The 229882-nt window shown below is 72.0% G+C and carries 209 protein-coding genes, 1 tRNA gene and 3 pseudogenes (2 of these 213 only partly in view); 95 read left to right on the top strand and 118 right to left on the bottom strand.

From position 1 onward, the window contains the following. The 12 genes from J2S59_RS07325 to J2S59_RS07270 form a co-directional block, all read right to left on the bottom strand. Positions 1–2242: the 5' portion of a TIGR02680 family protein gene (locus tag J2S59_RS07325; RefSeq protein ID WP_068121045.1), read on the bottom strand. 1871 nt of this gene lie to the left of the window's left edge; only the first 2242 of its 4113 coding nucleotides appear in the window; its start codon is at positions 2240–2242; its stop codon lies beyond the left edge, outside the window. Beyond that, a complete protein-coding gene (locus tag J2S59_RS07320; protein ID WP_220138459.1) occupies positions 2239–3486 on the bottom strand; it encodes a TIGR02678 family protein in 1248 nt (415 codons plus the stop codon). The genes J2S59_RS07325 and J2S59_RS07320 overlap by 4 nt, the downstream gene beginning before the upstream one ends. Next, positions 3483–5060, bottom strand: a complete 1578-nt coding sequence (locus tag J2S59_RS07315; RefSeq protein ID WP_306824965.1) for a TIGR02677 family protein — start codon at positions 5058–5060, stop codon at positions 3483–3485. Before J2S59_RS07315 ends, J2S59_RS07320 begins: the two co-directional genes overlap by 4 nt. 67 nt (positions 5061–5127) lie before the next feature. Then, complete coding sequence (locus J2S59_RS07310; protein ID WP_281366736.1) at positions 5128–5451, bottom strand: HepT-like ribonuclease domain-containing protein; 324 nt, start codon at positions 5449–5451, stop codon at positions 5128–5130. Beyond that, positions 5448–5765, bottom strand: a complete 318-nt coding sequence (locus J2S59_RS07305) for a nucleotidyltransferase family protein (protein ID WP_068120768.1) — start codon at positions 5763–5765, stop codon at positions 5448–5450. Before J2S59_RS07305 ends, J2S59_RS07310 begins: the two co-directional genes overlap by 4 nt. An 81-nt stretch (positions 5766–5846) precedes the next feature. After that, positions 5847–6881 (bottom strand): porphobilinogen synthase, encoded by a 1035-nt coding sequence (gene hemB, locus J2S59_RS07300; RefSeq protein WP_181641952.1) that lies wholly within the window; start codon positions 6879–6881, stop codon positions 5847–5849. Next, on the bottom strand, positions 6878–8578 hold the full coding sequence (locus J2S59_RS07295) for a bifunctional uroporphyrinogen-III C-methyltransferase/uroporphyrinogen-III synthase (protein WP_370871478.1): 1701 nt from the start codon (positions 8576–8578) through the stop codon (positions 6878–6880). Before J2S59_RS07295 ends, hemB begins: the two co-directional genes overlap by 4 nt. Positions 8579–8687: 109 nt before the next feature. After that, the gene (hemC, locus tag J2S59_RS07290; protein WP_068120766.1) at positions 8688–9662 is read right to left on the bottom strand and encodes a hydroxymethylbilane synthase; all 975 of its coding nucleotides are present in this window, start codon (positions 9660–9662) and stop codon (positions 8688–8690) included. Further along, entirely contained in the window at positions 9659–10957 is a 1299-nt protein-coding gene (locus J2S59_RS07285) for a glutamyl-tRNA reductase (RefSeq protein WP_068120764.1), read from the bottom strand. The genes hemC and J2S59_RS07285 overlap by 4 nt, the downstream gene beginning before the upstream one ends. Continuing rightward, positions 10954–11706, bottom strand: a complete 753-nt coding sequence (locus tag J2S59_RS07280) for a redox-sensing transcriptional repressor Rex (protein ID WP_306825454.1) — start codon at positions 11704–11706, stop codon at positions 10954–10956. The genes J2S59_RS07285 and J2S59_RS07280 overlap by 4 nt, the downstream gene beginning before the upstream one ends. A gap of 267 nt (positions 11707–11973) precedes the next feature. Beyond that, the gene (locus J2S59_RS07275) at positions 11974–12279 is read right to left on the bottom strand and encodes a glutaredoxin family protein (protein ID WP_068124443.1); all 306 of its coding nucleotides are present in this window, start codon (positions 12277–12279) and stop codon (positions 11974–11976) included. Further along, positions 12276–13880 carry an AMP-binding protein gene (locus tag J2S59_RS07270; protein WP_068124441.1) on the bottom strand — a complete coding sequence of 535 codons (1605 nt, stop codon included), beginning with the start codon at positions 13878–13880 and terminating at the stop codon, positions 12276–12278. Before J2S59_RS07270 ends, J2S59_RS07275 begins: the two co-directional genes overlap by 4 nt. 158 nt (positions 13881–14038) lie before the next feature. On the opposite strand from J2S59_RS07270, the gene J2S59_RS07265 reads away from it, so the two are divergent. From J2S59_RS07265 to J2S59_RS07255, 3 genes are all read left to right on the top strand, one after another. Beyond that, positions 14039–14911 (top strand): HAD family hydrolase, encoded by an 873-nt coding sequence (locus J2S59_RS07265; protein WP_068124439.1) that lies wholly within the window; start codon positions 14039–14041, stop codon positions 14909–14911. Between the two features lie 186 nt (positions 14912–15097). Beyond that, a complete protein-coding gene (locus J2S59_RS07260; RefSeq protein ID WP_306824964.1) occupies positions 15098–15904 on the top strand; it encodes a sigma-70 family RNA polymerase sigma factor in 807 nt (268 codons plus the stop codon). A 139-nt stretch (positions 15905–16043) separates the two neighbouring features. Further along, positions 16044–17270: a DUF5667 domain-containing protein gene (locus J2S59_RS07255; protein WP_068123881.1), complete on the top strand. Its 1227-nt coding sequence runs from the start codon at positions 16044–16046 to the stop codon at positions 17268–17270. 73 nt (positions 17271–17343) lie between these two features. On the opposite strand, the gene J2S59_RS07250 is transcribed toward J2S59_RS07255, so the two are convergent. The 9 genes from J2S59_RS07250 to J2S59_RS07210 form a co-directional block, all read right to left on the bottom strand. Continuing rightward, complete coding sequence (locus J2S59_RS07250) at positions 17344–18549, bottom strand: lysophospholipid acyltransferase family protein (protein ID WP_068123892.1); 1206 nt, start codon at positions 18547–18549, stop codon at positions 17344–17346. After that, positions 18542–19564 carry an NAD-dependent epimerase/dehydratase family protein gene (locus J2S59_RS07245; protein WP_068123883.1) on the bottom strand — a complete coding sequence of 341 codons (1023 nt, stop codon included), beginning with the start codon at positions 19562–19564 and terminating at the stop codon, positions 18542–18544. Before J2S59_RS07245 ends, J2S59_RS07250 begins: the two co-directional genes overlap by 8 nt. Before the next feature lie 38 nt (positions 19565–19602). Next, positions 19603–19704, bottom strand: a complete 102-nt coding sequence (locus tag J2S59_RS07240) for a 30S ribosomal protein bS22 (protein ID WP_081683056.1) — start codon at positions 19702–19704, stop codon at positions 19603–19605. A 278-nt stretch (positions 19705–19982) separates the two neighbouring features. Beyond that, the gene (locus tag J2S59_RS07235) at positions 19983–20189 is read right to left on the bottom strand and encodes a helix-turn-helix domain-containing protein (RefSeq protein WP_068123885.1); all 207 of its coding nucleotides are present in this window, start codon (positions 20187–20189) and stop codon (positions 19983–19985) included. A gap of 200 nt (positions 20190–20389) precedes the next feature. Beyond that, a complete protein-coding gene (locus J2S59_RS07230; protein ID WP_306825453.1) occupies positions 20390–21541 on the bottom strand; it encodes an acetoin utilization protein AcuC in 1152 nt (383 codons plus the stop codon). Positions 21542–21621: 80 nt separating this feature from the next. Next, positions 21622–22431, bottom strand: coding sequence for a pyrroline-5-carboxylate reductase (gene proC, locus J2S59_RS07225; protein ID WP_068123890.1), 810 nt, complete (start codon positions 22429–22431; stop codon positions 21622–21624). 9 nt (positions 22432–22440) lie between these two features. Continuing rightward, positions 22441–23376, bottom strand: coding sequence for a proline dehydrogenase family protein (locus J2S59_RS07220; RefSeq protein WP_220138581.1), 936 nt, complete (start codon positions 23374–23376; stop codon positions 22441–22443). Between the two features lie 32 nt (positions 23377–23408). After that, positions 23409–24197 carry a sugar phosphate isomerase/epimerase family protein gene (locus tag J2S59_RS07215; RefSeq protein WP_306824963.1) on the bottom strand — a complete coding sequence of 263 codons (789 nt, stop codon included), beginning with the start codon at positions 24195–24197 and terminating at the stop codon, positions 23409–23411. Next, a complete protein-coding gene (locus J2S59_RS07210; RefSeq protein WP_068118122.1) occupies positions 24194–25147 on the bottom strand; it encodes a Ppx/GppA family phosphatase in 954 nt (317 codons plus the stop codon). Before J2S59_RS07210 ends, J2S59_RS07215 begins: the two co-directional genes overlap by 4 nt. Before the next feature lie 84 nt (positions 25148–25231). On the opposite strand from J2S59_RS07210, the gene J2S59_RS07205 reads away from it, so the two are divergent. From J2S59_RS07205 to J2S59_RS07195, 3 genes are all read left to right on the top strand, one after another. Then, complete coding sequence (locus J2S59_RS07205; protein ID WP_068118124.1) at positions 25232–26014, top strand: DUF3109 family protein; 783 nt, start codon at positions 25232–25234, stop codon at positions 26012–26014. Between the two features lie 177 nt (positions 26015–26191). Further along, positions 26192–26830: a VOC family protein gene (locus J2S59_RS07200; RefSeq protein ID WP_068118120.1), complete on the top strand. Its 639-nt coding sequence runs from the start codon at positions 26192–26194 to the stop codon at positions 26828–26830. 62 nt (positions 26831–26892) lie between these two features. Beyond that, positions 26893–27609 (top strand): class I SAM-dependent methyltransferase, encoded by a 717-nt coding sequence (locus J2S59_RS07195; protein WP_068118117.1) that lies wholly within the window; start codon positions 26893–26895, stop codon positions 27607–27609. A gap of 10 nt (positions 27610–27619) precedes the next feature. On the opposite strand, the gene J2S59_RS07190 is transcribed toward J2S59_RS07195, so the two are convergent. Further along, positions 27620–28756 carry a LacI family DNA-binding transcriptional regulator gene (locus J2S59_RS07190; RefSeq protein ID WP_246360158.1) on the bottom strand — a complete coding sequence of 379 codons (1137 nt, stop codon included), beginning with the start codon at positions 28754–28756 and terminating at the stop codon, positions 27620–27622. A 134-nt stretch (positions 28757–28890) separates the two neighbouring features. Here J2S59_RS07190 and radA point away from each other — a divergent pair, with 134 nt between their 5' ends. Then, positions 28891–30354 carry a DNA repair protein RadA gene (gene radA / locus J2S59_RS07185; RefSeq protein WP_306824962.1) on the top strand — a complete coding sequence of 488 codons (1464 nt, stop codon included), beginning with the start codon at positions 28891–28893 and terminating at the stop codon, positions 30352–30354. Positions 30355–30434: 80 nt separating this feature from the next. Beyond that, complete coding sequence (disA, locus tag J2S59_RS07180) at positions 30435–31514, top strand: DNA integrity scanning diadenylate cyclase DisA (protein ID WP_370871477.1); 1080 nt, start codon at positions 30435–30437, stop codon at positions 31512–31514. On the opposite strand, the gene J2S59_RS07175 is transcribed toward disA, so the two are convergent. Further along, entirely contained in the window at positions 31515–32363 is an 849-nt protein-coding gene (locus J2S59_RS07175) for a hypothetical protein (protein ID WP_181641673.1), read from the bottom strand. It lies immediately after the preceding gene. A gap of 94 nt (positions 32364–32457) precedes the next feature. Here J2S59_RS07175 and J2S59_RS07170 point away from each other — a divergent pair, with 94 nt between their 5' ends. Both J2S59_RS07170 and J2S59_RS07165 read left to right on the top strand, forming a co-directional pair. Continuing rightward, positions 32458–33354 (top strand): iron-sulfur binding domain-containing protein, encoded by an 897-nt coding sequence (locus tag J2S59_RS07170; RefSeq protein ID WP_068118738.1) that lies wholly within the window; start codon positions 32458–32460, stop codon positions 33352–33354. 101 nt (positions 33355–33455) lie between these two features. After that, positions 33456–34043, top strand: coding sequence for an acyltransferase (locus tag J2S59_RS07165; protein ID WP_068118720.1), 588 nt, complete (start codon positions 33456–33458; stop codon positions 34041–34043). On the opposite strand, the gene J2S59_RS07160 is transcribed toward J2S59_RS07165, so the two are convergent. The 8 genes from J2S59_RS07160 to J2S59_RS20335 all read right to left on the bottom strand — a co-directional run bounded on the left by J2S59_RS07160 (position 34030) and on the right by J2S59_RS20335 (position 43270). After that, entirely contained in the window at positions 34030–35319 is a 1290-nt protein-coding gene (locus tag J2S59_RS07160; protein ID WP_068118717.1) for a nucleotide sugar dehydrogenase, read from the bottom strand. The two genes, J2S59_RS07165 and J2S59_RS07160, sit on opposite strands and share 14 nt — an antisense overlap. A gap of 3 nt (positions 35320–35322) precedes the next feature. Further along, on the bottom strand, positions 35323–36891 hold the full coding sequence (locus J2S59_RS07155; RefSeq protein ID WP_068118714.1) for a glycosyltransferase family 2 protein: 1569 nt from the start codon (positions 36889–36891) through the stop codon (positions 35323–35325). Between the two features lie 23 nt (positions 36892–36914). Continuing rightward, positions 36915–38492 (bottom strand): glycosyltransferase family 4 protein, encoded by a 1578-nt coding sequence (locus tag J2S59_RS07150; RefSeq protein ID WP_220138345.1) that lies wholly within the window; start codon positions 38490–38492, stop codon positions 36915–36917. Further along, entirely contained in the window at positions 38489–39502 is a 1014-nt protein-coding gene (locus J2S59_RS07145) for a Gfo/Idh/MocA family protein (protein WP_068118711.1), read from the bottom strand. The genes J2S59_RS07150 and J2S59_RS07145 overlap by 4 nt, the downstream gene beginning before the upstream one ends. Further along, positions 39499–40623 (bottom strand): DegT/DnrJ/EryC1/StrS family aminotransferase, encoded by a 1125-nt coding sequence (locus tag J2S59_RS07140; protein WP_246360167.1) that lies wholly within the window; start codon positions 40621–40623, stop codon positions 39499–39501. The genes J2S59_RS07145 and J2S59_RS07140 overlap by 4 nt, the downstream gene beginning before the upstream one ends. A gap of 10 nt (positions 40624–40633) precedes the next feature. Beyond that, positions 40634–42487 (bottom strand): cell wall-binding repeat-containing protein, encoded by a 1854-nt coding sequence (locus tag J2S59_RS07135; RefSeq protein WP_306824961.1) that lies wholly within the window; start codon positions 42485–42487, stop codon positions 40634–40636. A 163-nt stretch (positions 42488–42650) separates the two neighbouring features. Beyond that, a complete protein-coding gene (locus J2S59_RS07130; protein WP_068120057.1) occupies positions 42651–43031 on the bottom strand; it encodes a type II toxin-antitoxin system VapC family toxin in 381 nt (126 codons plus the stop codon). Beyond that, on the bottom strand, positions 43028–43270 hold the full coding sequence (locus tag J2S59_RS20335; protein ID WP_220138405.1) for an AbrB/MazE/SpoVT family DNA-binding domain-containing protein: 243 nt from the start codon (positions 43268–43270) through the stop codon (positions 43028–43030). Before J2S59_RS20335 ends, J2S59_RS07130 begins: the two co-directional genes overlap by 4 nt. Positions 43271–43451: 181 nt before the next feature. On the opposite strand from J2S59_RS20335, the gene wecB reads away from it, so the two are divergent. The 4 genes from wecB to J2S59_RS07105 are packed head-to-tail and all read left to right on the top strand — an operon-like array spanning position 43452 to position 46783. Then, the gene (wecB, locus tag J2S59_RS07120; protein WP_068120052.1) at positions 43452–44540 is read left to right on the top strand and encodes a non-hydrolyzing UDP-N-acetylglucosamine 2-epimerase; all 1089 of its coding nucleotides are present in this window, start codon (positions 43452–43454) and stop codon (positions 44538–44540) included. Next, complete coding sequence (locus tag J2S59_RS07115) at positions 44533–46161, top strand: glycosyltransferase family 4 protein (protein ID WP_220138404.1); 1629 nt, start codon at positions 44533–44535, stop codon at positions 46159–46161. Before wecB ends, J2S59_RS07115 begins: the two co-directional genes overlap by 8 nt. 59 nt (positions 46162–46220) lie before the next feature. Further along, the gene (locus J2S59_RS07110) at positions 46221–46418 is read left to right on the top strand and encodes a type II toxin-antitoxin system VapB family antitoxin (RefSeq protein WP_068120050.1); all 198 of its coding nucleotides are present in this window, start codon (positions 46221–46223) and stop codon (positions 46416–46418) included. Next, on the top strand, positions 46415–46783 hold the full coding sequence (locus J2S59_RS07105) for a type II toxin-antitoxin system VapC family toxin (RefSeq protein ID WP_068120048.1): 369 nt from the start codon (positions 46415–46417) through the stop codon (positions 46781–46783). Before J2S59_RS07110 ends, J2S59_RS07105 begins: the two co-directional genes overlap by 4 nt. 38 nt (positions 46784–46821) lie before the next feature. Here the strand turns inward: J2S59_RS07105 and J2S59_RS07100 are convergent, their stop codons facing one another. The 4 genes and pseudogenes from J2S59_RS07100 to istB (J2S59_RS07085) form a co-directional block, all read right to left on the bottom strand. Continuing rightward, on the bottom strand, positions 46822–47904 hold the full coding sequence (locus J2S59_RS07100; protein ID WP_068120046.1) for a D-glucuronyl C5-epimerase family protein: 1083 nt from the start codon (positions 47902–47904) through the stop codon (positions 46822–46824). 17 nt (positions 47905–47921) lie between these two features. Further along, positions 47922–49796 carry a glycosyltransferase gene (locus J2S59_RS07095; protein WP_068120044.1) on the bottom strand — a complete coding sequence of 625 codons (1875 nt, stop codon included), beginning with the start codon at positions 49794–49796 and terminating at the stop codon, positions 47922–47924. Between the two features lie 30 nt (positions 49797–49826). Next, positions 49827–51998 carry a cell wall-binding repeat-containing protein gene (locus J2S59_RS07090; RefSeq protein WP_068120042.1) on the bottom strand — a complete coding sequence of 724 codons (2172 nt, stop codon included), beginning with the start codon at positions 51996–51998 and terminating at the stop codon, positions 49827–49829. A 478-nt stretch (positions 51999–52476) separates the two neighbouring features. Continuing rightward, positions 52477–53133: pseudogene (gene istB, locus J2S59_RS07085) on the bottom strand (IS21-like element helper ATPase IstB); the annotation flags it as partial. 192 nt (positions 53134–53325) lie between these two features. On the opposite strand from istB (J2S59_RS07085), the gene istA reads away from it, so the two are divergent. Both istA and istB (J2S59_RS07075) read left to right on the top strand, forming a co-directional pair. Further along, on the top strand, positions 53326–54699 hold the full coding sequence (gene istA / locus J2S59_RS07080) for an IS21 family transposase (protein WP_220138403.1): 1374 nt from the start codon (positions 53326–53328) through the stop codon (positions 54697–54699). After that, positions 54696–55475, top strand: coding sequence for an IS21-like element helper ATPase IstB (gene istB / locus J2S59_RS07075; protein WP_068120038.1), 780 nt, complete (start codon positions 54696–54698; stop codon positions 55473–55475). Before istA ends, istB (J2S59_RS07075) begins: the two co-directional genes overlap by 4 nt. Here istB (J2S59_RS07075) and J2S59_RS07070 read toward each other — a convergent pair whose 3' ends face one another. From J2S59_RS07070 to J2S59_RS07055, 5 genes and pseudogenes are all read right to left on the bottom strand, one after another. Then, positions 55476–55967 carry a hypothetical protein gene (locus J2S59_RS07070; protein WP_306824960.1) on the bottom strand — a complete coding sequence of 164 codons (492 nt, stop codon included), beginning with the start codon at positions 55965–55967 and terminating at the stop codon, positions 55476–55478. It abuts the gene before it with no gap. A 175-nt stretch (positions 55968–56142) separates the two neighbouring features. Next, positions 56143–56475: pseudogene (locus J2S59_RS20330) on the bottom strand (Mu transposase domain-containing protein); the annotation flags it as partial. A 320-nt stretch (positions 56476–56795) separates the two neighbouring features. Further along, complete coding sequence (locus J2S59_RS07065; RefSeq protein ID WP_068116492.1) at positions 56796–57056, bottom strand: hypothetical protein; 261 nt, start codon at positions 57054–57056, stop codon at positions 56796–56798. A gap of 459 nt (positions 57057–57515) precedes the next feature. Further along, positions 57516–60395, bottom strand: a complete 2880-nt coding sequence (locus tag J2S59_RS07060; RefSeq protein ID WP_181641418.1) for a cell wall-binding repeat-containing protein — start codon at positions 60393–60395, stop codon at positions 57516–57518. Positions 60396–61250: 855 nt separating this feature from the next. Continuing rightward, positions 61251–63746 (bottom strand): ATP-dependent Clp protease ATP-binding subunit, encoded by a 2496-nt coding sequence (locus J2S59_RS07055; protein WP_068116488.1) that lies wholly within the window; start codon positions 63744–63746, stop codon positions 61251–61253. Positions 63747–64107: 361 nt separating this feature from the next. On the opposite strand from J2S59_RS07055, the gene J2S59_RS07050 reads away from it, so the two are divergent. Then, positions 64108–64401 carry an AbrB/MazE/SpoVT family DNA-binding domain-containing protein gene (locus tag J2S59_RS07050; protein ID WP_181641417.1) on the top strand — a complete coding sequence of 98 codons (294 nt, stop codon included), beginning with the start codon at positions 64108–64110 and terminating at the stop codon, positions 64399–64401. Further along, positions 64398–64709: a hypothetical protein gene (locus tag J2S59_RS07045; protein WP_068116484.1), complete on the top strand. Its 312-nt coding sequence runs from the start codon at positions 64398–64400 to the stop codon at positions 64707–64709. Before J2S59_RS07050 ends, J2S59_RS07045 begins: the two co-directional genes overlap by 4 nt. A gap of 203 nt (positions 64710–64912) precedes the next feature. Here J2S59_RS07045 and J2S59_RS07040 read toward each other — a convergent pair whose 3' ends face one another. Both J2S59_RS07040 and J2S59_RS07035 read right to left on the bottom strand, forming a co-directional pair. Then, positions 64913–65245 carry a histone-like nucleoid-structuring protein Lsr2 gene (locus J2S59_RS07040; protein ID WP_068116482.1) on the bottom strand — a complete coding sequence of 111 codons (333 nt, stop codon included), beginning with the start codon at positions 65243–65245 and terminating at the stop codon, positions 64913–64915. Between the two features lie 161 nt (positions 65246–65406). Further along, positions 65407–67980, bottom strand: coding sequence for an SEC-C metal-binding domain-containing protein (locus tag J2S59_RS07035; protein ID WP_181641416.1), 2574 nt, complete (start codon positions 67978–67980; stop codon positions 65407–65409). Between the two features lie 82 nt (positions 67981–68062). Here J2S59_RS07035 and J2S59_RS07030 point away from each other — a divergent pair, with 82 nt between their 5' ends. Together J2S59_RS07030 and J2S59_RS07025 are read left to right on the top strand one after the other, a co-directional pair. Then, the gene (locus tag J2S59_RS07030) at positions 68063–68308 is read left to right on the top strand and encodes a FitA-like ribbon-helix-helix domain-containing protein (protein WP_068116481.1); all 246 of its coding nucleotides are present in this window, start codon (positions 68063–68065) and stop codon (positions 68306–68308) included. Further along, complete coding sequence (locus tag J2S59_RS07025; RefSeq protein WP_181641415.1) at positions 68305–68700, top strand: type II toxin-antitoxin system VapC family toxin; 396 nt, start codon at positions 68305–68307, stop codon at positions 68698–68700. The genes J2S59_RS07030 and J2S59_RS07025 overlap by 4 nt, the downstream gene beginning before the upstream one ends. An 18-nt stretch (positions 68701–68718) precedes the next feature. Here J2S59_RS07025 and lysS read toward each other — a convergent pair whose 3' ends face one another. Next, the gene (gene lysS / locus J2S59_RS07020; RefSeq protein ID WP_068116479.1) at positions 68719–70242 is read right to left on the bottom strand and encodes a lysine--tRNA ligase; all 1524 of its coding nucleotides are present in this window, start codon (positions 70240–70242) and stop codon (positions 68719–68721) included. 121 nt (positions 70243–70363) lie between these two features. On the opposite strand from lysS, the gene J2S59_RS07015 reads away from it, so the two are divergent. After that, positions 70364–71398 carry a hypothetical protein gene (locus tag J2S59_RS07015; RefSeq protein WP_068116477.1) on the top strand — a complete coding sequence of 345 codons (1035 nt, stop codon included), beginning with the start codon at positions 70364–70366 and terminating at the stop codon, positions 71396–71398. Positions 71399–71482: 84 nt separating this feature from the next. Here the strand turns inward: J2S59_RS07015 and J2S59_RS07010 are convergent, their stop codons facing one another. The 7 genes from J2S59_RS07010 to J2S59_RS06980 all read right to left on the bottom strand — a co-directional run bounded on the left by J2S59_RS07010 (position 71483) and on the right by J2S59_RS06980 (position 77759). After that, positions 71483–72283, bottom strand: coding sequence for a type III pantothenate kinase (locus tag J2S59_RS07010; RefSeq protein WP_246360044.1), 801 nt, complete (start codon positions 72281–72283; stop codon positions 71483–71485). Further along, positions 72276–73217 (bottom strand): carboxylating nicotinate-nucleotide diphosphorylase, encoded by a 942-nt coding sequence (gene nadC, locus J2S59_RS07005; RefSeq protein WP_068116475.1) that lies wholly within the window; start codon positions 73215–73217, stop codon positions 72276–72278. Before nadC ends, J2S59_RS07010 begins: the two co-directional genes overlap by 8 nt. Further along, positions 73214–74920, bottom strand: a complete 1707-nt coding sequence (locus J2S59_RS07000; RefSeq protein ID WP_306824959.1) for an L-aspartate oxidase — start codon at positions 74918–74920, stop codon at positions 73214–73216. Before J2S59_RS07000 ends, nadC begins: the two co-directional genes overlap by 4 nt. Positions 74921–74942: 22 nt before the next feature. After that, positions 74943–75365: an aspartate 1-decarboxylase gene (gene panD / locus J2S59_RS06995; RefSeq protein WP_068120779.1), complete on the bottom strand. Its 423-nt coding sequence runs from the start codon at positions 75363–75365 to the stop codon at positions 74943–74945. Continuing rightward, positions 75365–76303 carry a pantoate--beta-alanine ligase gene (gene panC, locus J2S59_RS06990; RefSeq protein ID WP_181641955.1) on the bottom strand — a complete coding sequence of 313 codons (939 nt, stop codon included), beginning with the start codon at positions 76301–76303 and terminating at the stop codon, positions 75365–75367. Before panC ends, panD begins: the two co-directional genes overlap by 1 nt. Then, the gene (locus J2S59_RS06985) at positions 76300–77298 is read right to left on the bottom strand and encodes a Rossmann-like and DUF2520 domain-containing protein (RefSeq protein WP_306824958.1); all 999 of its coding nucleotides are present in this window, start codon (positions 77296–77298) and stop codon (positions 76300–76302) included. Before J2S59_RS06985 ends, panC begins: the two co-directional genes overlap by 4 nt. Before the next feature lie 104 nt (positions 77299–77402). After that, on the bottom strand, positions 77403–77759 hold the full coding sequence (locus tag J2S59_RS06980) for a sterol carrier family protein (RefSeq protein WP_306441364.1): 357 nt from the start codon (positions 77757–77759) through the stop codon (positions 77403–77405). Between the two features lie 424 nt (positions 77760–78183). On the opposite strand from J2S59_RS06980, the gene J2S59_RS06975 reads away from it, so the two are divergent. The 3 genes from J2S59_RS06975 to J2S59_RS06965 all read left to right on the top strand — a co-directional run bounded on the left by J2S59_RS06975 (position 78184) and on the right by J2S59_RS06965 (position 80959). Beyond that, entirely contained in the window at positions 78184–78468 is a 285-nt protein-coding gene (locus tag J2S59_RS06975; protein WP_068122689.1) for a GIY-YIG nuclease family protein, read from the top strand. A gap of 160 nt (positions 78469–78628) precedes the next feature. Next, on the top strand, positions 78629–78913 hold the full coding sequence (locus J2S59_RS06970; protein ID WP_068122689.1) for a GIY-YIG nuclease family protein: 285 nt from the start codon (positions 78629–78631) through the stop codon (positions 78911–78913). Between the two features lie 639 nt (positions 78914–79552). Further along, positions 79553–80959: a glycoside hydrolase domain-containing protein gene (locus tag J2S59_RS06965; protein WP_068122686.1), complete on the top strand. Its 1407-nt coding sequence runs from the start codon at positions 79553–79555 to the stop codon at positions 80957–80959. Here the strand turns inward: J2S59_RS06965 and J2S59_RS06960 are convergent. The 3 genes from J2S59_RS06960 to purL all read right to left on the bottom strand — a co-directional run bounded on the left by J2S59_RS06960 (position 80897) and on the right by purL (position 86429). Continuing rightward, positions 80897–82258 (bottom strand): MFS transporter, encoded by a 1362-nt coding sequence (locus J2S59_RS06960; RefSeq protein ID WP_181642278.1) that lies wholly within the window; start codon positions 82256–82258, stop codon positions 80897–80899. The two genes, J2S59_RS06965 and J2S59_RS06960, sit on opposite strands and share 63 nt — an antisense overlap. A gap of 73 nt (positions 82259–82331) precedes the next feature. Next, positions 82332–83960: a hypothetical protein gene (locus tag J2S59_RS06955; RefSeq protein WP_068122683.1), complete on the bottom strand. Its 1629-nt coding sequence runs from the start codon at positions 83958–83960 to the stop codon at positions 82332–82334. A 171-nt stretch (positions 83961–84131) separates the two neighbouring features. Further along, positions 84132–86429, bottom strand: coding sequence for a phosphoribosylformylglycinamidine synthase subunit PurL (purL, locus tag J2S59_RS06950; protein WP_306441363.1), 2298 nt, complete (start codon positions 86427–86429; stop codon positions 84132–84134). A gap of 139 nt (positions 86430–86568) precedes the next feature. On the opposite strand from purL, the gene J2S59_RS06945 reads away from it, so the two are divergent. Together J2S59_RS06945 and J2S59_RS06940 are read left to right on the top strand one after the other, a co-directional pair. Further along, complete coding sequence (locus tag J2S59_RS06945; protein ID WP_306824957.1) at positions 86569–87669, top strand: LVIVD repeat-containing protein; 1101 nt, start codon at positions 86569–86571, stop codon at positions 87667–87669. Further along, entirely contained in the window at positions 87666–88700 is a 1035-nt protein-coding gene (locus tag J2S59_RS06940) for a PQQ-dependent sugar dehydrogenase (RefSeq protein WP_306824956.1), read from the top strand. Before J2S59_RS06945 ends, J2S59_RS06940 begins: the two co-directional genes overlap by 4 nt. 90 nt (positions 88701–88790) lie before the next feature. On the opposite strand, the gene J2S59_RS06935 is transcribed toward J2S59_RS06940, so the two are convergent. Beyond that, positions 88791–89237: a DUF3817 domain-containing protein gene (locus J2S59_RS06935; protein WP_068121832.1), complete on the bottom strand. Its 447-nt coding sequence runs from the start codon at positions 89235–89237 to the stop codon at positions 88791–88793. 63 nt (positions 89238–89300) lie between these two features. Between J2S59_RS06935 and J2S59_RS06930 the strand changes: the two genes are divergently transcribed. The 3 genes from J2S59_RS06930 to J2S59_RS06920 are packed head-to-tail and all read left to right on the top strand — an operon-like array spanning position 89301 to position 91046. Further along, positions 89301–90497: a heparan-alpha-glucosaminide N-acetyltransferase domain-containing protein gene (locus J2S59_RS06930; protein WP_306824955.1), complete on the top strand. Its 1197-nt coding sequence runs from the start codon at positions 89301–89303 to the stop codon at positions 90495–90497. Beyond that, positions 90494–90727, top strand: coding sequence for a ribbon-helix-helix domain-containing protein (locus J2S59_RS06925; protein WP_068124850.1), 234 nt, complete (start codon positions 90494–90496; stop codon positions 90725–90727). Before J2S59_RS06930 ends, J2S59_RS06925 begins: the two co-directional genes overlap by 4 nt. 4 nt (positions 90728–90731) lie before the next feature. After that, entirely contained in the window at positions 90732–91046 is a 315-nt protein-coding gene (locus tag J2S59_RS06920) for a type II toxin-antitoxin system PemK/MazF family toxin (protein ID WP_068124852.1), read from the top strand. A gap of 13 nt (positions 91047–91059) precedes the next feature. Here J2S59_RS06920 and purQ read toward each other — a convergent pair whose 3' ends face one another. Genes purQ through J2S59_RS06895 form a run of 5 tightly spaced genes read right to left on the bottom strand, consistent with a single transcriptional unit; the run spans position 91060 to position 94941 of the window. After that, on the bottom strand, positions 91060–91728 hold the full coding sequence (purQ, locus tag J2S59_RS06915; protein ID WP_068124853.1) for a phosphoribosylformylglycinamidine synthase subunit PurQ: 669 nt from the start codon (positions 91726–91728) through the stop codon (positions 91060–91062). Beyond that, entirely contained in the window at positions 91725–91967 is a 243-nt protein-coding gene (gene purS / locus J2S59_RS06910; protein WP_068124855.1) for a phosphoribosylformylglycinamidine synthase subunit PurS, read from the bottom strand. Before purS ends, purQ begins: the two co-directional genes overlap by 4 nt. 50 nt (positions 91968–92017) lie before the next feature. Then, the gene (locus J2S59_RS06905) at positions 92018–93574 is read right to left on the bottom strand and encodes a long-chain-fatty-acid--CoA ligase (protein WP_068124857.1); all 1557 of its coding nucleotides are present in this window, start codon (positions 93572–93574) and stop codon (positions 92018–92020) included. A 48-nt stretch (positions 93575–93622) separates the two neighbouring features. Then, positions 93623–94051 (bottom strand): SRPBCC family protein, encoded by a 429-nt coding sequence (locus J2S59_RS06900; RefSeq protein ID WP_068124858.1) that lies wholly within the window; start codon positions 94049–94051, stop codon positions 93623–93625. Beyond that, positions 94051–94941 (bottom strand): phosphoribosylaminoimidazolesuccinocarboxamide synthase, encoded by an 891-nt coding sequence (locus J2S59_RS06895; protein WP_306824954.1) that lies wholly within the window; start codon positions 94939–94941, stop codon positions 94051–94053. The genes J2S59_RS06900 and J2S59_RS06895 overlap by 1 nt, the downstream gene beginning before the upstream one ends. Before the next feature lie 149 nt (positions 94942–95090). Here J2S59_RS06895 and J2S59_RS06890 point away from each other — a divergent pair, with 149 nt between their 5' ends. Further along, the gene (locus J2S59_RS06890) at positions 95091–96044 is read left to right on the top strand and encodes a hypothetical protein (RefSeq protein WP_068120588.1); all 954 of its coding nucleotides are present in this window, start codon (positions 95091–95093) and stop codon (positions 96042–96044) included. 80 nt (positions 96045–96124) lie between these two features. Here the strand turns inward: J2S59_RS06890 and J2S59_RS06885 are convergent, their stop codons facing one another. From J2S59_RS06885 to J2S59_RS06870, 4 genes are all read right to left on the bottom strand, one after another. Beyond that, positions 96125–98392, bottom strand: a complete 2268-nt coding sequence (locus J2S59_RS06885) for a SpoIIE family protein phosphatase (protein ID WP_068120586.1) — start codon at positions 98390–98392, stop codon at positions 96125–96127. Positions 98393–98499: 107 nt separating this feature from the next. Next, entirely contained in the window at positions 98500–99918 is a 1419-nt protein-coding gene (gene purB / locus J2S59_RS06880) for an adenylosuccinate lyase (RefSeq protein WP_068120584.1), read from the bottom strand. A gap of 20 nt (positions 99919–99938) precedes the next feature. Beyond that, a complete protein-coding gene (gene purD / locus J2S59_RS06875; RefSeq protein ID WP_306824953.1) occupies positions 99939–101174 on the bottom strand; it encodes a phosphoribosylamine--glycine ligase in 1236 nt (411 codons plus the stop codon). Positions 101175–101195: 21 nt separating this feature from the next. Then, positions 101196–102482 carry an adenylosuccinate synthase gene (locus tag J2S59_RS06870; protein WP_068121976.1) on the bottom strand — a complete coding sequence of 429 codons (1287 nt, stop codon included), beginning with the start codon at positions 102480–102482 and terminating at the stop codon, positions 101196–101198. A gap of 93 nt (positions 102483–102575) precedes the next feature. Here J2S59_RS06870 and J2S59_RS06865 point away from each other — a divergent pair, with 93 nt between their 5' ends. Continuing rightward, positions 102576–103472, top strand: coding sequence for a diacylglycerol/lipid kinase family protein (locus tag J2S59_RS06865; RefSeq protein WP_306824952.1), 897 nt, complete (start codon positions 102576–102578; stop codon positions 103470–103472). Between the two features lie 112 nt (positions 103473–103584). Here the strand turns inward: J2S59_RS06865 and J2S59_RS06860 are convergent, their stop codons facing one another. Together J2S59_RS06860 and J2S59_RS06855 are read right to left on the bottom strand one after the other, a co-directional pair. Beyond that, on the bottom strand, positions 103585–104637 hold the full coding sequence (locus J2S59_RS06860) for a helix-turn-helix transcriptional regulator (RefSeq protein ID WP_068124645.1): 1053 nt from the start codon (positions 104635–104637) through the stop codon (positions 103585–103587). Between the two features lie 300 nt (positions 104638–104937). Beyond that, positions 104938–105351: a DUF3151 domain-containing protein gene (locus J2S59_RS06855; protein WP_068124646.1), complete on the bottom strand. Its 414-nt coding sequence runs from the start codon at positions 105349–105351 to the stop codon at positions 104938–104940. A 47-nt stretch (positions 105352–105398) separates the two neighbouring features. Here J2S59_RS06855 and J2S59_RS06850 point away from each other — a divergent pair, with 47 nt between their 5' ends. Further along, entirely contained in the window at positions 105399–107123 is a 1725-nt protein-coding gene (locus tag J2S59_RS06850; protein WP_068124648.1) for a glycoside hydrolase family 13 protein, read from the top strand. A 121-nt stretch (positions 107124–107244) separates the two neighbouring features. On the opposite strand, the gene fbaA is transcribed toward J2S59_RS06850, so the two are convergent. Genes fbaA through J2S59_RS06825 form a run of 5 tightly spaced genes read right to left on the bottom strand, consistent with a single transcriptional unit; the run spans position 107245 to position 111369 of the window. Then, complete coding sequence (gene fbaA / locus J2S59_RS06845; protein ID WP_068124650.1) at positions 107245–108291, bottom strand: class II fructose-bisphosphate aldolase; 1047 nt, start codon at positions 108289–108291, stop codon at positions 107245–107247. Positions 108292–108348: 57 nt separating this feature from the next. After that, positions 108349–109056 (bottom strand): hypothetical protein, encoded by a 708-nt coding sequence (locus J2S59_RS06840; RefSeq protein ID WP_068124652.1) that lies wholly within the window; start codon positions 109054–109056, stop codon positions 108349–108351. Continuing rightward, positions 109053–109643, bottom strand: coding sequence for a hypothetical protein (locus tag J2S59_RS06835; protein ID WP_068124654.1), 591 nt, complete (start codon positions 109641–109643; stop codon positions 109053–109055). The genes J2S59_RS06840 and J2S59_RS06835 overlap by 4 nt, the downstream gene beginning before the upstream one ends. Next, a complete protein-coding gene (locus J2S59_RS06830; protein WP_068124658.1) occupies positions 109643–111085 on the bottom strand; it encodes a hypothetical protein in 1443 nt (480 codons plus the stop codon). Before J2S59_RS06830 ends, J2S59_RS06835 begins: the two co-directional genes overlap by 1 nt. Further along, positions 111082–111369, bottom strand: coding sequence for a hypothetical protein (locus tag J2S59_RS06825; RefSeq protein ID WP_068124659.1), 288 nt, complete (start codon positions 111367–111369; stop codon positions 111082–111084). Before J2S59_RS06825 ends, J2S59_RS06830 begins: the two co-directional genes overlap by 4 nt. A 100-nt stretch (positions 111370–111469) precedes the next feature. Here J2S59_RS06825 and J2S59_RS06820 point away from each other — a divergent pair, with 100 nt between their 5' ends. Together J2S59_RS06820 and J2S59_RS06815 are read left to right on the top strand one after the other, a co-directional pair. Beyond that, positions 111470–112078 (top strand): hypothetical protein, encoded by a 609-nt coding sequence (locus J2S59_RS06820; protein WP_068124660.1) that lies wholly within the window; start codon positions 111470–111472, stop codon positions 112076–112078. 55 nt (positions 112079–112133) lie between these two features. Then, positions 112134–113930: a M14 family zinc carboxypeptidase gene (locus J2S59_RS06815; RefSeq protein WP_306824951.1), complete on the top strand. Its 1797-nt coding sequence runs from the start codon at positions 112134–112136 to the stop codon at positions 113928–113930. 189 nt (positions 113931–114119) lie between these two features. Here J2S59_RS06815 and J2S59_RS06810 read toward each other — a convergent pair whose 3' ends face one another. Genes J2S59_RS06810 through pyrE form a run of 3 tightly spaced genes read right to left on the bottom strand, consistent with a single transcriptional unit; the run spans position 114120 to position 116340 of the window. Further along, the gene (locus J2S59_RS06810; RefSeq protein WP_068120435.1) at positions 114120–114779 is read right to left on the bottom strand and encodes a TrmH family RNA methyltransferase; all 660 of its coding nucleotides are present in this window, start codon (positions 114777–114779) and stop codon (positions 114120–114122) included. Between the two features lie 29 nt (positions 114780–114808). Further along, positions 114809–115780, bottom strand: a complete 972-nt coding sequence (locus tag J2S59_RS06805; protein ID WP_306824950.1) for a DUF368 domain-containing protein — start codon at positions 115778–115780, stop codon at positions 114809–114811. Then, on the bottom strand, positions 115777–116340 hold the full coding sequence (pyrE, locus tag J2S59_RS06800; RefSeq protein ID WP_068123846.1) for an orotate phosphoribosyltransferase: 564 nt from the start codon (positions 116338–116340) through the stop codon (positions 115777–115779). Before pyrE ends, J2S59_RS06805 begins: the two co-directional genes overlap by 4 nt. Positions 116341–116396: 56 nt before the next feature. Between pyrE and J2S59_RS06795 the strand changes: the two genes are divergently transcribed. Genes J2S59_RS06795 through J2S59_RS06780 form a run of 4 tightly spaced genes read left to right on the top strand, consistent with a single transcriptional unit; the run spans position 116397 to position 119480 of the window. Next, positions 116397–116798 (top strand): hypothetical protein, encoded by a 402-nt coding sequence (locus J2S59_RS06795; RefSeq protein ID WP_181642476.1) that lies wholly within the window; start codon positions 116397–116399, stop codon positions 116796–116798. Further along, positions 116795–117592, top strand: coding sequence for a hypothetical protein (locus J2S59_RS06790; protein WP_068123854.1), 798 nt, complete (start codon positions 116795–116797; stop codon positions 117590–117592). The genes J2S59_RS06795 and J2S59_RS06790 overlap by 4 nt, the downstream gene beginning before the upstream one ends. Then, the gene (locus J2S59_RS06785; protein ID WP_068123856.1) at positions 117592–119037 is read left to right on the top strand and encodes a PGAP1-like alpha/beta domain-containing protein; all 1446 of its coding nucleotides are present in this window, start codon (positions 117592–117594) and stop codon (positions 119035–119037) included. The genes J2S59_RS06790 and J2S59_RS06785 overlap by 1 nt, the downstream gene beginning before the upstream one ends. Positions 119038–119042: 5 nt before the next feature. Continuing rightward, a complete protein-coding gene (locus tag J2S59_RS06780; protein WP_181642477.1) occupies positions 119043–119480 on the top strand; it encodes a hypothetical protein in 438 nt (145 codons plus the stop codon). A gap of 9 nt (positions 119481–119489) precedes the next feature. On the opposite strand, the gene J2S59_RS06775 is transcribed toward J2S59_RS06780, so the two are convergent. Continuing rightward, positions 119490–120161, bottom strand: a complete 672-nt coding sequence (locus tag J2S59_RS06775) for a class E sortase (RefSeq protein ID WP_246360561.1) — start codon at positions 120159–120161, stop codon at positions 119490–119492. Between the two features lie 37 nt (positions 120162–120198). On the opposite strand from J2S59_RS06775, the gene J2S59_RS06770 reads away from it, so the two are divergent. Continuing rightward, positions 120199–121365 (top strand): pyridoxal phosphate-dependent aminotransferase, encoded by a 1167-nt coding sequence (locus J2S59_RS06770; RefSeq protein WP_068123861.1) that lies wholly within the window; start codon positions 120199–120201, stop codon positions 121363–121365. Positions 121366–121374: 9 nt separating this feature from the next. On the opposite strand, the gene J2S59_RS06765 is transcribed toward J2S59_RS06770, so the two are convergent. Further along, entirely contained in the window at positions 121375–122592 is a 1218-nt protein-coding gene (locus J2S59_RS06765) for a hypothetical protein (RefSeq protein WP_068123862.1), read from the bottom strand. Between the two features lie 32 nt (positions 122593–122624). Next, positions 122625–125195 carry an ATP-dependent chaperone ClpB gene (gene clpB / locus J2S59_RS06760; protein ID WP_068123864.1) on the bottom strand — a complete coding sequence of 857 codons (2571 nt, stop codon included), beginning with the start codon at positions 125193–125195 and terminating at the stop codon, positions 122625–122627. A gap of 277 nt (positions 125196–125472) precedes the next feature. Here clpB and J2S59_RS06755 point away from each other — a divergent pair, with 277 nt between their 5' ends. The 19 genes and pseudogenes from J2S59_RS06755 (at position 125473) to J2S59_RS06665 (ending at position 146609) form a co-directional block, all read left to right on the top strand. Next, on the top strand, positions 125473–126072 hold the full coding sequence (locus J2S59_RS06755) for an RNA polymerase sigma factor (protein ID WP_068123866.1): 600 nt from the start codon (positions 125473–125475) through the stop codon (positions 126070–126072). Continuing rightward, positions 126069–126740, top strand: a complete 672-nt coding sequence (locus J2S59_RS06750; protein ID WP_068123868.1) for a cupin domain-containing protein — start codon at positions 126069–126071, stop codon at positions 126738–126740. The genes J2S59_RS06755 and J2S59_RS06750 overlap by 4 nt, the downstream gene beginning before the upstream one ends. Before the next feature lies 1 nt (position 126741). Beyond that, a complete protein-coding gene (locus J2S59_RS06745) occupies positions 126742–127524 on the top strand; it encodes a tetratricopeptide repeat protein (RefSeq protein WP_068123871.1) in 783 nt (260 codons plus the stop codon). Between the two features lie 80 nt (positions 127525–127604). Next, positions 127605–129506 (top strand): CHAT domain-containing protein, encoded by a 1902-nt coding sequence (locus J2S59_RS06740; protein ID WP_306824949.1) that lies wholly within the window; start codon positions 127605–127607, stop codon positions 129504–129506. Between the two features lie 717 nt (positions 129507–130223). After that, on the top strand, positions 130224–130691 hold the full coding sequence (locus J2S59_RS06735) for a hypothetical protein (protein ID WP_068123444.1): 468 nt from the start codon (positions 130224–130226) through the stop codon (positions 130689–130691). Then, positions 130618–131712: pseudogene (locus J2S59_RS06730) on the top strand (HNH endonuclease signature motif containing protein); the annotation flags it as partial. The gene J2S59_RS06735 and the pseudogene J2S59_RS06730, both read left to right, overlap by 74 nt. Positions 131713–131914: 202 nt before the next feature. Beyond that, positions 131915–132370, top strand: coding sequence for a hypothetical protein (locus J2S59_RS06725; protein ID WP_181641553.1), 456 nt, complete (start codon positions 131915–131917; stop codon positions 132368–132370). Next, on the top strand, positions 132367–133047 hold the full coding sequence (locus tag J2S59_RS06720) for a sugar transferase (protein ID WP_181641552.1): 681 nt from the start codon (positions 132367–132369) through the stop codon (positions 133045–133047). The genes J2S59_RS06725 and J2S59_RS06720 overlap by 4 nt, the downstream gene beginning before the upstream one ends. 151 nt (positions 133048–133198) lie before the next feature. Further along, the gene (locus J2S59_RS06715) at positions 133199–134290 is read left to right on the top strand and encodes a coiled-coil domain-containing protein (RefSeq protein ID WP_306824948.1); all 1092 of its coding nucleotides are present in this window, start codon (positions 133199–133201) and stop codon (positions 134288–134290) included. 1 nt (position 134291) lies between these two features. Beyond that, entirely contained in the window at positions 134292–135386 is a 1095-nt protein-coding gene (locus J2S59_RS06710) for a glycosyltransferase (protein WP_068121144.1), read from the top strand. After that, positions 135383–136489, top strand: a complete 1107-nt coding sequence (locus tag J2S59_RS06705) for a GNAT family N-acetyltransferase (protein WP_306824947.1) — start codon at positions 135383–135385, stop codon at positions 136487–136489. The genes J2S59_RS06710 and J2S59_RS06705 overlap by 4 nt, the downstream gene beginning before the upstream one ends. Continuing rightward, the gene (locus J2S59_RS06700; protein WP_306824946.1) at positions 136486–139224 is read left to right on the top strand and encodes an oligosaccharide flippase family protein; all 2739 of its coding nucleotides are present in this window, start codon (positions 136486–136488) and stop codon (positions 139222–139224) included. The genes J2S59_RS06705 and J2S59_RS06700 overlap by 4 nt, the downstream gene beginning before the upstream one ends. Beyond that, positions 139221–140039 carry a polysaccharide deacetylase family protein gene (locus tag J2S59_RS06695; RefSeq protein ID WP_068121428.1) on the top strand — a complete coding sequence of 273 codons (819 nt, stop codon included), beginning with the start codon at positions 139221–139223 and terminating at the stop codon, positions 140037–140039. The genes J2S59_RS06700 and J2S59_RS06695 overlap by 4 nt, the downstream gene beginning before the upstream one ends. A gap of 5 nt (positions 140040–140044) precedes the next feature. Continuing rightward, positions 140045–141367 (top strand): O-antigen ligase family protein, encoded by a 1323-nt coding sequence (locus J2S59_RS06690; RefSeq protein ID WP_181642035.1) that lies wholly within the window; start codon positions 140045–140047, stop codon positions 141365–141367. A gap of 1 nt (position 141368) precedes the next feature. Next, a complete protein-coding gene (locus J2S59_RS06685; RefSeq protein WP_306824945.1) occupies positions 141369–142484 on the top strand; it encodes a glycosyltransferase family 4 protein in 1116 nt (371 codons plus the stop codon). Continuing rightward, positions 142481–143587, top strand: coding sequence for a glycosyltransferase (locus J2S59_RS06680; RefSeq protein ID WP_068119799.1), 1107 nt, complete (start codon positions 142481–142483; stop codon positions 143585–143587). Before J2S59_RS06685 ends, J2S59_RS06680 begins: the two co-directional genes overlap by 4 nt. Next, positions 143584–144462 carry a hypothetical protein gene (locus J2S59_RS06675; protein WP_068119798.1) on the top strand — a complete coding sequence of 293 codons (879 nt, stop codon included), beginning with the start codon at positions 143584–143586 and terminating at the stop codon, positions 144460–144462. The genes J2S59_RS06680 and J2S59_RS06675 overlap by 4 nt, the downstream gene beginning before the upstream one ends. A 39-nt stretch (positions 144463–144501) precedes the next feature. Continuing rightward, entirely contained in the window at positions 144502–145833 is a 1332-nt protein-coding gene (locus J2S59_RS06670) for a Wzz/FepE/Etk N-terminal domain-containing protein (RefSeq protein WP_068119796.1), read from the top strand. Between the two features lie 74 nt (positions 145834–145907). Then, positions 145908–146609 carry a response regulator gene (locus J2S59_RS06665; protein WP_068119795.1) on the top strand — a complete coding sequence of 234 codons (702 nt, stop codon included), beginning with the start codon at positions 145908–145910 and terminating at the stop codon, positions 146607–146609. Between the two features lie 4 nt (positions 146610–146613). On the opposite strand, the gene J2S59_RS06660 is transcribed toward J2S59_RS06665, so the two are convergent. From J2S59_RS06660 to J2S59_RS06610, 11 genes are all read right to left on the bottom strand, one after another. After that, positions 146614–147573 carry an Abi-alpha family protein gene (locus tag J2S59_RS06660; RefSeq protein WP_220138388.1) on the bottom strand — a complete coding sequence of 320 codons (960 nt, stop codon included), beginning with the start codon at positions 147571–147573 and terminating at the stop codon, positions 146614–146616. Further along, positions 147573–148892 (bottom strand): DUF445 domain-containing protein, encoded by a 1320-nt coding sequence (locus J2S59_RS06655; protein ID WP_246360227.1) that lies wholly within the window; start codon positions 148890–148892, stop codon positions 147573–147575. The genes J2S59_RS06660 and J2S59_RS06655 overlap by 1 nt, the downstream gene beginning before the upstream one ends. Positions 148893–149022: 130 nt before the next feature. Then, positions 149023–149838 carry a hypothetical protein gene (locus tag J2S59_RS06650; RefSeq protein WP_306824944.1) on the bottom strand — a complete coding sequence of 272 codons (816 nt, stop codon included), beginning with the start codon at positions 149836–149838 and terminating at the stop codon, positions 149023–149025. 20 nt (positions 149839–149858) lie between these two features. Beyond that, entirely contained in the window at positions 149859–150311 is a 453-nt protein-coding gene (locus J2S59_RS06645) for a heat shock protein transcriptional repressor HspR (protein ID WP_068124508.1), read from the bottom strand. Further along, on the bottom strand, positions 150311–151483 hold the full coding sequence (dnaJ, locus tag J2S59_RS06640; RefSeq protein ID WP_306824943.1) for a molecular chaperone DnaJ: 1173 nt from the start codon (positions 151481–151483) through the stop codon (positions 150311–150313). The genes J2S59_RS06645 and dnaJ overlap by 1 nt, the downstream gene beginning before the upstream one ends. Positions 151484–151505: 22 nt before the next feature. Then, positions 151506–152099: a nucleotide exchange factor GrpE gene (gene grpE, locus J2S59_RS06635; protein ID WP_068118064.1), complete on the bottom strand. Its 594-nt coding sequence runs from the start codon at positions 152097–152099 to the stop codon at positions 151506–151508. Continuing rightward, positions 152096–153952 carry a molecular chaperone DnaK gene (gene dnaK, locus J2S59_RS06630; RefSeq protein WP_068118067.1) on the bottom strand — a complete coding sequence of 619 codons (1857 nt, stop codon included), beginning with the start codon at positions 153950–153952 and terminating at the stop codon, positions 152096–152098. The genes grpE and dnaK overlap by 4 nt, the downstream gene beginning before the upstream one ends. Before the next feature lie 95 nt (positions 153953–154047). Then, positions 154048–155037, bottom strand: a complete 990-nt coding sequence (locus J2S59_RS06625) for an ECF transporter S component (protein WP_306824942.1) — start codon at positions 155035–155037, stop codon at positions 154048–154050. 378 nt (positions 155038–155415) lie between these two features. Continuing rightward, a complete protein-coding gene (locus J2S59_RS06620) occupies positions 155416–156768 on the bottom strand; it encodes a vWA domain-containing protein (RefSeq protein ID WP_068120440.1) in 1353 nt (450 codons plus the stop codon). Between the two features lie 77 nt (positions 156769–156845). Beyond that, positions 156846–157460, bottom strand: a complete 615-nt coding sequence (locus tag J2S59_RS06615; RefSeq protein WP_306824941.1) for a hypothetical protein — start codon at positions 157458–157460, stop codon at positions 156846–156848. A gap of 81 nt (positions 157461–157541) precedes the next feature. Next, complete coding sequence (locus J2S59_RS06610; protein WP_068120444.1) at positions 157542–157985, bottom strand: nuclear transport factor 2 family protein; 444 nt, start codon at positions 157983–157985, stop codon at positions 157542–157544. A 96-nt stretch (positions 157986–158081) separates the two neighbouring features. Between J2S59_RS06610 and J2S59_RS06605 the strand changes: the two genes are divergently transcribed. From J2S59_RS06605 to J2S59_RS06590, 4 genes are read left to right on the top strand one after another with little or no spacing between them, the layout of a single operon-like run. Further along, positions 158082–158957 (top strand): TIGR03619 family F420-dependent LLM class oxidoreductase, encoded by an 876-nt coding sequence (locus J2S59_RS06605; protein WP_068120447.1) that lies wholly within the window; start codon positions 158082–158084, stop codon positions 158955–158957. A 1-nt stretch (position 158958) separates the two neighbouring features. Then, positions 158959–160200: a hypothetical protein gene (locus J2S59_RS06600; protein WP_306824940.1), complete on the top strand. Its 1242-nt coding sequence runs from the start codon at positions 158959–158961 to the stop codon at positions 160198–160200. Continuing rightward, positions 160197–161027 (top strand): SDR family oxidoreductase, encoded by an 831-nt coding sequence (locus J2S59_RS06595; RefSeq protein WP_220138330.1) that lies wholly within the window; start codon positions 160197–160199, stop codon positions 161025–161027. Before J2S59_RS06600 ends, J2S59_RS06595 begins: the two co-directional genes overlap by 4 nt. Continuing rightward, positions 161024–162178, top strand: coding sequence for a sulfotransferase family protein (locus J2S59_RS06590; protein WP_246360160.1), 1155 nt, complete (start codon positions 161024–161026; stop codon positions 162176–162178). Before J2S59_RS06595 ends, J2S59_RS06590 begins: the two co-directional genes overlap by 4 nt. A gap of 303 nt (positions 162179–162481) precedes the next feature. On the opposite strand, the gene J2S59_RS06585 is transcribed toward J2S59_RS06590, so the two are convergent. From J2S59_RS06585 to J2S59_RS06545, 9 genes are all read right to left on the bottom strand, one after another. Next, complete coding sequence (locus tag J2S59_RS06585) at positions 162482–164017, bottom strand: ABC transporter substrate-binding protein (RefSeq protein ID WP_306824939.1); 1536 nt, start codon at positions 164015–164017, stop codon at positions 162482–162484. 90 nt (positions 164018–164107) lie between these two features. Next, complete coding sequence (locus tag J2S59_RS06580; protein WP_306824938.1) at positions 164108–167041, bottom strand: helix-turn-helix transcriptional regulator; 2934 nt, start codon at positions 167039–167041, stop codon at positions 164108–164110. A 12-nt stretch (positions 167042–167053) separates the two neighbouring features. Continuing rightward, a complete protein-coding gene (locus J2S59_RS06575) occupies positions 167054–167218 on the bottom strand; it encodes a hypothetical protein (protein WP_181641869.1) in 165 nt (54 codons plus the stop codon). 83 nt (positions 167219–167301) lie between these two features. After that, positions 167302–168228 carry a ferredoxin family protein gene (locus J2S59_RS06570; protein WP_068120271.1) on the bottom strand — a complete coding sequence of 309 codons (927 nt, stop codon included), beginning with the start codon at positions 168226–168228 and terminating at the stop codon, positions 167302–167304. Next, positions 168221–169405, bottom strand: coding sequence for a cupin domain-containing protein (locus J2S59_RS06565; RefSeq protein ID WP_306824937.1), 1185 nt, complete (start codon positions 169403–169405; stop codon positions 168221–168223). Before J2S59_RS06565 ends, J2S59_RS06570 begins: the two co-directional genes overlap by 8 nt. Positions 169406–169426: 21 nt before the next feature. After that, positions 169427–169657, bottom strand: a complete 231-nt coding sequence (locus J2S59_RS06560; RefSeq protein WP_068116359.1) for a hypothetical protein — start codon at positions 169655–169657, stop codon at positions 169427–169429. 79 nt (positions 169658–169736) lie between these two features. Further along, positions 169737–170894, bottom strand: coding sequence for an imidazolonepropionase (gene hutI, locus J2S59_RS06555; protein ID WP_068116358.1), 1158 nt, complete (start codon positions 170892–170894; stop codon positions 169737–169739). Further along, positions 170891–172240, bottom strand: coding sequence for a formimidoylglutamate deiminase (locus J2S59_RS06550; protein ID WP_220138259.1), 1350 nt, complete (start codon positions 172238–172240; stop codon positions 170891–170893). Before J2S59_RS06550 ends, hutI begins: the two co-directional genes overlap by 4 nt. Further along, on the bottom strand, positions 172237–173475 hold the full coding sequence (locus J2S59_RS06545; protein WP_068116354.1) for an allantoate amidohydrolase: 1239 nt from the start codon (positions 173473–173475) through the stop codon (positions 172237–172239). The genes J2S59_RS06550 and J2S59_RS06545 overlap by 4 nt, the downstream gene beginning before the upstream one ends. Positions 173476–173532: 57 nt before the next feature. On the opposite strand from J2S59_RS06545, the gene J2S59_RS06540 reads away from it, so the two are divergent. The 3 genes from J2S59_RS06540 to J2S59_RS06530 all read left to right on the top strand — a co-directional run bounded on the left by J2S59_RS06540 (position 173533) and on the right by J2S59_RS06530 (position 175194). After that, positions 173533–174135 carry a nitroreductase family protein gene (locus tag J2S59_RS06540; protein ID WP_068116352.1) on the top strand — a complete coding sequence of 201 codons (603 nt, stop codon included), beginning with the start codon at positions 173533–173535 and terminating at the stop codon, positions 174133–174135. Between the two features lie 124 nt (positions 174136–174259). After that, positions 174260–174631 (top strand): Crp/Fnr family transcriptional regulator, encoded by a 372-nt coding sequence (locus J2S59_RS06535; protein ID WP_068116350.1) that lies wholly within the window; start codon positions 174260–174262, stop codon positions 174629–174631. A 20-nt stretch (positions 174632–174651) separates the two neighbouring features. Beyond that, positions 174652–175194 carry a DnaJ family domain-containing protein gene (locus J2S59_RS06530; RefSeq protein WP_246360040.1) on the top strand — a complete coding sequence of 181 codons (543 nt, stop codon included), beginning with the start codon at positions 174652–174654 and terminating at the stop codon, positions 175192–175194. Here the strand turns inward: J2S59_RS06530 and J2S59_RS06525 are convergent. Then, positions 175169–176731 carry a long-chain-fatty-acid--CoA ligase gene (locus tag J2S59_RS06525; RefSeq protein ID WP_306824936.1) on the bottom strand — a complete coding sequence of 521 codons (1563 nt, stop codon included), beginning with the start codon at positions 176729–176731 and terminating at the stop codon, positions 175169–175171. The two genes, J2S59_RS06530 and J2S59_RS06525, sit on opposite strands and share 26 nt — an antisense overlap. Before the next feature lie 86 nt (positions 176732–176817). Between J2S59_RS06525 and J2S59_RS06520 the strand changes: the two genes are divergently transcribed. After that, positions 176818–177795, top strand: coding sequence for an RDD family protein (locus J2S59_RS06520; RefSeq protein WP_306824935.1), 978 nt, complete (start codon positions 176818–176820; stop codon positions 177793–177795). 84 nt (positions 177796–177879) lie between these two features. Here J2S59_RS06520 and J2S59_RS06515 read toward each other — a convergent pair whose 3' ends face one another. Genes J2S59_RS06515 through hutH form a run of 3 tightly spaced genes read right to left on the bottom strand, consistent with a single transcriptional unit; the run spans position 177880 to position 182151 of the window. Then, on the bottom strand, positions 177880–178899 hold the full coding sequence (locus tag J2S59_RS06515) for a M48 family metallopeptidase (protein WP_068125188.1): 1020 nt from the start codon (positions 178897–178899) through the stop codon (positions 177880–177882). Beyond that, entirely contained in the window at positions 178889–180619 is a 1731-nt protein-coding gene (gene hutU / locus J2S59_RS06510; protein WP_068125186.1) for a urocanate hydratase, read from the bottom strand. Before hutU ends, J2S59_RS06515 begins: the two co-directional genes overlap by 11 nt. Further along, entirely contained in the window at positions 180616–182151 is a 1536-nt protein-coding gene (gene hutH, locus J2S59_RS06505; protein WP_068125184.1) for a histidine ammonia-lyase, read from the bottom strand. The genes hutU and hutH overlap by 4 nt, the downstream gene beginning before the upstream one ends. 116 nt (positions 182152–182267) lie before the next feature. On the opposite strand from hutH, the gene J2S59_RS06500 reads away from it, so the two are divergent. From J2S59_RS06500 to J2S59_RS06445, 11 genes are all read left to right on the top strand, one after another. After that, positions 182268–182816 carry an NfeD family protein gene (locus tag J2S59_RS06500; RefSeq protein WP_068125182.1) on the top strand — a complete coding sequence of 183 codons (549 nt, stop codon included), beginning with the start codon at positions 182268–182270 and terminating at the stop codon, positions 182814–182816. 33 nt (positions 182817–182849) lie between these two features. Further along, positions 182850–184358 (top strand): flotillin family protein, encoded by a 1509-nt coding sequence (locus J2S59_RS06495; RefSeq protein ID WP_068125181.1) that lies wholly within the window; start codon positions 182850–182852, stop codon positions 184356–184358. Between the two features lie 91 nt (positions 184359–184449). Then, positions 184450–185757, top strand: a complete 1308-nt coding sequence (locus tag J2S59_RS20325) for an MFS transporter (protein ID WP_370871476.1) — start codon at positions 184450–184452, stop codon at positions 185755–185757. A gap of 14 nt (positions 185758–185771) precedes the next feature. After that, a complete protein-coding gene (locus J2S59_RS06480) occupies positions 185772–186185 on the top strand; it encodes a hypothetical protein (RefSeq protein WP_306824934.1) in 414 nt (137 codons plus the stop codon). Positions 186186–186241: 56 nt separating this feature from the next. After that, entirely contained in the window at positions 186242–188938 is a 2697-nt protein-coding gene (locus J2S59_RS06475; protein WP_306824933.1) for an amidohydrolase family protein, read from the top strand. Positions 188939–188957: 19 nt separating this feature from the next. Continuing rightward, positions 188958–189503, top strand: a complete 546-nt coding sequence (locus J2S59_RS06470) for an NUDIX hydrolase family protein (RefSeq protein ID WP_068119488.1) — start codon at positions 188958–188960, stop codon at positions 189501–189503. A gap of 143 nt (positions 189504–189646) precedes the next feature. Then, complete coding sequence (locus tag J2S59_RS06465) at positions 189647–192973, top strand: heterodisulfide reductase-related iron-sulfur binding cluster (protein ID WP_181641742.1); 3327 nt, start codon at positions 189647–189649, stop codon at positions 192971–192973. A 145-nt stretch (positions 192974–193118) separates the two neighbouring features. Then, positions 193119–194531, top strand: a complete 1413-nt coding sequence (locus J2S59_RS06460) for an HNH endonuclease signature motif containing protein (RefSeq protein WP_068119485.1) — start codon at positions 193119–193121, stop codon at positions 194529–194531. Between the two features lie 91 nt (positions 194532–194622). Beyond that, positions 194623–195168: a toxin-antitoxin system HicB family antitoxin gene (locus tag J2S59_RS06455; RefSeq protein WP_246360206.1), complete on the top strand. Its 546-nt coding sequence runs from the start codon at positions 194623–194625 to the stop codon at positions 195166–195168. 11 nt (positions 195169–195179) lie between these two features. After that, the gene (locus J2S59_RS06450) at positions 195180–195998 is read left to right on the top strand and encodes a DUF4097 family beta strand repeat-containing protein (RefSeq protein ID WP_068119482.1); all 819 of its coding nucleotides are present in this window, start codon (positions 195180–195182) and stop codon (positions 195996–195998) included. Positions 195999–196025: 27 nt separating this feature from the next. Next, positions 196026–196193 carry a hypothetical protein gene (locus J2S59_RS06445; RefSeq protein WP_181641741.1) on the top strand — a complete coding sequence of 56 codons (168 nt, stop codon included), beginning with the start codon at positions 196026–196028 and terminating at the stop codon, positions 196191–196193. A gap of 120 nt (positions 196194–196313) precedes the next feature. Here the strand turns inward: J2S59_RS06445 and J2S59_RS06440 are convergent, their stop codons facing one another. From J2S59_RS06440 to dcd, 4 genes are all read right to left on the bottom strand, one after another. Continuing rightward, on the bottom strand, positions 196314–197243 hold the full coding sequence (locus J2S59_RS06440) for a glycine betaine ABC transporter substrate-binding protein (RefSeq protein WP_220138374.1): 930 nt from the start codon (positions 197241–197243) through the stop codon (positions 196314–196316). Between the two features lie 55 nt (positions 197244–197298). Next, positions 197299–198249 (bottom strand): ABC transporter permease, encoded by a 951-nt coding sequence (locus J2S59_RS06435; protein ID WP_068119479.1) that lies wholly within the window; start codon positions 198247–198249, stop codon positions 197299–197301. Beyond that, entirely contained in the window at positions 198246–199484 is a 1239-nt protein-coding gene (locus J2S59_RS06430; RefSeq protein ID WP_181641740.1) for a quaternary amine ABC transporter ATP-binding protein, read from the bottom strand. The genes J2S59_RS06435 and J2S59_RS06430 overlap by 4 nt, the downstream gene beginning before the upstream one ends. 264 nt (positions 199485–199748) lie before the next feature. Next, complete coding sequence (gene dcd / locus J2S59_RS06425) at positions 199749–200324, bottom strand: dCTP deaminase (RefSeq protein WP_068119474.1); 576 nt, start codon at positions 200322–200324, stop codon at positions 199749–199751. A 56-nt stretch (positions 200325–200380) separates the two neighbouring features. On the opposite strand from dcd, the gene J2S59_RS06420 reads away from it, so the two are divergent. Together J2S59_RS06420 and J2S59_RS06415 are read left to right on the top strand one after the other, a co-directional pair. After that, positions 200381–201178, top strand: coding sequence for an SGNH/GDSL hydrolase family protein (locus tag J2S59_RS06420; protein WP_306824932.1), 798 nt, complete (start codon positions 200381–200383; stop codon positions 201176–201178). A gap of 32 nt (positions 201179–201210) precedes the next feature. Further along, positions 201211–201286: transfer RNA gene (locus tag J2S59_RS06415), tRNA-Gly, on the top strand. Positions 201287–201292: 6 nt separating this feature from the next. Here the strand turns inward: J2S59_RS06415 and J2S59_RS06410 are convergent. Genes J2S59_RS06410 through J2S59_RS06395 form a run of 4 tightly spaced genes read right to left on the bottom strand, consistent with a single transcriptional unit; the run spans position 201293 to position 204189 of the window. Then, the gene (locus tag J2S59_RS06410; RefSeq protein WP_370871475.1) at positions 201293–202234 is read right to left on the bottom strand and encodes an LLM class F420-dependent oxidoreductase; all 942 of its coding nucleotides are present in this window, start codon (positions 202232–202234) and stop codon (positions 201293–201295) included. A gap of 20 nt (positions 202235–202254) precedes the next feature. Then, the gene (locus tag J2S59_RS06405) at positions 202255–202647 is read right to left on the bottom strand and encodes a VOC family protein (RefSeq protein ID WP_068118311.1); all 393 of its coding nucleotides are present in this window, start codon (positions 202645–202647) and stop codon (positions 202255–202257) included. Then, positions 202538–203476, bottom strand: a complete 939-nt coding sequence (locus J2S59_RS06400) for a sterol desaturase family protein (RefSeq protein WP_220138336.1) — start codon at positions 203474–203476, stop codon at positions 202538–202540. Before J2S59_RS06400 ends, J2S59_RS06405 begins: the two co-directional genes overlap by 110 nt. Then, entirely contained in the window at positions 203464–204189 is a 726-nt protein-coding gene (locus J2S59_RS06395) for a FadR/GntR family transcriptional regulator (protein WP_068118308.1), read from the bottom strand. Before J2S59_RS06395 ends, J2S59_RS06400 begins: the two co-directional genes overlap by 13 nt. 73 nt (positions 204190–204262) lie before the next feature. Here J2S59_RS06395 and J2S59_RS06390 point away from each other — a divergent pair, with 73 nt between their 5' ends. Together J2S59_RS06390 and J2S59_RS06385 are read left to right on the top strand one after the other, a co-directional pair. Continuing rightward, positions 204263–204910: a DUF2461 domain-containing protein gene (locus J2S59_RS06390; RefSeq protein ID WP_068118307.1), complete on the top strand. Its 648-nt coding sequence runs from the start codon at positions 204263–204265 to the stop codon at positions 204908–204910. 32 nt (positions 204911–204942) lie between these two features. Continuing rightward, positions 204943–205401, top strand: a complete 459-nt coding sequence (locus J2S59_RS06385; RefSeq protein WP_068118305.1) for an acyl-CoA thioesterase — start codon at positions 204943–204945, stop codon at positions 205399–205401. Here the strand turns inward: J2S59_RS06385 and J2S59_RS06380 are convergent. Next, a complete protein-coding gene (locus J2S59_RS06380; protein ID WP_068118301.1) occupies positions 205391–205765 on the bottom strand; it encodes a nuclear transport factor 2 family protein in 375 nt (124 codons plus the stop codon). The two genes, J2S59_RS06385 and J2S59_RS06380, sit on opposite strands and share 11 nt — an antisense overlap. Position 205766: 1 nt before the next feature. After that, positions 205767–206231, bottom strand: a complete 465-nt coding sequence (locus J2S59_RS06375; protein WP_181641637.1) for a nuclear transport factor 2 family protein — start codon at positions 206229–206231, stop codon at positions 205767–205769. Positions 206232–206353: 122 nt separating this feature from the next. On the opposite strand from J2S59_RS06375, the gene J2S59_RS06370 reads away from it, so the two are divergent. Beyond that, complete coding sequence (locus J2S59_RS06370) at positions 206354–207481, top strand: hypothetical protein (RefSeq protein ID WP_306824930.1); 1128 nt, start codon at positions 206354–206356, stop codon at positions 207479–207481. Here the strand turns inward: J2S59_RS06370 and J2S59_RS06365 are convergent. Then, positions 207444–207896: an RrF2 family transcriptional regulator gene (locus J2S59_RS06365; RefSeq protein ID WP_068119885.1), complete on the bottom strand. Its 453-nt coding sequence runs from the start codon at positions 207894–207896 to the stop codon at positions 207444–207446. The two genes, J2S59_RS06370 and J2S59_RS06365, sit on opposite strands and share 38 nt — an antisense overlap. Before the next feature lie 17 nt (positions 207897–207913). Next, the gene (locus J2S59_RS06360) at positions 207914–208834 is read right to left on the bottom strand and encodes a sulfite exporter TauE/SafE family protein (protein ID WP_306824929.1); all 921 of its coding nucleotides are present in this window, start codon (positions 208832–208834) and stop codon (positions 207914–207916) included. 219 nt (positions 208835–209053) lie between these two features. Between J2S59_RS06360 and J2S59_RS06355 the strand changes: the two genes are divergently transcribed. Continuing rightward, positions 209054–210928: an acyl-CoA dehydrogenase gene (locus J2S59_RS06355; RefSeq protein WP_068123271.1), complete on the top strand. Its 1875-nt coding sequence runs from the start codon at positions 209054–209056 to the stop codon at positions 210926–210928. Between the two features lie 101 nt (positions 210929–211029). Beyond that, positions 211030–211233, top strand: a complete 204-nt coding sequence (locus tag J2S59_RS06350; protein WP_068123268.1) for a hypothetical protein — start codon at positions 211030–211032, stop codon at positions 211231–211233. A 13-nt stretch (positions 211234–211246) separates the two neighbouring features. Here J2S59_RS06350 and J2S59_RS06345 read toward each other — a convergent pair whose 3' ends face one another. Further along, positions 211247–211996 (bottom strand): hypothetical protein, encoded by a 750-nt coding sequence (locus J2S59_RS06345; RefSeq protein ID WP_068123265.1) that lies wholly within the window; start codon positions 211994–211996, stop codon positions 211247–211249. A gap of 161 nt (positions 211997–212157) precedes the next feature. Between J2S59_RS06345 and J2S59_RS06340 the strand changes: the two genes are divergently transcribed. From J2S59_RS06340 to mnhG, 6 genes are read left to right on the top strand one after another with little or no spacing between them, the layout of a single operon-like run. Beyond that, positions 212158–215097: a Na+/H+ antiporter subunit A gene (locus J2S59_RS06340; RefSeq protein WP_306824928.1), complete on the top strand. Its 2940-nt coding sequence runs from the start codon at positions 212158–212160 to the stop codon at positions 215095–215097. Further along, the gene (locus tag J2S59_RS06335) at positions 215094–215684 is read left to right on the top strand and encodes a Na(+)/H(+) antiporter subunit C (protein WP_181641561.1); all 591 of its coding nucleotides are present in this window, start codon (positions 215094–215096) and stop codon (positions 215682–215684) included. The genes J2S59_RS06340 and J2S59_RS06335 overlap by 4 nt, the downstream gene beginning before the upstream one ends. Further along, positions 215681–217381: a Na+/H+ antiporter subunit D gene (locus J2S59_RS06330; RefSeq protein ID WP_306824927.1), complete on the top strand. Its 1701-nt coding sequence runs from the start codon at positions 215681–215683 to the stop codon at positions 217379–217381. Before J2S59_RS06335 ends, J2S59_RS06330 begins: the two co-directional genes overlap by 4 nt. Further along, a complete protein-coding gene (locus J2S59_RS06325; protein WP_181641618.1) occupies positions 217378–217956 on the top strand; it encodes a Na+/H+ antiporter subunit E in 579 nt (192 codons plus the stop codon). The genes J2S59_RS06330 and J2S59_RS06325 overlap by 4 nt, the downstream gene beginning before the upstream one ends. Next, positions 217953–218252, top strand: a complete 300-nt coding sequence (locus J2S59_RS06320; RefSeq protein ID WP_068118177.1) for an MrpF/PhaF family protein — start codon at positions 217953–217955, stop codon at positions 218250–218252. Before J2S59_RS06325 ends, J2S59_RS06320 begins: the two co-directional genes overlap by 4 nt. Continuing rightward, positions 218249–218626: a monovalent cation/H(+) antiporter subunit G gene (gene mnhG, locus J2S59_RS06315; RefSeq protein ID WP_068118178.1), complete on the top strand. Its 378-nt coding sequence runs from the start codon at positions 218249–218251 to the stop codon at positions 218624–218626. Before J2S59_RS06320 ends, mnhG begins: the two co-directional genes overlap by 4 nt. 16 nt (positions 218627–218642) lie before the next feature. On the opposite strand, the gene J2S59_RS06310 is transcribed toward mnhG, so the two are convergent. Further along, positions 218643–220481: an NHL domain-containing thioredoxin family protein gene (locus J2S59_RS06310; protein ID WP_306824926.1), complete on the bottom strand. Its 1839-nt coding sequence runs from the start codon at positions 220479–220481 to the stop codon at positions 218643–218645. 34 nt (positions 220482–220515) lie between these two features. Between J2S59_RS06310 and J2S59_RS06305 the strand changes: the two genes are divergently transcribed. Both J2S59_RS06305 and J2S59_RS06300 read left to right on the top strand, forming a co-directional pair. Beyond that, positions 220516–221349 (top strand): maleylpyruvate isomerase family mycothiol-dependent enzyme, encoded by an 834-nt coding sequence (locus tag J2S59_RS06305; protein WP_068121728.1) that lies wholly within the window; start codon positions 220516–220518, stop codon positions 221347–221349. Next, positions 221346–222242, top strand: a complete 897-nt coding sequence (locus J2S59_RS06300) for an SDR family NAD(P)-dependent oxidoreductase (protein WP_068121732.1) — start codon at positions 221346–221348, stop codon at positions 222240–222242. Before J2S59_RS06305 ends, J2S59_RS06300 begins: the two co-directional genes overlap by 4 nt. A 10-nt stretch (positions 222243–222252) precedes the next feature. Here J2S59_RS06300 and J2S59_RS06295 read toward each other — a convergent pair whose 3' ends face one another. After that, entirely contained in the window at positions 222253–223356 is a 1104-nt protein-coding gene (locus tag J2S59_RS06295) for an endonuclease/exonuclease/phosphatase family protein (protein ID WP_068121735.1), read from the bottom strand. Between the two features lie 79 nt (positions 223357–223435). On the opposite strand from J2S59_RS06295, the gene J2S59_RS06290 reads away from it, so the two are divergent. From J2S59_RS06290 to J2S59_RS06280, 3 genes are all read left to right on the top strand, one after another. Further along, positions 223436–223696 (top strand): hypothetical protein, encoded by a 261-nt coding sequence (locus J2S59_RS06290; RefSeq protein WP_306824925.1) that lies wholly within the window; start codon positions 223436–223438, stop codon positions 223694–223696. A gap of 90 nt (positions 223697–223786) precedes the next feature. Next, positions 223787–225235, top strand: coding sequence for an IS1380 family transposase (locus J2S59_RS06285; protein WP_306824762.1), 1449 nt, complete (start codon positions 223787–223789; stop codon positions 225233–225235). A gap of 217 nt (positions 225236–225452) precedes the next feature. After that, on the top strand, positions 225453–226745 hold the full coding sequence (locus J2S59_RS06280) for a hypothetical protein (protein ID WP_306824924.1): 1293 nt from the start codon (positions 225453–225455) through the stop codon (positions 226743–226745). Here the strand turns inward: J2S59_RS06280 and J2S59_RS06275 are convergent. The 3 genes in view from J2S59_RS06275 to J2S59_RS06265 are tightly spaced (at most 11 nt apart) and all read right to left on the bottom strand, a layout consistent with a single transcriptional unit that may run on beyond the window. After that, positions 226723–227694 carry an NAD-dependent epimerase/dehydratase family protein gene (locus tag J2S59_RS06275; protein WP_068119031.1) on the bottom strand — a complete coding sequence of 324 codons (972 nt, stop codon included), beginning with the start codon at positions 227692–227694 and terminating at the stop codon, positions 226723–226725. The two genes, J2S59_RS06280 and J2S59_RS06275, sit on opposite strands and share 23 nt — an antisense overlap. 7 nt (positions 227695–227701) lie before the next feature. Beyond that, the gene (locus J2S59_RS06270) at positions 227702–229234 is read right to left on the bottom strand and encodes a dihydrolipoamide acetyltransferase family protein (RefSeq protein WP_068119033.1); all 1533 of its coding nucleotides are present in this window, start codon (positions 229232–229234) and stop codon (positions 227702–227704) included. 11 nt (positions 229235–229245) lie between these two features. Continuing rightward, positions 229246–229882, bottom strand: partial view of an alpha-ketoacid dehydrogenase subunit beta gene (locus J2S59_RS06265; RefSeq protein WP_068119036.1) — the 3' portion only. Its footprint extends 350 nt past the window's final position; the window shows 637 of its 987 coding nt (coding positions 351–987); the start codon falls outside the window, past its right edge; the stop codon is at positions 229246–229248.

Raw genomic sequence — 229882 nt, 5'->3', positions numbered from 1 at the left:
GGACGGCCAGACTCTCCAGCAAGAGCCGTCGGTGCGCCTCGCGAGCACCGGCACCGATGTGCTCGGCGCGGGCTTTGCTCCACGAGCCGCGTGCCGGGCCGGCACCCCAGCCGCCCGAGAGCTCGATCCACAACGCCGCGCCGGAGTCCTCCCCCAGACCGATCCGCTCCAGCACGTCGGTCACGAGCTGCGCGCCGACGCCGCTGTCCGGGTCGATCGCCGGCACAAGCAGACCAGCCAGGCTGCGCTCCACCGACCCGCTGCCGGTGGAGGCGAGCACCACGTCGTCTCGGGCCTGCACGGTGCCGTCAGGGAAGACCCACGCGTCGAGGAGACCGGCCGACTGCAGCGCCGCCTCAAGGCCAGCGCGGTCGGCGTCGGCAACGTCAGCGGCGAAGTCCACCAGTCGCCACAGCGGTGCGCCGGGTGCTGCGGCACGGGCCCCCGGGTCACGGGCGGGCGCGAGGGCGGGCGCCGGGTCACGACCACCTTCGAGCTCGGCGATCTCGCTGCGCGTCTGCGCGAGCAGCTGCTCGATCCGACCGGCCTCATGGTCCGCCTCGGCGGCGGCGCGGCTGAGGCGGTCGACGGTCTTCCGGGCAGCGACATCGAGGGCGGAGCGTAGCGGTGACTCGGCCATCGGGGAGCGGGCCCAGTCCTCAGCGTGGTCGAGAAGCTCCTCGACGGTCGGCTCGGGCCGGATCACGACGAGCTGGGCGACGTACGCCCGCGCGGCGTCGCGATAGGCGGCGACGTCCGCGTCGACGCGCTTCTCCGCCGCCCGGACGTCTTCGGCGCGGCCCGCTGCGGTGGTCTCCGCCGTATCGAGCGCAGCGCGCTGCTGTTCGGCCTGCGCGGAGGCGAGCTGCGCCGCGGCGAGCAGGTTACGGACGTGCCTGACCTGTCCGCGCCGGCGGTCCAGCGCGGTGCGTGCGGCGTCGGCGTCGTGGGCGATCCCGGGATGGTCGGGCGCCAACCCCGCCCGTCGTGCCGATGCGAGCGCCGCGTCGTCATGGCCGCGCGCCGCCGCTGCCGTCTCCTCGGCGCGGCGGGTCGCGGCGTCAGCGGACGCCTGCTCACGCTCGGCGCGTTCGCGCGCCACCCGAGCCGCGGCTTCGGCCTGGTCGGCGATCCTGGTTGCCTTGTCGGCATCCTCGGCCGCGGCGTGCAGGCGCTCGGCGTCGCGCATCTCGGGGCTGGTGCGGAGCGCCTCCTCCTGGCCCGCCAACTCACCGCGGCGCTCGCCGGTCGCCCTCTGCGCGGCCTCGAGGGTGACTTCGGCCGCGCGGGCGCCGTCAAGTTCCCCCTCCGCCTGGACCAGGTCGCGTCCGGCGTGCTCGTAGGTGGAGTTGGCCACCCGGACCGCAGTCGTGTGCCGACGGGTGGCGACCTGGGCATAGGCGCGGTAGTGGCGCAGGAAGTCCCCGGCCGCGGCGAGCGTTTCCTTGCCGTCGGCGATCCCCGCGCGCTCCTCCTCCAGCGAGCGGAACGATTCGGCGACGTCGGCTAGGACCGCTTGGTCCAGCGGGGCGAGCGCTTCGGTGAGGGCGGCCGACAACGCCTTCTCGTCGGGCCGCTTCGACAGCTGAGGTTGGCGCAGCCCGATCAGCAGGTCCACGAGTGCGGCGTAGCGCTCCTCGCCCAACCGGAAGAGCGCCTCGTCCACCGCGCGCCGGTAGCCGTCGCGGGTAGGCAGCACCTGTCCGTCGGCCCCCAACTCGTCATTCAGGCGCTCGGCGCTGAGGACCGTGCGAGCGGGGTCGAGGAGCCGCAGATCCCCGATCCGACGCGACGTCAGGAAGTACCAGTGCTTCACGATGCCGCGACCCGCCGCAGCCTTGAGGCCGAGGCCGAGCGTGAGGAAGTGCGCCGCGCCCTCCTCGTCGCGGCGGCCGAACTCGAGCCAAGTGTAGCCAGTGCGCTCGCTGTGCGGGTGGGCGCCGCCGAGCAGGAGGTTCCACTCCATCTTCTTCTTCGGGTCGGCGTCCGGCTCCACGCGCCGCGGCTGGAGCGAGCCGTCGAGGAGCAGCGGCAGGGTCAGCGCGAGCACCTTCGACTTGCCGGTGCCGTTGTTGCCCCTCAGGAGCAACCGACCGTCGTGGAACCAGAACTGCTCGTCGTCGTAGTGGAACAGGTCGACCAGACCCAGCCGGAGCGGTTGCCACCGCAGCGTGCTGGGCTGCGGCAGTCGATCGACATCCGCGTCCTGCGGTGTGAGCCACGCGGCGTCGTCGCCGTTCATCGGCGTCTCCCTTCATGGACGGTCGGTCGGGTCACGGCGAAGCGTGCCAATGCCGGAAGCGGGTGTACGACGGTCTCGGCATCGCCGCGGTCGACGCGGACCAAACCGAGTCCCACCAGGCGGTCGAGCGCGTCGGCGACGATCGCATTCTCCGCGCCGGGCTCCCGGGTGCTCCTGCGCCAGTAGGCGGCATGGTCCTTGGCCAATCGCTTGGCCAGTCTGCGCAGCGCCGTCAGCTCGACCGCCCCGTTGGCTGCCAGGTGCTCGGCCAGCAGGAGCGTGGCATGTCCGTCGGTGCCCTGCTCGGGCATCCGCCGGTCGGTCAGCTGGTCGTCGGGGTCGACCAGGGCGATGCCCTCGGCGCGCAGCTCTGGGACGAGACCGGTCGCTTCGCCCAGCCGCCGTGTGAGCCCGACGCGTTGACTGACCAGGTAGGCGCGTTCGTCTGCGGGGAGGTCGTCGTAGTAGACGACCGGCTCGAGCAGCAGTCGCCGCGAGACGGCGTGCCGAAGCTGGCGGTTGGTCTCGTCCTCGGTGTAGGCGGTCGGGGGCGCGTGGAGGGCTGCTTCGATCTTGTCGATGCGCGGGGCGGGTCCGAGCGCGGCTGCCACGAGACCCGGGCTGTGTGCCGTGGACAGCATCGCGGCCAGCACCCGACGATCGACGTCGTAGAGCGCGTCGCCGCTGCCGGCGGCGTAGGACTCCTCGTCGCCGGCCACCCGCGCCAAGACGCCGTGGTCGAGGAGCAAGCGGATCGCCGCGACCAGGTCGGAACGCTCCTCGCGGTTGCCCAGGGTGAACTCCACGCTCTCCAGGCCCGGGAGCGTCGCCACCAGCACGAGCTCCTCGGCCAGCCGACCGAGCGCGATCTGCGGGTCAGAGCGCTCGAGCACGGCCAACGTCAGGCACAGCAGGACGTAGCGGCGCCGGGTGAACGGCGGATCGCCCTTGCGGGCACGTGCCGGTTGACGTTCGGCGATGGCGACCGACGTCGGTCCGTCCGCGATGGCCGACATGAACAGCCGGACCGTCTGCGGCTCGACGACCAGCCGCCAGCCGGTCTCGCGCTGGCACCACTCGCGCAACCAGTCGGCGTGCCGGCGCGCCAACCGGAAGAGCTCGCCGTCGGCCTGGGCCCGCAGCACGGGGCGCAGCAGCAGCGCCCGCAGGGCGCGGACCCGACCGTCGACGTCGTGCTCCGCCAGCGTGTCCGTGATCCGGGAGCCGAGATCGAGGACACTCACGGTGCACCATCCATAGCACCGTCGGCTGCGGAGCCGATCTCGACGAGGTGGTCGGGCCCGACGAGTTCGCCGTCGGGTGTCGAGATGACGGCGAGCCTCGCGCCCGGCGTCCGGGTGAGGGTGACGGTGAGCGCTCCGTCGGAGGTGTGCACGGCCGCGGTGTCACCGGTCGGCCCCAGCGCCGCGAGCGCGTCGCCGAGCAGAGCGAGGAACAGCCGGAACGCCTCGGGGTCAAGCACGCCGAACGCCGACAGCGGCTTGGGACCACCCGTGAGGATCCGTCGTCGCGCGGCAGCGGTCTGCTCGGCCTCGCGGCGGGCGCGCTCGGCCAGCAGCGCTCGGGCCTTGGAGCGGTCGGCCACGCGCGCCGGCTTGCCGCGCCGCTCGTAGGAACCCGTGCGTCGCAGCTGGGGGCTGATCTGCACCGCAGGTGCGTCGGCCCACGCCGTGGCGTTGCCCAGCACACCTTCCTCCCACCTGGCCCGGGTCTCGGCCGTCACGCTCAGGTGCCGTACGGGCGTCAGGCCGAACGCCGTACGCCACAGCCGGTGACGGTCGCCGTCGTCGGGCAACGTGGCGAACCACCGCGCCAGGGTGATGAAGTCCTGGGTGCGGTCGGTGCGTCCACCTGATCGCTCGTGGAGCGAGCGGACCACAGCCAACAGAGCGGGGATGGCGGCACGTGCGCGGGCACGCAGGAGCTTGGCCTCCGACTCGCGTCCGGGTGTGCTGACGAACCACTCGGAGAGCCCCGACCATTGGCGCAGCCACGTCTCGCGGGCCTCCGTGCGCACCAGCGCGGCCTCCCCCGGAGCCGCGTCTCTCGCCTCACGTTCGGCGGCGATGGTGGCCAGGCGCTCCACGGTCGTCGGGGTGACGGCTGCGAGTAGATCGGCGATCGCAGCCCCGCGGACGAGCAGATCGTTGATGAACCGCTCGAGGTAGTCGATCAACTGCTCCTTGTAGGCCAGGAACGCCTCGACATCGGCGTCATGCAGGTCGAGGGTCCGTTGGATCGATCCCATGAAGGCCACCGCGTTCTCAGCCAACTCGCTGAACCGCTCCCGCAGGCTCCGCAGCGTCTGGTGCACCACGGCCAGATCGGGCTCGCCACCGGGTGCCACCGTGAGGTCGCGCAGCCGCGTCAGCAGCGCGACGATGTCCTCCAGCGCGACCGACTGCAACGCACCCCGACTGCCCAGGGCCGCGTCGTAGGCCGCGAGCGCGCGTTCGGCGGCTTCGCCGGGCCGCGACATCTGGTAGAGCATCCGGCGTCGGTAGAAGTCCTCCACCGCGGTGACCCGACTGGAGTCGGGAAAGGCCAGCACGTTGCCCCAGCTCGGCTGGGCCAGACGTTCGAGTGCCTCGGCCACCGCTTCCTCAGTGACCGGATCACCGCCGTCGCGGAGCAGGGCGGCGTACACCTGCTCGGCGCGGACGTGGACGGTGAACCGCTCCTTCTCCCGCATGAGCCCGCGCATGACCCGTCGATAGAGCGCGGCATTCGGCGCGGCCAGGTAGGCGAACGGTCCGTACGTGCCCGCGCCACCCTCGTCCGGTGCGGAGTCGATCACGCCACGGGATCATTCCACGCCGGTCCGACAGTGCGCTGCTGTCCGCCGCCTGCACCGGTCGCGATTCTCATCCAATCTCATTGACCGCCTCGGCCAGCAACGTGAGATGGTTGGTCACCACGTCGTGGATCAGGTCGGGGTCCACCCGGAAGTACTCATGCACCACCACGTTGCGCAACCCGGCGATCGACGCCCATGGAACCTCGTCGTGGGCAGCCTTGATCTCGGTCGGCAGGGCCTTCACTGCTTCGCCGATAACCGCCAGGTTTCGCAGGACGGCGTCGTACGCCATCGCGCCGAGCTCGGGCGAGTCCAAGTACTGCTGGTAGGATCGGCAGCGGTCGATGGCAGCTCGAATGTCGGCGAACCGCTGGTGCCGTGTCCGGCTCACACTGCCTCCGCTTCGGCCACCGCGGTCGCGGAGACCTCCTTCCGGAGAAGGCTCTCAGCAACGACATCCACCCTCACTCCGAGCAGATCGGAGAGCTCCTCGGACATGCCAGCGACGCGCAGCAACTCGTTGCCCGCATCTGGAACCAGATCCACGAGCAGATCGACGTCGCTGTCCTCGCGGGCGTCTCCGCGAGCAACCGAACCGAAGAGCCGCGGATTGGTGGCGGCGTACCTGCTCAAAATGGCCGACACCTGTTCACCATGCTGCTCCAAGACAGCGCGAAGTCGCTGAGCAGCTGCGGTGGTGGTCATGGATCGAGAGTACGTCCGAACCTCGGGCACTCAGCAAGATGTCATACACCTCTGGGGCTATAGGTCGCCGGACGTATGACGTCAGCGCAGGAGCCGCGCGACCTCGAGCGCCCAGTAGGTCAGCACGATGTCGGCGCCCGCGCGCCGGATGGAGACCAGCGACTCCAGGATCGCGGCCTCGCGGTCGATCCATCCGTGGGCGGCGGCGGCCTCGAGCATGGCGTACTCCCCCGAGACCTGGTACGCCGCCACGGGCACCGGCACCGCCTCGGCGACGCGCTGCAGCACGTCGAGGTAGCCCAGCGCGGGCTTCACCATCACCAGGTCGGCGCCCTCGGCGACATCGAGCAGGGCCTCGCGCACGCCCTCGCGGGCGTTGGCCGGGTCCTGCTGGTAGGTGCGCCGGTCGCCGACGAGGCTGGAGTCGACCGCCTCGCGGAACGGGCCGTAGAACGCCGAGGCGTACTTCGCGGCGTAGGCGAGGATCCCCACGTCCGTGTGGCCGGCCGCGTCGAGCGCCGTGCGCACGACCCCGACCTGGCCGTCCATCATCCCGCTCGGCCCGACGAGGTCGACGCCGGCGTCGGCCTGGGCGAGCGCCATCGCGGCGTACGCCTCCAGGGTCGCGTCGTTGTCGACCGCACCGCGGCTGTCGAGCAGGCCGCAGTGCCCGTGGTCGGTGAACTCGTCGAGGCACAGGTCGCTCATCACGGGCAGCGCGTCACCGACCTCGGCGACGACGTCGGCGATCGCGACGTTGAGGATTCCCTGCGGGTCGGTCGCCCCCGAGCCCACCGGGTCCTTCGACGCGGGCACTCCGAAGAGCATCACCCCACCGAGACCCGCCTCCGCGGCCCGGACGACCTCGGCGCGCAGCGAGTCGCGGGTGTGCTGGACGACGCCGGGCATGCTCGCGACCGGCCGCTGCTCGGTCGCGCCCTCGGCGACGAAGACCGGCAGCACCAGCTGCTCGGGCCGCACGTGGGTCTCGGCGACCAGCCGCCGCAGGGCAGGGGTACGCCGCAGGCGGCGCGGTCGGACCGTGGGGAAGCCCCCCGGCGCACCCGCCGCGCTGGCGAACGGGCCGGGGGTCCCTGCGGTCGAGGCGTCGGTCACGACGACGACTTGGCCTTGCGGCGCCCGGCCGGCCGGCGCTCGGACGGCTTCGTCACGGGCTCACCGGCCTCGATCAGCGACAGCCGACGGGTGGCACCGAAGTCGGCGAGCGCCTCCACCAGCACCTCGACCGACGGCTTCGACGCCATCACGTCGACGCGCAGGCCGTGCTCCTCGGCGGTCTTCGCGGTGGCCGGCCCGATCGCGGCGATCACCGTGGTCGGGTGCGGCTTGCCGGCGATGCCGACCAGGTTGCGCACCGTCGAGGACGAGGTGAACACGACCGCGTCGAACTTGCCGCTTTTGATCGCCTCGCGCACCGGCGCCGGCGGCGGAGCGGCCCGCACGGTGCGGTAGGCGGTCACGTCGTCGACCTCCCAGCCGAGGTCGATCAGACCCGCGACCAGGTTCTCGGTGGCGATGTCGGCGCGCGGCAGGAAGACCCGGTTGAGCGGGTCGAGCACCTCGTCGTACGGCGGCCAGTCGGCCAGCAGCCCGGCCGCGGACTGCTCACCCGAGGGCACGAGGTCGGCGCGCAGGCCCCACGCGGCGATGGCGTCGGCGGTCTTGTCGCCGACCGCGGCGATCTTCAGCCCGGAGAAGGCGCGGGCGTCGAGGCCGTACTCGTCGAACTTCTCCCGCACGGCGCGCACGGCGTTGACCGAGGTGAACGCGACCCACTTGTAGCGACCCTCGACCAGGCCGTGGATGGCCTTGTCCATCTGCTGGGGGTTGCGCGGCGGCTCGACGGAGATGGTGGGCACCTCCTCGGGCACGGCACCGTGGCTGCGCAGGCTGAGCGTCAGCGACGCAGCCTGCTCCTTGGTGCGCGGCACGAGCACCCGCCAGCCGAACAGCGGCTTGGTCTCGAACCACGACAGCGCGTCGCGCAGGTCGACCACGTCGCCGACGACGATCACGGCCGGCGGCGTCATCCGCGCCTCGCGGGCGTCGGCGGCGATCGAGGCGAGGGTGGAGATGACGGTGCGCTGGTCGGTGGTCGTGCCGACGCGGGTCATCGACACGGGGGTGTCGGCGGAGCGGCCGGCGCTCATCAGCGCCTCGGAGATCTCCGCGATCTGTCCCACGGCGGAGAGCAGCACGAGGGTGCGGTCGTCGGCGTACTGCTTCCAGTCGACCTTCGCCTCACCGCAGGTGACCACGGCGACCTCGCGCTGGGTCTTGGTGGTCAGCGGGATCCCGGCGTACGCCGGCACCGCCGTCACGGCCGACACGCCCGGCACGATCTCGAACGCGAGGCCGGCCTTGGCGCACGCCTGGGCCTCCTCGGGGCCGGAGGCGTAGACGAACGGGTCGCCCGAGATCAGCCGGACCACGCGCCGCCCGGTCTTGACCTGCTTGACGACGACCTTCGCGCGGGCCGCGTGGGTCAGGGGCTGACCGTCCTCACCGAAGCCGCCGTCGACGAACTCCGGCACCTCGCCGGCGCCGACGACGACGCGGACGAGGTCCTCGTGGCCGGGCACCTCGGTGATGACGATCTCGGCGGAGCGCAGCAGCTCGACGGCACGCACGGTCAGCAGGTCCGGGTCGCCCGGACCACTCCCGACGAACGCCACCCGTTGCGGCACCACCTTCGGCGTACTCGTCCTCGCCGCGCGCGGGGTCTTCGTGTCAGGGGTGGGCTCCGCCGCGGGCTGCACGGCGGACACGGTCTGGGTTGCCTGCTTGGTCACGTCGCCTACTTCGTCGAGTGTCGTCACTGCTGGTGGCAGTGCCTGGGTGGTGCTGGTGCTTCGGACTGGTGATGCGGGTGCTGGTGGGAGGCCGGATCCCCGGCCCGGGTCAGGGCGTGCCCGGCGGAGCGTCGCCGGAGGTCAGGTCGTTCATCAGGTCTGCGGCGCCCTCGTCGAGCATGGAGGCGGCCAGCTGGGCCCCCACGTCGTACGCCGAGGCGGGGTCGCCGTTGGCGGAGCGACGGATCGCGACGGACCCGTCGGGAGCCAGCACGACCGCGCGGATCCACAGCTCGTCGCCGTCCTCGCCCTCGGCGACCTCGGCGAGCGCGCCGACCGGGGCGGAGCAGCCGGCCTCGAGCACGGCGAGCACCGCGCGCTCGGCCGTCACGGCGGCCCGGGTCGCGGCGTCGTCGAGGGCGGCGGTGATGGCCGCGGCACGCTCGTCGTCGGCGCGGCACTCGACCGCGAGCGCACCCTGCCCGGGGGCGGGCAGCATCTGCAGCGGGTCGAGCACCTCGGTGGCCTCGTCGGCGCGGCCGATGCGGGAGAGCCCGGCACGAGCCAGGATGATCGCGTCGAGCTCACCGTCGCGGACCTTGCCGATGCGGGTGTCGACGTTGCCGCGCAGCTCGCGCAGCTCCAGGCCCAGCCCGAGTGCGGCGAGCTGGGAGCGCCGGCGCGGGGAGCCCGTGCCGACCGTGCTGCCGGGCGGGAGCTCACCGAGGGTGAGACCGTCGCGCGCGATCACCGCGTCGCGGGGGTCCTCGCGGACCGGCACGGCAGCGAGCACGATGCCCGGCGCCGGGGCGGTCGGGATGTCCTTGAGCGAGTGCACGGCGATGTCGACCTCACCGGCGAGGAGCGCCTCGCGCAGCGCGGAGACGAACACGCCGGTGCCGCCCATCGAGGCCAGCGGCGCGCGGGAGATGTCGCCGTGGGTGGTCACGTCGACGAGCTCGGTGGGTACGCCGAGGGCGGCCGTGATCGCGTCGGCGACATGGCCGCTCTGGGTGCGTGCGAGCCGGGAGGCGCGGGTGCCGACGCGCAGCACCGCGGTCTCGCTCGACAGGGTCTGGCTCATTCGTCGATCCCCTCCACACGCGTCACGGCCTCGACGGTCTCGGGGTCCAGGGCGAACAGCTCGGCCAGGGCGGCCGCGTAGGAGACCGCCCCCGACCGGTCGGCGAGCTCCTTCACCCGCACCGTCGGCTGGTGCAGGAGCTTGTCGGCGACCCGACGGATGGTGTGCTCGACCTCGCGGCGCGCGTCGAGGTCGAGGTCGGGCAGGCGCGAGCCGAGGCGGTCGATCTCCGCGTCGACGACGTCGGTGGCCATGGAGCGCAGGGCGACGACGGTCGGCGTCACGCTGGCGGCCCGGCGGGCCCGCAGGAAGGCGGCGACCTCCTCGGCCACGATCTCGCGCACCTGGGTCACCTCGTCGGTGACGGCGGTGCCGCGCAGGTCCTCGGCCAGCCGGGCGAGGTCGATGAGGGAGACGCCCGGGACCAGCGCGACCTCGGGTTCGATGTCGTGGGGCAGCGCCAGGTCGACCAGCACGAGCGGGTCGGCGCGGTCGGTGCGGGCCTCGACGACGGTGGTCGCCGCGAGCACGGTGCTGGTCGCGCCGGTGCAGGACACGACCACGTCGGCGTCGGCGAGCAGGGCCGGGATCCGCTCCCACGTGCTGCCACTGCCGCCGTACTGCTCGGCCAGGCGCACCCCGCGCTCGGCGTCACGGTTGACGACAGTGAGGCCCTCGACGCCCAGGCGGTTGAGCGTGGCGACCGCGAGCGACGACATGGCGCCGGCGCCGATCACCAGCGCCGTACGCCCGGCGAGGGGACCGAGGAGCTCCACGGCCCGCTCGAGCGCGGCGCTGACCAGCGACGGCGCGACCCGGTCGATGTCGGTCTCTGCGTGCGCGCGCTTGGCGACGCGGAACGCCTGCTGGAACAGCACGTTGAGGGTCGAGCCGACCGAGCCGTGCTCCTGGCCCACCCGTAGCGCGTCGCGTGCCTGGGACAGGATCTGGCCCTCCCCGAGGACCATCGAGTCCAGGCCGGACACGACGTGGAAGAGGTGGGCGACGGCACCGTCGTCGTAGTGGACGTAGAGGTGCGGCAGCACGTCCTCGGTGGGGACGCCGCTGCGCTCGCACAGCAGCCGGCTCAGCGTCTCGACGCTGCCGTGGAACCGGTCGACGTCGGCGTAGACCTCGAGCCGGTTGCAGGTCGCCAGCACCGTCGCCTCGGTGACGTGCTCGCAGCCCAGGACGTCGTCGAGCAGCTTGCCGACGCCGTCGCCGTCGAGCGCGAGCTGCTCGAGCACCGCCACGGGCGCACTCTTGTGGGAGACCCCCAGCACCAGGACGCTCACGCGATCACCGCCTTGCCGGCATCGGGGACCGGGACGGCCTCGACCTCGACCTCGGCGGGCCCGGCGGCGGCACCGTCGACGATCTGGCCGAGCGCCTGCTGGGCCTTGCGCTGCTCGTGGAAGGCCAGGATCTGCAGCTCGATGGAGAGGTCGACCTTGCGCACGTCGACCCCCGCCGGCACCGCGAGCACGGTGGGCGCGAAGTTGAGGATGCTGGTCACGCCGGCGGCCACCAGCCGGTCGCAGACCTGCTGGGCGGCGTCCGCCGGGGTCGCGACGACGCCGATCGCGACGCCGTGCTCGGCCACGACGGCCTCGAGGTCGTCGAAGCCGCGGATCGGCAGCCCGGCGACCTGCTCGCCCTGCCGGGCCTCGGCGGCGTCGAGCAGGGCGACGACGCGGAACCCGCGGGAGCGGAAGCCGGAGTAGTTGGCGAGCGCATGGCCGAGGTTTCCGATCCCGACGATGACCACGGGCCAGTCCTGGGTCACGCCGATCTCGCGCGCGATCTGGTAGCGGAGGTACTCCACGTCGTAGCCGACACCGCGGGTGCCGTAGGAGCCGAGGTAGGAGAGGTCCTTGCGCAGCTTCGCGCTGTTGACCCCGGCCGCCGCAGCGAGCTCCTCGCTGGAGCAGGTCGTCGTGCCGGCGTCGGCGAGGGCCGTGAGGGCCCGCAGGTAGACGGGCAGCCGGGCGACGGTCGCCTCCGGGATCGCGGCGCCACCGGCGGCCCCACCGGTCCCCGGCAGCGGCGCGGACTCCGGGGTCGACGCCCCGCTCGCGCGCACCTGGGGTGCTGTCCTACGTCCTGCGCTCACGTCTCTCCTGGCCGTGCGAGGGGCCCGCTCGTGCGGGCGGTCAGCCTCACGGGGGCAGGGGAGAAGGCGTGCAGCAGCCCGGCCACCGGAGCCTGCGGTCATGTCACTGTAGGAGTTTGTGAACGTGAGAACAAACCGGTGGAGCCCGGGGGCTAGCACAGGTGACATCTCTCACCCGCACCGGGGGTACGCCGCCTGCTATGCCCGTCGGCGCCACCACCGGCGCCGCTCCGGCCCACCCGCGAGCGCCGCCCGCAGCCGGTCGGCATCGACGCGCCAGAAGTCGTGCTGGCGTCCGTCGACGAAGGTCACCGGGATCTCGTCGTGGAAGCGCTCGAGCAGCCCCTCGTCGCGCGCGGCGTCGCTGGTGATGTCGACGGTCTCCCAGGTCTCACCGAGCTCGCCGCACACGGCCGCGACCACGGCGATCGCCTGGTCGCACAGGTGGCACCCGGGACGGGTGTAGACCCGGACGCGCGCCGACGAGGCCTTCTCCGCGCTCACGCCAGCAGGTCCAGCTGCTGGCGCCGGATCGCCGCCCGCAGCCGGCCCTTCGCGATCTTGCCCGTCGCGGTCCGCGGCAGCTCGGCCACCACGTCGTAGGCGTGCGGCTGCTTGAACCGCGCCAGCCGCTGCTCGGCGTACGCCCGGGCCGCCGCGAGCACCTCGTCGGCATCGCGCCCGTCGTCGAGGCGGAGGTAGGCGCGCACCGCCTCGCCGGTCTCCTCGTCGGGTACGCCGAGCACCGCGGCCTCGGCGACGCCGTCGACCTCGGTGAGGACGTCCTCGACCTCGGAGGGATAGACGTTGAACCCCGAGACGATGACGAGCTCCTTGAGCCGGTCGACGAGGTAGAGCACCCCGTCGGGGTCGAGGTAGCCCACGTCGCCGGTCGCCCACCAGCACTCGGCGTCGGGGCCGTCCGCGCCGTCCGGCCAGTAGCCGGAGAACAGGTTGTCCCCGCGCACGAGGATCTCGCCGGGGTCCCCGGGCACGGGTGCCTCGCCGGTCTCCTCGCGCAGGCTGATCTCCACCCCGGGCAGCGGGGCGCCGACGGCATGCGCCGGGGGCCGCTCGGGCGTGACGCGGGTCGAGGTGACCACCGGTGCGGCCTCGGTCAGGCCGTAGCCCTGGTGGACGGGCAGGCCGGTCCGCTCCTCGAACTCCGCCATCACCTCGGGCGCGAGCGGCGCGGAGCCCGACAGCACGAGGCGTACGCCGCTCAGCCGCTCCGCGACCCGGTCGAGCCGACGCCAGTAGCCGAAGACCGGCGGCGCGACGGGCAGGACGGTGACCCCGTGCCGCGCGATCACGTCGAGGCATGCGTCTGGCTCGAACTGGCGCACCAGGACGACGGTGGCGGCCTCGCGCAGCACGCCGCCCAGGACGGCGTTGAGCCCGTAGATGTGGAACAGCGGGAGTACGCCGAGGACACGGTCGTCGGGGGTGATGAGCCGTGGCTCCACGGCGGCTGCCTGCTCGAGGTTGGCCAGCAGGGCGCGGTGCGACAGCATCGCGCCCCGTGGGCGTCCCGACGTCCCGCTCGTGTAGAGCAGCACCGCCAGCGTCTCGGGGTCGCGCGGCGGCGGATCGGTCAGTGGCTCGTCGGAGGCGAACCCGGCCCAGCTGCACTCGCCCGCCCCGGCCGTCGGGTCGGGCTCGGTGTCGACGAGCGCGACCACCGGGGCGACGGCACCGTCGCGCAGCCGCCCGTCACCGTCGGCGATCGCCTCGCCGTAGCCCGCCACGGCCTCGCGTACGGCGGGGGCGGTCGCGGCCTCAGCGACGACCAGGCGCGCACCGCTGTCGGCGACCATCGTGCCGATCTCGGTCGGGGTCGCCCGCGGGTTGAGCGGGACCGCGACCATGCCGGCACGCAGCACCGCGAGGTAGGCGGTGACGAAGTCGGGGGTGTTGCCCAGGCACAGCGCGACCCGGTGGCCCGCGACCAGCCCGGCCTCGCCGAGCCCGCGCGCGTGGCGTCCCACCGCGTCGGCCAGCTCGGCCCAGGTCGTCTCCTGGCCGGTGTCGGCGTCGAGGAGGGCGGTGGCGTCGGGCGCGCGCTCGACCGCGGCGGTGAGGAGCGCGGCGAGGTTCGCGGCCATGGAGCGAGTCTGGCACAGGCGCCCCCCGCCCTGGACGTCACACGTCAGCGGGGCTATAGCTCCCGGAGCGCATGACGCCCCGCGGGAGCGTCATACGTCCGCCGGGCTATATCTCCGGATTCGTACGACGTCCCGGGTGCGGGCTCTAGTCTGACGGCGTGCACCCCCACCGGACCCCCAACCTGCGCCGGCGCTCGACGCTGGCGGGGCAGGCGGCGGCTGCTGCCGCCGAGGTGGAGTCCGCGCTGTCGGTGGCGCCGGATCCCACGGCTGCGGCGTTCTTCGACGTCGACAACACCGTCATGCAGGGCGCCTCGATCTTCCACCTCGCCCGCGGACTGCACCGGCGCGACTTCTTCACGACGCGCGAGATCCTGGGTGCGGCGTGGAAGCAGGCGTACTTCCGCTTCGTCGGGGTCGAGGACCCCGAGCACATCGAGGCCAGCCGCGCGTCCGCGCTGGCGTTCATCGCCGGTCACACCGTCGCCGAGCTCGAGGAGCTGGGCGAGGAGATCTTCGACGAGGTGATGGCCGAGCGCATCTGGCCCGGCACCCGAGCGCTCGCCCAGCTCCACATCGACCAGGGTCAGCGCGTGTGGCTGGTGACCGCCGCCCCGATCGAGATCGCCCGGATCATCGCCCGCCGCCTCGGGCTCACCGGCGCGATGGGCACCGTCGCCGAGCACGTCGACGGCGTCTACACCGGGCGGCTGGTCGGCGACCTGCTGCACGGACCGGCCAAGGCCGAGGCGATCCGCGCCCTCGCCGAGCGCGAGGGGCTCGACCTGGAGCGCTGCTCGGCGTACTCCGACTCCTTCAACGACCTGCCGATGCTCTCGCTGGTCGGCGACCCGTGCGCGATCAACCCCGACTCCCGGCTGCGCGACCACGCGCGGGCGCAGGGCTGGCGGATCCGCGACTACCGCACCGGCCGGAAGGCCGCGCGGGTCGGGCTGATGGCCGCCGCCGGCACCGGTGCGCTCGCGGGTGCGGCCGCCGCCGCGACGACGCTGCGGCGCCGGTTGCGGTAGCCCGAAAACGCCCGGGACCTCACGGTTTTCCTCATGTTCTGACCCGCGGGGCCGATCCGAGGCACAATCGGGTCACCGGCGTGACCCGGGTGGAAGTAAAGAATCCGCATCGCCCTCTGGTCAGGCCGACGGTTGCCCCTTACCGTTGAGTAGGTTTCCGGCGGGAGGGTCGGAGAGGGAGAGACGATGTACACGCGCGCCGCGGAGTTCCGGCGGGGGTTCACGACCCTGCGCCGGGCCCTGCGTGTCGCCGCCGACGGCGGCGATCCGTTCGCACCCGGCTTCGCCATGGCCACCGGGCCGGCTGGCGCGTCGCCGTTCGGCACCCCCCGCCTGACCCGCCCCCTGCTCAGCGAGGCCGCGGCGCTGTCCCAGCTCGCGATGGAGCCCCCGCGCCGCGAGGACGACTCCGCGATGGCGGCCTCCTCCGAGGTCGACGAGGCGCAGGGGCAGCGCCTCATCGCGCTCGTCGAGCTCGCCCGCGGCGGCGACGCCGAGGCGTTCGGGCTGCTCTACGACCACTACCACCCGTCGGTCTACCGCTTCCTCTACTACCGCGTCGGCTCGGTGGCCCTGGCCGAGGACCTCACCTCGGAAACGTTCTTCCGCGCGCTGCGCAGCATGAGCACGTTCCGCTGGCAGGGCAAGGACTTCGGCGCGTGGCTGATGACGATCGCCCGCAACCTCACCGCCGACCACTACAAGGCCGGCCGCACCCGCCTCGAGCAGGCCACCGAGGACATGGGCGACCTCGACACGAGCACCGAGGGCCCCGAGGGCGCCGTACTCCAGACCCTCACCAACGAGGCGCTGCTGGAGGCGCTCGGCAAGCTGCCCAAGGAGCAGCAGGAGTGCCTGATCATGCGGTTCCTGCAGGGCATGTCCATCGCCGAGACCGCCAAGGTGCTCGGCCGCACCGACGGAGCGATCAAGCAGCTGCAGCTGCGCGGGGTGCGCAACCTGGCCAAGCTCCTGCCGGAGGGCCTGCGATGAGCACCCACGACCGCACCGCATGGCAGGCGCAAGGTTCGGGCAAGCACCAGGGGTGTGCCGTAACTTTCCGCGTTCGGGCCTCGTTGGTCCTGATAACCGCCGCATCCCTCCCTGCGGCAACTACGACAGGACACGTGCGATGAACTCCCGGTTCCTGGCGCGACGAAGCGCCGAGGACTTCGCCCACGGACTGGACGCGCTCGAGCGCGACCAGGCCGTCGATGAGCGTGCCGACGCACACCTGCTCGAGCTGGTGGGCGCGCTGCGTTCGGCCGAGGCCCCGGCTCCACGTGCCGCCTTCGTCAACGACCTCCGCGAGCGCCTCATGGTCGAGGCCGAGGCGACGCTGTCGCCGCAGTCGGCCAAGCTCAGCCTCCCGCCGCGCACCCGCGGCGTCCGCGAGCGCCGCTTCGTCGCCGCAGCATCCGTCGCGGTCCTCCTCGGTGGCTCCGCGACCATGGCGGCCGCCGCCCAGGACTCCCTGCCCGGCGAGGCGCTCTACCCGATCAAGCGCGGCCTCGAGCAGGCCCGCTCCTCCCTCACGTTCAGCGAGGACGGCAAGGGCCACCGACTGCTCGAGCGCGCCACCGGCCGCCTGGCCGAGGCCTCGCGCCTGGCCACCGACCGCAGCGGCATCGCGCTCGAGGAGCGCATCCGCGCCACGCTCGACGACTTCGAGGCACAGACCCGCGAGGGCACCGCACTGCTGCTCGCGTCGTACGCCGAGACCGGTGACGCCGCCGACGTCGAGACGGTGCGCGCCTTCCTGGCGACCTCGCTCGGCAGCCTCGACGCGCTGACCGACCTGCTGCCCGCCGAGATGCACGGCCAGCTGTCCGACCTCGCGATCCTGCTGCGTGACATCGACGACGAGGCCGTGAGCGTGTGCGGCGACTGCGGCCCGGCCGACGTCCTCGAGCTGCCCGCCACCTTCCTCGCGTTCGGCGAGGTCAAGCAGGCCCTCGAGGCCACCGACAGGGCCGGCGACACGCTGGGCAACAACCACCCGGTGCGGCCCGAGGTCGAGATCGAGATCCCGACGCTGCCGACCGTCCCCGCGCCCGACCGTCCGGGCACGGGGCAGCAGACCCCCGCGCCGCCCGCCCAGAGCGAGCAGCCCGACCCGGCGCCCGCGCAGCCGGCCCCGCCGTCGACCGAGGGCGCACCCCCCAAGGGCCTGATCTCCACCGTCGTCGACATCCTGCGTCAGGGCCAGAACGCCACCGCCAAGCCCAGCGGCACGCCCAAGGGCGCGGAGGAGACCCCGAAGCCGGGTGCACCGACCGCCTCACCCACCGAGAAGCCCCTCACCAACCTCGGCGAGTCCCTCGGCGACCTGCTGGGCTCGCTGCTCGGCGGCAACTGACTGAAGCCACCCGCGCAACGTCATACGTCCGCCGACCTACGACGCCGAGGACGTATGACGTCCCGAGCCTGGGTCAGCGGAAGACGGAGCGGCGCTGCATCAGCAGTGAATACAACGTCTGCTGGATCGTCTCGCGCACCTGGTCGGTGACGTTGAAGACCAGCATCGGGTCGTCGGCGGCGCCCTCGTCGTAGGAGTCGGTGCGGATGGGCTCGCCGAACTCGATCAGCCACTTCGACGGCAGCGGCACCAGGCCCAGCGGGCCGAGCCACGGGAAGAGCGGCGTGATCGGGATGTAGGGCACGCCGAGCAGCCGCGCGAGCGAGGGGATGTTGCCGACGAGGGGGTAGATCTCCTCGGCGCCGACGACCGAGCACGGGATGATGGGTACGCCGGTGCGCACGGCCGCCGAGACGAAGCCGCCCCGGCCGAAGCGCTGGAGCTTGTAGCGCTCGGAGTAGGGCTTGCCGATGCCCTTGAAGCCCTCCGGCCAGACGCCGACGAGCTTGCCGCCCGACAGCATCCGCTCGGCGTCCTCGTTGCAGGCCAGCGTCGCGCCGGCCTTGCGGGCGAGGTTGGCGATGACGGGCATGCGGAAGACCAGGTCGGCGCCGAGCGGGCGCAGGTGTCGGCCGGTGTGCTCGTGGATGGCGACGCCGGTCATCAGGCCGTCGATGGGGATCGTGCCGGAGTGGTTGGAGACCACGAGGGCACCACCCTCGGCGGGGATGTTCTCGGCCCCGCGGACCTCGATGCGGAACCACTTCTCCGCGATCGGGCGCAGAACCGCGAGGAAGAACCGCTCGGCGATCTCCTGGTCGAAGCCGTACTCGTCGACCTCGTAGTCGCCGGTGACCCGGTGGCGCAGGAACGCCAGCATCTCGGCCAACTGGCGCTCCCAGTCCTCGCCGAAGACCTCACGGGCGGCGAGGGTGAGCGCGTTGAGCCAGTCGCCCACCGGGATGCCGGGGCGGTCGCGGACCTCGCGGGGCGTGTGCGGCTCGGTCGGGCCGGACGCGGCGTCGGCCGGACTCTCGGCAGCCGGCTGGTCGGCCGTCTCACGGTCGATGGGGGTCGGGTCGCCGGCCTCGGGCGCCGCAGCAGCCTCGACGGCCGGGTCCTCGGGTGACTCCTGCGCCACCGGCTTCGAAGGCACCTTGCGCGGCGCGGCCTTCGCTGCTGGCGCCAAGTCGCGCGCCGCCGAGGACGGCTTGTCGCGACCGGTGCCGCGACCGGGACGACCGCGGGTGCCGAGCGGGATGATCTCCGCGTCAGCCATGAGCACCCCCCGCCGTACCGGACGGGACGACCTGCGACATCAGCAGCCGCGAGGGCGCGGTCAGACCCCCGGGCAGGGAGTCAACGAAGTCGGCGAACGCCTCGGCGCTGGTGTAGTCGGGCCGGAACCCGAGCACCTCGGTGCACGCGGTGGTGTCGACGCCACGGCCGTAGGTGAGGAACTGGACCTGCTCGGCGGAGAAGTCCACGAGCTTGGTCTGGCGCATCAGCGAGCCCACCGAGGTGGCGGCGAAGCCGGGCATCACGATGCTCGGCTTGCCGGTGCGGCGAATCGTCTGCGCCAGTGTCATGACGCCGTCGCCGGCGACGTTGAACGTGCCGTGGACGCCCGCGAGCGTGGCGTGGCGCAGCACGGCGAGCAGGTCGGTCTCGTGCAGGAACTGCAGCCGGGCGTCGAAGCCGAGCACCCGCGGGAGGACCGGCAGCCGGAAGTACTGCGCGAGGGGCGAGGTGATCCGCGGACCGATGCTGTTGGCGCAGCGCAGCGTCGTCACGGTCACGTCGGAGCGGCGGCGCGCGAACCCGCGCACGTAGCCCTCGACCTCGTAGACGTCCTTGGCGTAGCCGCCCTTGGGCAGCCGCTTGGGCGGCATGTCCTCGGTGAACATCGCCGGGTCGCGGCTCGAGGCGCCGTACACCGTGGTCGACGACTTCACGACGAGATGGCGCAGCCCCGGCGCGCGCTGGCACGCCGCGAGCAGCTGCATCGTGCCGATGACGTTGAGCTCCTTCATGGAGCTGCGACCGGCGTTGTCCCCCGGCGTCGCCACGACGCTCATGTGGACGACCGTGTCGACGTCCTCCTTGGCGATCACCTTGGCGATCACCGGGTTGCGGATGTCGGCGCGGACGAACTGGACTCCGCCCAGGTCGCCGCGGGGCGGCGTCACGTCGACGCCGATCACCCGCTCGACGTCGGGCTCCGAGGTCAGGGCTCGCGCGAACCGCAGGGCAAGCTCACGCGAGATGCCCGTGACGAGTACGACGCGCCCCACCGAGTGGTCCGACCGATCTGCTCAGAGCCCGCGCAAGGTCACTTGCCGAGACGACGACGCTGAACGCGCGTCTTCTTCAGCAGCTTGCGGTGCTTCTTCTTGGCCATGCGCTTGCGGCGCTTCTTGATGACGGAACCCACAGGTGGAGCCTCTCTGATGATCAGGCGTCGCTGCACGGTGGTGCAGAACGGGGGCAAGCGTATCCGGGCCGCCCTACTCGGGAGAAACCGAGACGGATCGTGGGCGGTTTCCGAACCGGGCGGCAGTTTCACTTGTCCTGAGTAGCCGAGGGACGAGGCGTATCGAAGGGCCGCCCGACTGACGACACACCCGCTGGTCGAACGAAACTACCGCTGCAAACGCCCGGTTTCGTTCGACAAGTGGTACGCGAGAGGCTGCCGGTGGTGCAGGGCGAGCGTCAGCCCGTCTGGAAGAACGAGCCCTTGAGGTAGTCGTCGACGTCCTTCTCGGTGACCCGGAAGGAACGCCCGACGCGGACCGCCGGCAGCTCGCCGGAGTGGACGAGTCGGTAGACGGTCATCTTGGAGACACGCATGACCTGCGCGACCTCGGCAACGGTCAAGAACTTCGAGCCGGAGAGGTCCCCAGCGCCTGGAGCAGCCATCGTGCACCGCACTTTCTGAGGCCGACGCCCACGGCTTCCCCACCGCGGCCTCACGCCAGCCTGGTGGCGAGGATAGGGGCTGGTGTGACTCGTGGGGAAGGGGTGACGGCCAACCTGGGGAAATTCTTTGCCTTTCTCCGGCGTGTCGCGTGGACAGCCGCCCACCCAGCTGCCCACCGAGCCGCACAGCCAGGCGCCCGTCAGTACCCGTGCACGTTCAGCCCGTGCAGCGGGAACGCCGCCTCGCGGGTGGCCTGGATGGCGCGGTCGAGCCAGGTGTTGGGGTCGTAGCCGTCGCGCCAGTCGCGGTACGCCGGGGTGCGGCCGTCGGTGAGCCGGAACGGCGCCTGCTGCCCCATCGACGTCAGCACGTGGTCGCGCCAGCCGTCGGGGGTGGGCAACGAGGGGTCCAGCGGCGCGCCGCCCACGATCGCCAGCAGGTGGCTCCACGCCCGCGGGACGACGTCGACGATCGCGTAGCCGCCCCCACCGGTGGCGACCCACTTGCCCCCCGCGACCTCGTGGGCGAGCTCGTGCAACGCGAGGTAGGTCGCGCGCTGGCCGTCCACGGTGAGCATGAGGTGGGCGAGCGGGTCCTCGAGGTGGGTGTCGCAACCGTGCTGGGTGACGAGGATGTCGGGGTCGAACTCGCGCAGCAGCTCGGGCACGACCGCGTGGAACGCGCGCAGCCAGCCGGCGTCCGACGTGCCGGGCGGCAGGGCGACATTGACCGCGCTCCCCTTCGCCTCCGGCCCGCCGAGGTCCTGGGGGAACCCGGTGCCGGGGAAGAGCATCTGGCCGGTCTCGTGGAGGCTGATCGTGAGCACGCGCGGGTCGTCCCAGAAGATCCGCTCCACGCCGTCGCCGTGGTGGACGTCGACGTCGACGTACGCCACCCGCTCCGCACCGTTGTCGAGCAGCCACTGGATGCCGACGGCGATGTCGTTGTAGATGCAGAACCCGCTCACCCGCCCGGGCATGGCGTGGTGGAGCCCGCCGGCGATGTTGGCGGCGTGGGTCGCCTCGCCCGTCCACACCTGCCGCATGGCCTCGACAGTCGCGCCGACCACGTGGGCGCCCGCGTCGTGCATGCCGACGAAGACGGGGTTGTCGTCACTGCCCAGCCCGAACGAGTAGTCGGCGCGCCGCGGGTCGCGACCGGCAGCCATCACCGCCTCGAGGAGCGCCGGCGAGTGCACCGTGGCGATCGCGTCGTCGCTCGCGACCGGAGCGGCCACCTGGCGCAGCACGCCGTCGGGGCCGGTCACGCCGAGCTCCTCGGCCAGCCGCATCGTCAGGTCGACGCGCACCGGCGCCATCGGGTGGGTCGGGCCGAAGTCGTAGGTGGTCATCACCGGGTCGAACACGACCACCGATCCGCCCGGGCAGGCGACCGGGTCAGCAGGCACGGCGGGCTCCAGCGGCATGGGGGTCAGGCGCTCCCCTCGGCCAGCGCGCGCGAGCGGTCCCGCGCCGCCTCCATCGCGACCAGGAACGCCGCGCGCACCTTGTGGTCCTCGAGCTCGCGTACGGCGGCAGCCGTGGTGCCTCCCGGCGAGGTGACGCGCTCGCGCAGGACGGTCGGGTGCTCTCCGGTCTCGCGCAGCAGCTTGGCCGAGCCAACGACGGTCTGCACGACGAGGTCGGTGGCGGTCGCGCGCGGCAGTCCGAGGTGGACGCCGGCCTCGATCATCGACTCGACGACGAAGAAGATGTACGCCGGACCCGACCCGCTGATCGCGGTCACGGCGTCCTGCTGCCGCTCCGGCACCCGCAGCACCTTGCCGGTCGCCGCCAGCACGGCCTCCGCCTCGACCAGGTGGGCCTCCTCGCACACCGAGCCGGCGGAGATCGCCGCCATCCCCTCGTCGACCAGCGCGGGGGTGTTGGGCATGACGCGGATGACGGCCACCCCGGCGGGCACCCGCTCCTCGATCCAGGCGGTGGTGATGCCGGCGGCGAGCGAGACCAGCAGCTGGCCCGGGCGCAGCACGGGGGTGATCTCGGCGAGCAGGTCGGCCATGTCCTGCGGCTTGACCACCAGCAGCACGGTCTCAGCCTCGGCGGCCGCCTCGCTGTTGCCCAGGACGCGTACGCCGTACCTCTCCTGGAGCTCGGCGGCACGCTCGGTGCGCTTCTCGCCGACCAGCAGCGAGTCGGCCGGGCGTCCGCCGCGCAGCATCCCGGAGAGCAGGGTCTCGCCCATCACTCCCGCACCGAGGATCGCGACGTTCGCGCCCATGGCTCTCCCCTACCTCGTCGACACCAGTGACCGAGCGAACAATGTCAGGTTGGACGGCCGCTCCGCGAGACGTCTCATGAGGTATCCGTACCACTGCGCGCCGTACGGCACATAGACGCGGACGGTCTCGCCGCGCTCCGCGAGCCGCCGCTGCTCGTCGGGGCGGATGCCATAGAGCATCTGGAACTCGTAGGTGCCGGGGCGGCGTCCGTGGCGAGCGGCGAGCGCCGAGGCGATCTCGATCAGGCGCGGGTCGTGGGTCGCGACCATCGGGTAGCCGGCGCCGGCCATGAGGATCTTCAGGCAGCGCACGTAGGCCCGCGCGATGTCCTCGGGGTCGGTGTGGGCGACGTCGTCGGGCTCGGCGTACGCGCCCTTGCACAGCCGCACCCGGGAGTCCTCGTGGGCGAGCGTGCGGCAGTCGGAGACGGTGCGGTGCAGGTAGGACTGCAGCACCGCGCCGGTCTCGGGGAAGTCGCGCCGCAGCTCGTGCACGATCATCAGCGTCGCGTCGGTGACCGCGTGGCTCTCCATGTCGATGGTGACGGTGGTGCCGGCCCGGCGCGCCGCCCGGCAGATGCGCTGGGCCTGCTCGAGCGCGAGCTGCGGCCCGTCGTCGGGCAGGGCCAGTCCGAGCGCGGTGAGCTTGACCGAGACCTCCGCCCGGTGCGCGAGGCCCTCGTCGGCCAGCGCCGTCAGCAGCTCGTGGTAGGCGTCGACCGTCGCCCACGACTGGGCGACGTCGAGGGTGTCCTCGCCGAGGTGGTCGAGGGTGACGTGCAGCCCGTCGGCGGCCAGCTCGCCGGCCACGCGTACGGCGTCGGCCGTGGTCTCGCCGGGGACGTAGCGCTCGACCACGCCCCGGGTCACCGGCGTCCGCACGAGGGCGTCTCGCACCCGGTCACTGCGCGAGAGCGCCAGGATCGGCTCACGGAGCAGGGACATGCCGGTCAGCGTACGTCGGCGCCCTCGCGGTCTCAGCGCTCGGTGGCGAAGTGCAGGCGGGCGAAGGCCAGCGACTCCAGCAGGTCGGCCTCGCGCTGGGCCTTGTCGGCCTTGCGGGTGTTGATCTCCAGCACGACGTGTCCCTCGAACCCGGTGCCGGCGAGGTGCTCGAGCAGCTCGGCGGCGGGCTGCCTGCCGCGCCCGGGGACGAGGTGCTCGTCCTTGGCCGACCCGCTGCCGTCGGTGAGGTGCAGGTGGCGGAACCGGTCGCCGAGCCGCTTGACCAGCTCGAGGGAGTCGGTCTGCGCCGTCGCGGCGTGGGAGAGGTCGACGCAGGTGTTGGCGTAGCCCTGCTCCGAGGGGTCCCAGCCGGGTTGGTAGACCTGCAGCTCGCGCTTCGACGAGGCGCGCCAGGGATACATGTTCTCGACCGCGAACGCGATGCCGGTGCGGGCCTCCAGGTCGGCGATCCCCTCGACGAAGCCGGCGGCGTACTCCCGCTGCCACCGGAACGGCGGGTGTACGACGACGACGTCGGCGCCCACGGCGTGGGCCATCTCGGCGCTGCGCTCGAGCTTCACCCACGGGTCGGTGCCCCAGACCCGCTGGGTCACCAGGAGGGTGGGCGCGTGGATCGAGCAGACCGGCACCTCGTGGTAGTCCGAGAGGTGCTTGATCCCGTCGACCTCCTGGCTGACCGGGTCGAGCGCGACCATCACCTCGACGGCGTCGTAGCCCAGGCGCGAGGCGTAGGAGAACGCCTCGGCAGCCGACTCGGGATAGACCGAGGAGGTCGAGAGGGCGAACAGCGGGCCGGTCACGCTCCCGCCAGTCCTGCCCGGACGCTGAGCCGGTCGAGCCGCTCGAGGATGACGCCCTCCCGCAGCGCCCACGGGCACACCTCCAGCTCGGTGAACCCGAAGATGTCGAAGACCCCCTCCGCGACCAGGGCGCCGGCCAGCATCTGGTGCGCACGGTTGGCGGCCACCCCCGGCAGGGCCGCGACCTGCTCGTGGCGCATCGCGGCCAGCTTCGGGATCCACTGCGCGAGCTCGGCCGCGGGCAGGATGCGGGAGACATACGGCCCCTGCGCCGACGGCGCCGCACCGCAGATGCGCGCTAGAGAACGCAGCGTCTTGGACGTCGCGACGGCGTGGTCGGGAGCGCCGCCGCGCAGCAGCGACCCGGCGTCCTTCGCGACGGCTGCGCGGATGCTGCGGCGTACCTCCCGCAGCTCGTCGTCAGTGCGCGGCCGGTCCTCGCGGAACCACCGTCGGGCCAACCGCCCGGCGCCGAGCGGCAGCGTCCACGCCACCTCGGGCGCCTCGTCGAGGCCGGCGGCGATCTCGAGCGACCCGCCGCCGATGTCGATGACCGCGAGCCGGCCCGAGGACCAGCCGAACCAGCGGCGTACGGCGAGGAAGGTCAGCCGCGCCTCGTCCTCACCGTGGACGACGTCGAGGGTGATGCCGGTGCGCTCGCGCACGAGGTCGAGGACGGCGTCGCTGTTGGTCGCATCGCGCACCGCCGACGTCGCGAAGCCGATGACCTCCTCGCAACCCTTCGTCTCCGCGACCTCGAGGGCCGTCCCGACGAACGCCGCGAGCGTCTCGGCCGCCACCTGGCTGATCGCCCCGTCGTCGTCGATGCTCTCCGCGAGCCGCAGCGGCTCCTTGAACGAGTAGGCGGGCAGGGGGGCCGCGCCACCACGGGCGTCCACGACCAGCAGATGACCGGTGTTGGAGCCGATGTCGAGCACGCCCAACCTCATGCGGGCCACGGTACCGGCCGGGCACCCGACCGGACGCCGGGCGGGCGCTGGGGCGGCGGCGTACGGCGACGTAGGGTGACCGCCGTGCCCGAGGTCGACCTGGTGTTCCCACGTGCGTGGGTGGAGTTCGAGGACCCCGCCGACCGCGGCGACGGCGGTCAGGTCTTCCGCTGTGACATCACGTGGCTCACGTCCAGCTGGACCTGCATCTTCGGTGGCGGGTGCGCCGGCATCAGCGCCGACCGCCCCGACTACGGCTGCTGCACCCTCGGTGCGCACTTCGCCGACGACGAGGACGAGGAGCGCGTCGCCGGCTGGGTCGACAAGCTCGAGCCCGAGCACTGGCAGATGCACGAGGTCGGCCGGCCCGACGGCAAGCGTGGTGTGAAGCCCAAGCGCCGGCAGTGGGTCGAGATCGAGGACGGCGAGCGCAAGACCCTGGTCCACGAGGGCGTCTGCGTGTTCTTCAACCGCCCCGGCTTCCCCGGCGGCGAGGGCTGCGCCTTCCACCACCAGGCCGAGCGCGAGGGCGTGCACTTCGTCGAGACCAAGCCCGACGTCTGCTGGCAGCTGCCGATCCGCCGGCTCTTCCGCGAGGTGGAGATCACCGACGGCACCACCTACACCGAGGTGACGATCACCGAGTACGACCGGCGCGGCTGGGGCCCCGGCGGCCACGACCTCGACTGGTACTGCTCGGGCAACACCGAGGCCCACGTCGCCCCCGAGCCGGTCTACCTCTCCAACGCTGCCGAGCTCATCGCGCTCATGGGGCAGCCGGCGTACGACGAGCTGGTCGCGCACTGCGAGGCGCACCTGCGCTCCCGCTCGCTGCTCGCCATCCACCCCGCCTCGCGGCACTCCTGAGCGGCGTGCAGTTTCGCTACACGTGTAGCGAAGTCGCCACTGTGTACACGTTCCAGTCGGCGTGTCGCGCAACTTCGTATACACAGTCCCCCCGAACCGCGGTACGCCGCACCCGGCACGGCCGCCGGATCGACCCCCGATTGGGAGTCCGGCAACGACACGGGTGACAATGCCAACATGCGCCTGGACCACCTGTCGTACGCCGCCGGACCCGACGGACTCGCGAGCACCGCGCAGCGTCTCGGGGAGCTTCTCGGGGAGGAGTTCGTCGACGGCGGGCTGCACCCGCGCTTCGGCACCCGCAACATGACCCTCGCCCTGCGCGACCGGGTCTACGTCGAGATCGTCGAGGTGCTCGACCACCCCGCCTCCGACAAGGCCCCGTTCGGCCAGGCCGTGCGTGCCCGGTCCGAGCTGGGTGGCGGTTGGATGGGCTGGGTCGTGCGGGTGCGCGACATCGAGAAGTACGAGGAGCGCCTGGGCCGCAAGGCCGTCCCCGGCAACCGGCACCGCCCCGACGGCACCGAGCTGGTGTGGGAGCAGATCGGCGTGAAGGGCCTGCAGTCCGACCCGCAGCTGCCGTTCTTCGTCAAGTGGCTGTCCCCCGAGGAGGACCGTCCGGCGGCCAACCCGTCGGGCGCGATCTCGCTGGAGTGCCTGGAGATCGCCGGCGACCCGCAGCGCGTCAGCGAATGGCTGGGCCACCCGGTCGACGAGCCGCTGGAGGACGTGAAGGTCGAGTGGGTCGCCCCGCACGGCACCCCGGGCCTGCTCGCCGCCCAGTTCCAGACCCCCAACGGCCTGGTCCGGATCTAAAGCGACCACCCCTGAGCGCACCCCGGCCCGGCGGCGTGCCGCGCCCCGCACCACCCTCGACCGTGCCCGGCACCTCGCCGGGCGCCGTACCCTCGCCCAACATCTGGCACCACACCGCGACGTACGAGATCGAGAACCGCGCGGTTGACCCGGATCGGCGCATCGAGGCCGCCATGCTGCGGCTCGGCTCTTGGGAGGGACGCGACCTGCTCGACCTCGGGTGCGGCACCGGCTTCCACCTGCCGCGCTGGGCGGGCGAGCAGGGCTTCCCGGCGGCCCGGTCCGTCGTCGGCGTCGAGCCCCATCCCGGCCTCGCGGCGATCGCCCGTCGGCGTACGGCGAAGCTCGGCACCGTCCGCGTCCTCCAGGGAAGCGCCACCGACCTGCCGCTGCCGCCGGCCTCGGTGGACGTCCTGCACGCACGGTGGGCCTACTTCTTCGGTCCCGGCTGCGAGCCCGGGCTGCGCGAGTTCGACCGCGTGATGCGTCGCGGGGGTACGGCGTACGTCATCGACAACGACGCGACGCGCTCGACCTTCGGGGCGTGGTTCAGGCGGGGGTACGGCGACAAGGTGGATCCGCCCGCCGTTGAGCGGTTCTGGGCTCGCCACGGATGGAGCCGCGAGCCCATCGACATGGGCTGGAGCTTCGAGTCCCGCGAGGACCTCGAGGCGGTCGTGCGCATCGAGTTCGCGCCGGCGGTCGCCGAGGAGATCATCGCCGAGCACGAGGGGTTGAGCGTCGACTACGCCGTCAACCTGTGGTGGAAGCAGTACTGAACCGGGCCCCTCAGCTGGTCTCCCGCACCACCAAAGTGGGCTGCAGCAGCAGCCCCGGCTCCTCGATGGGCCGGTGGTTGAGCAGCTTCTCGAGTCGCTCCCCGATCCCGAGCGCGACCTCCTCCAGCGGCTGGCGCACCGAGGTGAGGGCGGGCGAGACGGTCTGGGCGACCTGGGAGTCGTCGAAGCCGACGACGGCGACGTCGCGACCCGCGACCAGCCCGCGCTCGTGCAGCGCCCGCATCGCCCCCATGGCGACCGTGTCGCTGACGCAGACCAGCGCCGTCGGCTTGCGGGCGTCGATGAGGGCGTGGGTGGCGCGCCGGCCGTACTCCATCGTGCCGTCGCCGCGCACGCTCAGCCGCGTGGTCGACAGACCGCGGGCGCGCATCGTGCCCATCCACCCGGCACGCCGGTCCTCACCGATGGGCTGGTCGGCGGTCCACCCCAGCCAGGCGATCACCTCGTGGCCACGATCGGCGAGGTGGGAGGTCGCCTGCGCCACGCCGGCGGCGCCGTCGACGTCCACCCACGGATGGATCGCCTCGGCCTGGTCCCACGGGCGCCCGAAGGCGACGAAGAGCGCGCCGCGCTGCTGGAGGTACTCCACCTGCGGGTCGCCGCGGTAGGTGTCGGTGACGACGAACGCGTCGACGGCCGTCGAGCGCAGCATCCGCGCGTAGCCGCGCTCGGAGTCCGTCGGGTCGGAGGCGAAAAGCAGGACGTGGTAGCCCATCTCGCGCGTGGCCTCGACCAGCGTGTGGACGAACCGGTCCATCAGCGCATTGGCCGTGCCCTCCTGCGCGGGCTCGAACGGCAGCCCGATCAGGCGTGTGGTGCGGGTGCGCAGGGTGCGGGCGGCGAGGTTGGGCGAGTAGCCGAGATCGGCGATCGCGCGCTCCACCTTGGCCAGGGTGTCCTCGGCCAGCAGGGCGGGGTTGTTGATCGCGTTGGAGACCGTCTGGCGCGACACCCCGGCGCGCGCTGCGACCGTGGCCAGGGTCGCCGGGCCCTCGGGCGTACGGCGATCGGTGGCGCGGACCACCCTGCTGCCGCGCGTGCCGCCGTCTCGTCTGCCACCGCGTGCCATGCGCCCGCGCCCCTCCGTCATGCCGTACGCCGCCCACCCGGTGTCTTGACTGGGCACAACCAGGCTGTCTGGATCGATCCAAGCAGCGTCCCCGCATGATCCGCCGCCGGTACGCCGCCCGTCAAACGCCCGTCCCTGCGCTGGGGACGGCTTCCGCGCCGATGTCGGTGCCGTCGCCTACCGTGCACGTCATGAGTGGAGCCTCTCGAGCCGCGCGCGCCCGCACGACGTACGCCTGCTCCGAATGCGGCTGGGAGACCGCCAAGTGGGTCGGGCGCTGCACCGGGTGCCGCGCGTTCTCGACGATGGTCGAGCGGACGGTCGCTGCGCCCGCTGCCGGCCGGCCCGCGACCCAGGCGACCCGGCCGACGCGGCCCGCCCGTCCTGTGGGCGAGGTCTCGCGCGAGCGCACCCGCCGCATCCGCACCGGCCTCCCGGAGTTCGACCGCGTCCTCGGCGGTGGGCTGGTCGCAGGCCAGGTGCTGCTGCTCGCGGGCGAGCCCGGCGTCGGCAAGTCGACGCTGCTGCTGGAGGTCTCCCAGGCGTTCAGCGCCGGCCCCCGCGGGGAGAAGCGCGGGCCGGATGCCCAGCCACGCACCGTCCTCTACGTCTCCGGTGAGGAGTCGGCCGAGCAGATCGGCGTACGCGCGGAGCGGGTCGGTGCCGACAGCCCCGGGCTCCTGGTCGCCGACGAGACCGACCTCGACACCGTCCTGGGCCATCTCGACGCGACGTCGCCGGCACTGGTGGTCGTCGACTCGGTGCAGACCGTGGCGTCGGTGACGATCGAGGGCCGTGCCGGTGGGGTCGGACAGGTCACCGGCGCCACCCAGGCCCTGACGTCGTGGGCCAAGCGCGCCGGGGTGCCGATGCTGCTGATCGGGCAGTCGACCAAGGACAACAACGTCGCCGGCCCCCGCTCGCTCGAGCACCTCGTCGACACCGTGCTCACCTTCGAGGGCGACCGCCACACCGCCCTTCGGCTGCTGCGTGCGGTCAAGAACCGGTTCGGGCCGGCCGAGGAGGTCGCGTGCTTCGAGCAGCGCGACAGCGGGCTCTTCGCGGTCTCCGACCCGTCCCAGCTCTTCCGCGCCCAGCGCGACCAGCCCGTCGCCGGCACCTGCACGACGATCTCGATGGAAGGCCGGCGCCCGCTCGTCGCCGAGGTGCAGGCGCTGGTGTCCAAGAGCAGCACCCCGCAGCCGCGGCGGGCCGTCAGCGGCGTCGACCACGCCCGGCTGGCGATGCTGCTCGCGGTGACGGAGAAGTACGGCGGCGTGAAGCTCGGCGAGCTCGACGTCTACGTCGCCACGGTCGCGGGGCTGCGGCTGACCACGCCGTCGTGCGACCTGGCCGTCACCTTGGCGATCTGGTCGGCCCTCACCGACATCGCCTTGTCCCGGCACGTCGCGGCGGTCGGCGAGGTCGCGCTCTCCGGTGACATCCGCCCCGTGCAGGGGTTGGGCCAGCGGGTCGCCGAGGCCGCCCGCCTCGGGTTCACCCGGATCCTGGTCCCGCCGATCGCCGATCGCGGCGAGCTCCCCGCCGAGCTGCGCAACGACACCGGGGTCCGGCTGGTCGAGGTGGGGACCCTCGCGAAGGCCTTCAAGGCGGCCCAAGTGGTCCCGCCCGCGGCGCCTCGCCAGCCGGCTTGAGTCCGGGGTGAGTCATCCACCCGCCGCTGTCCCTACACTGAGCCGGAGTTCATGACCGGCGAGGGGGCAGGTGGGTGGCAGTGACCAGCAGCGCGGACGACGCCTCGAGACTGCGCAGCACCCTCGCGTCGATCGCCCCCGGCACGACCCTGCGCGACGGGCTCGAGCGCATCCTGCGCGGCCGGACCGGCGCCCTGCTGGTCCTCGGCAACGACAAGGTCGTCGAGTCGATCTCGAGCGGCGGGTTCACCCTCGACGTACCCTTCACCCCGACCGGCCTGCGGGAGCTCGCGAAGATGGACGGCGCGATCATCCTCGACCGCGACGCCACGCGGATCGTGCGCGCGGCGGTCCATCTCATGCCCGACCCGACGATCTATTCCGAGGAGACCGGCACCCGGCACCGCACCGCCGACCGGGTCGCGCGCCAGACCGGCTTCCCGGTGATCTCGGTGTCGCAGTCGATGCAGATCATCGCGGTGTACGTCGACCAGACCCGCTACGTGCTGGAGGACTCCGGGCAGATCCTCTCGCGCGCCAACCAGGCCCTCGCGACCCTCGAGCGCTACAAGCTCCGGCTCGACGAGGTGTCCTCGACCCTGTCGGCACTGGAGATCGAGGACCTCGTCACCGTCCGCGACGTCGCCGTCGTCGCCCAGCGCCTGGAGATGGTCACGCGGATCGCCCGGGAGATCGAGGACTACGTCGTCGAGCTCGGCTCCGACGGCCGGCTGCTCGCGCTCCAGCTCGAGGAGCTCATCACGGGCGTCGACGTCGAGCGCGAGCTCGTCATCCGCGACTACCTCCCCCAGGGCCGTCGCAAGCGCAGCACCGAGAGCGTGCTCGCGGAGCTCGAGGGCCTCTCCCCCACCGAGCTCGTCGACGTCCCCGCCGTCGCCCGCGCCGTCGGACTCGGGATCAGCGAGCACCTCGACGCGGCGGTCTCGCCGCGCGGCTACCGGCTGCTCGCCAAGGTCCCGCGCCTGCCGCAGACCGTCGTCGAGCGGCTCGTCGAACACTTCGGCAACCTGCAGAAGCTGCTCTCCGCCGGCATCGACGACCTGCTCACCGTCGAGGGCGTCGGCGAGCTGCGCGCCCGCTCCGTGCGTGAGGGGCTGTCGCGCCTCGCGGAGTCGAGCATCCTCGAGCGCTACGTGTGATCAGTCCTGCGCGGCGCCCTCGGCCTGCTGACGCTTCTTCTTCTGCTGCGCAGGCTTCTCGTCCTGCGGCTTCGCCGCCTGGGTCTTGGGCTTCTTCGGCTTGATCGTCTTGGTGATCACGGGAGCCGAGGGGCGGCGCAGGCGGAACTGCACCTCGGTCGGCTGACCACCCAGGGCCGCGGTCAGCACGTGGTAGTAGCCCGGCAGCGCCCACTTGGTGTTGCCGGTGCACTCGGCGTTGGAGCGGCGACCGTTCCAGGTCATGCTCACCACGGCCGGGGTGTCGCGGCGTACGACGACGTCCTGCGTCGGCACCGTGCGCGGGCACTCCTGGCTCGTCCAGATCCGGTCGGGTCCCGACGTCAGCTTCACCACGACGGTCTTGGGCGAGACGGTCCAGGTGCAGGCCTCCGACAGCGAGCTGGTCAGCTCCAGGTCGATGCGTACGCCGCCACCGGCGCTCGCGCCCTCCACCTTGGGCGTCACGCGGACGTCGGGGTCGAGACACACGCCCTTCGGCTCGGGCAGCGGCGGCGGGGTGTTCTTCGCCTTCTTGCCCTTGCCCTGCTTGCCCTGCTTGCCCTGCTTCCCCTTGTCCTGCTGGCCGTTCGCCTCGGCGGCCTCGCCAGCCTCCACGGCTGCGTCGTCGGTCGACGTCGGCTCCGCGAGCTCGACGCTCGCCGGACCGCCGACCTGCCGCGCGGTGGGGGCACCGGGGTCCTGGGGCGCCTGACCGAGCAGGGTCTTCACGCCGAGGACCAGCGCCAACGCCACGCCCAGGACGAGGAGCCGACGGGTCCAATACACGCGGGCGGGCAGGGGGCCGCGGGGGCGCGCGATGCCAGGCATGGTCGCACCGTAGTCAGCCGCGGACGCGTGGTGGCGGAGGCGCACCGACGCCTGCCGTCCCGCTGGCGAGCGACCCGCCCTACGATCGGCGCCGATGCCGCCCGCCGCCGACCCCGACCTCCAGCCCGAGGTGCTCCACGACACCGTCCTCGGTTGGTACGCCGACCACGCCCGCGACCTGGCGTGGCGCCGGCCGGGCGCCAGTGCATGGGGCGTCGTGGTCAGCGAGTTCATGCTGCAGCAGACGCCGGTCGCGCGGGTGCTGCCGGTGTGGGAGACGTGGATGGAGCGCTGGCCGACGCCCGCGGATCTGGCTGCCGAGCCGAGTGGCGAGGCCGTCCGCGCGTGGGGACGCCTCGGCTACCCACGCCGCGCGCTGCGCCTGCACGCCGCGGCGACGGCGGTGGTCGAGGAGCACGGCGGCGCGGTGCCGTCGTCGTACGCCGAGCTGATCGCCCTGCCGGGCGTCGGCGACTACACGGCAGCGGCGGTCGCGTCGTTCGCGTTCGGGCAGCGCCACGTCGTGCTCGACACCAACGTGCGGCGGGTGCACGCCCGCGTCCTGGGCGGGGTCGAGTTCCCGGCCGCCGCACCCACCCGGGCCGAGCGCGACCGAGCCGCCGCGCTGCTCCCCGACGACGAGGCCGAGGCCGCGACCTGGGCGGTGGCCGTGATGGAGCTCGGCGCCCTGGTCTGCACCGCCCGCGCTCCCGCCTGCGAGCGGTGCCCGGTGGCCGACCTGTGCCGCTGGCGCGCCGCCGGCTACCCGGCGTACGACGGCCCGCCCCGCAAGGTGCAGGACTACGCCGGCACCGACCGGCAGTGCCGCGGCCGGCTCCTCGCCGTGCTCCGCGACAGCGAGGGACCCGTCCACCGGTCGCGCCTCGACGCCGCCTGGCACCTCGACGACCAGCGCGAGCGCTGCCTCGCCTCGCTGCTCGCCGACGGGCTGGTCGTCGCCACCGGCCCCGCGACGTACGCCCTCCCCTGACCGCCCCCTGACCGCCCCCGCCCCCGTCACTCCCCTACGTCAGCGTCGTCTGCCTGGCTGCGGGGCAACGCTCACGTAGGGGAGTGTCTAGGATCCGGCGCATGGCGATCCGCATCCAGCCCACGGCCCAGGTCGACGAGACGGCGCAGGTCGGGGAGGGGTCCTCGGTGTGGGAGCTCGCCCAGATCCGCGAGGGTGCGCAGCTCGGGGAGCAGTGCGTGGTGGGCCGCGGGGCGTACGTCGGGTCCGGGGTACGCATCGGCGACCGCTGCAAGCTGCAGAACCACGCGCTGGTCTACGAGCCCGCCGAGCTGGGCGACGGCGTCTTCGTCGGGCCGGCAGCGGTGCTGACCAACGACCAGTACCCGCGCGCGGTCGCGCCGGACGGCTCGCTCAAGAGCGCCGCCGACTGGGAGCCCGTCGGGGTCACCATCGAGGACGGCGCGTCCATCGGCGCCCGCGCGGTCTGCGTGGCGCCCATTCGTGTCGGCGCGTGGGCGATGGTCGCCGCCGGCGCGGTCGTCACCAAGGACGTCCCGGCGCACGCGCTCATGGTCGGCGTCCCCGCCCGCCAGATCGGCTGGGTCGGCCGCGCCGGCCACCGCCTCCAGGAGCGGGACGGCGCCTGGGTCTGCCCGGCGACGGGCGAGGAGTACGTCGAGAGCGAAGGCGCGCTCAGCCGCCGATGACGAGGCGGCGTACGCCGTCGACGTCCCACGCCGCGGCGTCGGTGACGCGCCGGCCGTCGACCAGCACCCGCACGCCCGGCAGGTCCGCCGGGGTCAAGGACGCGTACGCCGCGTGGTCGGCCTGGATCACCGCGGCAGCGACCTCCTCGCCCCGGTGGGCGGGCAGGTCGTGGGCCTCGAGCTCCTCGGGGGTGTACATCGGGTCGCTGACATAGACGGTGGCCCCGCGCCGCTGCAGCTCGGCCACCGTCGGGAAGACGCCGGAGAACGCGGTCTCCTTCACCCCGCCCCGGTACGCCGCACCCAGCACCAGCACCGCGGTGCCGGACAGGTCACCCTGGGCAGCAGCGAGCAGGTCGACGGCGTACGTCGGCATCAGCGCGTTGGCCTCGCGGGCCGCGCGGACGACGGTCGCCTGGGGGTCGTTCCACAGGTAGATGCGCGGGTAGATCGGGATGCAGTGCCCGCCGACGGCGATGCCGGGGCGGTGGATGTGGCTGTAGGGCTGGGAGTTGCAGGCGTCGATGACCAGCTCGATGTCGATGCCGCGGGAGTCGGCGAACCGCGCGAACTGGTTGGCCAGCCCGATGTTGACGTCGCGATAGGTCGTCTCCGCCAGCTTCGCGAGCTCGGCGGCCTCCGCCGTACCCAGGTCCCAGACCCCGTTGGGACGGGGCAGGTCGTCGCGGTCGTCGAAGGTCAGCACCTGCTCGTAGAAACGCACGCCGGCCTCGGCGGAGGCGGCGTCGATGCCGCCGACCAGCTTCGGGTAGCGGCGCAGGTCGGCGAAGACCCGCCCGGTCAGCACCCGCTCGGGGCTGAAGACCAGGTGGAAGTCCTCCCCGGGCGTCAGCCCGGAGCCCTCGGCCAGCATCGGCGCCCACCGGTCACGCGTGGTGCCGACCGGCAGCGTGGTCTCATAGCTGACCAGCGTGCCGGGCTTCAGGCCGCGCGCCACCTCCCGCGTGGCCGAGTCCATCCACCCGAAGTCGGGGATGCCCTCGGCGTCGACGAAGAGCGGCACGACCAGCACGACCGCGTCGGACTCGGCGACGGCGGCCGCGGTGTCGGTCGTGGCCCGCAACCGCCCGTCACCCACGGCAGCGGCGAGCTTCTCGGCGAGCTGGTGCTCCCCGGGGAACGGCTCGGTGCCGGCGTTGACCAGGTCGACGACGCGCGCGTCGATGTCAGCGCCGACGACCGTGTGTCCGGCGTCGGCGAACTGGACCGCCAGCGGCAGCCCGATCTTGCCCAGCGCCACCACACAGATCCGCATGTCTCACCCTTCGTCGCGTCGACCGGTCACCCGTTGTTTGAGCCGGGTCAGGATGCCACGGGGTGCGTCCGCGACCGACAGTGCGGTCAGCGGGGCCGCCCACCGTCGTCGCTGCCCGTCGCGCACGGCGATCGTGCCGCCGACATAGACCCGCGCGCCGCGCGCCATGCGCTCCTGCAGCGACGGACCGCTCGCCGGCGGGGCCACCTCGAGGACGTACGCCGTACCCTCCCGCACGAGCGATCCCTGCGGGGCGGTGTCGTGCTCGCCGGCGCTGCCCACCCACACCTGCGGGAGGTCGGTGGAGGCGGGATCGAGCGGCAGCTCGACCTCGGCCCGCAGGCCGCCCGGCTCGCACTGCCAGCGGTGCACGACGGTCTGGGTCTGGACGCGCCGGTTGAGTGCCTTCGCCCCGAGGGCGAAGTCCTTGTCGCCCAGGCCAGCGCGCTCGGCCGCCGGGGTCCGCAGGACCGGGAGCGCGGACAGCGCGCGGCCCTCGGTCAACAGCACCGGCGGCTCGTCCTCACCGTCGAGCGCGTCGCGCAGCTGCGCGAGCGCCTCCACCTCGCCGGCGAACGCGAGCCGCAGCCGCACGCGCGCGGCGACGCCGAGCTTGCGGTCGAGCTCGGGGGTGTACCACCGGTCGGCGATCCGGCGTACGGCGGTGAGCAGCTCGTCGCGGTCCTCGGCGGGCAGGTCCGCGAGGGTGGGTGGCAGGAGCCGGTTGAGCTCCCAGGTGAAGTGCCGCACGAGGAAGTGGGCACGCCCCTCGGCGGGGACCAGCTCGGCGATCGCCTCGATGAGCCGCTCGGTGTCGGCCACCCGCCGCCGGTGGTCGACGCCGTAGGTGATGTTGGAGTCGTCCTCGCGGCGGATGACGTAGTAGCAGTCATAGCTGCCCAGCACCGCGACCTTCCCGGTCAGGCAGGCGCGCAGCGTGAAGGGCTGGTCGGACCCGATGCGCATGTCCTCGCGGTAGCGCAGGTCGAGGTCCTCGATGTGGGAGCGCCGGAAGAGCTTGGAGTTCGCCAAGGTCCAGCGCAGGTGTCGCCCGAACGGGTCGATCGACTCGTGGTCGTGGCCGAAGAGCGCGTTGGGCACGAAGCGACCGACGCCGACCTGGGCACCGATCACGACGTCGGCGTCGGTGCGGTCACCGTGGGCGACGAGCCGCTCCAGCGCCTCGGTGCCGAGCCGGTCGTCGGCCCCGACGAAGTAGACCCAACGGCCGCGGGCCCGGTCGAGCGCCACGTTGTTGGGGCGTGCCGGACCGCCGGAGTTCTCCTGGTGCACCACGGTGAGCAGCTCCGGGTGGCGCGCGGCGTACTCGTCGAGCACCCCACCGGACCCGTCCGTCGAGCCGTCGTCGACCGCGATGACCTCGACACTGCCGGGTCGGGCGCGGTGCAGGCTCTGCTCGACGAGCGAGTCGAGACACTCCACCAGGTAGGGCATCGTGTTGTAGACCGCGACGACGACCGTGACCTGTGGGTCCGAGCCGGGGACCGAGCCGGGGTCCGAGCCGGGATCACTCAGGGCAGCCTCCGACTGCACCTCCCGCCCCTCCGCCATGGGCATGATGCTAGAGGGTGCGCTCAGGCACGGGGCGCACCCGGTAGACCGAGCACGCGACGGTAGACGCCGTCGAGGACGTCGGCCTGCGCCTCCCAGGTCCACCCCGCCAGCAGCCCGGGCGCGTCGTACGCCGCACGGTAGGGCGCCGGATCGGCGAGCACCTTCCGCACCGCGCTCGCGAGGTCCTCGACCGATCCAGCGGTGAACACCTCGCCCTGGCCCGTCCGACGGGTCATCTCGGCCATCGCCCGCACGTCGCTGACGACGATCGGCAACCGCGCGTGGGAGTACTCGAAGAACTTGGTGATCAGCGCGATCTCGTGGTTGGGCCAGTGCTCGATCGGGATGACCCCGAGGTCGGCCCCAGCCAGGTAGTCGACCACCTGGTCGAAGGGCACGTACGGCGCCAGGTGCAGACGGTCGGCCACGCCCAGGGCTGCCGCGCGCTCGACGAGGGAGCGCACGTAGTCACCGTCGTTGGCGCTCACCACGAAGCAGCAGTGCACCTCCGGCACGAGGGGAAGCACCTCCACCATCAGGTCGAGTCCGCGCTGCGGTGCGGCGGCGCCGCTGTAGACCATGAGCGGCGTGGTCGGCTCGACGCCGCACGCTTCCCGTAGGGAGGGGGGCGGTGCTTGCGCGTCGTCGGCCGGCTCGACCACGGGTGCGTTCAGCACGATGGTCGGTCGCTCGGCCAGACCGTGCTCGGCGATCAGCAGGTCGGCGAGCTCCTCGGAGACGGTGACGACGGCGTCGGCGTACGGCGCGTGCTGGCGCTCGTGCGCCATCTGCGCGCGGTGCCACTTCGCGCCCGGCGTCCAGGGCTTCAGGCCGGGCAGGAACTCGTGCGCGTCCCACACCAGCGGCACGGTCCGGCCGCGCTCCCGGGCCCGGGTGACCGCGCGCGCGCCCACGCCGAGCATGCGGAAGTCGTTGGCATGCACGAGGTCCGGGTCGAGCTGGTCGATCACCTCGGCGTACGACAGGTGGAAGTCCCACAGGTGCGGGTCGAGGCGCTGCCAGGCCCGCTCCCCGAGCAGGCGCTGCCACCACCACGCGCTGACCCGGTCCGCGGCGGTGTCCTGGCCCGCGCGGCGCGTGCGCAGCACCTCGGTGCGCCGGGCGCGCAGGTCGGTCCAGGAGTAGCGGAGCTTGGCCCAGCCGCGAGCGGGGATCAACGGCCACGTGGGCCGGGGTGCGCCGTCACGGGGGAACTGACGCTCCACGATGCGCTGGCGCACGTCCTCACGCCGCGCGCGTGCCTCCTGCTGACGTCGCTCGGAGACGACGTAGAGGGGGTACGACAGCGGCGAGCGGAGCCGCGCGCGACGCAGGTCGCCGTACCGGAAGCGCATCGCGGTGGGCACGGGCACCAGCCGCACCCTCGCGTCGCCGATGCGCCACCGCTGCTCGCGACCGGGCTTGCCCCGCCCGAGGAGGACGACGTCCCAGCCGCGTGCGGCCATCGACGCGGCCTGCTTCTGCACCCGCGAGTCGCGACGGACGTCGTTGTCGACCAGCATCACCACCCGCGGCAGGCGGCGTCCGCCGGCCGCACCCCGGCCGGCCCCCCGCTCGCTCGCCGGCACAGTCGTCATCGCACGCCTTGGTCGGGCAGGCGCACCGACTCGCTCGACCGGGCGGACGCGAGGACCGCTGCCGCGACCTGCACCGTGCGCAGCCCCTGCTCCAGCGTGACGATCTTGTCCAGCGCGCCGTCGAGACCGAGTACGGCGTCGCGGAACCTCTCGTTCTCCACCAGCAGCGGCTCGCGCTTGGTCAGCGCGAAGCGGGTGCTGTCGCCCTCGGAGACGCCGCGGAAGGCGGCGATCGCCTCCCAGCCGATCGGCTGGGAGCCGTTGGCGTGGAAGGTGAGGTCGGCGGTGAGGGTGTCGGCGATGAAGGCACCCTTGTCGCCGGTGACGACGGTGGTGCGCTCCTTGAACGGCGTCAGCCAGTTGACGAGGTGGCTGGTGATGACGCCGTCGGCGAGCCGACCGGTCACGCTGACCATGTCCTCGTGGGGGTTGTCGGACTTGTGGAAGGTCTGGGCGGCCACCTGCACGAACGGCTGACCGGTCACCCAGGCGGTGAGGTCGATGTCGTGGGTTGCCAGGTCGAGCACGACCCCGACGTCGCTGATGCGCTGCGGGAAGGGGCCCTGCCGTCGGGTGACGACCTGGTAGACCTCGCCGAGCTCGCCGGCCTCGAGGCGCGAGCGCAGCGCCTGCAGCGCGGGGTTGTAGCGCTCGATGTGGCCGACGCCGGCGACGATCCCGCGGGAGCCGAACGCCTCGACCAGCGCCGCGGCCTCCTCGGGGTCCTTGGCCAGCGGCTTCTCGATCAGCGCGGCCACGCCCGCCTCGGCCAGCCGCAGTCCCACCTGGTGGTGCAGCGCGGTCGGGCAGGCGACGACGACGTAGTCGGGGCGGAGGGCCAGCAACTCGTCGAGCTCGGCCAGCACGTCGACACCCATGACCGCGCCCTGGTCCTGGGCCTGCGGGTCGACGATGCCGACCAGCTCGACGCCGCCGAGTCCCTTCAGGATGCGCGCGTGGTTGCGTCCCATCGAGCCCAGCCCGATGAGGCCGGCGCGCAGCGTGGTCATCGGCGTACCGCCTCGAGGGCATCGGCGACCGCGGCGACGACCCGGTCGACCTCGGCCTCGCTCAGCGCCGGGTGGACCGGCAGTGACAGCACCTCGGCCGCGGCCTGCTCGGTGGCCGGCAGATCCCAGTCGCGGTTGTGGGGATGCGCGTCGGGCAAGAAGGGACGCAGCCGGTGGATCGGGGTCGGGTAGTAGACCGCCGAGCCGACGCCCGCCTGCTGCAGCTGCTGCTGCACGGCGTCGCGGTGGCCGTCGAGGATGCGGACGGTGTACTGGTGGTAGACGTGCGTCGCCTCAGCGGCGACCGGCGGGGCGACGACCCCGTCGAGCTCGGCGAGGCCGGCATCGAGGCGGGCGGCGTTGGTGCGGCGCTGCTCGTTCCAGCCCGCCAGCTTGGCCAGCTGGACCCGCCCGATGGCGGCAGCGACGTCGGTGAGGCGCATGTTGGCGCCGACGACCTCGTTGGCGTAGCGCTGCTCCATCCCCTGGTTGCGCAGCAACCGCAGCATCCGCGCGGTCTCAGCGTCCGCCGTACTGACCATCCCGCCCTCGAGCGAGTGCATGTTCTTCGTCGGGTAGAAGCTGAACGCCGCCGTACGCCCGAAGGAGCCGACCGGGCGCCCGTCCCAGACCGCGCCGTGGGCCTGCGCGGCGTCCTCGATGACGGCCAGGTCGTGCGTGGCCGCGAGCTCGCCGATCGCGGTCATGTCGGCCGGGTGGCCGTAGAGGTGCACCGGCATCACTGCGCGCGTCCGCTCGGTCACGGCTGCAGCGGCGGCGGCCGGGTCGATGCAGTACGACGCGGGGTCGATGTCGACGAACACCGGGTCGGCACCGACCAGCCGGATCGCGTTGGCCGAGGCGGCGAAGGAAAACGACGGCACCAGCACCTCGTCCCCCGGCCCGATCCCCATCGCGAGCAGCCCCAGGTGCAATGCCGAGGTGCCGGAGTTGACGGCCACGCAGTGGACACCGCCGACGAAGGCGGAGAACTCCTCCTCGAAGCCCTTCACCTCCGGGCCCTGGACCACCATCCCGCTGCGCAGCACGCGGACCGCGGCCTCGATCTCGGCCTCGCCGATCTCTGGTTTGGCCGGGGGGATGAAGGAAGAGTCAGACACGTGCGGGATGCTAGCAACGGGCGTGGACGTCGCCGACGCCACGCACGCGCGCGCAGCCGCCGAACTCGTAAGTTGTGAGGCCCGCCATCGCGTAGGTCTCGATGGGTTGGCCGTACTCATCGAGTTCCAAGGCGCCGACCGCGGCGCCACCAGCCATGAAAACGACCGGGACGACACTTCCTGCGCCGTGGCCGTCGATCGTGAACGTGATCTCGCCCGCCTCCGCGACGAAATCCCACGTTGTCGGGGGGACATCAGGACCGAAGAGGACCGGCAGACCACCGAGGTCGACGATGCCCGCAACCTCCTCGACACCATTTCCGCTCGGCGCTACGCGCGGCGCCCTCGGCAACTCCTGCATTTCCACGAATCGCACCGTGTCACCGTCACCTACGAACCACTCCGGTCGAAGCAGGTTGATGACGTACGCCGTCCCCGGGACCAGGCCGGTGATCGTGTAGGTCCGGTCGTCATCGGGACTCGTGGTGACCGGCGCACCGGGTTCGAGAGGCGTAACCGACGAACCGGGGTCCGCCGGCTCCTCCTCGCTCAGCACGTGCCGGTCGTCGCCGCCGTTCGGCACGACGCCCACGACGGTCTCCTCCTCGGCGGGCGAGACTGAGAGCGGAGGCGGCGTCGGCCTCGGCGGCACGGGCGGCACGGGCGCGGGAGTAGGTGTCGGCGTGGGCTCGGGCGCCGGTGCCGGCGCCGGCGCCGGCCGGGACTTCTCGATGACTTCGCTGGCGCTCTCCTGCACCGCGGGCGGCACGGCCGCCGGCCCACCGACGATGACGGCGGAGTCGATCGTCGCGGCGTGGCGTGCCAGGTAGGCGCCCACGGCGGGCGGGACGCCGTCGCGGTTGACGGGGAGGGCGGCGTGTCCGCTGGCGCCGGCAAGGAGCCCGCCGGAGATGGCGTCCAGGCGACCGCTCGGCGCCGACGGCACCAACGTCACACCAGTGGGCACGATCCCGTAGTGCTCCCGCGCGTGCTCAGCCACGGCAACCCCCGCATCAGGCGTGAGCCCGCTGGCGGGCGGCGGGAGCGGACGCGGCGACGGCACGGGCTCGCGGTCGCGCACAGCGGCCCGCCGCATCTCGACTGTCCCCTCGCGATTCACGCGCGCCATGTCGATGTACTCACTGATGCCATCGAGGGCTCGCTGCCGCACCGCATCAGCGGCACGTCGCAGCGCACGCTGGTCCTCCTCCATCTGACGCAGGACCTCCTCGCGCTTGGCATCCCCCATCAGCTTGAGCACGTCGTCGGTGAGCACGACGCTGGCGCCCGCCTGCGCGAGCACCGCGGCCATCCCGGGAGGCAGCGCGTTGGCTGCGTCGGGGTTGGCGGACCCGGCGAACACCGGGAGCTCCGGGGGTCGCAGGAACGCCGCTTGGTACAGAGCGGCGATGTTGGTCTGGAAGCGATCCGCTCCGCTGATCCGAGACGTGTCGAGCCCGAGCTGACCGAGCCCGGCCTCGACGTGCGCGGAGACGGCGAGCGGCCCGCCGATGATCGTCACCTTGTTGACGCCGAGCCGGGCGACGAGGTCGGTGAGACCCGGGGGCAGGGCGTTCGGCGGAGTCGCCACTATCGGCGCCTGCGCGGCGGCCGCATAGGTCACCGCTCCGAGCCCGTCGACGTCGTTGCTGACCAGGACGATCTCGTTTACGCCGCCACCGTGCCGAGCCGCGAGCCTGGCAGCCAGCTGCGCGCTGGTGTCGTAGCGATCCGACCCGCCGACCCGCTCGAAGGGCGTCGGGTCGGCAGCAGCCGGAGCCGCCGTCGAGACCACTCCCAGCACCAGCGCCGACACGAGCCCGGCGACCGACCACCTGCGCGCGCGCACAGCTTTGACAGACACGTTCCCTCCCCAGGGTGCGCACGCGCAGGTCGGCTGGGGACCCTCCGTCCCGCCGACACCCGCACGCGCGCGCTCAGACTAGGGGCCGCCAAGCGGCTCGCGCGGCCGATTGGCTGGATTGCGCAACCAATCCTGCCCGGAATTCACCGGGTCGCCCACGGCCTCAGCGGATCACCCGGACGTCGACGGACAGGTCGAGGGAGGCCCACTCCCGATCGGCCGTCAGCACCCGCGCCGGCACCGAACGCATGGCCAGGGCCAGACAGCACCGATCCTCGAGGGAGAGCGATCGTCCGCCCTCGACGTCGCGCAGCGCTCCGGCTATCTCGCCGTCCTCGGCAGTCACCGGCTCGACGGTGACTCCCGCCGCCTGGAGCAGCGGGCGGACGCGACGGACGTCGACGCCGGCGTCGAGGAGCTTGCCGACCACCTCGGCGAGGCTTGCCGCCCCCAGCACGGCACCTTCGATCTCAGCCTCGAGGACCTCGTGACCTGGCTCCTTGTGGATGAGCGCAAGCACCGCCGACGCATCCAGCACTGTCATTCGCGTCCCGCCTCTGCTCGCCGAGCTTGGAGCAGCTCGTCGACGAGAGAACTCGATGGCGGGACGTCCTGAGCCAGGGCCTGCAGCTCGGTGAGCGCCTCACCTTGGGGTTCGATCACGAGTCGAGATCCACGGGTGGCGAGGTGCAGCCGATCACCCGGCCGCAGACGCAAGGCAGCCCGGATCTCGGCCGGAATGACGAGTCGTCCCTGTTTGCCCAGGACAACCGTGGCATCCATGCAGCAATGATTCCACCGGCTCCGCCGAAGCGCCATGGGGAAAGCACCCAGGTCGCGCCCGCCGTGGGGAGCCGCGGGGAGTGCCCCGCACCCGAGGGCGCCTGAGCCATCCGCGTGCTACGAGGCGGTAGATTCCCCGCCGGACGTTCGAATGACTCGGGCGACGAACGGAGAAGCAGACGTGAAGGTCCTCAGCGTGGTCGGCGCACGACCACAGCTGGTCAAGCTGGCGGCCGTCGCGGCGGCCGTCGACGGCACCGCGCACGAGCACGTGATCGTGCACACCGGCCAGCACTACGACCTGCGCATGTCCGACGTCTTCTTCACCGGTCTCGGGATCCCCGACCCCGACGTCCACCTCGGCGTCGGCTCCGGCAACCACGGCGCGCAGACCGGCGCGATCCTCGCCGGGATCGAGCCGGTCATCGAGGAGCAGCGCCCCGACTGGGTCCTGGTGTACGGCGACACGAACTCGACGCTCGCGGGCACGCTCGCGGCGGTGAAGCTGCACGTCCCGGTCGCCCATCTCGAGGCCGGCCTGCGCTCCTTCAACCGGCGGATGCCCGAGGAGCACAACCGCGTCCTGACCGACCACGCCGCCGATATGCTGCTCGCCCCGACCGAGACCGCTGCGGCGCACCTCGCCCGCGAGGGGCTGGCCGAGCGCACCGTGGTCGTCGGTGACGTCATGGTCGACGTGTGCCACCGCGTGCGGGACGCCGTCCTGGCCGGCGACCACCCGGCACCCGAGCTCCCCGCCGGCATCGACCCCGCGTCGCCGTACCTCGTCGCGACGCTGCACCGGCCCGACAACACCGACGACCCGGAGGTCCTGCGCGGTCTGGTCGACGCGCTCGCCGCGCTTCCCGTGCCCGTCGCGCTGCTGGCCCACCCGCGGTTGCGCGCTCGCGCCGAGCAGCACGGCATCGATCTGCGTGCCGGTGCGCTCCACCCCGGTGAGCCCCTGCCGTACGGCGACCTGGTGGCCGCCGTGCTCGGTTCGCGCGGCGTCGTCACCGACTCCGGTGGGCTGCAGAAGGAGGCGTTCCTCCTCGGCCGCCCGTGCACCACGCTGCGCACCGAGACCGAATGGGTCGAGACCGTCGAGGCAGGCTGGAACGTCCTCGTCGCCCGGCCCGACCGCGAGGACCCGACTTGGTGGGCGCAGACCGCGACCCGCGAGGCGCCGACCGACCCGCGTCCGACCCCCTACGGCACCGGCGACGCCGGCGCCCGCACCATCGCAGCGCTGGAGGCGCACCATGGCTGACCCGTTGCCCGGCTCCCCGTTCGCGGCTCCCGCGGAATCCCCGGTCGACACCCCGCCCGACTCCGAGCCGGACACGACGCCGGTCTCGCGCCCGTCGACGGCGGTCTTTCCCACTTGGACTCCCGGTCCGCGTGACCGCGGTCGCGGCCGCGTGGTGATGCTCGTCGACAACGACGTCGTCCGTGACAGCCGCGTGCGCAAGCAGGCGCAGTCCATGGCGGCAGCCGGGTGGGACGTGCTGCTGGTCGGGCGCGCACTCGGCCCCGCGCCGGAACGCTTCCTCCTCGACCAAGCACGCGTGCTGCTCGTGCCGGTAGAGCGCGCCCTCACCGCCCGCAACTTCCACTTCCGCCACCCGTTCCTGCGTGGCTCGCTGGCCTACCCCAACCGACGCCGCGCCCGCCACCGCACCGCCCAGGCCGCTGCCAGGCGCGCCGACCTGCAGGCCCGCCTCGTGACCGCCGGACCCGTCAACCGCACACTGATGCTGCCCGCCCGCGTCGTCGCCAAGGCCGAGCGCACCTGGGTCGCCCGCCGCGCCGAGGCAACGCGGCGAATGGCCGAGACCGCCACGGAGCGTCTGGACACCGGGGTGCGCAAGGCGTGGACACAGCTGCGTATCCGGGTGCAGGGCGACCGGGTCTGGCGCGCGCTTGACCCGCACCTGTGGGACTTCGAGCTCGCCTACGGACCCGTCATCGACCGCAACGAGCCCGACATCATCCACGCCAACGACGCGATCATGCTCGGTGTCGCCGCCCGCGCGAAGGCGCGGGCGCAGGCCGCAGGCCGCCGCCCGGCGATGGTCTACGACGCCCACGAGTACGTGCCCGGCCGCCCGGGTGGTCACCCGTGGTGGCTGCCGGCGCAGATCGCCCACGAGCGCGAGTACGTCCGTGCCGCCGACGCGGTCGTCACCGTCTCGGAGACGCTCGCGGAGATGCTGCACACCGAGCTCGCGCTGCCCGAGCGCCCGACGGTGGTTCTCAACGCCCCGCCGGTCGGCGAGGGTTCGGGCGAGGCCCCGTCGATGCGGGAGCTGTGCGGGATCGGACCCGACACCCCGCTGCTGGTCTACAGCGGCGGCATGGCTCCCCAGCGCGGCGTGGCGATCATGGTCGAGACGCTCCCCCGGCTACCGGACGTGCATGTCGCGTTCGTCGTCGGCAAGCCCGAGGCGCCGTTCGTCGTGGAGCTGATGGCCCGTGCCGTCGAGCTGGGCGTGCGCGAGCGCGTGCACCTGCTGCCGTACGTCGACCCCGAGCACGTCGTCGACTACGTCTCCGAGGCCGACATCGGGGTGCACCCGACGCACCACCACCCCAACCACGAGATCTCGCTGGCGACCAAGTTCTTCGAGTACTCCCACGCCGGGCTGCCGATCGTTGTCTCCGACGTGCGCACCATGAGCGAGATGGTGCTCAAGACCGGGCAGGGCGAGGTGTTCCGCGCCGAGGACGAGGACGACTACGTGCGCGCGGTGCAGGCCGTGCTCGCCGACCCGCAGCGCTACCGCTCGGTGTACGACGACCACGGCCTGCTCGCGTCGTGGACGTGGGCCGGGCAGGCCACGGTGCTGGACGCGCTCTACACGAAGCTCCGCGGCCAGCAGCAGGGCTGACCGGAGAGGGCACGTATCCTGGCGTCAGTTGATGCCGTTTTTCGTGCCCAGGAGGATCCATGAGGACGACGATCGCGTTGGACGACGATCTGCTCGCGGAGGCACAGCGCCTGACCGGGACGATGGAGAAGAGTGCCCTCGTGCGGCAGGCGCTGCGTGCGTTGATCGAGCAGGAGAGCGCGCGGCGCCTCGCCCGGCTGGGAGGAAGTGAGCCGGACGCGACATCGATCCCGCGGCGGAAGTCGATGCCCGCGTGATCCTGGTCGACACGTCCGTCTGGATAGACCACTTCCGCGCGGGCGAAGCGGGGCTTGCGGAGCTGCTGCAGAGCAACCGCGTGCTGGCACACCCCTGGGTGACCGGCGAGCTCGCTCTCGGGCACCTCGCCCAGCGCCGCACCATCCTTGAACTTCTTCACCACTTGCCGCAGACAACCGTGGCGACCGATGTCGAGGTGTTGACCTTGATCGAGAACCACCACCTGAGTGGGGTCGGGATCGGGTACGTCGACGCCCACCTTCTGGCCGCGACCATGCTGCATCCTGGTGCGCGCCTGTGGACCCGCGACAAACGGCTGACGACCGTCGCTGCCCGAGAAGGAATTGCCTACGACCTCGGTTGATGCGGCGACCCAGATCGCGATGAGTAGCCGCCGCGGGATCACCCCTCGGGCGCAGGCACGAAGTCGGCGGCGAACTGATCGGCGAACTGGTCGAACTCCTCGGCGTCGACCATGTCGGCGACGAACCGCATCTGCGTAGTGACGATGCCGTGGTACTTCTCGTTCTGCCACGACTCTTCACCGCACAGCGGCATCCGAATGCAGTACCACGACACCCCCTGGGGCTCGCGGAACGCCGGGAGGTAGTACGCCAGCGTCGTCGCGCCGGCGTCGAAGAGCTCCACGGCCTGCTCGGAACCGGTCAGGTTCCAGTAGTCCCACACGCCGAACATCGCGAACATGTGACCGTTGAGCACGAGCAGCGGCTCGAGCTCGCCGGCGTACTCCTCGAACCAGAAGTAGCCCTCGGGATCGACGTACGCCGACCACGGCTGCTCGCGGGGACCCTCGTCGTCGAGGCTGCGGAAGGTGCGGTCGGCGGCGTCGCGCCAGCGCTGCTCCCCGGTCTCCTCGAAGAGCCGGACGAACAACGACAGCACCTGGCCCTGCGCCATCGCCGACCACCACGGGGTCGGCAGGGTGTGCTCGACGCGACCGCCGAGCGGGAAGTCGAAGGGGTAGGGGTAGTAGTCGGCGTCGCCGACCGGCTCGGCCATCGTCAGCAGCTTCTCGCCGTTGGCGATCGCCCGCGCCATCCGATCGGCGTCGCCGCCGTCGCGCCCGGCGTCGAGCTGCGCCATGGCGTACTGCGCAATCGCGACCGGGTGGTCCCAGCGCCGGTCGTGGCGCTCGAAGATGCGGATGCCGTCGGCGTCGACCTCGGCGTCCAGGAGGCCCTCGAGGAGGACCTGGTCGTCGTAGGGGCGCGCGTCGACGTCGGCCAGCGTGTAGCCCGACGTGCGCCAGCGCTCGCCCTCGGCGATCTCCCCGACGGGGTCGCCGTCGACCGGCTTCACGTCGACGTCGACCTCGGTCACGTCTTCGGGGGCGGGCGCCTGCCCCGCGGTCGCCGCGGCACCCGGGGCGGTCGGCTCGTCGGTCGCCTCGCCGCAGGAGCCCAGCAGCAGAGCCGATGTCACCGCTGCAGTGAGGACAGGGACCAGCCGGGACGTGGGGCGCACGAGGCGCATCCTACGGATCAGGCGTCGCCGAGCAGCAGCCGACGGTACGCCGCGAGGCTCGCGGCCGGGTCCTGCTCGGCGCGCACGGTCGCCGCGGCGCTGCGACCGGCCTCGCGCCACACGCCCGGGTCCGCGGCGAGTGCGAGGATCCGGCGTACGGCGGCTACCCGGTCGGCGACGATCCAGGAGTCCGGGTAGAGCGTGCGCGCACCGTGGGCTCGTCCGGCGAAGTACGGCCAGTCACGGACGACGGGGGCGGCGCCGGTCGCCGCGCCTTCGACCAGGCCCGCATGAAAGCTCTCGCGCACCGAGGTGGACAGGATGACGCCGACCTCGGCCAGCGCTGCCGGGACGTCGTCGGTCTGACCGACCAGGTCGACCGCGTCGGCCGCGAGGAGTGGCTCGAGCAGCGCACGCACGGAGCGGTGATAGACGGCCGCGGCGGGCGAGGAACCCTCGGTGAGCTCGGAGCCGACCAGGCGCAGCCGGAAGCGCGGATCGTGCTCGCGCAGCTCGGTCAGCAGCTCGAGCGCCCAGCGCACGTCCTTGGCCACGGCGGACCACCCGACGACCCCCAGCACGAAGCGTGCGTCGTCGGGGCGGTCGACGACCGGGAACCGCGCGAGGTCGACGGTCAACGGGGCCACCGACAGCAGCGGGGCTCCGGGACCACGCAGTCCCGGGATCGACGCCGCGGCCTGGTCGCGCAGGTGGTCGCTGACGAACACCGCCTCGTCGACGCGCGACCAGTCGACGAGAGCGGGCCAGAGGCTATAGGCCTCCACGCTGTGCATCCGCACCACGACCCGAGCGTCGCCGACGTCGACCCGTGTCACCAGCGCGGCAGCGGCGGTGCACCACTCCAGCAGCACGGTGTCGGCCCACTCCAGCTCAGGCCTCAGGTGCTGCTCGGCCCAGCCGACCGGGTCCGGGCCGACCGGGGGCGCACCGAGCCCTGCCGCGGCGAGCCGCACGACCGAGGTCACGGCGGTCGCGTCGGGCAGCGACGCGACATCGAGCACCCGCACCTGCGCGTCGTCGTCAGCCTCGAGCATCGCGACGATCTCACCCACGAAGTTGTCGTTCGCCCACGTCAGCACCAACACGCGGCCGCCGCGCGGTGTGGGGCGCGGGGGTGTCCGGCGGGCGTCCACGCCCATGATCCGGGTCGCGGTCGCACTTGCCCCGAGGACCTCGGCGTACGCCGACGGCGCACTCGCCAGCGGCGAGGTCGTGCGGTCGAGGTGCAGGCCGCGGTGGTACGCCGTGCGCACCGCTTCGGCGTACCCCTCCGCGGCTCCGGTCGCTCGGCGTTCGACGGCTCCGTAGGCGCGCCCTGCTGCCAGCTGGCGGTCGGCGACCGCGAGCTCCGCGGCCACGGCATCGAGCACCAGCGCCGAGGCGTCTCCGCACGCCAGGCGCGCCCACACGAGCTCGCCGAGCAGGTCGGCCCGGATCCGCGGTCGGCGGATCGCCTCGGCCCGCTCGCCCACGATCTGGTCGGCCTCGTCACCGCGTCCGGCCTGCACCAGGCCCAGCACCCGCTCCCGGGTCGCGAGGTAGCGGTCGGGCCCGTCGAGCACGGACCCGAGGGTGAGCGCTTCGGCGGCGACGTCGTCGAGCGCTCGCAGTTCTGCGCCGGCGGCGCGCAGGGCGACGATGCGGGAGTCGGCCGCGAGCAGCGCGGCCAACCGGGCGGCCGGGCTCCTTGCTTCGCGGTACGCACGGCGGCCGTGCGGACCGTGGAGCGGCGCGGCGCGACGCAGGTCGTGCGCCGGGACCTCGGCCACGTCGGCCACGCGCTCACCCACCAGCAGCACGTCGCCTCCGAGCTCGAACTCCGCCAGCATGCCGGGCTCGTAGCGGGACGTGATCAGCAAGACAGGGGGCACGGCCCCATCATCGCTGGTCGGAGGCGACGCTCAGCAGCCGCGGGTGGCGGCGGCATCTGCCAGCGCGAGCGTCCCGCCGAGCAGAAGTCGCTCGGTCACCCCCAGCGTCTTCAGCAGGGTGCCGACCTCCGCGGGCAGGCACTGCTGCTGCGTCAGCAGCAGCGGCGCGCGCTCGGCGGCTGCGGCCGGGACCGCCGACAGCGCGTCGGGGAAGTCGGTGCCGGCTGCCAACCACGCGCGCCCGGCGTTGCGCCAGCCGAGCTGGGCGATGGCTGTCGAGGTGGCATAGCGGTTCGCACCCGACACCCGCCGGACCTGCGTGGTGGGCAGGGCCTGGCCGATGGAGACCATCACGTCCTCGGTGATCGCTGCCTGGCCACCGAGCAGCACGACGCGCTGCGGTTGCAGCCGGCGGAGCTCGGCGCGGGCGCCGTCGGGCAGCGCAGCCTTGCCGACCAGCACGATCGGCGCCTTGTGCAGCGCGGCGAGGGCGCCGCCCGACAGCGCGTCGGGGTAGCTCTCGCCCGACGCGACGTAGACGACCTCCTGGCCGGGCTCCCAGAAGTGCGAGGTCACCGCGGCCGCGGTGTCATAGCGACTCGTCCCGGAGAGCCGCTGGATCGTCGTCCCGGTCCCGAGCACCTGACGGGTCTGGCGGACGACGGGAGCGGGCAGCACCATCGTGCCGCCCAGGACGAAGACCCGGCTCGGACGCAGCCGCGCCAGCTCCGCGCTGGTCTCGGCCGGCAGCCCGCGGGCATCGGCGAGCAGTACGGGAGCGCCGGAGATGCCGGCCGCCGGCCCAGCCCCCAGCGCGTCGGGGAACGACGTCCCGGAGGCGATGAACGCCACGCTCGCACCCGTGGGGAAGGTCTCGCGCGACACGGCCGCCGCAGTGGCGTAGCGGTTGGACCCGGCCACGCGGGGCTGGGCCGGGGGCTGCGGCTTGGGGGTCGGCGGTGCGGTTGCCTGCTCGGGGTCCGTGGGCTTCGGCGCCGGCGTCGGCGTGGGGGTGGGCGCCGGCGCGGGGGCGGCTGCGATGAGTGCGGCGACCTCACCGCGCAGGGTCGACTTGAGCCACGCGTCGCCGTAGCGGCCGGGGCAGGCGGTGGCGGTGGCGGGGCGCACCCCGGCGAGGTGGATGTCGCGATGGCCGTGGATGACCGGCACGCGCTTGCCTCCGAGGCTGGCGGTCGCGTTGGGGTCGAGACCGAACTGGTCGAGCCGCCATGCGATCAGCCGGGCCACCGACTGCTTGAGTGCTGTGGTCAGCTGCGCGGTCTCGAAGTTGCCCATCATCGAGACGCCGGTGAAGTAGGTGTTGGCCTCGTTGTTGCCGGCGTGCGCGCCTCGGACCTGCTTGGTGGGTCCGCCGCGGCGGCCGACGTAGATCGTGCCGTAGGTGTCGACGACGAAGTTGTAGCCGATGTCGCACCAGCCCAGCGTCGCCGTGTGGTATCGGTGCATCCCGCGCATGATCCCGGGAGCTTCCTCGCGGGTGTAACCGTTGCGGCCGGCGGTGTGGTGCAGGGTGACGCCGCGCGCAGCGCTCGCGGTCGTCGGGGCGGAGCAGCTCACCTGGGTGGACTCGTCCACGCCCCACTGCGCACGGGTGCGGATTGGCGGACGGGCCACCCCGCCCGACATGAGTGCCGCGCCGCCGTCGGGCTCGACCGCGAGGCCGGTGCCGCCGTCGATGAGGGTCAGCTCGATGTCCGCGGGCGCCGCCTCGGCAGACCGCAGACGTACGTCGACGCCATCAGCCGTGCCGGTCCAGATCGGGTCGGTGCCTTCACGCTCGGCCTCGGTGCCCTCGTCGACCGCGTCGGCGACCTCCAGGGCCTCCCAGTCGCTCCAGGCGCCGTCAGCCTTGGTGCGCACCTCGACCGCGAGGTCTTCGGGTGCCGAGCCCACCGTCCAGCTGACGCCGACCAGCCCGAACTCATCCGTCTCCTCCTGGGTCACCGCGGCGACGACATCAGCCGGGTCTCCCCCACCCTCGGGCGCGGGTGTGCGCGGAGCGGTCTGGGCGGTGCCGTAGGTCGCACGGCCACCCTTCTCCTTCGCGGCCGGCTTCGCCGCGGGGACCACGAGGTCGGTGCTGCGCACCGTGGCGTCGGGGTTGGTCTGCAATGACGGCGTCAACTCCAGCTCACCGACCCCGATGTGGGGCAACGCGCCGGCCACGACCAGCGCGAGCATCCCGCCCGAAGCGGTCAGGTTTCGCAGCCGCCGCCATCCCTGGCGCGGCCGCGATCGCGGCGGGAACGGGACGTCGGATGGGGCCGGTGTGACTGATGGGGAAGATGACACGCAAGTAGTGTGGAGTGAAACGAGTGTGAATACCACATCGGCGGCTGAACTACACGGATGTAGTTCTTCGTCGGCGCGTCGCGCCGGTCGAGTCCCCTAGCCGGTCGAGCGAAGTCGAGACCCGTTGTCGGTCGAGCGGTCACCTTGTCGGTCGAGCAAAGTCGAGACCCTCATCAGCCACCACGGTCACGGCGTGAGGTAGATCCGACGCCGATGCAGAACCATCGCCACCAGGTCCCACAGCACCCCCTGGTCACGACGAAGGCCGCGCGGGGGTCGCCGGTGAACTCCAGTGCCTCCGCTGTCAATGGCCCGGTTGTGGTCCCCGCTGCTGGCCAACTGAAAGTGCCCCACTCTTTGCTCAGGTTCAGTTGGTCTTGAGTCGGGTTCCTCCGTTCGTTCGGGCCTGTCTCATGCGGTAGGAGTCGCCGCCGGTGACGACGGTCTGGCAGTGGTGCAGGAGCCGGTCGAGCATGCTGACCGCGGTGGTGTGCTCTGGTAGGAACCGGCCCCAGGACTCGAATGGCCAGTGGGAGGCGATTCCGAGCGAGCGAGGTTCGTAGGCGGCCGCGACGAACCGGAACAACAGCTGGGCGCCGGTGTCGTCGAGCGGGGCGAACCCGAGTTCGTCGACCACGATGAGTTCGGTGCGCAGCACGGCCTCGATGACCTTTCCGACGGAGTTGTCGGCCAGCCCTCGGTAGAGGGTCTCGACGAGCTCGGCGGCGGTGAAGTATCGGACCCGGTGCCCTGCCTCGACCGCGGCGATGCCGAGCGCGATCAGGGTGTGGGACTTGCCGGTGCCGGCCGGGCCGATCATGCACACGTTTTCCGCAGCACGGATCCACGCCAGGCTGGCCAGGTAGTCGAAGGTCGCTGTGGGGATCGACGAGGCGGCGACGTCGAACTCGGCCAACGTCTTGGTCACAGGGAAGGCTGCTTGGCGCATCCGGGCACGTCGATTGGACTCATCGCGTGAGGCGATCTCGCCTTCGACGAGGGTGCGGAGGAACTCCTCAGGGTTCCGGCGTTGGGGTCTTGGCGGTGATGTCCGCGTACCACCTCATGTGTCGTTCCAGGTACCTGACGTGTAGGTCGGTCTCGGCGAGTTGAGTCCTTCCTCGCCTTAGAACGGGGTCACCCTTCGGTTCGTCCACCGCCAAGTAGACGAGCCCGAAGGGTGCCGCTGTTCATGATCGTTGATTCGGAGTCCTGGATGAACATCCGTCGTTTCCGTGCCCTGCATCACCAGGGCGCTTCCTATGCCGAGATCGCCCGCGAGTGCGGGGTCGATTGGCGCACCGTGAAGAAATACCTGGCCCAGGACGCGCCCTCGGTCCCGCCGTCCGCTCCGCCGCGGGCGGGCACCCAGCCGAAGGTCATCGCCCCGTTGGTCGGGGTGATCGAGGCGTGGCTGCGGGCTGATGTGACGCTGAAAGGCACGGTGATCCACGAGCGGCTCGTCGCCGAGCATGGCTTCACCGGGTCCTATCAGCGGGTGAAGATGTTCCTGGCCGAGGCTCGGCCCCGCATCGTCGCCGAGCTGGCTGAGGGTGATGAGAACCCGTTGACCGGGCTGCACCGCCGTTTCGAGGTCGTCCCGGGCGCCCAGGCCCAGGTCGACTGGGGAGATGAGGGCGACCTGCTCGCCCACGTCGGCATCGGGGCCGTCTACTCGTTCCACATGACGTTGTCGCACTCGCGTGACCCGTTCACCTGTTTCACCACCTCGATGGATCTGGCGAGCTTCTGGGATTGTCACCGGCGCGCGTTCGCGCACTTCGGTGGCGTCCCGGGCGCGATCGTCTATGACCGCACCAAGACGGTGATCAAGCGCCACGTCGCCCCCGGTGTCGCGGTCCCGCTGCACCCCGAGGCGGCGGCGTTCGCTGAGCATTACGGCTTCGTCATCGACGTGCTGGCTGCCTACCGGCCCACCGGCAAGGGTCGAGTCGAGCGGCAGGTCAACATCGTGCGCGATCACGTGATCGCTGGCCGGTCGTTCGATTCCATCGCCGAGCTCGATGGGGCGTTCGAGGCGTGGTTGCCGATGCGCCGGGCCCAAGTCCACCGCACTCACGGCCAGGTCATCGCCGTTCGTGCCGAGACCGACCGGGCCGCATTGATGCCGCTACCGCCGCAGCCGTATCTGGTCACCGACAAGCACCTGCGCCGCGTCGGCAAGGACGCGCTGGTCTCGTTCGAGGCCAGCTACTACTCCGTGCCCGCCCGGCGGGTCCGGCCCGGGCAGCGGGTCCAGCTGCAAGTCGACGGGCCACCAGGAGAAGGGATCGTCACGATCCGTGCTCTGGGCACCGAGGGCGGCGGCTGGTTAGCGACCCATCCACGAGCGGGTGAACGCGGGACCTGGATGGTCGACGAAGCTCACTGGGACGGGCTGCCTGAGGGCCATACCCGCGCCGTGACCCTCGAGCCACCCCGCAGAGGCGTGGCTGACCTGCCGGCCGCTCCGGACACTGCCGGACAAGCCCTCGAGCCACTGTCCTCGGTGCTAGCGCGCCGTCACGCCGACATCGCGGTCGCGGCTCGCCCGCTCAGCGACTACGACACCGCGGGAGGCCTCCGATGAACGCCTTGACCACCGACCGGATCCGCGACCACGCCACCAGGCTCGGGCTGACCCACCTCGGCACCGACGCCGCCGTGGTCACCGGGCTGGTCGAGCGCGCCGAGCAAGCCCAGATGGGTTACCTCGACTTCGTCGACCTGCTCCTCGAAGAAGAGCTCGGGCTGCGCGAGGGCCGCCGGTTCCGCAACGCCTTGAAGCTCTCGGGGTTGCCGCACCACAAGACCCTCGAGGAGTTCGACTTCGCCTTCCAGCCCGACCTCGACGTCCGCAAGGTCCGCGACCTGGCCACCTTGGAGTTCGCACGCGCCAAGTCCAACGTCGCCCTCCTGGGCCCGCCCGGGGTCGGGAAGACGATGATCGCGGTCGCGCTCGCGGTCGCGGCCTGCCAAGCGGGATTCTCGATCTACTTCACCACCCTCGACGACCTGGTCCGCAAGCTCCGCACCGCGGAGGCCACCGGCCGGTTCAACCGCCAACTCGCCGCGTTCCTGCGACCAGCGGTTCTCGTCGTCGACGAAGTCGGCTACCTGCCGCTGGACCGCGCCGAGGCGAACATGGTCTTCCAACTCGTCTCACGCCGCTACGAACGCGGCTCCATGATCATCACCAGCAACAAGTCCTTCGCCGAATGGGGCGGCGTCCTCGGCGACGACGTGCTGGCCACCGCGATCCTCGACCGCCTCCTGCACCACTGCGACGTGCTCTCCATCAACGGCCCCTCCTACCGCCTCAAGGACCGCTTCGACCTCGTCACCGGAGGTGAACCCATGCCATAGTCATCCCCGCCGAGACCGACACGTCAGGTCGTACCCCACCCGACACGTGAGGTCGTACGCCGACAGGTGAGGAGCAGCTCGGGTCCCGGCCGGCGCATCGCGGCCATCTTCAACCGTTTCAGGCCCTCGTTCAGATCCGCCGGCAGCGGCGGCGGGGACGTCGCGGTCATGCTCCCTCACCACCTCGGCATCGGCACTGGCGCCGGAACCGATGCGGTAGGCCTCCAGCGACCTGGTCGGGACGGTCGGCAGGGTCATCACCAGTGCGTGGCCCGCGGCGGTGGGTCGGTGCGTGTCCGTGGGTGTGGCCAGGATCGACCGGACATCTGCAGCGCGCCACCGCCCGAACGCCACCGCCCGTTGCAGCGCGGTGAGCAGCCGGCCGGTGCCGTGCGCGGCGCCCAGGGTGGGGATCTCGGTGATCTCGGTGCCGAGTTTGGTCACCCCGGCCGCTGCCGCGCCGGTCAGGAACTGCTCGGCGACCGGGCCCAAAGCGAGGAACTCCCGCTCCGCTGCCGTCCTGGGCCGAGCACCGCGGCGCGGAGTGTCCGGGCGTGATCGGTCGTAGTGGGCATCGACGATGCTGGTCTCGCCCGGCGCGACCAGTTGGTGTTCCGCGTGGACCGGTGACCGGCTCGTTCACCCGCAGCACCCGGTCCCGCTCGTCGACCAGGACGGTGACCGTGGTCCCGATGAGACGGTTCGGGACCGAGTAGCAGGCCGAGGCGAACCGGATGCAGGACAGCTTGTCGACCTTGCGGGTGGTCGGCTTTGGGCCGACCTCGAGCCGCAATGACGGCAACTCACCCAGCAGCTCCCGCTCGTTGTCGAGCCGCTCGGCCGGGACCGCATGGGTCTCGCTGTGACGGTGGCCGTTGACCTCCTCGCACCACGCCTGCGCGCGGGTGTTCAACCCGACCAGTCCCTCGGCCCACGGGTCGTCCTCGAGCTCCAGGGGAACCAGCAGATCGTCCTTGGCATAGCCGACCAGGTTCTCCACGATCCCCTTCGACTCCGGGTGCGCGCCGTGGCAGAAGTTGGGCCGGAACCGGTAATGAGTAGCGAACCGGACATAGTCCGGCGCCGGGACGGCGACGTCGGCGACCACGCCGCCCTTCAAACAACCCTGCGGTCGGCGAGCACGGCCTTCGGGACCCCACCGAGGACCTCGAAGCACTCTGCCCACATCGCCAGCGTGGTCGCCTGCTGCTCATCGGCAGCGAAGCGGTGAACCGGAACCGCGACCAGGCGAGCACCGCGCAAAACACGTGGACCTTGCGACCCGCGAGGATCTCCTCGCCCCAGTCGATCGCCAGCACCTCACCAGGCGACCCCGCCGCCGCGACCACCCGCACGGACCTGACCGAGTCGCCGCTCGCGCTTCGCGGTCGCGACCAGACGCCGGAAGTTGCGATCAGAACCCTCATAGTCAGCCGCTCGCGCGGCCGACAGCAGCCGTTTGGCGCTGATCTTGCCCACGGTCTTGGCCACCGCCTCGGCGACCCCGTCGTAGTTCCTCGCCCGCGGCGGCGGATGAGCACCCTTGCTGAACAGCCCATACGCGGTGACGATCCGCTTCACCGTCTTGTAGGTCGTGCTTCTACCTGGCCACCAGTGGGGACTTTTTCACGGCCACGGACATCCGGTACCTGCCCGGCGCACGACCCGCCCAGAGTATGGAGGACGTGCCGCACAAGGGATGCCGAAAGTACACAAACAGCCCTGCTGCGACCCCGCACCACGAGCGTAAAGGCGAGGCTGATTCAGGCGGCTCGTGCGGTCGCAACGATGGGCACGGTCGGTATTCGAGCCGATTCACGCAACCGGGAACGTCAGTCGTCCGCACGGCTTCCTTCCGGAGGCGGACGCCTCGAAGGCGCCGTCCAATCGGTCGATCGTCCCGACCCAAGCCCCGCCGCCCGACATGCACTTCCGCTGATGCAGCTGGCTGATGGACATACAGAAGCCCCGACCCCCGTAAGAGGGGGGCCGGGGCTTCTGATCAGGCGGCGGGCGTACTAGGCCCTAAGCCAGGATCTGTCAGACGGCAACGGTCGACACAGGAGCGGTCGGACCGGTGTTACCCGTGGTGTCAGCGACGCTGTTCGCGGCAAGCGTCACCACGTTGCCAGTGACGAGCGCACCAGTCGTCACGGTGATGGTGCGACCGTCAGGCGAGACGGCGACGCCGGTGACTGCAGGCTGCGTAGCCCCGCCCGTAACCGTGAAGTCACCCGTCTGAACCGTTGCCGGGTTCAGGGCTTCGTTCGCGGTGAAGGTCACCGTGGTGGCGCCGGCTACCGGAGCCGCTGCCGGAGCGGTAACGACCGGCGGCGTCTGGTCCACAGGCTCGACATCGATGGTGACATCGCCCGTGCTGACGTTGAACCGGTTGCCGGCGAGATCTGCGATGCCGCTCGAGTCAACGATGTCAGCAGGGTTCTGGACACCCACGGTGCCACCCGCCTGCAGGATCGTCGGCGCACCCGTCAGCGTGACCGTGAGCACACGACCCGCCTGGCGAGAAACATCGCCGACAGTCTCGGCCGCAGTGTTCAGTGCGAACGTGGCATTCGTGCCGTTGACCAAATTGGCGATGGTGCCATCGGTGTCCCGGACCTGCAGAGTCGCACCAGCGGCCGGGGCAGCCATGGTCTCATCGAAGACGACCTTGAAAACGTCACCCTGGTCGAGCTGACCAGCGAGCCCGCCAGTCGTGCTGAACCGAGTGTCCACTGCCGTTGGGCGAGTGGTGTCGGGGCCGGGCGTAACCGAGTTGACCGTGCCAGCCGCAGCCCACGGGCTCTGGTCACCGTCAACAATGCCCGCGACGCGGTAGGTGTACTGCCCAGCAGGCAGGTTCTCGTCAACGTACTGGATACCGGCGGCGTTGCGGTCCGCGTCGTCGGCTGCAGTGATCGTTGCGATGGTCGCAAAATCACCGGGGGCCGGCGCCGCGCCCTGGGCGCGCTGAATGATGAAGCTCGAGTACGTTGCAGCCGTCGACGGGGCGGTCGGCGTGACCGTAACGGTGACGTCGTTGCTAGAGGCACCCGAGCCCGCAACAGCGGCGCCCGTGACCCTCGGCGAGCTGTCCGTCAGGGTCCACTGCGACGAGAGAGCCGAGTTCGCGTAGTAGGGCGCGACGGTGACGGTGTCACCGCGGTTCAAAGCGGCCTCGAACTGCTCCAACGTGCGCGCCGGGGGGGTCGCCCCGCTCAACGCGAAGGTGTCGTTCGCGTCGTAGCTGTAGGTGCGAGCCGCCGGGCCGACACCGAAGGTGACGGTGTTCGCGTCCTTGTCAACAGCGGTCACGGTGCCGGTCGCGCTGGCCTCGCTGGTGGCAGCAGGTGCAGTCCACGTGGTGGTCCCGCCCACACCGAACTCCTCGGTGGGAGTGTTGTCCGCGGCCAGGTCCAGGCCTGCAGTGCCGCCGGCGCCATTGAAGAACACAACCGGAGTCACGGCATCCGCCTGCGCGGAGTTCACCGTGAACACGATGGTGCCGTTGACGGGCGTAGCGGTTGTGGTCTCGGTGCCCACGCCGGGGGTGCTGTTGTTGACGGAGGTGATTCGGGCGTCGACGGTGCCGCGGTCAGCGACGTTGTTACCGGTCGTGCCGTCTGCGTTGGTCTCCGCGTCAGCGAAACTGACCACCTGACCGGTGCGAATGACATTCGCAGCGTCGAACAGCTGAATCTGGTACGTACGGGTGTCGTCGAGCCCAGAGACGGTGTAGCGGCGCACACCCTGCGTGCGCTCGTCCGCAGCCGTCGACGGGTCGTCAGCGGCGAGGGAGAACGGCAGCGTCGCAGCCTCGGCCGGCGTCACGGCGTAGTCGGCGTTGCTAGCCGGCGGGGGCTCCTCGCCCTCGGCACCAGCAGCGGCCTCCATCTGCGCCTCGACGTTGGCCGGGACGGCGAGAGGACCACCGAAGAGCAGGCCATCCTCGAGCGTCGCAGCGTTGTCCTCGAGGTACGCGAGCAGGTCCGGACCCGCGACGCCCTCACCAGCGGTGATGAGCAGCGGGGTCTGGGTCTGACCCGACAGCGCGCCGGCGCCGAGCGCGTCAGCGCCCTCGCCCTGCGGGCGGCCGGAGGCGACATTGACGGACTCGTTGGTGAAGCCCATGTTCTGGACGGCGTACTCCGCGACCAGGCGCGAGGTGTCGGCACGGTTGCCGCCCTCGAACCGCTCGATCACGGTGATGCCGGCAGCCTCGAGCTGGTCCTTGACGGCGTCGCTGACGGCGTTCAGGCCACCCACGATGATGGCCTCGTCGACGTCGGCCGCGAGGAGCGCGTCGATGACCTCCTGGGGAGCGGAGTCAGCGTTGACCAGACCCAGCGGGTGGTTGCCGGCGAAGGCCAGCGGGCCCGCGGCCAGTGCGTCGGCGAAGCCGGTGCCGCTGGCGATCAGCGCAACGTTGGACGTGCCAGCACCGTCACCCTCGGCGATGATCGCCGCGGCGGTGTCGAAGCGGGTGCGGCCCGAAATGCGCTCGACGGTGTAGTCGGCACGCAGAGCGGCCTCCTGCGCCGCGGAGACCGCGAGCTCTCCACCAACGATGATGACGTTGTCAGCGCCCGACGCCTCGATGGCGTTGCGGACGGAGGTGGGGGTGCTGTCGCCCTGGGTCAGGATGACCGGGGCGTTGCGGTCGCCCGCGAGGAAGTTGGCCGCGAGGGCGTCGGCGAAGCGACCCGACTCGCCGCTGGCGAGGATCACGGTGTTGGCGTTGCCGAACCGCTGGGCGGTCTCGGCGGAGGTGTCGTACCGGGTCTGGCCGGCCACACGCTCGAACTCGAATCCGGGGACTGCGCTGGCGGCGCCGGCCGTGAACACCGAGGTGCACACGAGCGCGGTCGTCGCGAGGCTGGCAATGCCAGCCTTGCGCCACCCGATGTTGGGCTTACTCAAGATCTCCTCCAAGAGAACTCGTAACGAGTGGGGGTGCTACCCCCTGAGGGCGACGGCCCCCACTCGGGACACCGTCCGTACTGCGTGCCACACCTTACACATCTCTGGCGGGGCGCCGGACCGATTACCCCTCGCATGTGTCGCTAAACAGTTGATCACTGAAATCTCGACTCAGCCGCGTGGGCTAGGCGGCAGCTGCGCCCTCCCGGCCATCAGTCGGGGAGGGCGGCCCTCCGTTGCCCACGAACGGGCGCGCGGAAACGAGAAATCCCAACGAACACGGGGGTTTCTGGGTCACGTGAGGCGCGTGTGACCTTCGTCGCCTCCAGCTTCAGGGACACCCGTGGGACCCCGCGCGGAGACCCGACAGGCCCCTGATAACGCTTTGGCAACGACACAGCTGTGAACTGCTTACCGGCAGGTACCGGTGGCCGGGGTCCTGCTATGCGGACACTTGAGCCATTTCGGACGGCCCGACGCCGGAGATCGCCCGTCGCTGGCCTGCCGGGCGGTGAAGGGGCAGGACCGCCGGTCAGCGTCTTCCCGAGCGCCCAGCTCGTGCTCCTCGGTGTGGCCGGTCCGGCGGGGTCGCGCCCGCGGCCCCGAACGACGTACGCCCCCGGGTGGGACCCGGGGGCGTACGGCGTGGTGTGGCTGTGGAGTTGTGCTGGTGGTTTCGATACGGCCTCGGCTAGCGCCTCGGCCTACTCAACCAACCAGGAGTCCTGGCTAGCGCCTCGGCCTACTCAACCGACCAGGGGTCTCGCCTAGCGCCTCGGCCTACTCAACCGACCAAGGTCTCGACTTCGCTCGACCGACAACGTGAGCTCGACCGACCAGGTGAGCTCGACCGACTTAGTTCTCGGCGGCCTCGACCGGGGGCATGTCGGGCAGCTCGCCGCGCTGCTCACCGGCGAAGGTGAACGTGGCGGTCGGGCCCTCGCCCTCGACGTCGACCAGCACGATCTGGCCGGGACCGACCTCGCCGTACAGCATCTTCTCGGCGAGGACGTCCTCGATCTCGCGCTGGACCGTGCGGCGCAGGGGCCGCGCGCCGAGCACGGGGTCGAACCCGCGCTCCGCCAGCAGGTCCTTGGCCTTCTGGGTCAGCTCCAGGGACATGTCGCGATCCTTCAGGCGCACCTCGACGGCGGCGACCATGTTGTCGACCATTGCGACGATCTGCTCCTTGGACAGCGGCGGGAAGACCACGATCTCGTCGACGCGGTTGAGGAACTCCGGACGGAAGTGCTGCTTGAGCTCCTCCGAGACCTTCGCCTTCATCCGCTCGTAGCTGCCCTCGGTGTCGCTGGCCTGGTTGAAGCCCAGGTTGACGCCGCGCGAGATGTCACGCGTGCCGAGGTTGGTGGTCATGATGATGACGGTGTTCTTGAAGTCGACCACCCGGCCCTGGGAGTCGGTCAGGCGACCCTCCTCCAGGATCTGCAGCAGCGAGTTGAAGATGTCGGGGTGGGCCTTCTCGACCTCGTCGAAGAGCACGACCGAGAACGGCTTGCGGCGCACCTTCTCGGTGAGCTGGCCGCCCTCCTCGTAGCCGACGTAGCCGGGAGGCGAGCCGAACAGCCGCGAAACGGTGTGCTTCTCGGCGAACTCGCTCATGTCGAGCTGGATGAGTGCGTCCTCGTCGCCGAAGAGGAACTCCGCCAGCGTCTTCGACAGCCACGTCTTGCCGACGCCCGAGGGGCCGGCGAAGATGAACGACCCGCCGGGACGCTTGGGGTCCTTCAGGCCGGCACGCGTACGCCGGATCGCCCGGGAGAGCGCCTTGACGGCCTCCTCCTGACCGATGACCCGCTTGTGGAGCTCGTCCTCCATCTTGAGCAGACGGGTGGACTCCTCCTCGCTGAGCTTCACGATCGGGATGCCGGTGGCGACCGCGAGGACCTCGGCGATCAACTCGTCGTCGACCTCGGCCACGACGTCCATGTCGCCGGCCTTCCACTGCTTCTCGCGCTCGGCCTTGCGCAGGATGAGCTGCTTCTCCTCGTCCCGCAGGGACGCGGCGAGCTCGAAGTCCTGACCGTCGATCGCGCTCTCCTTGCGGCGGCGCACGTCGGCGATCTTGTCGTCGTACTCCTTGAGGTCCGGCGGCGCGGTCATGCGCTTGATGCGCAGGCGCGAGCCGGCCTCGTCGATGAGGTCGATCGCCTTGTCGGGGAGGAACCGGTCGGAGATGTAGCGGTCGGCCAGGGTGGCGGCCGAGACCAGCGCCTCGTCGGTGATCGTCACGCGGTGGTGAGCCTCGTAGCGGTCACGCAGCCCCTTGAGCATCTCGATCGTGTGCGCGATCGACGGCTCCTGGACCTGGATCGGCTGGAAGCGGCGCTCGAGGGCGGCGTCCTTCTCGAGGTACTTGCGGTACTCGTCGAGGGTGGTCGCGCCGACGGTCTGCAACTCACCGCGGGCCAGCATCGGCTTGAGGATGCTGGCGGCGTCGATCGCGCCCTCGGCCGCGCCGGCACCGACGAGGGTGTGGATCTCGTCGATGAACAGCACGATATCGCCGCGGGTCTTGATCTCCTTGAGCACCTTCTTCAGGCGCTCCTCGAAGTCACCGCGGTAGCGGGAGCCCGCGACCAGCGCGCCGAGGTCGAGGGTGTAGATCTGCTTGTCGCGCAGCGTCTCGGGGACGTTGCCCGAGACGATGTCCTGCGCGAGACCCTCGACGATCGTCGTCTTGCCGACACCGGGCTCACCGATGAGGACGGGGTTGTTCTTCGTACGGCGCGACAGGATCTGCATGACGCGCTCGATCTCCTGCCCGCGCCCGATGACCGGGTCGAGCTTGCCCTCGCGGGCGGCCTGCGTGAGGTTGCGGCCGAACTGGTCGAGGACCAGGCTCGAGGACGGCGTACCTTCCTGCGGCGCGCCGGCCGAGGCGGTCTCCTTGCCCTGGAAGCCCGAGAGCAGCTGGATGACCTGCTGGCGGACCCGGTTGAGGTCGGCGCCGAGCTTGACCAGCACCTGGGCGGCGACGCCCTCGCCCTCACGGATCAGGCCGAGCAGGATGTGCTCGGTGCCGATGTAGTTGTGGCCGAGCTGCAGCGCCTCGCGCAGGGACAGCTCGAGCACCTTCTTCGCCCGAGGGGTGAAGGGGATGTGGCCGCTGGGGGCCTGCTGGCCCTGGCCGATGATCTCCTCGACCTGGGCGCGCACGGCCTCCAGGGAGATGTCGAGGCTCTCGAGCGCCTTGGCGGCGACGCCCTCGCCCTCGTGGATCAGCCCGAGCAGGATGTGCTCCGTGCCGATGTAGTTGTGGCTGAGCATCCGGGCCTCTTCTTGGGCCAGGACCACCACTCGCCTTGCTCGGTCGGTGAACCGCTCGAACATCTTCTGCCTCGCTCCCGCCGTCGCCACAGACGGCCATTCACACGTCGCTGACGCGCGCCCTGGTTAGGCGCGCTCAGTGGGTTCAACCCGTCTCCCAGCCTACGTGTTCCCCATGGGACCGACTTCACCCTTCGCTGTGGGCGAACGGGGGTGGCTGAGCGGCGCCCGGGCCCTCAGCGACCGGGCGGCGTCTCCTCAGCCGACCGAGCGACCCAAGTCGGGCGGGTCGTGAACGGCAGACGCCAGTCAGCGCGCTCCTCATCATCGGACCCAGCCGTCCGGCCGCATTGCGGTTTTGCGGCGTTACGGTCGGTCGTGGCATCATGGCCACATGGGTGCCACGCAGCGTTTCCACGGGTACGTGAGCCTCCAGAGGCGCGGGGTCGTCGCGCTCCCGGCCGAGGTGCGCGAACGCATGCACCTGGACGAGCCCGGTGCCCAGCTGGAGGTCACGGAGCGCGAGGACGGCGTTCTTGAGTTGCGGGCCGCGCTCCCGGTGCCGGCCGACCAGGCATGGTTCTGGACCCAGCGCTGGCAGGAGCGCGAGCGTGAGGTCGAGGCCTATGTGGCCGCGGGTGAGGTCGCGGTCCATGACGACGTCAACGACTTCCTCACCCACGTCGACGCCGTGGCCGACTCCTCGGCCGAGGAGTGAAGTTCGAGACCACGCCGGCGTTCGACCACGACGTCCGGCGTCTGAAGCGCGAGCACCTGGCGGCGTTCAAGAAGGTCGTCGGCGAGAAGTTTGCGCCCGCGTGCGACGCGTACGCGGCCAACCCAGCCACCCCGTGGCCAGTCTCGCTGCGGGTGAAGGCCGTTCAGGGCGCAAACGGCGTCCTGGAAATGACCTGGTCGTTCGCCAGCCCCGACGGCCGAGCCACCTTCGAGCTGGTCACCGTGGATGGTGAACTGCGCTGCCGGTGGCGTCGAGTCGGCGATCACGATGTCTTCAAGAACCCGTAGCCACCGAAAAGAACTCGACGACGACACTCTTCACAATTGACTGACCAGATCGAGCCGATAAACGGTCCGGAAGGCAAGCGTCACGATCGCGCTGTCGCCACGGCGAGCTGCAGGTGGATAAAGGGCAGCCGAGGACGAACGCGAATGCGAGCCCGGCGGTGGTCTCGACAAGCTCGACCAACCGTTGCCGCTCACCGACGCCGTCAGTTGGCGGAGTCGTACGCCTCACGCAGCTCGGCCGGGATCCGGCCGCGCTCGGGGACGTCGTAGCCGTTCTCGCGACCCCAGGCGCGGATGTCGGCGGCGCTTGGTCCGCTGCTGTTGGTCGACCGGCCCCGGCCACCGCCGCGGCGTCCACCCGAGCCGGACTTGCGGGCGTGGCCGACATAGGTCGCCAACGTGTCGCGCAATTCCTGGGCGTGCTGGGCGTTCAGGTCGATCTCATAATTCGTACCATCGAGACCGAACCGGACCGTCTCGTCGGCCTCACTGCCGTCGATGTCGTCAACCAAGATGATGCTGACCTTCTGCGCCATTGCGGGAATTCCTCACTCAGCCGGGGAACGGGGCATTTGCTCCGGGACGACAATAGCGCAACCACAAGCACTCCCAATAACGGCGACTCGGCCGTTCAGACGGGCAACGGTGCGCAAAACGAGCGCTATCCGAGATTTGGCGCTGCGTTCGCCCGGTGACGTCACAACCCCAAAGCCGTGCGCAGTCGGTCCGGGTCCATCTGGCCCGGGCCGGTGGCCGGCGGGAAGCTGTCGAGCAGCCGGATCAGGTCCGGACGCCGCGTCGGGTCGGCAGCGGCCTCGCGGGGCGTGACCCCCGCCAGCGCGGGGATCGACTCATCGAGCCATGCCTGCTCGTGCTGGCGCACGAGCTGGTCAAGCGCAGCCAGCAGGTCCGGGTCGTCGGACGTCGGCCCGGACGATGACGCCAGCGGGGCGCGCGTGGGTTCGCTCGGCAGGTCATCCATGGTGCGCCGCACGTCCTCGACCAGCTCGAGGCCAGGCTGCAGCTCGCGCAGCGCGGAGAGGACGCGGTCCATGCGCGGGCCGCTGTTGGTCTCGACCGTCAGCTCGTCGCCGTCCAGGATGAACGTCGCCCGCACCCGCTCCATCCCGTGTGTCACCACGGTCGCGTGCCAACGCCAGTCATCGACGCGTTCGTAGGTGTCGTCCAGCGCGCGCACGAGGCCTTCGACGTCTGGGCTGCGCAGGACGGCCTCGCAGAAGAGGAGGTCGTCGCCCTCGGTGTTCGTCATCACCGGCGGGGCGAAGCGGCGCGTGAAGAGCTCGACGAGCTCGTGCGGCGTCGGGTCCTCGTCGAGCAGCGCGATCAGAGTGTCGCGCTCGCGCAGCGACACCGACTCGAGGCCGCCGAAGATCTGCATGGTGTCGCCGGCCGGGACGACGCGGGCGCAGATGAGCTCACCGGCGCGCAGCGACCGGCTCGCCGTACGTTCCCGCACCTCGTGCCGGTCGCCCGTGCGCAGGTCGCGCACGCTGAGCCCGGCGCCCGGGCGCACGTCCTCGATCTCGAACACCGACCGGTCCACCAACAACCATTGCTCGGCGAGCAGCCGCTCGTCGTCGGGCAGCAGGACGCCGCGCTCCTCGAGGAAGGCCGCGAACGCGCCGCCCTCGAACAGCACCGCGTCGTTGACGAGCGGGTCCTGGATCGCGGCGAGCATCGCCGCCCGGTCCCCGTCGTACGCCGACCGCACCTCAGCCAGGTCGATCACGTCGTGGCGCCACGGTCCGTCGGTCAGGTAGCGGCCGGCCTTCTGGTAGAGCCACGCCGCCCGGTCCTCCAACGGCAGCACTTCCCGACCGCGGTGGCAGACCTTGTATTTGCGACCTGACCCGCACCAACACGGGTCATTGCGTCCCAGGTCGGAACGGTCGACCGGACGGAAGTGCTGCAGGACCTGCACGAGCGAGTCGTCATCCGAGATTCCCGCCTGGCGCAGGAGCGAGAGGCCGCGCTCAGCGTCGCCCCGGTCACTGGCGTAGTTGGCCAGGTCGAGCAGGACCGGCTCCCACCCGGCGTCGAGGGTGCGCGCCTGCTCGAAGGTCCGCTCAGCCGTGATCGCGTCCCCCAGTCGCTCGTGCGCTTTGCCACGCAGCCACCGCAGCGCCACCCGCGCGGCACGCGGAGCGCGCGGCTCCATCGTCTCCGCGAACAGGCCCAACGCCGCTGCGCCGTCGCGGCCCGCGCCGACGGTCTCCACCAGCACCGCCTCTGCCACGTCCGGATCGGCCAGGAAGTCCAGCGTCGCGCGGACCAGATCCGGGTCGAGTGCCGGACTCCCCGGGTCGTCCGGTCCGGCGGGCCCGGGCTCGTCCAGGACGGCAGCGGGGTCGTCGTACGCCGCTGCGCGCTCCACCAGCGCTGCCACGTCGTCGTACAGGCTGGTGATCGTGAGCACCGCCAACGCTGCGTCCTCGTCGAGCCGGTGGAGGTGGGCGAGGCGTCGCAACCGTTGGCGGCTGCGCCAGCCGGCGAAGTCGAAACCGGCCGGAGCCACGAGGTCGACGTCCCAGATCAATCCCGCTGCGGGGAGCAGCTCGGATAGCGGAGGCTGCGGGGTGCGGAACACGTCCGGGTCGTCGGCGCACGCCGACCACACCACGGCGGCGATGCTCCCCGGGTGTTCCGCGGCCTCCGGGGTCGCGCCGGCCACGACCTCCACGGCCTCGGGCGAGACCTCGTGAGCGGTCGCAGGAGCAAGCTCGAACCCGTCCTCCCTCACCGTCACGCCGATTGTGTCGCCCGCCGCGAGACCTGCGCGGGTGAGCGCGTCGGGCGCGAGCAACCAGACGCCGTCATCATCCGCGTCGAGGGTGACGCCGCGCTCGGCAAGCACGTCATCATCGAAGCCCACGAGCGCCTCCTGCACGATCGAACCGTCGACGAGACGCCGGAACCCCTCGTCCTCGGTGAGAAGGGAGACCGGGGACAGATCGGGTGCGACAGCCAGGAAGCCGAGGTCGACCTCGGCGGCACTCAGCCGGTGCGTGAAGGTTCGACCGCGCAGCAGCGCCGGGAGCAGGACCAACCGCTCGTCAGCCAGCGACATCAGCAGCGGGGTCAGTTCCTCGTCGTCGATGACATCCATGACCGCGTCGAACGGATCGTCGCCGAGCGCGACGCCGCGGGCGACGAGGTCCTCGGCGATCTGCTCCTCGGTGCGGGCGAGGCCGTCGCCCATCAGGTCCGTGATCGCGGCGGCGATGGCTGTCAGAGGCGCGGGGGTCGACACCCGCGGGAGACTACCGAGCGACCTTCACCCGCCCACCGCCCAGACCCAGAGATGAGCGATATCGCAGTGATATCGTCTGCCCATGGACGTCCTGATCAAAGACCTCCCCGACGACGTGCACGCAGAGCTGACGCGACGCGCCGCATCGCGTGACATGAGCCTGCGGGCCTACCTGCGAGAAGTGCTCGCCGGCCATGTGGCGAGCCCGTCCATGGACCAGTGGCTGGACCACGTGCGAGACCTCGGCCCCGCTCACACCGGCGGGCCGACCGGGGCCGATCTGGTCACGACAGCGCGCGTCGAGGACGACGAGCTCGTCGACAGGTGAGCGTCCTCGTCGTCGACGCCGCCCTGGTCGTCGACCTCGTCTGCGACTTCCCGCCAGCCGCGGGCTACCGTGCCGCGCTCGCCTCCGCCGAGGCCGTGGCGGCGCCGGCCCACCTTGACGCGGAGGTGCTGTCAGCGCTCGGACGCCTCCACCGCGCCGGCCGACTGACCCACGCGGCCGCACGCGTGGAAGCACTCCGCACGTTCAGCGCGCAGCGCTGGCCACTGCAGCCCCTGTTGCCGGCGGCCTGGGCGCTGACCGATCGGATCGCGACGCGAGACGCGTTGTACGTCGCCCTCGCGGCCTCACTCGACGCCGTACTGCTCACCACCGACGAACGCCTCCGTCGCGGCGCGGCAGGACTCGTCGCGGTGACCCAGCCTGCCGACTGACTCCTGGGCGGCGCCGCCTCACTCCGGGCGCAGCAGCGGGAACAGGATCGACTCGCGGATCCCGACCCCGGTCAACAACATCACGAGCCGGTCGACACCGATGCCGATGCCACCGGCCGGCGGCATGCCGTGCTCCATCGCGCGCAGGAAGACCTCGTCGAGCTCCATCGCCTCGGGGTCGCCCTCAGCGGCCTTGAGCGACTGCTCCTCGAGCCGCTCGCGCTGGATGACGGGGTCGTTGAGCTCGGAGTACGCCGCCCCGAGCTCGACGCCGTTGATGATCAGGTCCCACGCCTCGTTGAGCCCGGCCTGGGCACGGTGCGGCTTGGCGAGCGGCTTGACCTCGGCGGGGTAGTCCATGACGAAGGTCGGCTGGATGAGCGAGTCCTCCACGAGCTGCTCGAACAGCTCGACCACGATCTCCGCGGCACCCCAGTCGTCCTTGAGGTCGACCTCGTGCTGGGCAGCGATCGCGCGCAGCTCGTCGGCGGGCGTCTCGGCAGTGATGGTGCGTCCGGTCGCCTCACTCACGAGGTCCATGATCGACGCCTCGCGCCATTCGGCCTCGAGGTCGATGATCGACCCGTCGCGAGCGGTGACCTGGGTGCGACCGACCGCACGCGCCGCATTGCGGATCAATGCCTTGGCGAGCGCGATCATCGAGAACTGGTCGCCGTACGCCTCATAGGCCTCGAGCATCGAGAACTCCGCAGCGTGGGTGGAGTCCAGCCCCTCGTTGCGGAAGGTGCGCCCGATCTCATAGACGCGGTCGACGCCGCCGATCATCGCGCGCTTGAGGTCGAGCTCGAGCGCGATGCGCAGCAGCATCTCCTGGTCGAAGGCGTTCAGGTGGGTCTTGAACGGCCGGGCCGCGGCGCCTCCGTTCGTCAGCTGCAGGATCGGGGTCTCCACCTCGACGTACTCCCGCTCGTCCAGCGTCGCGCGCAGCGCCTTGAGCACCGACGCCTTCACCCGCACGATCTCGCGGGCCTCGGGTCGCACGATCATGTCGAGATAGCGCAGCCGGACCCGCGCCTCCTCGCTCAGCGGCTTGTGCTCGTTGGGCAGCGGGCGCAGCGCCTTCGCCGCCATCGTCCAGCTGGTCGCCGCCACCGAGAGCTCCCCCCGGCGGCTCGTGATGACCTCACCCTCGACGCTCAGCAGGTCGCCGATGTCGACCAGTGCCTTGAACTCGTCGAGCGGGTCCTGCCCGATCTCCGCCAGCGACAGCATCGCCTGGATCTCGGCGCCGTTGCCCTCGCGCAGCCGGACGAAGCAGAGCTTGCCGGTGTTGCGCAGGAAGATCACGCGCCCGGTGATCGCCACCTGCTGCCCGGTCCGGGTGTCGGGCGCGAGGTCCTGGTCGTCGAAGTACTCCCGGATCGCGGTGATCGTGTGGGTCCGCGGCACCGCGATCGGGTAGGCGCCCTTGCCCGAGGAGATCAGCCGGTCACGCTTCTCCCGGCGTACCCGCATCTGCTCGGGTACGTCGTCGGCCTGGGCATCGGCCTGGTGCTCGGGGGAAGTCGGCTGGTCGGTCATGGTGCTCGATCCTAGAGACCGCGTGGGGCCCACCTCTGCCCGGCTCGACTTGCGACATCCGGCACTGCTCACGCCGGCGTATCGGTGCCAGATGTCGCAAACCCCGGGACGACGGACGCCTGTGGATGAGCGCCGCGACGCGGAGGCGAACTTCGCGACGCTGTCGGGCATGAACGACGTCCGTTGTCGTCCGCCGCGGCTGGTCGCGCCCGTGCGCGTTGGCTCCGGGCCGCCCGCACCCAGCCGTGGCGAGGCACGCGGGAAGCGGTGGCGGCGTGCCGGCCCCGGTCTCTACGTGCCGTCATCGGTGGAGCCGACCGTCGAGCAACGCATCGTGGAGGAGTGGGCGCGGCTGCCGGAGGCCGTCGTGACCGGCTGGGCAGCCGCGCGCCTCCACGGGGCGGCCTATCTGGACGGCCTCGACTCCGGTGCGCCACGCCCCGTCCCACTCCTGCTTGCGCCGGGGAGCAGCGCGCCCCGTGCCTGGCCCGGCGCTCGGATCGTCCGCCAACCGCTGCCGGCACAGCACCGAGCCGAGATCCAGGGAATTCCGGTCACGACTCCGGCACGAGCGGTAGGTGACATCGCCCGCCTGACGCGGGATCACTACACCGCAGTCGTCGACGTGGAGATGGCGTACGCCGCCGGCATCGCCCACCCCACCTGGGTCGCGACAGCCCTGGACGATGCGCCTGTTTGGGGCGCCCGTCGGGCGCGACAGGTGCTGCGGGTCGCCGGTGTCCGCAGTTGCTCACCACCGGAGTCACGCCTGCGCCTCGTGTGTCGGGCGATCGGGTGGGACCCCCTGGTCAACGTCGAGGTCTTCGACCCCGACGGCGAGTTCCTGGCCCGCCCGGACCTGCTCGACGTCGAGCGTGGCATCGCCATCGAGTACGACGGCTCCGAGCACCGCACCGCTGCTCGGCACCGTCAGGACAACGCGCGGCTGCACCGGTTGCGCAGTGCCGGACTCGAGGTCGTGACCATCGTCGGGGGCGGCCTGCTCACTCCTGACGACCGGGTCGAGGCCGTCCGGCTCCTGCATGACGCGGAGCGACTGGCCGCCCGACCCCGGGAGCGCGCGTGGACGCTGGACGCGCCGCCGTGGGCACGACCTTGGGTCCCGCGCGTCGCGCAGCTGCGGGTCGACGGATAGTCGTCGACTTGCGACATCTGGCACCGATTCACCACCGCCACCGGTGCCAGATGTCGCAGATGTGGGATCTCGACCAGCGACCGGCTACGTGTTGCGCTCGAAGACCAGCTCCAGCCCGAGCAGCGTCAGCAGCGGGCGGTGGTCGGTGATGGTGGCGCACTCCTCGAGCACGAGGGGGGCGAGGCTGCCGGTGGCGACGACGTCGAGCGCGGCGAGGGGCACGTCGAGCTCGGCGGCCATGCGGGTGACGATGCCGTCGACCTGGCTGGCGTAGCCGAACAGCACCCCGGACTGCAGGGCCTCGACGGTGTTCTTCGCGATCACCGAGCGCGGGCGGCGCAGCTCGATCTTGCGCAGCTGGGCGCCGCGGCGACCCAGCGCTTCCAGCGAGATCTCGACACCCGGGGCGATGGCGCCGCCGACGTACTGCCCGGACCCGTTGACGACGTCGAACGTCGTGGCGGTGCCGAAGGCGACCACGATGACCGGTCCGTCATAGAGCCGCGCCGCCGCGAGGGCGTTGACGATCCGGTCGGTGCCGACTTCCCGCGGGTTGTCCATGAGGACCGGGATGCCGGTGCGGATGCCGGGCTCGACGACGACGTGCGGGCAGTCGGGGAAGTACGCCGCGAGCATGGTGCGCCACTCGTGCAGCACCGACGGCACGGTGGAGCACAGCGCGACGCCGACCGGGGCGAGCTCGACCTCGGTGCGCTGGAGCAGGCCGTCGACGAGGAGGCCCCACTCGTCGGAGGTACGCCGCTCGTCGGTCTGCACGCTCCAGTGCTCGATCACCTCGCCGTCGCGGACCAGGCCGACGACGGTGCGGGAGTTGCCGATGTCGACACAGAGCAACGGGTCGGGCAACGGGTCGGCGTCAACCACGGCCGGCCTCCTCGCGCAGGTCGAGCCCGATGTCGAGAACGCGGGCGGAGTGGGTGAGCGCGCCGACGGCGAGGAAGTCCACCCCGGCCCGTGCGTACGCCGCGGCGACCTCCAGGTCGAGTCCGCCGGAGGCCTCCAGCTGAGCGCGGCCGGCGGTGAGTTCGACGGCCTCGGCGACCTGCTCGGGCGTCATGTTGTCGAGCAGCACCTGCTCGGCGCCCGCGTCGAGCAGCTCGCGCAGCTGCTCGAGGGAATCGACCTCGACCTGGATCGCCAGCGGTGGCACCTGGCCGGCGTAGTGGTCGCGCACGGCGCGGTAGGCCTCGACGACGCCGCCCGCTCCGAGCACGTGGTTGTCCTTGACCAGGGCCTGGTCCGAGAGCGAGCGCCGGTGGTTGACCCCGCCACCACAGCGCACGGCGTACTTCTCCAGGTCGCGCCACCCGGGCGTGGTCTTGCGGGTGTCGCGCACGCGGGTCGCGGTGCCGGCGAGCGCCTCGACCCAGCGGGCGGTCTCGGTGGCGATGCCGGAGAGGCGGCCGAGGTAGTTCAGCGCGGTGCGCTCGGCGACCAGCAGCCGCAGGACGGGCCCGGTGACGCTCATCAGCACCGCGCCGGGCTCCACGCGGTCACCGTCGGCGGCGTGGCGGGCGACCTCGACGTCGGGCCCGATCACGTAGCGCAGCACGAGCTCCGCGACGCCCAGCCCGGCGATGGTGCCGGGCCGGCGCGCGACGAGGTCGGCCGTGCCAGGCAGCGTCTCGGGGATGGTCGCCACGCTGGTGACGTCGGTGCCGGGGACGTCCTCGCTGATCGCGCGGGCCACGGCGCCGTACAGGTCCTCGGGGCCGAGGCCGGCCGCGCGCAGCTCGGTGGTGAGCTCGGAGGGAAGGTCGGCGTACGACGTGCGGGCGACGACGTGGTCGGGGGTCATGCGGATCCTCCGGACACCAGCAGGGACGAGTGGTCGGCGGAGGGCTGGAAGGTGCGCGACAGCCGACCGGTCGCCGGGTCGAGTGCGAGGTCGAGGTGGCCGCGCCACGCGTCGTCGGCCTCGGCGAAGTCCTCGCGCCAGTGGGACCCGCGCGTCTCCTCGCGCGCCTCGGCCGCGGTGACCAGGGCAGTGGCGACGGTGAGCAGGTTGGTGGCCTCCCACGCGCCGGCGTCGGGCTCATCGGCCGCCGCCAGGGCGGAGATCTCGACCAGCTCACCGGTCGCGCGCGCCAGCCCGGACGCCGAGCGCAGGACGCCGGCGAGCTCGGTCATCGTGGCCTGGATCCGCTCGCGCGCGCCCGCCCCGACCAGCCCCGCCGTACGCCGATCGGGGGCGGGGTCCTGACGGGGCGGCAGCGTCTCGGAGAGGTGCTCGGCGATGCGGCGGGAGAAGACGAGCCCCTCGAGCAGGGAGTTCGACGCGAGCCGGTTGGCGCCGTGGACGCCCGAGCAGGCCGCCTCGCCGCAGGCGTAGAGGCCCGGCACCGAGGTGCGCCCGACCAGGTCGGTGGCCACGCCGCCGGAGGCGTAATGACAGGCGGGCGCGACCGGGATCAGGTCGGTGACCGGGTCGACGCCGTGGGCACGGCAGGTCGCGAGGATCGTGGGGAAGCGGCGCTCCCACTTCGCCTGTCCAAAGTGCCGCGCGTCGAGCCAGACGTGCTCGCGGCCCTGCTCCCGCATGCGGCGGGTGATGGCCTTGGCGACCACGTCGCGCGGGGCGAGGTCGGCGAGCTCGTGCTGACCCTGCATGAAGCGCATGCCGGCGTCGTCGACGAGGAACGCGCCCTCGCCGCGCACCGCCTCGGAGATGAGCGGCTGCTGCCCGCGGGAGTCGCCGCCCAGCCACATGACGGTGGGGTGGAACTGCACGAACTCGACGTCGCGCAGCACGGCGCCCGCGCGCAGCGCCAACGCCAGGCCGTCGCCGGTCGCGACGGCGGGGTTGGTGGTGGCGGAGAAGACCTGCCCCAGGCCACCGCTCGCCAACACGACCGCCCGGCAGTGCACCGCGCCGACGCCGTCGCTCTGGCCCTCGCCGAGCACGTGCAGCGTCACGCCCGCCACGCCGCCGTCGGCGCCGGGGATGAGGTCGAGCGCGATCGCGTGCTCGATGACCTCGATGTCGGGAGTGGAGCGGATCGCCGCCACGAGCGCCCGCTGGATCTCGGCCCCGGTCGCGTCGCCGCCGGCGTGGGCGATCCGGTCGCGGTGGTGGCCGCCCTCGCGGGTGAGCTCGAGCAGGCCGTCGGGGTCGAGGTCGAAGGTCGCCCCGAGCGCGATCAGCTCGTGAACTGCGGCCGGTCCCTCGGTGACGAGGACGCGCACGGCGTCGGAGTCGCAGATGCCGGCGCCGGCGCTCAAGGTGTCGAGCAGGTGCTCCTCGGGCGAGTCACCCGGACCGAGGGCAGCGGCAATGCCGCCCTGCGCCCACTGGGTGGAGCCGGCCGACAGGTGGTCCTTGGTGACGACCAGCACCGAGCCGCCCTGACCGGAGAGCTGGCCCGAGAGCTGCCCTGACGCCTCCAGCCCGGCCCGGATCCGCAGCGCCGCGGTCAGGCCGGCGATGCCGGAGCCGATGACCACGACGTCGGCGTACCTCACCCAACCCGGGGGTGGGGCCGCGAGGCGGGCAGGGATCATCACCGGTGGGTCCGCGGTGGCGTCAGCGCGGAGTGTGGACCAGGTCGCCGCGCAGCAGCCCCTGCTGCGGCAGCGCCTCGGCGGGGTCGTGACCGAAGCCCATCACCTTGTTGTCGGCGTCGACGAAGACCACGTCGGGCTGGTAGCTGCGCGCCTCGGCGTCCTCCATCTGCGCGTAGGCGATGAGGATCACCAGGTCGCCGGGCTGCACGAGGCGGGCGGCGGCACCGTTGATGCCGATGATCCCCGAGCCGCGCTCGCCGGCGATCGTGTAGGTCTCCAGCCGGGCACCGTTGGTGATGTCGACGATGTGGACCAGCTCGCCGGGGAGCAGGTTGGCCGCGTCGAGCAGGTCGGCGTCGACCGTCACCGAGCCGACGTAGTGCAGGTCGGCCTGCGTCACGGTCGCGCGGTGGATCTTGGACTTCATCATCGTGCGCAGCATCAGTGAGCTCCCTCGTGGACTGGCTGGCGGGCAGGGGTGGGGACGGGTGCGCCCAGAAGGAGCGGCACGTTGTCGAGCAGGCGGGTGGTGCCGACGCGGGCGGCGACGAGCAGCCGTGCCTCGCCGGCGACGGGGGCGTCGCCGAGGTCGGGATCGGTGAGCACGAGGTAGTCGACGTCGACGCCCTCGCCTTCCTCACGGAGTACGTCGTGCGCAGCGGCCACCACGGCCTCGGCGCCGCGGGCCGCGCTCGCGGCACCGACGGACAGGGCCTTCGAGAGCACCAGGGCGGTACGCCGCTGGACGTCGTCGAGGTAGCGGTTGCGCGAGGACAGCGCGAGCCCGTCGTCCTCGCGGACGGTCGGGGCGCCGACGACGTCGACGCCGAGGCAGAGGCCCGCGGCCATGCGGCGTACGAGCACCAGCTGCTGGTAGTCCTTCTGGCCGAAGACCGCGACGTCGGGGCGCACGAGGCCGAAGAGCTTCACGACGACCGTGAGCACACCACGGAAGTGGGTCGGGCGGGCGGCGCCCTCGAGCACGGCACCGAGCGGACCCGGGTCGACGGTGACCGCGTCGGCGGCGGAGCCGGCGCTCACGCCCTCGGGGTAGACCTCCTCGACCGGCGGCACGAAGACCAGGTCGACCCCGTGCTCGGCGCAGACCTCGAGGTCGGCGTCGAGGGTGCGGGGGTAGCGGTCGAGGTCCTCGCCGGGCGCGAACTGCAGCGGGTTGACGAAGATCGACGCCACGACGGCGCCGTCCTCACCGACCTGCTCGCGGGCGTGGGTCATGAGGCTGGCGTGGCCGACGTGCAGCGCACCCATCGTCGGCACGAGGGCGACCCGGTCGCCGCCGGCGCGGACCGCGGCGAGCGCCTCAGCCAGCTCCGCGCGCGTGCCGACGACCCGCGGGGTGCGGGGGGAGGGAGCGTTCACAGGGGGGTCCGCTCGGAGTCGGCGGCTGCGTCGTCCGCCGGCGCGACGGGGTGGCCGGGCGCCTCAGGCAGCGCCTCGCTCAGCGTCTCGTGCAGCGCGGCGGCGCGCCCGCCGGCGAGCCGGCCGTCGGCAGCGCTGCGGTCGACGGTCGCGCGAGCCATCGCGACGTAGGAGTCGAGCGAACCGGGCGTGTGCTCGGTGATCTGGGCGAGGTGGTCGCGCACGGTGCGCCGGTCGCCCCGGGCGACCGGGCCAGTCAGCGCGGCGTCGCCGTCGGTCAGCGCGTTGTCGAGCGCCGCCGACAGCAGCGGGCGCAGCGTGCCGGACGGGTCGGCGACGCCGGACGCGGCGAGCATGTCCATCGCCTGGGCCACGAGGGTGACGAGGTGGTTGGCGCCGTGGGCCAGACCTGCGTGGTAGAGCGCGCGCTGGTCCTCCGCGACCCGCACCGGACGCGCCCCGAGGACCGCGACCAGCTGGTCGGCGTACGCAAGGTCGGCGGGGGTGGCGGTGACGCCGAAGACGCATCCCTGCAGGCGCGCACGGTCGACGGCGGTGCCCGTGAAGGTCATCGCGGGGTGGAGCGCGAGGACGTGCGCGCCCAGGTCGGCGGCCGGCTGCAGCACGTCGAGCCCGTGCTTGCCGGAGGTGTGGACGACGTACTGGCCCTCCCGGATCGCCCCGCTGCCGACCAGGCTGCACACGACGCCGGCGAGCCGGTCGTCGGGCACGGTCAACAGCAGCAGGTCCGCGGCGCGCGCGACGTCGGTCGGCTTGCGGATCTGCGCGCCCGGCAGCAGCGCCGCGATGCGCTCGCGCGTCGCGGGCGTCTCCCCCGAGACGGCGGCCAGGGCATAGCCCGGGGTGTCGGCGAGGATCGCGCCGAGCACGGCACCCACGCGGCCGGCGCCGATCACGCCCACGGTGACCGACCCGCTCGGGGACGGCGGCAGGGCAGGGCTGCCCGCAGGGACGGGCGCAGGCGTGATGCGCATGTCGTGGCCTTTCGTTCCAGTCCACCAGGGGTACCGGACGGTTCAGTGGCTCGTGCACCACCGAGCGTACGCCGCACCCCCACGCGGCGGAATGGTGGTCTCGGTCACAGGGGCAGGTACGCCGAGAGGTCCGACCGCTCCCCCGAGGCGCTGATCCGCCCCTCCTCGGTCGCCTGCTCCCAGGCCAGCTCGCCGCTCGCCAGCGCGATCCAGGTCGCCGCGTCGGTCTCGACGACCGCCGGCGGGGTGCCACGCGTGTGGCTGGTGCCCGGGATGCACTGCACCGCGGCGTACGGCGGCACCCGCACCTCCACCGCCCCACCAGGAGCCTGCTGCGACAGCACCGCGAGGTAGTGCTTGGTCAGCAGCCGCAGCGCCGCCTTGTCCGTCGGATCGCCAACGAGTGCCGCACGCGCCTGCGCCACCGCCTCGGCGGACTGGGGACGGAGTCGGGGTGCCACGGGCTCCAGTATCCCTGTGCGCCGCAGTGGTCGAGTGCCGCGCGAGCCCATGGGGTGGTCGAGTGCCGCGAACGAAGTGAGCCCCGTCCGAGGTGGTCGAGTGCCGCGAACGAAGTGAGCCCCGCCCGAGGTGGTCGAGTGCCGCGAACGAAGTGAGCCCCGTCCGAGGTGGTCGAGTGCCGCGAACGAAGTGAGCGGTGTATCGAGACCCCCCACCAGCGCTCGGGCCCCCGGTCTCGATACACCGCCCTCGGGTAACCCCTCGGACGGCACTCGACCAACAAGCCAAGGTGGTCGAGTGCCGCGAACGAAGTGAGCCCCGTCCGAGGTGGTCGAGTGCCGCGAACGGAGTGAGCGGTGTATCGAGACCCCGGCCTGTGGATGACCAACAGCGCAGACTCGCGGAACCCGGGAGCCTGGGGCGATGCCACACGTCTACATCCTCGAGTGCTCGGACGGCTCCTACTACGTCGGCAGCACCACCAACCTGCCCGCGCGGCTCCATCAACACCAGGAGGGGCACGGCGCGGCGTACACCCGTCGGCGCCGCCCGGTCCGGCTCGTCTTCAACCAGGAGTACGCCTCGGTCGCGGACGCGTTCTCGGTCGAGAAGCAGATCCAGGGGTGGGGGCGCGCGAAGCGCGAAGCATTGATCCGTGGGGAGTTCTCGCTCCTCCCGGGTCTGGCGAAGAAGGAGTTCGACCGGTGAGGGACGGGTCTCGATACACCGCCCTCGGGTAACCCCTCGGACGGCACTCGACCAACAAACCACGGTGGTCGAGTGCCGCGAACGAAGTGAGCGGCGTATCGAGACCCCGGCCTGTGGATGACCAACAGCGCAGACTCGCGGAACCCGGGAGCCTGGGGCGATGCCACACGTCTACATCCTCGAGTGCTCGGACGGCTCCTACTACGTCGGCAGCACCACCAACCTGCCCGCGCGGCTCCATCAACACCAGGAGGGGCACGGCGCGGCGTACACCCGTCGGCGCCGCCCGGTCCGGCTTGTCTTCAACCAGGAGTACGCATCGGTCGCGGACGCGTTCTCGGTAGAGAAGCAGATCCAGGGGTGGGGGCGCGCGAAGCGCGAAGCATTGATCCGTGGGGAGTTCTCGCTCCTCCCGGGACTGGCGAAGAAGGAGTTCGACCGGTGAGGGACGGGTCTCGATACACCGCCCTCGGCTAACGCCTCGGCCGGCACTCGACCAACCAACCCACGGTGGTCGAGTGCCGCGAACGAAGTGAGCGGTGTATCGAGACCTCCGCCTCCCCCGGGGTCTCGATACACCGCCCTCGGGTAACCCCTCGGACGGCACTCGACCAACCCAAACTCGGCCCCTCGGACGGCACTCGACCAACCAACCCACGGTGGTCGAGTGCCGCGAACGAAGTGAGCGGCGTATCGAGACCTCCGCCTCCCTCGGGGTCTCGATACACCGCCCTCGGGTAACCCCTCGGACGGCACTCGACCAACACAAATCACGGTGGTCGAGTGCCGCGAACGAAGTGAGCGGCGTATCGAGACCTCCGCCTCCCTCGGGGTCTCGATACACCGCCCTCGGGTAACCCCTCGGACGGCACTCGACCAACACAAATCACGGTGGTCGAGTGCCGCGAACGAAGTGAGCGGCGTATCGAGACCCCCACCACCTCCCCGGTCTCGATACACCGCCCTCGGCTAACGCCTCGGCCGGCACTCGACCAGCCCAGTTGGGCCGGCACTCGACCAACTACGTCCGCGCGCGGGCGAGACGGCGTACCGTTTGCCCTCCCTCGTCACTCCCGGAGGCACCGTGTCGCTCAGCCCCTCCCCGCGCCTGCGCCGCCTCCTCGCTGCGGCGCTCGGCGTCGCGCTCGCCGTACCCGCGCTCAGTGGTGGGTCGGGGGCGCCCCACGATGGCGGGGGTGCGAGCGCGGCGTCCGCGGCCGTCAGCCAGTCGTCGGCGACCCGGGCGATGCCGGGGCGGATGACCGGCTACGTGTTCGACCAGTGCCAAGCGCCGTCGCAGGCGGCGATGGACGCGTGGTGGGAGAGCTCGCCGTACCGCGGCATCGGCATCTACATCGCCGGCGACAACCGCTACTGCGCCGACCAGCTCAACCTCGACGCCACCTGGGTGAAGACGCAGGCGCAGCGCGGGTGGGCGCTGTTCCCCATCGTGGTGGGCCGGCAGGCGGCGTGCTCGCCGGTGGAGAGGTACGCCGACCGCCGGATCTCGCCGAAGCCGGCGGACGACTACGCCGCCGCGCGCGCGCAGGCGGCCGGTGAGGCGCAGGCGGCGGTCGACGCCGCGAAGCTGCTCGGGATCGGCGCGCGCAGCGTGCTGTGGTTCGACCTCGAGGCGTTCCCGACGACGAAGGCCCACTGCCGCGAGTCGGCGCTGGCGTTCCTCTCGTCCTGGACCAAGGAAGTACGCCGCCTGGGCTACCGCTCCGGCGTCTACTCCTCCGCGGCGTCGGGCATCGCGCTCCTCGACCAGGCACGCCGGGCCGGGCGACACACCATGCCCGACCGGCTGTGGGTGGCCGAGTGGGTGCCGGCCCAGGGCTACCGGGTCCCGCCGACCGCGACGCCGCCGACCTTCGCCTCGGCGTTCTACGACCACGCGTGGTGGTCGGAGCGCGGCCGGGTGATGCGGCAGTACCGCGGCGACCACGACGAGACGCACGGCGGCGTGCGGATCAACATCGACACCAACTACACGGTCATGGGCGCCGGCACGCGGGTCCCGCCGCAGTCGAAGACCTGCCGCAAGGTGATCGACCACGCGCGCTACCGCCCGTGGAAGCAGGGCGACGTCGACCCCGAGATCCGTGCGGCGCAGTGCCTGCTGCGCGTGCAGGGCCACTACCGCTCGCCGCGCTTCCGACCGCGCTTCACCAAGCGGACCGAGGTCGCCGTACGCCGGTTCCAGACCGCCGTCGGCCTGCCCGCCACCGGACGGCTCACCCGGCCGACCTGGGTGGCGCTGCACTCCGCCGGTCCCGGTCCGGTGAGCAAGTACGGCAGCGGCAGCCACGCCGTACGCCGCCTCCAGCGCGCGCTCAAGGCGGCCGGCACGCCGCGGCTCCCGGTGACGGGCTACTACGGCTACGAGACGACTCAGGCGGTGCGGGCCTATCAGAAGCGCGTCGGACTACCGGTCACCGGCGTCGCCGGCACCACCACCTGGCTCGCGCTCCGCGCCGGGAGGCGTTGAGCCCAGCGGGTCGGGCGTCGCCGCGGCGCTCGGTGCGGGCTCCGGCGCGGCGTCGGGTGCGTCGGGCAAGGTCTTCATCCCGAGCAACGGCGAGAACACCACCGGCACCGCGGCCAGGCACGCCAGCACGACCGCGACCCACATCGTCGCCACGACCCCGATGCGGTCGCCCAGGACGCCGGAGAGCAGCGCGGACAGCGGCATGATCCCCCAGACGAAGAACCGGATCGAGGCGTTCATCCGGCCCAGCAGGTGCTCGGGGCAGATCCGCTGACGCATGCTCACCTGCATGACGTTGTAGACGAGCACCGAGAAGCTGAAACAGAACTCCGCGAGCAGCAACACGCCCATCGCGGCGTACGGCGACCCGAGCGAGGCCGATAGCGGCACCAGCGCCAAGGTCGCGCCACCCAGCAACGACGCGAGCGGGATCGCCGTACCCTCGCCGACGACCCGGCCGATGCGTGGCGCCAGCACCGCGCCGACGATCCCGCCCACGGCGCCCGCACCCATCACCACGCCGAACCAGAACGGCTCGAGTCCGATGATGCGCAGCACCAGGATCGGCATCAGGGTGAAGGCCAGTGTGAACGCGAGGTTGGACAACGTCGTGCAGGCGACGATCCGCACGAGCAGCCGGTGGCGCAGCACGAACCCGAGTCCCTCGGCGATCTCCGTCCGCAGCCGGGCCTCGGGCGCCCGCACCCGCGGGACCTCCCGGTCGTGGACGCGGGAGAGGAAGAACGCCGAGAAGGCGTAGCCGATCGCGTCGGCGACGAAGAGCAGCGGTGCGCTGACCACCTTGAGCAACAACCCGCCGGCGGCCGGGCCCGCGACGCGCGCGACCTGGGCGACACCCTCGAGCTTGCCGTTGGCGTCGGAGACCTGCTCGCGCCGGACCAGGAACGGCAACACCGACTGGTAGGCGACGTCGAAGAAGACGGTCGCGACGCCGATGACGGCCGCCACGACGTACAGATGCCACATCGCCAGCGCGTCGAACGCCCAGAGCACGGGGATCGCGCTGATCGCGACCGCGCGCACGACGTCGGCGCGGATCATCACCCGCCGCTTGGCCCACCGGTCGACCCACGCACCTGCGGGCAGGCCGACCAGGAGGAAGGCGGCCGTCGCCGCCGCGTTGAGCACGCCGAGCTCCAGCTCGCTCGCCATCAGCAGCTGCACCGCCACGACCGGCAGCGCGATGTGGCCGAGCTGCGCGCCGAGCTGGCCGAGAGTGACGCCGGCCCAGAAGCGGCGGAAGTTCGGGTCCGCGGCGAGCGGAGGCGCTTCGGTCACCGGCCGATCCTGCCACGGTCGTGGGTCTGAGGCCTCCGCATCGGGAGGCCCCAGACCCACGACTCGGGATGGGTCAGTCGTCGAGGTAGAAGTTGCGGTCGCCCAGGATCAGGCCCGCACCACCCGGGGACGGCTTGTTGCGGATGTCGTGGTCGATAGCCAGGGTGTGGCGCTGCTTCTTGCCGCTGGCGAAGTTGAGCTGGACCCGGCCGCGGGCGATCACCTGATAGGTCCCCTTCTCGTCGGGCGGGATCGTGGACCACTGGCCGCCCGACCCGGGCACGCCCCAGCTGCCGATCGACATGCTCGACAACACGAAGCGGCCGTTCTTGTTGAACTGGAGCCACTCGGTCCGGGTGTTGCAGAAGACCAGGCAGTTGCCGTGAAAGTCGTGGCGCTTGAGGTTGACGCTGAAGCGCTGACCCTTCTTCGCGAGCGTCGTCGGGTAGTAGCGACCGTTGCGGAACCCGAAGCCCTCGGACGTGATGGCGACCGGCTTCGCCTTGGCGATCTTCAGCCTGCCGGTGCGGGCGTTGTAGGCATAACGCTTGCAGAGCTTGGTGGCCTGGCGACACGCGGGCCGCTGACCGCCCTGCGGGAAGCCGAGGTAGACGAATCGGTTGTTGACGAAGTACGCCGCGCGGGTGTCCCAACCGGTGTCGGCACTGGCCGGACCGTGGCCCCAGAAGTAGCGGCCGACGAGAGACGGCAGCCGGCGTGGCGCGGGCTTGCGGGCGATCGTGATCGCGCGGTTGAAGGTGCGTCCGCCGGCCGTGACACGGAAGATGAGCTTGCGCGGCTTCGCCCCCTGCAACCGGACGTTGTAGATGATCCCGTGCTTCGTCGTCCGGCCATCGACCCGCCCGAGGTTCCGCACCGGCTTCCCGATCTTCATGCTCTTGCCGATCGCCCGCAGCCGTACGCCGGTCGCCGGGGTCCGCGACTCGTTGCGCACCTCGAGGCGGATCCGGGTCACCTTGCCGGCGTAGTTGCCCTGCACCGGGTCGCCGGGGGTGATGGTGAACTTCAACGGCTCCGGCGGGTGGACGTCGCTGAGCCTCGGGGCCGTCGTCTTGTGCACCGGCACGTCGGGGTCGTCGACGAACACCGCCGCGAGCATGCACTCCGGCTCGGCTGCCTTCACCCGCGCGGGAAGCGCGCTGCTGCGCAGCGTCACCGTCTCCCCTGAGCGCGAGCGCTTGACCGCCAGATTCGCGCCGTCGCTCTGGAAGACCCCGCCGGTGCCGGATCCGTGGGTCTCGCCCAGAATCGAGATCCGACTGGTGCAGTAGCCGTCGACGTACTCGCCGAAGTAGACCGCGACGATCGCGTTGTCCGCCGCGCCCGACGGAGCCGAGGCGAAGGTCGCTTGGGCGACGAACTCGCCCTTCTGCAGGTCCTGAGTGGCGACCACGCGCGTGAGGCGCTGCGCCGCGTTGGCCGGGGGCGGAGGGTCGGACTCGAAGTCGGTGACCGTCGCCGTACGCCGGATCGGTCGGGTCGTGCTCGCGGCACCGAAGCCGCCCTGCGCCACTTGCCGCCCCTGCTGCACCGCAGGTGACTTCGCGTCGGCGGCCCGGGTGCTCACCGCGGCGAGGTCGGCCAGGATCGTGCCGTCGGCACCATCAGACCCGTCCGCGGCCGCCGGGACGGCCGCCAGCATCGACACGGCGAGTCCGCCGGCTGCGATCGGAGCCGCCAAGGACGTGAACCAGCGAGTGTGCGTACGACGCATCGATCCCCCGTGAAGAGCTGTGTGGACTGGTGGGGACATTCCAGCCCAATCGGGCACCCACGTCGAGCCCCTGGCCGGCGGAAGTTTCCGGCTCTCAACTCCGCTCGACCGAAGATCCGGCTCCGCTCGACCGACGGATCAGCCGAAGACGGAGGGCAGCGTCGCCGACCACGCCTCGCGGATCTCGCTCAACGGCGCGGCAAACTCGCCCTCGACCTCGAGGACGGGCTCCTCGGTGGTCACGCCGATGCGGGTGAGCGGCACGCCGTTCTTCTCGGCCAGCGCGCGCAGCGCGTCGGCGTCCTCGGGGCGTACGGCGACGACCGCACGCGCGGCCGACTCGCTGAACAGCGCGACGAACGCGTCGCCCTCGGCGATGCCGGAGACGTTCACCCGCACACCCACGTCGTGCCGCAGGCACGACTCGACCAGCCCCTGGGCGAGCCCGCCGTCGGAGAGGTCGTGGGCTGCAGCGAGCACGCCGCCCTGCCCGCCCTCGACGAGCACCTCGGCCAGTGCCTTCTCCGCGGCGAGGTCGACCTGCGGCGGGAGCCCGCCGAGGTGGCCGTGGACGACGTGCGCCCACTCCGAGCCGGACAGCTCCTCACGCGTGGTGCCGAGGACATACACCTCGAGCCCCGCGCTCGCGAAGCCCGACGGCGTACGCCGCTTCACGTCGTCGACGACACCGAGGACTGCCACGACCGGGGTCGGGAGGATCGCGGTCTCGCCGGTCTGGTTGTAGAGGCTGACGTTGCCGCCGGTGACCGGGATGCCGAGCTCGACACAGCCCGCAGCGAGGCCACGCGTGGTCTCGGCGAACTGCCACATGACAGCCGTGTCCTCGGGCGAGCCGAAGTTGAGGCAGTCGCTGACCGCGAGCGGGCGGCCACCGGTGGCCGCGACGTTGCGGTGGGCCTCGGCGAGCGCGAGCTGCGCGCCGGCGTACGGGTCGAGCTTCGCGAAGCGGCCGTTGCAGTCGGTGGCCACCGCGACGCCGAGCCCGGTCTCCTCATCGATGCGGATCACGCCGGCGTCCTCGGGCTGGGCGAGCACGGTGTTGCCGCGGACGTAGCGGTCGTACTGGTCGGTGATCCACGACTTGTCGCACAGGTTCGGGCTGGCGACCAGCTGCAGGAGGGTGCTGCGGAGCTCGTCGCCGGTCTGCGGGCGCGGCAGGGCCTCGGCGCGGTCGGCCTGCAGCGCGTCCTGCCAGTCGGGGCGAGCGTAGGGACGGTCGTACGTCGGCCCGTCGTGGGCGACGCTGCGCGGGGGTACGTCGCCGATGACCTCGTCGTGCCAGGTGATGACGAGCCGGTCGGTGTCGGTGACCTCGCCGACCACGGTGGCGTCGACGTCCCACTTCGCGCAGATCTGCAGGAAGCGCGCGACCTTCTCCGGCTCGACCACGGCCATCATCCGCTCCTGCGACTCGCTCATGAGGATCTCCTCGGGAGCGAGGCTGGAGTCGCGCAGCGGGACGCGCTCGAGCCAGACGTGCATGCCGCCGTCGCCGGCGCTCGCCAGCTCCGACGTCGCGCACGACAGCCCCGCGCCGCCCAGGTCCTGGATGCCGGCCACGAGACCCTCGGCGAAGAGCTCGAGGGTGCACTCGATGAGCAGCTTCTCCATGAACGGGTCGCCGACCTGGACGGCGGGGCGCTTGGCCGGCCCCCCGCTGGTCGAGCCTGTCGAGACCTCGAACGTCTCGCTCGCCAGCACCGACACGCCGCCGATGCCGTCGCCGCCGGTCTTGGCGCCGTACAAGATGACCTGGTTGCCCAGGCCCGAGGCGTTGGCGAGGTGGAGCTCGTCGTGGCGCATCACGCCGACGCAGAGCGCGTTGACCAGCGGGTTGCCGACGTAGGTCTCGTCGAAGACCGCCTCGCCGCCGATGTTGGGCAGCCCGAGGCAGTTGCCGTAGCCGCCGACGCCGGCGACGATCCCGGGCAAAACGCGCTTGGTGTCCTCGGCGTCGAGCGGGCCGAAGCGCAGCGGGTCCATGACCGCGACCGGCCGCGCGCCCATCGCGAGGATGTCGCGGACGATGCCGCCGATGCCGGTCGCCGCGCCCTGGTAGGGCTCGACGTACGACGGGTGGTTGTGGGACTCGACCTTGAAGGTGACCGCGTAGCCCTGCCCGACGTCGACGACGCCGGCGTTCTCGCCCATCCCGACCATGAGCGGCTCGCGCATCTCGTCGGTCATCGACTCGCCGAACTGCTTGAGGTGCACCTTGGAGGACTTGTAGGAGCAGTGCTCGCTCCACATGACCGAATACATCGCCAGCTCCGCGGAGGTCGGCCGGCGGCCGAGGATCTCGCGGATGCGGGCGTACTCGTCGGGCTTGAGGCCGAGCTCGGCCCACGGCTGCTCGCGGTCGGGATCGGTGGCCGCGGCGGCCACGGTGTCGAGGGCGATGGGGGCCTGGGTCACGGCCCTGAATCTACCCGGAGCCAGGAGCCTTCCGGTCCCCGGAGGGCTGGCCCGGACCGCCCCCGCCACCTAACCTGAGCCGAGCCGCGACAACGGGTGCCGCGGCCGTGGGGCTAGACGGACGGGGAGCGGTCGGCGGATGGCACGAGCAGGCAGAGGAATCGCGGCCGGGCTGGCCGCCGGGGTCGTGGCGCTCGTCGCGCCGGTGCTGGCCTCCGGGCCCACTGGGGCGGTCGGGCACGGGTCGTCGTACGGCGTGGCGGACGCGGGCCTGGTGCCGGTCACCGACCTCGCGCCGGGCCGCGGGGACGCGCGGGTGCAGGTGACCCGAGACGGCCGGTTCGGCATCGTCCACCAGGGCAGCAGCTACGGCCCCGAGGCGCTGCACAAGATCGACCTGCGCACGAACCGGATCACCGGCAGCGTGCCGGTGCCTGCCGACACCGACAGCGCGCTGGCCGTGCGTGGCAACCGGTTCGCCTACACCACCGAGGACCGCAACCTGTGGGTCACCGACATCGGGAAGGCGAAGCCCCGCCGCGTGGGCAAGGTCGGCTTCCGCGTGGCGGGCCAGCGCGCGACGCTCTTCGACGTCGTGGTCGCGCCGAACGGCAAGTTCGCCTATGTCACCGCCGACGACTGGATCCACACGCCCGGCTCCCAGGTCCTCGTGCTGGCGCTGCGCAAGAACGGCGTACCCAAGCTCGTACGCCGCGTCCCGGTCGCCGCGACCTACCTCGCGATCTCGCGCAACGGGAAGCGGCTGGTCGCGACCGACAGTCGCCGCGTGCACGTGCTCGACGTACGCAAGCCGCGCCAGGCACGGCGCGTGCGGTCCTACGCGATCCGTGACGGTGATGTCACGGCGGCCGCGTTCGGTGAGGGTGTGAACGCGCTCTATCTGCTCAGCTCGGGCAACCGGTACGTCGTCAGCCGGATCAACGTCGCCACCGGACGCACCCTCCAGCGCCGGGTGCTGCCGGGTGGCGGCTACAACGCCGGCGGCGCGATCGCGGTCAACCGCGCGGCCAACCGCGTCGTCGTCACCCGCCCCGACCGCGACGAGTCGCACCCGTCGGTGTGGGTCCTCGGCGCCAAGCTCGCGGTGCGCGGGTCCAGGACGGGGGCGTGCTACCCCGACGGCGCGGCCGCATCGTTCAACGGCCCGACCAAGGGTCGATTGTTCGTCGCCGACTCCGGCATCTGCGAGCAGGCGCGGCTGTGGCAGGTGCGGCCGTGAGCGTGGGGCGACGCGGGTTCCTCGGCCTGGGCGCGGCCGGGGCGGCGACGCTGCTGAGCGGAGCGCCCGCGGACGCGGCGCCGCGACTCGGCAAGGTGCTGGCCACGGGGCTCGAGGTCCCGTGGGGCCTGGCCTTCCTCCCCAACGGCGACGCCCTCGTCAGCGAGCGGATGAGCGGGCGGGTCTGGCGGGTGCGCAAGACCGGCGGACGGAGGCTGGTGGGCAACATCCCCACCGACGCGGCGGGCGAGGGCGGCCTGCTCGGGCTGGCGGTGCATCCGCAGTTCGCGCGCGGCAAGAACTGGGTCTACGCCTACGTCACCACGGCCACCGACAACCGCATCGTGCGGATGCGTTTCGCGCGCAACCGGCTCGGCCGCCGGCGGGTCGTGCTGGCGGGCATCCCGAAGGGCCACACCCACAATGGTGGGCGGCTGATGTTCGGCCCTGGCGGGATGCTGTTCGCCAGCACGGGTGATGCCGGCGACACCTCGTTATCGCAGGACCGCAGCTCGTTGGCCGGCAAGATCCTGCGGATGACGCCGACGGGCAAGGTGCCCAAGCGCAACCCGTACGGCAACTACACCTGGACCTACGGCCACCGCAACGTCCAGGGCTTGGTCATCGACGACAAGGGCCGCTTCTGGGCCAGCGAGTTCGGGCAGAACCGCCTCGACGAGCTCAACCGCATCGTCAAGGGCGGCAACTACGGCTGGCCGGTCGTCGAGGGCCGCGGCCCCGGCTACCGCGACCCGTTCGTCACGTGGACGACCGCGGAGTGCTCCCCGAGCGGCATCGCCACGGCGAAGGGCTGGGCGTACGTCGCCGCGCTGCGCGGTCGCAGCCTGTGGGCGGTGAAGCTCAACGGCGCTCGCCGCGGCCGCAAGGTGCGGCTGTTCGAGGGTCGGCTCGGGCGGATCCGCACCGTGGAGCGCGCACCCGACGGCTCGCTGTGGATCACCACGTCCAACCGCGACGGCCGCGGCACGCCCGGCCCGCACGACGACCGGGTCATCCGCGTCCGGGTCTGAGCCGGACTGTGTATACGAACTTGTGCGACACGCCGGCTGGAACGGCTACAAGGCGGTGAGTTCGCTACACGTGTAGCGAATTCGCGGCCGTCAGCCCGTCGGCGGGCCGACGAGCAGCGCGAGCCCGGTGAGGACAGCGACGACGACCACACCCACGAGCAGCCCGACCAGGGGACGGCGGACGAGGGCGGCGACCGGGCGCTCCAGGGCGCCGGCAGGCTGCTCGGTGCGCAGGCGCCAGGCCCGCGGCAGCGCACCGCGACGCTCCATGGCGACGTCGAACCAGATGGTGAAGAACGGCGGCACCGCGGCGAGCAGGCCGACGAGCGTCCGGCCCGGCGACCACTTCGCGTCGACGGCGACGACGACGGTCGTGACGACGTACGCCACGAACGCGACGCCGTGCAGCATCCCGCCGTACCGCACGCCGAGCTCGGTGGTCTCGGTGACGTACTTGAGGAACATCCCGGTGAGCAGCAGCGCCCAGGTGATGGCCTCGGCCACGGCGACGATGCGGAACAACCGGTGCGGGCTCATGGACCGATTCTCCCCGGCCGCGTCGGACGGCCCCGCGCCGGGTGCGGCTGCGATGCTGACTGCGTGACCCGCCCCACGCCGCGACCGTGCACCCGCATCGTCGGCCTGGACGTCGCCCGCTGCCTGGCGCTGCTCGGGATGATCGCCACCCACGTCATCGCGACGTACGACGAGGCCGGCGAGCGGTCGTGGGCGGCGGAGCTCGCGGGTGGGCGCGCGTCGGCGTTGTTCGCCGTGCTGGCCGGGGTGTCGCTGGCGCTCATGAGCGGCGGTGCCCGTCCGGTGCGAGGTCGCGAGCGGGCCGGGGTCGCCGTCGGCCTCCTGGCCCGCGCCGTCCTCATCGCCGCCCTGGGGCTCTGGCTCGGCGGCCGCGACTCCGGGGTGGCGGTGATCCTCACCTACTACGGGGTGCTGTTCTGCCTCGGCATCGCCTTCCTCGGCCTGCGCGCCCGCGCCCTGTTCGTGCTTGCGGGCGTGTGGGCGCTGGTGGGACCGGCGGTGTCGTTCGTCGTGCGCCCCGAGCTCCCCGAGCGCGGGTTCGACAGCCCGACGTTCGCGCACCTGACCGAGCGGCCGGCCGAGCTGCTGGCCGAGCTCACCGTGACCGGCTACTACCCCGTGCTCGTCTGGCTGGCCTATCTCCTGCTCGGCATGGCGATCGGACGCCTCGACCTGCGCCGCACGATGACCGCGGCCCGCCTCGCGCTGGTCGGACTCGCGCTCGCGCTCGCGGCGCCTGTTGTCTCCCGCCTGCTCGTCGCCCAGCCGGCGATCCGCGACGCGCTGCGCGACTCCGTGGCGACCACGTGGACGCCGGGCATCGTCCCCGGCGACCTGGACCGCAGTCTCGAGGGCAGCCTCTACGGCAACGTCCCCACCGACACGTGGGCGTGGCTGGCCGTCGCCAACCCCCACGCCAGCACCCCGCTCGACCTCGCCCGCACCGGCGGCAGCGCCCTGCTGGTGATCGGGGTCTGCGTGTTGGCGGCGCGCGTGCTGCCGCGGTTGTGGGCGATCGCGTTCGGCGCGGGCGCGATGACGCTCACGCTCTACTCCCTGCACGTCGTGCTGCTCGGCGAGGACGTCTGGACCGAGGGCCCGGACGCGTTCGCCCGCCAGGTCGCGCTCGCGCTGGTGGTCGGCGCGGTCTTCGCCGTCGTACGGCGTCGGGGGCCGCTCGAGGCGGTGGTGGCGGCCGCCGGCCGGACGGTGCGCAATGCATCCCACTCTGGGATGCATTGGGGTAGGATGAGGCCGTGAGTACGCAGATCGCCGTGCGCCTCCCCGACGAGATGGTGGCCTTCCTCGACCGGGCCGTGGCCGCCGGCAAGGCCCCCAGTCGAGCCGCCCTCGTCACGTCCGCGCTCGAACGCGAGATGCGGCGGCTGGTCGCCGAGCACGACGCGGAGCTCCTGCGTGCCCAGGGCACCGAGGACGACCTCGACGACCTGGTCGCGTGGACCGCCACGCACGTCGCGCTCGAGGAGTGAGAGCATGCGCGAGATCTGCCTGGCGCGGCTGGACAAGACACGCCCGGCACTCATCCTGACGCGCGCGGCTGCCCGCGCAGCGATGACCAAGGTGACGATCGCGCCCATCACCTCGACGATCAAGGGCCTCTCCAGCGAGGTCCGGCTCGGCCCTGCCAACGGATTCGACCACGACTGCGTCGTTGCGTTGGACAACGTCCTCACCGTCCCGGTGAGCGCCCTCGGTCGCACCGTCGGGCGCCTCACCGACAGCCAGGAGGCGGAGCTGGCGCGCGCCATCGTGCTCGCCTACGACCTCGAGCTACCTCTCCTGGGCTGACCCCCAGAACGCGTCAGACCAGGACGCGCTGCAGCACGCTGGTGAAGAACCCGAGCCCGTCGGTGCCGGGACCGCAGAGGTCCTCGACCGCGTGCTCGGGGTGCGGCATCAGCCCGACGACATTGCCGGCCTCGTTGGTGATGCCGGCGATCGCGCGCAGCGACCCGTTGGGGTCCTTGCCGAGGTAGCGCGCCACGACCCGGCCCTCGCCCTCAAGCCGGTCGAGGGTGTCCTCGTCGGCGACGAAGCTGCCCTCGCCGTTCTTGAGCACGATCGTCACCTCCTGCCCCTCGTCGTACGACGCCGTCCACGCGGTCGACGCGTTCTCGATGCGCAGCCGCTGGTCGACACAGGCGAACTTGCGGTGGTGGTTGCGGATCAGAGCGCCGGGCAGCAGGTGCGACTCGCAGAGGATCTGGAAGCCGTTGCAGATGCCCAGGACCGGCAGACCCTTGGCGGCACCCTCGATGACCTCGGTCATCACCGGGGAGAAGCGGGAGATGGCGCCGCAGCGCAGGTAGTCGCCGTAGGAGAAGCCGCCCGGCAGGATCACCGCGTCCACGCCCTGGAGGTCGTGGTCGCCGTGCCACAGCGCGACCGGCTCCCCGCCGGCGAGCGTGACGGCGCGGGCCGCGTCGACGTCGTCGAGCGAGCCCGGGAAGGTGACGACACCGATCCTCATGCCGGCGTCACCGTGAAGTCCTCGATCACCGGGTTGGCCAGCAGCGACCCGGCCAGCTCCTCGACCTTCGCGAGCTTGTCGTCGGTGAGCTCACCGTCGACCTCGAGCTCGAAGCGCTTGCCCTGCCGGACGTCGGTGACGTCGGTGAACCCCAGCCGGTGCAGTGCGCCGTGGACGGCCTTGCCCTGCGGGTCGAGGATCTCGGACTTGAGCATGACGTCGACGACGACGCGGGCCACTAGGACTCCTGGAGGTGCGGCGGACCAGACCCGACCAGTCTAGGGCGTGCCTAGCTGAGCTCGCGCTTGAGGATCTTGCCGGTGCTGGTCATGGGCAGCTCGGAGACGACCTCGACGATGCGGGGGTACTTGTAGGCCGCGAACTGCTCCTTGCCCCAGGCGACGAGCTCGTCGGGGTCGACCGTGGCTCCCGGGCGGGGCACGACGACCGCCTTGATCTCCTCGCCGTGCGAGTCGTGGGGGACGCCGATGACCGCGACCAACGAGACGTCGGGGTGGGTCATCAGCACCTCCTCGAGCTCGCGCGGATACACGTTGAAGCCGCCGCGGATGATCATGTCCTTGGCGCGGTCGACGATCGTGAAGTAGCCGTCGGCGTCGACCGTCGCGAGGTCACCGGTGCGGAACCAGCCGTCCTTGAGGACCTCCTCGGTCGCCTCCGGGCGGCCGTAGTAGCCCTTCATGATGTTGTGACCCTTGATCGCGATCTCGCCGATGGCGGACGGGTCGCTGGTGTCGACATCGTTCCACTCCGCGTCGATCAGCTTCATCTCGACGCCCGGCACTGCCGTGCCGATCGTGCCGACCCGCACCTCCTTGCCGAGCGGGGAGAACGACGCGACGGGGCTGGTCTCGGACAGGCCGTAGCCCTCGAGGATGGTGATGCCGAAGCGGTGCTCGAACTCGCGGTGCACCTCGCCGGGCAGCGCCGCGCCACCGGCTGCGGCCACGCGCAGGTTCTCCTTGATGGAGGCGACGTCGACGCCCTCCTCGAGCGCGCCGAGCAGACCCCAGTACATCGTCGGGACACCGGCGAAGAAGGTGACCTTCTCCTTCAGCATCAGGTCCAGCGCCGGCTGCGGCTCGAAGCGCGGCAGCATCACCACGGTGCCGCCGTACGCGAAGGCGCCGTTCTGGATGACGGTCTGGCCGAAGGAGTGGAACAACGGCAGCACGCACAGGTAGGTGTCGGGGTTGTCGGCGTCGGCACCGAAGAGCGCCTCGCCGAGCAGCGCGTTGTCGCGCATGTTGCGGTGCCGCAGCTCGGCGCCCTTGGGCTGGCCGGTGGTGCCGGAGGTGTAGAGGATGACGGCGGTGTCGTCGTCGTCGGTCTGCACGGTGTCGTACTCACCGGCCTGCCCGCCCATGACACCGAAGAGCGTCTGCACGCCGTCGATCGGCGAGGCGCCGGCCGGGTCGGCGGTGATGACCACGAAGGTCTCGCAGGTCTCGGTCTGGGTGAACCCCTTGTGACCCTCGGTGCCCATGGGCAGGTCGGGGGTGCCCTCGAAGCAGAAGTAGGCCTTCGCGTCGGAGTCGTCGAGGTGGTAGGCGATCTCGCGGCCCTTGAGCAGGACGTTGAGCGGGACCACCACGGCGCCTGCCTTGAGGATGCCGAAGTAGACGATGGAGAAGTACGGCACGTTGGGGCACGACAGCGCGACCTTGTCGCCGGGCTTGATGCCCGCCGAGGTGAGATAACCCGCGAGCTGGTTGGCGAGCATGTTCAGCAGCGCGTAGCTCAACCGGGTGTCGCCGAAGACGACGGCGTCGCGGTCGGCGTACTTCTCTGCGCTGTTCTCCAGCAGGGCGGCGAGGTTGGCCACGGTTCCTCCGAGCGGGTGGGGTGACTGGGCAGTAGGTGTGACTAGAACCTAGCGCGTCTGCCGAGTCTCCAGCAGCCGCGCGGCCCGGCGCAGGTCGGAGGCGACGGCGAGCGGGGCAGCCTGCTTCAGGACCCGGGCGAGAACGCCGGCCGGGCCGGTGGCGGTCAGGTCGAGCTCCCACCGGACCTCGGTGCCACCGTCGGTGGGCGCGAGGTCGAGCCGCAACCACGCGGCGAACGGTCCCCACGTGCCACGCTCGGCCCAGCGGGTGGGCGGGACGTGCTCGGTGGTCTCCATGCGGGGGCGTACGCCGGCGGCGGTGACGTCGATCCAGCTCTGCCCGACCCCGGGCTCGGCGGGCGCGACATCCTCGACCCGACGCAGGCTCGACTGCCACTCGGGCCGACAGGCGGGCGTGCTGAGGAAGTCGAACACCTCGACCAGCGGTGCCCCGATGACCAGCGACCCGGACGGCATCAGAACGTCTCGCCGGTCAGGCGCTCGTAGGCCTCGACGTACCTGCTCCGGGTGCGCTCCACGACCTCGGGCGGCAGCGGCGGAGGCGGGGCGTCGGAGGAGCGGTCCCAGCCCGACTCGGGCGACAAGAGCCAGTTGCGCACGATCTGCTTGTCGTACGACGGCTGGGTCCGGCCCGGCTGCCAGTCGTCGGCCGGCCAGAAGCGCGACGAGTCCGGTGTGAGGACCTCGTCGCCGAGGACGACGTCGCGGGTGCCGGGCACCAGCCCGAACTCCAGCTTCGTGTCCGCCAGGATGATGCCGCGGTCGCGGGCGATCGACTCCGCGCGGGCGTAGACGGCCAAGGTCAGCTCCCGCAGCCGCTCGGCGTCCTCTGCCCCGATGGTGTCGACGACCGCCGCGAACGACACGTTCTCGTCGTGGTCGCCGAACGCCGCCTTCGTCGCCGGCGTGAAGATCGGCTCGGGCAGCCGCGACCCGTCCTCGAGCCCCGCCGGCAGGGGTACGCCGCACACCTCGCCGCTCGCGCGGTAGTCGCTCAGCCCCGAGCCGGTGAGGTAGCCGCGGGCCACGCACTCGACCGGGAACATCTCCAACGGTCGGCACACCACCGCCCGTCCGCGCACCGCGTCCGGCACGTCGGTGGACAGGACGTGGTGTGGCACGAGGTCGGCCAGCTGGTCGAACCACCACAGCGACATCCGGGTCAGGATCGCGCCCTTGTCGGGGATCGTCGTGTCGAGGATGAAGTCGAACGCCGAGATCCGGTCGCTGGCCACCATGAGGAAGCTGCCGGCGTGCGGCCCCTCGGTCAGGCGGTAGAGGTCGCGCACCTTGCCGGAGTGGACGTGCTCGGCGCCAGGCAGCGCGGGGGCCGCGGGAATGCTCACCGCGCCAGCCTAGTGCGGCGCCCTGCCCCGGCTCATGGGCTCCCAGTCGAGGATCGCAGTCATGGGGTGACTGGAATCCTCGGCTGGGGCGCACCCGGGTTGTCCACAGGCGTTCAGCGGGATCCCGGGAGAGCCGCGATCCTGAGCCGATGGACGATGCGGTCAAGGCCTTGCTCGGTGACCAGGCGCAGGTCGTCGCACGTCGACAACTGCGCGAGCTCGGGTGGGACGACAACGACGTACGCCGTGCCGTGCGCCGGCGCGACCTGACTCCGCTGCATCCCGGGGTGTTCGTCGCCCACACGGGTGAGCCGTCCTGGTTGCAGCGCGCTTGGGGCGGGGTCCTGCTGGTCTGGCCCGCGGCCCTCGCCGGTCGCTCCGCGCTTCGCGCCGATGACGGCCCCGGGCGTCGCGACAGCGCCGAGGAGCTGATCCACGTCGTGGTCGCCGCGGAGCGCAACGTCAGTGACCGACCCGGAGTCTGCGTCCATCGCTCGACGCGACTGGACGCGATCGTGCGCTGGAACCGCAGCCCACCCCGGGTGCGCTACGAGGAGGCAGTCCTCGACGTGGTGGCGGACCGGCGCTCGCGACAGGCGGTGATCGATGAGCTCACCGGCGGGATCCAGGCGCGGCGAACCACGGCGGTCCGGCTCCAGCATGCACTCAAGGCACGTCCGCGGATGCCCGACCGGCGCTGGCTCGAGCGCCTCCTCGGTGATCTGGCGCTCGGCACGCACTCGGTCCTCGAGCACGGTTACCTCGTGAACGTCGAACGCCCACACGGACTGCCGCGCGGTGATCGGCAGGTGCGCGCGGCGGCGAGCGGACAGCGGATCTTCCGCGACCTGCTGGCGGGCTCCCTGGTGATCGAGCTCGACGGCCGCACCCATCACGACGACGCCGCGGCGTGGGAGGCGGCGCACGACCGAGACCTCGACGCGGCCGTCGACGGGCTCAGCACCGTCCGGCTCACCTACGGCCAGGTGTTCGACAAGGCGTGCTGGACAGCCGCTCGGCTCGGCGTGCTGCTCCGTCGGGCGGGCTGGACCGGCCGCGCGACCGCGTGCGGGCCGGAGTGCGCCGTACGGCAGAGCGCGTGACTGCATCCCAGACGAGGATCCCAGTCACGTGATGCCTGCGATCCTCGTCCAGGACGCAGGGGCAGCGGCCGGAGGGGCCGTCAGGGGATGCGGACGGCGACAGCGGTGCGGTCGTCGGTGAGGTCGACGCCGCCGCCGGCGAGGAACCGGTCGAGCCAGGCCTCGAGCGACTGGTCGGGGCCGGGGCCGGCGCCGGCGCGCCGGATCGCCTGGTCGATGGACTCGTCGATCGGCGTACGCCGCTCCTCGACGATGCCGTCGGTGTAGAGCACGAGCACGTCCTCCGACGACAGCTCGACGACCTCGGAGCGGCCGGCGGGTACGCCGACACCGAGCAACGGGCGACCGTTGAGCTCCAGCGACCGGCCGCCGAGGGGGCCGACCAGCAGCGGCGGCAGATGGCCGGCGCTGGCCAGCTCGACGCGCCGGGTGCGGATGTCGACCACGGCGACGAGCACGGTGGCGGTGTGGCCGTCGAGCAACCGGGTGACCACGGCGTCGAGGCTGTCGAGGCACTCCGCGACGGGGCGGCCCTCGATGAGGTAGGCGCGCAGCGCCATCCGCACCTGGGTCATCGCCGTCGCCGCGCGCACCCCGTGGCCGGAGACGTCGCCGATGATCACGGCGACCCGGCCGTCGTCGAGGGCCATGGTGTCCCACCAGTCGCCGCCGAGCTGACCCCCCGCGGCCGGCCGGTAGTAGCCCGCGATGTCGATGCCGTCGTGGGCCGAGGCGATCTCGGGCACCACGGAGCGCTGCAGCGACTCGGCGATGCGGACCTGGCCCTGGCTGCGGCGTACCTCCGCGGCCCCCGCCCCCGTGTCGAGCGCACGCGCTGCTTCGAGGTGCCACTCCTCCCATGGCTGGGCGCTGCCGCGGACCTCCTGCTGCCACTTCTCGAAGGACTTGCGCGGGCTGAGGCGTACGTCGGGCCCCTCGGCCAGCGCCAGCGCTTTGTTGCGCGGGTCGCCGCCCCAGTCGACGACGCGCAGGATCTCGGGGCGCACGAGCAGCAGCCACCGGTCGACGTCGTGGCCGATGCGCAGCGCGCCGCACATCACCGGCGAGGCGGCGGCCAGGGAGGGGTCGAGCCGGGCGACGGCGTCGCTGGCCGTCACCGGCTCCTCAGGGTCGTAGAGCAGGTCGGCGATGCGTGCGAGCACGTCGGCGTCCGGGACGTGGCCGACGGTCCGCAGCCTCCCGTCGACCATCGCGGCGGCTCCACCGGCGTCGAAGAGGTCGAGCAGCTTGGGGTGGTGCAACAGGGCCTCGGTGACCTCCTGCGGGTCGTCGGCGATGTCGGCGATGATCGCGGAGACGACGGCGTTGGCGCGGTTGCCGGCCTGCTCGGCGTCGGCGCGCAACCGGTCGGTGAGCAGCGCGGAGGCGCTCTGGCCGAGGAACTCCGCCGCCGAGCGGGCGTCGAGCGACGGGCGGTGGGGACCGGAGTAGTGGTGGCACGCCACCAGACCCCATAGCTGGCCGCCGACGATCAGGGAGACCGACATCGAGGCGGTGACGCCCATGTTCTGGAGGTACTCGATGTGGATCGGCGACACGCTGCGCAGCACCCCGTGGGACTGGTCCAGCGGCGCCCCGGTGCCGGGGTCGAGGACCGGGTGCAGCGGCACGGGCTCGTAGCCGATGTCGACGATCAGCCGGGTCCAGTTCGTCGTGTAGAGCCGTCGAGCCTGGGCCGGGATGTCGGAGGCCGGGTAGTGCAGCCCGAGGAAGGAGTTGAGGTCCTCGCGCTTCTCCTCCGCAACGACCTCGCCGTTCCAGTCCTTGTCGAAGCGGTAGACCATCACCCGGTCGAAGCCGTTGACCGCGCGGATCTCCGCCGCGAGCCGCTTGATCAAGCCGTCGACGGTGGACGCCTCGGTCAGTCGCAGCACCGCGCCGCGCGCGGAACGGTAGGACACCGGACGCAGCGGCGCGACGCCGGCGCGCGGCTCGATCTCGACGATGATGCGGTCGCCGACGCGGTGCAGGATCACGTCGACCTCACCGGCGGCGAACTCCCCGCCGGGGCACGTCAGGGCGAGCCGCACGGGCTCGTAGAAGTCCTCGGACTCCGCGAGCAGCTGCACCGAGCGCGAGGCGAGGGGGCCGATGACGTCGGCCAGCTGCCGGCCCACGACCTCGTCGGGCTCCTGGCCGATCAGCCGGCCGGAGTTGGCCGACACCACGACGACGCACAGGTCGTCGTCGACGGCGAGCAGCAGGCCGTGCGGCTGGACCGCGCCCGGGATGTGGATCGGTTCGGTGTCACACGTCGTGAGGTCGACGGCGCCGTACGCGGGAGTGTGGGCGGCCCTGTCGCCAGGCAGCCCAGTGGCGGCGGACACAGCACTCCTCTCCGACGTGGCCTCGGTGCGCCGCACTCTTCGACGCCGGCCTCACCGTAGCCGAATTCGCGACGGCGGGCAGGTCGTACCGCCGCCGCCCGGGGTGCTCAGAGGATGTCGCCCGGGGAGTACGCCGCAGCCTCCGGGTGCCGCTCGAGCAGTCGCTCGACCTGCGCGCAGACCTGCTCGACCTGGGCGACCGCGGCGCCCGTGAAGCCCAGCGGCTCCGCGACCAGCGCCCGGATCTCGGCCTCGTCGAGGCCCAGGCGCGGGTCCCCGGCGAGCCGGGTGAGCAGGTCGTTGTCGGCGCGGCCCTGGCGCATCTCCAGCGCCACCGCGACCGCGTGCTCCTTGATCGCCTCGTGGCCGACCTCACGGCCCACCCCACGGCGTACGGCGGCCATCAGCACCTTGGTGGTGGCGAGGAACGGCAGGTAGCGGTCGAGCTCGCGCTGGATGACCGCCGGGAACGCGCCGAACTCGTCGAGGACCGTGAGGAAGGTCTGGAAGAGGCCGTCGGCGGCGAAGAACGCGTCGGGCAGAGCCACGCGGCGTACGACGGAGCAGGAGACGTCGCCCTCGTTCCACTGGTCGCCCGCGAGCTCGCCGACCATCGACAGGTGGCCGCGCAGGATGACGGCCAGCCCGTTGACCCGCTCGCAGGAGCGCGTGTTCATCTTGTGCGGCATCGCCGACGAGCCGACCTGGCCCTCCTTGAACCCCTCGGTCACCAGCTCGATGCCGGCCATCAGCCGGATCGTGGTTGCGAGGTTGGACGGGCCGGCGACGAGCTGCACCAGCGCGGACACGACCTCGAAGTCCAGCGAGCGCGGGTAGACCTGACCGACGCTGGTCAGCACCGCGTCGAAGCCCAGGTGGGTCGCGATCCGCTGCTCGAGCTCACCGAGCCGGTCGGCGTCGCCGTCGAGCAGGTCGAGCATGTCCTGGGCGGTGCCGACCGGGCCCTTGATGCCGCGCAGCGGGTAGCGCGCGAGCAGCTCCTCGATGCGCGTGACGGCCACGAGCATCTCGTCGGCGATCGAGGCGAACCGCTTGCCCAGCGTTGTGGCCTGCGCGGCGACGTTGTGGGAGCGACCGGTCATGACGGTGGCCTCGTGCTCGGCGGCCAGGCGGGCGAGCCGGGCGAGCGTGGCGACCGCACGGTCGCGCAGCAGCGCCAGCGACTGGCGGATCTGCAGCTGCTCGACGTTCTCGGTCAGGTCACGCGAGGTCATCCCCTTGTGGATGTGCTCGTGGCCGGCGAGCGCGCAGAACTCCTCGATGCGCGCCTTCACGTCGTGACGGGTGACCCGCTCCCGCTCGGCGATCGAGGCGAGGTCGACCTGGTCGACGACCGCCTCGTAGGCCTCGACCACCCCCTCGGGCACCTCGATGCCCAGGTCGCGCTGCGCGCGCAGCACCGCGATCCACAGCTGCCGCTCGAGGACGACCTTGTGCTCGGGCGACCACAGCGCGGCCAGGTCGGCGCCGGCGTACCGGTTGGCCAGGACGTTGGGGATGCTCACACGGAGTCCTCTCGCGCCGCTCAGATGCCGGCGGCGATGTCGGTGCGGTACTGGGCGCCGTCGAAGCGGATGCGCTCGACCCCGGCGTACGCCGCAGCCCGGGCGCCGGCGACGTCGTCGCCGACGGCGGTGACGGCCAGGACGCGTCCCCCGGCCGTGACCAGCCGGTCGCCCTCGAGGCGGGTGCCGGAGTGGATGACGTGGACGCCCTCGAGCGCCTCGGCGTCGGCGATGCCGGTGATCTCGTCACCGGTGCGCGGGGTGTCGGGGTAGTGGGCAGAGGCCATCACGACGGTGACGGCCGCGCCGTCCTTCCAGACGGGCGCCGGCACCTCGTGCAGCCGGCCGGTGGCCGCCGCGTGCAGCAGCTCGCCGAGCGGGGAGTCGAGCAGCGCGAGCAGCGGCTGGGTCTCCGGGTCGCCGAAGCGGGCGTTGAACTCGACCACCTTGAGCCCGCGCTTGGTGAGCGCGAGCCCGGCGTACAGCAGCCCGCGGAACGGGGTGCCGCGGCGGGAGAGCTCGTCGACGGCCGGCTGCAGGACCCGGTCGAGGACCTCGGCGACCAGGCTCTCGGCCGACCACGGCAGCGGCGTGTAGGCGCCCATCCCACCGGTGTTGGGGCCTTCGTCGTTGTCGAAGATCCGCTTGAAGTCCTGGGCGGGCTGCAGCGGATAGACCGTGGAGCCGTCGGTGATGGCGAACAGCGAGACCTCGGGGCCGTCGAGGTACTCCTCGATCACCAGCCGCTCGCAGGTCGCGGCATGGGCCACGGCGGCGTCGCGGTCGTCGGTCACCACGACGCCCTTGCCGGCGGCGAGCCCGTCGTCCTTGACGACGTACGGCGCCCCGAACTCGTCGAGCGCCGCGGCGACCTCCTCCGCGCTCAGGCAGACCCGGGCGGCGGCGGTCGGCACGTCGGCGGCCGCCATGACCTCCTTGGCGAAAGCCTTCGAACCCTCGAGGCGGGCGGCCTCCGCGGAGGGGCCGAAACAGGCGATGCCGCGCGCGGTGACGGCGTCGGCGACACCGGCGACCAGGGGCGCCTCGGGTCCGACCACGACCAGGTCGACACCGAGCCGATCAGCCAGGTCGGCGACCGCCGTCGGGTCGGTCGCGACCACGTCGTGCAGCGTCGCGATCCCCACCATCCCGGGGTTGCCGGGCGCGGCGTGCACCTCGCTCAACCCCGAGTCCCGGGAGAGCGCGAGCACGAGGGCGTGCTCGCGGCCGCCGCTGCCGATGACGAGGGTCTTCACGTGCGGGGAGCCTACTGGCTGTCAGCCGTCGTGGACGACGACGGTCTGCTCGCGGCCCGGGCCCACCCCGACCGCCCAGAACGGCGCCCCCGACAGCTCCTCGAGCCGGCGTACGTAGGCCTGGGCGTTGGCGGGGAGGTCGGAGAACCTCCGGCAGCCGGTGATGTCCTCCTGCCAGCCGTCGAGGTACTCGTAGACCGGCTTCGCGTGGTGGAACTCGGTCTGCGTCATCGGCATCTCGTCATGGCGCTGGCCGTCGACCTCGTAGGCCACGCAGACCGGGATCTTCTCCCAGCTGTCGAGCACGTCGAGCTTGGTGAGGAAGAACTCCGTCAGCCCGTTGACCCGCGCGGAGTAGCGCGCGATGACCGCGTCGTACCACCCGCAGCGCCGCGTGCGACCGGTCGAGACCCCGATCTCGCCACCGATGCGCTGCAGGGCCTCGCCGTCGGCGTCGAAGAGCTCGGTCGGGAACGGACCGGACCCGACCCGGGTGGTGTAGGCCTTGATGACGCCGATGATCCGGTCGATGCGCGTGGGCCCGACGCCCGCACCAGTGCAGACACCGCCGGCGATCGGGCTCGAGGACGTCACGAACGGGTAGGTGCCGTGGTCGACGTCGAGCATCGTGGCCTGGGCGCCCTCGAAGAGCACCGTCTTGCCGGCGTCGAGCGCCTGGTTGAGCAGCAGGCTGGTGTCACACACCATCGGCCGCAGCCGCTCGGCGTACGACAAGAGCTCCTCGACGACCTCGTCGACCTCCATCGCGCGCCGGTTGTAGACCTTGGCGAGGAGCTGGTTCTTGACGTCGAGCGCCGCCTCGACCTTCTCGGTCAGGATGCCCTCGTCGAAGAGGTCGGCGATGCGGATGCCGGTGCGGTTGATCTTGTCGGCGTACGTCGGGCCGATGCCGCGGCCGGTGGTGCCGATCTGGTTCTTGCCGAGGAAGCGCTCGGTGACCTTGTCGATGACGGTGTGGTACGGCGCGATCACGTGCGCGTTGGCGCTGACCTTGAGGTCGGCGACCTCGACGCCGCGCTCGAGCAGGCCGTCGAGCTCGCGGAAGAGCGCCTCCGGCGACACGACCACGCCGTTGGCGATCACGGACGTCGCGCCGGGGGTGAGGATGCCGCTGGGCAGCAGGTGGGTGGCGTACTTCTCGCCGTTGACCACGATGGTGTGACCGGCGTTGTGACCGCCGCTCGTGCGCACCACGAAGTCGATGGGATCGGTGGTGGCGAGCAGGTCGGTGGCCTTGCCCTTGCCTTCGTCGCCCCACTGGGCGCCGAGCACGACGATCGCGGGCATGTCAGGTCTCCTCGCAAAGACGAAGCCCCGGACAACAGCCGGGGCTCTTGCGACGCCACGCTACCAAGAAGCTCCGCCCCGTACGCTCACGCTGTGGAACCCCTGCTGCTCATCGCCAACGCCGACGCCGGCACCGCCGACTCCGAGAACCTCGAGCGGGCGCTGACCGTGCTCCGGTCCGGTGGCGACGTCGAGGTCGCCTCGACCAGCAACCCCGGGGAGCTCGACGGGGTGCTGCACCGCGCCGGGTCCCGCCGGATCGTCGTGGCCGGCGGTGACGGCAGCCTGCACGCGATCGTCGCCGCGCTGCACCGGCGCCGCGAGCTGGAAGGCCGCACGCTCGGGCTCATCCCATTCGGGACCGGCAACGACTACGCCCGCGGCCAGGACATCCCGCTCGAGCCCGAGGAGGCCGCGCGGGTCGTGCTCACCGGTCGCCCGCGGCTCGTGGACATCCTGGTCGACTGCCGCGGCGAGGTCGTGGTCAACAGCGTCCACATCGGCGTCGGGGCGCAGGCCAGCCGCAAGGCCGACCGGTGGAAGTCGCGGCTCAACGTCGTGAAGCTCGGGCGTCTCGGCTACCTCGTCGGCGCGGCCCAGGCGGCGGTGCGACCGCCGTTCGTCCGGCTCCGGGTCGAGGTCGATGGCAAGGTGGTCGCCGACGTCGACCGGCCGGTCCTGCAGGTCGCGATCGGCAACAGCGACTACGTCGGCGGTGGCACCGAGCTCACCCCGGACGCCACGCCCCACGACGGCCAGGCCGACATCCTCGTCTCCTTCGCGATCGGGCCGTTGGCGCGGATCGGGTACGCCGCGCGTCTCGCCCGCGGCGAGCACCACGAGCGCGACGACGTCGCCTACCTGCGCGGCCGCACCGTCCAGGTCACCGGCGGGGAGTTCTGGTGCTCCGCCGACGGGGAGATCGACGGTCCCGAGCGCAACCGCACCTGGACCGTCGAGCCCGCGGCCTTCCAGATGCTGCTTCCGTAGGGCCGCGGCAGTTTCACCGCCCGAGCCACGACACGCCCGCTCGTCGAACGTTCCTGACGCCCCGAACGCCCGGTTTCGTTAGTCGGGCGGTGAAACTTGTGACCTGTGGGACTCAGAGCCAGCCGCGGCGTACGGCCTCCATGCCGGCCTGGAACCGGGTCTCGACGCCCAGCTCCTCCATGAGCTCGGCGACGCGGCGGCGGACGGTGCGCAGCCCCCAGCCGAGGACCCGCGCGATCTGCTCGTCCTTGGCGCCGGCGGCGAGCTGCTCCAGCAGCAGGGTGCGCTCACGGGCGCGGCGGTCACGGTGCGCCTCGAGCCCGGGGATGGGCAGTGCGCGCTCCCACAGGCCGGCGAACGCGAGCTCGGCGATCGCGACGACCTGGTCGTGGCGTACGACGAGCCGGGCCGGATCGCCGTCCTCGGTCTCCGCGTCGAGCACCACGCCGCTGCTGCCGAGGACCTCGAGCCGGATCGGGACCTCGGCGGCCACCCGGATCTCCTCGCCGTGCCCGGCGCGTGCCCGCAGCTCCTCGGCCGCCACCTGCAGCGCCCGGGCCGGATAGAGCGCCTGCGAGCGCCTGCCGGCCTTCAGCGCGTCCAGGACCGCCGCATCGACCGTCGCGTCGACCTCGTCCCCCGTTGCCGCCCCCGCCTGCCCCTCGTCGTACGCCGGCATCGGGCGCAGCCAGCGCAGGGTGCCGGAGCCGTGCTCGATCAGGGCGCGGTGCAGGCCGGGCAGGTCCGCGGCCGGCACCACCTCGCCGACCACCGGCCGGGTGGAGGTCCCCACGCTGTCGAAGTGCTCGGCCTGCAGCTGCGGCACCATCGCGCGCAGCTGCTCCAGCTGCTCGCCGACCGTGGCGAGGCGCCGCGCCTCCTCGGAGATGAGCCGGTTGAGCACCACCTGCGGCATCGCGGCGGTGATGCGGTTGCGCACGATCCGGACCAGGCCCACGGCGAGCAGCGGCGTCAGGTCGTGCTCGAGGCCCTCGGGGGTGCGCTCGACGAGCGAGGCCATCTCGGCGACGCGCATGCCGGAGTAGCGCAGCACCTGGCGGTAGAGCTGCTCGGTCGCCGCGTCGAACCCCAGCACCGCCAGGGGGTGGGCGGTGGGCGCCGGGGTCGTCCGGGCGCGGCGCGCGAGGGTGCGGGCATCCGGCATGAGTGACAACCTAGTGCCGTTGGCACGAAGCTGCCAAGACGTAGCCCGAACGGGCCACTAACGTCGCCCTCATCGAGATCGGGACCGCCTCGAGGGGAACTACTTCGGGGGATCCGGACGGGGGATGCCGACGGGGGTGGCCACGGGGGACGTGGGCCAGTCGGCACGGACGGAAGTTCGTACGGGGGACGTGCCGAGGCGGCCCGACTCGAAACAGCAGCAGGGGCACCGGAAACGCGTCGGGGGACGGTTCCGGTGCCCCGTTGCTGTGCAGGGCGACTGCGCGCGGAGCGCCTGCGGTCAGGCGAGCAGCGCGTCGTACGCCGCGGGGCTCGAGTCGCGCAGGAAGTCGCGGCAGCGCTGCTCCTCGCCCGTCTCGCCGATCGCTCCGGCGGCCTGGGTCAGCAGGGCCAGCGCCTGCAGGAACCCGCGGTTGGGCTCGTGCTCCCACGGCACGGGGCCGTGACCCTTCCAGCCGTTGCGCCGCAGCATGTCCAGGCTGCGGTGGTAGCCCACCCGGGCGTAGGCGTAGACCGTCACGTCGTCCGCGCCGGCGTCGCGCGCCTCCTGGGCGAGCGTGGCCCAGGCGATGGGCGACTCGGGATGACGGCGTACGACGTCGGTGGTCGGCGTGCCGGCCGCGAGCTCGGCGGCGGCGGGGTCCTCGGGCAGGTGCGTGGGCGGGGGACCCGCCATCAAGTCAGGGAACGACATGGCCCCACTGTGGCACGTGCCCGGCAGGCACCTGGGACGATGACCCCATGAGCAGCAGCACGCCCCTCGAGACCCAGGCTCCCGGCAGCACGACCTGGTGGCGCGACGCCGTCATCTACCAGGTCTACCCGCGGTCCTTCGCCGACGCCAACGGTGACGGCATCGGCGACCTGCCGGGCATCACCGCCCGCCTGGACCACCTCGCCGAGCTGGGGGTCCACGCCGTGTGGCTCTCGCCGTTCTACACCTCGCCGATGGCCGACGCCGGGTACGACGTGGCCGACTACCGCGACGTCGACCCGGTGTTCGGCACCCTGGCCGACGCGGACGCGATGATCGCCCGCGCCCACGAGCTCGGCCTGCGCGTGATCGTCGACCTCGTCCCCAACCACACCTCCGACGACCACGCGTGGTTCCGGGCGGCGCTGGCCGCCGGTCCGGGCAGCACGGAGCGGGCGCGCTACATCTTCCGCGACGGCCGCGGCCCCGGCGGTGACGACCCGCCCAACAACTGGACCAGCGTCTTCGGCGGCGCGGCGTGGACGCGGGTCACCGAGCCCGACGGCACGCCGGGGCAGTGGTACCTGCACCTGTTCGACACCCGCCAGCCCGACCTCGACTGGGACCACCCCGAGGTGCGGGCGGAGTTCGTGGATGTCCTCCGGTTCTGGCTCGACCGCGGTGTCGACGGCTTCCGCGTGGACGTCGCCAACGCCCTGGTGAAGGCCGACGGGCTGCCCGACCACGACGTCGAGCTGGCGCTGTTGTCGGGCGCGACGGAGGACGGCCCCACCGCACCGATGTGGGACCGCGACGAGGTGCACGAGATCTACCGCGAGTGGCGCAAGGTGCTCGACTCCTACGAGCCCGCAGGCTCGCGGATGATGGTCGCCGAGGCCTGGGTCGAGCCCCCGGCGCGGCTGGCGATGTATGTCCGCCCCGACGAGATGCACCAGGCGTTCAACTTCACCTACCTCGGTGCGGCGTGGGAGGCGAAGGCGCTGCGCGACGCGGTCGAGCGGTCGATGAGCGCCAACGACGCGGTGGGGGCACCCACCACCTGGGTCCTGAGCAACCACGACGTCGTGCGCCACGCCAGCCGGCTCGGCACCGGTACGCCGGGGTCGTTCGTCGGCATCGGCCTGGGGCCGCGCGACCCGCAACCCGACGCCGCGCTCGGCCTGCGGCGCGCGCGGGCGGCCACCGCCCTCATGCTCGCGCTGCCCGGATCGGCGTACCTCTACCAGGGCGAGGAGCTCGGCCTGCCCGAGCACACGACGCTGCCCGACGAGGTGCGTCAGGACCCGACGTTCTTCCGCCACGACGGTGCGGTGGTCGGGCGCGACGGCTGCCGCGTCCCCATCCCGTGGACGGGCGACGCCCCGGCCTACGGCTTCAGCCCGACGGGTGAGTCGTGGCTGCCGCAGCCGCCGGAGTTCGGCGACCTCGCGGTCGACCGGCAGGAGGGTGTCGACGGGTCGACCCTCGAGCTCTACCGGCGCGCCATCCGGCTGCGGCGCGAGCTCGCACTGGGCCACGGCGAGGTCACCTGGGACACGACACTGGGCGACGACGACGTGCTGGCCATGCGCCGGTCCACCCCGCTCGGCGAGGTGCTGGTCCTCACCAACCTCGGCACCGCCGACGTCGCGGTGCCGGACGGCGTACGCGTGGTGCTGTCGACCGAGGACGGCCCGCACCCCGAGCGCGACGCGGCGACCACGACGGGCACCCTCGCCCCCGACGTCACCCTCTGGGCGTTGATGGAGTGACGCGTGGGGCCAGCGGGGTCGGCAGTTTCACCGCCCGAGCGGTGAAACTGCCCGACACGCCGGGCAGTTTCGTACGACGAGCGGGCGTGTCGTTCGACGGGCGGTGAAACTGCCGGTGCCGTCAGACGTTGACGGCCTTCCCGGTGGAGCGCAGGTTCTCGCAGGCCTCGACGACGCGGGCGGCCATGCCGGCCTCGGCGGCCTTGCCCCACGAGCGCGGGTCGTAGAGCTTCTTGTTGCCGACCTCGCCGTCGATCTTCAGCACGCCGTCGTAGTTGCGGAGCATGTGCTCCACGACCGGGCGGGTGAAGGCGTACTGGGTGTCGGTGTCGACGTTCATCTTCACGACGCCGTAGTCGACGGCCGCGGCGATCTCCTCGGCGCTGGAGCCGGAGCCGCCGTGGAAGACCAGGTCGAGCGGGAGCGCGTCGGGGCCGAAGCCGGAGCCCTCGCCGTACTTCTCGATGATCGCCTGCTGGGCGTCCTTGAGGATCTCCGGGCGGAGCTTGACGTTGCCAGGCTTGTAGACGCCGTGCACGTTGCCGAAGGTCAGCGCCGTCATGTAGCGGCCCTTCTCCCCCAGCCCGAGCGCCGCGACGGTGGCCAGGGCGTCCTCGGGGGTGGTGTAGAGCTTCTCGTCAATCGCGCCGACGATGCCGTCCTCCTCGCCGCCGACGACGCCGACCTCGATCTCGAGGATGATCTTGGCCTCGGTGCAGGCGGCCAGGAGCTCCTCGGCGATCTGGAGATTCTCGTCGAGAGGTACGGCGGAGCCGTCCCACATGTGGGACTGGAACAGCGGAGCCTCACCGCGCTTGACCCGCTCGGCCGACAGCTTGATCAGCGGCCGCACGAACCCGTCGAGCTTGTCCTTGGGGCAGTGGTCGGTGTGCAGCGCGATGTTGACCGGGTAGTTCTTCGCGACCTCGGCGGCGTAGGCCGCGAACGCGGCGGAGCCGGTCACCATGTCCTTGACCGACGGGCCGGAGAGGTACTCCGCGCCACCGGTCGAGACCTGGATGATGCCGTCGCTGCCGGCGTCGGCGAAGCCCTTCAGCGCGGCGTTGAGCGTCTGCGACGACGTGACGTTGATGGCGGGGAAGGCGAAGGACTCGCGCTTCGCCTTGTCCAGCATCTCGGCATAGACCTCGGGGGTGGCGATGGGCATCGGTGCAGCTCCTCAGGCAAAGACGAACAGGACGTACACAGGACGACGCCATTCACCCTAGTGGGCCGGTCGGGCCCAGCTCGCGGTGCCGACGACGGCGTCGAAGAACTCCAGCAGCTGCTCGCTCCAGGCGACCAGGCCGGTCGAGAACGACAGCTGCGCCAGGCCCTGACCGCCGGGGACCAGCAGCCAGTACTCCGCGAGCAGGATCGGCACGGTCGCGGCGTCGTCGTACGCCGGCAGGCCGGTGCCGAGGTCGTCGCCGCCCGTCGCCCTGGTGACCCGGCGCAGCACGGGCCCGGCCGCGACCTCGGCCCGGGCCAGCGCGACCTCGGGGCCCTGCGGCACCGGACGTCCGGCCGCCAACGCCTGCTCGTGGTCATCGGCCTCCTCGGCCTGCTCGGTGAGGAAGGAGGAGTACAGGTCGACGAGGTGGTCCGCGCCGTACGGCGCACCGAGGTCGTGCCAGAACAACGTCATCGTCGCCGACAGCGGCAGGCCCGCCAGCGACATCAGCGAGTAGGCCATGCGGCGGCCGCCGAGCTCGGTCGCGCGCAGCGCGTTCCTGCCCAGTGCCTTGCGCGCCTCGGCCTTCGCCAGCGGCTGGTCGTCGAGGCCGGCGTACTGCTTGTCGACGATCGCCGCGATCACCGAGTCGCGTCGCTGAGCGTCGTCGAGCGGGATGAACCACCACTCCCGCGGCAGGACCACCCGCAGGTCGGTGGGCGCGGCCTGGGCCTGGGAAGGCTGTGTCGGGGAGGTCATCGTGCCTGCGCCACCTGGATCCGGTCGGCCATGGCCAGCACGTCGGCGAGCAGCTCGTCCTCGAGGAACAGGTGCTGGCTGAGCACCTCGAGCGCGAGTCCCTCGACGCAACCCTCCGGCACCACGGCGACCTCGATCCGCTCCTGAGCCGCGCCGCCGTCGGTGAAGGTCAGCAGGTCGCGCGTGACCAGCGCCGGGCCGATGGGCAGGTCGGTGCGCTCCTGCTCACGGCGAGCGACTTCGGTCGCGGGCTCCGGCGCGGCCAGCTCGGCCTCGCGCTGCTCGAGCGTGTAGGCCGCGTCGTCCGTCGCCCCGACCAGCAGATGCAGGCGCATGACGCCGGCGATCGCGGCGGTGCGGGGCTCGGGGATCCACACGGCCGCGTTGAGGAGAGGTACGCCGGCCCGCAGCCGGGTGCGGACGAGGTCGAGGTTGTGACGCAGGGCGTCGGCGTCCTCACCGGTCGCCCCGACCTCGGTGACGATCACGTCGATCCAGTCGGCCGGTGCGGACTCCCCCACGGGCACGCCGTGCCACGTGACCGGGACGTCGACCCGGTGGGCGCCGATGCGCCAACCTGCACCCATCAGTCGTCGTCCGAGTAGTCAGGGATCTCGGCGCCGCCGTACGGCACGTCGTAGTCCCCGCCGGGCGTGACGGCGTCGACGACGCCCTTGATGGTCGAGCCGACCTCGTAGCCGCCCAGCAGCAGGCCGGTGCCCTGCGCTCCGAGAGCGAGGTTGGTCGCGTTGCGGACGACGGGGTCAGCGAGCAGCTCCGGCGAGGCCCTGCCGACCCTCGCCAGGTCGTCGACCAGCGAACCGTGACCCAGCAGGTCGCTGGCGGCGTTGATCGGTCCCAGGCCGCGCAGCCGTGCGGCCAGGTCGGGGATCTCGGACAGACCCCGGGTGTAGTTCGACGCCGAGCTCAGGGTGCGCAGGTGCGGGCCGAGCTTGAAGGTCGAGGCGAGGTCGTCGAGCGCCAATCGGCCAATCTTGTTGAGCGAGCCCATGCTGCGCAGCGACCGCGCGGTGTTGCGACTCATGTTGACCAGGTCGTCGGTGCCGGCGAGCGCGCGGAATCCCCGCCCCGGCGCCGCACCGAGCTGACCCGCGCGGATCCGGCTGATGCCCTTCATCGCCGAGCCCAAGCCCTTGCCGGCGGCACCGACCAGGCGGCCCAGACCGAAGGTCGCCAGCGACAGGACGTCGAGGCCCAGGTCGACCCACGAACCCTCGCCGTTGGCGAGCAGGACGATGTTGCAGACCAACGAGACGACCGTGGCCACCAGGGCGATCGCCCCGAGCACGGCGGCGAGAGCCTGCCCGACCACCGGGATCCAGCTGACCGCCAACGCCAGCACCCCGGCGACGAGCGCTACGGTGCTGGCGATCTTCTGCACCAGCTTGGTGAGCTTGGACCCCCAGTTGTCCCAGTGGCCGTCCTTGAGCCCGCCGGACTTGTGGATCGCGACGATGGAGTCCTTGGCCGCCTTGGCCGCACGGTCGCGGCGACCCTCGATCTCGACGAGGTCCTTCCTGGCCTGCTCGACGATCCCGCGCTGGGTCGTGGCGTGCTCGCGCTGGCGGTCGGCCGCGTCCTTCGAGACCTGGCCGTCACCGCCCGAGGCCTGGTCGTCGGAGGCGTTGCGGTCGTGGGTGCGCGCGGCGTTCTCGTAGTCCTCGGCCGCCTCGAGCGCATCCTTGGCCTTCGTGAGCAGCGCGTCGGCCTCGTCCTGGTAGGTCGTCAGCTTCGGGCCGTACTTCTCCAGCGCCTGTCCGACCTCGTCGTAGCGCGTCCAGGCCTTCTCGATGTCGTCGGCGACGCCGTGGGCCTTCTCGGTGAGGTTGTCGCGTGCCTTGCTGACCAGCTCGTCGTCGTCGGCCAGCTTGCGCAGCTGACGGGCGGCGTCCTTGATCGCGTCGGCGACGGCGGAGTAGTGCTTGCCGGCGTTGAGGACCACGTCACCGTCGCCGGGGATCGGGTCGTGGGAGCGCCCGAGCGGGGTCCAGTCGGTCGGGCGGCTCACTGGTCACCCTCCAGCGACGCGACCAGGTCGGTCTCGAGCTGCTCGAACGCGTCGCCGGTCGCGATCGCCGCCTCGGCCAGCTTGCCGATGTCGGCGACCATCTTCTCGCGCTTGTCGTCCCAGTTGTGGGCGAACTCGCGGATGGCGTCGGCCAGGTCGTCGTCGCCCACCGCGTCGGCGACGTCGTCGCTGCGGTTGTTGGCGTGCTTGAACTCCTCGCCCACCAGGCGCAGATCCGCGCCCAGCTGTTGGAGCTGGTCGGTGTCGAGCACCAGATCGCCCATGATCAATCCCCCGTGTCGATCAGTCCCCCGTGTGGCTTGCGACCCCATTGTTGCGCGGACGGGCGCGCGGCCAAACCTGGGGGGCTCCTACGCTGGGACCATGAGCCACACCACGGGGGACCCGTCGTCGACGGCGGACGAGGACGCGCGCATCTCAGGCGGGGCGATCGCCCTGGCCGTGGCACTCGCCGTGGGCTATCTGGTCCTGGTCGGGCTCGGCATGTGGTTCCTTCCCGACCTGACCGCATGGCTCGCGCCCGCCATCGGCGACGGACCGACGGCGCAACGCCTGGCCGGCTGGGCGGTGTGGGCGGCGTTCCTGCTGCCGACGGCGCTCGTCTTCCTGCGGGCAGCGCGCCACCAGTCCCGCGGGACCCGCACCTCGACCGCTGGCCGCTGGGTTACTGCCGGCGTGCTGGCGCTGCTGGCCGTCCCGGGGTTCGTGACGTTCGGCGGCCGCGGCGCGCCGGACGGGCAGACCCAGAGCGCCCTGGAGATCATCGGTCCCGACTTCGCCCTCGGCGTCCTGCTCGGCCGCCTGGGCGCGGTCGCGGTCGTCTTCGTCTTCATCGGCCTGGTCATCGCCCGCCGCGGCGCCATCGCCGACCGTGAGCGCGGCACCACCGCCTTCCTGCGGACCCCGGCGTACGCCGCCCTGGCCGTCCTGGCGATCACGCTCGTGCTCGCGTTCCTGCTCGAACCCGCCTGAGCAGATCGGCCCGCTCGGGCCGTAGCCCCGCACGGCGTACGGCGTTGTTCTCGACATGCTGCCGACCGTCCGCCTACGTGCCGCCGCCCTCGGGTCTCTCGCGAGCCTCGCCCTCGCCGCCGGCCTCCTGTCCGCCCCCAGCACCGCGGCCGGCACCCCAGCCGACGCCTCGGCCGACGCCTCAGTGCCGAGCATCTTCTCGCCCCAGGTCGTCACGGTCGACACCCCGACCCGGGCCGACCGCGCGCGACTCCAGCGCCTCGGCCTGGACCTCACCGAGCACGGCGGGCACGACTACGTCGAGGTCATCCTGCACTCGCGCCTCGAGCGCGACCGGCTGCGTCGAGCGGGCTTCCGCTATGACGTGCGCATCCCCGACCTGCTGCAGCGCTCGGCGCGCAACAACGCCCGCAACATCGTCTTCGCGGCCGAGAACCCGCGCACGGCCCTACCGTCGGGCCGCAACTCCTATCGGACCCTGCGCGACTACGAGGCCGACCTGAAGGCGCTGGCGAAGCAGCGGCCGCGGCTCGTGCGGCACTTCACGCTGAAGCGACCGACCCTCGACGGCAACCGCCTGCACGCCGTCGAGATCGGCCAAGGCGTCAAGCAGCCGCCGCGCGGCAAGCCCACCTTCGTGATCCTCGGACTGCACCACGCCCGGGAGTGGCCCTCGGGCGAGCTCACGATGGAGTTCGCCACCGATCTGGTGAAGTCCTACGGCAAGGACCCGCGCATCACCCGCCTGCTGCGGCGGGCCCGGGTCGTCGCGGTCCCGGTGGTGAACCCCGACGGCTTCGACCTCTCGCGCACCGACGGCGGGCTGCTCGACCTGCAGGCGCTCAACCCGATCGACCCGCTCGGCGGCTCCCTCGCGGTCCTGGCGACGCCCGGCCAGGCCTACAAGCGCAAGAACTGCCGGCTCGTCGACGGTGTCGACCAGCCCGACGGCACGTGCCGACTGTCGCTGGCCAGCCCGGGCGGCAACGGTCTCGGGGTCGATCTCAACCGCAACTACGGCGGCTTCTGGGGCGGCCCTGGGGCGGCCGGCGACCTGGGCGCGGTCAACCCCGACAGCCCGCTCGACGTGCTCGGGCCGCTGAGCGCGACCTACCGCGGCGCCGCGCCGTTCTCCGAGCCGGAGACGCAGAACGTCCGCGACCTCATCGCGAGTCGACAGACCACGATGATGATCAGCAACCACACCTTCAGCAACCTGATCCTGCGACCCAACGGGGTGAACCCCAAGACCCTCTACCGCGGCAAGCCGATGGGCAACGCCCGCGACGAGGCGGCGCTGAAGGCCCTCGGCGCGCGCATGGCGGCCACCAACGGCTACACCAACCAGCACGGCTGGGAGCTCTACGACACCACCGGCACCACCGAGGACTGGTCCTACAACGCCACCGGCGGGTTCGGCTACACCTTCGAGATCGGCGCCGAGGAGTTCCACCCGCCGTTCGAGAAGGTCGTCGAGGAGTACGTCGGGGCGGGCAAGCACGCGGGCAAGGGCAACCGCGAGGCGTTCCTCATCGCCCTCGAGCACGCCGCCGACACGCGTCACCACGGGGTGCTGAAGGGCACCGCACCGCGCGGCACCGTCCTGCGCCTGACCAAGAAGTTCCGCACCCCGACGTGGACCTCCTCGATCCCCGACGCCGTCAGCAGCACGCTGCGGGTCGGCCCGAAGGGCACCTTCCGCTGGGTGGTGAACCCCTCCACCCGCCCGATCGCCGAGGGACCCGAGCGCTACACACTCACCTGCTCGCGGGGCGGGAAGGTCCTCGCCGCCGGGAAGGTGCGCATCGAGCGCGGCCAGGTCAAGACCCTGCCGCTGCGGGGGTGCCGCTGACCCAGCGACCCGCACCGCACCGCAACCCGCGAACGCAAAGGCGCGCCGGGGTGACCCTCCATCACCCCGACGCGCTGGCTCCATCATTCCTCATGCGTCCAACCGACCGGGCCCATTTCCGGACATCTGTGGCGCGGATCTCAGCAAGGTATCCGCAAGACGACCGCCGGTGACCCCGGCCAGGACGGACTAGGACGGTCCGCCGCCCCGCCAGGCCGCATCCCCGGCGAGGTCGGCGTGGCGGCGTACCCAGGAGTGCATCGCGATCGCGGCGGCAGCCGAGGCGTTGATCGAGCGCGTCGAGCCGAACTGTGCGATCGAGAACGTCCGGTCGCAGACCTCGCGCGCCTGGGCGGAGAGCCCGGGTCCCTCCTGGCCGAACAGGAAGCACGCCTGGCGCGGCAGCTCCATCGTCTCGAGCGGCTCGGAGCCCGGCAGGTTGTCGATGCCGAGCAGCTCGACCCCACGCTCGGCGAGGTACGCCGCCAGCGCCGGCACGTCCGCGTGGTGGCGCAGATGCTGGTAGCGGTCGGTCACCATCGCGCCGCGCCGGTTCCACCGCCGGTTGCCGACGATGTGCACCTCCGCGGCGAGGAAGGCGTTGGCCGTGCGCACGACGGTGCCGATGTTGAAGTCGTGCTGCCAGTTCTCGATCGCGACATGGAAGTCGTGGCGGCGGGTGTCGAGGTCGGCGACGATCGCCTCGAGGCGCCAGTAGCGGTAGCGGTCGACGACGTTGCGCCGGTCGCCGTGGGCGAGCAGCTCGGGGTCCCACTGGTCACCGGCCGGCCACGCCTCCCGGCCACCCGGCCAGGGCCCGACCCCGACCTGCTCGGGGCCGTGCGGCATCGGGTCGTACGGCGCCCGCGGCTCCTCGCTCACGCGGCCCTGGCCGCGGCGCGACGCTCGACCAGGATCAGGACGACGACGATCGCAGCACCGAGCAGCGCCAGCAGCACCGGACCGCCGAGCGGGTCATAGGGCGCGACCATCGTCCCGGCGCCCTTCGCCTCGCCGTCGACCTCGGACTGCCCCTCCTGCCACGGCCACAGCGCGCGCAGCGAGCCGACCATCAGTCCGGCCATCACCAGCAGCGTCGTACGCCGCCGGTGGTCGAGGAGATAGCGCAGAAGCTGGACGAACGATCCGAGCCCCACGGCCGCACCTGCGGCGAAGACCGCGATGTAGACCAGGTTGCGCTCGTCGACGGCGGCCAGCGTCGGGGCATAGAGCCCGACGGCCAGCAGGAAGAACGAGCCGGAGATGCCGGGCACGACGAGCGCACAGATCGCGACCGCGGCGGCGAGGAAGACCCAGACCAGGGCGGGTTCCTCGACCTCGCGGCCACCGGCGAGACCGGTGAGGAGGAACGCGGCGACCGCGCCGCCCACCACGCAGAGGACGTCCAGACCGCGCCGCGGCCCGCCGGCGCGCGGCGGCAGCAGCATCAGCGGCACCGCCACGCTCGCCGCCACCAGCCCGAGGAACAGTCCGCGGGCGTGCTCGGGGTGGTCGCCGACGAAGGCGCCCATCACCCCGGCCATCGTGAGGACCGCAGCGACCATGCCGGCGAACACCGGCCCCAGCAGCCACCAGTCGCTGCGCGCCAGCTCGGCGCGCGCCCGCGACCACCGGTCGGGACCGCGGACGAGCGCGCGCAGCGCTCCGAGCACGTGGCTAGCGGAGTCGATCAGCTCGTCGTAGACGCCGGTGACGAGGGCAACCGTTCCGCCGGAGACCCCAGGCACGAGCTCGGCCATGCCGATCAGGAAGCCACGCACCAGGTCGAGGGCACCCCGCAACGGGGGACGGCGGCGGATCGCCGCCGGCTCCGGACGGGCGGTGCTCACGCGAGACCCAGGTCCGCGAGTCCGTACGCCGCGCGGTACCCGACGCCCGACTCGGCCTCGACCCGCTCCTGGGCGCCCGTGCCGCGGTCGACGATCACCGCGACCGCGACGACCTCCGCCCCGGCCTCCTCGAGCGCCTCGACCGCGGTGAGCACGGATCCGCCGGTGGTGGAGGTGTCCTCGACGGCGAGCACCCGGCGTCCTGCGACGTCCGGACCCTCGACGCGGCGCTGCATGCCGTGCGCCTTCTCCGCCTTGCGCACGACGAACGCGTCCAGCCGCCGGCCCCGGGCCGCGGCCGCGTGCAGCATCGCGGTCGCCACCGGGTCGGCACCGAGCGTCAGCCCGCCGACGGCGTCGTACTCCAGGTCCGCGGTGAGGTCGAGCATCACCTGACCGACGAGCGGCGCGGCCTCCGCGTCGAGGGTGACGCGGCGCAGGTCGACGTAGTAGTCGGCCTCCTTGCCCGAGGACAGCGTCACCCGACCGTGGACGACGGCCTTCGTGCGGATCTGCTCGGCCAGCGCGGCGCGGGGGGCGGTGTCAGTCGGGGCAGCCATGGCGTCAGCGTAGGGAAGGGTGTCGTCATCCGCCGATCCGGGACATACTCGAGGGCATGGTTCTGCCGGGGGGAGATCCACACGACATCCGCGCACTCGCTCGCCGGGTGCGCGACGAGGCCGCGACGGTCCGCGCCGAGGCGCTGCTGGTGCGCGACGGCGCCGGCATCGCGTGGGTGAGCGCGGCGGCCGACACCTACCGCGACCGGCTCGCCGACCACGCCGCGGCCTTCGAGACCGTCGCACGCCGCTTCGACGACGCCGCCGACGACCTCGACACCCTGGCGCAGACGCTCGAGAGCCGCCAGGGTGCGCTGCTCGAGGCGTGGAACGCGGCGAAGGACGCCTGGGACGACACCGTCGACGCGCTGACGGACGGGGTGGAGGACGGGGCACGCCGGACCTGGGACTACGCCGAGGACCTCGTCGGCTTCGCGCGCGATCGGATGCCCTGGTGAGCGGGGCAGGGAGCGCGGCCCTGACGGCGTACCGGCGGATCGTGTCCGAGGACGCCTGGCGTGCGGCGGTCCCCAGCGACGTCGCCGAGCAGCTCCCCGCCACAGCCCGCCCACTCCCGGGCGAGGACGCTGCAGACGACAACGCCGACCTGACGGCCGCGGCACGGATGCTGACCGGCGGCTGGCTGCGCATGCACGGCCTGGCGTCCCGCGGACAGGCCGGGATCACCTTCGCGCTGGCCTCCGACCTGACCGGCGCGGCGAGCGTCGTACGCCGGCTCGTCGCGACGCCGGATCCGGACCAGCCGATCGGCCTGGCCCCCGACCCCGAGGTCTCACTCCTTCCGGCGAGCCAGCTGGTCGACGAGGTGCTGCGCCTGCTGCCCGCCCGCGCGGAGGCCGCCGCGGCACCCCGGCCCGACGTCGTCCCGGTCAGCTGTCCCCCCGAGCTGACCGCCACCTTGGTGCGCGCGCTGCGCGCCGACGACCAGGCTGTCGTCCGCGCCGTGTGCGCCCAGCTCGGCACCGAGGAGCCGCCGGCCCTCCTCACCTCGCTGGCCACCCTGCGCGGGGAGTTCAGCCTGGCCCTCAGCGCACCCGGGAGCTCCTCGCAGGTGCTGCGTCTGCTGCTCGGCACCGACGGCTGGGTCGAGACCAGCGTCGACGCCGCCGGTGTCCACCACCGCCGGGTGGGCCTCGACGACCTGCGCGACGTGTTGACGACCGCGATCGCCGGCGCCGCCGAGCGCGCGACGCGCCTCGCACGCGACCGGCGCGACGGACGGGGGAGCTGATGGGCGAGTACGACGGACACGGCGGCGCTGGCGGGATCACCGCGCGCTACGACGACATGCTGGCGGTCGCCGATCGCCTCGACCTCAGCGCCGACGTCCTGCGGGAGGCCGGTGGCGAGGTGCGCGCGGTGGCGTTCAGCCCCCACCTCGCCGAGGCACTCGTGGTCGCCGCCGACAAGGTCGCCGTGGTCGAGGGCTCGCTCGCCCTCGCCACGATCGCGCCGGGCGGCGCCGACTGGGAGGGCGTCGAGCTCGAGGCGTTCGCGAAGGTCGTCCGCGAAGGTGTCGAGCTCTACCGCGCGACCGACGAGCTCCTCGCCGAGCTGGAGGAGGACCTGTGGACGGCCGCCGGGTTCGTCGCCGGCCCCGCCCTGCTCGGCTCGCTGCTGCTGAACCCGCTCGGCACCGGCATCACCGGCTACCTGCTCTATGAGAACCTCGACGACCACCCGTGGCTGCTCGACGCCCTCACCACGATGGCGCCCGGCCTGCTGCAGGGCAGCGCGCTGGCGCTGTTGGGTCCGCTCGCCGTGCTGCTCGGCACCGACGGACGCTGGCCGACCGGTGACTATGAGGACGCGATCATCGGGCTGCAGGCCCTGGCCGCACGCTTCGGCCTGCTGCGCGACGACGTCCCCTTCGCCTTCGACCGGGGTCCGGAGGGGCACGCCTACGACCTCACCGGCGACCGCTTCATCGAGCAGCTGCTGCTCCTCGAGCGCGACCAGGCCTACCGCACCGTCGTGCTCGGCGACGGCACCGAGGTGCAGGTGCCGCGGGTGCACATCCTGCCGGTGCAGCGCGACGGGCAGACGGCGTACGTCGTCCAGATCCCCGGCACCCAGGTGTGGGACCCCGTCGCCGACCCGGCGAACCGCTACGACCTGACCAGCAACGTCACCCTGATGACCCAACAGGAGCGCGCGATCATCACCGAGGCGGTCGCCCAGGCCATGCGCGACGCGGGGTTGAGCTCTGCGCACCCGGTGATGCTCATGGGCCACAGCCAGGGCGGCATCATCGCCGCCGCGATCGCCAGCGACCCCGCGCTCCAGCGCGAGTTCGGCATCGACAGCGTCCTCACAGCCGGGTCGCCGATCGGTCGGTTCCCCATCCCCGACGACGTCGCCGTCCTCGCGATCGAGCACGCCGAGGACGCCGTACCCAAGCTCGACGCCGCCGACAACCCCGACCGGCCGAACTGGACCACGATCGTGCGCGACCTGCCCGACAGTGCCTTCGACGGCCAGCAGTCGCCGATCGCGGAGGCCCACGGCCTCGACGACTACGCGGAGACCGGCGCGGGGGCGCAGCGACCCGGCACCCTGCCGCCCGACCTGCAGGCCTCGGTCGACCAGTGGCTCGAGGACTCCGCGGCGTTCGTCCCCAGCGCCGGGGTCACGGACCCGGCCCTGGTCTTCGAGGTCGCCCCGGGGCACCCGTGACGAGCTTGAGCCGCCGAGTCGGCAGCAGCGTGGGACTCGTCCTGGCACTCGTACTGATGACCGCGTGCGGCGGTCAGGAGGAGGACCCGGTGGCCGACTACACGCCGCTGAGCGAGACCGAGCTGGTCACGCAGATCGAGCAGCTGCCCGGCGTGGCGGAGGCCGACGTCGTCTTCTCCGACACCTTCAGCGGCGGACGGACCTACCGCGGCGAGGTGCAGCTCGAGCCCGGCGCGCGGGTCGATCCGGTCGCGACGCTCGACGCGACGTACGCGATCCTGCGGCAGGGCGAGCCCGACGCCGGTCTCGGGGTCTCCGTGGTCGACCCCGCGACCAACCGGGCCTACAACGCCTCGGCGCTCCGGCTCACCGATACCGCGAGCCTGCGCGAGCGCTACGGCCCGCAGCCCGGCGACGGCACCCCGCCCGCGCAGCTGCCCTGACCAGCACTCTTAGGGCTTGCGCGGCACCGTCTCGACGAGGTGGCCGAAGGCGATCATCCGGTCGGCGGTGCGGAACAGCTCGGCACAGGTGGTCAGCGTGATCAGCCGCTGGTCCTCGGCCTGCTCAGGCTGGACCCCGCCCGGGTCGGGGTTGGTGGGCAGCGCGTCGACGACCCAGGTGTCCTCGAACGTCACGATCAGCTCGTTGGGGTCGGTGTCGAGGACGTAGGTGTGGGTCGCCTCGCGGGTCTCGACGATGACCTCGTCGCCGGGACGCAGCTCGGGCATGTCGGCCAGCGGCTCGCCATGGGTGATCCGGTGGCCGGCGATCGCGTAGTTGCCGACCTCGCCGGCCTCGGCACTGTGCTCGAAGTGCCCGAAGCCGCGGCGCAGGACGTCGTCGTCGATCCCCTCCAGCACCGGGACGACGTAGTCGTCACCGAACCGCGGGATCCGCACGAGCGCGGTGACGTCGCCGGTCGGCACCGGCCCCGGCTCGGCCCAGGCCTGCTCGGTCTGCTCGACCAGGCGCTTGTGCTCGCGCTCGGCGACGACGTTGGTGCCGAACAGCTGCCACGCGAGGTAGCCGAGGATGCCCAGGCCCGCGAGCACCAGCGCGATCCCGATCCAGTACGACGCCCCACGGCGCCGGGTGCGGGGAGGGGTCGCAGCCGTGGTCACGGCCCCATTGTGGCCCGTCGGCCTAGAGTCGGGTGGCATGAGTGGACGCGCCGCCGCCCGGTTGGCCGGCATCCGGCCGACGATCTTCACCGAGATGTCCGCGCTCGCGGTGCGGACCGACGCGATCAACCTCGGCCAGGGGTTCCCCGACGTCGACGGGCCGGCCTCGGTCGTCGAGGCTGCCGTCGAGGCCCTGCGCGCCGGACGCAACCAGTACGCGCCGGGCTCCGGCGTACCCGAGCTGCGGGAGGCCGTGGTCGAGCACCAGAAGCGCCACTACGGCCTCACGTGGGACCCCGCGAGCGAGGTGACGGTGTCCACGGGGGCGACCGAGGCGATCGCCGCGGCGCTGCTGGGGCTCGTCGACCCGCGCGACGAGGTCGTGGTGCTCGAGCCCTACTACGACTCCTACACCGCGATGATCCAGATGGCAGGCGGCGTACGCCGACCCGTGACGCTGCGCGCCCCGGACTTCCGGGTCGAGCGCGAGGCGCTCGAGGCCGCGGTCGGGCCGCGCGCCAAGCTCCTGCTCGTCAACTCCCCCCACAACCCGACCGGGCGCGTCCTCGACGCCGAGGAGCGGGCACTCATCGCCGAGATCGCCCAGGCCCACGACCTGGTGGTGGTGACCGACGAGGTCTACGAGCACCTGACCTTCGACGGCCACGCGCACGTGCCGCTGGCGACGCTGCCCGGGATGGCCGAGCGCACGCTGACGATCTCCAGCGCCGGCAAGACCTTCTCCTTCACCGGTTGGAAGGTCGGCTGGGTGACCGGACCGGCCGAGCTGGTGCGCGCGGTCGAGGGCGCCAAGCAGTGGCTGTCGTTCTCCTCGGGCGCACCGCTGCAGCCCGCGATCGCACACGCGCTGCGCCAGGAGGAGGGCTTCCACGTCGCGCTCGCGGCCGAGCTCGCCGAGAAGCGCGACCGGCTGTGCGCCGGGCTGCGCCAGCTCGATGTCGACGTCCACGTGCCCCAGGGCACCTACTTCGTCACCACCGACGTACGCCGCTACGGCCACGCCGACTCCCGCGCCTTCTGCCTCGCCCTGCCCGAGCGGGCCGGCGTCGTGGCGATCCCGTCGCAGGTCTTCTACGACGACCTCGACGAGGGACGCCACCTCGTGCGCTGGGCGTTCTGCAAGGACACCGGCCTCATCGACGCCGGCATCGAGCGGCTGCTCGCCGCCGACCTGCACGCCTGAGGCGCGCGCTCACCAGGGGCGCGGCGGCTCCTGCGGTCCCTGGCCCTGGCCGTAGCCGCCCGGGGCGCCCCGACGGGCGTACCAGTCGTTCGCGCCACCGACGAAGAGCAGCACGATCGTCGCGATCGAGGCGGCGAGCGGCACCACGGTGACGAACGAGGCGATCGTGACGAGGCAGACCAGGGCGCTCACGGCAGCCGACACGACCAGCACGATCCGCGCCCAGTTCTGGCGACGGAAGGCGAAGATCGCGACCACGAAGGCGACCAGGCACCAGATGAGCACGACGATCCCGCCGACCAGCATCATCGTGGTGAGGTCGTCGATGGTGAGGCCGGCCGCGTCGAGCTGCCCCTGCAGGTCGGTCCAGACCGGGTCGGCGCGCAGCTCGTCGACGATCTCGTCGGACGCGGCGGCGAAGACCCCCACCATCACCGTGGCGAAGAGCGCGGTGATCGAGGTGAACACCCAGGTCAACCACGCGGCCGCGGTGACCGTGCCGGGCCGCTTGTCGGGGCGCTGACCGCCGCTGGGCGCCGCTCCCGGCCAGGGCTGGTAGGGCTGCTGGCCGTAGGGCTGGCCGGGCTGCTGGCCGGGTTGCTGGCCGGGCTGGGGGTACGCCGGCTGGCCGTAGGGCTGCTGCTCGTACGCCGGGGGCTGCTGGGGCTGCTGCTCGTAGGCGGGCGGCTGCGGCTGGGGCGGCTGCTGGCCGGGCTGGTGCTCGTCGGGACGTCGGCCGGGGTACTGCTCGGACATCGTCAGGTCCTTTCGCGTGAGGGGAGGCCTGCCGGCGAACCAGTCGTTGGCCGGGCGCGACCACAGCAGAACGGCGGAGACGGAGATCATGACGGCCAAGAAGCTGCCGGTCATCGGTGCCAGCAGGGCACAGAGGAAGAGGTAGACCGCCGGCAGGACCAACGCGATCCGCGCACCCTTGTTGCCCTTGAGCACGTGGATGCCCAGCACCAGCGAGGCCGCGGCACAGGCGCCGGCGGCCATCAGCCCCACCCGCAACAGGGTGAGCACCTGGTCGACGTCGAGCGCGAGGCTGCTGCCGGGCGGCTCGGCGAGGTACTCCGTCACGCCCTCGCGCAGCGCGAGGCTGCGCAGGCCCGACATGTCCTCGAAGAGCGCGAACAGCAGCAGCACCGAGGCGCTCACCGTCACCCAGCCGGCCAGGCTCACCTGGCTCGGCCGTGGATGCTTGGCGGCGCCGTCGTCGCTCATGTCCTCATTCCATCACGCCGCACTCCACCGGCTCAGGTGAGCACCAGGCCGTCGTCGCCGACGTCGACACGCACGGTGCCGCCATCGGTGACCTCCCCGGCGAGGAGCTTGCGGGCGAGCGCGTCGCCGATGGCCGTCTGGACCAACCGGCGCAGCGGGCGGGCGCCGTACGCCGGGTCGTAGCCCGTGGTGCCGAGCCACGAGCGTGCCGCGTCGCTGACCTCGATCTCGATCCGTCGCACGGCGAGCCGGCGGCGCAGCTCGTCGAGCTGCAGGTCGACGATGTGGGCGAGGTCGTCGATGCTCAGCGGGTCGAACATGACGGTCTCGTCGAGCCGGTTGAGGAACTCCGGCTTGAACGACGCCCGCACGACCGCCATCACCGAGTCGCGCTTCGTCTCCTCGTCGAGCGTGGGGTCGACGAGGTACGTCGAGCCGAGGTTCGAGGTGAGGATGAGCAGCGTGTTGCGGAAGTCGACGGTGCGGCCCTGCCCGTCGGTGAGTCGGCCGTCGTCGAGGACCTGCAGCAGGATGTCGAAGACCTCGGGGTGGGCCTTCTCCACCTCGTCGAGCAGCACGACGGAGTACGGCCGGCGGCGCACCGCCTCGGTGAGCTGCCCGCCCTCGTCGTAGCCGACGTAGCCAGGGGGCGCTCCGACCAGGCGCGAGACGCTGTGCTTCTCGGAGTACTCGCTCATGTCGATGCGGACGATCGCCCGCTCGTCGTCGAAGAGGAAGTCCGCGAGCGCCTTGGCCAGCTCCGTCTTGCCCACACCCGTGGGACCGAGGAACAGGAACGAACCCGTGGGGCGGTTCGGGTCGGCGATGCCGGCACGCGAACGGCGTACGGCGTCACTGACCGCGGCCACCGCGGCGCGCTGCCCGATCAGCCGGGCACCGATGACCTCCTCCATCCGCAACAGCTTGGCGGTCTCCCCCTCGAGCAGGCGTCCGGTGGGGATGCCGGTCCAGGCCTCGACCACGTCGGCCACCTGCTCGGCGCCGACCTCCTCGCCGACCAGCGGGTCGAGCTCGTGCTCGGCCCCCGTGGCCTGCTCGATCTGCTGCTCGAGCTCGGGGATGCGGCCGTAGAGGATCTCGCTGGCCCGGCCGAGGTCGCCCTCGCGCTGGAGCCGCTCGGCCTCGATGCGCAGCTGGTCGAGCTGGCGGCGCAGCTCGCCCTCCCCCTCGAGGGAGGCCTTCTCGCGCTCCCAGCGGGCCTCGAGACCGCGCAGCTCCTCCTCCTTGTCGGCGAGGTCGGCGCGCAGCGCGGCCAGACGCTCGGCGGAGGCCTCGTCACTCTCCTTGGCCAGGGCGAACTCCTCCATCTTCAGCCGGTCGACGGCGCGGCGGAGCTGGTCGATCTCCTCGGGGGAGGACTCGATCTCCATCCGCAGCCGGCTCGCGGCCTCGTCGATGAGGTCGATCGCCTTGTCGGGGAGCTGGCGACCGGTGATGTAGCGGTCGCTCAGCGTCGCGGCCGCGACCAGGGCGGCGTCGGTGATCCGGACGCCGTGGTGTGCCTCGTACTTCTCCTGGATGCCGCGCAGGATCTGCACGGTGTCCTCCACGCTCGGCTCGCCGACGAAGACCTGCTGGAAGCGACGCTCCAGGGCCGGGTCGGACTCGATGCGCTCGCGGTACTCGTCGAGCGTCGTCGCGCCGACCATGTGCAGCTCGCCGCGCGCGAGCATCGGCTTGAGCATGTTGCCGGCATCCATCGCCGAGTCCCCGCCGGCGCCCGCGCCGACGACCGTGTGCAGCTCGTCGATGAAGGTGATGACCTGGCCCTCGGCGGCCTTGATCTCCTCGAGCACGGCCTTGAACCGCTCCTCGAACTCACCGCGGTACTTCGCACCCGCGACCATGGCCGCGAGGTCGAGGCTGAGCACCCGGCGGCCCTTGAGGGAGTCCGGCACGTCGCCGGCCACGATCCGTTGGGGGAGACCCTCGACGACCGCGGTCTTGCCCACGCCCGGCTCACCGATCAGGACGGGGTTGTTCTTCGTACGCCGGCTCAGCACCTGGATGACCCGCCGGATCTCGGCGTCGCGGCCGATCACGGGGTCGAGCCGGCCCTCCTGCGCCTGCTGGGTCAGGTCGACGGCGTACTTCTCGAGGGACTGGAAGGTGGCCTCCGGATCCTGGGTGGTGACGCGGGCCGAGCCGCGGACGCTGCCGAAGGCCGACCGCAGGCCGGCGCCGGTGACCCCGGCGTCGGTGAGCACGCGCTGGGCGCTGCTCTCGATCTCGGCCAGGGCGACCAGGAGGTGCTCGGTGGAGACGTACTCGTCGCCCATGGCCGAAGCGGACTCGATGGCGGAGACGAACACGCGCTGCAGTGCACCGGCCGGTTGCGGGGTCGACACGGTGGCGCCGGTGCTCGCCGGCAGGGTCGCCACGGCCTCGGCCGCCCGGCTGACCACGACCTGCGGGTCGACGCCGACGGCCTCGATCAACGGCCGGATCAACCCGTCGGTCTGCGACAGCAGCGCGGCGAGCAGGTGGAGCGGGTCGATCTGCGGGTTGCCGGCCTTGATCGCGAGCTGGCTCGCGAGGCCGATCGCCTCCTGGCTGCGGGTCGTCAGCTTCGATGCGTCCATCGGGTCTTCCTCCTGTGTGCCCTTCCGTTGCGGTCCTCGTCGGGAGCAACGTCGGCAGAGTTGAGTCTGTTCCACTCAACTTGAGATATGAGCCGGATCACGCATTTTGATCGGGTGCGAAGATTTCGACCGCGGCCCGTGACCTCCGGCGGACGGCTCCGTTGAACAGGCCGGGCGTACCCCGCCCTGCCCTTGTCCTGTCCGGCTCTTGCGAACCGAAAGCCGCACACATGAACCCTGCACCTGCCGTCCGCCGCGTGCGACCAGGTGGCGTCCGATGACCAGCATCAGCCCCGTGCGACCGGAGCGCGCCGGGGCGGTCAGGGCTGTCCAGGCCGCCGTCCCCTCCGACGCCGAGCTGCTCGCGCGGTGCCGGCAGCGTGACGCAGCAGCCTGGTCGATGCTGGTGACACGGTACGAGCGACTGGTCTGGTCCGTCGCCATCCGCAACGGCGTGTCGCCAGAAGATGCTGCGGACATCACCCAGACGACGTTCGTCACGCTCATCGACTCGCTGCACCGCTTGCGCGACGACCAGCAGCTCGCGTCCTGGCTGATGACGGTGGCGCGGCGCCAGGCCTGGCGGATCCGCAACCTCGACCGACGCAAGGTGAGCGTCGAGGAGGTGCCCGAGCCGGCGCCGGCGACCCACGACCCGTACGCCGAGTGGGACAGCCTCACCGCGCTGCACGACGCGCTCGCCGTCCTCGGCGGCACCTGCCGCGAACTGCTGCACGCGCTCTACTTCGACCCGGCGGAGCCGAGCTACGCCGAGATCGCCGAGCGGTTCGGCCGCTCGATCGGCGGCATCGGCCCGCTACGGGGGCGTTGCCTGCAGAAGCTGCGCGACCTGCTGGAGGAGGATCAGTCGTCATGAACGACCTCCCCATGCCCCGCATGTCCGGGGCGCGCCGACCGGGCAAGCCGTCGATGGCCACCCTGCTCGACTGGGTCGAGGGACGGTTGCCCGAGGACACCGCCGAGCAGGTCGCGACCGCGGTCGAGTTCGACCCCGAGCTGCGCGAGACGGTGGAGTGGATCCACGCCTTCCACGCCGCAGCCGCGCAGATGCCCCTGGAGGCGCCGCCGCCGGAGGTGAGCGCGTCGCTGCACGCGGCCTTCGAGCGCTTCACCAACCCAGGCGCGGGTGGCGGCTGGAGCGAGGCCAGCCCCGACACGTCCGAGACCGAGCTCCCGCACGCGGCGGGCTTCCGCTCGGCGGGGCGTCGCGACACCACCCACCTGATCTTCCACACCGCGATCGGTGACCTCCTGCTGCGGGTGTCCCCGACGGGCGCCGGCACCGTCGACGTCGACGGGCGCGTCCTGCTGCTGCGCAGCTGGGTCGACAGCCCGGTGGCCGGCATGACCGTCGGCGGTCTCGAGGTCGCCGCGATGGCGGACGGCGTCCTGCACGCCGCCGTCCGTTGCGAGAGTGCCCGCGAGACCTTCGAGCTCCGCGGCCTGCCCGTGGACGTCGACGAGATCTGGGTGACGTACGGCGACGAGCGCGTCCGCGCCGCAGTGAACCTCCGCGGCGAGTGAGATGAGGCTGCTGGGGAACGAGCCGTACGAGGCACTGCGGCGCGCGGAGAGCGTCGCCCTCTCCGACCCCATCGGCGCGCTCCCCCTCGCAGCCGCCGCGGAGCAGGCACTCGCCGGCACGCATCACGAGGACGTCGTCGGTCGGCTCGCGCTGCTGCGCGCACGGGCCCACACCGTGCGCGGTGAGCACTTCCCCGCGCTCGCGCAGATCCGGCTCGCCCACCGCGAGTGGATCGCCGAGGGTCACCCCGAGCGCGGGACGCTGGCGCAGCTGGCGGCGCACGAGCCGTTCCTGGCACTGAGCGAGTTCGACATGGTCGTGGACTCCGCGCGCCGGATCTTCTCGGAGATGGCCAGCGCCGACCTGGGCCCCGACGGCGACCAACAGCTCATCTCCTGGCACGCGGAGGCCCACCTCGCGATCGGTCGGGCGTTCGACGGCAAGGGCGAGACGCGACCGGCGATGCGGCACTTCGACGTCGCCGCCAACCTCTTCCAGGTGCTGGGCGACCCGACCGGGGTCGCCCAGACCCACGCGGCCCGCGGCCACACGCTGCTCACCCTCAACATGGCGCACCGCGCGGTCGAGGAGCTGCTCGCGGCGTACAAGCACTTCCACAGCGCCCGCCTGGAGCTCCCCGCCCACCGCACCCTCGTGCACCTCGGCCGGGCACTGCTCTCGCAGGGCCGGGTGAGTGCCGCCATCTCGTTGCTGCAGCGGACCCGGATCCAGCTGGTCCTCCTCGGTGCCCGCGGCGACGTCGCCGAGTCGAGCTGGCGCTGAGCTCCGCGCTGCTGCAGGCGGGTCTCGTCGAGGACGCCCACGTCCTCGCGCAGCAGGCCGCACAGACCTTCGCGCAGCTGATGATGATGCAGCGCTCCGGCGCAGCGGAGCTGCTGCGCGCCCGCGTCGCGTACGCCATGCACGACCTGCCCGCCGCCGAGTCGGCGCTGTCCGTGGCGGAGCGGCTGCTGCGCGGCTGCGGGGCCGGCCACCTGTTGTCGGAGTCGCTGTTGGCGCAGGCACGTGTGGCCGAGCAGCGCGGCGACAAGCAGCAGGCCGCGCGGTTGTGCCGGGAGGTGCTCGCGCAGGAGTCGGAGGACTCCCCGACGCTGCGCGCCGCCGACGCCCACCTCACGCTGGCGACCCTCGACGAGACCGGCTCCGACGCTCACCTGCAGGGCGCGACCGAGATCGCGTACGCCGTCGGCTCCTCGCCGCTGCACCTCGCGATCAGCCTCGTGCGCGCACGACGGCACCTGTCCAAGGCCAACACCTCCTCGGCGATCGAGGTGCTCCGCCGGGCCGAGCGGCTCGCGGGGTCGCTCGAGCACGACGAGAGCGGTGCCCAGACTCGGGTTCTGCGCTCGTCCCCATTGCAGGAGACGCGCGACCTGCTCATCGACCTGCTGGTCGACCAGGGCAGCCATCAGTCGTTGATCGACGCGTGGGCATGCGCGAGCGCAGCGAAGGCGAGCAGCGTCCGCCACCTGGCTCGCCCCGCGGCCCAATGGCGCCCTGAGGACGACGACGGCACCTCCGACGTCGCGATCGGCCCCTGGCCGATCTCCCCCGAGGAGCTCGACCAGATGGTGGCGTCGAGTCCCGACATCGGTCATCTCCCGCCGCCCGGAGTGTCGGCTCCGGTGGTGCCCGAGGGACCGCTGCTGGAGTACCACGTCCTCGAGCGCGACATCATCGCCTTCGTCGTCCGGGAGGGTCAGGTCTACGTACGCCGCCTCCGGGACACGGTCGAGCCGTCCCGTCGGGCCGTGCAGGCCTGGCAGCAGCACTGCGCGTTGCGGGGTCTCGGGCCGCTCGCCGACCGGTTCGTTGCCAGTGACCAGGGCGCCGAGGCCCGTGCGGCGTTGGCCGAGCTGCGCTCCCTGCTGATCGAGCCCCTCGAGGACCTGCGCGACGGGGAGGGCGAGGAGTGGCTGGTCGTGGCCCACCGGCACCTCCACGAGGTGCCGTTCGAGGCCATCCTCGCGCTCGAGCATCACGAGGGCTGGACCGACGCAGCCCAACCGACACTGGCTTTCGGCTTCTCCTCGCGTCCCGAGGAGCAGGGCGTCGCGATCGAGGTCCCCGAGGCCATGCGGCCTCCCCTGGTCCTCTCGGTGCCGGACGAGGCCGCTCCGCTGATCCAGAACGAGGCCGAGGTCGTGGCGGCGATGCTGCCGACCGCAGAGCTCCTCACCCACGAGGCCGCGACGCGCGAGCGGCTGCTCGACGACTCGACCGGCCGCAGCCTGGTGCACGTCGTCTGTCACGGCGTCTACCGCTCGCGCAACCCGTTCTACTCCGCGCTGCGCCTCAGCGACGGCTGGGTCACCGCCCGCGACCTCCTCCAGGCGGACCTGCGCGGGACGCTGCTGGTGCTCAGCGCCTGCGACGCGGGGGCCTCGTCCGCCAACGACCACGGTCCGATCGGTCTCGCCTGGGCCGGCCTCGCCGCCGGCGCCCGCGGGGTCGTCGCCGCGATGTGGCCGGTCGAGGACGCCTCCACCTCGCAGCTGATGGTGCAGTTCTACGCCAACCTGCTCACGACCCACTCCGTGCGCCAGGCACTCGCCCGCGCCCGCACGACCCTCGCGAGCGAGAACCCCGACCCGCACGGGTGGGGCGCGTTCCGCTACTTCTCCGCCACCACGCGCCACCAGGCCGCCCCCGTCACCGTCGGCCACGCCCAGGCCACCCGTCTCGCCCCCAGCGCCGGACCCAACGTCCTCGCCTTCCCCTCCCCCCGCCCCATCACCAACTGAATTCACGGCCCGCCGCGGTGGTCGCGTGCCCGCTGCCTGTGGTGGTCGAGGGCCGCCTCGCCTTGGTGGTCGAGTGCCACCTCGCCTTGGTGGTCGAGTGCCACCTCGCCTTGGTGGTCGAGTGCCGGTCGCCGTCGGTGGTCGAGTGCCGGTCGCCGTCGGTGGTCGAGTGCCGGACGAGGCGCTAGCCGAGACCGGTGTATCGAGACCACGACCGGGACTTCCCCTGTCAACCACGGCCGTCTCGATACACCCCTCACTCCGTTCGGGGCACTCGACGAACCAAGACCGCCGGGGACTGTGCATGCCGCGATGTTGGTGGTCGAGTGCCGGGCGGCTAGCCGAGCGCGGGGCTGGTATTGGTGGTCGAGTGCCGGGCGAGGCGCTAGCCGAGACCGGTGTATCGAGACCACAACCGGGACTTTCCCTGTCAACCACACCCGTCTCGATACACCCCTCACTTCGTTCGGGGCACTCGACGAACCTTCACGGTGCGCGCCGTCATGGGGGTGGTCGAGTGCCGGACGAGGCGCTAGCCGAGCGCGGGGCTGGTATTGGTGGTCGAGTGCCGGGCGAGGCGCTAGCCGAGCCCGGTGTATCGAGACCGGGAGCGGGACTTTCTCTGTCAACCACGGCCGTCTCGATACACCCCTCACTCCGTTCGGGGCACTCGACGAACCTTCCCGACCGGCGAGTGTCGGTGGGCCCTAGGAGACTGTGACCATGCTCAATCGAGGCGACCTGGAGAACTTCGGCAAGGCCGAAGCCTGGGAAACGCTGCGCTCAAACCGCGCCACGCGCGACCGCCTCGACGTCGACGACCTGCTCATCGCCAACCATTTGGCCGGCCTCTACGAAGGCCACCAGATCGTCGCTGATCACGCCGCGTTCAAGCACGAACCCGAGCGGATGGTCGCGCTGGCCGGTGAGGGCGCACCGATCCTGAGCGAGTACGCCGCCAGCGAGCTGTCCGGCCACCTACGGATGCCACTGCAGTCCGCCCGCCAGCTGCTGGGGGACGCGATCGAGATCGCCCACCGGCTGCCTCGTCTGTGGCAGCACATGGTCGACGGGAAAGACCGAAGCCTGGCGGGTCCGGGCCGTCGCCAAGGAGACGCGCACACTGAGCTTCGAGGCCGCGTCGTGGGTGGATGCGCAGCTCGTGCATGCGGCGCAGAAGCGTAAGCCCAACAACGCCGCCCCGCAGTTGGTGGATGAGGCGATCCGCCGGTTCGACGCTGAGCTGTTCGCCAAGCGCGAGCAGCGCCGCCAGGACGGCCGCGGGGTCTGGCTGGACCCCGACACCTGCCAAGGCCTGTTGCGTGGGGTGCACATGAACCTCGACGCCCCCGACGCCGAACTGCTCGACCAGACCCTCGACACCATCGCCGCAGGACTGAAAGCTGCCGGCGACACCGACGACCACCAAGCACGCCGCGCCAAAGCGGTCGGGACCCTGCTCGACCCGCAACTGGCGATGGACTTCCTCAACGGCACCCTGCCCGACACCAGTTCGGGCGGGACCACGAAGACGAAGTCGCCAGGCACAACGACCCGAGTCGCGAACATCTACATCCACTGCGCCCTCGCCGACCTCGCGATCATGACCAGCCGTGGCATCGACCACGGCGCGAGCATCGAGAAGCTCGGACCCATCACCCTCGCGCGGCTCAGCGAATGGTTGACCCGCCCCGGCGGCGTCGGATCCGGACGGATCAACGTCCGACCGGTGATCGACACCAACACCGACCAAGCCGTCGACCAGCACGACCCGCCCGCGTGGATGCGCGAGGCGATGATCCTGCGCGACGAAGTCTGCGTGTTCCCCGGCTGTGTCGTCTCCGCTCGCCGCAGCGACGCGGACCACATCGAGCCCTACGTGCCGATGGATGAGGGCGGACCGCCGGGCCAGACCCACCTCGGCAATCTTGCGCCGTTGTGTCGCAGCCACCATCGGCTGAAGACCCATATGGGCTGGACGTACCAGCGCCGCACCGACGGCACCTATGCCTGGCGGGACCGGTGGGGACGACCCGTCCGAGACGGTGAAGGACCAGATCTCGACTCCGCTCGATCAACAAGCACGCTCGCTCGATCGACGAGCACGCTCGCTCGATCGACAAAGACCTCAGCCATCGAGATGTATCTGCACGACTTCCTCGTCGAGTACGTCGCCGGACCCGGCGGCACCGACCCACCCACCTAACGACCCCGCCCCGACGCCCGCCCGGGTCTCGACAGGCTCGACCAACGAGAAGTCAGAGAACCCCGCGCGGGCGCATCGGCATGCCCGGAACTCGGATCCCCGAAAAAAAGTCACCACTCGCGTGGATCAAACGCCGCTCTGCCGCCACCAGTGAGGTATCCGCGCAACCGGGCGCGGGACAGCACCCGAGGTGGTAGACGAGTTGGCGGACGCAAACCCGGACGACCGGATGGAGCACGAGCCGGCGGACGGGGGGTCAGACGAGGGCTGGCCCCCGGGGTTCCCGCACGTGGAGATCGACGAGCTGCTCACGCGCCTGCGTGAGGCGGACACCGCCGACCCCGAGACCCTGACGACGCTGCTCGCCCAGATCAGCCGCGAGGCCCAACGCTTGCGGTCCACGACATCCCGGCTGTCGGTACGCCGCCTCGCCGCCGCCAACGAGCAGGCCCGCGCGATCATCGCCGAGGCACTCGAGCAGGCCACCTCCCTGCGGCGGCTGGGTCTCGAGGCGCTCGATGACCGGCTCGACGAGGCCGACCGCATCACCGCCTCCATGCGGGCCCTGCTCCGGGTCGAGGAGGCCACCGCGTGGGCCCGCCTCGACGAGATGACCCGCTCCGACGCGGAGCGGGCGGGACCGGGGTGGCCGGCATGACGACCTACGCCGTCGACCCTGCGTCGACCTCCACGCCGCGCGCCGCTCCCTCGGAGGCCGTCGCGGCTGTAGCGCGCGGTGAGTACCGCACCAAGCGCGTCGTCGACCTCGTCGCCGCCGCCACCCTCATCCTCGCGCTGCTCCCCCTGCTCACGCTTCTGGCCGCGGTCGTCGCGTGCACCAGCCGGGGGCCGGTGTTCTACCGCCAGGTCCGGGTCGGTCGCGGCGGACGCGAGTTCGTCGTGTGGAAGTTCCGCACCATGCGACCGGGCGCGGCCCACGAGCTGCCGGACCTGCAGGAGCAGAACGAGGCGGCGGGCCCCTTGTTCAAGATCCGTGCCGATCCCCGCGTCACCCGGGTCGGCCGGGTGCTGCGGCGTACGTCGATGGACGAGCTGCCGCAGCTGTTCAACGTGCTCACCGGTTCCATGTCGTTGGTCGGTCCGCGGCCGGCACTGCCGATCGAGGTCGCCAGGTACGGCGACGCGATGCATCGCCGCCACGTGGTCCGCCCTGGCCTGACCGGGCTGTGGCAGGTCAGCGGACGCAGCGACCTGCCCTGGGAGCGCGCCGTCGAGCTGGACCTGCAGTACGTCGAGCGCTGCTCGCTGCGCCTGGACCTGCTGATCCTGCTCCGCACCGTGCCGGCGGTCCTGCGCGGCACCGGCGCCTACTGACGCGCCGGCGCCGAGCCACCACCAAAAAGATTTCTGCTCCACACGGATCAAACCCCCCACGTCACCGCACTAGTGGGACGTGTTCAACCGAGAACGGGTGTCGCGGGTCGGCCAATCCCCGCTGCCGCACGAACGAACCAGGAGGTTCACGATGAAGAAGTCGACCGGTCGCCCGCAGGGCGCCCCGCAACCCGAGTCCACCGACGCTCCGACCACCCAGGCCGAAGCCACGACCGAAGCCACGACCGACGCCCCCGCGCCGGCCACCCCCAGCGACCGCGAGCCGGTCGAGAACCTGCTGCGCCGGCTCGAGGAGAGCGTCCGCTCGGTCCCGGCGGCCGCCGAGCCCGAGGGCTTCGACGAGATCGTCACCGAAGCCACGGGCCACGCCCACGTCCTCAAGGAGACCCGCAGCGCGCAGCAGGAGGCCCAGGAGCTGCTCGCGGTCGCCCAGAAGGTCCGCAGCTCGGCATCCGCCCAGGCGGAGAAGATCGTCCGCGAGGCCCGCGACGCCGCCGAACGGGTGCACGAGGAGAGCAAGCGCCGCGCCGAGGAGAGCCAGCGCGAGACCGCCGCCTGGGCTGAGGCCCAGCGTGAACGGATCGAGAAGCTCATCACCGACCTCGCCGAGACCGCGCACCGTGACGCCGAGCAGATCCGCTCGGACGCCGTCGCCGCGGCGCAGCTCGAGGCCGAGGAGGTCGCCGAGCAGCGCATCGCCGAGGCGGTCGCGCAGGGTGCCCAGGACGCCGAGGCGATCCGCGAGGAGGCCCGCGCGCTGCTGCGCCAGTCGACCTCCGTCGTCTCGCTCGCGACCAGCTCGCTGCAGACTCTGAGCGCGACCCTCACCGAGACCTCCGAGCGCCTGGTCCTGCAGGTCCGCGCGATGGAGCTGCTCGCCCATGACGCCGAGGCGCGCCTCGAGGAGCACGAGTCCTCGTCCACCGCCGCCGCCACTGACGCTGCTGTGGACATCGAGGACGAGCCTGCCGCGGACGAGCCGGACGTCGACACCGACGGGACCGCGGACGTCGACGACGCGGCGGACGCCAGCGAGGACACCGCCGAGGCACCGGTCGAGGACGAGGCCGAGGTCGAGGAGGAGCCCGAGCCGGTTGCCGCCAAGGCCGGCAAGCCCGCGAAGCCGGCGGCGCGCAGCGCCCAGTCCTCCGGCGGCCGCCCGCTGGGCACGCTGTTCCGCGGACCCGAGCCGCGGTCGAACCGCCCCGACAAGGGCGCATGACATGCGCGTCCTGCACGTCACCGAGGCGATGGGCGGAGGGATCGTCACCTCCCTCCTGGCGATGGTGGGGTCGACCCCTGAGGTCGACCACCACCTGATCGCCACCGCCCGGCCGCAGCACGAGACCGGCGACGGTTGGCGTGAGCGGTTCGCCTCGTCCGCAGAGCTCCCGCGGCGCCTGGTCGGGGGCGTCACCGCCCTGCGCCGTCGGGTCCGCGAGCTCTACCCGGACGTCGTGCACGCGCACTCCTCGTACGCCGGTGTGATGGCCCGGCTCGCCGGGCTCGACCGGACCAAGATCGCCTACAGCCCGCACTGCTTCGCCTTCGAGCGCCGCGACATCAGCGGCAGCCAGCGACGCGCCTTCGAGCTCGTCGAGCGGATGCTGGCGCGCCGTACCGACCTCTTCGTCGCCGTCGCCCCGCACGAGATCGACCTGGCGCTCGGCCTCGGCCACGAGCAGGTCGCCTACGTGCCCAACCGTTCGGTGCTCGCCGTCAACCGGGTTGCCGGCCACGCCCTGCCGTTGCGGGTGCTGACGACCGGCCGGGTGTCGGCGCAGAAGGACTGGCGCTACTTCCTCCACGTCAAGCAGTACGCCGAACAGCAGCTGGGCCTGGTCGCCCAGTGGCAGTGGATCGGCGGCGGTGACGCCGAGGGTGAGCGCGCGCTGCGCGCGGCGGGCGTCGAGGTCTCGGGGTGGCTCCCTCGCGAGGCAGTGCTGACCGAGATGGGCCGCGCCCAGGTCTACCTGCACACCGCCGCCTGGGAGGCGGCGCCGATCAGCATCCTGGAGGCAGCCGCCCTCGGACTCCCCCTGGCGGTCCGGGCGATCCCGCCCCTGCAGAGCCTCCGCCTGCCCGGCCTGGCCGGCTCGGTGACCGAGCTCGCCGAGGCGCTGACCGCTCTGCGCTCACCCGAGCACTGGGCCAACGCCCAGGTCGCGTCGCGCGCCCTCGCCGACCGGCACAGCAGCCGCATCCAGGGACGCGAGCTCCAGCGCGCCTACGCCCAGGTCCTGGCCTCGGCGCCGCACCCCGAGCCGGCGTCACCCTGGGTGCCCTCCCCCGTGCCGTCTGCGAGGTCCGCCTCATGACGTCCCTCGACCAGCTCCGCCCCGCCCCGGCGTCGACCGCCGGACTCGAGGTACGCGTCGCGAGCTCCCTCGGTGCGTACGCCGCAGCCTGGGACGCGTTCGTCCTCGAGGCGCCGGTGCCGTCCCCGTTCCTGCGGTCGTGGTGGGTCGACGCCGCGGCCGGCGCGCCCCGTCACCTGGTGCTCGTGCTCGACGGTGACGAGCTCGTGGGCGGCCTCGCCCTGGAGGAGCGCCGCATCGCGCGCGTCTCCTTCCTGCGCGGCGTCGGTGGCGGCAAGCTCTGCCCGGACCACCTGGACCTCGTCGCGGACCCCGCCCGGGTGCCCGAGGTCGTAGCGGCGCTGCGCGAGTGGTTCGTCTCGCCGGGCGCACGGCTGCTCGAGGTCGACGGCCTCGTCGAGCACTCCCGGCTGGTCGACGCACTCCCCGCACCGTCCCTCACCCGTGTGGAGACGGCCGTCTACGGCCAGCTCGCCCCTGACGTCGATGACTACTTCGCCAGCCGCTCCGCCACCTTCCGCAAGCGCGTACGCCGGTTCGAGCGACGCGCCGCCGAGGCAGGCATCACCTGGCGCCGGGTCGACGAGCAGGACCTGCCGGCGGCGCTGGCCGAGTTCCGCAGGCTGCACGGCGCGCGGGACGACCGGCGCGCCCTCATGCGGCACGCCGACCGCCTCGAGCAGGCGATCACCGCCGCCGCCCGCCACGGCGAGGCAGTGGTCTACCGCGCCGACCGCGACGGCCGCTGCGGCGCCGTGCTCCTGGGCTTCGGCACCGCCGGCCGCTTCAGCGACTACCAGCTCGCCCGCGACCTCAGCCGCGACTTCAACCACGTCGGCACCGTCGTGACGATGGCCGCCCTGCGCGACGCCTGCGAGGCGGGCGTCAGCGAGACCGACTTCCTGCGCGGCGACGAGCCCTACAAGCGCTCGTTCGCAAGCGAGGAGCGCGCGGTGCTCCGCGTCCGGGCCGCCCATGGCGTCCGCGCTCGGGTGCTGCTGCGCCTCCTCCTGCTCGTCGAGGCCACCCGCCGGCGCGCTGCCGACCTCGTCCGCTCACTCACCCCGGCGAGCACCTCGACCACCGGGGGTGACGAGAGGTGACGGCCACCCTCACCGAGCCGACCCGCCCCGGCCGTACCGGCGACCGCCTGGTCGGGTTCACCGTGCTGCTCCCGCCCGCACCCCGCCGCGTGCTGCTCGCCGTCGACCCCGCGCTCGCCGCCGCCCTCAGTGCCCGGTTCCCCGACGCCGAGGTGCACCGTTCCGGTGACGCCCCCCGCGAGACCGGCAGCATCGACCTGCTCGTCCTGGACACCCGCCTGCTCACCGCCGACGAGCGCACGGCGCTCGAGTCCTGCGTCGCCCCCGACGGCGTCTGCGCGACGATCGGCGACCAGGGCGACCTCTTCGTCGACCCGGACCTGGCCCGTCCGGAGCAGCTGCGCCACCAGGACTGGCCGCACCCGCGCCGACGTACGAGCGTCCCCGGCGTCCGCGACGTCGTACGCCGTGCGCGTGCCCCGCGCCTGTCGGTGTCGGGAGCACCCGGTGGCAGCGTCGCGGAGCGCATCGCCACCGACCTCACCGCCGCCGTCGGCGGCCCGGTGGAGCTGGCCGGCGTCCTGACCGGCACCCACACGATCCTGCGCTACCGCACCCGCGGCGGCGACCTCGCCGTGCGGGTGAGCCTGCTCGGCACCGGCACCGACCTGGACCGCGCCTCCCGGGTCGTGGCCGCCGTACCCGCCATCGCGCCCTGGGTCCCCGAGACCGTCGCCGCCGGCACGACCGACGGCCTGCGGTGGGTCGCGACCCGGTGGGTGCCCGCGGTCGCACCGCGCACCCACCGCCGCCTCGCTGCCACCACGCTGCCGACCGTCGCGCGCACCCTCGCCGAGACCACCACCGGGCGGACCGCACCCGGCTGGTCCCTCACGTGGCTCGCCGCCGTCGACCTCCTCGACGCCCGCACCCGTCACCGCCTCGTGCCGCTGCTCGAGCGGCTCGACGACGGTGTCCCCACGGGCTGGTGCCACGGCGACCCGTGGCCCGGCAACGTCCTGCCCGCCTCGCCCCACCCGGTCGTCACCGACTGGGACAACGCAGTCGCGGACGCGCCGCAGGGCATCGACCAGCTGCTGGTGGCCGCCTTCGAGCGCGCGACCACCCACCGCGTCGACCTCGCCACCGCGTGTCACGACCTGCTCGAGCTCCCCCTCGAGGCGCGCGTCGCCGGGCGCGAGTGGACCAGCTGGAGCCCCGTCGAACGGGCCGCCCTCGTCGTCGCCGCCGCCGTGCTCCACCTGCGCAACCGGTCGGTCGTCGACCTCGACGCCGAACGGCTCGAGGCCTACCGCGAGACCCTGCGTGCCATCGCCGACACCGCCCTCCCGCCGAGCGGCTCCATCCCCGCCCGCGCCGGGACCCTCGGCGGAGCCGGCTGGCTGGGCATCGGCGCCGGCGTCGTCAAGGCCGCCCAGACGATCGTCCTGCTGGTCCTCGCCGCGCTCCTCGAGCCCTCGGCGATCGGCGTGATCGCCATCGGGGCACTCGTCCTCAACGTCACCTCCGCCGTCACCGACCTCGGCACGGCGACCGCCCTCGTGCACTGGCGTGGTGACGCCGAGCGCGCCGCGCGCAGCGCGCTGGCGGTCGCCGGCGGACTCGCCCTCGGCCTCACCGCGATCACGTGGGCCGCGGCCCCGTGGATGTCAGAGGTGCTCAACGGTGGGGATCTGGGCGTCACCATCATCCGCGGCCTCATGCTCTGCCTGCCGATGTACGCCGTCGCCGCGATCAGCCAGGAGCTGCTGCGCCGCGACCTCGCGTTCAAGCGCCGCGTGGTCCCCGACGTCGTCGGCGCGGTCGTCGGCGCCCTCGTCTCGATCGGTCTGGCGTATGCCGGAGCCGGCGCGATCTCGCTGGTGATCGGCCAGCTCGTCCAGGCGTTCCTCGTCATGGCGCTGTGCTGGGTCGTGCGCCCGCCCGTCCTGCCCGGCTGGGTCCCCACGGACGTCCGCGCCCTGCTCGCCTACGGCTTCCACCTCGCCGGGGCAGCCGTGCTCCAGCTCCTGATGCTCAACGTCGACTACCTCATGGTCGCCAACCGGCTCGGTGCCGAGCAGCTCGGCATCTACTCGATGGCGTTCCGGCTCGGATACATGCCCTACCTCCTCGTCGGCGTCGTCATCGCCGGCGCCGCCTTCGCCCATCTGTGCCGCATCCGCGGTCCGGAGCTGGGGCGCGCGGTCGGGGAGACGATGCTGCGGACGCTGGCGATCGTCGTCCCGCTCTACGTCGGCATGATCCTGCTGGCACCCCAGCTCACCCTGCTCGGTACCCAGTGGGAGCCCGGTGTCCCCGCTCTGCGGTGGCTCGCGGCGTACGGGATCGTCCTCAGCGTGCTGGGCCTCGCGATCGTGGCCCTCAACGCCGCGGGCCACACCCGCGACGGCTTCTGGCTCACGCTGCTGCACCTGGTGCTGCTCGCCGGCCTGCTCCAGGTCTGGGTCGACCGCGGCGTCGAGATGGTGGCCGTCGCCCAGCTGGTGGCGGGCGCCGCCTCACTCGTCGTGGCAGCGATCGCACTCCAGCGCCGGATCGCCGGCCTGCAGTGGTGGACGATGGCGCGCCGCAGTCTGCCGATCCTGGTCGGCGTCGCGGGGATGGTCGCGGTCGAGCTCGGGCTCGCGCAGCTCCTGCCATGGGCACGCGTGTCGTACGTCGGCCTGCTCATCATCGGCTCGGCCACGCTGCTCGCCTACCTCGTGCCGCTGCTGAGCCTCGACCGGCACCGGCTGCTGCCGGTGCCCACGATCCGGGGGCGGCGCCGATGAGGACCCTGACGCGTACGGCGGGCGCCATCGCCACCCCGGTGGCGCGCTGGACCCGCGCGACCTGCCGCACCTCGACGCTGACCCTGCTCGGCTGGCACCGCATCGGCGACGCCGCCGACGGCCTGACGACGTCCTTCGACGACTTCCGCGGCCAGCTCGACGTACTGACCGACTGGGACGCCGTCGTCCTCCCCCTCGACGAGGCGGTGGAGCTGCTCGCGGCCGACCGGCTCCCTCCGCGCGCCGTGGCGCTCACCTTCGACGACGGCTACGCCTCCGTGCTCGAGCTGGCCTGGCCCGAGCTCCAGGAGCGCGGACTGCCCGCCACCCTCTTCGCCGTCAGCGACTTCCTGCACGGCGACCGGCTCTTCCCCTGGGACGAGCGGCACGGGACGACCGAGCTGACCCGGTTGGCGACCGCCGCGCAGGTGCGCGACGCCGCCGACGACGGGCTCGACATCGGCTCGCACACCCGCACCCACCGCTGGCTGCCGTCACTCACCGCCGCGGAGGTGGCGGAGGAGCTGCGCAGCTCCCGCACCGCCCTCGAGGACCTGCTGCAGCGACCGATCCGCACCTGCGCCTACCCGATGGGCGGCTACCACCGCGCGATCCGCGACCTCACGGGCGAGGCCGGGTACGCCGCCGCCATCACCTGCGACCGCGGGCGCAACCGTCCGCACCAGGATCGGCTCGCGTTGCGTCGGTCCTTCGCGTTCGACGACCCAGCCGATGTACGACGCCAGCTCGACGGCGGCTACACCTGGATGCGGGCGATCGAGGACCGCCGGTACCGCCGGGAGCCGCAATGGTGACCCTGGTGCCCAGCCTCCGCGCGGTGTCGCCGGCCCGCCGGCGCGCCGGCGTCGCCGTGATCGCGACCAGCGTCCTGGCCGTCGTGATCGGCGCCGCGACCGCGCTCGAACCCGTGCTCGTGCTCGGGCTCGTTGTGGCCTGCACGACCGTGGTCGTGATGACGCTGCGCATCGAGACCGCCGTACTCGTCTACATCGCGGTCGAGCCGTTCTCGGGATACCTGACGCAGGTCAGCTCGATCGCGGTGAAGCTCGTGGGTCTGATCGTCTTCGTCGCATGGGTCCTGCGCCTGGCGACCGATGACCGCCCACCGACAGCGCGGCACCCGGTGACATATGCCGCTGGTGGCCTTGTGCTGGTCGTGCTGGCTGCGCTGGTGATACATCCGAACGGCATGACCGGCCTCGTCGTCGCCACGCGCTACGTCTCCTATGTAGCCGTGCTGATCGTGCTGGTCGACACACTGCGCAACCGCTTGGATCCCTGGTTGCTGGGTCGAACTCTCGTGCTGTCCTCGACGGTCGCGGCGGTCGTCGGGATCATCGTTTTCGTCAACGAGAACGGCGGCCGGGCGGCCGGCCCGATCGAGGACGCCAACGACTTCGCCCTGCACCTGTTGTGCGCGCTGCCATTCGCACTCGCCCTGGGACGTCGCTCCGGCGCCCATCGCGCACTCTGGGCGACGGCTGCGGTGATCCTCGTCGTAGCGATCGCGGCGACCTTCTCCCGCGGCGGGCTACTCGGCCTCGGCGTCATGCTGATCCTCGCCCTGGCGCTGCAGGTGCTGCGCTGGCGCACCGCCATGATCGGCCTCGCCGTGGTCGCCGTCGCGGTGCTCGTCGCGCTGGTCGTGGCCCCCGACCTGATGCAGCGCAGCCTGGACGAGAAGCAGCACGTCGCATCCGCCAACGTCACCTCCCGGTTCGTCGGCTGGACGCTGGCGGCCGAGATGACGGCCGACGCCCCCGTGCTCGGCAAGGGACCGGGCGGCTACAGCGTCCACTACGACGAGTACCTCGGCAGCCGAGTGTCCGACCCGCCCCACCTCGACGTCGCGCACCAGATGTTCCTCGACGTCGCGAGCGAGCTGGGTCTGGTGGGTCTCGGCGTCTTCGCCGCGATGATCCTCGCCGGCCTCACCGCCGCGTGGCGGGCCCGATCCACCCCCGGCCCGGAGCCGGACCGGCGGCTTCTCGCGACCACCGTGTGCGTCGCGTTCGCCGGCGTCCTCACCGGCGCGATGTTCCTCAGCTCGCAGTACTACCTGCCCGTGTGGCTGCTGCTCGCCCTGGCCGCCGCCCTCACCCCGGCCCGCAGGAGTCGCTGACATGCGCATCGTCCAGCTCTACACCCAGGCCCGTGGCGGACCGGTGGACCACGCCTTCGACGTGGCGACCGAGCTCGCGCGGCAGGGCCACGAGAGTCACGTGGTCGGCCCGCACACCCCGCGGCACGCGGCGCTCGCGGCCGCCGGCGTACGCACCCACCTGGCCCAGATGCCCCGCAAGGGCGACGTGCTGGGAGCCGGCCGACTGGGTCGCACCCTGCGCGCCCTGCGCCCCGACGTCGTGCACTGCCAGGACCGCCGCGCCGGGCTGGTCGGCCGGCTGTGGGGTCAGACCACGAACCTCGCGACCGTCTACACGCTGCACGGCGTCCCCGACCCGCTGGCCCACCTCGTGCCGGGGAACGCCGCGGTCGCCGCGCTGACCCGTCGCGACCGGGTCGGCAACCTCACCGGGGAACGACTGCTCGGCGGCGTACGCCGGTCGCTGACCGTCACCCCCTGCGAGGCGCTGACGACGTACGCCCGCACCCACATCGGGCTCCCCACGGACCGGGTGCACACCGTCCACAACGGGGTCGGCCGGAGCTGGCTGGCTCCCGCGACGTCCTCGACGTCGGCAGGCACCGACCCGAACCCCACCGCCGTGTGGGTCGGGGTCATGCAGCCGGTCAAGCGCCTGCCGGCCCTCGTCCGCGCGGTCGCCGAGGTGCCGGACCTGCAGCTGGTCCTCATCGGCGACGGCCCCGAGCGGGCCCGGGTCGAGGAGACCGTCCGCGCCGCGGGCGTGACCGACCGGGTGCGCCTCGTCGGCTTCCAGCCCGACCCCCGCCCCTGGCTCGACGCCGCCGACCTGATCGTCCTCCCGTCGGCCGCCGAGGCCTGCCCGATGGCGCTCCTGCAGGGCATGGCCCGCGGACTGCCGGTCGTGGCCTCGCACGCCGGGGGCATCCCGGAGCTGGTCCGTGACGGTCGCGAGGGCCTGCTCGTGCCGACCGGCGCGCACGCCGCGCTCCGCGACGCGCTCACCCGGATGGCGGGAGACCCGGCGCTGCGGACCCGGATGGGCGCCCGGGCCCGGACGCGGGTCGAGGAGAGCTTCGCCGTCGAGCACTGCGTGCGCCGGCTGGTCGACGTCTACGCGGAGGTGGCGTCATGAGCGGCGCGCGCACCCGCGCCCGCATCGTGACGGTCATTCCCGTGATGGGTGTCGGTGGCGCTGAGGCGGTCGCGGCCGACCTCGTGCTCGAGGCCCGCCGCCGCGGTCATGACGTGCTGCTCGCCAGCGCCGGCGGCTTCCGTGCCGACGACGTCGCCGCGCAGGGCGTCGCGCACCTCGCGGTGCCGATGGACGGCCGCAGCGCTCGCGACCTCGCACGCGCGGTCCGCACACTGCGGACGTCCTTCACCGCCTCCCCGCCGGATCTCGTCCACGCCCACAACGTGAAGGCGGCACTCGTCGCGCGCCTGGCAGCCGGTCGCCGCTGTCCGGTGCTGGTCACCCTGCACGGGGTGCCCGCAGGCGAGCTGCGGCTCGCCGCCCGGATCCTGCGCCGCTGCGCCGACCACGTCGTCGCCGTGTCGCCGTACGTCGCCACCCAGCTCGCCGACCACGGCTACCCGGCCGACCGGGTCACGGTGGTCGCCAACGCCGTGACCCCGCTTGCGCTCCCCGAGCGCCAACAGGCGCGGGCGGAGCTCGACCTGGACGAGGCGGCGCCGGTGGCCCTGTGCCTGGCGCGGTTCGCCGACCAGAAGCGCCACGACCTGCTGCTCGACGCCTGGACCGAGACCCCTGACGATGCCCTGCTGCTGCTCGCCGGCGACGGTCCCACGCTGCCGCGGGTGCGGGCACAGGTCGAACGCCTCGGTCTCACCGATCGCGTCCGGCTGCTCGGTCCGCGCACCGACGTGCCCCGGCTGCTGGCCGCCACCGACCTCGTCGTCCTCCCCACCGACTGGGAGGGACTGCCGATCAGCCTGCTCGAGGCGATGAGCAGCGGCGTGCCGGTCGTCGCCTCGGCGGTCGGCGGGGTGCGCGACACGCTCGGGCCCGCCCTGCGCCTGGTGCCACCCGGCACCGCCGCAGCCCTGGCGCGCGCCCTCACCGACCTGCTCGCCGACCGCGACGAACGCGCTCGGCTGGCACACCGCGGCCGACGACTCGTCCACGACGAGTTCGGACCCGACCGCATGCACGACGGCTACGCGGCGACCTACGCCCGGCTGGTACCCCCGTCCCTTCACGAGGTGACCTCATGAGAACGCACGTCCACACCCGACGCACCGGCCGCACCGGCCGCACCGCGCGCTGGGCCACCCTCGCCGTCGCGGCCACCCTGCTCACCGCCTGCACCCCGCCGCCCGGCGCCGGCACCGTGCCACCCGCCCTGCTGACGGCAGCCGAGACGCCGGCGGCCAGCCCGACGGCGTCGGCCGAGCCCACCACCGAGCCCACCACCGAGCCCACCACCGAGCCCAGCACAGAGCCCACAACAGAGCCGACGACCGCCGACCCGACGGTCCCCGCCACCGACCTCGTGCGTCCCGACCTGGTGCGCTGGGGCGGCCACGGCAAGCACCTGGCGCTCGTGGTCCGCAACACCACCGGGGCCACCATCCGCCGCGCGCTCGTGCGCATCGAGGTCCGGGACCGGGCCGGGCGCGTGCTGGTCGACACCGTCGGCCGCCCGGGCTCGAAGTGCTGCACCGTCCTGGGGGTGACCCCGGACGGCGAGTTCGGTCTCTTCGCCACCCTGCCGACCCGCGTCCGCGACGTCGGCGAGGTGAGCGTCCGCTACGCCGAGCTCGAGCTGGCCGACCGGGCGCCGAAGGGCTGGGTCGCGATCGACCGCGCCGAGCTGCGTCGTACGCCCAACGACGCCATCGTCACCGCCCGCTTCACCGCAAGCGGCAAGGTGGGGCCCTACATCGCCGGCCAGGCCTTCCTCGTCGACCGGCGCAACCGCCTCGTCGGCGTCATCTCCGGGCGCTTCTTCTGCTACGCCTCCGGCACCAAGCGCCGGGTGCGGATGGAGCTCACCCGTCCCGTGCCGCGCGGCACGCGCGTCGAGCGCGCCGTCGCCCACCCCATCCCGCGCGGCATCCCCGCCCACGTCGACCACCGCTGCCGCTGACCCGCTCCTGCCGGCCCGACCACACCCCAAGGACTCCTCATGGACACCACCCGCCAGCTGGACCACCCGCTGACCCCGCCCACGCCCCTGCCCTCCCGGGCCACCTCCGGCTCGTCGCTGCGGGCGTTCGGCGCCGTGCTGTGGCGGCGCCGGATGCTGATGGCCCTGGTCATCGTGCTGGTCGCCGGCTCGACGGCCCTCGGCCTTGCGCTCGTCGAGCGGGAGTACACCGCGACCGCCCGCGTCGCGGTCACGCCTGCGCAGGACGCGCCCGCCGCCGCCGGCGAGTACGTCGACCTGCTCGGCACCGTCGCCGACGTGATGGCCTCCCGGCCGATGCTCGAGGAGGTCGCCGACGCGGTCCCGAGCCGCAGCGTGCGCGACCTCCAGGAGAGCGTCTCCGGTGACGTCGTCGCCGGGACGTTCCTGGTCCAGGTCTCGGTGAGCGACGCCGACCCCGTCCTGGCCGCCCAGATCGCCAACGCCGTCGCCCAGGCCATCGACGACTACGACCCCACCGGGGGGACGCTGCGCTTCGACACCACGGCACCCGCCGAGGTGCCGCGCTCGTTCAGCTCGCCCAACATCGAGATCACCGTGCTCGCCGCCCTCGCTCTGGCCCTCGCACTCGCGATCGCCGTCGCCGTCGTCTACGACCGGCTCACCCGGACCGTCGAGACGGTCGAGGAGGTCACCAACGGCACCGGCATCGGCGTCCTCGGCGTCATCCCGCAACCGCAGGACCCGGAGGCGATCGCCGCGCTCGACCCGGACGCGGCCGAGTTCGGCTCGCTGCGGTCGCTGCGCGTCGCGCTGGAGTTCGCCAGCAGCGACCACCCGACCCGCTCGCTGGTGGTCGCCGGCGCCGCGACCGATCCGTGGAGCGGCTGGCTCGAGGTCAACCTGGCCGTCGCCCTGGCCGAGGTCGGCCACCGCGTGCTGCTGCTCGACGCGCACCGCACCGACCGGCACCGGCACCCGGTGCTGGAGGACGGCGGCGACGCCGGCTTCTACGACATGCTGGCCGGCTCGGCGACGTTCGAGGAGGCCATCCGCTCCGGACCGGTCGACGGCGTCACCGTGATGCCGCTCGGCAACGCCCACCTGGCCGCGCCCAGCCTGCTGGAGATGCGGTTCCGCCAGCTGCTGGAGAGCATCGACGGGAAGTACGACGTCGTCATCATCCACGCTCCCGCGGTCACCGACTCCGACGACGCCCGCATCATGGCGATCGACGGCAGCCTGCTGCTGACCCTGCCGTCGGGACGCGTGAGCAGCGAGCTGCTGCTCGGCGCGGTCGAGGACCTGCACGAGGCGCGCACCCGGGTGCTCGGCGCCGTGCTCCTGGGCGGTCGTGGACGCCAGTCCTGAGAGCGTTTGCTGGTTTGGCGCAAGGTGCGCGCAAGACCGGCCTCCCGGGGCGATCCAGGACGCAGGATGGCGCCATGAGCGCGTCCTCCGCGGACGACCGCGCCCGCCGCGCGGTCCGCACCGTCGTCGTCGACGACGTGGCGGACCTGCGCGCGCTGTGGGTCTCGGCGTTCACGGGTGACGGGTTCGAGGTCGTCGGGGAGGCCGCCGACGGGCTCGAGGCCACGCGGGTGGTGGCCGAGCTCCAGCCGGACCTGGTCCTGCTCGACCTGGCGATGCCGGTGATGTCCGGCCTGGAGGCGCTCCCCCACCTGCGCGCGGCCCGTCCCGACGCCGTCATCGTCGTCCTGGCCGGTGCACCCGGGGGCAACCTCACGGCGCGCGCCCTGCGGGCGGGTGCGGACGACTACCTCGAGAAGGGCGCGCCGGTCGGGCAGGTGCTCGCGCGCGTGCGCAAGCTCGTCGACCCCGACCGGCTCGAGGCGACCTCGACGCCGGCACCCGCGTCCGCGCCGATGGCCGAACCGGAGCCAGCGACCCCACCTCCGCCTCCCGCGCCACCGGCCCCCCGCTCGGTGGCCGATGTCGCCCACGAGCTGCAGCGCCCCGTCCAGGGCGTCCTCGCCGCCGTCTCCACGCTGCGCTCCTTGGAGCGTCGCGGCAGCACGAGCCTGCGCCAGCAGCTGCTGGACTCGCTGATCGCGCACACCTCCACCCTCGAGGCGCTCAGCGCCGATCTCCTCGTCGCCGTCGACGACGAGGAGTCGTCGTCCTGACCGGTCAGTGACTGCCGCCCGCGTCCGGCACCTGATGGGCCGGTAGCGCGTCGGTCTCCTCCGGCGTGATCAGGGCGGCGCGGCAGAAGTCCTCGCCGAACGGCGTGAGGTGGATGCTGCGGCGTACGACCTTGGGGAACCGGACCGAGTGCATCGCGGCCAGGACGTCGGGCTGGGCCTCGAGCACCTGGTAGGGCATCGGGTCGGCCAAGGGTTCGTGGGAGAACCACACCAAACCGAGTCGGTGCAGGTTGTTGAGGTAGGCCGGCACGCGCTCGAGATGACGACAGCCGCAGCGCGAGCCGATCATCGTCAGCCCCGGCGCGATCAGCTGCGAGCTGACCATGCCGATCGGACCGCCCGTGCGGACGTCGACCGACGGCTGCGGCCCTCCACGCAGCAGCAGGAGCAGGATGCGCGCCTCGTCGGGGGCGAGCTGCGTGAGGATCTGCTCGTAGGCCGGGTGGCCCTCGTCGTCGGTCCACACGTCGCGGGAGCGCTCGAGCAACGCCTGACCGAGCCGGCGCAGCTGGGCGGCGGGGTCGGGCTTCGACTCTTCACGCACGACCACCGTGCCGTTGACGACGACGGAGCCGCGCTCGGGCATCACCTGGGCGAGGGTCTCCGCCACCCCGTGCGCGCCGAGGCTGCCGGCCCGCACGACCCGGGAGACACCGTTCTCCTCACCGACGACCGCACTCACCCCGTCGAGGACGTCGGCCACGCCCTCGGCCATGACCCGCGAGGCGGTCATCATGTCGCGGGCGAGGTCGGAGGCCTCCTCGGCGGAGGTGGCGGCGCGCAGGACCCGTCGGCCCAGACCGAGCGACGTCCGGGCGGCCCAGGAGGTCGTGTGCCACGCGGCGCTCGCACCGAGCCGGGCGAGCGCCTCGACCGAGACCTCGTCGGCCCTCTCGGTGCCGGCTCGCTCGGCACCCAGGCCGGCACCGATCCGCTCCACCATCAGCCCCCTCCTCCGACGCCGAAGATCCACAGGTGCAAGAACCCGCCTCCGGCTCCCATGATGGCGCCGTGGGCGTAGAGCATCCACTCGTCCTCCTTGATGGCGGCGCGCATCATCTCGACGAAGTCGCGCGGCGGCAGCTCCTTGGTGCGGCGCGCGACGAGCTGGCGGATCTTGTCGGCCTGCTGGCGGGAGAACTCCGGGTCCTTGAACGGCGAGATGGTGCGTCCGACCGCCTCCCGGGCCACGGACTCCCTGATCGTGTCGTAGTGCTGGCTGCCGATGGCCACGCGTACGGCGGCGCGGGCCGGCCCGGCGGCGCGGTCGATGGCGGGCCGCATCGCGGTGGCGAGCATCTGCCGCGTGCGGTCGCCGCGCGGTCCGTCGAGGAGGAAGTCCCCGATGTGCTGGAGCGTGATGACGTCGTCGGCGATGATCTGGGCATAGACCTCCGCTGCCTCGGACTGCCGGCGCGGGAAGAGCCCATGGACGCGGATCGGACCGAACTTCTTGGGCTCCGGAGGCTCGAAGATCAGCCACATGCCCAGCGCGTTGGTGATCCAGCCGACGAAGACGCCCAGCACCGGCAGCAGCCACCACTGACCGAAGGTGTGGTCGAGGACGGCGACCGGGATGCCGAGCACGAAGCCGAACAGCAGACCGAAGTTGACCATGAGGTTCAGCTCCCGCTGACCGAAGTCGCGGAAGATCCGGTTGACCAGGGCGGGGTTCTTCTCGAAGTGGTCGATCACCATGATCTTGGGATCGAGCAGCTGGTCGATGTGGATCCCGATCTCGGTCGTCACCCGGCGCACGATCCCGGGCAGCTGCTGCTGGACCCGGACGTAGACCGCCTCCTTCACCCGGGGCGGCACGTCGCGCCAGAGCTTCGGGTGGTCGGTGCGCATCACGCGGTCGACCATCTCCGGGATCTCGGGCTCGAAGACGGTGACGATGTGCTGGGCGATCTGGTCGGGCTCCAGCTGCTGGTAGAACTCCGCGGGCGTGCCCAGCTTGGCGATCGCCTTGTCGACGGCGATGCTGCCCATCTTCGCGGCGCGGGCGGGGATGATGCCCTGCCAGCCCAACCCGCCCTGCAAGAAGCCGGGCACCTCCTGGATCTTGCGCGGCAGGACCGAGGCCAGCTCGCGCATCCCGGGCACCCGGACGCCGCGGAAGCGCACCGGACTGAAGAGCATGATCAGGCCGGTCCAGTTGATCAGCCAGCCGATGACGGCGGTGAAGATCGGGATGGTCCCGAAGTGCAGCCAGTCGATGGTCGCGAACCACTCGTGGAGCCATGCCGGCACCCAGTCCACGCCCCACCTCGCTCTCTGCCCAGCATCGACCAGCATCGACTAGCGCTGACCCTAGGCCCAACGACCGAGGACGGCAGACGTCATACGTCGTCGGCGCAATAGCCCGGCGGACGGATGACGTACGGCGGGCTCAGCGCAGGCCGCACCTGCGCGCGCCGAAGTTCAGCGCGGCGGTGGCACCGCGCTCACCCATCCGCAGCCGCACCGGCCCGTGGCGTCGCCCGACCGACAGCCGCAGCCGGAAGGCCGTGGCGTTGCCGCCCTCGGCGAACGCGTGCCCGTCGCAGCGGGCCGGGGCCACCGGCAGCTCGACCCGGAACGGTCGACCGCTGCCGTGGACGGTGCGCCGCACGCGCCAGGTCGCCGTACCCACGGGGCCGAAGAGGTGGGTGCCGGTGACGTCACCGATCCGCAGCCGGCCGGACCCGCCGGTCGGTCGCACCTCGAGCACCAGCCATGCCCGCTCCCCCTCGATCCGCAACCGGTCGGCCCAGCGCAGCTCGGCCACCTCGGCCGCGGCCAGCACCAGGCAACGCTCGGCGAGGTGGCGGGCCACGATCTCGGTGGGGTCGGTGACCGGCAGCGTCACCGTCACATCGACGGTGCGGACCGTCGCGGTGGGCCCGCCCGCGTCGACGGGTCCCGCGCACGGCGGCTCCGTCGGCAGCGGCACGGCGAAGGAGCGCTGCGAGCCGGCGGGGATCTCCCGCATCCCGTCGGCCGGGATCGGCGGCCCGAGCCGCGGGTCGTCGTAGGTGATCGACGCCGGCGTGATCGGTGCGGAGGAGTCGTTGCGGACCTGGACGACCATCCGCCCGCGGGCAGTGTCATGGGAGAACTGCAGTAGTCCGGCCGTCAGGTCCGGCGTGGGCTCGGGTGTGGAGGCGGGCGTGCAGGCAGCAAGGACCGTTGCCAGTACGGCGACCAGCGCGAGGCGACGCATCACCTCCTCATGATGCGCCTGGGTCAGCGCAGCTGGCCACGGCGCCAGACCACGACGGCGCCGGGAGCAGCGCTCGTGCGGATCGCCGGCAGCCGCTCGGGCAGGCGTACGGCGGTGCGCTCGGGTGCGGACATCGCCTGCGCCAGTGCAGCGCGTGTGCGGTCGAGCTCGTCGGCGAGGGCGGCCGCGTGCTCGCGCAGGGCGGCGACCTCGCGCTCCAGCTCCAGGACCCGGCGGACGCCCTCGAGGCCGATCCCGCTGGCGGTGAGCCGGGCGATCTCGCGCAGCTGCTCGATGTCGTGCCAGGAGTAGCGCCGTCCGCCGCCACCGGTGCGGCCCGGGCTGACCAGGCCCATGCGGTCGTACTGCCGCAGCGTCTGGGGATGCAGCCCGGTGAGCTCGGCGGCCACGCTGATCACATAGACGGGGACGTGCGGCTCGGGCGTCGCGCCCGCGGACCGCGCACGGTTGGCCATCACCCACCTCCGACGAGATTGCGCCGCAGGTCGCTGCCCGCGGTGGCCTCACGATAGGCCTCGAGCGCGGCGCGCGCCTCGGCATTGAGGGTGCCGGGGACGTGGACCTCGACCGTGACCAGGAGGTCACCGGTGCGGGGCGTGCCGCGGTTGTCCTTGCCGGCGAGACCCTTGCCGCGGACGCGGAAGGTCCGACCGTTGGGGGTCCCGGCGGGGATCCGCAGCGTGACGGGCGCGCCCCCCAGCGTGGGGACCTTGATCTCGGCGCCCAACGCCGCCTCGTCGAAGGAGACCGGGACGGTGAGGGTCAGGTTGTCGCCGGAGCGCCCGAAGATCGGGTGGGGTGCGACCTTCACGGTGACGAACAGGTCGCCGGGGCTGCCGCCGCGCTCGCCGGCGCCACCCTTGCCGCGCAGCCGGATCCGCTGGCCGTCCTTGACGCCGGCGGGGATGCGGGCCTGGATCGTGCGCGTCGACTGGCCGCGCCCCGAGCCGTGACAGGTCGGGCACGCCTCGTCGTACACCAGCTGGCGACCGGCGCACTTGGGGCAGGTCTCGTTGAGCGTGAACGCCCCACCCGCGGACGCGGCGACCATGCCCGCACCGTCGCACTCCGGACAGATGTGGGGGGTCGTGCCCGGCTTGCCGCCGGTGCCGCTGCAGGTGCCACACGGGGCGTCGGACGACAGCCGCAGGGAGATGGTGACGCCCTCGACCGCCTCGACGAAGCCGATCGTCGCGTCGGTCTCGACGTCGGGTCCGCGGCGCGGGGACTGCTGCCCGCGTCCGCGGCCACCGCCGCCGAACAACCCGCCGAACAGGTCGCCGATCCCGCCGCCGGCCTGGTCGCGGAGCAGGTCGTTGATGTCGAAGCCGCCGGTGCCCGCACCGCCGCCGCGACCACCCCCGAACCCGCCGGGGAAGCCGCCGAAGCCCCCGGTGACGCTGCGCATCTGGTCGTACTGCTTGCGGCGCTCGGGGTCGCCGACGACGTCGTACGCCTCGGCGACCTCCTTGAACCGCTCGTGCTTGGCAGCGTCACCGGGGTTGGAGTCGGGGTGGTTCTCCCGGGCGAGCTTGCGGTAGGCCTTCTTGATCTCGTCGGCGCTGGCGTCCTTCTTCACGCCGAGCGTCTTGTAGAAGTCCTTGCGCGCCCAGTCGGCGTTGGTCATCCCACCCCTCCTCTCGTGCTCGTCAGCTGTCGGTGGCGTTCGCGCCCGGCTCCGGGTCGACGACGGTCACCTTGGCGGCCCGGACGACCCGCTCACCGATGCGGTAGCCCGCCTGGACGATGTCCTGGCAGGTCGTCGTGGTGACGTGGGGCGAGTGCCCGTGCATCAGCGCCTCGTGCAGGTTGGGGTCGAACTCGTCGCCGGACTCGCCGAAGCGCACCAGCCCGAGCCCGGTGACGACCCCCATCAACGAGTCGGCCACAGCCTTGAACCCGCCCTCGAGCTCGCCGTGCTCCCGGGCCCGGTCGATGTCGTCGAGCACCGGCAGCAGCGCCGACAGCACCGTCACCTGGGCGTTCTCGCGCACCAGGTCGCGGTCGCGGTCGACGCGCCGCTTGTAGTTGACGTACTCTGCCTGCAGCCGCTGCAGGTCGAGCGTGCGCTCGGCCAGCTCGGCGCGGGCGACCGCCACCGGGTCCTCCGTGGCCGGGGCCTCGGCGGAGGTGACGTCCTCGGTGATGACGTCCTCGGCCGCAGTCTCGGTCTCGGCCTCGGCCGGGGCCTGGGACGCGACCTCCTCGGCGTTCGCGTCGGGGCCCTGGTCGTGGGAGGTCACTTGGAATCAGCCTCCCCGGTGGTGGGCTCCTCGTCGACGATCTCGGCGTCGACGACGTCGTCGTCGCTGTCGCCGGTGCCGGCGGTACCGCCCGCACCCGCGGCGTCGGCCTCGCCCGCGGCGTACATCGCAGCACCCATCTTCTGCGAGGACTCACCGAGCTTGGTGACGGCGGCCTGGATCGCGTCGGCCTCGGCGTTCTCGTCCTCGAGGACGGCCTTCAGCGCGTCGACGTCGGCCTGCACCTCGGTCTTGACCTCGTCGGGGATCTTGTCGCCGTTCTCGTCGAGGAACTTCTCGGTGCTGTAGACGAGCCCGTCGGCCTGGTTGCGGGTCTCGACGGCCTCGCGGCGCTTGCGGTCCTCCTCGGCGTACTCCTCGGCCTCGCGGACCATCCGATCGATGTCGTCCTTGCTGAGCGCGCTGCCGCCGGAGATCGTCATCGACTGCTCACGGCCGGTGCCGCGGTCCTTGGCGGAGACGTGGACGATGCCGTTGGCGTCGATGTCGAAGGTGACCTCGATCTGGGGTACGCCGCGCGGTGCCGGCGGGAGGCCGGTGAGCTCGAAGTTGCCCAGCGGCTGGTTCTGCGACCACATCTGCCGCTCGCCCTGCGCGACCTTGATCTCGACCGACGGCTGGTTGTCGTCGGCGGTGGTGAAGACCTCGGAGCGCTTGGTGGGGATGGTGGTGTTGCGCTCGATGAGGGTGGTCATGACGCCGCCCTTGGTCTCGATGCCGAGGCTCAGCGGGGTGACGTCGAGGAGCAGGACGTCCTTGACCTCACCCTTGAGGACACCGGCCTGCAGCGCGGCACCGACCGCGACGACCTCGTCGGGGTTGACGCCCTTGTTGGGCTCCTTGCCGCCGAGCAGGTCCTTGACCAGGTCGGTCACGGCGGGCATCCGGGTGGAGCCACCGACCATGACGACGTGGTCGATCTTGTCGACCGGGACACCGGCGTCCTTGAGCACGGACTGGAACGGCTTCTTGGTGCGCTCGAGCAGGTCGGCGGTGAGCTTCTGGAACTCCGCGCGCGTCAGCTTCTCCTCGAAGTGCAGCGGGCCGGACTCGCCGTGGGTGATGTAGGGCAGGTGGATCTGGGTCTCGCTCGAGGCGGACAGCTCGATCTTCGCCTTCTCCGCGGCCTCCTGCAGACGCTGCTTGGCGATCTTGTCGGCGCCGAGGTCGACGTTGTTGGAGTCCTTGAACTTCTTGACCATCCACTCGACGATCCGGTTGTCCCAGTCGTCACCACCGAGCTCGTTGTCACCGCTGGTGGCCTTGACCTCCACGACGCCCTCGCCGATCTCCAGCAACGAGACGTCGAAGGTGCCGCCACCGAGGTCGAAGACCAGGATCATCTGGTCGTCGCCCTTGTCGAGGCCGTAGGCCAGGGCGGCGGCGGTGGGCTCGTTGACGATGCGCTGGACGTTGAGGCCCGCGATCTCGCCGGCCTCCTTGGTGGCCTGGCGCTGCGCGTCGGAGAAGTACGCCGGCACGGTGATCACGGCGTCGGTCACGGTCTCACCGAGGTAGGCCTCGGCGTCGCGCTTGAGCTTCTGCAGGACGAACGCGCTGATCTGCTGGGGCGTGAAGTCCTTGTCGTCGATCTTGGTCTTCCAGTTCGACCCCATGTGCCGCTTCACCGAGCGGATGGTCCGGTCGACGTTGGTGACCGCCTGGCGCTTGGCGACCTCGCCGACGAGGACCTCGCCGCTCTTGGCGAAGGCCACGACCGACGGGGTGGTGCGTGCGCCCTCGGCGTTCGCGATGACCGTGGGCTCGCCGCCCTCCAGGACCGCAACGCAGCTGTTGGTGGTGCCGAGGTCGATGCCGACTGCTCGTGCCATGAGGAGTACCTCCCTGCTCGCTCGGAGTCGGCCGTCTGCCGCTTCCGGAAAGTTCGTCGCGAGCAAGTGTGACAAGAAAGTTGAGTGGCTTCAACTCAGGTTTTGTGGCGCTCTTCACCCGCGGGTTCACGCAGCGGCGAGCCCCACCATCGGGCTCCGGCATCGACCATCGCCAGCGCGACGAACCCGCTGACCAGCTTGTCGGCGGCCGAGATGACCACGTTGTCGGCGAAGGCGGCGGCGAACGCGTTGTCGAGCGCCCCGGCGAAGCCCTCGAGGTGGAAGAGCTCGCGATAACCGGTCCCCCCGTCGAGGACCAGCACCAGGATCGGCGTGGCGACCAGCGAGCACAGCACCGCGGTCGCCAGGCACAGCGCGAAGAAGCGCGACAGCGACCGCCCCCACCCGAACCGGCGTACGCCGTACCCCCAGGCGAGTGCACCGGCGACGTTGACGAGGGCGAACGGCAGCGAGCTCGTCCCGCTGATCGCGGCCCCGGAGATGTTGGACAGCACACCCACCAACGCGCCCCACCACGGCCCCAGCGCGATCGCGGCCAGCGCCGTGCCGATCATGTCGAGGTGCAGGTGCAGGTCGAGCCCGTAGGCGACGCCGCGCCCGAGCACGTTGATGAGGAGGCTGCCGAGCAGGACGGTCGCCAGCAGTCGCCGCCCGACACCGCCGCGCGCGGCCTCCAGATCCTCCGACCCAACGGCCTCGGGGGACGACTCTGGATCGACCGCGTCGGCGCCAGGGAGTGCGGATGGCTCCGCGCTCTCGGTGGCGGCCCGCGCCCGCCGGCACCGCTCCACCCAGGCGTCCGCCTGCTGCGGGTCAGCGCCCAGCGCCAACGCGACGTCGGCCACGAGCCGGCCGTCCATGCGGCTGCGCCCGGGCCGGAAGAGCTCATAGACGGTCGTCCGCGCCGGCCGGGCGCGCTCGACGGGCTCCCCCCGCGCCACCCGCAGCTCGGTGACCCGCCGCACGATCTCGGCGTACGACGGCTCGCCCGCCCGCGTGCGCAGGGCGGCGAGATCGGCCGCGATCCGGTCGAACCCGCTCGCCGCCGACGGCTGGAGGGACATCGAGCCAGGGTAAAGAGCGAACGCGACGAAGGAAGCCGGATGACAGAACTGGGGCTTTTGTCCGGTTCGCCCGTTCGGGACCTGTTCGGAGTCGTTCGGAAACGCGCGAACCGGTGGAATTCGCCGTGCCCGCGGTTTTGCCTAGGAGCTGCTCCCCCCGCCGCGGTTCAAGAGCCCCGCGAGCGGGTGGGGCAGGCGGGCGCGGCGACACAATCGCCGCGCCCGCTTCTGCTTGGGGGAGTGCGCCAGCGAATCGCGCTAGCCCCGGCCGAACTGCTGAGCAAACGGGTGATGCACTGACTGGCTCCCGCGTGGCGGGCGTCCCGAAGCCGTTGTTCGTTCAGCACTTCGGCAGGGTTCAGTCGGCCGTGGCTCGCGTCAGGGGGTGGAGGTGCCGCCCTGGCCGCGGCGCAGCAACATCACGACCAATCCGCCGAGCGCGAGCACCGCGATCGCCAGCACCGCGAGGACGGCGTACAGCCAGCCCGGGACGCCTGAGCCGTCGTCGCTGCCAGCGGCCTCGGTCACGGGCTCGGTCGGCTCCTCGGTGGGCTCGGCCGTCGGGGTGGGGGTGGGCGACTCGCTCGGCTCCTCTGCCGTCGGCTCGCCGGAGACCTCGACGGTGAAGTCGTAGGGGAGCGCGCCGTTGATGTCGTCGGCGGTCATCGTGACGCTGACGTAGTGGACACCGGAGTCACGGACGCCGCCGTCGTACGACGCGATGTTGATGGTCTTCGCGACACCCGACCGGTTGTAGGTGTTCTGCGAGGTGACCCGGTTGCCGGAGGGGTCGACGAGCCTGAGGAACACACAGCACCCGTAGTCCACGGAACCGTCCTCGGTGAGCGCCACCCGGACGGTCTGCCCCTCCTCGACCTCGAAGCGGTACCACCGCGCCTCGCCCTTGGTGATGTCGTCGGAGTACGTCGTGCCGGGCTCGATGTCGACGGCGGTGGTCTGCGCGGTGCCCCCCTCGATCGGGGTGCCGGAGGTCTCGTAGCGGCGCGCGGCACGCGTCGAGGCCGCGGTCAGCTCCGAGGTCAGCTCGGCCGCGTCGTCTGCGGTGACGAAGGAGCCGCCGGTCGCGTCGGCGATGCACGACAGCTGGCGCTGGGCGGCGCGGTTGCCCTCGAGGAAGAGCCCGACCGTGTCGATGCGCACGTCGATGCCCTGGCGCTTCAGCTGCCGCGCAGCCTGGCAGGGGTCGGGGTTGCCGCAGGTGTCCTCGCCGTCGGAGACCAGGACGATCGTGCGCTCGCCCTCGGGGCCGAAGTCGCCGGCGGCCTGCTTCAGGGCGGTGCCGATCGGGGTGAACCCGGTGGGCTTGAGCCCCTGCATCGCCTGGGTCACCTTGGCGGCGTTGGAGCCGGCGGCGCCGATCGGCACGGCCAGTCGGGTGTCGGTGCAACCCTGCCGCTCGTTGTTGCCGGGGTAGTCGGAGCCGTAGAGCCGCAGGCCCACGGGCGTCTCCTCGGGCACGGCGTCGACGAGCGCGCGGACGGCCTGGCGGGCGCCCTGCATCAAGGTGGTGCCGGTCCCGTCCTGGCGCGCCATCGAGCCGGACACGTCGAGGATGACCAGCAGCGAGCCGGCGCCCTCAGCCGCCGTCGGGCTGGCCTGGGCGGGTGCAGCGACCCCGGCGAAGGCGGTGGCACCGCCGATCAGGACCGCGGCGAGCCCGGCGAGTGCGGTGCGCGAACGCTTGCCGGACGAGGTGGCGTGCTGACGCATGGAGGGTCCCCCTGTTCGACGGCTCAGCCCCCGTTGGCCCGAGCCGGGTGCACAGTACCCAAATCAGGGCGCCGTGCTCAGCCGACGACGACGGTGACCGGCTTCGACGCGAGGTCCGCGCTCGCGTCGTACACGCGGAACCGGTTCGGTCCGGTGCGACCGGTCTGCACCCAGGTGGAGAAGGTGCCGCCGGAGACGTTCGCCGTGACGCCGCTGAAACTCTCCCAGCGCCCGTCCACGCGGCGCTGCACCTCGACCGTCACGCCCTCGGCACCGGGATAGACGCCGGTGAGGTCGATGCGGCCCATCGCGCTGACCTGCGTGGGGCTCGCCGACAAGATGATCTCCGGCTCGGCGTCCGCGTCTTCCTCGTCCTCCGCCTCATCGACGTCGTCGGTGGCCTCGTCGTCGGCGCCTTCGGTCTCGTCCTCACCGTCCGGCGTGCGCGGGCTCGGGCGCAGGTGGAGGTCGGGGCGATCCTCGCCGCTGATCTCGACCTCGGGGAGCTCGCGCCGCGGGGCATCGGCGGTCGTGGCCGCGACGTCGTCACCGCCACCCAGGATGCGCGTCGCGCCGAGCGCGACCAGGCCGACGACCAGACCGATCGCCAGGCTGACGGCGACCAGCGCGCCGAGACCGGACGCGACGGGGCGCCACCACTCCTGCTCGTCCGGGTGCTCCTGCTGCGCCACCCGCTCCCCCTTCACGCCGTCGAAGGCACCATTGTCTCCCTTGGGCGCGGGCTACCCAAATGGGTCTCGACAACGTGAAGGTCAGACGCCGCGCTTCCAGGCGATCTCCTCGTGCAGCTTCTCCGACCGCCAGCCGTCGGCGGTGCGCGCCATCTCGTGGTGGTAGAAGCCGCCGAACTCCCACAGCAGCTCGCTGCCGTCGGGCTGCACCAGCACCATCGGGTTGACGAAGTACGCCGTGACCCGGGCGCGGTCGGCACCGGCCCGGACACTCGGGGCGCCGGCGTCGATGACCACCTGGCCCAGGATGTGCTGGCGGCGGGGGAAGAGCGGCAGGTTCTCGGCCAACCACGGCTTCACGACCCCGAACGCGTCGGCGATGCCGCCGGACTCGGTGTAGTCGATCGCCGCGTCGGGCGTGAAGACGGTGTCGAGCAGGTCCCACTCGCCGAAGTCGATGGCGCGGGTGTAGCGGTGCAGGGCCGCCTCGATCTCGAGGCGATCGGTGATCTCCTGGACGTCCATGCCAGAACCCTGGCAGAGAAATGAAACACGTTCTATATTTCGCAGGGATTCCTGCGCTCCGGTCCGGAGCGCGGTCCCCTGACTTTCGGAGGTCCGATGCGCTTCACCTACGTGGAGGCGATGACCCAGGCCGCGTTCTACGCGCCGCTCGCCCAGGCTGCCGAGGAGGCGGGCTACACCTCGATGTCGGTCGCCGACAGCCTGATCTACCCGAAGGAGTCGGACTCGAAGTACCCCTACACCGACACCGGCGACCGGGAGTTCCTCGAGGACAAGGAGTTCATCGAGACGATGGTGCTGTGCACGCACCTCGCCGCGGTGACGAGCACGCTGCGCTTCACCCCGTTCGTGCTCAAGCTCCCCATCCGGCCCCCGGTCCTGGTGGCGAAGCAGGCGGCGTCGGTCGCCTTCCTCTCCGACAACCGGCTCGGCCTCGGCGTCGGGCTCTCCCCGTGGCCCGAGGACTTCGCGGCGCTCGGCGTGCCGTGGGAGCGTCGCGGCAAGCGGATGGACGAGTGCATCGACATCGTCCGGGGGCTCACCTCGGGTGAGTGGTTCTCCTACGACGGCGACTTCTACACCGTCGAGGCGATGAAGCAGACCCCCGCGCCGAGCGAGCCGATCCCGATCCTCATCGGCGGCCACAGCGACGCCGCACTCAAGCGCGCCGTCGTCAAGGGCGACGGCTGGATGCACGCCGGCGGCGACCCCGAGGAGCTGGACCGCCTGCTCGACCGGATCGCCGAGATCCGCAAGGCCGAGGGCCTGAGCGACAAGCCCTTCGAGATCCACGTGATCTCCTTCGATGCCTACTCCGTCGACGGGGTCAAGCGGCTGGAGGACAAGGGCGTGACCGACGCGATCGTCGGGTTCCGGATGCCCTACATCAAGGGACCCGACCCCGAGCCCCTGCAGCCGAAGCTCGATCACCTGCGCCGGTTCGCCGACGACATCATCGCGAAGGTCCGCTGACGTGGCCGCCCCGACGTACGACGACGCCGCCCGCGCCGCCGCCCAGGCAGCCGTCGACGGTGACCTGACCGCACCGTTGCAGGCCGCGATCCGCGAGGCGGAGGAGCTGATCCGCGCCGCGCCGCACGTCCAGACCGAGCAGGACCTGCTGGAGGGCTACGACTACCTGTCGGGCCGGATCCGGGCGAGCCTGCAGCTGGCCTTCGACCACGACCTCGACCGGCCGATCTTCATCAACTCCACCCACCAGTTCTCGCGCCAGGGTCTCGACAACCCCGACGCGGTCTACTTCCACGCCTACATCACCGACGACGCGGAGTACGTCGTACGCGGTCGTCGCGGCACCACCGCCGACCTGTCGTTCCAGGTGATGGCCGGCACCTACAGCGCCGACTCCCCCGCCGGCTCGCTGGCGGCGTTCGACGACCGCGGGTTCAGTCGCGAGGCCGACGGCAGCTTCGAGATCCGGTTCCTGCCGGCGTCGGCCGCGGGGACACCGGAGGCAGACGCACCCAACACGTTCGTCACCGGTCCGGGCGCGAAGACGCTGATCGTGCGCGAGGTCTACAACGACTGGGAGACCGAGGAGCGCGGCCTGCTGTGGATCGAGCGGGTCGACACGGTCGGGCGACCGGCCGCGCCGCTCACCCGGCGGAGGCTGGCGCAGAAGTACGAGGTCGCGGCGAAGATGGTGACCGGGACGATCCAGACCTGGCTCGCCTTCCCCCACTTCTTCCAATACAAGGAGGAGGTCAACACCCTCACGCCGCCGCAGTCCACGCCCGGCGGGCTGGAGTCGCAGCGGTCCTCCATCGGTCACTACGCGCTCGGTCCCGACGAGGCCCTCGTCATCAGCGTCCCGCGGTGCGACGACTGCTCCTACCAGGCGATCCAGATCGGGTCGGACTGGTATGCCTCGACCGACTACGAGACCCACCAGACCTCGCTGACCAAGGCGCAGGCGGTGACCGACCCCGACGGCGTCATGCGCTTCGTGGTCAGCGAGCAGAGCCCCGGCATCGCCAACTGGCTGGAGACCACCGGGCACCCCACCGGCGCGATGATGCTGCGCTGGCAGCGGCTCGAGCGCGACCTCGGCCCCGAGGACGGGCCGCAGGTCGTCAAGGTCCCCGTCGCGGACGTCGCGCAGCACCTCCCGCACTTCACCCCCATCACCGCCGAGGAGTACGCCGCGCGCATCGCCGCCCGCCAGCGCTCCGTTGCCCGAAGGATGCTGAGTTGACCGACACCCCCTGGCACGACGAGTCCATCGAGGAGCGCTACACCCCCGCGCCGCTGCTGGAGGGCAAGGTGCTCGTGCTGTCCGGCGTCGGCCCCGGCCTGGGCCGGGCGCTGGGCGAGGAGGCCGCCAAGATGGGCGCCGACCTCGTCCTGGTCAGCCGCACCGAGAAGCGACTCGAGAAGATGGCCGAGGTCGTGCGGTCCTACGGCCGCCGGGCGCTGGTCGTCCCCACCGACATCACCGACGAGGCCCAGCAGGCGGCCCTCGTCGAGCGCTCGCTGGAGGAGTTCGGGCGCGTCGACTGCCTGCTCAACAATGCCTTCGGCATCCCGCCGATGGACCCGATCACCCAGATCCCGCTCGAGAAGCTGCGCGCGGCCAACGAGACCAACGTCTTCGCTCCGCTGCGGCTCTCGGCGCTGTTCGCCGACGCGCTCGCGGCGTCGAAGGGCTCGGTCGTGATGATCAACTCCGCGGTCGTGCACAGCTCACAGCCGGAGTACGCCGGCTACAAGCTGTCGAAGGGCGCGCTCTACCACCTGGCCCAGTCGCTGGCCGAGGAGCTCGGTCCGCGCGGGATCCGCGTCAACAGCGTCGCCCCGTCGTACATCTACGAGGACGTCAACAAGGGCTACTTCGAGTGGCTGGCGTCGGAGGCCGGCACCAGCCACGCCGAGGTGTACGCCGAGAAGGCGGCCCCGACCGACCTCAAGCGGCTCGCCTCGCCGAGCGAGGTCGCTCGCGCGGCGCTGTTCCTGGCCAGCGACCTCGCCTCGGCCGTCACCGGCCAGCTCCTCAACGTCGACTGCGGGGAGTTCCACGCGTGAGCGACAACGTGATGGCCCGGACGCGACCGGACGTCGGGACCTACGAGGACATCGTCGCGGCCGCCGAGCGCACGACCGGGCGGAGCGACATGGGGGGCGACGCCCACGAGGAGGGCCTGCGCATCCTGGTGGAGGATCTCTCCTCCGCCGAGGCGGGCCTGACACCGCTGGGCAACTACTTCCAGCGCTCGGAGGTCAAGAGCGCGTTGGTGGGGCGTCTGCTCACCCAGGCTCGCTTCACCGAGCACCCCACGCACGCCGACGTGGCGATCGAACGCCCGATCTTCGTCGTGGGTCTGCCCCGCACCGGCACCACAGCACTGCACCGCCTCCTCCACGCCGACCCGCGTCACCAGGGCCTGGAGATGTGGCTGACGCAGTTCCCCCAGCCGCGCCCACCGCGCGAGACGTGGGACGACGACCCGATCTTCTCCGCGATGCAGACCGCGTTCTCCGCCCACCACGTGGAGAACCCGGAATACATGGGCATCCACTACATGGATGCCACGTCGGTGGAGGAGTGCTGGCGGCTGCTGCGACAGACCGGCAAGTCGGAGTCGTACGGCTCGCTGGCCAACGTGCCGCGCTATACCGCGTGGCTGGCCGAGCAGGACTGGACCGACGCCTACGCCCGGCACAAGCAGAACCTGCAGATGATCGGGCTCAACGACCCCGACCAGCGCTGGGTGCTCAAGAACCCCTCGCACCTCACGGCCCTCGACGCGCTGATGACGGTCTATCCCGATGCGCTGATCGTCTACACCCAGCGCGACCCGGTCACGTCGGTGGCGTCGTCGTGCTCGCTGTCGGCCGAGACCACCGTCGGTCACTCCACGACGTTCGTCGGCGAGACCATCGGCCGCACCCAGCTAGACATGTGGTCGCGGGCCTACCACCGGTTCTGGCAGGCGCGCGAGAAGTACGACGCCGCGCAGTTCGTCGACGTCGACTACCAGGCCTTCGTCAAGGACCCGGTCGGCACCGTCCGCGGCATCTACGAGGCCTTCGACCTCGACTGGATCCCCGAGGCGGAGGCGGCCGTGCGCGCCATCGACGAGGAGTCCAAGCAGGGCGGGCGCCGCCCCTCCCACCGCTACGACCTCGCCGACTACGGCCTCACCGAGACCCAGGTCCGCGACGCGTTCGCGTGAGGGCCGGCAGTTTCACCGCCCGTGCCACGACACGCCCGCTCGTCGTACGAAACTGAACTCCCCGACGCCCAGTTTCGGTCGACGAGTGGTGCACCTGTGGCGTGTGAGACCTGTGCAGCTGGTCGACCTGACCGATTCCGGCGGAGAGCGCGTCGCGTACGCGGGGCCAGGCCCCGGCTCGTTCGTCGTCCCTTCGACCCCACCAGCACCACTGCGCGAACGAAACCGGGCGCCGGACGCGGCAGTTTCGTTCGCGGAGCGGGCGTGTCGTTAGTCGGGCGGTGAAACTGCCCCCCTCGCTGATCACAGCTTGACGTCGAGCAGCCCCTCACAGAGGTAGCCCTTGGCGGGGGCGACGCGGGTGAACTTGCCACCCTTGACCTGGATCATCGAGGTGCACTCACCGGTGCGCTTGGTGCCGGGGTTCTGCCCGGCGTGCAGGTCGTTGGCGGTCCAGTTGCGGACCTTCTTGAGCTCGGCGTTGAGGGTGTCGCGGTTGAGCTTGCCGCCGAGCTTGATGCTGGTCTCGACGAAGAGCCGAGCGGCAGACCAGGCATAGACGCCGTACGTCGTGGGGCGGGCGCCGGGCTTCACCTGCTGCAGCCACGCGAGGTAGAGCTGCATCTCCTTGGCGGAGGTGTCGGTGTAGGTCGGGTGGTTGACCGAGAGGTAGACGTTCTCGACCGCTCCGGAGGCGTTGTCGATGAGGTCCTGGGTGTACATCGGCTGCAGGTAGTGCACGACCTTCGGGCTGTAGCTCTGCTGCTTCATCGCCTGGGCGAGCCGCACCGCCTGCTGCCAGGACCCGACGAAGTCGACGTACTCGACGCCCCGGGACTTCATCTGCTGCACGAACGGCGCGTAGTTGAACTCGGTGAGGTCGATGCCGGTGGAGTACAGCGTCTTGAAGCCGATCCGCTCTGCCGCCTTCTGCCGGCCGGCCTGGATGTCGGGCACGGACCCGGCGCGGATGTGGATCCACGCCGACTTCTGCGTGGACGCGCGGTCCTTGCGCTGGAACCACTTCAGCGCGGCCAGCGAGACCACCTCGGGGTTGACGGTCTGCGCGCCCAGGCAGGTCGTGCAGGCGTTGCGCTCCCGGCTGGTCGTCGACGAGCGCACGTCGGGCAGCTTGCAGTTCTGCGCGACCTTGGCGCCGCCGGAGTCGAAGGCCGACATCGACCCGACCGCGGCGAACGCCGACGAGCACGCACGCTGGTACGCCGCCTGGTCGGCCGCCGTGTCGGACCGGCTGTCAAGGGTGTCCAGCTCGAGCTTGCGGCCGCAGATGTCGCTGTTGGCGTTGAAGTAGGCGACGTAGGCACGGGTGGCGTCCTGGGTGGCCTGGAACAGGCCCGGGATCGGGCCGGAGATGTCGGAGACGTTGGCGAGCCGGATCGTGCTGCCGGTGATGCCGGTCTGGTTGGCGAAGCCCTCGCACGCTCCTGCCTTCGTGCCGCCGGTCGCGGAGTTCTCGCCGCTCCCCGACGGCGTACCCCCGCTCCCGCCACCGCCACCGGGCGCGGCGGCACCGCCCCCACCCCCGCCGGCGTCACGAGTCGAGCCGGACGTCGCCCCACCGGTGTCCCCCGCCGGCGCGCCCGGGTCGCCGGCCGCGACCACCCCGTCGTCGGCTCCGCCGCTCCCGGCGTCGAGGACGCCGTCAGCGCCGGCGGAGCCGCCGGCGGTCCCGGTCACGGCCCCCGTCCCGGCGTTGGCGCGCTGGATCTCCTCCGGGCCGAGGCGGTGGCCGCAGGCGGTGAGCACGAGCGCCGCGGCGGCGAGCAGCACGGCCACCTGCAACCCCCGACGGCGAGGCAGGGACGAGGACTGGGACATGCGGATGCCTCCGACGCAGGGGACGGCCGTCCGGACAGGGTCGACCTGGGTCTTTGGCCTCCTTAACGACGCCGTGCGACGCAGGTCACGTCAGAGCAACCCACGCCGCCGCGCGATCGCCGCGGCCTCGGTGCGGCTGGCCGCTCCGAGCTTCGCCAGCACGTTGGAGACGTGGACGCTGACGGTCTTGGTGCTGATGAACAGCTGCCGCCCGATCTGGCCGTTGCTGTGCCCCTGGGCGACCAGTGCCAGGATCTCCCGCTCGCGCGGCGTGAGCACAGTCGGGCGACCCGTCTCCGCGGGCGGGCGCGCACCCAACCGGTCGAGCTCGGCCAGCAACACCGCCGCCCCCAGCCGTACGGCGGCCTGCCGTGCCGAGGCCAGGACGCCGGCGGCCTCGTCGGTGACTCCAGTCGCCTGCAGCACCGCGGCGAGTCGGGCCTGGCTGCGGGCGCGCTCGAAGACGTGCGGGTGGGCCTCGAACCCGGCGACGCAGGCCCGCCAGCGCTCGACCAGCTCCTCAGCCGGCGGCGGGTCGAGGTCCGCTCGCCACCGCAGCCGGTCGACCTCGGCGTGCAGGCGCATGACCCAGGCCTGCCCCTCGGCGCCTAACGGGTCGTCGGCGGCTGCCCGCCCGCGCACGATCTCCTCGGCGCGCGCGACCAGCCCCTCGGCCCGCGCCACCAGCTGCGCGCGCTGCTCGGCGGTGGTGCCGCCACGCTCGACGGCGGTGGCGAGCTGCCCGACGAGCAGCGCACCCAGCCGCACCTGCGCCTGGAAGAGCGGGTGCCACAACCGGGCCACGGTGCTCACGGCGCGCTCGTGCAGGTCGATCGCCGCGGCGAGGTCGCCGGCGTCGCCGTACAGGTCGATCCCCGCCGCGGCCACCGTGAGCACCCGCAGTCCGTCGGCCTCCCAGCCGGCCTGCAGCTCGCGGACCGTGGCGATCCCGTCGGGACCGCCGCGCGCGGCGACGACGGCCAGGCGCTGGGCGCGCAGGGTGCCGACGAGCTCCTCGGGTGGGCGACGGGTGGTGGTGTCGAGCAGGGCGTCGGCGTCGTCCCACGCCCCCTGTTGGTAGGCGGAGAGCGCACTCATCAGCCGCGCCTCGAAGGCGTACGGCGTCCACGGTTGACCGCGGCGGTCGGCGATCGTCATCACCTCCCGCCAGACCGCGCGGGCCGACTCCAGGTCGTGACGGCGGTAGTGGAAGAACCCCAGGACGTAGCGCGCCCGCAGCCCGGCGTTGAGGCCGCCCGAGCGCTGCGCGTGCTCGACGGCGGCCTCGAGCCGCTCGATCGCGTCCGAGCTGTCGTCGCCGGTGTCGATGCGGGCGAGCGTGACCCGCACGTCGGCGACCAGCGAGTGCAGATCGTGGGCCGCCGCGAGCTCGAGCGCCTCCGCGGCCGCGGCGCCGGCTTCCGTCTCGCGGTCGTGCACGAGCAGCGCCTTGGCATACCGGGCGAGGTAGCGCGCGCGGCGGACCTCGTCGGTGCTACCGGCCCGCTCCAGCAGCCCGAGCGCCTCCTCGATGGGGGCGAGCGGGTCTCCGGCGTCGGCCATGCCGTGGACATAGCTGAGCGTCGCCAGCAGGTCGGCCAGCTCGACGTCGGAGAGCTCCGCACCCCGGGCGAGCTCGTCCTCCAGGAGCTGGCGGCCCCGGCCGACCTGTCCGGCGGACACCAGCGCTTTGGCGGCCGCACCGCCGATGTCGGAGCGGTCGAGGTCGTCGAGCTCGGCCTGCACCCGCGGGTCGGCCGCGAGCTCGAGCGCGGTCTCGAAGTGCCGCGCCGCCTCCTCCGGTCCGCCGACCGCCAGTGCGTCGCGACCCGCGCGGACGCTGGCGCGCACCGCCGTGACCGGGTCCTGCGCGGCCCGGGCGTGCAGCGCGAGCTGCGCCGCCGACCCGGACACCGTGCCGGCCTGAAGGACCTCGGCGTACGTCGTGTGCAGGCGGACGCGCTCGCCGGGCAGCAGGTCGTCATAGACGGCCTCGCCGAGCAGCGCGTGGCGGAAGGCGTACCCGTGCTCGGTCGGCACGAGCACGTGGCGCTCCACGATCTCGCGCAGCGCGTCCTCCAGGTCCGCAGCAGCGAGGGCGGTGGTCGCGGCGAGCAGCTCGTGGGAGACCTCCTGGCCGGCGACCGCGGCGACCCGCACCACCCGGCGCGCGGTCTCCCCCAGACTCTCGAGCCGCACGAGCAGCAGGTCCGCCAGGTCCTCGGGCAGCCCGTCGGTGGCCGTCGCGGCCGAACGCGCCGCCCCGACCAGCTCCTCGACGAAGAACGCGTTGCCCTCGGCCCGGCGCACGATCGTCTCGACCGCCGCGTGCGGCAGCGGCTCGGGGTGGAGCGACCGGACGAGCTCGCGGACCTCGGCGTCGGCCATGGGCTCGACGGTGAGGCGGCGTACGCCGGGGGTGCGTGCCCACGCCGCCGCGTGCGGACGCAGCGGGTGACGCCGGTGCAGGTCGTCGCTGCGGTAGGAGACGACGACGGACACCGCGGTCGAGAACCCGCGGCTGAGCAGCACCCCGACGAGCTCCCGGGTCGACGCGTCGGCCCAGTGCGCGTCCTCGAGCACGAGCAGCAGCGGCTGCGTCGCACCGAGCGCCTCGAGCAGGGCGTGCACCGCGTGCACCAGCTCGGCGCGGTCCAGTGCGGGTCCGTCGCTCGGCCGGGCGGCCAACCGCGCCAACGCCGGGTGGTCGGCGACCAGCGCCTCCACCTCGACCGGACGGGCGGCACTCAACCGGCCGAGCACCTCGCTGATGGCGAGGTAGGGGACGGCGCTGTCGCCGAGGTCGACGCAGTGCCCGGTCACCGTCGTCCACCCGGCTGCGGCGCACCGGCGGGACAGCTCGTCGAGGACGCGCGTCTTGCCGACGCCCGCGTCCCCGGCGACCAGCACCGCCGAGCCCGCGGGTGCACGGGACCCGGTGGCTTCCTCGGCCAGCCCGACCGCGCGCGTCAGCTCGTCGAGCTCGGCCGCGCGTCCGACCAGGGTGCCGTGGGGATGCCTCACGCAGGGATTGTGTCAGCCCAGGAGCCGGCCGGTGGTCAGCCGCAGCAGGGTCCGGCGCCGGACGTGGGCGCGCTGGGTCGACGCGGCGACGACGCGTTCGCGGCGCCAGCTGCGGGCGATCTGCTCGCGTTGGTAGGCGGTCAGGTGGGCGGGGTCGAGGTCATGGCCGGGGTACATGCTCCTACGCTCGCGCCCTGAGGCACCCCGCCACATCGGACGCCTGCCCTATTCCTCCGCGCCGGGCCGGACTCTGAGGTACCTCAGAGCGGCGCGACCGCGCTCGACCACACCCACGGCGCACCCTCGTCGGTCGCGGCGCAGGTGAGCCGCGCGCGGGGGCCGCGGCGCGGGGTGACGGTCACGGCGTACGCCGCCTCCGGGTTCTCGCGCAGGGCCAGGTGGGCGACGCCGCCGGGGGTGCCGTCGGGGTCCGGGTGCCAGCGCAGCACGCGCAGCGCGTCGACCCGGTCCTCGTCGAGGTGGTCGCGCAGCGCGAGCTCGGCGACCTGCACCCCGGTGCGCCAGCCCGAGCGGCCACGGAGCAGGGGGCGCACGAGGAGCCCGCGGCCCGCGCGGTCGACGACCTGCTCGGCGGAGACGGTGTCGACCCGACCGTGGTAGAGGCCGTGGGGCAGCAGGACGAGGTTCGCGGCGTACCGGTCGCCGCCGACGTGCGACACCTCCCAGGTCTGCTCCGGGTGACTCTGGGCGAGCGACGCCGCCACGGGGCGGCCGCGCTCCGCACAGCACACGTCGTGGCGCCCGTGGGTGCACACGAGCGCGACGAGCTCGTCGGTCGGGGTCAGCCGCGGGCTGCGGCCCGCGCCCAGCGCCGCGACGTCGAGTGCGGCCACGTCCTCCCAGCTCGCCAGCACCGCGGTCTCCATCCAGGGTGCGTGCGCGTCGGCGAAGGCGGCGTACACCCGGATGCCCCCGCTCGGCTCGGCCGGGCTGCCGGCAGGTCGCCGGATGAGCAGGGGCCGCACGCGCGCAGCGGCGCACGCCGCGCGGACCCGGTCGCGCCACTCGTCCTGCCCGGGTGGCATCCGGGCGTCGCGCAGCGCGTCGACACCCCACGGCCCGGGGTGCTCGATGGCGAGGAAGACACGCGAGTTCGCCGCGGTCCCGGCGAGTGGCTCGCGGCGCTCCAGACTGGCTGCGGCGCACCGCAGCGGGACGTCAGGCACCGGCTCGGGTCAGCAACCCTTCACGCACGAGCCGTCGGCACAGCACCACGCGGCTCTGCGGGTCCAGCGGCGGGTCGAGCTCGCCGAGGTCCGCCGGCCGCAACCGCTGGGCCCCGCGGATCGCCTCGAGCGCCGGACGCAGCCAGGACGGCAGCGTCACCACACGGTCGCCGAGGAGCAGGTCGACGCGATCGTCCGCGTCCGGGTTGTCGCGCAGCACGCACGGACGGCCGGTCCGGCGGACGAGCACGGTGTCGTCCTCGATCGGCGCGCCGAGCCGGTCGGTGAGCCCGCCGCGCAGATGGGGCACCCGGCTGGTCAGCACCCGCGACGCCTCGGCCTCGGCCACCGTGGCCGGGTCGAGTCCGCGAAGCTGGTCGGCCAGGAGCTCGAGCCGCAGGGCGAGGCCCTCGCGCAGCAGAGCCGGGTCATCGGCGAAGCCCGCCGGGAGATGCCCGTCGTCGATCGCGTCCAGCAACGGGGCGACGCTGCGACGGACCAGACCGTTCCAGGTGAGCTGGTTGATGCCGATCGTGACGTGGAGCGACAGCTCGTCCTGGGCACGAGCGGCGTGCGGGGTGCCGGTGGGCAGATACATGGCGACACCCGGCTCGAGGACCACCTCGCGTGCCTCACGCGGGCCGTCGGGGTCGCCGTCGGGCGCCTCGTGGACCTCCCAGACCTTGCGACCCGCGGTCTGGAAGACGATCACGTCGTGGCTGTCGCTGTGGACGGCGAAGCCCTGCGAGTGCGGCGGGGTGAGGTAGGCGTTGGCCTGGCACGGGTGGCCGAGCTCGAGCTCCAGCTGCGCCACCAGGTCGCGCAGTGGCGGCCAGTAGCGGTGCAGCCCCTGCAGGACCACGCTGGCGCCATCGTCGAGCTCCGCGAAGACCTTGCGGGCATCGACCAGCCCGGTGAGCGGGCGGCCGGCGAGCGTCGCGCCCCGGGTGTAGCGGGACTCCGGCAGGACCTGGCCGTCCTTGGCCATCCGCATCGCCGGGGTGCGCATCGCGGTCGAGGTCAGCAGGTGGTCGACGTCGTCGAGCGACAGCTTCCCGACGAGGGTCGCGGGGTCGACCTGGTGCAGGTGCACGCGGGACGCCCAGATCTTCTCGCGGAAGACCTGGGCGTCACCGGTGAGCAGGTCCAGTGCGGACACGTGCTCGACGTTCGTCATCGTCAGCTCGCCGTGTCAGCGTCAGCTGTCGGTCGCGTCGCCGTCGGTGGTGTCGGTCGCGTCGCCGTCGCTGCTGTCGGTCGCGTCACCGTCGGTGGTGTCGGTCGCGTCGCCGTCGCCGCCCGCACCGTCCGTGGCGTCGCCGTCGGTCGTGTCGGTGCTGTCGCCGTCGCTACCGGAGCTGGCGTTGGGGTCACCGCCCACCGGGGTGGTGGTCATGTCGTCGTCGGACAGCGGGTTCTCGGGAGTCATGGGCTCTCCTCTCCTCGTGCCGGCGCGGCTCGTCGGCTGGCCCGACGAGTACCCGGACCACCACGGCCGAAACCACGCCTCAGTCGGCCAGCACCTCGCCCACGAGCGGGACCCCGGGACGGTAGGCGAGGTGGAGGTACGACGGGGCCGCCAGCACCGCGAGATGTGCGCGTGCGCCGGGCGCGAGACGCCCCACGTCCGTGCGCTTGAGGGCGCGGGCGCCGCCCGCGGTCGCGGACCACAGCGCCTCCGCGACCGTCATCCCCATCTCCCGCACCGCCAGGGCGATGCAGAACGGCATCGACGAGGTGTACGACGACCCCGGGTTGCAGTCACTGGCCAGCGCGACCGTGACGCCGGCGTCGATGAGTGCGCGCGCGTCGGGATAGGGCTGGCGGGTCGAGAACTCCACGCCGGGCAGGAGCGTGGCGACGGTGTCGCTGCTCGCCAGCGCGTCGACGTCGGCCGGGCTGAGGAAGGTGCAGTGGTCGACGGCCGCTGCGCCGAGCTCGCAGGCCAGCTGCACGCCCGGGCCGGGGCCGAGCTGGTTGGCGTGCAGCCGGGGCTCGAGCCCGACCGCCATCCCGGCAGTGAGCACGGCGCGCGCCTGGTCGGCGTCGAACGCGCCGCGCTCGCAGAACGCGTCGATCCACCGCGCGTGGGGAGCGCAGGCCTCCAGCATCGGGCCGGTCACGAGGGCGACGTACGCCGTCGGGTCCTCGGCGTGCTCCGGGGGCACGACGTGCGCGCCGAGGAAGGTGGTCTCGCGGCTGAACTGCCGGGCCACCGCCAGCGACCGGGCCTCATCGGCCACAGTGAGCCCGTAGCCGCTCTTGATCTCGACGGTGGTCGTGCCCTGGCGGCGCAGCTCCGCGACCAGCCGACCGACGTTGGCGCTCAGCTGCTCGTCGGTGGCGGACCGCGTCGCGGCCACGGTCGTGCGGATGCCGCCGGCCTCATAGGGCCGCCCCGCCATCCGCGCCTCGAACTCTGCCGCCCGGTCGCCGGCGAAGACCAGGTGGCTGTGGGAGTCGACGAACCCCGGGATGACGGCGCGTCCCGCGGCGTCGTGGACCGTGTCGGCCGCCGGCGCCTGCGCCGCGGCTCCGACCCACGCGACCCGGCCCGCCTCGACGACCATCGCGGCGTCGGTCAGCAGGCCGAGGGGACTGCCGTCGCCGAGCCCGGGGTCGTTGGTGACCAGCTCCCCGATGCCGGTGACCAGCAGGCTGCTCACGGTGCCACCACGGCGGCGATCGCCTCGCCCAGCTCGGCGCCCACCAGCGCGCCGTGTCGGCCTGCGTCGGTGAGCGGCACGCGCACCTCACCTGCGGTCATCACGAACGCCACGTCGGCGGCGGTCGCGGCGTGCACGGCGGTGGCGGCGCTCGGGCCGGACCCAGCGGTGCGCGGGGTGCGCAGGTCGAGGGTGACGAGGTCGGCGGGCAGCCCGACGGCGATCCGGCCGGCGTCGCGACCGAGGGACGCGTGCCCCGCGCCGGTGAGCGCGCCCAGAAGTGCGCCCGGAGTCCAGTGCCCGCGGCGGCCGGTGCGCAGTCGCTCGTGCATCTCCGCCGCGCGCGCCTCCTCCCACAGGTCGATCACCGCGTGCGAGTCCGAGCCCAGGGTCAGCAGGACGCCGGCGTCGACCAGGGCGCGCGCCGGACCGATGCCGTCAGCGAGGTCCCGCTCCGTCGTCGGACACAGCGACAGCGTGCAGGCGGCGGCGCCGATCGTCGCGATGTCGTCGTCGCTCAGGTGGGTCGCGTGCACCACGGTCGTGCGCGGCCCGAGCGCCCCCGCGTCCGCAAGGACCTGCGTCGGCGTGCGGCCCCAGGCGGCAAGGGCGTCGTCGTTCTCCGCCTGCTGCTCGGACAGGTGCACGTGGAGGGGCGCCCGGTGCTCCGCGGCCCACTGCGCGACGAGCGCCACGGCCTCGCGCGGGACAGCCCGCACGGAGTGGATCGCGGCCCCGAGCACGACGTCGGCCGGCAGGGTCTCGGCGAGCGCATCGACCCGGCGGCGCCACCCGTCGGCATCACCGTCGCCGAACCGCGCCTGCTCGGGCGCGAGCGGCTGCCCGACGCCGCCGGCCAGATAGCAGGTGTCGAGCAGCGTCAGCGTGATGCCGGCCTCGGCCGCCGCAGCGACGACCGCCTGCTCCATCGCGTGGCTGGGCACCCCGTCCTTCTCGTACGCCGACCCGTCCGGCCGGTGGTGCACGTAGTGGAACTCCCCCACCGCGGTCACGCCGGTGGCCACCATCTCGCGGTAGGTCGCCCGGGCGAGCGCGAAGAGGCTGTCGGGGGTGAGCCGCTGCGCGACGTCGTACATCTGCTCGCGCCAGGTCCAGAAGGTGCCGCTCCCATGGGCGGTGCGACCGCGCAGCGCCCGGTGGAAGACGTGGGAGTGGGTGTTGGCCAGGCCCGGGAGGGTCAGGCCGGGCAGGTGGACCGCTCCGTCCCCCGACCCGCCGGGCTCGACGCGGGTGAAGCGGCCGTCCTCGACCTCCACGCGCACGAGGGGTACGACGGACTCGGGGTCGTCGCCGAGCCAGGCGTGCTCGAGCAGCCAGGCTGTCACGGCGATCCGTCTGCAGGTGCCGTCAGCAGCCGCTCCAGCACCTCGATCAGGGCGTCGACGCCCGCCAGGCAGTCCTGTGTCGACGCGTGCTCGGCAGGCGAGTGGGAGATGCCGGTCGGGTTGCGGACGAAGAGCATCGCGGTCGGAATGCCGGCCGTTGAGAGGATCCCGGCGTCATGGCCCGCAGCGGTCGGAATGACCGGCCAGGGTTCGCGACCCTCGTGTGTGGCGAGCCGGGATGTCAGGCCTTCGTCGAACGCGACAGCGCCCGACACCGACTCCGCGGTGATCTGCAGCCCCGTCCGGTCGCGCTCGGCGCGCTCGGTGGCCTGGCGGCTGAGCCCAGTGACCAGGGTGCTCAGCGCAGTCTCGTCCTCGGCGCGGGCATCCAACCAGGCGCTGACCCGTGACGGCACCGCGTTCGTCCCGTTCGGCTCCACGGCGACCCGCCCGAAGGTGGCGCGATTCCCGCTCAACCGCGCCTGTTTGTTCGCCGCGAGCGCCGTCATGGCGTAGGTGAGCATCGGGTCGCGCCGGTCCTCCATGTGGGTCGTGCCGGCATGGTTGGCCTCACCCGTGAAGTCGAACCGATAGCGGCCGTGCGGCCAGATCCCACTGCCCAGGCCGACTGCTGCATCCCGGTGCACGAGGTCGCGGCCCTGCTCGATGTGAAGCTCGACGTAGACACCGATCTCGCTCAACCACGCGGCTGGGCCGAGGTCGGGCGCCACGCCCGCACTCGCCATCGCGTCGAGCAGCGACGTCCCGTCCGCGTCCTGCAGCCTCGCCGCGTCGTCACCGGACAGCACGCCGGTCGCCAGACGCGATCCGAGGCAGGCCACGCCGAAGCGCGAGCCCTCCTCCTCGGGGAACGCCGCGACCACCAGCGGCCGCGCAGGTGCCAGGCCGTCGGCGACGAGCCGGTCGAGCGCGGCGAAGGCGCTCACGACGCCGAGCGGGCCGTCGTACGCTCCGCCGTCGACGACCGAGTCGAGGTGGGACCCGGTCAACACGGCCGGACCGGCGGCGCCCTCCGGCTGCCACCACGCCAGCAGCGTCCCGTTGCCGTCGACCTCCGTGCGCAGCCCGCGGCGTACGGCCTGCTCGGTGAACCACGCCCGGCACTCGAGCTCCGCGGCCGTGTAGGGCTGGCGGAAGTAGCCCCCGGTCGTCGCCGAGCGCCCGATGGGCGCGAGCTCGGCCCACATCTGCTCGAAGGTCGGGTGGGCTGACATGCCTCGAGTCCAGCCTCCCGCCGCGGCGGAGTCAACGCGCCGCGCGACAATGCCGGCATGGAGTTCGCCGAGGTCGTGCGCCGCCGACGGATGGTCCGCAGCTTCTCCGACGCCGCCGTCGACCCGGCGGCGGTGGACCGAATGCTCGACCATGCCGTCCGCGCACCCAACGCCGGCTTCACCCAGGGCTGGGCCTTCCTGCGGCTGGACACCGCCGACGACGTCGCGCGCTTCTGGCAGGCCACCAGCCCCGACCCGGACGCCGACAACGCCTGGTTGCGGGGGATGCGGCGCGCCCCGGTGCTGATCGTGCCGCTGTGCAGCCGCGACGCCTACCTGGACCGGTACGCCGAGCCCGACAAGGGCTGGACCGACCGCGATCTCGCCCGGTGGCCGGTGCCGTACTGGTATGTCGACACCGGCATGGCGGCGTTGCTGGCTCTGCTGACCGCCGTCGACGAGGGCCTGGGCGCGTGCTTCTTCGGGATCCCGGCGACGCGCCAGACGCTCTTCCGGGAGGCCTTCGGCGTGCCCGACGACCACGAGCCGCTCGGCGTCATCGCGGTCGGGCACCCCGCCGCGGGCGGGTCTGCCGGGTCGCCCCAGCGGCGCGCGCGGCGTACCGACGTGGTGCACCGCGGCCGCTGGGGTGGTCGCTGAGGCTGTTGCGCTGTGGGTGGAATCACCCCGAAACCCCTGTGTTCATGGGGGTTTTGCGGACACAGTGGAGGGTGTGAGCGCGCTCCGAGACGCGCGCTGTGTCCCTCAACGAGGAGGACCCTCCATGACTGTCTCCTTCTTCGACCGCTTCACCCCCGACGAGGCCGCCCGCATCGAGGCCGCCGGCACGCGCGTGACGCTGCCGGCCGGCTGGTCACCCATCTGGGAGCGCACCCCCGCCGACAAGGCGTACGTCGTGCTCTCCGGCGAGGTGTCGGTCCGCGTCAAGGGCAAGGAGATCGCCCGACTGGGCGCCGGTGAGATCGTCGGCGAGGCCGCGATCCTGCGCCGCACGCTGCGCAGCGCCACCATCGTCGCCGTCACCCCGCTCGAGCTCCTGCACCTCACCTCCGAGGCCGTGCGCGACCTCGAGCTGTCGATGCCGCGCTTCCGCGAGGTGCTGGCCGAGATCCTGGACGAGCGCATCCCCGCCTGACCCGCGCTAGCCTCGAAGGGGTGACCGACGAGCCGGCCTCGGACCGCGAGCCGGACCCGCAGGAGGCGGTGGCCGCGCGGATGCGCGAGCAGCACCGCTGGGTCGACCTGCAGATCCAGCAGGCGATGGCGCGCGGAGACTTCGACAACCTCCCGGGAGCCGGGAAGCCGATCGAGGGCCTCGGTGGCGACCCCGACCCCGACTGGTGGGCCAAACGGCTCGTCGCCCGCGAGCAGCTCACCGGCATCGCCCCGCCCGCGATCGGCCTACGGCGCGAGGACGCCGAGCTCGACGGACTGCTGGACCGGGAGAGCGCCGAGTCCGAGGTACGCCGCCTGGTCGAGGACTTCAACCGGCGGGTGATCGAGGCCCGCCGCCAGCTTCAGGGGGGTCCGCCGGTCATCACCCGGACCCGCGACGTCGACGCCGAGGTCGCCGCCTGGCGGGCGCGCCGGGAGGAGCGGCGCGCGGCCCAGCGCGCCCAGCTCTCCGCGGAGCGTGCCCGCCGGGCCGAGCGGCCGCACCGCCGCCGCTGGTTCAGGCCTCCCGAAGCTCCCGCTTGAGGATCTTGCCCGTCGGGTTGCGCGGCAGCGCCTCGACGAACTGCACCGAGCGCGGGCACTTGAACTTCGCCAGCGACGCCTGGCAGTGCGCGATCAGGTCGTCCTCGGTGACGGCCGCGTCCGGCTTCAGCGCCACCACCGCGTGGACGGACTCGCCCCACCGGTCGTCGGGCCGGCCGACGACCGCGCACTCGAGCACCGCCGGGTGCTCCGACAGCACACGCTCGACCTCGGGGCTGTAGACGTTCTCCCCACCGGTGATGATCATGTCCTTGAGCCGATCGTGGACATAGACGTAGCCCTCGTCGTCGACCTTGCCGATGTCGCCGGTGCGGAACCACCCGTCCGCGGTGATCACCCTCGCGGTCTCCTCCGGCTTGCCGAGGAACCCTTTCATCAGCTGCCGCGTGCGCAGCCAGATCTCGCCCGACTCACCGACCGGCACGTCCTCGAGCGAGCCCGGGTCGACGATGCGCACCTCGACCCCCGGGATCGGCTGACCGGCCGAGACCAGCCGCTCCGGGTGGCCGGGGTCGCGGTGCTGGTCGTCCATGAGGTGCGTGGCGACGCCGCAGACCTCGGTGAGGCCGTAGACGTGGATGAACTCGGTGTGGGGCCAGGCCTCGATCGCCGTACGCAGCAGGTTGGTCGGCATCGGTGCGGCGCCGTAGCAGAACGTCTTGAGGTTGCCGAACAGCGCGATCGCGTCCTCGCCGGACTGCAGCACCTGGGCGAGGACGGCCGGCACGAGGAACGTGCGGTTGGCACCCGCCAGGATCGCGCCCGCCAGGCTCATCCCGTCGGGCTCGCGCACCATCACGCTGGGCACGCCGTCGTGGATGCCGAACATGACGTACGACGTCCCGCCGACGTGGAACAGCGGCATCGCCACGAGGTTCTTGTCGCCGGGATCGAACTCCCAGCCGTCGTGCGCGGCCAGGGTGTGCTCGACCAGGTTCGTGTGGGTGAGCATCACGCCCTTGGGCCGACCGGTCGTGCCGGAGCTGTACATCACCAGACACACGTCGTCGGGACAGGTGTGCTCCGGACGGCCGCTGTAGGGCTGGGAGCGCGCGAGCCACGCCTCGTACGCATCGCCCTCGGCGCCGTCCGGAGTCACCTCGACGACGTGCTCGACGCTGCTCAGCCGGTCGCGGACGGCGTCGACCGACCCCACCAGCTCGGTGCCGACGAAGATCACCTTGGCGCCGCAGTCGTTGACGGCGTACTCCACCTCGTCGGGCGCCGAGCGCCAGTTGACGATCGCGTGCGCCGCCCCGATCGCCCCGGCCGCCAGGGTGATCTCCACGCAGGCGGGATGGTTCTTGTCCAGGAACGCCACGACGTCGCCGCGCCCCACGCCGAGGTCGTGCAGTCCCGCCGCTGCACGGCGTACGCGGTCGTTCCACTCCGCCCAGGTCCACGTCCGCGGACCGTAGGTGACGGCCTCGCCGGTGGGGTTGTGCTCGGCCCACCAGGCGATCCGGTCGTCGATGTAGTCGGGACGCGGCGGGGCGGGGGTCGCGACGGCGGTCATGCGGCACTCCTCGGACGGGGATCGGAGCGTCACTGTGACACGCACCACATCGAGGCTCAAGAGGTTCGCGTGGGTAGGTTCTGTCCATGAGTGAGGACCGCCCGCTGTGGCAGCGCGTCACCGGTGAGGTGAGCAGTCGGGTCGTGTCCGCCATCGACCCCGACGTCGTGCTCGACGAGATCGACGTCGACGCCTTCCTCGACCGCGTCGACGTCAACCGCCTGCTCGACCGGGTCGACCCCAACGCCCTCCTCGACCGCGTCGACGTCGATCGGCTCCTCGAGCGGGTCGACCCCAACGCCCTCCTCGACCGCGTCGACGTGGACCGCCTGCTCGCGCATGTCGACCTGGAGGCGATCGTCCGGCGATCCGGCATCCCCGACATCGTCGCGGAGAGCACCGGTGCACTCGGCCAGCGTGGCCTCGACCTGCTGCGCCGCCAGCTGGTCGCCCTCGACGTCCTCATCGACAAGGTCACCGACTCCCTGCTGCGCCGGGACTTCTCGGAGGAGCCCGCCGGACCAGCGCGGCTCGTGGCCGACGCGCGCCGCGACGAGACCCGGTCGGGACGCCGGTCGGTCTCGGGCCATTACGCCGGCCCCGTCACCCGAGCCGTGGCGCTCGCGCTCGACGCCGCGATCGTCGTGGGCGCCTTCACCCTCGGCGCAGCGGGAGTCGAGTTCCTCGCGCGCGTGTTCCTCGGCATCGACCTCTCCACCAGCGTGGGCTCGCCGGTCGCGCTCCTGGCGATCGCGACCTGGGCGTGGGTCTACTCCGTCTCCTGCCACACCATCGCCGGGCGCACCGTCGGCAAGGCCGTCGTCGGCGTCCGGGTCGTCACCCGCGACGGTCGCACCCTCACCGCATCCCGCGCGTTCTGGCGCACCCTCGCCTTCCCGCTCAGCTGGGTCGGCGGGCTGGGCTTCCTGCTCGCCGCCATCCACCGCGAGCACCTCGCGCTCCACGACCTGCTCGCCGGCACCACCTCGGTCTACGACTGGGGCGAGCGTGCCGCCGAGCTCTCCGGCCCGCTCACCGCGTTCCTCGAGCGCACCGCCGACTGAGCGTCAGGCCGCATGCGCCCCACTCGAGGATCCCAGTCACCTGATGACTGCGATCCTCGAGTGGGACGCAGGGGGGGTGGGACATCACTCCTCGTCCCGGCGCCGCCGTACGGTCTCGTCGAACCACCCCTTGACGCTGCCGACGACACCGGCGGTCTCGTGCAGCACCTTGCCGAGCAGGTCCTGGCTGGAGGCGAAGGCCTCGGAGTAGCTGGCGGCGGCGGCCTTCGCCTCGTCGCTGACCGAGGCTGTCGCGTCGTCCTCGCGGCGGGGGTACTCGCCCTCGAGGATGCGGGTGTAGTCCCCGCCGTCGACCCAGCGGCGCAGCTCGGACGCGCGCACGACGGCGAACGGGTGGGTCCGGTTCTCGACGAGGAGCAGCTTGAGCACGGAGTCGCGCAGGTCACCGGAGTCGGCGTACTCCTGACCCTGGGCGAAGAACGAGGTGGTGTCGAGATCCTCGAGGTGTCCCCCGCTGGCGAGCTGCATGTGGACGCGGAAGGCGGTCGCCGGGTCCTGGGTCGCGAGCAGACCGGCACGGTCGGCCGACAGCTCCGCCTTGCGGGCCCATTCGTTGAGCGCGGCCACGATCGCGCGCAGTCCGAGTCCGCCGAACGGGATCGACGCCATCGAGGTCGTCAGCTGGAGCAGCCGCATGAGGATGGTGCGATAGACGGCGTGTCCGCTGAGGGCGTGGCCGAGCTCGTGGGCGACGACGAACCGCAGCTCCTCCTCGTCGAGCAGATCCACCAGCGCGGAGTTGAGCACGATGATCGGCTTGTTCATGCCGATGGTGACCGCGTTGAGCGTCGGGTCGGCGGTGACGTAGAGCTCCGGCAGCTCCGCCACGTCGAGCACGCGGCCCACGTCCCCCAGCAGTCGGTGCAGCGTCGCGAACTGCCGCTCGTCGACCCGCACGGCGGACCCCAGCACGACCAGGCGTACGGCGCGCTCGTTGACCAGACCGCTCATCGCCTTGACGACCGTGTCGAAGCCCTTGAGCCGGCGCAACGCCACCAACGCGCCCCGGTCCGCGGGGTGCTCCCACGCCCGCGAGCTGATCGAGGACAGCGTGACGCGCGAGCGTGCGGGTTCAGTTCCCATGCGCCCACCCTGCCATCGGCACCCGCACCCCGCGCTCGGCAGCGACCTCGGCGGCGCGGTCGTAACCGGCGTCGACGTGCCGGATGACGCCCATCCCGGGGTCGTTGGTCAGCACCCGCTCGATCTTCTCGGCGGCCAGCGCCGTGCCGTCGGCGACGATCACCTGCCCGGCGTGGATCGAGCGGCCCATCCCCACCCCGCCCCCGTGGTGGATCGACACCCAGGTCGCGCCGGATGCGGTGTTGACCAACGCGTTGAGCAGCGCCCAGTCGGCGATCGCGTCGGAGCCGTCGAGCATCGCCTCGGTCTCGCGGTACGGCGAGGCCACCGACCCGCAGTCCAGGTGGTCGCGACCGATGACGATCGGCGCCTTCAGCTCGCCGGAGGCCACCATCTCGTTGAACCGCAGCCCCGCGCGGTGGCGCTCGCCGTACCCCAGCCAGCAGATCCGGGCGGGCAGCCCCTGGAAGTGCACCCGCTCGCGCGCCATGGTGATCCAGCGGTGCAACCGCTCGTACGCCGCGCTCTCCTCGCGCGGGAACAGCTCCAGGATCGCCCGGTCGGTGGCCGCGATGTCGGCCGGGTCGCCCGACAGTGCCGCCCACCGGAACGGCCCGCGACCCTCGCAGAACTGCGGACGGATGTAGGCCGGCACGAACCCGGGGAAGGCGAACGCCCGGTCGTAGCCGCCCTTGCGCGCCTCGTCGCGGATCGAGTTGCCGTAGTCGAAGACCTCCGCACCCGCGTCCTGCAGCTCCACCATCGCGCGCACGTGCGTGGCCATCGACTCCCGCGCGCGAGCGGTGAACCCCTCCGGGTCGCGGGTGCGCTCGGCCTCCCAGTCCTCGAACGCGATGCCCGCGGGCAGGTAGGCCAGCGGGTCGTGCGCGGAGGTCTGGTCGGTGACGACGTCGATGGGGGCGCCGCGGCGTACGAGCTCCGGCAGCACCTCCGCGGCATTGCCGAGCAGCCCGATCGACAGCGGCCTGAGCGCGTCGCGCGCCTCGACCGCGAGCGCGAGTGCGTGGTCGAGGTCGTCGGCCTGGCAGTCGAGGTATCGGTGCTCGAGGCGGCGCGCGATGCGGCTCTGATCGACCTCGACGCAGATCGCGACGCCCTCGTTCATCGTCACCGCGAGCGGCTGCGCACCACCCATCCCACCGAGGCCCGCGGTGACGGTGATCGTGCCCGCAAGCGAAACGTTGGTCGAGTGCCCGCCGAGGGACGAGGCGGGTGTATCGAGACCCCGCCCGGCCAACCGCTCCGCCACCGCCGCGAACGTCTCATACGTCCCCTGCAGGATCCCCTGCGTGCCGATGTAGATCCACGACCCGGCGGTCATCTGGCCATACATCGTCAGCCCCAGCTCCTCGAGCCGGCGGAACTCCTCCCAGTTCGCCCAGTCCCCGACCAGGTTGGAGTTGGCGATGAGCACCCGCGGCGCCCAGGTGTGCGTGCGCATCACCCCGACCGGCTTGCCCGACTGCACGAGCAGGGTCTCGTCGTCGGCCAGCGTGGTCAGCTCGGCCACGATCGCGTCGTACGCCGCCCACGACCGCGCGGCCTTGCCGGTGCCGCCATAGACCACCAGGTCGTCGGGGCGCTCGGCATTGTCGGGGTCGAGGTTGTTCATCAGCATCCGCAGCGGCGCCTCGGTCTGCCACGACCGGGCCGTCAGCTCCGTGCCGCGTGGTGCCCGCACAGGTCGTGCTTCGGTCATCGCAGCTCTCCGATCTCCGTCTCGACGGTCTCCACCAACGCCCCCGACCCCACCAGCCGTACGGCGACCTCGATCTCCGGTGCCAGGTGGCGATCCGGGCCGGGTCCTTCCACGCCCGCCTCCCGCAGCAGCCGGACGGCGGCCGCGGTGCCCGGCGCTGGGTCCAGCGGGGCCCGGAGATCGAGAGCCCGCGCGGCGGTGAGGTACTCGATCGCCAGCACCCGGGTCAGGCCGTCGACGGATCGGCGCAGCTTGCGCGCCGCGCCCCAGCCCATCGACACGTGGTCCTCCTGCATCGCGCTGCTGGGGATCGAGTCGACACTGGCCGGCACCGCCAGCCGCTTGAGCTCGGAGACGATCCCGGCCTGGGTGTACTGCGCGATCATGTGCCCGCTGTCGACGCCGGGATCGTGGGCGAGGAACGGCGGCAGCCCGTGGCTGCGGGCCCGGTCGAGGAAGCGGTCCGTACGGCGCTCGCTGATCGAGGCCAGGTCGGCGGCGACGATCGCGAGGAAGTCGAGCACGTAGGCCACCGGCGCCCCGTGGAAGTTGCCGTTGGACTCCACCCGGTCGTCGATCACCACGGGGTTGTCGATCGCCGAGGCGAGCTCGCGTCCGGCGACCGCCGCGGCGTGGTCGACGGTGTCGCGCACCGCGCCGTGCACCTGCGGGGAGCACCGCAGCGAGTAGGCGTCCTGCACCCGGTTGCAGTCCGGTCCGCGGTGGCTCGCGACGATGCCGGAGTCGGCGAGCAAGCGCGCGAGGTTGGCGGCCGACGCCTGTTGACCCACCTGCGGCCGCAGCGCGTGCAGCTCCGCGGCGAACACCCGGTCCGTCCCCAGCTGCGCCTCGACCGACATCGCCGCGGTCACGTCGGCGGTCTTCAACAAATTGCGCAGGTCGTGCAGCGCCAGCAGCAGCATCCCCAGCATCCCGTCGGTGCCGTTGACGAGCGCCAGCCCCTCCTTCGCGGCCAGCTGCACGGGAGCGAGCCCGGCAGCGGTGAGCGCCTCGGCCGCGGGTCGGCGTACCCCGTCCGCGTCGTCGACCTCGCCCTCCCCCATCAGGGCCAGCGCACACGCCGACAGCGGCGCGAGGTCGCCCGAGCACCCGAGCGAGCCGTACTCGGGGACGACAGGGCTAATGCCGGCGTTGAGCAGGTCGGCGAGCAGTTGCGCGGTCTCGCGGCGTACGCCGGTGCGACCCGTCGCCAGCGTCGAGAGCCGCAGCAGCATCAGCGCCCGCACGACCTCGCGCTCCACCGCCGGCCCGCTGCCCGCGGCGTGGGAGCGGATCAGCGAGCGCTGCAGCTGGTCGCGCTGCTCGGCGGGGATGTGCCGGGTGGCCAGCGCGCCGAACCCCGTCGAGACGCCGTACGTCGGTCTCGGTCCGGCCGCGAGGGCGTCGACCACGCTGCGGGCCCGTTCGATGGCCGCGGTCGCCATCGCGGTCAGCTCGACCCTGGCTCCGTCGCGCGCGACCGCGACCACGTCGGCCGGGGCGAGCGGGCTGACATCGATGGCGACCGTCATGCACCCACCCCACCGCCTTTTCGTCGAAGGCGCCAGCACTCCACCCGAACCGTGACCTAGGGTGAGGCGCGAGACGGCGGCGGGCTCACCGCCTCCGGCGACGGACGGGGGTCCAGGTGACGACGTTCTTCGTCATCGGCGTGCTCGGACTCCTGCTGATCGCTGTCTCCCTCTTCATCGGCGACGTGCTCGACGGCGTCTTCGAGGTCCTCGACGGCTTCCTCGGGGGGATCTTCTCCACCGCCGTCATCGGCGGCTTCACCGCGGCCTTCGGGTTCGGTGGCGCCGCGGCGCTCGGCGCGGGGCTCCCGATGATCGGCGCGGTCGGCGTCGGCATCGGCGTCGGCGCGGTGTTCGGCTGGTTCGCCGCGTGGCTGACTCGACTGATCCGCGACGGCGGCAGCGACGCCACCATCGAGTCGAGCGACCTCCTCGGCCACAGCGGCCGGGTCGTCACCGCCATCCCCGCCGACGGGCTCGGCACCGTCCGCGTCGTCATCGGCGGGCACAGCGTGCGCCGCAACGCCCGCGCCGAGGCCGCGCTCGAGCCCGGCACCGAGGTCCACGTGACCGGCGTGCTCTCGCCGACCGCGGTCACCGTCGCACCCGTGTGGCCGCCGCTGGAGTCCTCCGGCGAGCCACCGGCACTGCCCCCACAGTCCTGACCCTCCAGACCGCCCAGCCCGAAAGGCACCACCGTGCTCTACCCCGTGATCGGCCTCGTCGCCGTCCTCGTCCTGCTCCTGCTGCTGGTCACCAGCCGCTACAAGGTGGCGGGGCCCAACCAGGCGTTCATCGTCACCGGCCGCAAGGGCAAGGCGGTCGTCAACCCCGAGACGGGTGAGCTGAGCACCGACCTGTCGGGGCAGAAGGTCGTCCTGGGTGGCGGCACCTTCGTCATCCCGTTCGTGCAGAAGCTCGCGACGATGGACCTCTCCAGCCGCCGCATCTCGGTGCAGATCCGCGGCGCGGTCTCGGGGCAGGGCATCAAGCTCAACCTCGACGGCGTCGCGATCGTGAAGGTCGGCGGCAACGCCGACCAGATCCGGCTCGCGGCGCAGCGCTTCCTGTCGCAGCAGCAGGACGTCGAGCCCTTCACCCAGGAGGTGCTGGCCGGTGCGCTGCGCTCGATCGTCGGCGGCCTCACCGTGGAGCAGATCATCCGCGACCGCGCCGCGTTCGCGCAGCGCGTCGCCGACGAGTCCGAGACCTCGCTGACCGGTCAGGGTCTCATCCTCGACACCTTCCAGATCCAGGACGTCACCGACGACGGCAGCTACCTCGCCGACCTCGGCCGGCCCGAGGCTGCCCGCATCGAGCAGGAGGCGGCGGTCGCCGAGGCGGCCGCGCGGCAGGCCGCCGAGCAGGCGCGGATCGTGGCCGAGGAGCAGATCGCGGTCTCCCAGCGCGCGCTGGAACTCAAGCAGGCCGAGATCAAGGCCGAGACCGACGCCGCGAGCGCCAACGCCGCGGCTGCCGGCCCCCTCGCCCAGGCCGACCGCGACCAGGCGATCCTCGCCGAGCAGGAGAAGGTCGCCGTACGCCGGGCGTCGCTCACCGAGCGCGACCTCGAGACCCAGGTCCGCAAGCCCGCCGACGCTGAGCGCTACCGCGTCGAGCAGGAGGCCGAGGCGCGCCGCAGCGCCGAGATCGCCGCGGCCGACGCGCGGAAGGCCGCCACCATCGCTGCCGCCGAGGCGGCTGCCGAGGAGGCCCGGCTCAGCGGTGAGGCCGAGAAGTCCCGCCGCTCCGCGCTCGCCGAGGCCGAGGCGATCGAGGGTGCGCGCCGCGGTGAGGCCGAGAAGGCCCGGCGTACGGCGGAGGCCGACGCGCTCCGCGCCGAGGGTGAGGCCCAGGCGGCCTCGACACTGGCCGTCGGCCAGGCCGAGGCCGAGGCGATGGACAAGCGGGCCGAGGCGTTCGCGCGCTACAACGACGCCGCCGTCCTGCAGATGCTCATCGAGGTGCTGCCGCAGATCGCCCGCGAGGTCGCAGCTCCGATCAGCGCGATCGACCAGCTCACCGTCATCTCCACCGACGGTGCCGGCGCGATGCCCAAGCAGGTCACCGACAACGTCGTGCAGACCCTCCAGATGCTCAAGACCTCCACCGGCCTCGACCTCCAGGAGATGATCCAGAAGACCGTCGGCCGTGCCACCGGCGAGAGCTCCGACGCCGAGGGGACCGCGCTGACCACTCAGCCCTGACCTCCGCATACTCCGGTCGCGGTGGGTGATCTCACAGGCCGTACGGCGAGATCGGGCCAGCCGCGGCGGTGTCCGGGCGTTCACTGATGAGGTGACCGTCCGGACCGCCGCGCCCACCTCGCTCGCTGCGCTCAGCGCGGCGCGTCGGTGGACGATGCTCGGGGTCTCGACCGCCGCCCAGGCCGGGTCGGCGGTGATGATCCACGGGCCGGCGTTCCTCATCCCCGCTCTGCACCGTGACCACGGGCTGTCCCTGGTCCAGGCCGGTCTCGTCGCCGCCGCGCCGATCGCCGGTGTCATGGTGGCGCTGGTCGCTTGGGGAGCCGTCGTCGACCGGCTCGGGGAACGGTTCGTGCTGCTCGCCGGGCTGACCGCGACCGCGGGCGCCGGGCTGATCGCCACGCAGACCACCGAACCCGTGGCCCTCGGGCTGGCCCTCCTGCTCGCCGGCGCAGCGGCCGCCAGCACGGCCAGCGCGTCGGGGCGCGTGGTCGTCGGCTGGTTCCCACCCCGTCAGCGCGGGTTGGCCATGGGGATCCGACACATGTCCCAGCCGGCGGGCGTGGGCATCGCAGCTGTCACGATGGCCGTCCTCGCCCTCGAGCACAGCATCGCCGCAGCGCTGTGGGTGCCGACCGCGGCCGCGGCGATCAGCATCGCCGGTGTCGCGCTCACCGTCGTCGACCCGCCACGACCCGAGCGGACCGTCGTCACCGGCGCCAACCCCTACCGGGCCGAGCCGCGGCTGGGCTACCTCGCGCGCATCCACGTCGTCTCGGTGCTCCTGGTGGTCCCGCAGTTCCTGGTCTGGACCTTCGCCGTGGTGTGGTTGGTCGACGAGCGCGGCTGGCATCCCGGGGCGGCCGGTGTCCTCGTCGGGACGGCCCAGCTGACCGGGGTCCTCGCCCGGGTGGTGGCGGGCTGGGCGTCGGACCGCGTGGGCAACCGCATGCGTCCGCTACGCGCCGTCGCCGTCATGGCAGGTGTGGTCATGGCGCTGCTCGCGCTGACCGATGCACTCGACTCCGGGCTGGGCGTCGGACCGCGTGGGCAACCGCATGCGTCCGCTACGCGCCGTCGCCGTCATGGCAGGTGTGGTCATGGCGCTGCTCGCGCTGACCGATGCACTCGACTCCGGGCTGGCCGTCCTCCTGCTCGTCGCCGCCACCGGTCTCACCGTCGCGGACAACGGACTGGCTTTCACCGCCGTCGCCGAGCGAGCCGGACCGTTCTGGTCCGGGCGGGCGCTGGGGGCGCAGAACACTGCGCAGTACCTCGCCGCAGCCGCCGTACCCCCGGTCGCCGGCCTGGCGATCACCCACGTCGGGTACGCCGCGACCTTCGCCATCGCCGCGGTGCTCCCTCTGCTGGCGTCTCCGCTCGTCCCCATCACCGATGAGCGACCGCTGACTGTTGCGTAGGGCCGCGCTCGTCTCCGCCGACGTCCTGCCTGACGAGGCGACCGCGTCGACCTTCGTCGCCGCCTGCACCGCGGCCGGGATCGCGGTGACCGACCCCAGTGCGCTGCCGCCGGCGAACCACGGCGCGGAGGCGATCGGGTTCCGCCACCCGGCCGTCCCGGGGGACCTGACCCCGGCCCGCCGCGGCGACCTCGACCTCGTGTCCTCCTCCCTGCGCTGGATCGCGCTGATCGTGCTCGTCGTGGCAGGTCTGGCCGCGACCGGCAGCGGACCGATCGGGGTGCTCGTCCTGGTCGCCGCCGTCGCGGCCCTCGCGGTCGCCATCGGCTGTTGGTACGCCGGATGGCAGTGGCGCCGCGCGCTGATCCGCCCGGCACACCCCGCCGGACCGACGACTCTGCCGTGACCTGAGCAGGGACACGTCGTTGGTCCCGGGACAGCGCCAGGCCAGCGAGGAGTGCCATGCCCGAGTCGACCGACGAGCCGACCCTGCACGACCCGCGCGCGAGATTGTCGTCGCTGCTGCGACTCCTCGGCGCCGTCGGTGTCGCCATCACCCTCGTGGTGGTCGGGATCAACCTGCCGTCGGGCAGTGACGACGCCGAGGTCCCCGCGGCGCTCGACATCGAGGACGACCGTGCCGCCGAGGCCGACGACTTCGCCCGCAACGCGGCCGACCTGGCCGAGCGCGCCACCCGCCGGGCCCGCGGGGTCACGGGCGGGAAGGTCGCCGACGACGGCCACGTGCACGCAGGCGTCGACCCGCTGGTCGACGGTGACGACGGGCACGGGCACGACCACTCCGACCCCACGACCAAGAACGCGCTCTCGCGCAGTGCTCCCGAGGAGACCCCCGAGACCCGCGACCCCACCACGCCGATCCAGGCAGCCGCTGCCCGCGACGTCGTCGAGGCCCAGCGGGCGGAGGGGACGCCGTACCTCACCACGGCCGCGTTCGAGCGCGCCCGCACCCGCGTCCCGGCCGACCGCTACGCGATGGCGAACGGCTGCTACGCCCTCCAGGCGCCGTCGGGCCGCTGGGTCACCCGCACCGGCGGCGGCCTCGCGGCGACCGCGCCGGGCATCAAGCGCGCCGCCCCGATCCACTTCCGCGCGACCGACCTCGGCACCTACCTGCTCTACGGCGGCAAGCGTGACTTCGTCACCCGCGCCGGCGGGCCCCTGCTGGGCCTGGGCACCTCCAACCGGATCGTCTGGGCCGCCAAGCCCAGCAAGCGCGGCGACTACACCGTCACCAAGCAGGGCAAGGGCTTCCGCTTCGCCCTCGCCGGCGGCGGGCTGGCGGTGGGCAACGACGGGACGCTCGCCTTCGGGAAGCAGCCGACGACCTTCCGGCTGCGGACCACCACCGGCTGCGCGACGTACCCCGAGGCCCAGGTCAACATCAAGGGCGCACCCCACGCGGGGGAGACCCCCCACCAGCAGGTCGTCGGCTACGTCGACGCCCACACCCACGGGATGGCCTACGAGTTCCTCGGCGGGCGCGCCCACTGCGGCAAGCCGTGGCATCCGTACGGCGTGGCCTACGCGCTGGTCGACTGCATCGACCACACGATCACGGGCGGGTACGGCGCCGTGCTCGAGGCGGTGCTCTCGGGCAAGCCGACCCACGACCCGGTCGGGTGGCCGACGTTCAAGGACTGGCCGGCTCCGGACTCGCTGACCCACGAGGGCACCTACTACAAGTGGATGGAGCGCTCCTGGCGCGGCGGGCTGCGCCTGTTCGTCAACCTGCTGGTCGAGAACAATCAGCTGTGCCAGCTCTACCCGTTGAAGAAGAACTCCTGCGACGACATGGACTCCATCCGGCTGCAGGCGAAGCGGATGAAGCAGTTCCAGCGCTACATCGACGCCCAGTCCGGTGGTCCGGGCCGCGGCTGGTACCGGATCGTGACGAACCCGGTCCAGGCCCGCAAGGTCATCAACGCCGGCAAGCTCGCGGTGGTCATGGGCATCGAGACCTCGATCCCGTTCGGTTGCACGATGAAGCTGGACATCCCGCAGTGCAACAAGGCCGAGATCGACCGCCAGCTCGACGCGATGCACAAGATGGGCGTGCGTCAGATGGAGCTGGTCAACAAGTTCGACAACGCGCTGTCCGGCGTCGCCGGCGACGAGGGCGCGACCGGCCTCCTGGTCGGGACGGCGAACTTCCTCGAGACCGGCACCTTCTGGCAGATGGAGAAGTGCACCTCCAAGGACCCCGAGGTCTCCGACAAGACCCAGAGCCTGGCACCGCCGCGCGCCGGCCAGCAGGATGCGCTCTTCGGCGCGATCGCGATGCTCAACCTGCCCACGCAGCCACTGCCGGTCTATCCCTCGGCCCCGCACTGCAACAAGCGCGGTCTCACGGCGCTCGGTGAGCACACGATCCGCGGCCTGGTGAAGCGCAAGATGCTCTTCGACCCCGACCACATGAGCGTGGTGGCCCGCAAGGCGTCGATGGACCTGATCGAGAAGCTCGACTACTCCGGCGTGCTCTCGAGCCACTCGTGGTCCACGCCCGACGCCTACCCGCGGATCGCCAAGGCGGGCGGATTCATCGCGCCGTACGCCGGTGACAGCACGGGCTTCGTGAAGAAGTGGAAGCGCCACGTCACCTGGGCTGACAAGCGCTACCTGTTCGGTCTCGGGTACGGCGCCGACATCAACGGGCTCGGCGCGCAGGGCAACCCGCGCGGCGCGAACGCGAAGAACAAGGTCACCTACCCGTTCAAGGGGCTCGGCGGGATCACCGTCGACAAGCAGCGCTCCGGCAAGCGGGTCTACGACATCAACGTCGACGGGGTCGCGCATTACGGGCTCTACCCCGACTGGATCGAGGACCTGCGCAAGCTCGCCGGACCGAAGATCGTGCGCGACATGGAGCGCGGCGCCGAGGCCTACCTGCAGATGTGGGAGCGCGCCGTCGGCATCCGCAACAACGGCTGCCGCGACACCGCCAACCGGACACCCCTGCGGAAGTTCCGCACCCTGAAGCGCGGCATGGCCACGACCACGGTCCTGCGCAGCGTCGGGATGCCGGGCAGCCGGTCGGCCAGCGGGTTCACCTACTGCGCCAAGCGACCCAACGGCAAGACCTCCCGGGTCGTGGTCGACCTGACCAAGGCCGGCAAGGTGGCGCGGGTCCGGCTCTGACCCCAGGCACAATGGCCCCGTGTCCTCCCTTCGCACCCCCGACCCCAATCCCGGCTGGCTCTCGGAATTCGCGCTCGACGAGACGCGGTCCCGGGTGCCGATCCTCTACGTCGAGGCGATCCCGGTCCGGGTCGACGGGCACGGGCAGGTCGAGCACGTCGGCATGCTGCTGCGCGGCTCCGCGACCGGGACGATGACCCGCTCGCTGGTCTCGGGACGGGTGCTGCACGGGGAGTCGCTGCGCGACGCCCTGATGCGCAACCTGGAGAAGGACCTCGGGCCGACGGCGTTCCCGCAGCTGCCGGCCTCGATCACCCCGTGCACGGTGGGTGAGTACTTCCCGCTGCCGGGAGTCACCCCGCTGCACGACCCGCGCCAGCACGCGGTCTCACTCGTGTACGTCGTCCCGGTCACCGGCGACTGCGCCCCTCGCCAGGACGCGCTCGAGCTCACCTGGTTGACGCCGGAGGAGGCCGTCCACCCGCGGGTGTCCGAGGAGCTCGAGGGCGGCCGCGGGCTGCTGGTCCGCCAAGCCCTCGCCCACGTCGGCGCGCTGCCGGCCTGACCGAGCAGCGAGAGTGCGCGCGCTCGGTTACCGCCCAGTAGGTAACCTCACACCGGTGGCGGGCTGACGCGTCCCGCGCCGTACTCATAGGCTCAGCCCACCCGCACCATGGTCGGCTCCCCCGACCCGGACGAGGAGAGTGCATGTCGGCATTCCAGATCGTGGCCATCGTCATCTCGTTGGCCGCCACCGCGATCGCGCTCGCGCTCGCCACACGCGCGGTCGTCTCCATGGTCGGCACGATCCGGCTGGGGCAACCGGCGCTCAAGCGCAGCGGCAACCCGGCGCGCCGCACCGTGACGATGCTGAAGGAGACCTTCGGCCACACGCGGATGTTCCAGTGGCGCTGGGTCGGCATCCTGCACTGGTTCGTCTACTTCGCCTTCCTCTTCCTCGCCTCCGCGGTGCTGGCGGGCTACTTCCAGCTCTTCGACCCGAAGTTCGTGCTGCCGATCATCGGTCACTGGTTCGGCTACGAGTGGGTGGCCGAGGGGCTGGGCGTCGTCAGCACGGTCGCCATCGTCTTCCTGATCATCTACCGCCAGAAGCACCACCCGCGCGCCGAGGGCCGCAAGAGCCGGTTCTTCGGCTCGAACTTCTGGCAGGCCTACTTCGTCGAGTTCATGGTGCTGCTGGAGGGCTCGGCGATCCTGTTCATCCGGGGCGCCGAGTACCGCCTCGGACAGCTCGTCAGCGACGAGCCGGAGCGGTTCGCCCGCTCTCACTTCCCGGTCAGCGGGTTCCTGGGTGACGCACTGTTCGGCGGGCTCGGCGAGCAGGGCCTGGAGAACGCGATCATCGCGATCGCCATGATCAAGATCCTTGCGGCGATGATCTGGCTGACGGTGCTGGCCCTCAACGTCACGATGGGCGTGGCCTGGCACCGCTTCACGGTCTGGCCCAACATCTGGTTCAAGCGTGAGGACAGCGGACGGGTCGCCCTGGGTGCGATGAAGCCCCTGACCTCCGAGGGCAAGGCGATCACCCTCGACGACATCGACGACCTCGACGAGGACGCGACCCTCGGCGTCGGCAAGGTCGAGGACTTCTCCTGGAAGGGCATCCTCGACTTCACCACGTGCACCGAGTGCGGCCGCTGCCAGAGCCAGTGCCCGGCGTGGAACACCGAGAAGCCGCTGTCGCCCAAGCTGCTGGTGATGGGCCTGCGCGACCACGCCTACGCCAAGGCGCCGTACCTCAAGGCCGGCGGCGAGGGCAGCGAGGCCGCCACCGCGCTGCTGGAGAAGGACCCCGAGCTGGCCAAGGAGGTCGAGCGTCCCCTGGTCGGCGAGACCGGTGACGACTGGTTCTACATGCCCGACTCCGGCGCTGCGGTCATCGACCCGGAGGTGCTGTGGAACTGCACCTCCTGCGGTGCGTGCGTCCAGCAGTGCCCCGTCGACATCGAGCACGTCGACCACATCATGGACATGCGGCGCTACCAGGTCCTGGTGGAGTCGAACTTCCCCACGGAGCTCAACCAGCTGTTCAAGGGCCTGGAGAACAAGGGCAACCCCTGGAACATGTCGCCCAACGCCCGCATGGACTGGGCGAAGGGTCTCGACTTCGAGGTCAAGGTCGTCGGTGAGGACATCGAGAGCCTCGACGAGGTCGACTGGCTGTTCTGGGTCGGCTGCGCCGGCGCCTACGAGGACCGGGCCAAGAAGACCACCCGCGCGGTCGCCGAGCTGCTCGACATCGCCGGCGTGAGCTTCGCGGTGCTGGGCAACGGCGAGACCTGCAACGGTGACCCCGCGCGTCGGGCCGGCAACGAGTTCGTCTTCCAGGGGCTGGCTCAGCAGAACGTCGAGGTGCTCACGGAGACGAAGGCCAAGAAGGTCGTCTCCACCTGCGCCCACTGCTTCAACACCCTGAAGAACGAGTACGCGCAGTTCGGCATCGAGCTCGAGGTCGTCCACCACACGCAGCTGCTCAACCGGCTCGTGCGCGAGGGCAAGCTGACCCCGGTCGCCTCGTCCGCACCGAAGCGCACCGTGACCTACCACGACCCGTGCTACCTGGGCCGTCACAACCAGGTCTACACGCCGCCGCGCGACCTGCTCACGATCATCCCCGACGCCGACTTCAAGGAGATGCCGCGCAACTCCGAGCGGTCGTTCTGCTGTGGTGCCGGTGGTGCGCGCATGTGGATGGAGGAGAACACCGGCGAGCGGATCAACGTCAACCGCACCAAGGAGGCCGTCGAGACCGGCGCCGACCAGATCGCGGTGGGCTGCCCGTTCTGCCGCGTGATGCTCGCCGACGGCCTCACCGCCCAGCAGGCCAAGGGCGAGGCTCGCGAGGAGGTCGAGGTCCTCGACGTCGCGCAGATGCTGCTGGCCTCGATCAAGGGCGAGAGCCCGGCTCCGGCGAAGGCCAAGGCCGGCGCGGGCGCGGCAGCGAAGGCCGGGTCCACCGAGACCAAGGCCGAGCCCGACGCGGGTGACGTCACGCAGACCGAGGAGACCGTCACGGCGACGGAGGACGTCGGCGTCAACGCGAAGGCCTCCGGTGGCAGCAGCTCGCTGTTCGACGACGCGTCCGCTGACGAGGCGCCGGCCGAGGCACCGACCGCCAAGGCCGCGGACAGCGGTGGGGGTTCGCTCTTCGACGACGCTCCGGCCGAGGAAGCACCTGCGGCGCAGTCCGGCGGCGGTTCGCTCTTCGACGAGGAGCCGGAGCCGAACCCGTCCCGCGACGAGGCGAAGGCCAAGTCGGAGGTCACCGACACCGGTGCCGACAACGAGCAGAAGGTCGCGCCCGCAGAGGACAAGCCCGAGGCGTCGATCTCGGGTGGCGGTTCGCTGTTCGACGTCGACGAGGAGCCCGCGGCCCCAACCGCCAAGACCGCCGCCAAGACCGCCGACAAGGCAGACGACCAGGCCGAACCCAACCCCTCCGCGCAGGAGACCGAGGCCAAGCCCGAGGTCACCGACACCGGCGCCGACAACGAGCAGAAGGTCGCCCCCGCAGAGGACAAGCCCGAGAGCTCCATCTCCGACGGCGACTCCCTGTTCGACGTGGAGGCCGACGAGCCGACCCCCGCGCCGGCCGCCAAGACCGACGACAAGCCGGAGGCAGAGGCCGAGCCCAACCCGTCGGCGCAGGAGGCCCAGGCCAAGCCCGAGGTCACCGACACCGGCGCCGACAACGAGCAGCACGTCGCGCCGGCCGAGGAGAAGCCCGAGGCGTCGGTCACCGACGAGGGGGACGGTGAGATCAAGTCGCTGTTCGAGGTCAAGGCCGAGCACGCCGAGAAGGAGGCAGGCAGCGAGGCCACGGCCGACGACGAGGCCGAGCCGAACCCGTCCCCGGAGGAGGTCGCAGCCAAGCCCGAGGTCACCGACACCGGCGCCGACAACGAGCAGCACGTCGTCCCGGCGGAGGAGAAGCCCGAGCAGAACCAGCCGAAGCCCCCGACGCAGTCCGGCAAGGCGATCGACGAAGCGGACTCCCTCTTCGACCTCTGAGCACCACTTCCAGGACGCCCCCTCGCTCACGCGAGGGGGCGTCCTGCGTTTCCCTCGACGGTCGAGGATCCGCCGACCGGCCCGCTCGTCGTCCCCAGTTGTCCGCTGGAACCGGAGTGTCGGTGGCGTGGTCCACGATGGATCCATGGACCAGCTGGACGAGTTCGACGAGGCGCAGGAGCCGGCCGATGACGGCGGCCAGGTGCCCCCTGCGTTCTTGTGGGAGCCCTGTCCGGACTCAGACGCCGAAGCGTGGGCCGCGCGCCCCGAGGTCGTGCCGCCGCACATCGAGGACGAGCTGACGTTCGCGGCGCGCAGCGAGCTGGGGTCGTTGCGGGCGGTGGAGGTGTTGGCGGTGATCGAGCAGCGCCGTGCGGTGATGCGGCGCTGGGAGACCGACCAGGTGCTGCTCGCAGCCCACCTGGCTGCGACCTACGAGACGATGCCCGGGGTGCGGGCGGCCGACAACACCGACCGGGATCGGCCGAACCGGGTCGCCCTGGCGGGCGAGGGTGCGCCGTCGGTGCACGAGCACGCCCCGTTGGAGCTGGCGGTGGCGTTGGCGATGAGCCCGGACGCCGGAATCGTGTTGATGTCCCATGGCCTGGAGCTGCGTTACCGCCTTCCCCGGTTGTGGGAACGCCTGAAGGCCGGTGAGGTCGAGGCATGGCGTGCACGCCAGGTGGCTGGGCAGACGTTGAAGCTCGACCTGGCCGTGGCGACCCGGGTCGATGAGTTGTTGGCGACCACGAAGCGGGCGATCAACAAGGCCACCGCGCTCGACCTGATCACCGAGGCCCTCCTCGCGCTCGACCCCGACGAGGCTGCGCGGTTGGAGGCGGAGAAGACCGACGGCCGTGGGATGTTCGTGCTGCCACCAGTGCCGGGGGACTCCCCGGCGTTCACCGAGGTCCACGCCCGCCTCGACTCCCCGGACGCGGAGGCACTGGAAGCGACAGTCGAGAAGCTCGCCGGGATCCTTGCCCGCCAGCTCGCCGCCGAGGGCCGTGATCCGGAGCCGTGGCAGCACCACCGCGCGACCGCGCTCGGGATCCTGGCTGACCCCTGGGCGGCAGCCGAGCTGTTGGAAACCGCTGGGGTGACGCCCAGCCGGGTCACGAACGGGACGGCGCGCGTGTATGTCCATGTCGAGGCCGATGACCTGGAGGAATGGGCAACGACCGGCACTGATCACGGTGCACGAGCTGAGCGTTTCGGCGCGATGACCCTCGGGCTGGTCGAGCAGTGGCTCCGCCGGCGCGACATCAAGCTCACCCCGGTCATCAACATGGCAGCTACCGCCGCGGTCGACGGCCATGACCCACCCGAGCGGATGCGGGAGCAGGTGATCCTGCGTGACGCCCACTGCCAAGGTCCCCACTGCACGAGACCGGCCCGGTCCTGCGACATCGATCATGTCGAGCCCTACGTCCCACCCGACGAGGGCGGACCACCCGGCCAGACCACCCCGGCCAACCTGCAAGTCCTGTGCCGACGACACCACCGGATGAAGACCCACGCTGAGGAGCGGTACCGCGCGCTCGTCCGCGCCGGCTAGGAGCGGCACAATCCCGTGGCTCCACCCCATGGCGTCGCGCCCTCACCTCACTGACGTCACCCTGCACTTGCCATGACGTCATTATGGTGTCATGGTGGTGCGCATGGACATCACGCCGTACGTCGATCGCCTCCGGGAGCAGCTCCTGGCCACCGCAGCCAGCGCCTCGCCTGAGGTAGCAGCAGCGGCTGAGCGCCTGACGATCGCGCTCGACCCCGCGGTGCGGTTGACGATGATGGAAGCGCTGGCCGAGGCGAGCGCCGAGATCACCCGAGAGCTCCCCTCGGGCAGCGTCGACGTCCGCCTGAGCGGCCGGTCGCTGGACTTCATCGTCGAGCTGCCGGCTACACCCACGCCCCCGACCGCGCCCACCCCGCCGCCTCCCCCGACGCCGCCCGCGCCGGAGGACCTCGATGACGGCGACGTCGTCCGCATCACCCTGCGCCTACCGGAGAACCTCAAGAACCGAGCGGAGGAGCAGGCGACCAAGGCCGGCCAGTCACTCAACACCTGGCTCGTCACCACCGTGCGCGACGCCGTCGCGGGGCGGGGCGAGGGCGCCGTACGCGTCGACATCGACCTGAGCTCGCTCCCGTTCGGCAGCCGCGGCTCGCGCCGCATGTCTGGCTGGGCCTGAGAGGACACGCCATGACCGAGCACCACAGCTTCCCCGGCGCCCACCCTCGCGACCTCGTGGTCGAGATCGGCGCCGGTGACCTGACCATCCGACTCGACCCCGACGCGGTCGGCACCGAGGTCGTCCTGGACGGACCGACCGAGGACGTCGAGGTCGAGGAGACCGACGACGCCGTCCGCGTGGTCCAACGACGCCGGCGGATCGGGTTCCTGAGCCGCGGCCTCGACGTGACAATCACGGCTCCCGCCGGCAGCCGCCCGGACGTGCAGACCGGGTCGGCCGACGTCGTCGTCACCGGCCCGGCGGGCACCACGAGCGTCCGCGTCGGATCTGCCGACGCCCGCGTCGAGACGGTCGACGGCGACGCCGATCTGGTGAGCGGCTCCGGCGACATCACGGTAGCCCACGTGTCGGGTCGGTTGCACGCCCGCAGCGGGTCCGGCGATCTCCGGATCGGTCGCGCGGCCGGGCCCGTCACGTTGTCGACCGGCTCCGGGGACGCCTCCCTGGACCAGGCGGATGCGGACGTCACCGCGAAGTCCGGTTCGGGCAACCTCGTCATCGGCCACGCCGCCGAGGTCCGGTTCACCACTGCCAGCGGCGACCTCCACATCACCCGGATCGACGCCGGCAGCGTGACGAGCAAGTCGGCCGCCGGCGACGTCCGCGTCGGCGTCGGTGCCGGCACCCCGGTCTGGACCGAGATCGACACGCTGACCGGATCGGTCCGCAATGACCTGCAGAGTCTGGGTGCACCCACCGACGGCCAGCCCTACGTGCAGATCCACGCGACCACCATCTCCGGCGACGTTCACCTCCGCCACGTCTGACACCCACCACGATCCAGGAGCAGCACCATGAGCGACCACAGCTTCCTCAGCGCCGAGAACGCCTTCGCCCACCAGCAGGAGCGGCTGCGCACGCTGCGCAACCGCACGCCCACCCCCACGCGCCGTACGCCGTCCCCCGGCCGCCGGGCGGTCGCCCGGCGACTCCGCGGGATCGCCGACGCCCTCGACGGCTGAGGGGGGTCTCGACAAGCTCGACCAACCAGGCCTGCTCGACCAACCAGGAACGCCGGTGCCCGGGACCCCTGACGGGATCCCGGGCACCGGCGTCTGACTCAGTCGCTCAACCGAACGCGATCAGCCCTTCAGGCTGTCGACGAAGTCCGGGTTGTCCTCGAGCCACTGTGCGACGGCCTCTTCCTCCTGGCCCTCGCCGAACTCGTTGACGACGAGGTCCTCGAGCGTGCCGAACTGCTCATCGGTCATCTCGAAGTTGCCCAGCATCTCCGCCACGTCGGCGAAGTCGTCGGAGAACCCGTCACGCGCGAGCACGTGCAGGCCCTCGGGGTCGCCCAGCGCACCCTCGGGGTCCTCGAGGTCCTTCACCGGGAAGGACGCGTTGGCCCAGAAGGGACGCCAGAGGGTGACGACGATGTCCTCCTCGTTGTCGATGGCGGTCTGCAGCTCCGCGAGCATCGCCGTGGTCGAGGACTCCTGCAGCTGGTAGTCCTCGTCGAGACCGTAGGTCGGCATGACGCTCTCCTTGGTCACGCGCGTCAGACCCGCACCGGGCTCGATGCCGACGATCCGGCCGTCGAACCGGTCGGCCTGCCCCTGGAGGTCGGCGATCGAGTTGACGTCGTCCATGTACTCCGGCACCGCGAAGGTCAGCACAGCGCCGCCGTAGTAGGTGGCGAGGTCCTCGATGTTGTCGCCGTGCTCGTCCATGTAGTCGACGTGCGTCGCCTCGGACCACGCCGAGGGGTAGATGTCGACGTCACCGTCGGCCAGCCCTTGGTAGAGCGGGGCCGCCTCGGTGAGCTCGGTCATCTCGACCGTGTAGCCCTCGTCCTCGAGGATGTTCTTCATCAGGTACGCCGTGGCCAGACCATCGGTCCAGGACGGCAGGTACCCCATCGTGATGGTGCCACCTGCAGCGTTGTCTCCGTTGTCGCCCGCGGTGTCACCGTTGTCGCCGTCGTCCGACCCGCACCCGGCAAGCACCATGGCGGTGGTCAGGAGCCCAGCGATGAATCCGACTCTTCTCAACTTCTTCGTGCGCTTCACTCGTCGTTCCTCTCGTCGATTCCTTGCTGATCCCGAGACATCTGTGGTGCGGCCCTCAGGCCGCCGTGGCGGGGCGTGCCTCCTCGGCGTCTGCCGCCGCCTGGTCCGTCTTGATGGCCCGTCGCTCGCGGAGGCGTCGCAACCGCCCGCCGCCCGGTCGGCGCGCGCCGACCGCTGCGGTGATGCGGTCGAGGTAGATCGCGAGGACGACCACCGACAGCCCGGCTTCGAAACCGAGGCCGAGGTTGAGCCGGGAGATCGAGGTGACCACCGCGGTGCCGAGGCCGCCGCCGCCCACGAGCCCGGCAATGACCGCCATCGACAGCGCGAGCATGATCACCTGGTTGACGCCGGCCATGATCGTGGGCGTCGCCAACGGCAGCTGGATGCCGCGCAGGATCTGGCGCGGCGTACCGCCGAAGGCACGCCCCGCCTCCACCACTTCGGCGTCGACCTGGCGGATGCCGAGCTCGGTGAGGCGTACGGCGGGCGGCAGCGCGAAGATCACGGTCGCCACCAACGCGCCGGGCACGCCGATCCGGAACAGCGCGACCACCGGGATCAGCCAGGCGAACGCCGGCATGGTCTGCATCAGGTCCATCACCGGCCGGACCACCCTGCTGACCCGGTCGGACCTCGCTGCCAGCACACCGAGCGGGATGCCGATCGCCAGGCACACGACCGTCGCGACCAGGACCAACGCCAACGTGGCCATCGCGTTCTCCCACTGCGCGACCGCGATGATGAACGCCAACCCGGCCACGGACCCGACCGCCAGCTTCCAGTCGCGGATGGCCCAGGCCAACACGGCCAGCACCGCCACGATGACCAACGCCGGCGGGGCGTTGAGCACATCGGTCAGGCCGTTGACCGCCCAGTCGACGGCATCGCGGATCGCGGTGAAGACCGGCTTGAGATTCGCCTCCACCCAGTCGAAGCCGGAGTCGATCCAGCCCCCGACCGGGATGCGCGGCACGCCGGTGTCGGTCTCCCACTGGATGCTCATCGCAGCACCGCCTCCTCCGTGTGCCCGCCGACCTCTTCGACCACGTCCTCGCCCTCGGAGCCGGCGACGGCGCCGAGCGCGCTGAGCAGGGTGACGCGGGGGATCACGCCGCGCAGACGCTGGGCGTCGTCGACGACTGCGAGCACACCGAGCTCGGCGGAGGCGTTGAAAAGATCGGCGACCGCGATGTCACCGCTGACCGTCGGAGCAGGCCGCAGGATGGCACGCAGGTCGGTGTGGCCGGCGTCCATCGCCGTACGCAGATCGTCCTCCACCACGATGCCCTGCACGACGCGGCTGCGGTCGAGGACCAACAGCGCAGAGACCTGGTGCTCGCGCATCAGCTTGTGCGCGGCGCGAGGACCCTGGTCCTTGCCGAGCACCGCCACCGGCGCCTCCATGACCGACGAGGCGGTGAGCACGCGCGTACGGTCGACGTCGGCGACGAACTGGGCGACGTAGTCGTTGGCGGGGTCGGTGAGGATCTGCTCCGCCGTACCGGTCTGCACGATCCGGCCGTCGCGCATCATCGCGATCCGGTCGCCCAGGCGCATCGCCTCGTTGAGGTCGTGGGTGATGAACAAGATGGTCTTGCCCAGCTGGTGCTGGAGCTCGACGAGCTGGTCCTGCATCTCGCGCCGGATCAGCGGGTCCAGCGCGCTGAACGCCTCGTCCATCAACATGATGTCGGTGCCGGCCGCGAGCGCGCGGGCGAGGCCGACGCGTTGCCGCATGCCGCCGGAGAGCTCGTCGGGCATGGAGCCGCCCCAACCCTCCAGGCCGACCATGCCCAGGGCCTCCTCGGCCCGCCGGGTGCGGTCAGAGCGGTTCATGCCACGCAGCTTCAGGCCGTACGCCGCATTCTCACCGACGGTGCGGTGGGGCAGGAGCGCGAAGTGCTGGAAGACCATGCTGACCCGCTCGCGGCGGACCTTGCGCAGCGCGCGCCCCTCGAGCTTGCTGACGTCCTGGTCGCCGAGGCGGACGGTGCCGGCCGTCGGCGGCTGGAGGCCGTTGACCATCCGCAGCAACGTGGACTTGCCGGATCCCGACAGGCCCATGACCACGAAGATCTCGCCCTGCTCGACGTGGAACGACGCGTCGATGACCGCCGCGGTCGTCCCCTCCTCGCGCAGCTCGTCGCGAGTCGTCTGGCCCGCGCGCAGTCGCTCCACCGCACGCTCAGGGCGCTTCCCGAATATCTTGTAGACCGCATCGGCCTCGATGACAGGCACGCGTCGACTTCTCCTCGACCGTGGACACCGACTCGGCTGTCGGCACCGCTCATGCGGCGGAGCGGTCCGCGCGGTCGACTCGCGGTCACGGTCTCCCGTGACGCCGTCCGTCGGCGGACGCCGAGCTGGATCGCGCTGATCCGACACTCACGCCGCATCCATCAACGTAACGAACAACGTTGTCCACCACGAATCGGGCATGCAGAAGCGAGACCCGAACGTGACCCCGATCACGGACAAACCGGACCAAGGGGGTCAGGCGACTCAGATCTCGGTGCGGTGGAAGCTCTTCGCCGAGCGCGAGGGGGTCGGTCCGCGCTGGCCCTGGTAGCGCGAGCCGTACTTCTCCGAGCCGTAGGGGTGCTGCGCCGGCGAGGAGAGCCGGAAGAAGCAGAGCTGGCCGATCTTCATGCCCGGGTAGAGCTTGATCGGCAGGTTGGCGACGTTGGCGAGCTCGAGGGTCACGTGCCCGTTGAAGCCGGGGTCGATGAAACCCGCCGTCGAGTGGGTGAGCAGCCCGAGGCGGCCCAGTGACGACTTGCCCTCCAGGCGCGCGGCCACGTCGTCGGGCAGGCCGACGGTCTCGTACGTCGAGCCGAGCACGAACTCGCCGGGGTGCAGGATGAACGGGTCGTCGCCGTCGGGCTCGACCAGTCGCGTGAGGTCGGGCTGGTCCTCGGCCGGGTCGATGTGGGGGTACTTGTGGTTCTCGAAGGTCCGGAAGAAGCGGTCGAGACGCACGTCGATGCTCGAGGGCTGCACCATGCCGGCATCGAACGGGTCCAGGCTGACCCGGCCGGCGTCGATCTCGGCGAGGATGTCGCGGTCGGAGAGGAGCACGGAGCCAACCTAGTGCCCGGCTGAGGTCCTCGGCGGACGACCCGGACAATGGACGCATGGTCTTCCAGCGCTACGTGGCCCTCGGCGACTCCTTCACCGAAGGGGTGGGCGACCACGACCCGACCCGACCCAACGGCCTGCGTGGGTGGGCCGACCGGGTCGCGGAGGTGCTCGCGGCGCGCGCCGACGGGGCCGGGCAGGACTTCGGCTACGCCAACCTCGCGATCCGCGGCCGCAAGCTACGCGCGGTCATCGCCGAGCAGGTCGAGCCGGCGATCGCGCTGCAGCCCGACCTGATCACGATGTACGCCGGCGCCAACGACATCCTGCGTCCCAAAGTGGATCTCGACGAGCTGCTCGCCGAGTACGACGCCGCCGTACGCCGCCTGGCCGCCACCGGCGCGCGGGTGGTGTTGTTCACCGCCTTCGACCCGGGCGGGTCGGGGCTCTACCGCCCCATCCGCGGCAGGTTCGCGCTCTACAACGAGCTGCTGCGCGAGATCGCCGACGAGACCGGCGCGACGATCGTCGACTTCTGGCGCATCCGCGACCACAAGGACTGGCGCCTGTGGGACGAGGACCGGATGCACATGAGCGCGCTGGGCCACCACCGCGTGGCGGTGGAGGTCCTCGACGTGCTCGGCGTCCCGCACGACCTCGAGCCCACCCGCCTCGACGACGCGCCCCCGCCGGCACCCCGGCTCCAGCAGCTGCGCGAGAACGCTGCCTGGGCGCGCGAATACCTCGTGCCCTGGGTCCACCGCCGGGTCACCGGCCGCTCCTCCGGTGACACCGTCAGCCCGCGCTACCCGACGTACGGGCGACCCGGCACAGGAGCCGACCAGCCCGTGTAACATCTGCCGCGTCGCCGGCTCGCCGACGACGTGCGGACGTAGCTCAGTTGGTAGAGCGCGACCTTCCCAAGGTCGATGTCGCGAGTTCGAGTCTCGTCGTCCGCTCCACTCCGCTCACACGTGCGGCATGACCTCCGCCGCGACCAGCTCGAGGTGCTCGAGGTCCGACAGGTCGAGGAACTGCAGGTAGACCCGCTCGGCACCGGCGGCGGCGTACGCCTGGATCTTCTCGACCGCCTCGGCGGGGGTGCCGGCGACGCCGTTCTCCCGCAGCTCGGCGGGCTCGCGGCCGATGGCGGCCGCACGGCGCTCGATCTCCGCCTCGTCCTTGCCGACGCAGACCACGAGCGCGTTGGACCAGGTCATCGTCGACGGGTCGCGGTCGATCGCCTCGCAGGCCGCGCGCACCCGCGCGAACTGCTCCGTCGTCTTCTCGATCGAGACGAACGGCAGGTTGAACTCGTCGGCGTAGCGCGCCGCCAGCGCGGGCGTGCGCCGCTTGCCGAGACCACCGATGAGGATCGGCGGGTGCGGGTCCTGGGTCGGCTTGGGCAGAGCCAGCGAGTCGCTGACCGGGTAGAAGGCCCCGTCGTGGGAGAACTTCTCGCCCGTCGGCGTGCGCCACAGGCCGGTGACGACTGCGAGCTGCTCCTCGAACCGATCGAAGCGCTCACCGGTGCTGGGGAACGGGATGCCGTACGCGGTGTGCTCGGCCTCGAACCACCCGGCACCGAGACCGAGCTCGACCCGGCCGCCACTCATCTGGTCGACCTGCGCGACCGAGATCGCCAGCGGGCCAGGGAAGCGGAAGGTCGCCGAGGTCATCAGCGTGCCGAGCCGGATCGTCGAGGTCTCTCGCGCGATGCCGGCGAGCGTCAGCCAGGCGTCCGTGGGGCCGGGCAGCCCGTCGGTGCCCATGCCGAGGTAGTGGTCGGAGCGGAAGAACGCGCCGTACCCGAGCTCCTCGGCCTTGCGGGCGACCGCGAGGAGGTCGTCGTACGTCGCGCCCTGCTGGGGCTCGGTGAAGACACGCAGCTCAGTCCGTCCAGTAGTCATGCCGCCGAGCCTAGAAGGCCTCACCCACCCGGCGCGAAGAGGCAGAACGGATGCCCGGCCGCATCGAGCATGACGCGCACGAGCTCCTGCGGCTGGTGCTCGGCCTGCCGGGCGCCCAACCGTTCGGCTCGCGCGACGGCGGCGTCGAGGTCGTCGACCCCGATGTCGAGATGCAGCTGCATCTGCTGATCGCCCGGGCCCGCGGGCCAGCGCGGCTCGAGGTGCTCGTCCTCGCGCTGGAAGGAGAGCCCGACCTCACCCTCGCCCGGCTGCGGCTTGATCACGACCCAGTCGGGGTCGTCGTCATCGTCGCGGTAGCGCCAACCCAGGAGCTCCACGTAGAACGCGGCGAGCCCGCGCGGGTCCGGAGTGCCGAGGACGGTGTTGGCCAGGCGGAAGGTCGGTGCACTCATGCATCGACGTTAGGGCGCCAGCCAGGCCCGCGGAAGAGGTAGCCCCACCGGTCGTGCCACGACGACGCCGCCCGTACGTCGCGCCAGATCGCGCCGACTCCCCGAAGGCCACCTTGACCGGGTGGAAGGTCTCGATGTTCTTGGTCAACCCATAGCGCACCCGCTCGACCTCGGGCTCGAAGGTGCCGAAGAGCCGGTCCCAGACGATGAGGATGCCGCCGAAGTTCTTGTCGAGGTAGCCCGGGTTGGAGGCGTGGTGCACCCGGTGGTGCGACGGCGTGTTCATGACCAGCTCGACCGGCGCCCAGAGCCGGCCGACCCGCTCGGTGTGGATGAAGAACTGGTAGAGCAGGCTGACCGACTGCTGCAGCAGGATCGCCCACGGGGGTACGCCGAGCAGCGCGAGCGGCAGCCAGTACGGCAGCGACGACATCGGGGTCCACGGCTGCCGCAGTGCGGTGGAGAGGTTGTAGAACTCGCTCGAGTGGTGCACCACGTGGCTGGCCCAGAAGATCCGGATCGTGTGGTGGGTGCGGTGGTACCAGTAGTAGAAGAAGTCGTCGAGGAAGAACACCAGCACCCACGCCCACCAGGCGTCCATCGGCAGCCGCAGCGGGGTCAGCAGGTAGGCGGCCGAGTAGGTCGCCACCACCACGAGCTTCCAGCCGATGTTGACCACGACGTTGCCCAGGCCCATCGCGATCGAGGTCGCGGCGTCCTTCTTCTCATAGCCGAGCTCGTCGTCGTCCGGCAGGAGGTAGAACGACGCCGCCTCGATCACCAGCATCAGGACGAAGACCGGGATGGCGGCCTGGATCAGGTCGAACACGTCGGCTCCAGGGACGGGCGCAGGGACGGTCGCAGGGGCAGGGAGAGCAGGTGCTGGGCATCGGCCAAAGCGCCCGCGGCGTCGCGCGCCGCGATCCGCTCGGCGAGGGCGAGGTGGGCGGCGCGGTCGGCGTACTCCTCGAGGAGGCCGGCGAAGCGCTCCGCGCCGATGCCGGCGATGCTGGACGCCAGCGTGTTCAGGCCCAACCGGTACGCCGTGTTGTGGGCGCCGTCGACCACCGCGGCCCAGAACACGAGGTCGATCGCCACGAGCTCCTCGGCCGGCACGGGAGCGAGCGGGTAGTCCTCGGCGGCTGCCACGATCGCTGCGACCTCGGTGTCGCTGGCGCGCTCGGCGCACAGCCGGGCCGCGTCGGCGCCGACGGCCGCACGCATCTGCAGGATGTCGTCGATCAGCCGCGCCGGCGGGACGGCGCCGCTCGTCGCGAGCGCGACCAGGGAGTCGAGGCCGGCGTGCCGGCGCCAGTCCCGCACGCGGGTCCGCCCGCCCTGGCTGATCGCGACCAGACCGGCCTGCCGCAGCCGCTTCAGACCCTCGCGGACCGCGTGTCGGTTCACGGCGAAGCCTTCGGCGAGGTCACGCTCGGACGGCAGCGCAGCACCCGGGACCAGGCGGCCACTGAGGATCTCCTCGGTGAGGCCGGCGTAGACGGCGTCGCTGACGGCGGTCCGGGACACGGGGGCGATGGGCACGGTCCGAGGCTCGCCCGGCCGTTCCGCCCTTGTCAACTGGTTGGACCAGTGAGCGGACTCGTACGCTCGCGACATGTCCGATTCCGCCCCTTCCGCCGGTCCGTTCGCCGGATTCCCCGAGGCCGCCCTCGACTTCTACGACGACCTCGAGCTCGACAACACCAAGTCGTTCTGGGCCGAGCACAGGCACGTGTGGGAGAGCGCCGTGCGCGACCCGATGCGGGCGCTGGCCGCTGCCCTGGCCGAGGAGTTCGGCGAGGCACGGATCTATCGCCCCTACCGCGACGTGCGCTTCGCCAAGGACAAGACGCCCTACAAGACCCACCAGGGCGCCTTCGTGTCCGTCGCGCCGCGGACGGGGTGGTACGTCCAGATCGGCGCGGCCGGCGTCCGCACCTCGGCCGGCTTCTATGACGCCGACGCCGAGCAGCTGCACCGCTTCCGCTCGGCGGTCGACGACGACATCCGGGGTCCCGAGCTCGCGCGCCTCGTCGCCCACCTCGAGGGCACCGGCTGGAAGCGCGTGGGCGACCGGCTCAAGACGACGCCCCGCGGGTACGCCGCGGACCACCCGCGCATCGACCTGCTCCGCCATCGCTCCCTGTCGGTGGATCGCCACCACGGCTTCGCGCCCTACATCCATACCGCCGAGCTGGCCGACAAGGTGCGCGCGGACTGGCGCGAGGCGCGCGAGCTCGTGGAGTGGCTGGGGCGGCTCTGAACCCGGCGTACGCCGCTGGGAGGATGCGCTCCGTGGGAGCGACGTACGAGTGCGAGATCCAGGCGCGGCTGCGCGACATCAACATCGGCGGCCACGTCGACAGCGTCGAGGCGGTGCGCATCATCGACGAGGGGCGGCTGCGGCTGCTGCACTTCGCGGACCTGCCGGGTCGCGAGCACCCCGGGCTCTACGGCGCACGTCCCGACCACGTCGTCGACCTGATGGCCAGCCAGCGCGTCGACTACCACGCCGAGATGCGCTTCGTTGCGCACCAGCCGTTCCTGTTGCGGATCTGGGTCGACCGGATCGGTCGCTCGTCGTTCACGATCTCCACCGAGCTGCGGGTCGCGGCCGACCGGCCGCCGGCGCTGCTCGCGCGCACGACGATGGTGCTCTGGGACACCACCACGGGGACGTCGTGGCCGATGAACGACGAGATCCGTGGCGCCCTGGAGGCCTACCTCGGCGACCCGGTGGCGCTCAGACCGTGACGGCGTCCGACGCGCCCCAGTAGGCGCGCATCGAGGTGATCCGGCCCTCGTCGTCGAAGGTCATCACGTCGATCGGCGTGATCTTCTGGGCCATCTCGCCGAAGTCGATGGTGAGCTCGAAGGAGAACGCCGCGTGGCCGGCGACGACCTTGGCGTCGAGCATGCGCGCGGAGCGCTTCAGCGAGCCGAGGCCTACGTAGAACTCGAGCAGCTGCTCACGCCCCCGGCGTACGTCGGTGCCGACCGGGTCCTCGACCGTGGCGTCGTCGGCGAAGAGCGCCACGATCTCCTCGCCGGTGCCCTCGCCGACCAGGCGGACGTAGGACTCGATCGTGGTGCGGACCTGCTCGTCGCTCGCGGGCATGTCAGGACTCCTTCCGGGCGGTGGCCATGGCGCGCACGGGCTCCCAGTAGGCCCGCATGGAGGCGACCCGCCCGTCGTCGTGGATCTCGTAGACCATCACCAGGTCGGTGTCGACGACGGTGCCGTCGGCGAAGCGGGTCGTGATCGTGCCGACGTTGGCGCACGTCGTGCCGTTGGCGTGCGACTCGCGGATGTGGAAGCGGAACCGCTCGATCGTCGCGATCGTCAGGTCCCAGAACGCCCGGATCCCCTCGTGACCGCGGTGCCCCTTCCCCTCGGGGTCGAACATCGACGGCCCGACGGGGTCCTCGATGACGGCGTCCTCGGCATAGACCGTCAGCCACTGCTCGAGGTCGCCCGCCGACACGGCGGTGTAGGAGCGCTGCGAGGCCCGGCGTGCGGGATGGTCGTCGTTGGGGGCGTCCCACACGATCGCGTCGACGTCGACGCCGTCCAAGGTGATCATGCGCGCATGCTAGATGGAACACGTTCTAGTTCGATAGGGGTCGCGGAGGTTTCACGGCATCCCCCTCGCGCCGCCACCCGGGGTTCACCCGCGCGCCGTCCGACCCCGCCAGCCTGCGCTGCATGGCCAAGCGCACCGTCCACCTCCACATCGGCCCACCCGGACCCGCCTCCGATGCCGTCCATGACGGCCTCCTCCAGCAGCGCTTCGCCCTCGCGTCGGCCGGCTTCCACGTGCCGGCGACGTCGGCGTACGACGCCCTCGCGACCGAGATCGAGCTGTGCCGCACCCACCGCGAGCACGGACTGCGCCGCTCCGAGGTCGAGGGCACCTGGGCGCGGTTGGCCCAGGAGGCCTGGCGGTCGTCGCGCGACGTGCTGATCAGCGTCCCCGGCCTCGCCGCCGCCCCGCCCGACGGCCGGGCTCTCGCCTTCGACGCGCTCGCGGGCCTCAAGGTGCACCTGGTCCTCACGCCACCCGACCCGGGCACCGCGCTGACGAGCGCCTGGAGCGCCGCAGTGCGGGCGGGACGGCGTACGTCGTTCGCCAAGTTCGCCCGCCGCGCGCTCGACCCCACCGCCACGAGCGAGCACGCGGCACACTTCCGCAGCACCTACGACCTCCCGACGGTGCTCGACGCGTGGGCACCACGGCTCAAGCCCGCTCGCGTCCACGTCATCACCGCACCGGCGCAACGACCCGGGCTCCCCGTCGGACCCACGGTCTGGCAGCGGTACGCCGCCCTGCTGGGGACCGACCTCCCGGACCACGCTCCCGCGGGGACGGCCGAGAGGGAGTCCACGGACCCAGGCCCCGTGCCGGCCCTGGACCCGCACGACGCCGCGGCCCATCTCGAGGTGCTGCGGCGCGTCAACCGCGCGCTGGACGGCCGGCTCAGCCACCCGTCGTACGCCGCGGTGGTCGCCCCGCTCTTCGGCGAGGTCACACCGCTCGCCCTCCCCCATCTGGGGCCGGACCCGCGCACGGCGCCGCTGCACGACGTGCTGAGCGACCTGGCGCGGGAGTGGACCGCGACGCTGCTCGCTCGCGGACACAGCGTCCACGGCGCGCCCGACGACCTGGTGCCGCAGGTGCCGCCCACCGCGCCCCACCCCGACGACGTGACCACCAAGGAGCAGCTCGAGGTCGCCACCGACCTCTTGGCCGAGGCGATGCTCGACCTGGCTCAGCTGCGCCGCGACAACGAGCGGCTCAGTGCCACGCGTCCTCGTCGGTGGTCCGGCTGGTGACCTCCGCGGGCAGGTCGCGGTCGGCGAGGTGGGCGATGGAGACGTTCTCGAACACGTCACGCAGACTGCTGCGCGCCGCGATCCACACGTGCTGCAGCACGTCGGCGCGCTCGTTGTAGGTGACCGCCTCCGGCCGCAGCCCATAGACCGACACCAGCGGACCGTCGACCGCGCGGATCACGTCGGCGACGCTGACGTCGGAGGCGGAGCGCGCCAGGCGCCACCCCCCGGACTGACCGCGCTGGCTGACCACCACGCCGGCGCGGCGCAGGTCGGCGAGGATCGCCTGGAGGAAGCCGTGGGGGATGTCCTGCAGACGCCCCAGGGTCTCCGCGCTCACCGGACCCTCGTCGGTGTGCCGTGCGATCTCGATCAACGCCCGGAGGGCGTAGTCGGACTTGGCGGAGACGCGCATGGGCCAAGTCTGTCAGATCACGTGACTTGCGCGACTCTCGCTGCAGCCTCGTCGGCAGCACGCGCGCCCTCGCGCGCGAGCCGGTCGGCGCGACCCGCCCGGACGGCCCAGACGACCGCCGCGATCCAGCCGACGACCAGGGGCACGAGGACGAGACCGATCACGCCCGCGGAGAGACCGCCGTTGTCGAGCAGGGTGCGCACGTTGGTCACGATGATCATGCCGCCCGCGGCGACCCCGAGGACCCGCGGAGCCAGGTGCCGGACGAGGTACGCCGCGAACGGCGCGGCGAGCACGCCGCCCGCCAGCAGGGCGATCGTGAAGGACCACGGCACGGCGTCCAGCTGCAGGGCGAGCAGGAACCCGAGTGAGCCGCCCACGGTGACGCCGAACTCGGTGGTCGAGATCGAGCCGACGACCTTGCGCGGCTCCAGCCGACCCGACGACAGCAGGGTGGTCGTCCCGATGGGGCCCCACCCGCCGCCACCGATGCTGTTGACCGTGCCGCCGACGAACCCCATCGGCACCAGGAACCACGCCGAGGGGCTGCCCTTGAAGGTCGGGCGACGACCCGCGAGCAGCAGGAACCGCAAGAAGACGTAGGTGCCGAGCACCAGCAGGATCGTCGCCACCATGGGCGTGGCCACCGCCACCGACAGGCTGACGAGGAAGAACGCGCCGACGAACGCGCCCACGGCCCCGGGCAGCGCCAGGATCGACACGGTCCGCCAGTCGACGTTGCCCATCTTCGCGTGGGAGACGCCCGAGGCGAGCGTCGTACCCAGCTGGGCGAAGTTGACCGCGGCGGACGCGGCGGCCGGGGCGATGCCGACGGCGACGAGCATCGAGGTGGACGTGACGCCGTACCCCATGCCGAGGGAGCCGTCGACGAGCTGGGCGACGAACCCGAAGATCGCGAGCAGGACGAGCAGGAACATCGGCGGGACTCCGGTCGGACGCGCGGGGCTGCGGGCAGGAGGCCCGCGGGTGGGGCCTAGGACCAATGTATATCGATAAGTCCACTACACAAAGTCCATCCGATGAACTTAGGCGTGTTGCCCAGTTCGCGGCCCTGTGCTTGCACCGCCCACCGGCCCAGCGCATAATGGATGTTACTGACTGGTAAGTAACACCCGAATGCACCGAAGGTGGGGACCGTGAGTCACTACAAGAGCAACCTCCGCGACATCGAGTTCAACCTCTTCGAGGTGCTCGGTCGTGACGAGGTCCTGGGCACCGGCCCGTTCGCCGACGTCGACGCCGACACCGCCCGCGAGGTCCTGGCCGAGGTCGACCGCCTCGCTCGCGAGGACCTGGCCGCGTCCTACGAGGACAGCGACCGCAACCCGCCGGTGTTCGACCCCCAGGCGCACGCGGCACCGCTGCCCGAGTCGTTCAAGAAGAGCTACCGCGCCTGGATGGACGCGGAGTTCTGGCGGTTGCAGATCACCGAGGAGCTCGGCGGCACGCCGGCTCCGTCCAGCCTCAACTGGGCGATCGGCGAGATGGTGCTCGGCTCCAACGCGCCGATCCACATGTACGCCGCCGGCGCGCCGTTCGCCGGCGTGGTCTGGAAGAACGGCAACGACCGCGACAAGCGGGTCGCCCAGATCATGGTCGAGCGCGAGTGGGGCTGCACCATGGTGCTCACCGAGCCCGACGCCGGCTCCGACGTCGGCGCCGGCCGGGCCAAGGCCACCCCCAACGACGACGGCTCGTGGAACGTCATCGGAGTGAAGCGGTTCATCACCTCCGCCACCCACGACATGAGCGAGAACATCATGCACCTGGTGCTCGCGCGCCCCGTGGGCGTCGACGGCGTCGGCGGCCCGGGCACCAAGGGCCTCTCCCTCTTCTGGATGCCCGAGCACCACTTCGACCACGAGACCGGTGAGCTCACCGGTGAGCGCAACGGCGTCTACGTCACCAACGTCGAGCACAAGATGGGCATCAAGGTCTCCAACACCTGCGAGGTCACCTTCGGCGACCCGCAGGTCGGCGGTGGCGAGCCGGCCAAGGGCTGGCTGCTGGGCGAGGTCCACGACGGCATCGCGCAGATGTTCGACGTCATCGAGAACGCCCGGATGATGGTCGGCACGAAGGCCATCGCCACGCTGTCCACCGGCTACCTCAACGCGCTCGAGTACGCCAAGGAGCGCATCCAGGGCGCCGACCTGACCCAGGCCTCCGACAAGACGGCGCCGCGCGTGACCATCACCCACCACCCCGACGTGCGCCGGTCGCTCATGACCCAGAAGTCGTACGCCGAGGCGATGCGTGCGCTGGTGCTCTACACCGCGACCTGGCAGGACAAGGTCATGGTGGCCGCCCACGCCGGCGAGCGCGACGAGCTGGCCGAGCGGGTCAACGACCTGCTGCTCCCGATCGTCAAGGGCTACGGCTCCGAGCGCTCCTGGGTGCTGCTCGGCACCGAGTCCCTGCAGACCTTCGGCGGATCGGGCTTCCTCCAGGAGTACCCGATCGAGCAGTACGTCCGCGACGCCAAGATCGACACCCTCTACGAGGGCACCACCGCGATCCAGGGCCAGGACCTGTTCTTCCGCAAGATCGTCAAGGACCAGGCCCAGGCGCTGACCCACCTCGCGGGCGAGATCGACGGCTTCGTGAAGTCCGAGGCCGGCAACGGCCGGCTCAAGGCCGAGCGCGAGCTGCTCGCGACCGCCCTCGAGGACGGCCAGGCCATCGTCGGCCTGATGATCGACACGCTGATGTCGGCCGACGCCAGCTCCGGCGGCGACGTCCGCAACATCTACAAGGTCGGCCTCAACTCCACCCGGCTGCTGATGGCGCTCGGCGACATCGTCTGTGGCTGGCTCCTGCTCCGCCAGGCCGAGGTCGCGCTGGAGAAGCTCGGCGGCGAGGTCGGCGAGAAGGACAAGGCCTTCTACGAGGGCAAGGTCGCCGCGGCGCAGTTCTTCGCCCGCAACGTGCTGCCGAAGATCACGGCCGAGCGGACGATCGCGGAGGGTGTCGACCTCGAGCTCATGGAGCTGGCCGAAGCAGCGTTCTGATCGGCAGGCTCCCCGGCATGGCCAGCCCGGCGGACGGGTAGGAGCCCCAGACCCTGTCCGCCGGGCGGCACCGACGCCGCCCATCGAGGAGGTTCTTGAAGATGGGTATCGGAGTCGGCATCGTGCTGTTCGTCATCGGCGCGATCATCTATTTCGCACTCGAGCTCGACATCGCCGGTCTCAACGACGCGACACTGGGCATCATCCTCATGGCCGCCGGCGCCATCGGCGTCGTCATCGGCCTGATCATGAATCAGCAGCGCACCCGCACCAAGCACGTCGAGGAACGCCGGATCCAGGACTGAGCCCCACGCGGGCTCAGGATCCGGCCTGCTGCGCCGCCCGCTGGTGGAACCGGCGGGCGGCGTACTTCCCGGCCTCGTGGTTCACGATCTCCACGTCGGTCGCGCGCCGCAGGCCGTGCTCGGCGACGTAGTCCCCGGGCTCGGCCGCGTAGTCGACCCGCTCGTCCTCCAGGCTGATCCGCCAGCGGCAGTGCACGTCCCCCGCGTCAGCGCGCGGCGGCAGCTTCATCGGATCGATCCGGATGTTGGCGTTCCATCGGCTCGCCCCGTGCCGGAAGCCGAAGAGCTCGAGGTGCCCGCAGATCTTGTTGACCATGTAGTCCATCACCGCGGGGCCGTACTTCTCGCCCATCTCCGGCACCAGGCACTGCGGCGTCGACATCGTCCAGTCGCCGCCCTCGGTCTGCTCGAAGACCATGTGCATCCGTGACGCCATGGCCGGCAGGCACTGCCACACCTTCAGCGGCGTGGTCACCTCGTCCTCGTCGGCGAAGCCCATGAGGGTGCTGATGGTGACGTTCTCGACGTCGCCGGCACCCCCGTCGGCGAACCACGCCTCGTGGTGCATCTCGTCGGCGATCTCCTGGCCGAAGCGCTTGACCGCCGCGTCGTACCACTTGCGGTTGACGGTGCCGTAGATCGCGCCACCGATCTCGACCAGCTTCTTGAGCCCCTCCTTCGAGAAGTCGTCGAGTCGCAGGTCGGGCTCGAAGGGACCGCTGTAGTCGTCGAGCTCGTCGGAGTCGGAGAACTGCAGAGACACGAGGGTTCCCTTCGCCGCGCGGAGGTGGTGCAGGTGTGGAGCTCGCACCGTAGACCGGGCGATGCCGCCTGCACAACAGATACATAGATGTCTGTATGTGAATATCCGTCGACCGCACAGGGCCGCGCGAGGAAGGCCCGGCCCGCACCCGTAGAATCACCATGACCGTCCGGCCCACGATCGACCGGAGGCCCGTTCTGCTTGTTCTCCTGCTCCTCCATCTCGTGGCCGGTGTCCTCGCGCCGGTTCTCGTGCGTGCCTGGGGAACCCGTGCTTTCCTCGCTCTCGCGATCGCGCCCCTGGCCGCCTTCGGCTGGGCGCTGGCCGTCGCCGGCGACGTCTTCGACTCCCCGCGCGTGGAGGAGCTGAGCTGGGTCCCCGCCCTGCAGATGGACCTGACCCTCACGGTGGGCCCGCTCCAGTGGTTGATGACGCTCATCGTCGCCGGCATCGGCGCGCTCGTGCTGGCGTACTGCACGTGGTACTTCTCCGACGACGAGTCGGGGCTCGCCAACCTCGCCGGCACCCTGACCGCCTTCGCCGGCGCGATGCTCGGACTGGTGTGGGCCGACAACCTGCTCGTGCTCTACGTCTTCTGGGAGCTCACGACCGTCTTCTCCTACCTGCTGATCGGCCACGACCCGGCCAAGCGGGCCTCGCGCAGCGCGGGGATGCAGGCGCTGATCGTCACCACCTTCGGCGGGCTCGCCATGCTCGTCGGCATCCTGCTGCTGCGCGCCCAGACCGGCACCTTCTCGGTCACCACCCTGCTCGAGGACCCGCCCGAGGCCACGGGGCTCGCGATCGTGGCGGTCGTCCTGCTGCTGCTCGGTGCCATCACCAAGTCCGCCCTGGTGCCGTTCCACTTCTGGCTCCCCGGCGCCATGGCCGCGCCCACTCCGGTGAGCGCCTACCTGCACGCGGCTGCCATGGTCAAAGCAGGCGTCTTCCTCGTCGCCCTCCTCGCTCCGGCGCTGGCCCACATCCCCGGCTGGCGCGAGCTGCTCCTGCCGCTCGGCGTCGCCACCATGCTGCTCGGCGGCTGGCGGGCGCTGCGGCAGTACGACATCAAGCTCCTGCTCGCCTACGGCACGGTCTCCCAGCTGGGCTTCCTGCTGACCCTCGTCGGGTCGGGCACCCGCGCCGCAGCGCTCGCCGGCATGGCGATGGTGCTCTCGCACGCCCTGTTCAAGGCGGCCCTCTTCCTCATCGTCGGCATCGTCGACCACAACGCCGGCACGCGCGACCTGCGCAAGCTCTCCGGCGTGCGCTCCCGGATGCCCGTCGTCGCGACCGCCGCCGCCCTGGCCGGCATCTCGATGGCCGGCCTCCCGCCGCTGATCGGCTTCGTCGGCAAGGAGAGCGCGTACGCCGCCCTGCTCGACATCGCCTCCGACGCCGGCGGTGACGGCACCGGGCTGGCTCCGTTCACCGGTTGGGTCATGCTCGCCGGCATCACAGCCGGGTCCGCGCTGACCGCCGCCTACACCGCTCGCTTCTGGTGGGGAGCCTTCGCGCACAAGCGCGGCGTCGAGGACACTCCGGTCACGCCGGTCGCTGCGCCGTTCGCGGCCGTCCCCGTGCTGCTGGCGGGCCTCAGCGTGGTGCTGGCCTTCCTCGGCAAGCCACTGACCTCGGTCATCGCGCCGTACGCCGAGCAGTTCCCCGAGGGCGTGCACGAGCCGTACCTCGCGCTCTGGCACGGCTTCGAGCCGGCGCTGGGGCTGTCGATCCTGTCGGTCCTCGCCGGCCTGGCGATGTTCGTCTTCCGCGCGAAGGTCGCCACCGCGCAGGCGGCGCTGTCGTCGACCGTGAGCGCCGAACGCGGCTACCAGGCGACGCTGCGCGGTCTCGACCGGCTCGCGGTCGAGGTCACCGGCTTCGTCCAACGAGGCTCGGTCGGCATCTACCTCGGCGTCATCATGATCGTGGTGGTCCTGGTGCCGGGCTCGGCGTTGCTGTGGCAGTCGGGCTGGATGGTCGACGTCGTCGCCTTCCACAACCCGCTGCAGCTGCTGCTGGCGATCGTCCTGCTGGCCTCGTCGGTGCTCGTCGCGCGGTCACGGCGCCGCATGCGTGCGGTGATCCTGGTCGGCGTCACGGGCTATGCCACGGCGATGCTCTTCCTCATCCACGGCGCCCCCGACCTGGCGCTCACGCAGATCCTGGTCGAGACGGTGACGCTGGTGGTCTTCGTGCTCGTCCTGCGCCGGTTGCCGGAGTACTTCACCGACCGCCCGCTCGCCCGCATGCGCTACTGGCGCATGGTGATCGCCGGCGGGCTGGCCGCGGCGTTCGGCACGTTCCTGCTCGTGGCCTCGGGCGCCCGCACTGCGACGCCGGTCTCGGAGGGCTTCCCCGAGGCCGCCGTCGACTTCGGCGGCGGCAAGAACGTCGTCAACGTGACCCTCGTCGACATCCGCGCGTGGGACACCTTCGGGGAGATCTCGGTGCTCGTCGTGGCCGCGACCGGCGTGGCGTCGTTGCTGTTCATCGACACCCGCAACGCCGGCATCCGCCGGGTCCACGAGATCCCCTACCCCAGCGAGGTCACCAAGGTGCCTGTCGCCGGCGGGCGACGGGTGTGGCTGCCCGGCCCGCGGACGCTCGCGCCGGACCGCCGCTCGATCCTCTTCGAGGTCATCACCCGGCTGATCTTCCACACGATCATGCTGCTGAGCATCTATCTGCTCTTCGCCGGCCACAACAACCCCGGCGGGGGCTTCGCCGCCGGTCTGGTGGCCGGGCTGGCGCTCATGGTGCGCTACCTCGCGGGCGGACGCTACGAGCTCGACGAGGCCGCACCGGTCGACGCAGGTCTCCTGCTCGGTGTCGGCCTGGCGGTCGCCGCGATGTCCGCGGTCGTGCCGGTCTTCTTCGGTGGAGCCGTCCTGCAGTCGGCTGTCATCGACCTGTCGCTGCCGGTGCTCGGCGAGGTGCACCTCGTCACGGCGCTGGGCTTCGACGTCGGCGTCTTCCTCGTGGTCTTCGGCCTCATGCTCGACCTGCTGCGCAGCCTCGGCTCCGGGATCGACCGGCACATCCGGCGCGAGGAGCGCGAGGCCGAGGGGTCCGGACGGGCGACGGGGGCGATCGTGTGACCACCAGTCTCTCGCTCCTCGCCGCCGCGGTCGCCCTCGTCGGGGTCGGCGCCTACCTCATGCTCGAACGCTCGCTGACCCGCGTGCTGATCGGGCTGGTGATCCTCAGCAACGGCGTCAACCTGGGCTTCATCGTCGCCAGCGGCGATCCGGGCGAGCCGCCGCTGCTCAACGAGTACTCCGCCTTCGACATCGCCGACCCGCTGCCGCAGGCCCTCGTGCTGACCGCGATCGTCATCACCCTCGGCACCGTCTCGTTCGTCCTCGCGATGGCCTACCGCAGCTGGCAGCTCGCCGGCAACGATGACGTACAGGACGATGTCGAGGACGCCGCGATCCGGCGTCTGGCGGCGGCCGACGAGGCGTCCGACGCCTTCGACCTGACCGTCACGGCCAGCCCGGACGACGCCGACGACGAGCCCACCGAGGAGGAGGGTTCCTCGTCACGACCGGTGCCCGACTTCGAGGAGTCCCCCCCGACCTGGGAGGAGCCGGAGGACCCCGGCGCTACTCCCTTCGAGCCGAGCGCGGACCTCGGCGTACGCCATGAGACCCCCCTCATCGACGAGCAGGAGGACCGCCCGTGAGCGCCGAGCTGCTCGTCCCGTTCCCCGTCCTGCTCCCGCTGCTGGGAGCCGGACTCGCCCTGTGCCTGTCGCGCCGGCCGCGGGCGCAGCGCGCCGTGACGGTGGTCGTCCTGATCGCCGTGGTCGCGATCGCCGCAACCCTCACCTACCTGTCGGACCACGGCGAGCCGCTGGTGCTGTGGATCGGGGCGTGGGAGCCACCGCTGGGCATCAGCCTCGTGGCCGACCGGGTCTCGTCGCTGATGCTGCTCGTCTCAGCGGTCGTGGCGCTGGCCGTCCTTATCTACTCCATCGGCCAGGGCATGACCGGCGACGAGATCGAGACGCCGGTCTCGATCTACCACCCGACCTTCCTCGTGCTGGTCGCCGGCGTCGCCAACGCGTTCCTGGCCGGCGACCTGTTCAACCTGTTCGTCTCGTTCGAGATGCTGCTGTTCGCGTCCTACGTGCTGCTGACGCTCGGTGGCACCGAGTCCCGGATCCGCGCCGGCACGATCTACGTCGTCGTCAACATCTTGAGCTCGATGCTGTTCCTCGTCGGTGTCGCGGTCACCTACGCCGCGACCGGCACCGTCAACCTCGCGCAGCTCTCCCTGCGCCTGCAGGAGATCCCCGACTCCACGGCCCTGATGATCCAGCTGCTGCTGCTGGTCACCTTCGCCATCAAGGCGGCCGTCTTCCCGCTGTCGTTCTGGCTGCCCGACAGCTACCCGACCGCGCCGGCGCCGGTGACGGCGGTGTTCGCCGGCCTGCTGACCAAGGTCGGTGTCTACGCCATCCTGCGGATCCAGACGCTGTTGTTCCCCGGCTCCGAGCTCACCGAGCTGTTGCTGTGGGCGGCGCTGCTGACGATGTTGATCGGGATCCTCGGTGCCGTCGCCCAATCCGACATCAAACGTATGTTGTCGTTCACGCTGGTGAGCCACATCGGCTACATGATCTTCGGCATCGGCCTGGCGACCCACGCGGGCTACTCCGGGGCCGTGTTCTACGTCGCCCACCACATCACCATCCAGACCGCGCTCTTCCTCGTCCTGGGCCTGGTCGAGCGTCGCGCCGGCTCGACGTCGCTGGTGAAGCTCGGCGGGGTCGCGCGGCTCGCGCCGCTGCTCGCGGTGATGTTCTTCATCCCGGCGATGAACCTCGCCGGCATCCCGCCGCTGTCCGGCTTCATCGGCAAGGTGGGGCTGCTCGGCGCCGGCATCGAGGAGGCCACCTGGCTCTCGTACGCCGTCGTCGCCGCCGGCACCGTGACCAGTCTGCTCACCCTCTATGCCGTGGCGAAGACCTGGAACCTCGCGTTCTGGCGCACGCCGCAGCAGGCGCACGAGATGGCCGTGGCGATGGCCGAGCTGGAGCAGACCCGCTCCGGCATGGTCGGCGAGCAGTCCCTGATGCGCCACCGTGGCCATGTGCACGCCGGCACGCAGCTGGTGGACGAGGAGACGCTGCGCCAGGCCCGCGAGGCGCTGCTGGAGGAGGGCAGCGACGAGGACCTCCACGAGCTGCTCGAGCAGCGCAAGCTCGAGACCACGCTGCCCAAGACGATGGTCGGCTCGACCGCCGGCCTCGTCGCGGTGAGCGTCGCGCTGACCCTCGTGGCCGGCCCGCTCTACGGCTACACCGACCGCGCCGCCGACAACCTGCAGCAGCGCGAGGTGTACGTCGACGCCGTGCTGCCGGAGGGGGAGCGATGAGCCCGGAGATGCGGACCCGCCGCGACGGCTCCGTGCGACCGCGCCGCAAGAGCGCCATCCAGCTGGGCACGGTGGTGTGGATGGCACTCGTGTGGTGCCTGTTCTGGCGCGACCTCTCGATCGCCAACATCCTCAGCGGCGCCGTGCTCGGCGTCGCCATCCAGTGGGCCTTCCCGCTGCCCCCGCTGCGGCTCGAGGGCGGGGTGCGGATCGGCGGCCTGCTCGCGATGCTGTATATGTTCGTCACGCAGATGGTGGTCGCCAGCTTCGAGGTCGCCGGGCACGTGCTGCGCACCACGCGCAAGCCGCAGCCGGCCGTCATCGAGATCGACCTGCGCAGCGAGTCCGACTTCGTGATGACGATCGTCTCGCTCATCGTCTCGCTGATCCCGGGCAGCGTGGTGGTGGAGGCGCGCCGCTCCACCCACACGCTGTTCATCCACGTCCTCGACGCGCAGGACTCCGACGGGGTCGAGAAGGCCCGCGCCAGCGCGCTGAACGTGGAGAGGTACGTGGTCCGCGCCTTCCCCCCGACGCGCCGTCGTGACCGCGGCACCACGGAGGTCGGCTCGTGACCAGTGCCGTCGTGTTCATCACCGCGGGCATCCTCGGCCTGTGCGCGCTCGCGCTCACGGTCCGCATGACGATCGGCCCGACCGTGCTCGACCGTGCGATGACCTTCGACATGGTCGTATCGATCACGATCATCGGGTTGGCGCTCTATGCCGCCGTCCGCCGCGAGGTCGACACCGTGCCGATGCTGCTCGCCCTGACCCTGCTCGGCTTCGTCGGCTCGGTGAGCATCGCGCGGTTCATCGACCCCCGCGACGTCGACGACGGGGACGACGACAACGAGGAGGGGCCGTCATGACCGACGCCGACACCTGGGTGCAGATCGCCGACATCGCCGCGTCCCTGTGCTTCCTCGCCGCCGCCGGCTTCGCCTTCATCGCCGCGCTCGGCGTCGCCCGCTTCCCCGACCTGCTCACCCGCATGCACGCCGCCACCAAGCCTCAGACCGTCGGCCTGCTGCTCGCCCTCCTCGGCCTCGGCCTGCGCCTGCGCGAGCCGTGGGCGTTCGGGGTGCTGGTGCTCATCGGCCTCTTCCAGTGCCTCACCGCCCCCATCGCCTCCCACATGATGGGCCGTGCCGCCTTCCGCGCCGGCCAGGTCCGCGACGAGTTCCTCATCGCCGACGAGCTCAGCCCCGTCATGGACCACGAGGAGCCGCGCGGCGCCCCCTGAGGAGTGCCGCGCGGGATCAGCCGCCGAGCGGCAGGTCGAGCCGTGTGGGACCGTCCGCGACGACCCGCACCGGGATCCCCCAGTCCTGCTGGTGCACATGGCACGCGGCGCCTTCGGGGACCTCGCCGGTCTCGTCCGGCGCATCGCACGACGCCGCGCGCGCTGCCACGTGGAGCACACCGTCGCCGACGGCGGCGTCGAGCTCGAGGACACGCACGAGATCGGTGTCGCGCCCCTCACCGGAGCGCAGCAGCGCCGGCGGCGTGGCAGAGACGACCAGCTGGGTCGCCGGCCCGAACCGGTCGTCGACCTTCTGGCCGGGCGGCGGCGTGAACCCGACGCGGAGCTCCACCGCGCCGGGACCGAGCTCGGTCACGGGGCGCTGCGTGGTGTGGGCGAACCCGTCGACCGCGCGCCCGGCGTCACCCAGCCGGATGCCGGTCACCTCGTGCGCCGCGGACTCCACGACGAGCAGGAGGTCGCCGACGACGGCGGCGCCGGACGGCTCGCGCAACCCGTCCGCGAGGGTCGACACCGTGCCGGCCTCGGGGTCGTAGCGGCGTACGGCGCCGTTGTAGGTGTCGCACACCGCGACCGAGCCGTCGGGGAGCACCGTGACTCCGAGCGGGTGCTGCAACAACGCCTGGTCGGCAGCGCCGTCGCGGAAGCCGAACTCGAACAATCCCGTGCCGATCGCCGTACCGACGGTGCCGTCGGCATCGATCCAGCGCAGGGCCGACACCTCGCTGTCGGCGAGCCAGAGCCGGTCGCCGGCGGCGGCGAGACCCGAGGTCTGGGCGAACCACGCCTGCTCGGCCGGACCGTCGACCAGACCCTCGTTGGTGGTGCCGGCGACGACCGCGACCTCGCGCGTGCGCGGGTCGAAGGTCCACAGCTGGTGGATGCCGGCCATCGCGACCCAGACCCGGTCCTGCCACCAGGCCACGGCCCACGGGCTCGACAGCCGGTCGGTCCCGTCGCCGGGGCGCCATTGCTGGCCATCGCCGGCGAGCGTGGTGACGGTGCCGTCCTCCAGACGCACGCCGCGCAACGCGTGGTTGACGGTGTCGGCGACCACGACGTCGTACCCCACCTCCCGCGTCACCTCGGCGGGCAGTAGACAAACGCCGTTGGGCTCGCTGAACCGGGCGTCGTCGGGGACACCGTCGACGAACCCGCGGACCCCCGCCCCGATCCGGCGTACGACGGTCGCGGCGTCGGGAGCGAGCACGGTGAGGCGGTGCGCGCCGGCGTCGGCGACCAGGAGGTCGCCGGACGCCAGCTCCAGGACCTCGGCGGGGAAGCGCAGGGCGGACGTCGCACCGCGAGCGGGCGTGTCGTTAGTCCCTTCGATACGCCTCGTCCCTCGGCTACTCAGGACAGGCGGGCGGTGAAACTGCGCCCCCCTCCGATCTTCCAGGAGGGCGTCGATGGCGTGGGCGTGCCCCTCGCCGGCGTACTGCGCGACGACGTAGCCGTCGGGGTCGATCAGGACGAGGGTGGGCCAGGCGCGGGCCGCGTAGGCCTGCCAGGTGAGGAGCTCGGGGTCGTCGAGGACGGGGTGGGTGACCTCGTAGCGCTCGACGGCGGCGGCGAGGGCACCCGCGTCGGCCTCGTGGACGAACTTCGGGGAGTGGACGCCCACGACGACCAGGTGGTCGGCCCACTTCTCCTCGACCGGGCGCAGCTCGTCGATGACGTGCAGGCAGTTGATGCAGCAGAAGGTCCAGAAATCGAGCAGCACCCACTGCCCGCGGAAGTCACCGATCGAGAACGACCGGCCGTCGGTGTTGAGCCACCCCCGCCCGAGGAGCTCGGGGGCGCGGACGCGGGGGGTGGTTCCGTTCGCAGGCACGCTCTCCATTGTGCGGGGCCCTAGGGTGCGTGGCATGAACTCCACCCCCGACTCCGTCCGCCTGGCCGGCTACGTCTCCGTGTGGCAGCGCTCCGTCGACGACGTCATCGCGCTGCTGCGTGAGCTGGAGCCGCACGAGTGGGACCGGCCGACCGACCTCGCGGGCTGGGACGTCCGTGCGGTGGCCTCCCACCTCGCGCACCTCGAGTCCTCGCTCGCCGGCAACCCGCAGGAGCGGGTCCAGGTCCCCGAGGGGCTGGCGCACGTCACCGGCCAGATGAGTGCCTTCACCGAGATGGGCGTCATCCCGCGGCGCACGTGGCCGACCGAGCAGATCGTGCAGGAGCTGGCCGACTCGGTCGCCGTCCGCGCCGAGCAGCTGGCAGCCGATCCGCCGACCGACGGCTCCGCGCGCCCGCCCAAGACCCCCGGCGGGATCGACTGGGACTGGGAGACCCTGCTGAGCAACCGTCCGCTCGACGTGGCGATGCACGAGCAGGACATCCGCCGCGCCACCGACCGACCCGGCAACCTCGACAGCCCGGCGATCGCGCACTGCATCCGCCGCCTCACGCCGGGACTGGCGTTCGTGTGGGCCAAGTTGGCCGGTGCCGCGCCGGGGCAGACGCTGCGCGTCGTGGTCCAGGGACCGACCGAAGCCGACCTCGGCTTCACGGTGGGCGACAACGGCCGCGCGGTCGCGCTCGCCGAGCCGCCCACCGACCCCACCGTGACGGTCCGGCTCAGCACCGAGGACTTCCTGCTGCTCACGGGGGGTCGGCGCCCGCTCGAGCAGACCACCGCGACGTACGACGGTGACAGCACTCTCGGGCCGGCCGTCCTCGCGAACCTCAACGTCACTCCGTGACTCGCCGGATCCTCGTCACCGGGGTCACCAGCGGGCTGGGCGCGGCCACGGCGCACGCGCTGGCACGCGCAGGCGCCGAGGTGCTGCTCGCGGGGCGCAACCCGACCAAGCTCGAGCAGACCCGGACCGACCTCGTGCGCGCCCTCGGTCCGGTGACCGACGACCGCACCTTCCCCCTCGTGGTGGTCGACCTCGCCGACCTGACGTCGGTACGCCGGGCCGCGGCGGAGGTCGCCCGACTCGGTCCGCTCGACGTGCTGGTCAACAACGCCGGCGTGATGGCCCTCGGACCCGAGCGCAGCGTCGACGGGTTCGACCTGCAGATGGTCACCAACCACTTCGCGCCGTTCGCCCTGACGGGCCTGCTGCTGCCCACCCTGATCGCCTCGGGCGACGCGCGGGTGGTGGCGGTGAGCTCGCAGATCCACCGGTTGGCGCGCCAGGCACCCGTGCACGACCCGCGGGTGCCGCGGCTGCCCCACCGCCCGTGGCGGGTGTACGCCGAGTCCAAGCTCGCCAACCTGCTCTTCACCCGGGAGCTCGAGCGGCGCGCCCGCGAGGCCGGGCTGCCGCTGCGGGCGCTCGCTGCGCACCCCGGCCGGACCTCGACCGGCCTGCTCGGCGGCGCGACCCATGCCGGGCCACGCGGGATCGGGGCGGTGCTCGTGCGCGCCTTCGGCACGCTCGGCCAGAGCGCGGAGGACGGCGCGGCCGCCACGGTCATGGCGGCCACCGCGGACCTGCCCGGCGGCAGCTACGTCGGCCCCTCGGGCCCGCTGGAGATGCGCGGACTCCCGCACCTCGTCCAGCCCGCGCGCGCCGCCCAGGACGACTACGCCGCCGACCGGCTGTGGCAGGTCTCGGAGGCGGCGACCGGCGTCAGCTACCCCTGACCGTCCATCCTCAGCTCATCCGGGCCAGCAGGAAGTGGTGGTCGGAGTAGTAGCGGAGGTACGCCGCGGGACTGCACCCCTCGCCGGGTGAGCCGTGCAGATCGTGGCGGACCATGCACGTCACGTGATCGGCCTCGCTCGTGAACGATCCGTCCGCGCACCCGGTGGCGCGGAAGGCCAGGTAGCACCGGTCGAACCACGCCGCGCGTGCCCGGCCGTCGGTGAAGATGAAGTCGATGCGGTCGCTCACGCCGGCCGGCGTCGGTCCCGACCGGGCCGTTGCCCGGACCGTGTCGACGTAGCCGGCCGCCGCCAGTGCGCGGTAGCCCGGTCGCACCTCGCACCCCGTGCCAGCGGGCCGAAGTCGGCGTACGGGGCAGCGGACGTGGTTGAAGTCGCCGGCCAGCACCGCCAGGTCGGCCGCGCCCCGGTGCCGCTCGACGAACCCCGGCATCCGGCGCAGGGCGCGTGTCTTCCATCGCGGTCCGTGCAGCGCAACGTGGACGCCCAGGACGGTCACGGTGCGTGCGGCCTCGCCGGGCCGCTGCACGGTCAACCGGACCCAGGGGTTCTCGGCGCATCCGGCCCGCTTCCACCAGCGCCCCCAGGTGCGCATCACCCCGGTGCCGTGCACGCGGCGGAGGGTGGCCCGGTTGACCAGGATCGCCGTGTCGCGCAGGACCAGGTGACGACCCGGACGCCGCACCGGACCGTACGCCCGGCTCGACATGGTCATCCGCGGGCGGGTGAGCACGCGGTAGCGGGCGGGGCTGCCCTTCGCCCGCAGGCGGGCGTTGAGCACGCGGACGGCACGGTCGGCGCTGCCGCGCACCTCCTGGAGCACCAGGACGTCGGGGGTCGCACGCCCGGCCCTCGCCACCATGCGACGCGCGAAGGTCCGCAGGTCCCGGTCGTCGCGCCGGTCGGCGGCGTTCACGACCAGCGACCCCTCACGGAGGTTCGCGCTGAGCACCACCACCGACCCGGGCGGTACGCCGGTCGTGTCGTCCTCTGCAGCAGCGGACGGACCGCGCGCCGTGGCGAGTGCAAGCAGGAGCGGCGTCAGCACCGCCAGCAGTCCGACCAGCGAACCGGTCCGCGATCCGACTCTCATGTCCAGATGATCGGTCGCCGCGATGACGGCTGGCTAAGACGACCGTGAGGAAGGTCTCATCGACGCTACATTCAGCGCCATGCGCCGCCCCTCCCTCCCGCGCAGGACCCGACGGCCCCTCCTCGCGCTCACCGTCCCGACTCTGGCCCTGGCTCTCGCCCTTCCCCTGCTGGCCGGGCCAGCCCCCGCCGAGCCGCCCGGACCACGGGCCGAGCTGTCGCTCCCGCCGATCCCGGCCGTGCCGGGCCTGCCGATCGTGAGCCTGCCGACCGACCTGCTGGTCCCGCGGTTCGTCGGGGCACCCGCTAAGCCCGGATCCACCGATGAACTTGGGCGGTGAGCGTGGCGTAGAACGAGAATGCCCTTGCTGGGCGGGAGAATCGGAGTTCTTGAGGCAACGATTCACACCAAGAGCAAGGGCATCTCTGAGGTGAAACTCTCTCACACGCTTCGATCGACGTCGGCGGTCTTCGATGACCCGAATCTCGTGTCGGCCGCAGGCCTGGTGCCGGCGCTCGCGTTGGCCGAGTCCGCCGGCCTGCGTGACCTGGCAGATGAGCACCTGAGCGTGCCGACGGACAAAGGCGCGAACGCTGGGTTGAAGGTCACCTCGCTGGTCGGCGGGATGGTCGCCGGCGCGGACAGCATCGATGACATGGCGCTGCTGCGTCATGGCGGAATGGGGCGGCTGTTCACCCGGGCGTATGCGCCCTCGACGTTGGGTTCGTTCCTTCGGGCGTTCACCTTCGGGCACGTCCGCCAGCTCGACGCGATCGCTTCGCGGTTCCTGATCGCACTGGGCGGCCTCACCGGTTTGCTCGGCGCATCGGCAGACCCCGCAGCCAGCGACACCGACACCGACCTCGAGGTGGATCGCGGGTACGCGTTGGTCGATGTCGACGACACGATCATCGAGGTCCATGGCTATGCCAAGCAGGGCGCAGGGTTCGGCTATTCCGGGGTCCGTGGGCTCAACGCGCTGCTTGCCACCCTCACCGTCCCCGGTGGGGCCCCGGTGGTCGTGGCCCAGCGTCTGCGCAAGGGTTCGACCGGGTCACCACGCGGCGCGAAGCGTCTGGTCGGCGACGCGGTGCGAACCGCCCGACGGCTGCTCGGGAAGAACCGGCCGATCCTGGTGCGGATGGACTCGGCGTTCTACGGTCGCAGACCAGTCCACGCCGCGATCGCTGGTGGGGCCGCGGTGTCGGTGACGGTGCGGATGGACAAACGCATCAAGGCGGCGATCGAAGCGATCGCCGACGATGCGTGGACCACCATCGAATACACCGACGCCATCTTCGACGAGCCGAGTGGCCGCTGGATCTCGCGAGCCGAGGTCGCCGAGATCGACTTCACCGCGTTCGCTGCGCAGAAGAAGTCCGACCACGTCCCGGGCCGGCTCGTAGTCCGTCGCATCCCGGACTTCAACGCCGAGAAGAACAAGGCAGCCGGCCAGGACACCTTGTTCGACACCTGGCGCTTCCACGCCTTCTTCACCACCACCGACGCCGACGTGCTGGACACCGTCGCCGCCGACAAGATGCACCGCCATCACGCGGTCATCGAACAAGTCCATGCTGACCTCAAAGGCGCCGCGCTGGCACACCTGCCGTCGGGGGTGTTCACCGCGAACGCCGCCTGGCTGGTGCTCGCCGTCATCGCGTTCAACCTCACCCGAGCCGCCGCGAGCCTGACCGATCGGGAGTTGGCGAAGGCCACCACCGCCACGCTCCGTCGCAAGCTGATCATCGTGCCGGCAAGGGTCGCGACCTCAGCACGCCGGATCACCCTGCACCTGCCCCATGCCTGGCCCTGGGAGAGCGCCTGGACGGCACTGTTCGACCGAGTCAACGACCCGCCGCCAAGCCTCGCAGCCTGACCACCCAGCAGCCCGCCGCTGCGCGAACCGAGGACCAAGTGGACGACACCGGACAACGAGGTCCGGCACATCGACATGCCCGCGGCTCCTCATGACCAGACGAACCGGATCAGGCGCTCAGCGCCATGGCCATCGGTGGATCCGGGCTAAGGCTCGGCCGATCGCGCACCCACCGATCCCGCAGTTCGCCCGGCTGGCCGCCAACGGCCGCAGCAGCATGCACAACGACCCCTACTCCTCCGACGCCTACACGGTGTCGGGTCCGCTGGGCCGCAACCTCCAGGTCACCTCCGCCAGCTATGGGGTGCGCGAGTGCGCCACGATCACCTTCGACTCGAAGGGCCGGATCGAGGCGCTGTGCGGCGGGCTCGAGGGCTTCGTGATGATGCTGATCCACCCCACGACGCTGCAGCCGCTCGCGGAGCTGCCGGTGTCGCGGCGCAACCTGCTCAACGGCGCCAACCCGTTCACCGACATCTGCGGCGGCACCTACTTCTATCTCGACGAGCGCGACCGCGCCCTGGTCACCACCATCTCCGGTGAGCTGTGGGAGGTCGTGCAGCGTCCGGGACCGCGGCTGGCGGTCACCCGGAAGTACCCCGTCCTGCGCGGCCTGCCCGCCGACGACTGCCTGGTCGCGGTCACGCCGGACGCGCGCGGCCGGGACTGGTTCTTCACCCAGCAGGGGTACGCCGGCATCCTCGACCGCCGCACCGGCCGGACGTCGGTCGTCCGGCTGAAACGCCCGAAGGGCAGGGTCGAGGGCATCTTCAACTCGGTGTCGGCCGACGAGACCGGTGGGGTGTACGCCGTCACCACCCACGCGACGTACCGCCTCGACGTCGGCCCGAAGGGCAGGCCCCGGATCACCTACCGGCTCCCCTACGACCGCGGCAGCCGCACGAAGCCGGGCATGCTCTCGCAGGGCTCGGGCACGACGCCGACGCTGATCGGCAAGCGCTGGCTGGTGATCGCCGACAACGCCGACCCCCGCACTCGCGTCCTCGCCTATGACCGACGCAGGGGGATCCGCAAGCGCGACCGGTTGCACTGCACCGTCCCCGTGCTGCCGCGGGGACGCGGCACGACGGAGAACAGCCTCGTCGCCGCCGGTCGCTCGGTGATGATCGAGAACAACTACGGCTACGAGGGACCGCAGACGACGCTGCTCGGCCGGACCACGACGCCGGGCTTCGAGCGGGTGCTGGTCCGCCCGAACGGCAGGTGCCGGGTGGCGTGGCGCAGCACGGAGGTCGCGCCGTCGTCGGTGCCGAAGGCGTCGCTGGGCAACGGTCTCGTGTACGCCTACACCAAGCCGGCCGGACCGGGTGCGACCGACCGGTGGTACTTCACCGCCATCGACATCCGCACCGGCAAGACCCGGTGGAGCCGTCTGACCGGCACGGGCATCCAGTGGAACAACCACTACGCCTCGATCTACCTCGGCCCCGACGGCGCCGCCTACGTCGCCACGATCACCGGGTTGATCAGGATCGCGGACGGTCGCTGAGGACGCGCGCCTCGGTCGCGGCCGACAGACCACTGCGCCGCTGCCGGTCGAGTCCCTGCTCGCGCTCCCACCGCAGGGACGCGGCGACGGTCTCGGCCAAGGGGCGTACGACGAGGCCCGCCGCCCTCGCCGCGGCGTTGTCGCGCAGCAGCTCCACGCCGGCGCTGGTCGGGATCCACAGCGGCAGCGAGTCCGGTCCGGCCCACGGACGGACCTCGTGGGCGAGCAGCTCGTCGTCACTCGCCACCACCGGCACCGGGGTCGTGCCGGTGACCTCGGCGCAGACCTGGAGCAGACCGCGCAGCGTGTGGGTGTCACCGACCGCGTCCACCGTGCCGGGCACCGCTGTCGCGGCCGCCTGCACGAGGAACGCCGCGAGGTCGTCGACGTCGATCACCTGGAACGACCGCGCGGGGTCCGGCACGAGCACCTGCTCACCGTCCTGGGCCCGCGCGAAGCGCGCCGGCCAGTAGCCAAGCCGGTCGCTGGGGTCGCCGTACCCACCGATCAGTCCCGGGCGCACGACCATCGCCGCGCCGGACCCGCGTGCCAGCACGGCGTCCTCACAGGCGACCTTCGCCGGACCGTAGTCCTCGTCGCCGGCCAGGCCCTCACCACGCCAAGGCTCGTGGCGCTCGTCGCCGGAGCCGGGGTCGGCGTACGCACTGACCGAGGACACGTAGACCCAGTGCGCCACCCGGTCCCCGAGCGCGGCGAGTGCCCCGCGCACGTGCGCCGGCTGCCAGCTCACCTCGATGACTGCGTCCCACTCCCCGGCGAGCTCGGCGTAGGCGTCCGCTGCGTCGCGATCAGCACGCAGCAGGCGTACGCCGTCCGGCGCCGCCCCGGACTCGCCGCGGGCCAGGCAGGTGACGTCGTGGGCGGCGCGCGCGAGCTCGGCCGTGCGTCGGCCCAGCCAGGCGGTGCCACCGAGGACGAGGATCCTCACGTCCGCCTCACAGCAGCAGCGCGTTGGCCGGGTCCTCCAGCACCGCGGCGACGTCGGCGAGGAAGCGCGAGCCCAACTCGCCGTCGATGTGGCGGTGGTCGAAGCTCAGCGCGAGCGTCGTGACGTGGCGCGGGACGATCTGGTCACCGTCCGGGGTTTCGACCACCCACGGCTGCTTGCGGATCGCGCCGAAGCACAGGATCGCCGACTCACCAGGGTTGATGATCGGGGTGCCGGCGTCGACACCGAAGACGCCGACGTTGGTGATCGTGAAGCTGCCGCCGGCCATGTCGGCCGGCTGGGTGCGGCCCTCGCGGGCGGTCGCGGTGAGCTCGGCGAGGGCAGCGGCGAGCTCGGGCAGGCTGAGCCGGTCGGCACCCTTGACGTTGGGCACGACCAACCCGCGCGGTGTCGCGGCCGCGATCCCGAGGTTGACGTCGTGCTTGAGCACGACCTCCTGCGCGGCCTCGTCCCACCAGGAGTTGATCTCCGGCGTACGCCGCATCGCGAGCATCGCCGCCTTGGCCAGCACCAGCAGCGGGGAGACCCTGAGGTCGCGGAAGTCGCGGTGGGTCCGCAGCCGCTCGACGAAGTCGACCGTGCGGGTCGCGTCGACGGTGATCCACTCCGTCACGTGGGGCGCGGTGAAGGCGGAGGCCACCATCGCCTGCGCCATCATCTTGCGCACGCCCTTGACCGGCTCGCGGGTCTCGCCCCCAGCGCCATCCTCGCTGGTCGAGTGCCGCGAGTCGCGCGCCTCCCCGGTGGTCGAGTGCCGCGAGCCTGCGAGCGGTGTATCGAGACCATCGGAGGGGTCACGAGGTCTCGATACGTCCTCGCCTAACGGCTCGGACACTCGACCAGCCTGGAGCACATCGGCGCGGGTGACCACGCCACCCTCGCCGGTGGGCGTGACCGCAGCCAGGTCGACCCCGAGGTCCTTGGCGAGCTTGCGCACGGGCGGCTTGGCGAGCGGACGGTGGCCGGGGGCGGTGTCCGCTGCGACCGCCGGCACCGACGGCTCGTCGGACTCCGCGACCGGCTGGCTCTGCGCGCCGCCGGGGGAGAACGCGCCCTGCACCTGCATCTGGGTGGCCGCACCGGCGTCCGAGGACGGGGACGCCGAGCCCTTGCGCGGGCGGCGTACGGGGCCCCGGTCGGCCTTCATCCGCCCGACCAGGCTCTCGCCCTCCTTGCTGCCGGAGGCAGCGGGGTTGGACAGGTCGATGGGTTGCTCGGCCTGGGCGGCTTGCTCCGCCTCGGCCGGCGGCGCGGAACCGTCGCCCACCCGGATGATCGGCGTGCCCACGGGGACGGTCTCACCCTCGGGCACGAGCAGGGCGAGCACCGTGCCGGCGTACGGCGAGGGCAGCTCGACCAGTGACTTGGCGGTCTCGATCTCGACGACGACGTCGTTGACCTCGATGACGTCGCCGACCTGCACCTTCCAGGTGACGATCTCGGCCTCGGTCAGGCCCTCCCCGACGTCGGGGAGGAGGTATTCCTGGGCGGTCTGGTCCTGGGACTGCGTCTGGGTCATCGCCTCTCCTCTCAGTACTCGCACGCGCGGTCGACAGCGTCGAGCACCCGGTCGAGGTCGGGGAGGAAGTCCTCCTCGATCCGGCTGGGCGGGTACGGCGTGTCGAAGCCGCCGACCCGCAGCACCGGCGCCTCGAGGGCGTAGAAGCACTGCTCGGTGATGCGCGCGGCGATCTCCGAGCCCATGCCGAGGTTGACGTGGGCCTCGTGGACGACGACGGCGCGGCCGGTGCGGCGGACGGACTCATAGACCGGGTCGAGGTCCAGTGGGGAGAGGGTGCGCAGGTCGATCACCTCGAGCTCGCGCCCCTCGGACGCGGCGGCCTGCGCCGCGGCCAGGCAGGTCTTCACGGTCGGGCCGTAGCCGATGAGCGTGGCGTCGGTGCCGGCGCGCACGACCCGGGAGGCGAACAGCGGGTCGGGCGTCGCCGTGGTGTCCACCTCGGCCTTGTCGGCGTGGTACTGCCGCTTCGGCTCGAGGAAGACCACCGGGTCGGGCGAGGCGATCGCCTGCTGGATCATCCAGTAGCCGTCGACCGGGTTGGAGCAGGCGACGACCTTGAGCCCGGGCGTGTGGGCGAACTGCGCTTCGGGGCTCTCGCTGTGGTGCTCGACCGCGCCGATGCCGCCGCCGAACGGGATCCGGATG

Origin of the sequence: Nocardioides massiliensis, assembly GCF_030811215.1 — a bacterium.
Taxonomy (GTDB): domain Bacteria; phylum Actinomycetota; class Actinomycetes; order Propionibacteriales; family Nocardioidaceae; genus Nocardioides_A; species Nocardioides_A massiliensis.
Note: the sequence above shows the minus strand (reverse complement) of the source record. Positions and strands in the feature narration are given on the sequence as shown.

Excerpts from the sequence above, each read along its gene's own strand:
- J2S59_RS06745 (WP_068123871.1), top strand. The coding sequence starts at position 126,742 with ATGAGGCTGCTGGGGAACGAGCCGTACGAGGCACTGCGGCGCGCGGAG.
- J2S59_RS06670 (WP_068119796.1), top strand. The coding sequence starts at position 144,502 with ATGGACACCACCCGCCAGCTGGACCACCCGCTGACCCCGCCCACGCCC.
- J2S59_RS06375 (WP_181641637.1), bottom strand. The coding sequence starts at position 206,231 with ATGATCACCTTGGACGGCGTCGACGTCGACGCGATCGTGTGGGACGCC.
- J2S59_RS07270 (WP_068124441.1), bottom strand. The coding sequence starts at position 13,880 with ATGGCCGCGAACCTCGCCGCGCTCCTCACCGCCGCGGTCGAGCGCGCG.
- J2S59_RS06945 (WP_306824957.1), top strand. The coding sequence starts at position 86,569 with ATGGCACGAGCAGGCAGAGGAATCGCGGCCGGGCTGGCCGCCGGGGTC.
- J2S59_RS06860 (WP_068124645.1), bottom strand. The coding sequence starts at position 104,637 with ATGCCGGATGCCCGCACCCTCGCGCGCCGCGCCCGGACGACCCCGGCG.
- clpB (WP_068123864.1), bottom strand. The coding sequence starts at position 125,195 with ATGGACGCATCGAAGCTGACGACCCGCAGCCAGGAGGCGATCGGCCTC.
- J2S59_RS06815 (WP_306824951.1), top strand. The coding sequence starts at position 112,134 with ATGCTGCCGACCGTCCGCCTACGTGCCGCCGCCCTCGGGTCTCTCGCG.
- J2S59_RS06645 (WP_068124508.1), bottom strand. The coding sequence starts at position 150,311 with ATGGCCAACCGTGCGCGGTCCGCGGGCGCGACGCCCGAGCCGCACGTC.
- J2S59_RS06435 (WP_068119479.1), bottom strand. The coding sequence starts at position 198,249 with ATGAGCATCCAGTGGGAGACCGACACCGGCGTGCCGCGCATCCCGGTC.
- J2S59_RS07250 (WP_068123892.1), bottom strand. The coding sequence starts at position 18,549 with ATGGCTGACGCGGAGATCATCCCGCTCGGCACCCGCGGTCGTCCCGGT.
- J2S59_RS06770 (WP_068123861.1), top strand. The coding sequence starts at position 120,199 with ATGAGTGGACGCGCCGCCGCCCGGTTGGCCGGCATCCGGCCGACGATC.
- J2S59_RS06890 (WP_068120588.1), top strand. The coding sequence starts at position 95,091 with ATGGACGATGCGGTCAAGGCCTTGCTCGGTGACCAGGCGCAGGTCGTC.
- J2S59_RS06820 (WP_068124660.1), top strand. The coding sequence starts at position 111,470 with ATGAGCCACACCACGGGGGACCCGTCGTCGACGGCGGACGAGGACGCG.
- J2S59_RS06515 (WP_068125188.1), bottom strand. The coding sequence starts at position 178,899 with ATGGGAACTGAACCCGCACGCTCGCGCGTCACGCTGTCCTCGATCAGC.
- J2S59_RS06985 (WP_306824958.1), bottom strand. The coding sequence starts at position 77,298 with ATGCGCATCACGCCTGCGCCCGTCCCTGCGGGCAGCCCTGCCCTGCCG.
- J2S59_RS06460 (WP_068119485.1), top strand. The coding sequence starts at position 193,119 with ATGGACCAGCTGGACGAGTTCGACGAGGCGCAGGAGCCGGCCGATGAC.
- J2S59_RS06325 (WP_181641618.1), top strand. The coding sequence starts at position 217,378 with ATGAGCCCGGAGATGCGGACCCGCCGCGACGGCTCCGTGCGACCGCGC.
- J2S59_RS06720 (WP_181641552.1), top strand. The coding sequence starts at position 132,367 with ATGACGACCTACGCCGTCGACCCTGCGTCGACCTCCACGCCGCGCGCC.
- J2S59_RS06715 (WP_306824948.1), top strand. The coding sequence starts at position 133,199 with ATGAAGAAGTCGACCGGTCGCCCGCAGGGCGCCCCGCAACCCGAGTCC.
- J2S59_RS06360 (WP_306824929.1), bottom strand. The coding sequence starts at position 208,834 with ATGTTCCTGCTCGTCCTGCTCGCGATCTTCGGGTTCGTCGCCCAGCTC.
- J2S59_RS07230 (WP_306825453.1), bottom strand. The coding sequence starts at position 21,541 with ATGACCACCTACGACTTCGGCCCGACCCACCCGATGGCGCCGGTGCGC.
- J2S59_RS06835 (WP_068124654.1), bottom strand. The coding sequence starts at position 109,643 with ATGGGTGCAGGTTGGCGCATCGGCGCCCACCGGGTCGACGTCCCGGTC.
- nadC (WP_068116475.1), bottom strand. The coding sequence starts at position 73,217 with ATGACCCCCGACCACGTCGTCGCCCGCACGTCGTACGCCGACCTTCCC.
- J2S59_RS07220 (WP_220138581.1), bottom strand. The coding sequence starts at position 23,376 with ATGTCCCTGCTCCGTGAGCCGATCCTGGCGCTCTCGCGCAGTGACCGG.
- J2S59_RS06850 (WP_068124648.1), top strand. The coding sequence starts at position 105,399 with ATGAGCAGCAGCACGCCCCTCGAGACCCAGGCTCCCGGCAGCACGACC.
- J2S59_RS06585 (WP_306824939.1), bottom strand. The coding sequence starts at position 164,017 with ATGTCCCAGTCCTCGTCCCTGCCTCGCCGTCGGGGGTTGCAGGTGGCC.
- J2S59_RS07210 (WP_068118122.1), bottom strand. The coding sequence starts at position 25,147 with ATGAGGTTGGGCGTGCTCGACATCGGCTCCAACACCGGTCATCTGCTG.
- J2S59_RS07115 (WP_220138404.1), top strand. The coding sequence starts at position 44,533 with ATGGCTGACCCGTTGCCCGGCTCCCCGTTCGCGGCTCCCGCGGAATCC.
- J2S59_RS06685 (WP_306824945.1), top strand. The coding sequence starts at position 141,369 with ATGCGCATCGTCCAGCTCTACACCCAGGCCCGTGGCGGACCGGTGGAC.
- J2S59_RS06740 (WP_306824949.1), top strand. The coding sequence starts at position 127,605 with ATGATGATGCAGCGCTCCGGCGCAGCGGAGCTGCTGCGCGCCCGCGTC.
- J2S59_RS06390 (WP_068118307.1), top strand. The coding sequence starts at position 204,263 with ATGTCCGATTCCGCCCCTTCCGCCGGTCCGTTCGCCGGATTCCCCGAG.
- J2S59_RS06405 (WP_068118311.1), bottom strand. The coding sequence starts at position 202,647 with ATGAGTGCACCGACCTTCCGCCTGGCCAACACCGTCCTCGGCACTCCG.
- J2S59_RS07200 (WP_068118120.1), top strand. The coding sequence starts at position 26,192 with ATGCGCCTGGACCACCTGTCGTACGCCGCCGGACCCGACGGACTCGCG.
- J2S59_RS07305 (WP_068120768.1), bottom strand. The coding sequence starts at position 5,765 with ATGACCACCACCGCAGCTGCTCAGCGACTTCGCGCTGTCTTGGAGCAG.
- J2S59_RS07090 (WP_068120042.1), bottom strand. The coding sequence starts at position 51,998 with ATGCTCGCGCTGGTCGTGGCCGGCGCGTTGCCCCACATCGGGGTCGGT.
- J2S59_RS06765 (WP_068123862.1), bottom strand. The coding sequence starts at position 122,592 with ATGAGCGACGACGGCGCCGCCAAGCATCCACGGCCGAGCCAGGTGAGC.
- J2S59_RS06520 (WP_306824935.1), top strand. The coding sequence starts at position 176,818 with ATGAGTGAGGACCGCCCGCTGTGGCAGCGCGTCACCGGTGAGGTGAGC.
- J2S59_RS07260 (WP_306824964.1), top strand. The coding sequence starts at position 15,098 with ATGTACACGCGCGCCGCGGAGTTCCGGCGGGGGTTCACGACCCTGCGC.
- J2S59_RS07175 (WP_181641673.1), bottom strand. The coding sequence starts at position 32,363 with ATGCCTGGCATCGCGCGCCCCCGCGGCCCCCTGCCCGCCCGCGTGTAT.
- J2S59_RS06660 (WP_220138388.1), bottom strand. The coding sequence starts at position 147,573 with ATGGTGGAGCGGATCGGTGCCGGCCTGGGTGCCGAGCGAGCCGGCACC.
- radA (WP_306824962.1), top strand. The coding sequence starts at position 28,891 with ATGAGTGGAGCCTCTCGAGCCGCGCGCGCCCGCACGACGTACGCCTGC.
- J2S59_RS06525 (WP_306824936.1), bottom strand. The coding sequence starts at position 176,731 with ATGACCGCCGTCGCGACCCCCGCCCCGCCGCGTCCCGACTACATCGAC.
- J2S59_RS06840 (WP_068124652.1), bottom strand. The coding sequence starts at position 109,056 with ATGACCTCCCCGACACAGCCTTCCCAGGCCCAGGCCGCGCCCACCGAC.
- J2S59_RS06365 (WP_068119885.1), bottom strand. The coding sequence starts at position 207,896 with ATGCGCGTCTCCGCCAAGTCCGACTACGCCCTCCGGGCGTTGATCGAG.
- panD (WP_068120779.1), bottom strand. The coding sequence starts at position 75,365 with ATGCTGCGCACGATGATGAAGTCCAAGATCCACCGCGCGACCGTGACG.
- J2S59_RS06540 (WP_068116352.1), top strand. The coding sequence starts at position 173,533 with ATGGAGTTCGCCGAGGTCGTGCGCCGCCGACGGATGGTCCGCAGCTTC.
- J2S59_RS06620 (WP_068120440.1), bottom strand. The coding sequence starts at position 156,768 with ATGCGTCAGCACGCCACCTCGTCCGGCAAGCGTTCGCGCACCGCACTC.
- J2S59_RS07255 (WP_068123881.1), top strand. The coding sequence starts at position 16,044 with ATGAACTCCCGGTTCCTGGCGCGACGAAGCGCCGAGGACTTCGCCCAC.
- J2S59_RS06575 (WP_181641869.1), bottom strand. The coding sequence starts at position 167,218 with ATGTACCCCGGCCATGACCTCGACCCCGCCCACCTGACCGCCTACCAA.
- J2S59_RS07040 (WP_068116482.1), bottom strand. The coding sequence starts at position 65,245 with ATGGCGCAGAAGGTCAGCATCATCTTGGTTGACGACATCGACGGCAGT.
- J2S59_RS06350 (WP_068123268.1), top strand. The coding sequence starts at position 211,030 with ATGGGTATCGGAGTCGGCATCGTGCTGTTCGTCATCGGCGCGATCATC.
- J2S59_RS06855 (WP_068124646.1), bottom strand. The coding sequence starts at position 105,351 with ATGTCGTTCCCTGACTTGATGGCGGGTCCCCCGCCCACGCACCTGCCC.
- J2S59_RS06705 (WP_306824947.1), top strand. The coding sequence starts at position 135,383 with ATGACGTCCCTCGACCAGCTCCGCCCCGCCCCGGCGTCGACCGCCGGA.
- J2S59_RS06455 (WP_246360206.1), top strand. The coding sequence starts at position 194,623 with ATGGTGGTGCGCATGGACATCACGCCGTACGTCGATCGCCTCCGGGAG.
- lysS (WP_068116479.1), bottom strand. The coding sequence starts at position 70,242 with ATGACCGACCAGCCGACTTCCCCCGAGCACCAGGCCGATGCCCAGGCC.
- dnaK (WP_068118067.1), bottom strand. The coding sequence starts at position 153,952 with ATGGCACGAGCAGTCGGCATCGACCTCGGCACCACCAACAGCTGCGTT.
- J2S59_RS06825 (WP_068124659.1), bottom strand. The coding sequence starts at position 111,369 with ATGGGCGATCTGGTGCTCGACACCGACCAGCTCCAACAGCTGGGCGCG.
- J2S59_RS07145 (WP_068118711.1), bottom strand. The coding sequence starts at position 39,502 with ATGACCACGCTGCGCGCCGGCCTCATCGGGCTGGGCTCGATGGGACGC.
- fbaA (WP_068124650.1), bottom strand. The coding sequence starts at position 108,291 with ATGCCCATCGCCACCCCCGAGGTCTATGCCGAGATGCTGGACAAGGCG.
- J2S59_RS07160 (WP_068118717.1), bottom strand. The coding sequence starts at position 35,319 with ATGCGGATCTGTGTGGTGGCGCTGGGCAAGATCGGGCTGCCGCTGGCG.
- J2S59_RS06450 (WP_068119482.1), top strand. The coding sequence starts at position 195,180 with ATGACCGAGCACCACAGCTTCCCCGGCGCCCACCCTCGCGACCTCGTG.
- J2S59_RS06870 (WP_068121976.1), bottom strand. The coding sequence starts at position 102,482 with ATGCCCGCGATCGTCGTGCTCGGCGCCCAGTGGGGCGACGAAGGCAAG.
- J2S59_RS06610 (WP_068120444.1), bottom strand. The coding sequence starts at position 157,985 with ATGGACGTCCAGGAGATCACCGATCGCCTCGAGATCGAGGCGGCCCTG.
- hemC (WP_068120766.1), bottom strand. The coding sequence starts at position 9,662 with ATGAGCCAGACCCTGTCGAGCGAGACCGCGGTGCTGCGCGTCGGCACC.
- J2S59_RS07110 (WP_068120050.1), top strand. The coding sequence starts at position 46,221 with ATGAGGACGACGATCGCGTTGGACGACGATCTGCTCGCGGAGGCACAG.
- J2S59_RS06445 (WP_181641741.1), top strand. The coding sequence starts at position 196,026 with ATGAGCGACCACAGCTTCCTCAGCGCCGAGAACGCCTTCGCCCACCAG.
- J2S59_RS06560 (WP_068116359.1), bottom strand. The coding sequence starts at position 169,657 with ATGACTCCCGAGAACCCGCTGTCCGACGACGACATGACCACCACCCCG.
- J2S59_RS06605 (WP_068120447.1), top strand. The coding sequence starts at position 158,082 with ATGCGCTTCACCTACGTGGAGGCGATGACCCAGGCCGCGTTCTACGCG.
- J2S59_RS06970 (WP_068122689.1), top strand. The coding sequence starts at position 78,629 with ATGCCACACGTCTACATCCTCGAGTGCTCGGACGGCTCCTACTACGTC.
- J2S59_RS07170 (WP_068118738.1), top strand. The coding sequence starts at position 32,458 with ATGCCGCCCGCCGCCGACCCCGACCTCCAGCCCGAGGTGCTCCACGAC.
- J2S59_RS06680 (WP_068119799.1), top strand. The coding sequence starts at position 142,481 with ATGAGCGGCGCGCGCACCCGCGCCCGCATCGTGACGGTCATTCCCGTG.
- J2S59_RS06975 (WP_068122689.1), top strand. The coding sequence starts at position 78,184 with ATGCCACACGTCTACATCCTCGAGTGCTCGGACGGCTCCTACTACGTC.
- J2S59_RS06475 (WP_306824933.1), top strand. The coding sequence starts at position 186,242 with ATGCCCGAGTCGACCGACGAGCCGACCCTGCACGACCCGCGCGCGAGA.
- J2S59_RS06380 (WP_068118301.1), bottom strand. The coding sequence starts at position 205,765 with ATGCCCGCGAGCGACGAGCAGGTCCGCACCACGATCGAGTCCTACGTC.
- J2S59_RS06290 (WP_306824925.1), top strand. The coding sequence starts at position 223,436 with ATGCGCCGCCCCTCCCTCCCGCGCAGGACCCGACGGCCCCTCCTCGCG.
- J2S59_RS06785 (WP_068123856.1), top strand. The coding sequence starts at position 117,592 with ATGGGCGAGTACGACGGACACGGCGGCGCTGGCGGGATCACCGCGCGC.
- J2S59_RS07155 (WP_068118714.1), bottom strand. The coding sequence starts at position 36,891 with ATGGCGGAGGGGCGGGAGGTGCAGTCGGAGGCTGCCCTGAGTGATCCC.
- purQ (WP_068124853.1), bottom strand. The coding sequence starts at position 91,728 with ATGAGGATCGGTGTCGTCACCTTCCCGGGCTCGCTCGACGACGTCGAC.
- J2S59_RS06920 (WP_068124852.1), top strand. The coding sequence starts at position 90,732 with ATGCGCGAGATCTGCCTGGCGCGGCTGGACAAGACACGCCCGGCACTC.
- mnhG (WP_068118178.1), top strand. The coding sequence starts at position 218,249 with ATGACCGACGCCGACACCTGGGTGCAGATCGCCGACATCGCCGCGTCC.
- J2S59_RS07150 (WP_220138345.1), bottom strand. The coding sequence starts at position 38,492 with ATGACGACTGTGCCGGCGAGCGAGCGGGGGGCCGGCCGGGGTGCGGCC.
- J2S59_RS06755 (WP_068123866.1), top strand. The coding sequence starts at position 125,473 with ATGACCAGCATCAGCCCCGTGCGACCGGAGCGCGCCGGGGCGGTCAGG.
- istB (WP_068120038.1), top strand. The coding sequence starts at position 54,696 with ATGAACGCCTTGACCACCGACCGGATCCGCGACCACGCCACCAGGCTC.
- J2S59_RS06270 (WP_068119033.1), bottom strand. The coding sequence starts at position 229,234 with ATGACCCAGACGCAGTCCCAGGACCAGACCGCCCAGGAATACCTCCTC.
- J2S59_RS06340 (WP_306824928.1), top strand. The coding sequence starts at position 212,158 with ATGACCGTCCGGCCCACGATCGACCGGAGGCCCGTTCTGCTTGTTCTC.
- pyrE (WP_068123846.1), bottom strand. The coding sequence starts at position 116,340 with ATGGCTGCCCCGACTGACACCGCCCCCCGCGCCGCGCTGGCCGAGCAG.
- J2S59_RS06665 (WP_068119795.1), top strand. The coding sequence starts at position 145,908 with ATGAGCGCGTCCTCCGCGGACGACCGCGCCCGCCGCGCGGTCCGCACC.
- J2S59_RS06565 (WP_306824937.1), bottom strand. The coding sequence starts at position 169,405 with ATGACGAACGTCGAGCACGTGTCCGCACTGGACCTGCTCACCGGTGAC.
- J2S59_RS06305 (WP_068121728.1), top strand. The coding sequence starts at position 220,516 with ATGAACTCCACCCCCGACTCCGTCCGCCTGGCCGGCTACGTCTCCGTG.
- J2S59_RS06900 (WP_068124858.1), bottom strand. The coding sequence starts at position 94,051 with ATGCCGTCCGGGTCGCTGGTCATCGGGGCACCGCTGGTCGAGGTGTTC.
- J2S59_RS06465 (WP_181641742.1), top strand. The coding sequence starts at position 189,647 with ATGTCGGCATTCCAGATCGTGGCCATCGTCATCTCGTTGGCCGCCACC.
- J2S59_RS06410 (WP_370871475.1), bottom strand. The coding sequence starts at position 202,234 with ATGACTACTGGACGGACTGAGCTGCGTGTCTTCACCGAGCCCCAGCAG.
- J2S59_RS06675 (WP_068119798.1), top strand. The coding sequence starts at position 143,584 with ATGAGAACGCACGTCCACACCCGACGCACCGGCCGCACCGGCCGCACC.
- J2S59_RS07000 (WP_306824959.1), bottom strand. The coding sequence starts at position 74,920 with ATGATCCCTGCCCGCCTCGCGGCCCCACCCCCGGGTTGGGTGAGGTAC.
- J2S59_RS07030 (WP_068116481.1), top strand. The coding sequence starts at position 68,063 with ATGGACGTCCTGATCAAAGACCTCCCCGACGACGTGCACGCAGAGCTG.
- J2S59_RS06695 (WP_068121428.1), top strand. The coding sequence starts at position 139,221 with ATGAGGACCCTGACGCGTACGGCGGGCGCCATCGCCACCCCGGTGGCG.
- J2S59_RS20335 (WP_220138405.1), bottom strand. The coding sequence starts at position 43,270 with ATGGATGCCACGGTTGTCCTGGGCAAACAGGGACGACTCGTCATTCCG.
- J2S59_RS06795 (WP_181642476.1), top strand. The coding sequence starts at position 116,397 with ATGGTTCTGCCGGGGGGAGATCCACACGACATCCGCGCACTCGCTCGC.
- J2S59_RS07055 (WP_068116488.1), bottom strand. The coding sequence starts at position 63,746 with ATGTTCGAGCGGTTCACCGACCGAGCAAGGCGAGTGGTGGTCCTGGCC.
- J2S59_RS06545 (WP_068116354.1), bottom strand. The coding sequence starts at position 173,475 with ATGTCAGCCCACCCGACCTTCGAGCAGATGTGGGCCGAGCTCGCGCCC.
- J2S59_RS06810 (WP_068120435.1), bottom strand. The coding sequence starts at position 114,779 with ATGCCGCACGGCCCCGAGCAGGTCGGGGTCGGGCCCTGGCCGGGTGGC.
- dnaJ (WP_306824943.1), bottom strand. The coding sequence starts at position 151,483 with ATGACCAACGCCGACTGGGCGCGCAAGGACTTCTACAAGACGCTCGGC.
- istA (WP_220138403.1), top strand. The coding sequence starts at position 53,326 with ATGAACATCCGTCGTTTCCGTGCCCTGCATCACCAGGGCGCTTCCTAT.
- hutH (WP_068125184.1), bottom strand. The coding sequence starts at position 182,151 with ATGACGGTCGCCATCGATGTCAGCCCGCTCGCCCCGGCCGACGTGGTC.
- J2S59_RS06750 (WP_068123868.1), top strand. The coding sequence starts at position 126,069 with ATGAACGACCTCCCCATGCCCCGCATGTCCGGGGCGCGCCGACCGGGC.
- J2S59_RS07130 (WP_068120057.1), bottom strand. The coding sequence starts at position 43,031 with ATGACAGTGCTGGATGCGTCGGCGGTGCTTGCGCTCATCCACAAGGAG.
- hutU (WP_068125186.1), bottom strand. The coding sequence starts at position 180,619 with ATGACCGAAGCACGACCTGTGCGGGCACCACGCGGCACGGAGCTGACG.
- J2S59_RS07165 (WP_068118720.1), top strand. The coding sequence starts at position 33,456 with ATGGCGATCCGCATCCAGCCCACGGCCCAGGTCGACGAGACGGCGCAG.
- J2S59_RS06710 (WP_068121144.1), top strand. The coding sequence starts at position 134,292 with ATGCGCGTCCTGCACGTCACCGAGGCGATGGGCGGAGGGATCGTCACC.
- proC (WP_068123890.1), bottom strand. The coding sequence starts at position 22,431 with ATGGGCGCGAACGTCGCGATCCTCGGTGCGGGAGTGATGGGCGAGACC.
- J2S59_RS06535 (WP_068116350.1), top strand. The coding sequence starts at position 174,260 with ATGACTGTCTCCTTCTTCGACCGCTTCACCCCCGACGAGGCCGCCCGC.
- J2S59_RS06420 (WP_306824932.1), top strand. The coding sequence starts at position 200,381 with ATGGTCTTCCAGCGCTACGTGGCCCTCGGCGACTCCTTCACCGAAGGG.
- J2S59_RS06935 (WP_068121832.1), bottom strand. The coding sequence starts at position 89,237 with ATGAGCCCGCACCGGTTGTTCCGCATCGTCGCCGTGGCCGAGGCCATC.
- J2S59_RS07235 (WP_068123885.1), bottom strand. The coding sequence starts at position 20,189 with ATGGCTGCTCCAGGCGCTGGGGACCTCTCCGGCTCGAAGTTCTTGACC.
- J2S59_RS06370 (WP_306824930.1), top strand. The coding sequence starts at position 206,354 with ATGGCCAAGCGCACCGTCCACCTCCACATCGGCCCACCCGGACCCGCC.
- J2S59_RS06625 (WP_306824942.1), bottom strand. The coding sequence starts at position 155,037 with ATGTCCCTCCAGCCGTCGGCGGCGAGCGGGTTCGACCGGATCGCGGCC.
- J2S59_RS06280 (WP_306824924.1), top strand. The coding sequence starts at position 225,453 with ATGCACAACGACCCCTACTCCTCCGACGCCTACACGGTGTCGGGTCCG.
- J2S59_RS06295 (WP_068121735.1), bottom strand. The coding sequence starts at position 223,356 with ATGAGAGTCGGATCGCGGACCGGTTCGCTGGTCGGACTGCTGGCGGTG.